Genomic DNA, 182347 nt, shown 5'->3' with positions numbered 1-182347 from the left:
CCCCGCGAACGACCACTCAGAACTCAGGAATCACCAAGGCGTTCCGGTCGGTGGTTCGGCCGCCCGCGGGGCACACACCTAACCTAAATGTCGGTGGGGGCGGTTACGGTCGGTTGGGTGCTGACGCTGCTGCGGTACGGAGTGCGGGTTGCCCCTGGCGGAACGCTTCTGACGATGGGTCTGGCTGTCCTCGGTTCGGTGCTGGGGATGGCGGTCACGTTGCTGACCGGTCAGGTCGTCGGGGCGGTTCCAGGGGTGATCGACGGCGGCCCGGACGCGATGCCGATCGGTGAGTTCAGTTGGCTGCTGGGCGGCCTGCTCGCGGTCTTCGTCATCGACAGTCTGACCCCGGCACTGCATCAGGTGGCGTCCTTGGTGATGGACGCCGGCGTGGTCCGCGCGATCGGTACCGGCATCACCCAGCCGCTGCTCGAGCCGCGCCGGATCGAGCATCTCGAGGACTCCGAAGTACTCGACGTCCAGGAGCGCGCGAAGGGTCAGGGCGGCTTCCATCTCGCACAGGGGCTCGGGCAGTTGCCCTGGCTGATCGCGAGCCGGGTGACGCTGGTCGGTTCCGCGGTGATCGTCGGCGCGATGTTCGCGTGGTGGGTGGCCGCGATGCTGGTCGCGGTCACGATCCTCCTGGAGTGGTACGGCGGTCGCCTGATCGAGCGTGAGGTCGACGTCTGGTGGGGCAACACGGAGGAGCAGCGCCGGGCGCACTACTTGTTCAACCTCGGGATGCGGGACGCGCCGAAGGAACTGCGCGTGTTCGGTCTGCACAAATGGCTCGTCGAGCGGTACGTCGGCGACTGGACGGCCGGCTACCGCCCGGTGTGGGCGCGCCGCAAACGGAACGCGAAGTGGTCGCTGCTGATCGGCGGCGTCCACCTGATCGCGAACGGCGTCGCGATCCTCGCAGTCGGTCGCGCCGCCTACAACGGCACGCTGCCGCTCACGCAGGTCGCGACCACGCTGCCGGCGATCCTCGCGATCGGTCAGGCGAACAACGGGTACGGCGTCGCGCAGGTACGGCGCGGACTCTCGGCGTACCGCGCGATGCGGGACCTCCCGGCGACGATCGCCGAACGGCACCCGGAACCGGTCGTGAGCACGAAGCACCGGATCGAGACGATGCCGGCCCGCGAGATCCGGTTCGAGAAGGTGAGCTTCCACTACCCGGGCTCCGACCTCGCCGTACTCCGCGACCTCGACCTCACGATCCGCGCGCACGAAGCGCTCGCGCTGGTCGGCGTCAACGGCGCCGGCAAGTCCACCCTGGTGAAGCTGCTCGGCGGCGCGTACCGGCCGACGAGCGGCCGGATCCTCGTCGACGGCGTCGATCTCGCGGACCTGGACCTGGCCGCGTGGCAGCGGCGGGTGGCGGCGATCGTGCAGGACTTCCTGCGGTTCCCGTTGTCGGTGACGGACAACGTCGTGTTCGGCGCGGTCGAGCGCGCGGGTGACGAGCTCACGCTCGCCAGGGTCGCGCGCGAGTCCGGGATCGACGACGTGGTGCGCCGCCTGCCGAAGGGCTGGGACACCGTGCTGGACAAGACGTTCGACGGCGGCGTCGACCTGTCCGGTGGCGAGTGGCAGCGGGTCGCGCTGGCCCGGGCGTTGTTCGCGGTGCACGCGGGCGCGGGTGTCCTGGTGCTGGACGAGCCGGCCGCCGCGCTCGACGTACGCGCCGAGGCGGAGCTGGTCGAGCGCTATCTGGAGCTGACCTCCGGGGTGGCGTCGCTGATCATCTCGCACCGGTTCTCGGTGGTGCGCAACGCGGACCGGATCTGTGTGCTGTCCGACGGCCGGATCGTCGAGGACGGCACGCACGAGGAGCTGCTGGCCCACGACGGCGAGTACGCCGGGATGTTCCGGCTGCAGGCCGAGCGCTATGTCACGGGGACGGAGCCGGTCGATGCGTAGTCTGCGGATCCTCTGGCTGTGGCTGTCCACCTCCTTCCGGGCCGCGCCCGGTCTGATGGCGATCTCGACCGTGCTGGTCGCGGCGCGCGCGATCACGGCACCGACCCAGACGTACGGCGTGAGCCGGCTCGTCGACGGGATCGCGGCGGACCGGTCGAGCACGATCGCGCTGGGGATCGCGATCATCGTCGGCGGCCTCGCGGTGTCGTTCCTCGCCGACGGACTCGGGTGGCCGTTGCAGGACACCGCGCAGGAGCGGATGGCCGGCCGCGTGCACGCGGACCTGCTGGACGTGACGACCGGGATCCCCGGGTTGTCGCACCACGAGCGTCCTGACGTCGCCGACCGGCTAGAGCTGGTGCGCGAGAAGGCGTGGCGGATGGGCGTCGGCGCCGAGGTGCTGTTGTGGGCGTTCGGGACGGTGACCAACACCATCACCGTCCTCACGCTGCTCGGGTCGGTCCATCCGGTGCTGCTCCTGCTGCCGTTGCTGGGCGGTGCGCGGATCTGGTCGGCGTACCTGAGCAGCACGCGGCAGAGCAAGGCGTGGGAGGACTCGATGCCGCAGGAGCGGCTCGTCGACAAGCTGATCGAGATGGCGAAGGACCCGCGGACCGGCCTGGAGCTGCGGGTGTTCGGGCTCGGAAAGGTGTTGCTGGACAAGATCTTCGCGTTGCAGACGCAGCGGTTCGACCGCCGGGTCGAGGCCGCGCGCTGGGGCGGCAAGGTGGACGGCTCGGTGCGGCTCGCGTTCGGTCTCGCGTACGCCGCGGCGATCGTCTGGGTCGTGGTGCGCGCCCGGCACGGGCAGGCGTCGGCGGGTGACGTCGTCCTCGTCCTGCTGCTCGCGCCGCAGGTCGATCAGATGACCGGCGGTATCGCGCAGAACGTGTACTGGGTCGGTGAGGTCGTGCGCAGCTTCGGCCGGTACGACTGGCTGCGCGAGTACGCGAAGCAGAACTCGTGGCGGTCCAGCGTCGCGGCGGCGCCGGACCGGATCACGACCGGTATCGAGCTGCGCGATGTCGGATTCTCGTATCCTGGTTCGGATTCCGCGGTCCTCAGCGACCTGAACCTGACTGTCCCGGCCGGTTCGGCCGTCGCGCTGGTGGGGGAGAACGGCGCCGGTAAGACCACGCTGGTCAAGCTGCTCGCCCGGATGTACGACCCGACCACCGGGAAGATCCTCGTCGACGGTGTGGACCTGGCGACGGTCCAGCCGGACGCGTGGCGGTCGCAGCTGTCGGCGGGGTTCCAGGACTTCGTGAAGTTCGAGTTCACCGCGCGGGAGGTCGTCGGGATCGGCGACGTCGAGCGGGCGGCCGACGAGGGCGCGGTCCGGACGGCTGTCGTACGCGGCGATGCCGAGTCGGTGATCGCCGGGCTGCCGCGCGGGCTGGACTCTCAACTGGGCAAGAAGTTCACCGACGGCGTCGAACTGTCCGGCGGGCAGTGGCAGCGGCTCGCACTGGCCAGGGCGTTCATGCGCGAGCGCCCGCTGCTCCTGCTGCTCGACGAGCCGACCGCGGCCCTCGACCCGGAGGCCGAGCACCGCCTCTACGAGCAGTACGCGTCCGCCGCGAAGATCGCCGCGGCCGAGACCGGCGGCATCACCGTGCTGGTCTCGCACCGCCTCTCCACGGTCCGCATGGCCGACCTCATCGTGGTCATGCACAACGGCCGCGTCGAAGAGGTCGGCACCCACGAGGACCTCCTCACCGCCGGCGGCCGCTACGCCGAACTCTTCGAACTCCAGGCCCGCGCATACCGCTGACCGCCCGGGCACCGACAGGACGTGTCGAGTGGCTGGGTAGTGCACCTGAGCGTGATCGCGCGCGCGTACGGCGTCCCACCGGTGCTCTACCCGTCGAGCCGCCCCCGGCACCCGCACCCCGCACAGACCCCGTCGCCGCTGTCGCTCCCCAAACCAGTTCGGGGAGCCCTGCACCCCCACAACGGCACATCATCGTCCCCAAACCGGTTTGGGGAGCCCTCGCGGCCTGGGAGGTCGTGCCCCGTTTGCTTTGCTGCCGGTCCAGGGGGTGAACCCTGACAGTGGGGAAACAAAATTGCAGATCGCGACAATTTCTTTCCCACCAAGACAACTCACCCACTCCAACGACACCACACACCGTCGCCGGGGCGCCGCCGAAACCCCACCACTCGATACACCGGACCGATACCGGCAACCGGGACCACGAACTGGGGACCGGGAACAGGCGATGGTGACTGGGAACAGGCGATGGTGACTGGGGACAGGTAATACCGGGTGCCTACCCGCCATTGCCTGTTCCGCGATCCCAGGCCGGTTGATCACCAACCCACACATCGGACAGGAGAGCCGGTATTACCTGTTCCCGGCAACCAGCACCTGTCCCTACTCCCCACCGGTCGCCCCGGCTGGAGTTCGCGGTCGGCCGGTTGCGGGGGGCAGCACCTTCTGGGTGTTGGGGACAGGGAATACCAGGTGCGAGCCCACCAGAACCTGTCTTACGGGCGAGCGGATCGAACCCGGGATGCGCGACTGAGAGGGCCCTGAGAGCTGGGGTGACAGGAGTTCCCCTCAGTTCGCCAATAGTTAACCTTCGGTCCCCACTCCTAGGTATATTGCTTCCTAATGTATTAACCATGGACGCACCACCCGCTGTCCGTGCCCGCGGCATCACCAAGTACTTCGGTGAGGTCGTCGCACTCGACAGCGTCGACCTCGACGTCGCACCCGGCCAGGTCCACGGTCTGGTGGGACCCAATGGAGCCGGCAAGACCACGCTCCTCGGACTACTGCTCGGCCTGGCTGTTCCCGACCGCGGCGACCTGGAGATTCTCGGTACGCCGGTCGGGCGCGCCCTCGCCGTACCCGACGGTGTCGCCGGCTTCGTCGACGGCCCCGGCCTGTACCCGTCGATGACCGCCAAGCAGAACCTGGCCGCCCTGGCCCGGCTGCGCGGTGACCGCACGACGAACATCGACGACGCGATCGACCAGGTCGGCCTGACCGATGTGGCCGACGACCGGGTCCGCGGGTTCTCGCTCGGCATGCGTCAGCGTCTCGGCCTCGCCGCCGCGCTGCTCACCAAGCCGCGGCTGCTGATCCTCGACGAACCGTCGAACGGCCTCGACCCGGCCGGAAAGAAGCACGTGTACGGCGTCCTCACCCGGCTGGCCGCGGACGGTACGGCGGTGATGCTGTCGAGTCACCGGATGGACGATGTCGAGGCGCTCTGCTCCGAGGTGACGATCCTGTCGACCGGACGCGTCGCGTTCTCTGGCCCGATCAGCAAGCTGGCCTCGGAGGACAGCGAACTCGACTACCGCGTCCGCACCTCCGACCCGGCGGCCGCTCGTCGCATCGCCCGCGAGACCAAGGGCATCCGGCTGCGCGATCAGGAACCGGACAGCGTCGAGCTGCTGGTGATCTCGTCGGCGGTCCCGGCACTGGACGAGTTCGTGAAGCGGCTGGTCCGCGACGACATCGCCGTCCGCGAACTCGCACCGGTGGTGTCGCCACTCGAAGCCGCCTTCGTCGCCCTCACCGAGCAGCAGGAGACCAACTGATGACGGCCACCTTGACTGCCCCTGAGAGCCCGGTCGTCCGCCGAGTGCCGATCGTCCGCGGGTATCGCTTCGAGCTCGTCAAGCTACTGACGCAGTGGCGAGTCCGGGTACTGATCGTCGCGTGCTGGCTGGTGCCCGCGCTCTTCGTCGCCGTCGTGAGCCAGCAGGCCTCGCTGCCGGTCGACACGCTGTTCGGTCGCTGGATGCACGCCACCGGATGGGCCGGTCCGCTGGTCCTGCTGGGTTTCTCCGGTTCCTGGGCGTTGCCGCTGCTGACCTCGTTGATCGCCGGTGACGTCTTCGCGGCCGAAGACCGCCTCGGGACCTGGCGCCATCTGCTGGTGGCGGTCCGGTCGCCGCGCCGGATCTTCGTCGCGAAGGCGCTGTCCAGCCTGACCGTGATCCTGGTCCTGGTGATCGGCCTGGTCGTGTCGAGCACGATCAGCGGCCTGCTGGTTGTCGGCAACCGGCAGCTGATCGGTCTCGACGGTCACCTGCTCGCACCGGGCAGCGCGGCCGGCACCGTCTTCCTCGCCTGGCTGTGCGCTCTCGCCCCGACTCTCGCGCTCGCCGCGATCGGACTGCTGGGTTCGGTCGCACTCGGTCGATCGCCGATGGGTCTGTTGCTCCCGGCGGTCGTCGCGCTCGCGATGCAGATCGTTCAGCAACTGCCGGTCCCGGTCGCCTTCCGCCTCGCGCTTCCCGGCTACGCGTTCATCAGCTGGAACGGCCTCTTCACTCGTCCGGCCCAGCTCGGCCCATTCCTGATCGGCGTGATCGTCAGCCTGGTCTGGGCCTTCGTCGCGACCGGCCTCGCGTACGTGATCTTCGTACGCCGTGACTTCACCAACCCGACCGACGACGGAACCGGACGTCTCGCGTTGACGGCCGGTCTGCTGCCCCTCGTCGTACTGCTCGGGGTCACCACGGCGGCCGTCGCTCCGGGGACCGGGTTCGGGTCGGGGATCGATCAGGGCAAGGTGCAGCGGGCGCTTGCGGTCGAGTTCGCGCACCTGTACCGGCTGCAGACCAAGCAGCTGAACCGCGCCGACGTGACCGAGGCACAGTTGCAGAGCGCCGCCGAGTGCACCAAGGGCGGCGACCAGGTCGCGGCGCGCGGACCCGGCAACGACTGGCGCTGCGTCGTGAGCTGGCACATCCCCGGAGTGCAGGCGGCCGGTTCGGCGATCTACCAACTCGACATCAACCCACTCGGTCGGTACGTCGCCGACGGGGACGGACCGAAAGAAGTTAACGGCTTCTTCCTGGTCCGCACCCCGTCCGGGGACGAACCGAACCCCCTGTGGCAGTTCGACGGCAACATCGAACTGCTACCTGCCAACTGAAGCCCCAACCGAAGGGACAACTCCCATGCAGGTAACACGCCATCGCAGGCGTGACGACGAGGGCTCGCCAAGTACCCTCCGGCGGAGAGTACCACTGGTGACGGCGGGTGCCACGGCCGTTGCCGTGACCCTGGCCGGCACCGCGGTCGCCTCGACGACCGGCTTCGGTCACGACCAGGTCGGGCAGGTCACCGACAAGGGTCAGGTCATCTCGTCCGACCAGTACCTCAAGCCGATCGGCGACCGTCTCGTCCTCCAGAAGGGCAAGATCATGTCGTCCACGGTCAGCCCGGACGGCAGCCACCTGGCGGCCTCCGTGACCGACGGCGGGATGGCGCTCGCGATCATCGACCTGAAGAGCTGGAAGGTCCAGCAGTACATCGGTAACAACGCCGCCGCGGATCTCAAGATCCCCGGCAACGACGTCGGCCAGGAAGGTCCGACGTACTCGCCGGACGGTTCGCAGGTCTGGCTGGGGCAGACCGACGGCTACCGGAAGTTCACCGTGAATTCGGACGGCTCGCTCGCGAACCCGACGTTCGTGGCGATCCCGGCCGACGGCGCCAAGCACTCACTGGCGGCAGAGGCCGTGTTCTCCCCGGACAGCTCCATGGTGTACTCCGCGGTGAACGGCCAGAACCGGGTCGTCGCGATCGACACCGCGACCGGCGCGATCAAGCAGAGCTGGGCGACCGGCAACGCGCCCCGCGACCTGGTTGTCGTCGGCAACAAGCTGTACGTGAGCAACGAGGGCGGGCGGACCGCGAGGCCGGGTGACCCGACGATCAACTCGTACGGTACCCAGGTCGTCGCCAACCAGAACGCGATCACCACGACCGGTACGGTCAGCGTGATCGACCTGGCGAACCCGGCCGCCGCCGTCGGCAGCATCGATGTCGGTCTGCACCCGACCGCGTTGTACGCGAAGAACGGCGTCGTGTTCGTCACCAACACCGCCACCAACAGCGTGTCCGTCATCGACACCAAGCGCGGCAAAGTCGTCCAGACGATCGCCACCCAGCCGTGGCCGGTGGCGTCGGTCGGCTACGAGCCGGACGGTGTCACGCTGACCGACGACGGCCACTTGCTGGTGTCGCTCGGCCGCGCGAACGCCGTCGCGGTCTACAAGTACCGCAATCCGCTCGAGCCGGTCAGCTACGTCGGCCTGCTGCCGACGGACTACTTCCCGGCGGAGCTCGCGCAGGTGGGCAAGGACATCGTGGTGTCCAACACCCGGGGCATCGACGCCCGCCGCGAGACGACCGCCGCGGGGCACAGTACGCACGACACCACGTCGAGCCTGACCAAGTTCCAGTTGCCCGACGACCACGCGATCGAGAAGTACACGCAGACGGTCTTCGACCAGAACGGCTGGACGAAAGGCTCCGCCCAGGTCGCCACGGACAGCGGCCACCGGAACCCTGTGCCCGTTCCGGCCAAGCTCGGCGACCCGTCGACGATCAAGCACGTCTTCCTGATCGTCAAGGAGAACCGGACCTACGACCAGCTGTACGGCGACATCCCCGAGGGCAACGGCGATCCGGCGCTGGCGCAGTACGGCGAGAACGTCACGCCGAACCAGCACGCGCTGGTCAAGCAGTTCGGGCTGTACGACAACACCTACGACATCGGCACGAACTCCGCCGAGGGGCACAACTGGCTGATGCAGGCCGACAATCCGGAGTACACCGAGTCCTCGGCCGGTGAGTACCTGCGCAGCTACGACACCGAGAACGATGCCCTCGGCCACCAGAAGAGCGGTTTCCTCTGGACCGGTGTGCAGGCGGCCGGCAAGTCGGTGAAGAACTTCGGTGAGTTCCTGTCGATCGAGCAGAAGCCCGCCGACGGCACCTGGCAGAACTACTACTGCGACACCAAGAACATCATCGCGACCGGGGCGGACACCAAATACCCGATCACGACCGGGTCTGCGATCCCGTCCCTGAACAAGGTGTCGGTGCAGGGCTTCCCGCAGTTCGACACCAGCGTCCCGGACATCTACAAGACCGAGATCTGGCGTAAGGACTTTCTCAAGAACGGTCCGGCGAACCTGAACATGTTCTGGCTCTCCAACGACCACACCGGTGGTCCGGCCAACGGTCCGGCGCAGGTTGCCGACAACGACCTGGCCACCGGCCGGATCGTCGACCAGATCACCCACAGCAAGTACTGGAAGGACTCGGCGATCTTCGTCGTCGAGGACGACTCGCAGGCGGGTCTCGACCACGTCGACGGGCATCGGGCGCCGATCCAGATCATCAGCCCGTACGCGCAGCACGGTGCGGTGGACAGCCACTACTACACGCAGATCATGATGATCCGGACGATCGAGCAGATCCTCGGGACGAAGCCGATGAACCAGAAGGACACCGCGGCCACCCCGATGTTCGGCGCGTTCACCAGCAAGCCGAACTACACGCCGTTCACGGCGCTCCCGAACCGGGTCGCACTGACCGACGGCCTGAAGACCCCTCCGTCCTGCGGTCTCGACGTGCCGGCGGCGCAGAACCCGGCGGTCGCCGCGGCGCCGACGGTGACCGTCCCGGCCGGTATGGAGTCGATGGCGGCGCAGTGGTCGGCTTGGAAGGACCACCAGCGGACCACCGGCCCGAACGCTCGCGCCGACTTCGCGAACCCGGCCCAGATGAACCACTACAACTGGTACGAGGCGCACAACTGGTCCCTGCCGTACCCCGGCGAGACCCAAATCGTCGACCCGCAGAACGTTCCTGGCGCGGTGATCCCGGCCGCCGAGAACGACGGCTGACACCTTCGACCGGTAGAAAGTACGCATGCCTGAACGACCGTCGCGGGCGTCGGCCCGGATCGAGCAACCCGCCGATCCGGCCGACGTCCGCGCCGTCGGTTACGGCCCGGACGACGTACCTGTGGTGCCGGACAAGTACGCCGGCCTGCCGGTGCACAAGGAAGCGTCCGGGCGCGGCGACCACTGGAACGCGCAGCTGATGGAGCCGGAGCCGGCGTCGGTGTACCTCGTCGACGACCGCTACCTGTACGTCACCGACGACCACGGCCGGGTGGCGCACGCCGAGGGCTGGCTCGGCTGGTTGCCGGCGAAGGAGAACGACGAGCGCCGAAACCTCGAGGCGCAGCGGGAGGCGGGAGAGCCCGACCGGCAGCGCACGGACGACGGCGGGCATCTGTTCGCGACCAAGTTCGCGGGCCCGGGGGAGTCGATCAACCTCACCGCCCAGTCGCAGGAGCAGAACCGGGCGGTGAAGGGCAGCGAGAACTGGCGCCGGATGGAGGAGACCTGGCAGGCCCTGCGGACCTCAGGTGTCCAGGTGCACGCCGCGATCGACGTCAAACATCCGAACGGTACGACGCGCCGCCCGTCCAGCCGCACGGTGATCGACCACAAGCAGGGTGAACGGTCGCCCCGGCGTATCTTCAGGGAGACACAACCGAAACCAACCGGACGAGGGGCTGGATGAGCGAGATCGGTGTGATCGACACGATCGCCCGCGCCCTGGTCGCGGACCTGCCGGCCGGGTGGCGTGAGGTCAGTGCGGTCTACCGGGCGACGACGTCGTACGCCGAACTGGACGGCGCGGTCGACGGCGCGCAACTGGATCCGTTGCCGGACGGGCTCGAGGATCATTTCGAGGAGCTGCGGCGGGAGATGTACCAGCCGGGCAAGGGCACGTGGTTGACGGCGAAGGTGACGGTGACGGCGACCGGGCACTTCGCGACGGACTTCGACTACGACCACGAACCGGAGTGGTCGATCCCTGTCGACGAAGGCATCTACGCGACAGACCTGGCCGCCTTTCCCCGGGACGCCGAGAACACGCCCGACTGGCTGCGGTAATTCGGCTCTCCTGCCGTAGGTGTGGGTGTGTTGCGGGGGCAGGAGACAGGTCGTGGTGGGCGGGGACCTGGTATTTCTTGTCCGCGCCCCCCAGTTCCTGTCTCCCGCCCCTAGCAACCTGTCGGTTTGGTTCCGGATTGGGGAGGCTAGGCACCTGCAACACACACCTGCAACGACCTGCAGGACTCCCCAAGCTCCGAGCCCTGCCCCGGGAACGCGACTCGCCGTTGGCGCCCCGGAGCCGCGGACCGGGGAGGATATCTTCCCGGATCGGGCAGAAAATCCTCCCCACACACCGCCTCCTCCCCACACATGCCGCCGCAAGATATCCAGTCCTGTGGCCGGTAATTCGGTGGCCGCCCACCGGAGCGGCTGGTAACGTCGCCGGTCTGTCTTTTCGGGATCGAATCGAACCGGATGGATCTGCTCCGGGGCGGGACCCAGCTCACGATTCGAGGGCTCTTCGACAATGGTCGAACCGGAAGTAGCAACCGAGCGCGCCTATCTCTCCACCGCCCGCACCGCGCTCCGCGGGATGTACGCCGAGGTCGTGGACCGTGAGGTCCAGATCATCGGCGGCGAGGACAACGACGAACGCTTCACCAACGAGGCCAACCAGCGGGCCAAGGAGATGCGCACCCACGCGCTCCTCGACCTGCCCGACGTACCACTGTTCTTCGGCCGGCTCGACTACGAGCACGGCACCATCGAGGACCTGGACCAGATCTACATCGGCCGCCGGCACGTCCACGACGGCACCGGCGTACCGCTGGTGATCGACTGGCGCGCACCGGTGTCGGTGCCGTTCTACCGGGCGACCCACAGCGACCGGCAGCACGTGCTGATGCGCCGCCGGTACGGCTTCTCCGATCACGCGGAGCTGACCGGTTTCGAGGACGAGCCGCTGACCGGGGTCGTCGACGGCGGTGTTGGTTCTGGCCAGGCGGACGCGTTCCTGCGGTCCGAGATCGAACGGCCGCGCACCGGGCCGATGCGCGACATCGTGGCCACGATCCAGCCGGAGCAGGACGACCTGGTCCGGGCGCCGCTGCATCCGAGCGTCTGCGTGCAAGGCGCGCCCGGCACCGGCAAGACCGCGGTCGGTCTGCACCGCGTCGCGTACCTGCTCTACACCGAACGCGAACGGCTCGGCCGCGGCGGTGTCGTGATCGTCGGACCGAACCGGTCCTTCCTGTCGTACATCCGCAAGGTCCTGCCCGCGCTGGGTGAGGTCGACGTCCGGCAGATCACGATCGACGAGCTGCTCACCCGGCCGGCCGCGGGCGCCGACGCGACGGACGCCGAGCGGCTGAAGGGCGACGCGCGGATGGCCGACGTACTGCGCCGCGCGTTGTGGTCGTACGTCGGTACGCCGACCGAAGGAGTCCTTTACAGCAAGGGATCCCGGCGTTACCGGGTGCACGACTACGAGGTCGTCGACATCGTGTCGGACCTGCGCGAGTCGACCCGGTACGCGCCCGGGAGGAACGCGCTCGCACAGCGGATCGCGCATGTCGTGCTGGTCCGGATGGAGGAGCGGGCCGAGTCGCCGGACGACCGGGTGCAGAACGCGGTCGCACGGTCGAAGCCGGTGAAGGACGTCCTCGACTCGGTCTGGCCGCGGGTCGCTCCCGAGCAGGTGCTGCACCGGCTGTTCTCGGACGCCGACTTCCTGGCCGCCGCAGCGCCGGACCTGACCGATGACGACCGTACGGCGTTGCTCTGGCCGAAGCCGCCGCGCTCGTGGAAGTCGGCGAAGTGGTCGTTCGCGGACACCGTCCTGCTCGACGAGCTCGAGGACCTGATCGAGCGGCGGACCGGCTCGCTCGGGCATCTCGTTCTGGACGAGGCGCAGGACCTGTCGGCGATGCAGTTGCGAGCGCTCGGCCGGCGCTGCCGGACCGGATCGGCCACCGTGCTCGGTGATCTCGCGCAGGCGACGACGCCGTGGGCCGCCGGATCGTGGGACCGCGTGCTCGGGCATCTCGACAAGGGCGACGGTGTCGTGGCCGAGCTCGACCGCGGGTTCCGGGTGCCGGAGCAGATCATCAGGTTCGCGGCGAAGCTGCTGCCCGAGATCGCGCCGACGCTCGGCGTACCGACTGGCGTCCGGACGGTCGCCGACGCGCTGAGTATCGTCTCGGCCGGCGAGTCGACGCTCGCGGACGAGGTGGTCGCGGCCTGCCGGGCTGCCCTGGCCGGTGAAGGATCGGTCGCGCTGATCGCCGCCGACGATCAGGTCGGCCGGCTGCGGGACGCGCTGGCGGCCGCGGGGCTGGAGGTCGCACTGATCGGCGAGACCGAGGACGAGATCGACACCGTGCGCCTGGTGTGCGTGCCCGCGACGCTGGCCAAGGGCCTGGAGTTCGACGCGGTCGTGGTCGCCGAGCCCGCCCACATCGTCGCCGCCGAGCCCCGCGGTCTGCACCGGCTGTACGTCGTCCTCACCCGAGCCGTCAGCCGTCTCCAGATCATCCACGCCGAACCACTGCCGGGCGCTTTGGCCTGATCGCGGCGTTATCGTCCGGTGTGCACGCAGCCGGATCGGGGAGGCGCAAGTGAGCGGTTTGATCGTCCTGATGGTGATCGCCGTGCTGCTGGTCGTGGCGGCGATCGTGTGGGGGATCGTCGCGCTCGTCCGCCGCCAGCAGTACATCGGGTCGATCCGGCAGCGGGGCTGGAGTTTCGTCGACAGCCCGACGTTCGACGCGGTGGCCAGGCTGAGCAATCCGCCGTTCGGCGTCGGGTTCCTGCGCAAAACCGACGACCAGATCACCGGGCTGACCGCGGCCGGCCGTCCGTTCCAGGTGATCGAGTACAAGTCGACGTACTGGTCGGGCTGGGTCGGCATGGTGACGTTGTCGCGGCGGCTCCCCGAGCTGTGGATCACCGGCGGCGAGACCGCACCGCGGTACGGCGTACTCGCGCACGGCGTACACGCTCCGGCGCAGCTCGGGCCGGGCTGGCAGGTCGGCGCGATGAACCCCGCGTTTGCTCAGGAGGTGATGACGTCCAAGCTGTGCACGCAGCTGAACGTGCTGGCAGCCGGGCAGCCCGGCGTGAATCTCGGCGTCGACGGCGACCAGATCGTCGTCCTGAATCCGCCCCGCAAGGAGCTCGATCAGCTCGGCCCGTGGCTGGAGCAGCTCGGCGCGATCGCGGCGGCGATCGACGCGACACCGCTCGACCACTGGATCCAGCCGGAGCCGGAGCCGCGCCTGAGGTTCTATCACCACCCGGACTGGTACTGGATCGGCGTCGACGACAACCTGCTGCACTACACACCGGTCCGCGGTGGCGGTTACGGTCACCGCACCGACGAGGTGATTCGCGGGCGGGACGGCGACGGGCCGCCGTTCGTCGCGTTCAAGCACCACTGGAAGACCTCGCGCACCGAGTCGTACACCGACAGCGACGGCAACTCGCGGACGCGGACCGTGGTCGAGAACCACTCGGAGCCGATCCTCGGCTTCCAGTTGCCGGCCCGGATGCCGCAGCTGAGCGTCGGGCCGAAGGGTTTCCGCGACGGCATCAGCTTCGAGAGCGCGGCGTTCAACGACCGGTTCGCGGTGCATTCGGCGGACACGAAGTTCGCGTACGACGTGATTCATCCGCGCCAGATGGAGTACCTGATGGCGACGCCGGGCGCGCCGTTCCGGATCGTCGAGGACTGGGTCTGGTTCACGCCGGGGGAGCACAGCCAGCCCGCGATCGCCTTCTGCGCGGCGTACCTGCGCGGTTTCCTGGGCTGGGTCCCGCGGTTCGTGTGGCGCAACCTCGGCCTGCCGGACACGCCGTACCCATCCCTCGAGACAACCGTCGGGTAGGGAATGCGGTTGCCGCTCACGTGGTTGAGTGTGACCGTGTTGAGTCAACGAACCGTCGTCATCTTCGGCGCCAGCGGCGACCTGAGCTCCCGGTTGCTGCTGCCCGGCCTGGGCAGTCTGCTCGCCGGTCCGCGCGCTTCCGCCGTGCGGATCATTGGCACCGGCCGGTCCCCGCTCGCGGCGGACGACTGGACGGACCGCGTGCGGACGGCCTTCGCCTCGCAAGGGGAGATCGGGCCGGTTGCGGCGGAGACGCTCGCGACCACGCAGTACGTCGCCGGTGACCCGACGGACCCCGCGCACCTGCGGGCGCTCCTCGAGCTCGCCGGTCCGGCGCCGGTGCTGTACTTCTCGCTGCCGCCGGCCGTGGCGACCACGATCGTCGAGACGCTCCAGCGGGTCGAGCTGCCGGAGGGCACCGAGCTGGCGTTCGAGAAGCCGTTCGGTACCGACGCCGCGTCCGCGGCCGCGCTGAACAAGCTGGTCGGGTCGCTCGTTCCCGAGGAGAACGTGCACCGCGTCGACCACTTCCTCGGCCGCACCGCCGTCCTGAACCTGATCGGCCTGCGGTTCGCGAACCGGCTGTTCGAGCCCGTGTGGAACGCCGAACACATCGAGAGCGTCGAGATCGTGTACGACGAGACGCTCGGCCTGGAAGGTCGCGCGCAGTACTACGACAACGCCGGAGCGCTCGTGGACATGATCCAGAGCCACCTGCTGCTCGTCCTCGCCCTGCTCGCGATGGACGCACCGGCCACGATGGACGCGGTCGAGGTGCGGAGCGAGATGGCTCGGGCACTGCGAAGTACGCGCCTGTACCGGGGCTCCGGGGTGGATGCGAGCCGGCGGGCGCGGTACACGGCGGGTGTCGCGGGCGGTCGGGTTGTTCCGGCGTACGCCGGTGAAGCGGGAGTGGACCCGGAGCGGGAGACCGAGACGCTGGCCGAGGTGACGGTCGAGGTGGGTACTAACCGGTGGGCGGGTGTGCCGTTCACGCTGCGGTCGGGGAAGGCGCTCGGTGCCGCGCGCAAGGAGATCGTGATCAAGTTCAAGCCGCTGCGGCATCTGCCGTCCGGGCTGCATGGTGGGCGCGATGGCGAGACCTTGCGGATCGGGCTGAATCCGGGGGAGTTGTCACTGTCTGTCCCGGCGCTCGGTGTCGATGGGCCGTACACGATGGGGCAGGTATTCCTGGACGCGACGCTGCCGTCGGCGTCGGTACTTCCGTACGGCGAGGTGCTGAACGGGATCTTGCGGGGTGATCCGTTGCTCTCGGTGCGTGGTGACGTGGCTGAGCGCTGCTGGGAGATCGTCGAGCCGGTGGTTGCGGCGTGGAAGGCTGACGAGGTGCCGCTGGAGGAGTACGAGGCGGGGTCCGACGGGCCTGCGGAGTGGCAGGACTCCCGGGAGTCCGCGGCCTGAAACCAGGGACTCTCCCTGGGGCGACCGGTGGTCCCGAGCAGAAGAGTGGTGCCGACAACAAACCACTCTCCAGACGAGGTCCCCGAATCGTGAAGATCCCCCGCCGCCCACTACTCGCCGCAACTGCAGCGGCCGCCGCGCTGTCAGCAGCCGCCGCCCTGACAATCACCACGAGCGGCCTCCCCACCGCCGACGCGACGACAGCGACCACAGCGACCACGGCAACCTCCGCGACCTCCGGTTCCGCCGGGGGGCCGGTTGTTGTGACGGGTAATGGCGTCGTGCGGGGCGCGAGTGTTGATGGCACCTACTCCTTCCGCGGGTTGCCGTTTGCTGCGGCTCCGACGGGTGAGCTCCGCTGGCGGGCGCCGCAGCCTGCCGCGAGTTGGCGGGGTGTGCGGGACGCGACGGCGTACGGGCCGGGCTGTCCGCAGGCGCCGAGCGTGGTGACACCTGCTCAGCTGTCCGAGGACTGCCTGTTCCTGAACGTCTCCACGCCCGTACTGCGGACGGTGGCGAAGAAGCCTGTGGTGGTGTGGATCCACGGCGGCGGACTGACCGCGGACACCGGGGCCAACTACGACGGCACCAAGCTCGCGAAGGCCGGTGCGGTCGTCGTGACCGTCAACTACCGGCTCGGCGCCCTGGGATTCCTCGCCCATCCGGCGCTGGCATCGAGGGGAGCGGCCGGCAACTACGGCCTGATGGACCAGCAGGCCGCCCTCCGCTGGGTGCGGCGCAACATCGCCCAGTTCGGCGGCGACCCACACAACGTCACGATCGCCGGTGAGTCGGCGGGCGGCCTGTCGGTACTCGCACACGTCACCTCGCGCAGCTCCAAGGGACTGTTCCAGCGAGCCATCGTCGAGAGCGGCGCGTTTGCGCTGGAGCAGGAGCCGCTGGCGAAGGCGGAGACGTCCGGCAGGGAGTTCGCGACGAAGGTCGGCTGCGCGGATCAGTCGGCGGAGTGCCTGCGGAACGTTCCGGTCCAGGCGCTCGTAGACAACGTCGACTCAGCGAGTGCCACGATCCCGGGCGTGGTCGACGGAGCGGTGCTGAAGGAGTCGATCGGTACGTCGCTAGCCGCCGGCCGCTTCAACCACGTGACGATCCTCAACGGCAGCAACCACGACGAAGAGGCTCTCTTCACCCTCGGCGGCCGCGTCGTCAGCCGCGGCTACAACGTCTCGTACACCACACCGGTCACCGCGGCGAACTACGAGACCAACATCGCCACCGCGCTCCGGATATCACCCACCCAAGCCGCAAGCATCGCCGCTGACTACCCCCTCTCCGCCTACCCGACACCTGACAAGGCATTCGGCACGTTGATCGGCGACGCGACCTTCGCCTGCGGCGCGGCCCAGGTGAATACGTGGACTGCCCGCCGAGTCGCGACGTACGGCTATGAGTTCAACGACGACACCGCGCCGTTCCTCTTCGCCCCGCCCGGCCTCTTCTCGGTCGCGACGCACGGCTCCGAGATGTGGTACTTGTTCGACCTCCCGAACGCTCCCTTCCCGGTCCCGCTGAACGCCGAGCAGACCGCACTGGCCGACTCGATGCGTGCCGCCTGGGTCAACTTCGCGAAGACCGGCAACCCGTCGACCCACGCCGTCAGCTGGCCTCGGTACGGACACACCGGCAAGGTCCTGTCGCTGGAGCTCCCGGCAGCGCAGGTCTCGACGGACTTCGCGGCCCGTCATCACTGCACCACTTTCGCACAGAATCTTGACAAGGTTAAGTAATAGTTCCAATATCCTATCCGATTCGGTTCTCTCGATGAATTTCTCTGGGAAGAGGTCACCGCCATGACCAGATCCGTTCGGAGCAGGGTGTTGCGGGCCGCGCTTGCGGGGCTCGTGGTCGCCGGGCTGCTGCCGGCAGGTTCGAGTACGTCGACAGCAGCACCAGCCACCACGAGCGTGACCGCGGCGACCGAGCTGCCCGGTCCCGCTGGCGACAAGGCCGCCCGGCCGTACATGGGCTGGAGCAGCTACAGCATGCAGGTCTACAACCCGAACGGCGGCAGCTGGATCACGGCGGATCAGCTGATCGCCCAGTCCGACGCGATGCACGCGAAGCTGCAGCCGTACGGGTACGAGTACATCAACATCGACGCCGGCTGGAACGACGGCATCGACGCGTACGGCCGGCCGACGCCGAGCAAGAAGCTCTACCCGAACGGCCTGCAGGTGGTCATCGACCACATCCACGCCAACGGCCAGAAGGTCGGCCTGTACACGATCCCCGGGATCAGCAAGGCCGTCATCGACGCGAAGCTGCCGATCTACGGCGCCCCGGGGTGCACGACCGGCGACCTGCCGGTGCTGCCGCTGCAGAAGGGCGACTACTGGGGGATCGGCTACCGCATCGACTTCTCGAAGCCGTGCGCGCAGAAGTACGTCGACTCGATCGCGGACCTGTTCGGCTCCTGGGGCCTGGACTTCCTCAAGTTCGACAGCGTCACCCCGGGCTCGGGGATCAGCGACCTGTCGCTGGACGCCCGCGACGACGTGAAGGCCTGGTCGCAGGCCCTGAAGCGGCACAACATCTGGTTCGAGCTGTCCTGGGCGCTGGACATCAACTACGCCGACTACTGGAAGCAGTACGCGAACGGTTGGCGGATCGACTGGGACGTCGAGTGCTACTGCACGGGGACGGCGCTGACCGCCTGGCCGAACATCAACCGGTTGTTCCCGAAGCTCGCCGAATGGTGGCGGCACGCGGGACCGGGCGGCTGGAACGACCTCGACTCGCTCGACGTCGGCAACGGCCAGATGGACGGTCTCACCAAGGACGAACGGCGTACGGCGGCAACGCTCTGGGCAGTGTCCGCGGCGCCGATGTACGTCGGCAACGACATGACCAAGCTCGACGCGTACGGCCTCGAACTGCTGACCAACCGCGAGGTGATCGCGGTCAACCAGGCCGGCCGCCCGGCGCACCCGCTGTCCATGAAGACGAACCGGCAGACGTGGTTCGCGCTGAATCCGGACAGCTCGTACACCGTTGCCCTGTTCAACCTCGGCCAGACCGACGCGGACATGACGGTGAACTTCGCCGACCTCGGCCTGAACGGCGCCGGCAAGGTCCGTGACCTGTGGGCGCGCAAGGATCTCGGCACGTTCGCGTCCGGCTTCACCGCGCACGACGTCCCGATCCACGGGGTCCGGCTGCTGAAGGTCACGCCGCAGAAGAACTCGGCGATCACCGTCAACGACGACGACCGGCGCATGGCGTACGACGGTGCGTGGGAGCGCAACAAGAACTACGAAGTGCCCGCGGTCTCGCAGGCGCTGACCGTCGGCGTCACCGACTCTTCCCCACAGTCCTCGGCGAAGGCGGCCGACCTTCCGACGCGGACCGTCGAGGTCAACAACAACAGCCCGGAGATCGTCTACTCCGGCAACTGGAACTACAGCTCGGGGCGCGGTCTCGGTGACTACCAGGACGACGTGCAATGGACCGAGGGGAACGGCGACTCGTTCTCGTACAGCTTCGTCGGCACCGGCGTCGACTACGTGACCGAGACCGATCCGGGTCAGGGCGACGTCGACATCTACATCGACGGCGAGTTCAAGCAGACCGTGAGTACGTACCTGGATCCGGCGGAAGGGCACAACAAACCGCAGCAGGTCGTCTACAGCGTCTCGGATCTGCCGAACGGCAGCCACACGATCCGCGCCGTGAAGAAGTCCGGCCAGTTCATGCTGCTCGACAAGCTGAACATCCGGCAGGAGAGCCTGCTGAACCCGGACACCGCGACGTTCGACAAGAACGCTCCGGCCGATGTCAGCGTGCAGCTCGGACGTGACCCGGGCGAGCTGGACGGGATCGCGAAGGCGGGCCAGGAGCTGGTGAAGGGTACCGACTACACCGTCAGCGGCAACACCGTGACGATCAGTAAGTCCTACCTGGCGAACCTGCCGGTCGGGAACACGGCGCTCGACGTCAGGTTCCGCGGCGACTACCGCGACGACATCCACGCCACCAAGGCCGACGGTGCGTCGGTCAGTCTCACGTTCACCGGGACCGGCGTCGAGTGGAGTACGGCGCTCGCACCGGATCAGGGCGACGCGGACGTGTACGTCGACGGCAAGCTCGTACGCCGGGTGAACCTGCACAACGACACCCGGGTGACGAACCGGACGGTGTTCACCGCGACCGGGCTGCGGAACGCGCAACACGTCGTACGCATCGTCAAGGTGAACGGCGACGTACTCCGCAACGACACCATCCGCTACTCCATCGCCAAGTAATACAAGTCTTTCGGCGGGTGGCGGTCCCTCGGGGCCGCCACCCGCTGTCGTGTCGCCGGGGTCACAGAAACCGGACAGCTCTGACTGACTGATCAGTCAGTTACTTTGTTAGGCTTGCCTCTGGGGGATCGAGCGCGCATCCCTGTCGGATGAATGAGGTGCCGCCTATGTGGTTGAGCGATGTGACCGTTTCACGCCGGCGCGGCCGCCGCCGGGAGGACTCCAGGCTTGCCGACCATGTCGATCGGCTGGGTGAGGAGCACCCGCCGATCCCGCTCGGCAGCGTCGACTACACGATGAAGAAGCCCAGCCTGCTGGCCGAGCGGTTCGGCCCGGTGCTGGCCTACATGACCCGCGTCGAGCTCGAGGTCGAGCGCAACGTGCTGGAACTGAACATCCTGCTGCCCGATCCGCCCGAGGTCGACCGGCACTTCTACGCCGACGTCTGGATGCCGCAGGAGACCCGCCACGGGCAGATCCTCGACAAGCTGCAGGACCTGCTCGGCATCGAACCGCACGAACCGAACCTGACCGATGTCTCGTTCAGCCTGAAGTTCCTCGGCGCGCTCGGCCGGGTGCCCGGTGTGCAGGACATCAGCCGGATGCTCTACTACCTGACCGGGCTGGCCACCGAGCGTTCCGCGGTGCTTGCCTACAACAAGCTTCACGCCGGACTGGTCGAGCTCGGTGAGCGGGCCGTCGCGGCCACGGTGGTCGCGCCGATCCGCCGCCAGGAGCCCGGGCACTTCGCGTACTACCAGATGGCCGCGCAGCAGCTGTGGGATCAGCTGTCGGGATGGCAGAAGTCGCTGACGCGCGGCCTGCGGAAGCGTACGTTCGAAGTGGTCGGCGCCTACAACAAGCGACAGGTGACCGAGTTCGGGGACGTGATGGACAAGCTGAACATCAGTGACGGCGGCGAGGCGGAGCTGCGCGAGTACGCGCGGCAGGTCGGGCGAGCGGAGTACGAGTTGATGTTCGCGCAGCGGCAGGGTATGCGAGTACCGGACTATGTCTTCAAGGCCCTCAAACGAGCCGCTGTGCTCGCAGCCGAACGGAAAGGTGAAGTCTGGCCCGCCGCCCAACCGGCAGGCTCATGACCGCTCCCGCGCACACGCGCCACGCGGCGAGTCGGACAGGGCGACCGTCCAAACGGCAGCTCATCATCGAGACCGCCGAGCGGCTGTTCGCCGAGCACGGGTACGACGCCACGTCGACGGCCAGGATCGCGACCGAGGCCGGCGTACCGTCCGGGCTGGTGTTCTACCACTTCGCGACCAAGCTGGACCTGTTGCTCGCGGTGGTGCAGGAGCGCCCGGCTCCCCGTGAGGTCCTGCGGTCCACGGCCCGCGGCCGGACGGTACGGCGGCGGTTGCGCGCGATCGTGGCGACGATGGCCGAGGAACTGGAGCATGACCGGGCGGCCCGGATCATCGTGTTCCGGGAGGCGCAGGGGAGACCGGAGATCGCGTCCCGGGCCGCCGAGTTGTTCGCGGAGGCGACCGAGACCGTGGCCTGCGTCCTGGCCGGCGCCGAGGACGTGGTGGCGGACCCGGCCCGGGTGCAGGCGGCCGCGGAACTGGTGGTCAGCCGGGTGTTCCTCGACACGGTCGCGCTCGGGCAGGCCGAGACGGCGACCCATCGGCATGCCGCGATGATCGACCTGATCGCGGACTCGCTGACCGGCGGTGTGCGCGCCGCAGAACAAGCGCGCACGCCGCTTCGGTCTTAGCGGATCGTCAGGCCCAGGGGTCGAACGGGATCCCGGACGGCTTGGACGCGTTCAGCAGGTTGCGGAACCGGTCGTCCTTGTCGGTGATCTTGATCGTCGCGGACCCGAAGTCCGCGGTCATCAGCGTGTCCCGCAACGACGTACTGGGGTAGCCGTTCCAGTCGACGAGCGGCGGGTAGCGCCAGTTGTGGTAGTGGTTCTCCGGCGGTTCGTCGTTGCTGTTGGCGAGCCGGAAGAAGTGCGTACTGGCGCCGTCCTTGTGGTAGACGACCTTCGGGTGCGAACCGTCGAACCGCACCTGCGAACGGGTGTACGTGACCTGGCTGGAGTGCTGCGTCGTGGTCACGTAGTCGACCTGGTTCGTCGACTGGTTCACCCAGGAGACGACGTGCTCCCAGTCGTGCCGGTGACCGCCGAGGCTGCTGCCCGGGAGAGCCTGGTCCTTCTCGAAGTAGCTGGCGTACACGATCGCGCACCAGCCGTTGTTGCACTTCGACCGCGCGTAGGTCTGCGAGTTGTCCAGGTCGGACTGGTCGCGGCAGTTGCCGTTCACGGCGCCGGTCGGGTTGAGGCCGGGGTTGAGGGTGCCGTCGGCGCCGATGGCGGGCGTGGCGTAGCAGCCGTCGGTGTCGTAGTCGTACGCCGGCGAGAACGACTGCTCGTACCCGCCGGCGTTCTGCGGCAGGGCCGGCGGCGGAGCGGCGTACGCCACCGCGGCCGAAGTGATCATCAGGGCGGCGGTGCCAAGGACGACACCGACCGTCCGGCGGAAGGATTTGGGTGGGGCGGAGTCCTGCATGGAGCGCTCCTTCGAAACTTAATTCAGGGCGGAAAGGAACGAAACGAGGATGGCAGGAAATCACCACTTCCGCCTAGACGCCAGATGACTAGAGTGGGAACGGACACCTGCCGCGGTGGGGAGACCGTGAGGAACGGCAGGTGCCTGGGAGGAACACGTGCCTGCTGAGGAACAGGTGGAGCTCCGGCCTTCGCCGCCCGCACTGCCCGATGGATCGATGCCGACGTACGACGCTCACCCGTTGCCAGGAACCGCCGACGGTCAGTCACTGGCGGGCCCTTTCGGCTGGGGCCCTGACCTCGACCGGCTGGATCACCTGGCCCCTACCGACTCCGGTCCACCCGCCGAGAGCACCCTGCTGGTCGTTGCCTTGATCATCGTCGCGGGCGTCGCGTTGTCCGTGCTCGTCGCGGCGATCTCCGTACGCGTGTAGGGGCATGACCGCCGGGTACCGGACTGCATGCGCCTTACCGAAACAGCGGACGTCTGGTGGAAGAACGCGGTCATCTACTGCTTGGACGTCGAGACGTTCCTCGACACCGACGGTGACGGACTGGGGGATCTGCAGGGCGTCTGCCAGCGGATCGATCACCTGGCCGAGCTGGGGGTGACGTGCCTGTGGCTGATGCCGTTCTACCCGACGCCGGACCGTGACGACGGCTACGACATCACCGACTTCTACGGCGTCGACAGCCGACTCGGGACGCATGGCGACCTGGTCGAGCTGATCACGCTGGCGCGCGATCGCGGCATCCGGGTGATGGCCGATCTCGTCGTCAACCACACGTCGGACCAGCATCCGTGGTTCCGGAGCGCGCGGTCGTCCCGCGAGTCGCCGTACCGCGGCTGGTACGTCTGGCGGGACGAACCGCCGCCCGATGCGGACAAGGGCATCGTCTTCCCGGGACAGGAGACCAGCCTGTGGCAGTACGACGAGGAGGCGGGTCAGTACTACCTGCACCGGTTCCGCAAGTTCCAGCCGGATCTCGACATCGCGAACCCGGAGGTCCGCGAGGAGATCGAGCGGGTGGTCGGCTTCTGGTCGGAGCTGGGGCTCTCCGGGTTCCGGGTCGACGCGGTGCCGTTCCTGCTCGACACGTCCGGTGCGGAGGACGCGGGCCGGCTGCCGGATCCGCACGACTACCTGCGGGATCTGCGGGCGTTCCTGGACCGGCGGCACGGGCAGTCGATCCTGCTCGGCGAGGTCAACCTGCCGTATCCCGACGTACGACGCTTCTTCGGTGACGAGGACGGCGACGAGCTGACGATGTGTTTCGACTTCATCGGGATGCAACGGCTCTACCTGTCCCTGGCCCGTAACGAGCCGGCCGAGTTGGTGAAGGCGTTGCGCGAGCGGCCCGATCCGCCCGAGGAGGGGCAGTGGGGGACCTTCGTCCGCAACCACGACGAGCTGACGCTGGACAAGCTGTCCGACGCCGAGCGGCAGGAAGTGTTCGACGCGTTCGGGCCGGACAAGGACATGCAGCTCTACGGTCGTGGACTGCGACGGCGGTTGCCGCCGATGCTGGACAACGACCCGGCGCGGCTCCGGATGGTCTACAGCCTGCTGTTCTCGCTGCCTGGTACGCCGGTGCTGTTCTACGGCGAGGAGATCGGTCTGGGGGAGAACCTCGCCGCGGAGGACCGGCACGCGGTGCGAACGCCGATGCAATGGACCGCGGAGGTGAACGGTGGCTTCTCGACGGCAGACCCGTCCAAGCTGCCGGCTCCGTTGGCCGACGGGGAGTTCGGACCGGAGAAGGTGAACGTGGCAGCGCAGCGACGTGATCCCGACTCGCTGTTCAACTGGATGAAGTTGCTGGCCCGGCGGTACCGCGAATGTCCCGAGCTGTCCTGGGGCTCGTGCACGGTCCTCGACAGCGGAGCGTCCTCGGTACTGGCGCACCGCTCCGACCACGAAGGCGGCACGATCGTTGCTGTGCACAACTTCTCGGCCGAGCCCGCCGAGGTCACGTTGACACTGGCCGGGACCAGCGCCGAAGACCGTGCGGTGAGCCTCCTCGCCGACCGTACGACGGCCATCGGCGACGACGGAACGCTCTCGCTCGACCTCGCGCCGTACGACTGCTGCTGGCTCCGGATCGTGCGCCCGGGAGACCGTTATCTGGTGTGACTCGCGGGTACCGGTTGCTCCTACAGCAAGGATGGAGACGACGATGGACAACAAGGACAAGCTCCAGAACGCGGCCGAGTCCGCCAAGGGCAAGGCGAAGGAAGCTGTCGGCGACGCGACCGACAACGAGGACCTGCAGGCCGAAGGGCAGGCCGAGAAGACGAAGGCGGACCTGAAGCAGGCCGGCGAGAAGGTGAAGGACGCCTTCAAGGACTGAAGCGGCTAGCGGCTCTGGTGGCTCTCACGGTTGCCGAGGACGACGAAGGCGACGATCGCCAGGCTGGTCAGGCCGGCCGGGATGAAGAACACGTGCGGCAGGCCGATCGCGGCCACGCCGACGCCGCCGATGGTGCCGCCGATCGCCGAGCCGAGCGGGATCGCGCTCAGGAAGATACCGGACGCGGTCCCGACGCCTTCGGGGTAGAGCCGTTGGGCGATCGAGACGCCGAGCGCGCCGACACACGCCCACAACCCGGCCGTCAGCGCCTGGCCGACGAACAGCCCGACGACCGACGTACTGAGTGCGTAGGCGAGGTTGCCGGCCAGGCCGAGGACGGCGCCCACTGTCATCGCGCGGATCGCGCCGTACCGGTCGGCGAGCCGCGCGACGACCGGGAGCAGAAGAAGTTCGAGGAGCGGCTGGATGCCGATGACGACGCCACGCAGCGAGTCCGACACGTGCAGCTGTTCTGCCATGTAGATCGGGAGATAGCCGAACTTGATGGTGTCGCCGGTCATCGCGAGCACGCACACCGCGGTGAAGACCAGCAGCGGCATCATGTGGTCGATCCGCCGGCGCCCTGCTGCATGGTGGGTGGGCGTGTCGGTGCGCGGACCGTCGTACCGCTCGACGCGTTGCCGGCCGAGCGGGATCACCTGGGCGAACACGCAGACAGCTGTGGCGATCAGCAGCGCCCGCAGCCCGAAGACGCCGCCGAACCAGCTGCCGAACACCGGGCCGAGAATCCAGCCGGTGGTGAACGCCATCCGGACGGTCGCGACGACCCGGTTCTCGGCACGGGTCGGGTGCCGGCTCAGCTCGTCACGGCACGCCGCGAACAGTTGCGCCATCGACCCGCCGGCGACACTCAACGCCAGCGCGCTGATCACGAACGGCATCCAGACCGCGGTCGCTCCCGCCATCGCGAGCCACCCCACCGCGCCGACCACCGAGCAGATCCGGAACCACAGCAGCCGATCCTGACTCCGATCCGACCACCGCCCGACCAGAAACCCGGCCAGCGGCGCGGCCAAATTCGTCACGTAGTACAGGCCGGCCACGGGCAGCGGCGTCTGCAACTCCCGCACCAAGAACAACGTCAACTGCGGCGTAGCCGCCGACAGCCCCACCCCGGCCACCAGCAACGACAAGAACGCCGACCGATAAAACCGAGACCGAAACACAATCCCCAGAGCGGACTCCGACCGGTCCAGCATCCACCCCTCCAAAACCCCGACCGCCCAACGATACCCACCACGACGTACTCGCCGATTCCGCCATCCACTGGCTGGATGACCGGGCGCGGTTAGTGTGTGGGCATGGAGTTGCGACCGCTGCCTGCTGCCGGGTCTTGGACGCATGGGGGTGCGCGGGTTGGGTTTGAGGTTCTGTTTGTGGGGGAGGGGCGGTTGCGGGGGCGTACGGCGGCTCGGGAGGGCGAAGCGAGCTGGTATGTGGGGTATGAGGTTGTTGTCGGGGGTGACTGGGCTACGGAGTCTGTGGTGGCGGTGAGCTCGACGGTTGCCGGGGAGCGTGAGGTGGTGCTGGAGCGTGGGGCGGGGGACCGGTGGACCGTGGACGGTGTTGCGCGGCCGGAGCTCGATGGGTGTCGGGACGTGGACTTCGAGTCGTCGGCGGTGACGAACACGTTGCCTGTGCATCGCATCCCGTTCGTTCCCGGTACGACGTTCGACGTGCCGGCGGCGTTCGTGCAGGCCGACGATCTGAGCGTCATCCGGCTCGAGCAGCGCTACACGCTGATGAGGTCGGACGAGGACCGGCACGTGTTCCACTACGAGTCCGCGACGTTCGACTTCGAGTGTGAGCTGACGTTCGACGCTTCGGGTCTGGTGCTCGACTATCCGGGGATCGCTGTCCGCGATCGCTGATCAGCTCCAGATCGCCTGGCTGACGGCTGCTCCGAGGAACACACTGCCCAGGCCGGCCACGATGCTCGCGGCGACGTTCGCGACCGCGAGGAACCGCGCGCGGTCCTCGTACAGCCGGATCGTCTCGTACGAGAACGTCGAGTACGTCGTGAGCGCCCCGCAGAACCCGGTGCCGACAACCAGCTGGACGTCGTGCGGAAGTGCGGCGGACGCGCCGACCAGGAAACCCAGGACCAGCGAGCCCACAACGTTCACACTGAACGTGCCCCACGGGAACAGCGAGTCGTGCCGGGCCTGAACGGCGCTGTCGGCGACGTACCGCAGCGGCGCCCCGATCAGACCGCCGGCGATCACGAGCAACAGCCGGGTCATCGCGTTCTCCAGGTGATCAGCGCCCGCGTCGCGCTGACCGTGGCCCGGACCGCGAGCAACGCGCCGACGATCGTCCCGGCGAGGTAGAGCAACGCGATCCCGGCGTTTCCCCCGGTGACGAGCCGCTGGATGTCGACGGCGTACGTCGAGAACGTGGTGAACCCACCGAGTACGCCGGTGCCGAGCAACGGCCGGAGGAGCCGCTGCCGGGGGAGAACGTCGGTGACCACGACCATCAGGATCCCGATCAGGCCGCAGCCCACCACGTTGATGACCAGCGTGCTCATCGGGAAACCGCCCGGCGGGGTCGGCCAGCCGAGCCCGACCAGGTACCTCGCGGCGGCGCCGATCGCGCCGCCGACGGCGATGGCGCCGAGAACCGCCGGGTCGTGCGCACGCTGCGCCCGCCCGTCGACGCGGAGGTCGACGTCGGAATCGACCGGGCCCCTGGGCAAAGAATTCACCGGCGTCGCAGCGCCGACGGGATCGCTCGGGTCGCTGACGTGGTACTGCACGGACATACCTCCTACCGGGAACGGCCTCGCGGCGCGGCGCCGCGAGGTTCCTCAGGTAGGGACTGTTGGCCGCCGACGGCGACAGTTGGATCCGGCGAGCCCCACCGCCGGTCAAACTCCGAACAGCATACCGGCCGCCCTCCGGCGGCCGTCTCAGTGGTCCACGGGCGGCGTTCCCCACGCCGACGGCGCGGCACCCAGCTGAACGGCGATCCGCCCGCCGCGTGTCACGAACGACTCGGGCAACCAGGACTCGCTCCGCGCCCGGCCGTTCAGAGACAACCCTTGGACGTACTGGTTCGTGTCCGACGTTTCCGGCGCTTCCACCGTCAGCCGTACGCCGTTGCTCCGGCGTACCTCGACCTTGGGAAACAGCGGGCTACCGACCAGCAACTCGGCGCGGCCCTGCGTCTGCGGGAAGAGTCCGATCGCGGCGAAGACGTACCACGCGGAGAGCGTCCCGAGGTCGTCATTCCCGGGCAGCCCGGACGGACCGGTTCCGTAGACGGTGTCGACGATCTCGCGGGTGGTCGCCTGCGTCTTCCATGGCGCACCGAGACCGTTGTAGAGCCAGGGTGTGTGCAGGCCCGGCTCGTTCGTCGGGTCGTACCGCACCGGGCTGCCGCCCTTCACCGCCCAGTTGCCGTCGGCGTCGTGGAAGAACGCGTCGAGCCGCTGCACCGCGGTCGTTGGTCCGCCCATCAAGGTGGCGAGACCGGAGACGTCCTGCGGCACCATCCAGGTGTACGTCGACGTCGTGCCCTGAGCGAACCCGGTATCCGTCGACGGGCTGAACCCGTCCTGCCAGGTGCCGTCCGCCTTCCGTGCCCGCTGATACCCGACGGCGGGGTCGAAGGTGCTCTTCCACCAGCCGCCGCGGTCCTTCAGATCCGCCACGTCCGCGCCGATCCGGGCGCCCCACTGAGCGAGCGAGAAGTCCGCAAGAGCGTTCTCCAGCGTTTCCGCGGCGCCGCCCCAGCAATGGCATGCGTCCTGCGGCGCATAGTGCTTGGCGAGGTACGTGTCGAGCGCCGGCCGTTGCCCGGTGCACTGACCCGGGCAGCCGCCGTCGTTCTCCGCGTCCGCGTTCTGCACGCGCGCCTGGTGCACCAGCGAGTCGAAGGCGCCGCGGACGTCGAAGTTCGTTGCGCCCATCGCGACGAAGGTCGCCAGCGTCGGCGCGGCCGGGTCCCCGGTCATCACGTGGGTGGCGCCGTTGTTGTGCAGCCAGCGGTCCCAGATCCCCTTGTTCTGCTGGGCGAACTGGTACATCGACTGCGCGTAGTCGCCCGCGACATCGGGCTTGAGCAGCGCGAGCAGCTGGATGTGGGCCCGGTACTGGTCCCAGCCGGAGAACGTCCCGTACTGCGCTCTCTGCCCGTGCGCGAGCCAGTGGATCTTCAGGTCGGATCCGAGGTAGCGGCCGTCGACGTCGTTGAAGACGTTCGGCTGCAGGAGCGTGTGGTAGAGCGCGGTGTAGAACGTGGTCCGTTGCGCATCGGTGCCGCCGGTGAGGCGGATCGCGTTCAGCTCGCGCCGCCAGTCGGCGTACCCGTCGGCGGCGATCTTTGCGGTGGTGGCGTTCGGCCTGAGTTCGGCGCGCAGGTTCTGCTCGGCGCCGGCCGGGCTGACGTAGGAGATCCCGAGCCGCATCCGCACCGCGGAGCCGGGCGCGAACGTCACGTACCCGCCGGAGCCGCGACCGGCCCGGTCCGCCCCGGTGGCGTATCCCTCGCCGCCGGTCGTGTGCGTGCTGCCCGCGGTGAGCGTGCTGTCCTTCCAGGTGCCGTTGGCAACGATCGGCTGGTCGAACGATGCGGTGAAGTACAGCCGGTAGTACGTTTTGCGGTTGTTCACGCCGCCGTTCGCGCGACGCCCGCAGAACGCCCCGGTCAGCACCGACCCGGTGACCTTGCGATGGCTCGGGTCGATGGTGATCTCGGCGTCCTCGCTGCCGTTCAGCGAGTTCGACGTACGGAACAGCAGGTTCGCGGGCCGGTCGGCCGGGAAGGTGAACTCGCCGACGCCCGCGCGAGTGGTCACGGCGAGGTCGGTCTTCACGCCGGAGTCCAGCGTGACGGTGTAGCGGCCGGGGACGGCGTTCTCGTTCTCGTGCCGGAAATTCGTCGCGTACTTCGTATCGGTCGTGTCGGCGGTCGGCGAGGAGTCGACCGCGCCGACGTACGGCATGATCGGGATGTCGCCCGCCGCGCCCGGGTTGCAGCCGGCGCCGCTGAGGTGGGTCAGGCTGAAGCCGCGGACCCGCGTGACGTCGTACTGGTATCCGTTCGCGGCGCCCGTGCTGGTCTGGTCGCCGCGGGTACTGGTCGGGCTCCACGAGATCATCCCGAACGGCCGCACCGCCCCCGGCCAGGTCGTCCCGTCCCGCGCCGACCCGATCAACGGGTCGACGTACGCGGCCGGATCGAACGCGGCCTGGGCGGCGACTGCGGGGACTGTGGGCGTCAGGAGAGCAACTGCGAGACCTAAGGTCACCAGGCGCATGCGAAGACCTTCCGTGGGCGGAACGGAGCGATCTCAGGGTAGGGGAGTTCGGTGACCAGCGCCTGATGCGCGGGGGAACACCAAACAAAGCGACCCGGACCCTGCTGCGGGGTCCGGGTCGCCCTGGTGGCTAGCCGCCGTTCAGTACGTCGTACTTCGGTGCGATCCGGAAGTACTGCGGGTCGGAGAAGGTCAGCGGGACCTTGCCCAGGCTCTTGATCGCGGTGCTCGTGCCGTTGGCGTGGCCAACGGCGTACAGGTAGCCGGACTTGGTGTCCTTGTCGATGCCGAGCAGCAGCGTGCCGTTCGCGCCGCACTTGGTCGCGATGAGCTGCTCGAAGCCCTGCCAGGTCGAGCCGCGGACGACTCGGCTGGTCGGACCGGCGTTGACCTTGGTCGGCCAGGTGACCGTGACCAGCGTGCCGCCCCGGGTGTTCGCCAGGAAGGTCTCCGAGGTCGCGGTGCGGCCGATCAAGGCGATGCCCTTGACCGTACTGAGCCCGCCGGCGCCGGCCGTGATGCGCCAGCCCTTGCCGTCGGAGATCCAGCGCTGCGTGATGCCGTCGGCGCGCTGACCGTAGAGCAGGGTGCGGGCCGGGCTCCCGGCGTACACCGACTGCTCGATCCAGCGGTACCCGGACCAGCCCGCGCCGATCCGGAGGTTGTTGTGCGGGTAGTGCGGATCGAGCTGGCTCTGGCCGTCGACGACGAACGAGCTCGAGTAGAGCGCGCCGCCCATCACGGTGAGCCCGGACCGCGACTCGCCGTTGGCGCCGACCGGTGAGCCGACGAACGTGCTGATCTTCTGGACCTGGTTGGCACCGAACACGCCGGCCGTCCCACGGACCCCGCCGATGGTGATCGGCGCGGTGGCGTTGACCATCCGGCTGGTGAACGCGCCGGTCGACGTCACCGACCCGAGCCGCAGCGCACACGCCGCGGTGGTTGCCGTCGTGCTGCCCGACGTGGACTGCCCTGACTGTGCTGCCTGGGCCGTCGGCACCATGGCCGCCCCGAGGCCCAATGCGAGCGCGCCGGCCGAGGCCAGACCTACGGTCTTACGAAACATCTGGATCGTCCTCCCCTTGAGCGGAGGCACCCCAGCCTCCGTCGTACCGCGTTGGAGTCCGGCCGCCGCCGAAAAGTTGCCGATCGTGTTGGAGCAAATTCCGGCCGGATCCGGGACCAAGGTGGGCGCTGACCGGTGTGGTGACGCCGACGGAGCACGGCGCCGAGGTGGCGGAGGAGTTCGAGCGCCGGCTGCGGACCGAGGTACGGCAGCCGTTCTGCGCGTACTGATTCCCGTTGTCCTCGTATTCTCGATGATCCCGGACCTGTTGCTCCTGGCCACCAAGTTCATCCCGGACACCTCGGCCACCGCGGTTGCGGGCCTGATGGTCATGCATGTGGTCGTGACGGCGGTCGGCGTACCTGCCTACCGACTGGCCCGGCCCGAGAAGGTAAGGGCTATGTGACGTCCACGACAGCGCTTGAGGGGCTCGGTCGACCGTGCTTCCTGGTAGACACGGACGTGAGGACGTGTCGCCGACAGGGAAGCGGATGCGATGGTCATGGCGTGGCGGTTCGGTGCCGTTGACGTCGATGCCGTCATGTCGGTACTCCGTGACGCGGAAACCTTCGCGCAATGGATGGTCGCCGTACCGCCGGAGCTGCGCGCCGGGCTCAACTGGCCGCAGGTGGGCAGCGTCATCCTGCGCGACGACGGCCGCGAACCACGCGCCCGGCACGCCCACAACCGGCAGCTGCTCGTCGCGGTCGTCGAGCGTTGGCGGCCCGACAGCGAACTCGTCGTACGGCTGCGGAGCGGACTGGGCGGCTGGGTCGAGGTTGCCGTCAAGGTGCAAGCGCGCCCCGGCGGTTCGCTGATCGAGGTTCGCTCCGAACCGCTCACCGCCACCGCCCGCCTGCGCTACACCGGCACGTCCCGCGGCCGCGCCGAGGAACGCTGCGCCCAGGTCGCCGAGAACCTGATCGCCCTGGCCACCGCGGATGAACTCGAGGACTAGGCCGGCTCCAGCACGATCCGTCCGAAGACCTCGCCGTCCTGCATCTTCTGATGTGCCAGTACGGCGTCGTCCAGCGGCAGCTGCTCATGGATCACCAACGGCAGGCGACCGTCCGCCGCGGCGGCGAACTGCGCGGTTCTGACCGTACGGCGCTCCGCGGGCGGCACCGTGTCCGCGCTGAAGGTTGCGAAGGACAAGGACTTGCGGAAGTTGGCCATCAACGCCGTGCCCAGATCGACTGGTGGTGGACCGGCGATCGCGCCGACCGCGACGAGCCGGCCGTTGGGTCGCAACTTGTCGAGGAACATCGGCAGGTGCGGACCGGCGACCACATCGATGATCACGTCGTACGCCGGGGGAGCGGTGTCATCGCCCGCCCCGGACCGGTCCAGAACGTGCGTCGCGCCGACCTCGCGCAACAGCTCACCACGCGCCGCCGAGGAGGTGGTGACCGCGACCGCCGATGCGCCGCCCTGCGCGGCCAGGTGGACCGCGAGGATGCCGATACTTCCGGCGGCGCCACGCACCAGCACGGATTCGCCGGAGCTGAAGCGCGCGTGTTTCAAGCCGAAGTGCGCCACGACGCCGGAGCCCCCGAGCGTCACCGAACCCGCGGCGGACAAGCCGGTCGGCAGCGGTACGACGTCCTCGACCGCGGCGATCGCCTGCTCGGCGTACCCACCGCCGAGGCCGGTGAAGGCCCAGACTCGTTGGCCGATCCACGAGCTGTCCGTTTCGTGGCCGACGGCAATCACTGTCCCGGCGACCTCCGATCCGGGCACGAGACCTTCGCGGAAACCCCACGCAGCAAGGGAACCGCTGCGAGTCAGCGCGTCGACACCTCCGACCCCGATGGACTCGACCGCGACCAGCACCTCACCCGCGCTGGGCTCCGGTGCCGGTACGTCGACGACGCTCAGCCCTTCGGGACCGCCGAACGCCTTGATCACCACTGCCTTCACGTGCCTTCTCCTCTCGACTTGTTTCGAGGTTAAGTGGACGCACCCGTCCGGTTGGCTAGAGTGAGAGAGGTGACGGATGGATTGCCTCAGAAACTGCGCGCCGACGCGGAGGACAACCGCGAGCGGATCCTGGCCTCGGCGCGGGCCTTGTTCGCGAGTGAGGGGCTGAACGTGCCGATGCGCGAGATCGCCCGGCACGCGGGGGTCGGTCCCGCGACGCTGTACCGGCGCTATCCGACCAAGCAGGCGCTGGCGACCGCGGCGTTCGCCGAACAGGTCCGTGCTTGTGAGGCAATTGTCGAAGAGGGGCTTGCGGCAACGGATCCGTGGCGCGGGTTCTGTCTGGTGATCGAGCGGATCTGCGAGTTGCACGTCCGCAATCGCGGGTTCACGGACGCGTTTCTGGCGACGTACCCCGATGCGGTCGACAGTTCGGCGAGTCGGGAGCTGACGTTGAAGTCCGTGGCGACCTTGGCCCGGCGGGCCAAGGCGCGGGGGCAGCTCCGGCGGGACTTCGAGTTGAGCGACCTCGTCATCATGCTCACCGCGCACCGCGGGCTGCAGGCGTCGACGCCGGGCCGGCGGCTGGCTGCCTCGCGCCGATTCGCGGCGTTGACGGTGCAGGCCTTCAGCGCTTGACGATGCGCTGGGAAACGCCTGAGGCGGTGCCCCTGGCGGTGAGTTGTGTCGTCGGAGCGAGTGACCTGTCTTGCCGGGAACGAAACCATCCCGATGCGGGTGCGGGGTTCCCCCAACTGGTTTGGGGAGCGACAGCGGTGGCGGGGTTTGGGGGGGTGCGGGGCGGCTCATTAGGTAGTGCGGTGGGACGCCGTGCGCGCGGGTGCGATCACGCGGGGGCACCACGCAGCCAGTCGGCACGTCGAGAATGCGTACTTCGCCGCCCGGGCCGCGCCAACCACCCACGCAGCAGTCAGAAAAATGCTTGAGGCGGTCGTGGGGAATCCCCACGACCGCCTCAGTGTGTTTGCGTTCGATCAGCCCTGGTTGTCAGGGATGTCGTCGTTCTGGCCGTCCAGTCCGTCGAGCTGGTCCTTGGCGACGCCGACGCCCTGGTCGATCTTGTCGCCGTACTGGCCGCCGGTCTTCTCGTCGACGAAGTCGCCGGCCTTGTCCAGGCCGTCGGAGACCTTGTCACCGTGGCCGTCGACCAGGTCGGCCGCCTTGTCCTTCAGGCCCTCGGCCGCGTCCTTGATGTTGTCGAATACGCCCATGTTCGTGCTCCCCGCTCAGTTTCCGTAGGTGCTGTTGTCGTTGCTGTCGCCGTCGTTCGAGGAGCCGTAGCCACCCTCCGACGAACGCTCGTCCCCGTCACCGGAGCCGTACTCGTTGCTCGACTCTTCGCGCCGGCCGTACTCGCTGCCGCTGTTCGAGTCGTCGCCCGAGCCGTAGCTGCTGCCGGACTCCTCGCGCTGACCGTAGTGGCTGCCCGACTCCTCGCGCTGACCGTAGTCGCCGCCGGATTCCCCTCCGCCGGAATCCTGCCCGAAGTCGTTGCCGCCGCTGTTCGAGTCGTCGCCGGAGCCGTAGCTGTTGCCGGAATCCTCCCGACCGCCCTGCTCGCCGTACTGGCTCTCGCCACTCTGGCCGTCGCCGTACTGGCTGTCGTTGCTCTGCTCGTCGTAAGGATTGCTCATTGGATATCTCCCCGTGAGATATGAGTTGTCAACCGCCCGGTGCCGAATGCATCCGTACGACGGGGCGGTCGTGAGCCGGATGGCACGCGCCCTTTCCTACCGGAACGTAGGATGCGGCGCAAGGACTCCGTCGCGTGTTTCGCGTGCCTTCACGAACCGGTCACTCGAGCACCCGGTCGAGGATTCGGCGCAGCCGGTTGGTCGCGCGGAACTGCAGTTGTTTGACGGCTCCGTCGGTGCGGTCCATCGCGGCGGCGGTCTCACTGATCGACAGCCCCGTGAAGAATCGCAGCAACAAGCACTCGCGCTGGTCGTCCGGCAGCTGAGCGAGTGCGCCGCGCAGCGACGCCTCGCTCACCGAGGCCAGTGCGGCCTGCTCGGGTCCGATGGACTCGTCGACCTGCGGGTCGACCTCGTCGGTGACGATCGCCAGCCGGCTCCAGCCGGAGCGGTGATGGTCGATCACCACGTTCCGGGCGATGGTCACCAGCCAGGCCGCGAAGTTGAGGTGCGCCCGCGGCCGGCGGGCGATCGCGCGGAACGCCCGCAGGAACGTCTCGCTGGTCAGATCCTCGGCCGCGCTGCGGGACGAGGTCTTGCTGTAGGTGTACCGGTAGATGGACGGCAGGTACCGATCGTAGAGCCGGCCGAAGGCGGCTCCGTCACCCGCTTGCGCGAGCCGGATCAGTTCGTCCTCGTCGTCGAGATCGCCGGATACTGCGACAGATGCGGCGGTGTGTATGGACATGTCTGAGTTACGCACCGCCTGGTGCGAAGTTGTTGATGGCCATGCGCTTCCTAAGCCCCGTTCTCAGTCAGCTACGCGGTGAACATCACGAAAAGGTTACCGAAAGTCGCCCACCGTGTCACCACCTATCCGCTCAGTGGTGGAAAACGGCACGAAGTATCGTGTGGCAGCTATGGAGAACGTCGACCTCAGACCGGCCACGGCCGGCGACGACGAGTTCTTGTACGACTTGCATCGCCGCGCCTTGGGCGACGTCATCGAAGCGACCTGGGGTCCGTGGGACGACGACGTCCAGCGGGAGTTCCACCGGAAGTGGTTCGCGCCGGAGACCGTCGAGCTCGTCCTGGTCGGAGGTCGGCAGGCCGGGATGGTGCAGGCGGCAATGATCGATGCCACGACGTTCTACATCTCCCGGATCGAGATCGCGCCCGAGGTGCAGGGGAGCGGCGTCGGTACGACGGTGTTGCGCGGTCTCCTCGATCGCGCCCGGGGGTCCGGCGCGCACGTCGTCGAATTGCACGTGCTGCAACTGAATCGGGCGCGTGATCTGTACGAACGCCTCGGCTTTCAGGTGGTCGACGTGGAGCCGCCCAAGCTGCGGATGCGCTTGGTCCTGTGAGGTGCGGCCGGAAGCTGCAGCGGGCGTGACCGTGTGTTGGCGAGCGGTGCAAGATGGGGCGCATGGATCTGTCTCTCGCCACGTCGTACGACGCCTCTCCGGAGGAAGTGTTCGCGATGATCACCGACGTCACGTTCCAGGAGCAGGTGTTCCAGCGGCTGCAGGCGCAGTCGTACGACGTCGTGGTGGGCGATGACGGTGACGACCTCGCGGTTCAGCTGCACTGGCAGACGCAGGTCTCCGACGTACCGGTGGTGGCGCGCAGGTTCGTCGGGAACACGCTCGAACTGGAGCAGTTCAAGGTCTGGCATCGCCCCGACGCCGACGGTGCGCGGCTCGCCGAGGTCGGTGGAGCGCTCACCGGTGTGCCCGTGAAGCTGACCGGTACGACGCGGATCGTCCCGGAAGGACGCGGGACCACGCAGGCGTTCGATCTGCACGTGATCGCGTCCGTCCCGGTCGTCGGCACCCGCCTCGAGCTGCTGGTCGCGGAGGCGGTCCGGGTCCGGCTGGAGAAGAAGTTCGAGGTCGCGTGGTCGTGGCTTGACGGCGCCCTCTGACGCACTAGCTGCGCCACTCCAGGTAGTGATTGCCGTGCGCATCAGTTGGGCGGCGGAGGGTAGGGCGCGCCGGGCTACTCCCGCCAGCCGGTGAGCTCGACGGACTTGCCGGTGTCCACGCGGAACGCGAGCTTGACGGTGGTTTCGGCGTCGGGCTCGAGATCGAGTTTCCAGGTGACGACGCCCAGGTCGGTGGTTTCGGCCGGTTCGGGGTCGGCCGTCAGCCGCTTGACGGTGATCTCGTGGTCGCGGGCGACCGGGAACTGGTCGAGCACCGTGATCCGGGCGGTCCGCGGCGTGTGGTTCTCGATCGTCGTCTCGTACTCGACCTGCCGCCGGCGCGTCGACCCGAGCGTCGCCTTCGTCGCGTCCCGCCGTACCAGCTTCCGCTCGACCCGGATGCGGTCGTCCAGGCCGAGAGCGAGCTCGACGTCCTCGCCGGGTGCCCACAACGGCAGTGCGGCCGAGCCGACGAAGTCCGCCTCGTGGAAGACCGCGGCCTTCCCTGCCGGGAGTGTGTGGACGGACGAGTTGACCACGGTGGCCCGCAGGTGGACGTCGGTTGATCGCACCGGCGCCGTGATGTAGTCCAGGTCGGCGTCGAGCTCGATCGCGGCGATCGTCGCGCGGTGCGTCGCGCCGTCGGCCGGTACGGCGACGGGCCGCGGCGGGGTGTACGTCGCCGCGGTCACGCCTTGTTCGACGGTCGCGTCGAGGTCCACGAAGTCGGCTCTCTGGAGGCTCTCGGCGAACGCGGACTGCGGTGTCACCGTGCCGCTGTACTGCGGGGCAGCGGCCGCTGCGACCGGCATCGGCGGGTGGGGGTGAGCGCGATCGAGGTACCAGGCGTCGAGCTCGGGTACCTTCGCGGTGACGGTCGGCCGGGCCGTCGACAACGTGAGGTCGCATTCGGGCCAGTCCTCGCCGGTGTACTGCGTGATCAGCCCGTACCAGCTCAACGTCAGCCGATCGCCCTTGAGCCGGACGTCGTACGTGCTGGTCCAGCTGGCTCCGGGCACGACGTAGGAGAGTTCGATCTCGACCTCCGCCTCGGACTCCAGCGCCAGCGAGACGGCGGCGGCATGTCGGTCCGGTCCCTTCTTCTCCTTGAGCGCAGCCAGCCTGCGGCCGACCGCAGCGAGCCGCTCCTCCACCTCACGTCGTTGCACAGTCAGCTCCCGACGCGTCGCCCGTACGGCGGACAACCGCCCCGCGAGCGACTCCGTGAAACCACCGAGCTCGGCCCCCGGATCACCCGACGCCAGCGTGCGCGCGAAACTCCCACCCGCCCGCTTCGCCAACTGCGCCAGGAAGGTCTCGAGCTGCACCTGTACGTCGTTCGCGTCGGTGAGGGCCGCGATCTCGTCCTGCGCCGCGCGCTGGGCCCGCCTGAGCTCGGCGACCGCGTCGTCCGGTGTCTGCGCGTGATACCGCGTCGCCACGTCCACCCCGAGGACTGTCGCCGGCCCTCGTCCCGACACCCGTACCGAATCCTCCTCCAGCAACAGCGGGAGCGGCTCGACGTACACCACCTGATCCCCACCCGGCACCGTGATCCGCCCGCGGCGGGTGACCCGCGCCCGATCCGGATAGACGGTCACAGCGACAACCGGCGCCTCCACCACAAGCTCACTCATGTCCCGACAGTAAGCCAGCGGAAGGGTCTGGTGGCAGTGTGGCGAATCAGAAGGTGAGGTGGATGGGGGTTCCGGCGGGGACGCCGGGGTGGTGGAGCCAGAGGATGCCGTTGGCGTAGTGCGTGGCTGTGACGTCGCCGGTGAGGTTTGTGGGCTCGGAGGGGACGCGTAGGGCTGTTGTCACCTGTACGCCGCGTGGGGCCTCGCAGGTGAAGTGGATGGTGGATTGGTCTTGGTGCCAGTCGACGATCCGGCCGGCGGAGGCCAGGAGGGGCTCGTTGTCGTAGGTGAGGTCGCGGAGCCAGGTCAGTTCGCCTGGGGCGAGTTCGCGGCGGTTGACGACGGGTAGTTGTGGGTCGAGGAGGTCGAGATAGGTGCCTTCGACAACATGTGAGCCGCCGGTCTCCTCCAGTACGGCGCTGATGAGATAGGGACCGCGCTGCACCGACAGCCAGTTGGTCGACTCCCAGGTGCCGCCGGCCAGCTCTCGGATCGCCGCGACCAGGTCGGCGGCGCGCTCTGGTGATTCGGTGAAGTCGGCCGGGCGGGACGCGATGAAGCGCACCCGTCCCTGACCGACCGGCTGAGCACCGTCGTGCTTGCGATCCGCCCCGAGTGCCTCGGCCAGATGGTCCGCGCACGTGTCGTACCGGCCGGTCCACCAGGAGCGGATCTCGTGGTACGGGTCCGCGCCGTCGCCGACGTACAGCAGGCTCCCGCCGCGGTTGACCCACCCGGCCAGCGCGTAATGGATGCCCGGGGCAAGAGGTTTCTGGAACTCGTAGCTCAGGACGAGTACGTCGACGTCGTCCAGCGCGTCGGGTGTGTCGATCACGTTCTCGAGCTGGACCGGGCAGACCCGCTGACCGTCGTACAGCGGCGGCAACGCGAGACCGTAGAAGTCGGAGAAGTGCAGTTGCTCGCGACCCTCGAGCGCCAGCGCGTCCTGCAGACCGTCGTAGTGGCCCCCGTCGGAATGTGCAGAGCCGCCCCCCGGTGCCCAGCGCTGGAACATGGCGGTGTCCGAGAGCGCGATCCCGATCCGCGGGCCTTCCTGAGCCCACCGCACCTCGGGCTGGTCGAGGTCGCGCAGGCTGTTCATTGCGATCAGGTAGCTGGTGGCGGTGTCGGGCGGGATGAGTTCGCGTTCGGTGGATCCTTCGCGCAGGTACGGGCGGTTGAAGATCCGGTGCGGCCACGGCGCGACCTCGTACCGCGCGACGCCCGGGTGCAGCAGCGACGCGATCAGGGTGCGCTGCCAGTTGGCCAGGTAGTCCTCCCAGGTACGGTCCGGGTGGTCCTCGATCGGGTCGTGCAGGAACCACATCCGCCGGTCCGTACCGCGGGTGAGATCCTGCGCGATGCCGTACTCCAGGTACGCCGTCTCGAACGTGCGCTCGGCGACCTTCCCGGCGTACACGTTGGGGGTCCGGGACGTACCGGTCCACACCTGCGCGATCGCGCCGTCGATCGAGGGCAGGGTCCGCAGGCGGGACTCGGGACTGATGATCTGCCACTGCGTGTAGTTGAGCAGGCTGTGCGTGGGCACGTAGAAGCGCACCTGCCGGCCCTGCTGCAGTGCCTCGTCGCGCAGCACGGAGGTGACGCGGTCGAGGCTGCGCGAGAGCAGGTGCTGCTTGAGCTGCCCGGAACGGAAGTGCGCTTCGGGCGTGCTGTGCGGAGGCTGCCACGGCTCGTTGAAGAAGGCCTGCCACTCGCGCTTGAACGACTCCGAGTACCCGGCCCGCGCCCAGAACTCCGGCTCCTCGAGATGGATGCCCTCGACCCCGAGCTCGATGATCGGGCGGAGCTTCTGCACCAGGTACTCGGTGAAGGTGAACGTCGGGACCATGTACGGGATGTCGGTGCTCTCCCCGTGCAGGATCGGCGACCCGTCACCCGCGGTCTGCGCGTCGTCCCAATGGCCGGAGCCGTCCCAGCTCCCGTCGAGGTAGTCCTGATACGTACCCCACGAGATCCCGGTCATCAGATGCACGCGATACCCGGCGTCACGCCAGCGCGCGATCCGCTGCGGTGTCGTCTCGTTGAGCCCGTACACCATCACGAAGTCGGTACGGAGGTCGATTGATTCGTCGTACGGCGCCTGCTCCTGAAAGCCTGTCAGCTCGCCGTCTTTACCGGTGCTGTTCGCCATACGTCCACCCTCTCCGGTCCGCGACGCCCGGCGCCAGCAGGGCGTCAGGAATCGGACAGTCAGCGGGGGAGCAGGTCGGCCGCCTGGAGTTGCTGCCAGATCTCGGACTGGTCGACCACCTCGACGCCGAGCTTCTCGGCCTTGGTGAGTTTGGAGGCGCCGACGTCCGCCCCGGTGATCAGGAAGTCGGTGCTGGCCGAGACCGAGGACGCGATGGTCGCGCCGGCCTTCTCGCACAGTCGCTGGAAGGCGGGCCGCGCGACCTTCTCGCCCGAGCGGGGATCGCTGATCGAACCGGTGACGACGACCGTCTTCCCGGCCAGCGGCGCACCGGCCGCGACCACCGGCGGCAGGTCCTCCTCGCGGACGTCGAGTGAGACGCCCGCTGCCCGCAGCCGCTCGAGCTCGGGACGCAGCCGGGTGAGGTGCTCGATCAGGGAGGCGGCGACCTTCGGGCCGATGTCCTCCACGGCGACCAGGCCGTCCTCGCCCGCGTCGGCGACCGCCTCCAGGGAGCCGAAGCCGGCCCGGCACAGCCTGGCCGCGGTCCCTTCGGACGCCATCGGGATCGCGAGGCCGATCAGCGCGCGGCGCAGGCCGACCTGCCTGCTCGTGTCGATCGAGTCGATCATCCGGGCGGCCGAGACCTCGCCGATGCGGTCGAACTCCAGCAGCCCCTCCGCGGTCAGCTGGTAGAAGTCCGACGGATTCTCCAGGATCCCCGCCTCGGCCAGGCGCTCGATCCAGACTCCGCCGATCGCGTCGATATCGGCCGCGGCACGGGACGCCCAGTGGATCAGCCGCCGTACGGTCTGGGCCGGGCAGGCGACGTTGGTGCAGAACAGTTCGCGGCTGTTGCCCTGCTCGGTCAGCGGCTGCTCGCAGGACGGGCAGGTGCTCGGCGGCACGATGTCGCGCTCTTCGCCGGTGCGCTTCGACGCGTCGAGGACGCCGGCCACGAACGGGATCACGTCACCGGCCCGGCGCACCAGGACGGTGTCGCCGATCTTGATACCGCGGGCCTTGATGACCTCCTGGTTCGCCAGGGTCGCGCGAGTGACCGTCGTACCGCCGACGAACACGGGCTCGAGCCAGGCGACCGGGGCGATCTTGCCGGTTTTGCCGACGTCCCAGACCACGTCGGCGAGCACCGTGGTCTTCTCCTCGGCCGCGAACTTGAACGCCAGCGCGCCCCGCGGCGAGCTCGACCGCGTGCCGGCCGCGGCGAACGCGTCCCGGTCGGCGAGCCGCAGGACCGCGCCGTCGAGGTCGTAGTCCAGGTCGTTGCGCTGCTGCTCGATCGTGGAGATCACCGCCTGCGCCGCGGCGGCGTCGTCACAGTGCCGCATGTCGGCGACCGTGAACCCCATCGTCTGCAGCGCGCGCTCGAGATCAGCCTCGGCCTGGTCGCTGAGCAGGTCGAACGCCAGGAACTGCAGGCGTCGCTCGGCGACCGTGGCCGCGTCCTTGGCCCGCAGGGTGCCGGCCGCGGCGTTGCGCGGGTTGATCAGCGGCTTGTCCGGGTGCGCGGCGTTGTAGGCGGCGAACGTGGAGCGCAACATGACCGCCTCACCGCGGACCTCGACGCGGTCCTGTACGTCGAGGCGGTCGGGGACACCGTCCGCGAGCGCTCGCACGAGCGGGGTCACGTCGTCGCCGGTCGTCCCGTCACCACGCGTGATCGCCCGCGCCAGGCGGCCGTTCTCGTAGACGAGGGCCAGGGACAGGCCGTCCAGCTTCGGCATGACGACCACCGACTGGCCGGGGAAGCGGCCGAAGAACGCCTCGACCTGCTCCGGGCGGGTCGCCTTCTCCAGCGACAGCATCGGCCGGGAGTGCCGGATCGGTGCGTGCAGCACCGCGGGCGCGCCCACCTGCTCCAACGGGTTCGGGTCGGGCGCGAGCTCCGGGTTGGCCTCGACGAGCGACCGCAGTTCGTCCTCGATCGCGTCGTACTCCGCGTCGGCGACCGTCGGCGTACCGCGGTAGTAGGTGTCCCGCAGCGCGACGATGCGATCGGCAAGGTCCTGGATCCGCTCCCCAATGTCCACGCCAGGACACTACCCAAGCACTCGGACAATCCGCGCGATCTACTCGATGACGGCGTCCTTGCCGGCGAGGTGGGTCACCTCGCGCTTGCGGGGGAGCATGAGCGCCGGGACCAAGGTGAGGAGCACCAGCGCCCACGCCACCCAGTACGTGTGCGCGAACGACGAGGCGGCGTCGACGAGCCCGCGGGCGATCGCGGCCGGGTCGAGGTGGAGCGCGGCGACGTTCTCCGGGCGGGTGTTGGACAGGATCGCCGCCTCGGTCTCGCGGAGCCCGTCGCCGAGGTTCGGGATCTGGTTCGTCCCGGGGATGATCGGCGAGTCGTTGAGCTGGTTGGTGAGGATGACCGACATGGTCGCGACGCCGACCGACGACGCGATCTGCTGGCTGATGTTGAGCAGTGTCGAGCCGCGCGCGACCTGCGGCCCGGACAGCGTCCGCAGCGCCGTCGTGAACAGCGGCATCATCGTGCCGCCCATCCCGAAACCCATCACGACCAGCATCGCGATGATCACGGGGTACGGCGTGGTCGCGGTGATCTGGGTCAGCCCGAACATGCCGATCACGATCCCCGCGAGCCCGAACGGCACGATCCGGCCCACCGGGATCTTGTCGACCAGCCGTCCCGCGATCGGCATCGTCACCATCGCGCCGAGCCCCTGCGGAGCGACCAGCAGGCCGGCGTGCAGCGTCGACTCGCCGCGGATCTGCTGGAAGTACGTCGGCACCAGCAGCAGCCCACCGAAGAACGCGGCCGCGAACAGGAACATCGTGATGATCGAGACCGTCAGGTTGCGGTCGCGGAACAGCCGGAGGTCGAGCAGCGGATGCTGCGGCCGGAACGAGTGCCACACGAACGCCGCCATCAGCGCCACGCCGATCAGGATCGAGACCCAGACCCGCGGCGCCCCGAAGTCACCGCCCTCGGCGGGCAGCGACGAGACGCCGAACAGGAACAACGCGAGTCCCGGCGACATCAGCACGACGCCCAGGAGGTCGAGCGACTCCGTGCGCTGCGCCGTGTCCGGGGCCAGCGCGCGCCAGGCGTAGACGAGCGCGATCACGCCGAGCGGCACGTTGATCAGGAAGATCCAGTGCCAGCTCGCCACCTGGATCAGCCAGCCGCCCAGGATCGGGCCGAGGATCGGGCCGAGCAGCATCGGCACGCCGAGGATGGCCATCAGCCGGCCCATCCGGTGCGGACCCGCGGCCCGGGTCATGATCGTCATCCCGAGCGGCATCAGCATGCCGCCGCCGAGCCCCTGCAGCACCCGGAACCCGATCAGCATGTTGATACTGGTCGCGGTCGCGCACAGCGCGGAGCCGGCGGTGAACAGGAAGATCGCCATCATGTACAGCCGCTTCGTCCCGAACCGGTCGGCGGCCCACCCGGTCAGCGGGATCACGGTCGCGAGCGCGAGCGTGTACGCCGTGACCGTCCAGGCGACCGTCGAGTAGGACACCGGACTCTCGGGCGAGCCGAATTCGTCCTGGAAGGTCGGCAGCGCGACGTTCACCACGGTGATGTCGAGAATCGACATGATCGCGCCCAGCACCACGACACCGGCGATCTTCAGCACCGCGGCGTCGATGTGGTCGGGATACTCGGTAGCGCGCTCGCTCACAGTCAGTCCCCCCTCGCCCAAAACACCCTGTGCAGACCCTACGCCCCAAACCCCACCCCAAAGCTAGCCCGCCACCCCGCGGGGCGTTGCACAGGATGCTGGGGGATTGCACCTGTTATTGCCTGTTCACCGCCCCCACCACGCGGGCACACCCCCGTGACCTGGCCGCTTCCGTAGGATCGGGTTCGTGACCCGGCGACAGGAGGAGCCGACGGTCGGGTTCGGTGTGTTGTTGCGCCGATTGCGGCAGGAGGCGGGGGTCACCCAGCGCGATCTCGCCGGGCGGGCCGGTGTCAGCGTCGCAGCGGTTCGCGATCTGGAGCAGGGCAGGACGCGGAGTCCAAAGGACAGCTCGATCGAGGCGCTCGCGGAGGCGCTGGAGCTGACCGGCCCGGACATCGAGAGCCTTCAGGCCGCGGCGAGGACGCACCGCGCGGTCGCCCTCCCCAGCGCAGCCGGGCCGGTGTACGTCGGCGTACTCGGCCCGCTCGAAGTCCGCACCGGCGACCTCGCGGTCCCGGTCAACTCGGCGCCGCAGCGAACTCTGCTGGCGCGCCTCGCCCTCACCGCCGGTACGACGGTCACGCAGGACGAACTGATCGATCTCCTCTGGCCACGCGGCGTACCGGACAACGCGGTGAACCTGCTCCAGACCCGCGTCGCCAGGCTGCGACGACTGCTCGAAACAGACCGCCCTGCGGACTCCGTCATCGTCGGCGGCCGCACCGGCTATCGACTGGCGCTCGATGACCTCGACCTCGTGCGGTTCCGCGAGCTCACAGCTGAGGCGGCACGCGCCGAGCCGGAGGTCGCGCTCGCCAAGCTGTCGAGCGCTGTCGGGCTGTGGCGCGGTGACACCGACGTGGACGCGATCGCCCACAGCCCTCTCTATACGGCCGTCGTCAACGAGTACGCCGCCGCCGTCCGGGCCTTCGCCGCGCTCGCACGAGACCTCGGTCGGCCGGAGCAAGCACTCGAGCCGCTGCGGGGGCTGGCTGTACGGCACGAGTTCGACGAGCCGTTGCACGTCGAGCTGATCCAGACACTGGCTGCGGCGGGGCGACAGGTCGAGGCGCTCGCGGCGTACGACCGAATCCGGACCGCGCTCGTGGAGCAACTGGGCATCGACCCGGGGGAGCGGCTCCGCGCGGTTCACCTGGAGGTCCTGCGGCAGCAGACCGGTTCTCCCGCCGAGCCATCGGAGCGCGTGGTCGTCCAGCAGGCGCCGTCCGCGCCACCGGACTTCGTCGGCCGGACGGCGGAGCTGGACACGATCCGTACGGCGCTCGCGGGGGCGGCCGGCGTGTCGTCCCGGGCCGTGCTGATCAGCGGCATCGCCGGCGTCGGCAAGACTGCGTTGGCCCTGACCGCCGCGCACCAGCTCCGCGAGCAGTACCCGGACGGCCAGCTGTACGCCGACCTGCGTGGCAGCGACACGTCGACGCCCGCTCCGGTTCAAGTACTCGGCCGGTTCCTGCGCGCCCTCGGCGTACCTGGTCGGCGGATCGGCACGGACGAGGCCGAAGCGGCTGCTCTGTTGCGCAGCGAGCTCGCCGACCGGCGGATGCTGGTTCTGCTCGACAACGCGCAGGATGCGGCCCAGGTACGGCCACTGCTGCCAGGGGCGGGCCGAAGCGACGTGATCGTCACCAGTCGGCGGCGGATGCCGGATCTGCTGGCCGCGGGTGTTGTCAGTTTGGAGCCGTTGCCGCACGAGGACGCCGTACGGTTGATCGCCTCCACGGCGCGGACACCTGGTCTCGATGCCGACGGCAACGGTGTCCGTGCGCTCGTCGAGGCGTGCGCCCGGCTCCCGCTTGCGCTGCGGATCGCGGGTGCACGGCTTGCGACCCGGCAGGAATGGACGGTCGCCGATCTGGCCGGTCGCCTCGACGACGGCAACCGCCGGCTGACCGAACTCAGCCTCGGTGAGTCCAGCGTGCTCAACAGCTTCCAGCTCAGCTACGCGGACCTGAGCGCAGACGCCCAGCGAGCGTTTCGCATGTGCAGCCTGCATCCCGCTGACGACTTCAGCGCCGACAGCACGGCGATCCTGCTCCGTACGTCGACAGCCGAGGCCGACCGCATACTGGAATCGTTGCTCGAGGCGAACATGCTCCTCCAGCACTCGAAGGACCGCTACCGGTTCCACGACCTGCTCGGCCTGTACTCGCGCCGCCTGCTCGCCGAGGATCCCGAGCACGAATCCGCGCGGACCCGGCTCCACACCTGGTACGCCGAGGCTGTGACAGCCGCGATCGACTGGGCGTATCCGCAGCTCCTGCGCCTGGATGTACACGGCGAAGCGGATCGGTATTTCGGCTCGGAAGACGAGGCGCTCGCCTGGCTGGATCACGAACTGCCCGCTTTGCTGGCGGTGGTGCAGAGTGAGGGGGAGCTGGCGTGGCGGATCGCGGACCAGCTCCGCGGATACTTCCTGCTGCGCCGGGACGCGGACGGGTGGCTTCCCGCGGCCCAGGCCGGTCTCGATGCAGCTACCGCGGCCGACGATGACCGCGTGACCGTTGCCATGCTGATCAACCGGGCCCAGGCGTTCGGGGCGGTCGGGCGGGACGCGGATGCGCTGTCCGACTGTCTGGCCGCGTCGGCCCTCGCGGTCGGTGCGGGGTGGAACGAGGCCGCGGCGTACCTGGCCCATCAGATCGGGTGGCTGCAACTCGAGCGCGGCATGCTCGTGGACGCCGAGCTCTGGATGCACCGCGCGACGGAGCTGACCGCCGATGACCAGCACGGCCACATCCGCGCCATCGTGGTCAACGGACTGGGCATGATCCGGCTCCACCAAGGTGAACTCGCCGACGCGGCGGACCTGTTCGCGGCCGCACTGAAGATCAACGAGACCGGTCGGGAGACGTCGGCGCTCGCGAACCGCGGCAACCTGGCGAGCGCGTTGCGGCAACTCGGCGAGGTCGACCGTGCGGCCGGGCTGCTCGATGACGTCCTCACGTCGTACCGGCGTCGCTCGCACGTCCGCGGCGAGCTGTCGACGCTGGACGAGCTGGCGCGGTTGTACAGCCAGCGCGGCGAAGGGACGACAGCGTTGCGTACGGCGTTGCGCGCGCACCAGCTCGCACTTGTCGTCCGCGATCGCAAGGCCCAGGCGCAGACCGCGTCGGCGGTCGCCGAGGCGCACCTGGCGTTGGGTGACCCCGCTGCGGCGATCGACTGGATCGAGGACTGCCTGACGATCGCCCGCGCGACGTACCCGTTCCTCGAGACCTACGCGCTGCTGACCCTCTCAACCGCCCAGACCCTCGCCGGCAACCCAGCAGCAGCCGCCGCAACCGCTACCCGAGCAGCGTCGATCGCCGAGACCCACGGCTTCAACCTACTCAAAGCCCAAGCCACATCAGCGCTTGTGTCTGATGTACGTCGGGAGCGCCAGCCATAGCGTTACGAACCAGATCAGTACGCCGCCGACCGTCGCGATGGCGGCGGGGCGGGGGAGGACGACATCGAGGGCGATCAGTACGCCACCGCACATCGAGACGATCAGGAACGCCATACCGGCCTGCGCCAGGCGGTCCGTGATGGTGACCAGGCGGTCACGCAACTGATGGCCGAACAGGACCCGGTGCAGGGCGACCGGCGCCAGGAGCAGTCCGACCGCGAGCGCCGCAGCGATCAGCGTGCCGGCGTACACCGTGTGTGTGAAACCGTCCGCGGCGTGGAACTGGCTCTGGAACGCGATCCCCAGCAAGAAGGCGAACAGGATCTGTGTGCCGGTCTGCACGAGCCGCAACTCCTGCAGCAGTTCGTTCCAGTGCCGATCGAGGCGCTCACCGGAGCTCTCGTCGTCACGCTCGTACCCCTCCGCCATCGACCAGCCTTTCGTCGTACGTCGTGCTCCGGGTACCCATCGGGTGTTCTGATCAAGCGTTCGCGACGCGCGATCAACCGCCGAGCGGTCCCGGGCGCGAGGCTGGTGTGGTGACTTCTACGTTTGAAACGCCCGCTACACGCCCGGCCCGTTCTGGGGCGCGGTCCGGACTGGTGTCGTTGCTCGCACTCGATCTGGGGATCTGCCTGCTGGTGGCGAGTGAGTTCCTCCCGGCGAGCGTGCTGCCGCGGATGGCGGCCGACCTGGGTGTCTCCGAAGGGACGGCTGGACTGGCAGTTGCCGCCACCGCGATTGCAGGTGCGGTGACCGCGCCCTCGATCGCGATGGTGCTGCCGCGCGCCGATCGGCGGCTGGTACTGATCGGGCTGCTCGCTGTCGCCGCGGTGTCCGATCTGGCAGTGGCGCTGGCGCCCGGGTTCGCGGTCGTGCTTCTGAGCCGCCTGATCCTCGGCGTCGCGATCGCGGGCTACTGGTCATTCGCGTTCGGCGCCGGTGTCCAAGCACTCCCGGGCCGAGAGCGGCTGGTCTCGACAAGCTTGTCGATCGGAGTGAGTGTCGCGACGATCGTGGCCGTGCCGTTGGCCTCCATCGGCGCGGACACCGCCGGTTGGCGCGTCGTCTTCGGGGTGGCGGCCGCGTTGACCGTCCTGAGTCTGCTGTTCCTGGTCCTGGTGTTCCCATCGGTTCCGGCGCACCCAGCCGCCGGCCTGGCCATGATGCGGAGCGCGCTGCGCAACCCGCTGCTGATTGCGGGCCTGGTCATGATCGTGTTCGCGGCACTCGCCAACTTCGTCGCCTACCCGTACATCCGGCTGGCGATCATGCGCGTCGCGCCGGATGGTTCTGCCTGGCTGCTGCTGATCTGGGGCCTCGGCGGACTCGTCGGCAACGTCGCCGCCGGCGCCTTGTCGTCACGGTTGCGGATCGTTTCCGCCGCAGCTCCGCTGTTGCTGTCCGCGGGCCTGGCCGTGACCGGCTACTCCGTCGGCATCCCGATGCTGGTGGCCGGCGTGATCGTCTGGGGCCTCGCGTTCAGCATGCTGCCGGTCGTCACGCAGCTGTGGGTCGCGCGTGCCGAACGCGAACACACCGAGTCGGCCATGAGTCTGCAGGTGACGGCCTTCCAGACGGCGATCACCATCGGGTCAGCTGTCGGCGGGGCGTTCGTCGACGGTCACGGCGTCGCGGCGACCCTCGTGCTCGGTGCGGCGTGCGCAGTCGTCAGCGGGATCGGGTTCGCGGTGCTGCGCAACCCCGGTGTGTGAAGGGTGCTGGCCCTCCACGACTGCGGCGAGAGTCCGTGCTCGGCGGCGAACGCCCGGCTGAAGGCTGCGATCGATCCATAACCGCAGCGGGACGCGACGGCCTCAACCGGGAGACTGCGATCGGACAGCAGCTCCCGGGCCGCACCCATGCGGACCTCTCGCAGCATCCGGACCGGGCTGCGGCCGAGGGCCTTCTGGAAACGTGCGCTGAGCGCGGACCGCGACAGGTGCACCAGACTTGCGAGCGACTCGACGCTCCACTTGTTCGCCGGGTCCGCGATCACCGCCTCGAGCACGCGACTCACCAGTGGATCGGTGTGGGATTCGGCCCCCTGGTCCGCCAGCCAGGAGTCCGTCATCGCGGCGCCGACGAGGTTGCCGTAGCCGTCGGCGAACAGCGACGTACGGCAGGCGCCGTCGAGCGGGCAGCCCCGCACCAGTTCGGCGACGCCCGCATGCCGTGCGGTGAACCCACGGACCACCATCGGACTCGGGACCGGGTACGTCGCGACAGCCACCCGGAGGTCCGCGACCGCAAGCTCTGCGCGACCTTCTGCGGTCACCACGAATCCGGTGCGTGAATCGAGCCAGGCCGCGTCACCAGCCGCAAGCCTGGTAGTGCCCGCGGCCGTCCCGAGAGTCGCCGTACCGCTGAGCACCAGAAACCACAGCGGGCCTGGCGCGTTCAGCGACGCCGTACCGACGAGCAGGCGATGCGTCAACTCAGTCAGGTCGAACCGTGCGGTCGCGCGAAGGTCAGATGAAGGCACAAACGGGAAACAGGCCGCGCAACCCGGTGTATTCCCGGGGACGCGTCGGATCCGGCAGGCGCCGACTTGATCTACTACAAGACCTACTGACCTACTGAGCCAGCACAACGGCGATTCGGGCCGCGACGGCGGCGTTGCTCGCGGCGAGCGCGAGGTTGGCCGGGATGCTGTCCCCGTCCGTCGCCTTCTCGATCCTCGCGAGCACGTACGGCGTGACGGCGGGACCCACAACCCCTGCCTGTGCGCTCGACTCCAACGCGGCCGTGAGTACGGCGTCGATGCGCGCCGCCGGGATCTCGTCGTCCACGGGAATCGGGACCGTCAGCAGTACTCCGGTCGCCGGTCGCGCGCGGAAACGGAGTACGTCGCAGACCACTCGCTCGTCGTCGACGCGGTGCGGGACCGGCAGGCCGCTCGACCGGGTGTAGAAGGCCGGGAACCAGTCGTGCTGCCAGCCCAGGACGGGTACGCCGGCGGTCTCGAGGTACTCGAGTGTTCGCGGCAGGTCGAGGAACGCCTTGGCGCCGGCGCAGACGGTGATGACCGGGTGGTTGGCGATCGCATCGAGGTCAGCGGACACGTCTCCGGTGTGCTCTGATCCGCGGTGGACGCCGCCGATACCGCCGGTCGCGAACACCGAGATGCCGGCCGCGTGCGCCAGCGCGACGGTGGCCGAGACCGTGGTGACGCCGACGTCCCATCCCTGAGCCAGCGCTACCGCGAGATCGCGTTCGGCGACCTTGCGGGTGCCCTGCAGTACTCGCTTCTCCTCGTCCGGTGAGAGACCGAGGTGGGCCTGACCGTCGAGGATCGCGGCAACGGCCGGTACGGCGCCGTTGTCGCGTACTGCCTGCTTGCAGAGCTCGAGCGCGTCGGCGTTCGCGGGGGCGGGCAGTCCGAGGTTGGAGAAGATCGTCGACTCGAGGGCGACGACCGCGCGGTGCTCGGCCAGGGCCTGGGCCACGTCGTCGGACAGGATGGGCTCAATCACGCGCGGTTCCGTTCTCGTCGGCGGGCAGGGACTCATCGGAAGGCTTGGACAGGGTGGCGCCGGGTTCGCTGAGGACCCGCCTGGCAAGGGTATGGCCCGCCTGCACCGCCTCGACGGCGTCGGCGTGGTCGAGTACGGCGGACAGGAAGCCTGCCGCGAACGCGTCGCCCGCGCCGGTCGTGTCCCGCACCTCGTCGACCGGGGGTACGGGGACGGTTGTTGTGGCGGTGGCGTGGATCTCTGTGGGCTCGGTGCCGTTCTTGACGATCACCGTCGTACTGGAGCTTGCGAGCTCGCGGAGGGAGCCGATGTCGGCTTCGATGCCGTTGGCAAAGAGATAGGTCGGCTGGAGGGTTCGGATCAGGTCGCGGAACGGCGCGGGGCCGATCGCGTCGATGAGTGCGATCGAGGATGCGTCGATGGTGAGGATCGCGCCGTCTGCTTGGGCGAGGGCGGAGGCACGGCGGAGGACGGACAGCGAGGGGCCGACAAGTGAGTACGCCGAGAGGTGGACGGCGCCGGCGCCGGACAGCCAGAGATCCGGTACGTCGGCCAACTCGCCCGCGGCTGCCCGGTCCGGGTACATGGTGCGTTCCCCGGACGGGTCCACGACGATGACGATGGTGCCGGTCCGCCCGTGCCGCTGGACCTTCGTGTCGACCCCGTCCTCGGTCAGGTCCCGCACCAGAGCCGCGCCGACGGCGTCCTCGCCAACTCGCCCAACGAACCGCACCGCCATCCCGAGCCGCCCGGCAAACGCCGCGACGTTGGCCGCCGCCCCACCCCGAGTCCGGCAAACCCGCGCCGGATTATCAGTCCCCACCCGAGCCGTCCCCACAGCCCAAACCACGACATCCTCAACAAGATCCCCAACACACACGAGCCCGCCCCAACCAACCACCCACACCACCTCCCGCGCGACAACACAGCATTACGTCGGCAGGTTAGCGAGTAGCTCGTCGAGGAGGGTTCGGCCGTGTGGCCAGTCGCCCAGGTTGCTGGTGGAGTTGAGGTGGCCGGCGTTGTCGATCAGGTGGCAGTCTGCTTTCCAGGCGTTGGCGAAGGTGGTTGCTCGGTCTGTGGTGCAGTACGGGTCGTTCGTGCTGGCGATCAGCAGGGACGCGCAGGGGAGTGGTTGTGTCGCGACGGACTGGAAGGTGCCCGCGCGGTCGCTCGGGAAGCCCGCAGCCTGAGTGTCCGGAGGTGCCACCAGCAACGCAGCCGTGGCCGACCCTCCAGCGGCGAACCAAGCGGCAGCGGCCCAGCAGCCGAGACTGTGCGCCACCAACACCACGTCATCATCGCGACCAAGAGCGTCGTCGTACGCACGCTGCACCGCCTTCACCCAGTCGTCCAGCTCAGGCTCGCTCCACGACGCCGGAACGATCCGTACGGCGCGGTCGCCCCAGGACTGCTCCCATCGACTTTGCCAATGCACGCCGTCGGAACCGTCGATGCCCGGGAGGATGACGAACGCTGTCACTGCAGACCTCGCTTTCACTTGCGCAACCCACGACCGTGGGAGGCTTGAGCCCCCGAGTCTGATCGAATCAACAGACGCTCGGCACCGTGGCGAGTGATCACAAAGACATTGGCGGCGACAACCATGGAATCACTCGACGAGATCGACCGGCGGATCCTCGCCCTGCTGCAGGCCGAGGTCCGGCTGACCGGCGCCGAGCTCGGCCGCCGAGTCGGGCTGTCCCAGCCGGCCGCGAGCGCACGGGTCCAGCGGCTCGAGAAGACCGGCGTCATCACGGGGTACCGGGCAATCGTCGACCCGGCCAAGCTCGGGCTCGGCATCACCGCCCACATCAGGCTGCGCACCTCGCACGCGCAACTCGAACAGGCTCTGGCGCTGGCCGCGCGGACCCCCGACATCACCGCGATCCGCCGGGTCACCGGCGAGGACTGCCTGCTCTGCGACGTGCACTGCTCCGACGCGCGACGCCTCGAGACCATCATCGACAGCCTCGCCCGCTTCGGCCCGGTGACCACGGCCCTCGTCCTGCACGACTACTCGGCACGCCCGCTGACCCCGGTTCCGGACTAGGCCCACCGCGAGACGACGGTTGTGCGTTGATGCTCGAATCTGCATCATTGATTCCACAATTACGCACACTTGCTGGGTTGGAAGGAGTGGTCCGCGGTGACCGCCAAGTGGGAGTTCGTGCTCTGCGACGCGCTGGCGAAGGTGCACCCGGTGCGGGACCCGCGCCCGGTGTCGGCCGAGACCCGGTTCCAGGCCTTCCTCGGTGAGCCCGCGTCGTTCCAGCTCGCGTACCGCCCTCCACTCGAGTCGAAGTTCCGCGACGCGCGCCCGCTGCAGGTGCGGGTCGAGGGTCCGGCGGCCGACCTGGTCGCCGTCGCGAGCGTGGACCTCGTACCTTGCACGTTCGTCGCGCTCCCGGGTCACGACGACGGGTACGAGTTCGACGAGCCCGGCCTGTACCCGGATGTGCTGCGCCCGGTGCCGAACGGTGAAGCTCCGGTGCGGTTCGGCAGTTGGAGCGCGCTGTGGTTCGACGTCACCACGGCCGATCCGGCGCGCGCCGGCGTACACGAACTCACGATCGTGGTGAGCGCGCCCGACGGGTCCGAGCTGCATCGCGCGCCGGTCACCGTCGAGATCACGGGGATCGCGCTGCCGCCGCTCGACATCGTGTCGAGTCATTGGATGCACCTCGACTCGCTCGCGGACCACTACGGCGTCGAGGTGTTCAGCGAGGAGCACTGGACGATCGTGGAGCGCTTCATGGCGTCCGCGGCCGAGATGGGTGCGACGTCACTGCTCGCGCCGGTGTGGACACCGCCGCTCGACACCGCGGTCGACACGTATCGCACCGTCGTACAGCTGATCGACATCACGCGGACCGACGACGGGTACGCGTTCGGGTTCGATCGGCTGCGTCGCTGGCTGGACGTCTGCCGGCGTACCGGGATCACCGGGGTCGAGGTCGCGCACCTGTTCACGCAGTGGGGTGCGAAGGCGACGCCTGGGATCGTGGTCGGCGGGGAGCGGGCCTTCGGGTGGGACGTGCCCGCGACCGACGGACGGTACCGGGAGTTGCTGGAAGCGCTGCTGCCTTCGCTGCAGGCCGTGCTCGACGAGGAATGGGACCGCGACCACGTCGTCTTCCACATCTCCGACGAGCCGTCCGGGGAGGACGGGCTCGCGAGCTACCTCGCCGCGAAGGCCGTCGTTGCCGATCTTCTGAAGGGCTGGACGGTCGTCGACGCCCTGAGCGAGCACTCGTTCTACACCTCGGGCGCTGTTGAGGTTCCGGTCGTCGCGACTGATCATGTGGAGCCGTTCCTGGCCGAGCGGCCGGAGCGTCTGTGGGTCTACTACTGCGTCAGCCAGGACCGCGACGTCGCCAACCGGTTCATCGGGATGCCTTCGGCGCGGAACCGTGCGATCGGGCACCAGTTGTTCGCGGCCGGTGTGGACGGGTTCCTGCACTGGGGCTTCAACTTCTGGTACACGCAGTACTCGATCCGGCGGGTGGACCCGTTCGCGGACACCTCAGCCGGTGGAGCGTTCCCGTCCGGCGACCCCTTCATCGTCTACCCCGGCCCGGACGGTACGCCGTGGCCGTCCCTCCGCCACCGCGTCTTCGCCCAGGCAATGTGGGACCACCGCGCCCTCCAGGCAGTCCGCACCACCCACGGCAACACAGCAGCCCTCGACCTGGTCGACCCCGACCGAACCCTCCGCTTCAACCGCCCCGTACTCGACCCGAACCACTACTACACAACCCGCCAACGCATCACCACCGCACTGACAACCCCCGAGGAATAGGCGACTTCCGGGGGAGGCGATTCCCCCTTGCGGGGGAGGGTTTGGAACGGGCGGTTCTAGAGGATCGTCCTATGAACCTCGTTGGAAAGCTCGCTGTTCTGACCGTTGTCGGCGGGACTGCTGTTGCCGGTATCACCACCGCTCAGGCCGGACCGGCCGGGTCGAAGGTGGCTCGGGTGTCCGGTGCGGCCGACTTCATGTTGCCGTTCCATCCGGACGACGATGTCCGGCACTTCGCGTTCGACGCCACGGCCACGCCGTACACCCGTCCGATCCCCGGCGCGCCTCAGGGACTGCCGACCGATGCGCGCGGCACGGTCGAGATCTCCCACTATGTCTCCGCCCTGAAGCAGACCATCCGCGCCGAGGGAACGGTCGACTGCCTTGTCACCGCGCCCGGCACGGCCACCCTCACCGCGAAGATCACGAGGGCGGACGATCCGGTCCAGGACTGGGTCGGTAAGCGGCTCGGTTTCAGTGTCCAGGACAACGGCCGGCATGACCGCGTCGGTCTGTCCTGGACGGTCGTCAACCTGAACCAGAACCCGAAGGGCGAGTGGGAGGAATCGCCCGTCGGAACCTGCATGGCGCCGTCCCCGTTCGCGCCGGTGACGAAGGGCGACTACAAGGTCCGGCACGTCGAGTTGCCTCAGGCACCGAAGTCCTGATCACGCGCGTGAGGCTAGCGGTAGCCGCGTTTGAGGAGGTACTTCGCTCCTGCTTCGTAGCCTTTCGGGCTGAGGAGTTCGAAGCCGAAGGCGTCGGCGAGGCGGCTGGTGGTGTTGAACGCGGCGCACACCGCGAGTGCGTCCTTGACCTGCTGCGGCGAGACGCCGGCGGCCAGGACTTCGCGTACGTCGTCGGCGTCGACGCGGCCGTCGCGGATCAGCTTGGCGAGCAGGCGCAGCGTGGCCCGGAGCGGCTCGTCGATCGACGCCGACTCGGGGTCGTCCAGGATCGCAGTCACTCGCGGACCGTCCTGATAGGCGAGGCTCGCGGTCGCGGTGTGGGCGCCGATGCAGAACGCGGACTGGTTCAGCTTGGCGACGTACGCCGCCATCAGTTCGCGGTCGCCGACGGACCAGTCGGACGGCCCGCGCAGCGCCTCGTGGGTGAACTCCTTGGCCGGGTTGCCGTAGAAGTCGGACCGGTAGAAGGTCAGTTTGGCGGCGTCCGGGAGCGGCTGCCCGGAGAACAGCCGGATCATCGCGAACATCAGCTTCGTCCCGGGCCGGTAGCCGTGGTTGAGGATGTCAGGACGCATGGCCCGGCGCCTCCTCGGTGATCGCTTCGGCGAGGGCCGCGAGACCGGCTTCGTACAGGCGGGTCGAATGACCGACCGCAGCGCAGATCACCAGCTCGAACACCTCGTCCTCGGAGCAGCCCGCAACGGCCAGGTCGGCCTCGTCGATGCGTACCGGCGTACGGGTGATCCTGCCGAGCAGCGTGCTCACCGGCGGGACCAGGCCCTCGTCGTCGAACGCACGCTTCCGCTGCTCGGCAGATGCTCTGCCGTCGCCCGTCAAGATCCGCTCCACGAGCGCGCGGTGTGCTGCTCGTTTGGCGTCGTCTGCAGTGTCGTTTTCGGGCACCGTGCCGTCACCTCCTCGGCGGACTCGGCTGTCCGCCCTCAGATGTATGACGATCAGCGCACCACGAGATACGACAAACGCGCTACTTCGTGACGAGCGAGCGGAGCAGGAAGCCGACGTTGGCGGGACGTTCCGCCAGGCGGCGCATGAAGTACCCGTACCAGTCGTCGCCGTACGGGACGTAGATACGCACCCGGGAGCCCTGCGAGCGGAGCTGCTCCTGCGCGCTGGGCCGGATGCCGTAGAGCATCTGGAACTCGAAGTCGTCCTGTCCCTTGCCGTGCTGCGTCGCCAGCGCCTGGGCGATCGAGATCATCCGGGGGTCGTGGCTGGCGATCATCGGGTAGCCGAGGCCGCCCATCAGGATGCCGAGGCAGCGGGCGTACGCGCGGTCGACGTCGCTCTTCGCCGGGTGGGCGACCGACTTCGGTTCGGCGTACGCGCCCTTGACCAGGCGGACCCGCGACCCCGCGGTGGCGAGGTCGCGGCAGTCGGCCTCGGTGCGGTACAGCATCGCCTGCAGCGCGACGCCGACCGTCGGGTGATCCTTGCGCAGCTCCGCCAGGATGCTGAGCGTGGAGTCGACCGTGGTGTGGTCCTCCATGTCCAGAGTGACGGTCATGCCGGCGTCGGCGGCCGCGGCGCAGATCGCGGCGGCGTTGTCGGCGGCCAGCGCCTCGCCGTCGCCGGGCAGCGCCTGACCCATCGCCGAGAGCTTGAGCGACGCCTCGGCCTTGGTCGCGAGTCCCTGGTCGGCCAGCTGCTTGATCAGCGTGAGGTACGCGTCCCGGGTGGCCTCGGCCTGCGTCCGGTCGAGCGTGTCCTCGCCGAGGTGGTCGAGGGTCACGGCGAAGCCGCCGGAGGTCAGGCGTCGGGTGGTGTCGACGGCGGCGTTCACGTCGTCGCCGGCGATGAAGCGCGTGACGACCTTGCGCGTCACCGGGGATTTGGTGACAACGGCCCGGACGCGACGGCTGCGGGATGCGGCGAGCAGAGCGGTACCAAGCACGGCGGACTCCTCCTGGTCAGGATGTGAGTGCACTGTAAGGACCGGTCGGCCGCGCGGGCGTTATCCAGGTGACAGATCCGCCGGCGCAGAACGTCATACAAATGTCTAAGCTGGGTGCATGGACCTCGACGACCTGGTCGGCGCGATCTCGGACGCGTTCGGTACGCCGGCTGTGCTCGAGGACCGCGACTTCAACCTGATCGCGTTCAACACGCAGCCCGACGAGATCGACGCGGTGCGGGCCGGGTCGATCCTGCGGCGGCGTTCGACGGCCGATGTCCGGAGCTGGTTCGAGCAGTTCGGCATCGCAACCGCCGACGGACCGGTCCGTACGCCGTCCGAGCCGGGCCTCGGCATCCTGCCGCGGCTGTGCCTGCCCGTCCGGTGGAACGGCGTGACCTACGGCTACTTCTGGCTGCTCGACCCCGGAGGCGGATTGGGTACGCCGGCGCAACTCGAGGCGGCCGCCGCGATCGCGCGGGACGCGGGTGCGCTGCTCGCGCAACGGGCCCGGGGGAGTCGCGACGCATCGCTCCTGCTCACCAACCTGCTTGCGCCGGACGACGCGGTCTCGGCGCGAGCGGTCGAAGAGCTCGACAGCCGGGGGCTCGTCCAGCGGACGGCGTACGTCGTGGTCGTCCACGCCGAGCAGCCGTCGCGTGAGGTCGTGCCGCTCAATCTCTGGTCGCTACCGCGGCATGTGCTCGCGACGTCGGGGGAGGGCTTCACGACACTGCTCGTCGACCTCGCGAACGAGCGGATGATGTTGATCGACCAGGCGATCGACAGGCTCCGCCAGTTGCACGCCCAACGCCTCGGCGATCAGGCGGCCGCGCGGCTGCTCGTCGGAGTCGGCGAGCCGCAGCGCGGCGTCGCCCATGCACGAACCAGCCACGAACAGGCGCGCCGTGCCACCAAGATCCTGGCCGCCGTGCCGCGGCTCGGTGCGGTCGCTCATTGGTCCCAGCTCGGCGTCCACCGACTGATCTCGTGCGGTCCGCGGTCGGCCCTGGTGGACGCCGTACTCGATCCGCGGGCGCAGCGATTGCTCGACGCGGGCGGCGACCTGGTCCGGACGGCGCAGGTCTTCCTGGACCGGGCCGGCAACATCCAGGAACTGGCGACGGAGCTGGCCATCCACCGTCAGACGGCGTACTACCGGCTCCGCCGGATCGAGACCATCACCGGCTTCGACCTGCGCAGCGGCGAGGATCGCCTCACGCTCCACCTCGCCCTGACAATGGCTCCACTGCTCCAGCCATCTCAAGGAGGACCACGTGCTGGTCAATGACCGCAGCTCAGTTCCAGGCACGCTCATCGTCACCAACGCGGCCGTGTTCGACGGCGAGAGTGCGGAGCTCGTCGACGGGCCGGTTGCGGTTCGGGACGGGCGGATCGTCGCGGTCGGGGACACCGGGGACCTTGGCGACGACGCTGTCGTGGTCGACGCGCAGGGCGGCACCGTGCTGCCCGGGCTGATCGACGCGCATTGTCATCCGTACGGCATCAGTCTGGACATGGTCGACATCGAGGCGAGCCCGCTGAGCTATGTCGCGATCGTCGCGGCCGGCCGGTTGCGCAACTCCTTGCGGCGCGGCTTCACGACGATCCGCGATGTCGCGGGCGGTGAGGCCGGGCTGGCGAAGGCGATCGCCGAAGGCAGGCTGGAGGCGCCGCGGTACCTGTTCACCGGGCCGGCGCTGAGCCAGACCGGTGGGCACGGCGACGCCCGGCCGGCGCACTGGGACACCTGTCCTTGTCACAGTCACACGACCGAAGTCGTCGACGGCGTGGACCCGCTGCGCCGCGCCGTCCGTGAGCGTTTCCGGCAGGGCGCGCACGCGATCAAGATCATGACGTCGGGCGGTGTTGTCTCGCTCACCGACCCGATCCGGATCCCGCAGTACTCCGAGGACGAGATCCGCGCCGTGACGGCCGAGGCGGCCCGGCGGGGGAGTTACGTCGCGGCGCATTCGTACTCGCCGGAGGCGATCGTGCACTCGGTACGGAACGGCGTCCGGTCGATCGAGCACGGCAACCTGCTCGACACCTCCTCGGCCGCAGCGATGGCCGAGTACGGGGCGTTCCTGATTCCGACGTTGGCGGCGTACGACGCGATGGACCGGCGCGGCGAGGCGATCGGGATGGCCGCCGTGCAGCTGGCCAAGAACCGGGAGGTACTCGACGCCGGCCGGCGGGCGATCGAGCTCGCCGTGGCCGCGAAGGTCCCGGTGGGGTTCGGCACCGATCTGATGGGCGGGCTGGAAGAAGAGCAGCTCAACGGGTTGCGGCTGCAGAGCGAGGTGCTCGGGATCCTCGGCACGCTGCGCTGCGCGACCTCGGTGAACGCTCGCCTCCTCGGGCTGGAGGACCTCGGCGTGGTCCGGCCCGGCGCGATCGCGGACCTTCTCGTAGTCTCGGGCAACCCGTTGGAACAGCCCGACTGCCTGTGGGATCCAGCGGCCGAACGGACCGTCATCCAGAGCGGCCGCGTCGTTTAGGAGATCCATGGCGGACAGCATCAGGTTCATCGACCGGGCAGCCCTCGAGCGCACGCTCAGCTGGACGCAGGCGATCGACGCGCTCGACGACGCGCTGGTGTCCGGCGCCGCGCCGGGAAACACGCCGCCGCGGACGTTCGTGGACATGTCGGGCGGGCAACTCATCTTGATGCCTGGCGAGGTCGGGCCGCAGGTCGGCGTGAAGGTCGTGTCGGTCAGTCCCGGCAACGCCGCCCGCGGCCTGCCCCGGATCCAGGGCCTCCACATCGCCTTCGACGGACCGACGCTGTGGCCGGTCGCAGTGATCGACGCCGAGTCGCTGACGTTGCGACGTACGGCGAGTGTGTCGGCGCTCGCCGTACGCCGGTTGTCGACCACGGACTCGAACTCGTTGCTCGTGTTCGGGACGGGGCCGCAGGCGCTGAGTCATGCGCTGGCGATCAACGCGGTCCGCCCGCTGAATCAGGTCATCGTCGTGGGCCGCCGGGTGGAGGCGGCCGCCGCGCTCGTCGGCTCGCTTCAAGCGGAAGGCCTCCCAGCTCGGGCCGGAACTCCGGAGGACGTCGCGAACGTCGACCTGGTCGCCTGCTGTACGACGGCGACGGAGCCGGTGTTCGACTCCGATCTGCTCCGGCCGGAAGCGACCGTGGTCGCTGTCGGGTCGCACGAACCAGCGGTCCGCGAGGTCGACACGAACCTCGTCCGCCGCGCCACCGTCGTGGTCGAGTCACGGGCCTCCGCGCTGGGCCAGGCAGGGGACATCATCCTCGCCGTCGCGGACGGCGTACCCGAAACCGACGCGATCACGGCCGATCTCCACGAACTCGTCACCGGGCAACTCGACCTCACTCCCGGCACACCCCGCCTCTTCAAAAGCGTCGGCGAAGCCTGGTGCGACGTGGTCACCGCCACCGCCGCACTCCGCGCAGTCCCGTAAGTGAGGCTCATCGGCTCCCGCCGCGCGACGCCGGAGGCACCGGGATGCCGTCTCCTCGTACGTCAGGCTCGCCGAAGATGGCACCGTCGAGGCGGCGCAGGGTTTCTGAGAAGCGGCCGCCGGCCTGGAGTTGCGCGGTGCCGGTGCTGTAGTCGGTCACCTGTTGCCACTCGTCGCCGGTCACGTAGTAGACGTGCGGACTCACAGGCCCCGGCGAGTCGGCGAAGAAGCAGTTGGCGAGGTTGAGGAGCATTCCGAAGGCGTTGATCACCGTCTGATCTCGTAGCACATGAATGAGCAGCATGTCTCGGGACGGCATGGCCACGAGGCACCCGAACGGAGGGTTCTCGACATGCAGGGACTCGCGCAGCACGGTGTCGAGAACCAGCGCCCGGGAGGCTGTGAACATGCCGCCGGTCAGCATGGCAACCTCGCCACCGTCGCCAACCGGATCTCGCACCAACTCGACGTTGTCCTTGAGGCGGCGCAGGTTCGCCAGGCCCATCCGGGTGATTTCCTCCCACGACACGCCAAGGGAGTCGATGTCGAAGTGCATGGCGACCGCGCGCCCGGTGTAGGTCGCCGGCGCGGTCACCACACCCGGCACGAACTCCGGCACCCGGTCGGTCCAGCCGCGCTCGATCGTGGCTGCGCAGACAAGCCGAAGATAGAGCTCGTTCTCCAGGTCTTCCGGGACCATCGGCCGTTCGCCCGGAGGAGGCATCTGGCCGAAATGGGCGACCACCGCCGATCTCCATTGCTGTCGTGGCAACCCGCTGACGGTGCGCGCGAGATTCGCGAGCCCGGCAGATGGAGTGTCCTTCACCTGGCAGTCTCCGGTCGCTACCAGCGCGCCGGCGCCGTCGTACCGCAGGGGAAACCCGCGTTCCGCGACCACAGCCTCGGCCAGACGGACCAATCGGTCCGCCTGCCGCACGGTCAGCGGGGTCAGCACCGGGTGCGGCCGATCCGCGTCGTCGTTGTGTCGCCTGCTACCACCACGGCCGCTCCGGCGGCCGTCCCTGCTCTTGCCAGCACTCATCGAGCACCTCCTTTGCCCAAAAAAGGTATGAGCTTTCGAGCACTGGAACGGCCCGTCTTCGCAATCTGTGGATAACTGCCGACGGCGAGCTGCGACGCAACCGCTGCCCACTCTGGAGGTCGCATGTACTTGCGTAGATCACCTCTAGCCTTCCCCGGTCCTGGTGGAGAGTCTCCCCAAACCGGTTTGGGGAGACTCTGTGCGTGAACTGGGGAGCCGTGCTGCCCGAATCGGGAGGGCAGGACTCCCCAAACTGGTTTGGAGAGGAGCGGGGCGTCAAGCAGGGCTGGTGCGGGGAAGCCGGTTCCAGCGGGTGTCAGTGCGAGTCAACGCGAGCCCGGACTCAAGCCCCCGTCTGGTAATCCATCGCCTACTGCGGGGCACTCGGCACGGCACCTCGCCGCACGGTGCGAAGGCCACGATGCTCCGCATCGAGACCTTCGTCCCCGCACGCTCGGTCGGCCAAGTGTTCGCGTATCTCACGGCCTCGGGCCGCCGACAGGGTAGGGTTTCGTCCTGATGTCTGCGATCCGTGCTCGTCGTCCTCGTCCGGCTGATATGGCTGTGCCCGTTGGGGCGCGCACCGTGTTCACGGATGGCGCGTGCTCGCGGAATCCTGGACCTGGAGGCTGGGCCTGGGCGTCGTCGAAGTCCGTGTACGCCTCGGGGCACGAGGCTGATTCCACGAACCAGCGGATGGAGATCCGGGCCGCCCTCGAGGCCGTTCGGGCGAACGATGGTCCGCTCCTGGTCGTGTCGGATTCGACGTACGTCGTCAACTGCTTCCGCGACGGGTGGCACACAGGTTGGCTCGAACGCGGCTGGCTCACCTCGGCCAGGAAACCGGTCGCCAACCGCGACCTCTGGGAGCCCCTGGTCGAGTTGGTCACCAAGCGCGGCGACGTCGCCTTCCAGTGGGTGAAAGGCCACTCCGGCCACGAAATGAACGACTTCGTGGACGCCCTGGCGGTCGCCGCCTGCTTCCCGGAACACTGAATCAGGTGAGGCCCGCGTCGTGGATGCGGTTGGCGATCTGGACCCGGTTGGTGGCTTGGAGTTTGACCATGATCCGCGAGACGTGGGCCTTGACGGTGGCCATGCTCAGGTAGAGTTCGTCGGCGATCTGCGCGTTGACCTTGCCCTGACCGACCGCGATGGCGACTTCGCGTTCGCGGGAGGTGAGGGTCCCGGCCAGCGCTCGCGCGTCGAGGACACGCTGGGGTTCTGGCTCATCAGCACCCAGGCGCGCGATCAGCTGGGCGGTCACGGTGGGGGAGAGCATGTGGTTGCCGGCAGCCACTTTGTGGATCGCCTCGACGATCTCTGCCGGCGGGGTGTGTTTGAGGAGGAAGCCGCTGGCCCCGCCGCGAAGAGCCCGTAGTACGTAGTCGTCGGCGTCGAAGGTGGTCAGCACGATCACCTTGGGCGGTGCGGGCCGACCCCTGAGCTGGGCGAGAGCTTCGAGGCCGTCGAGTCGCGGCATCCGGATGTCCATCAGTACGACGTCGGGCGCAACCTGCGCGATCAGGTCGAGTCCGGTCTGGCCGTCGTTCGCTTCGCCGGCCAGTTCGATCGTTGCGTCGTCGCGCAGGATCATGGCGAGTGCCGCGCGCACGAGCGCGTCGTCGTCGATGATTACCACCCGGACGGCGGCGCTCATGCCGGCCACGGCAACCAGGCGCGGACCACGAACTCCCCGTCCGTTCTCAGGTGCTCGAGGCGGCCGCCGATCAGCTCGGCGCGTTCGGTGAGTCCGAGCAGTCCGAGCCCCGATCCGGGGGTCGCGCTCACCGAGGAGCCGAGCCGCAGCGGGTTGCGTACCTCGAGGACCAGTTGCCCTCCCGGCCGGCCGCTGACGGTCACGTCGACGGCGGTGTCCGGTGCGTGTTTGCGAGCGTTCGTCAGGCTCTCCTGGATCATCCGGTAGGCGCCGCGCCCGATCGCGTCGGGCGGCTCCGCGAGGTCGTCCACCTGGTTGTGCAACCGCACTCTCGTGCCGGATCCGATGGCTTCCTGGACCAGCGCCGGGAGGTCGGCGAGCGTCGGTTGTGGTCGCTCCGGTGGTACGTCGGTTTCGATGGTTCGCAGTACTCCGAGGATCGCGTGCAGATCCTGCAGCGCGAGGTGGGCGCTCTTGCGGGTGATGGCTGCCGCCTGGGCCACTTCGGCGTCGCTCAGGCTTCGGCAGTACTCCAGTGCGCCCGCGTGCAAGGCCACCAGCGACAGGCGATGCGCCAGCGCGTCGTGCATCTCGCGAGCGATCCGGGCCCGCTCGGTGACTTGCGCCTGCTCGACACGCAGGCCCTGCTCGCGTTCGGCGCGATCCGCGCGTTCCCTCAGCGATGCCAGCAGGTCGCGGCGTGCGCCGACATACATGCCGGGAGCGATCACGGCGCTCACGAAGACGACCGTGAACAAGAGCGAGAAGAGCAACGAGTTCTCGGCCCCGGGGTGGGTTGCGAAGAAGACGACAGAGGCGACGAAGCCCACCACCGCGACCGGCACGATCTCGTGCCAGCGCCGGCGCGTGGCCAGGGACACGGTGGTGACGACGACCGCTCCCGACGCGGCTGTGGAGAACGATCCGAAGGTGTTGACGATCAGGGCGACGACGAACGGGTTGCGGCGTCGCCTTCGCATCAGAACGACGCTGACTACTCCGAGCAGCAGATCGATGGCCCAGAGCGCACCGATCTGTCCGGCGTACGTCTGGTAGTAGCTGGCGATCCAGAATCCGCCGCCGGTGACGATGGCGAAGAGGTAGCGCCACGTCGACTGCCAGTGGCTCAGCGGAGGTGGTGGCGCGGCTTGGATGGCGTCCACCTTGCTCACGGTACGGGAGGTCTGTGCTTCCGGGCAGAGACCACGGTCCGGCCCGACCCCTACCACGGGCTACACAACTCGATCCCGTGGTTCGCGGCGGTGGCACTGCGGCTGATGTGCCCGGCCGGTGCGCGGGTCCAGGCTCGACCTCATGATCACAGTCGAAGAACTCAGTAAGCGGTACGGCGCACATCAGTCCGTAGACCGCGTGTCCTTCCGGGCGCAGCCTGGATCCGTCACCGGCTTCCTCGGTCCCAACGGGGCCGGCAAGTCGACCACGATGCGCATGATGACCGGGCTGACGCCGCCCTCAGCGGGTCGCAGCACCGTCCTCGGGGTTCCGTACGCCGAACTGTCCAACCCGGGCCGGCACGTCGGGGTCCTCCTCGACGCGTCCGCACAGCACACCGGGCGGACCGGGCGCGAGATCCTCCGCCTCGGCGCCATCGTCATGGGCCTCCGCCTCCAACGGGTCGACGAAATGCTCGAAATCGTCGGACTGTCCGGCGAGGAGGGCAACCGCCGGGTCGGCAACTACTCCCTCGGCATGCGGCAACGCCTCGGCATCGCGCACGCCCTGCTCGGCGACCCGCAGGTCCTGATCCTGGACGAGCCCGCCAACGGACTCGACCCGGCCGGTATCCACTGGATGCGCGGGCTGCTCAAGAGCTTCGCCGATCGCGGCGGAACCGTCCTGCTGTCCTCACATCTGCTGCACGAGATCGAGGTCATCGCCGATCACCTGGTCGTCATCGGTCGCGGCGTGATCGTCGCCGACGGCAGCAAGGCCGACCTGCTGAACGCCGCGGGCACCCTGGTCCGCGGCCTGGACCCGGATGCGCTGGGGCGCTGCCTCGACGTCGCGGGTTACGTGTACCAGCTCGAGCCCGACGGCTCGTACGTCGTGGACGCCACCCGCGAGCAGATCGCCACGGCCACCGCGCAACACGGCGTGGTCGTCACCGAGCTGCGTGGCGCGGACGGTTCCGGACTCGAAGCAATGTTCCTGCAGCTCACCGCCGCCGACGCACGAGAGAAGGTCACCGCATGAGTACCGCGACCCACACCGAACTGTTGCCGGATCCGCGGGTGACGCCGGTCCCCTTCAGCCGCCTGTTGCGGGCCGAACTGCGCAAGCTCGTAGACACCCGGGCGGGCTTTTGGCTGCTCACCGCGATCGGTCTCATCACGGTCGCCGTCATCGTCGTGTTCCTGTTCGTCGCCGACCCGGACCAGTTGACCTTCCTGAACATGATCGGTGCGACCGCGACCCCGCAGAGCATCCTGCTCCCGGTGCTCGGCATCCTCGCAGTCACCGCCGAGTGGAGTCAGCGCACCGGCCTGGTCACCTTCACGCTCGAACCCAGCCGGATCCGCATCGCCGTCGCCAAGCTGGTCGCCGTCGTCCTGGTCGGTCTGGTGGCGGTGGTCGTGGCACTCGGCGTCGCAGCGTTGAGCAACCTGGCCGGGATGGCGTTCCTGGACGGCGCCGGCACCTGGAACATTGGTGCCGCCAACGTCCGCGACTTCTTCGCCGTACAACTGATCGGCATCGTTCAGGGCTTCGCCTTCGGCATGCTGCTGATGAACACCGCCGCCGCGATCGTCCTCTACTACGTGATCCCGATCGCGTGGACCGTACTCTTCTCGATGGTCGGCAGCCTCGAGAAGGTCGCACCCTGGCTCGACGTCAACTCCGCGATGGCCCCCGCCTTCGAGCAGCGCACGTTCCAGGCCGCCGACTGGGCCCACCTCGCAGTCTCGGGCGCCATCTGGGTCCTCCTACCCCTCATCCTCGGCCTCTTCCGCCTCCTCCGCCGCGAGGTCAAGTCAGCCTGACATCACCTCTGCAGGAGAACCTGGACCTGCATCCTGATCTCCTGGACGACGTCGTCGACGGGCTTGGCGATGTTGATCGTTGCCGCCATGCTGACGAACATGATCGCGGAGACGATGTGGGCGAGCGTTGCGGCGTCGGTGGCGCTGTTGCGCTCGTCTCGCTGTAGTACGTCGGCGATCGCCTTCTCGGTCTGCACTGTCAGTCCGAGGGCGGTGCGGTGGTGGGGCTCCTCGGGGTCGCCGAAGACGATCTCGCGCAGGTAGGTCCGCCCGTTGTCGATCTGTTTGCGGTTGCATTCGACGACCGGGCGGACGATCGCCATCACCGCGTCGAGTACGTCGGGGATGCGCTCGGCTGCCGACGTACCTTCGGCGAGTGCGTCGGCGTACGTCGAGTTCTGCACCAGCAGGAGCAGTTCGCCCTTGGTCTTGGCGTAGAGGAAGAGCGTGCCGGCGCCGATGTCGGCCTTGTCCGCGATCTCCTGGGTGGTGACCTCGTCGACTCCGCGCTCGGCGAAGAGCTCGCGGGCGGCGGCGGTGATGCGGTCGAGCTTCTCCTGCTTGTTCCGCTCGCGCCGTCCGACTCGTTGGGAGGCGAGTGGCATGGCTGCCTTCCTTGTCTGCTGTGTGGGCTCCGGCTGTGTAGTTTGCAGGCGTTCATTCTCCCATGGGCAGCTATTGCTCGTAGTGCGGCAGGACGGTGCCGTTCTTGACGTAGGTGAGGGCCGCGTCGACGTCGTAGGCATGGATCGCCGCGGCCAGCGGTGCCAGCTGCTTGGACAGTTCCGCCGGCACGTTGCTGGTGAAGAAGGCATCGCGTGCTGCGGTGTCGGTGAACCCGAGGATGAGGGAGGCGTGGAACTGCTGGTCGTGTGGGTTGTCGTGGGCGACGTTCGGGGTGTCCCAGAGTTTTTCGATCCAGGGCAGGAAAGTCTGCGTACGAAGCTCTTTGAGCACCCCGGTGGCGGCGAGCGCTGGAACGAGCTGCTCCTTCATGAACCTCCGGAACTCGCCGGCACCCACCCCGTCTCTGCGACGGAGGTAGACCATCGCACGGGCACCGACTGCCTCGCCAGGGCCTGCGACGTCGTACCAGCGGGACGAGTTCGGCGGGCCGGTGTAGAGGAGAGTACGGCGGAACACGTTGATCTCGTCCTTGTAGGCGAGCTGTGTCTGCTTGCGTCCCAGGAGCGGGGAGAGCGCCGAGTGGAAGGTGACTTCCGCGACGCCGTCGATCTTCCGGTCGACGGGGATCGACGTCTCTACCCCGTCGGTCACCGGCCACCGGCCCGGGTTGTCCTCCGCAAGGTGGATCTGCCGGTACTCCTCCAAGCCCGGGGTGGCGGAGATGATTTTCGAGTGCGGGCCCTTCCAGTAGTCCATGCCGGTCTGGCGGGGCTGGTCGGTGCGCACCCAGAGTGGAATCGAGGAGGTGAGGTGCTTCTTCACGCCCACTTTCGCGGTAGTCATCGTGAGAGGAACTCGACGGCAACGGGGGCGAACTTGTCGTGGAACTGGAAGATGCCGCCGTGGCCGGAGTCGGGGTAGATGATCAGCTCCGAGCCCTTGATGCGCCGGTGCAGGTCCTCGGAGAGCACTGAGGGCACCATGCGGTCGTTGTCGCCGTTGGCGATCAGGGTGGGCTGGGTGATCTTCGACAGGTCGGCGGGCGCGGAGCGTCCCCACCTCTTGATCGCCTTGAGCTGCGTCTGGAAGGCCTTGGTCTTGATCTCTGCGTCGCGGTCGACGGTGCGCTCCTTGAGCCGGTTGACGAACGCGCGGGCGGCGGACTTGCCCGTGGCGTCGCGGTTGAAGAACAAGAACTCCTTCGGGTCCGACCGGGTCAGAGTCGCCCGCAGGATGTCGTAGTACGTGGTGCCGGCGACCTTGTCGATGTCCTTGCCACCCGCGGGACCGGTGCCGGTGAGGACGAGCTTGCGGACGAGCTCGGGGTGCTTGACCACGAGGGCCTGGGCGACCATGCCGCCGAGGGAGAAGGAGAAGACGTCGATCTTGTCGAAGCCGAGCGCCGTGATGAAGGTGTAGGCGTCGTCGGCCATCGCCTCGACGCTGTCGGGGACGCGCCCGGTGGAGGCGCCGACGCCGCGGTTGTCGAAGGCGATGACGTGGCGCTCCGCGGCGATGGGGTCGATGATCCGCGGGTCCCAGTTGTCGAGGGTCGCGGCGAGGTGAACGAAGAAGACGACAGGGATGCCGCCCTTCGGTCCCAGCTCGCGGTAGGCGTAGGTGACGCCGCCGGCGTCGACCGTGCGGGCGGGCGCGTCCTTGTAGGCGGTGATGACGGTACTCATGGTGGTTCTCCTGTTTCGTAGGGGTGGTCAGGGCCGGCTGATGACGGCTTTGCCGCGGATGCCGCCCTTGTCGAGGGATTGCACTGCTTGCGCGGTCTGGTCGAAGTCGAAGACCCGTCCGACGACGGGACGCAGCGCGCCGCTGTCCACGAGGGCAGAGATCTGGCGAAGCTGATCACCGCTGGCGCGCATGAAGAGGAACTCGTACGTCACGCCGAGGTGCCGGGCCTGGCGGCGGATGCGGGCGCTGAGGGCGGTCATCACCAGCCGGAGCAGCGGGTTCGCGCCGAGCTCGCGGGCGAACGCCGAGTCGGGCGGGCCGGCGATCCCGATCGCCTTGCCGCCGGGGCGCAGGACGCGGAGCGACTTCTCGAGGTTCTTCCCGCCGAGGCTGTCGAGCACCAGGTCGTACCCTTCGACGAGCTGCTCGAAGTCCTGGCTGCGGTAGTCGATCACGAAGTCCGCCCCGAGTTCGCGCACGAACTCGGCGTTGCCGGCGCTGACGGTTGTGGCGACCGTTGCGCCGAGGTATTTGGCGAGCTGGATCGCGATCGTTCCGACGCCCCCTGCGCCGGCGTGGATCAGGACCCGCTGCCCCGGCCGGAGGTTGCCTCGCTCGACGAGTGCCTGCCACGCGGTCAACGCCACCAGTGGCAGCGACGCCGCTTCCTCGAGGCTGACCGATACGGGCTTGAACGCCAGGTCGGCCTCGGCCACCGCGATGCGCTCGGCGAAGGTTCCGATGCGGTCTTTGTCCGGCCGGCCGAAGACCTCGTCGCCGGGCCTGAATCCGCGCACTTTCGCGCCGACGCGGACCACGGTTCCGGCGACGTCGTTGCCGAGGATCTGCGGCAGCTTGTACGGGAGGATCTGCCGGAACTCGCCCGCCCGGATCTTCTCGTCGAGCACGTTGAGCCCGGCAGCCCGGACCTGCACGAGGACGTCGTGCTCTCCGACCACGGGCTCGGGGACGTCCGCTTCCTGCAGCGGTCCCTTGTACTGCCTGACGACGAACGCACGCACGGCGACTTCCCCTTCCGATGACCTGCCCAGTGTTATTAAGCTGAGCTGCCTCAATAATGAGTCGACTCAGTTAAATTGTCAAGCGAGCATGCGTGGAGATGGCTGAACCCCGGCGTCCGCGGTGGGGCGGACGCCGGGGTTCGTGCTGCCGGGGTGGTCAGAGGATGCTGAGGCCGATGATGTTCGCCGCGAGTTTTCCGGTGCTGACCTTGTCCTTGCCGGTGCGGGTGTCGACCGTCAACTGGTCGGTCGGTTCCGCGTCGAAGAGGCGGACGTCGGCGCTCAGGCCCGCGACGCGCACGTTCCCGTTGGAGCCGGACACCCGGATCCGGTCCTTGCCGGCAGCGCCGGTGACGGTGATCGCGTCGGCCGCCGAGTCGCCGCCGCTCGCGTTGAGTTGCGCGCCGAGATCGACGTCGACCTTGCGGACGTCGGTACGGCGCAGATCGTCGACGGTGACCGTGTCGGCGCCGCCGAGGGTGTTGAGCTTGATCCGTTCGACGTTGTCGGTGTCCATGACGATGTTGCCGACGTCCCGGGTGAACCGCAGGCGCGGACCGTTGGCGGCGGCAACGAACCTCTCCGCGGCGGCCGCGCCGTTGAACACCATGGTGTCCTGGCTGCGGCCGCCCTCGATCACGTCACTGCCGTCACCCGGATCCCAGGTGAACGTGTCGTTCCCGCTGCCGAGCAGCGCGGTGTCGCTGCCGCGGTTCCCGTCGACGGAGTCGTTGCCGGCGCCGGTACGGAACAGTTCGTTGCCGCTGCCACCGAACGCCCGGTCGTTGCCGGAGCCGGTGTCGACGATCGTGAACGGCTGCGCTTCGGCGCCGTAGTCGATCCGTACGACGTCGTTGCCGCCACGGCTGCTGACGTTGATCTGGCCGAAGTCACTGCGCTTCACGGCGCGCTTCGTACCGTCCCCGAGGTCGACGTCGACCACCGAGGTGTCCGCGGCCGGCACGGTGAGCGTGATGGTGTCGGCGCGGTTCGTGCCGGTGACGATCAGTTGGCCGGCCTCGATGACGACGCGGTTCGTGGGTGCCGCGGACGCCGTACCGGCCACGCCGAGGGCGACGCCCGTGGTGATTGTCGCGACGGCCGCCGCGGTGATGCCTCGCCGGAGTCGTCGTGTCGCACTGGTCATGATGTGGTCCCTCCCTGGTCGTCACGGCTGCCGTCGTCGACGCCGTGCTCGGTGTGTTTGGGGCCTACACGGCCACTGCCGTCATCCGGTTCACGGCAATCTTCGGTCAAATAGTTGCCTAGGGCATCTACAAAGCAGGAGGTGAACCGGATCTGCCGGACGTACGTGTAACGTGCGTGTGCAGGAGGTCTGAATGAAGGAACTGGTCGGGCGGGTCGCGCTCGGGGTCGCGAGCTTCTCGTTCGCGCCCAGGGATCGCTCCGCCGATCTCGCGACGATCCGCGCCGGTATCGCGGCGGGTACGGCGATCCTCGACACCGCGCGCGCATACGCCCACGTCGACGCGCCGCTGTACGGCGAGGAACTGGCCGCCGAGGCCGCGCGGGGCACGGGCGTGATCGCCGGAACCAAGGGCGGTCACTCGCGGACGGGTGAGTCCACGTGGGACGCCGACATCAGCCGGCAGCGGATCCGGTCCGACGTCGAGACGAGCCTCCGGGTGTTCGGTGGTGAGCGTCTCGAGCTGTACTACCTCCATCGAGTCGATCTCGCCGAACAGCCCGTGGAAGAGGGCGTTTCAGCGCTCGCGGACCTGCGCGACGAAGGCAAGCTGACCCGGGTCGGTCTGTCGAATGTCACGGTCGCCGACCTGGAGCGAGCGGCCGCGGTCACCCGGATCGACGCCGTACAGAACCACCACAGCGCCGTCGGGCGCGAGTCGCTCGACGTACTCGCGTGGTGCGAGGCCAACCAGGTCGCGTTCTTCGCCTACTCACCCCTTCGGCCGTCGACTCCGGCGCCGTCACGACACCTCGCAGCCCAGGCCGCCGAACGCGGCGTGTCCCTGCAGCGCCTCCAACTACGTGCCCTGCTGGCGTCATCGCCCGTACTGTCCGTCGTCTCCGGCGCAACGCGCCCAGAAACCGTGCTCGACTCACTCGCGGCAGAATCCGACCCCTGGGACGAACCCCTCGCAACCGCCTACGCCGCCGACCTCACCTGACGAGCCTGACCTCTTGAGCGCGCCCACTCGCGGCGATTACCCTCTGTATGCAGCTGATTGCACTCAGGAGGTCGCGGCGCAGGGGGTGACACCGTGGCGAAGAGGCGGAGAGGTACGAAGGCGGGTGACCTGCTGGTTCTTCTGTGGGTCGTGGTGCTCGGAGTTCTCGGCTATCCGCCTCATGAACACCTGATCGCGTGGATGGTGCTCGTGCCGGCGGTCGGGTTGTTCTGGGTCGCGTTCCTGATGCCGACCAAGTGCACCTACAGCACCCAGCGGGACAAACTGTGCGGCCGAGGAGTCAGAGGCAAGCTGCGCGGCTGCCGGGATCACGGTCGCTGGAGGCGCGACACGATGCTCGCTCGTCACCGGGCCAGCTAGCATGCGGGTCATGCGGACCTGGGGCGACGAGGACATTCAGGATCAGGGCGGGCGGACCGTCGTGATCACCGGTGCGAACTCAGGGTTGGGTTTGCGTGCGGCGACGGTGCTTGCGGCCAAGGGAGCGCGGGTGATTCTTGCCTGCCGGTCTCGGGAGCGGGGCGAGCGGGCCGCGGCGGCGGTGGGCGGTGAGCTCGTGCTGGTGGATCTCGCGGATCTGGGCTCGGTGCGCAAGGCGGCGGCGGATCTCCGGGAGCGTACGGGCGATCGCGTCGACCTGCTGATCGACAACGCGGGCATTCCGGCGGGCAAGTTCCGGCGCACCGTCGATGGGCACGAGTCGATCCTCGCCACCAACTATCTGGGGCATGCGGCGCTGACGTGGTTGCTGATGCCGGCACTACGGGCCGGGGACTCGGCCCGGGTCGTCACCGTGTCCAGTATGGCCCAGCGCGGCAAGGGTTTCGACGTCGAGGATCCCAACTTCGAGCGCCGTCGGTTCCGGATGGCTCACGCCTATTCGCAGTCCAAGCTGGCCGGCCTGATGTTCGCGCTGGAGTTGCAGGAACGCCTGGCGGCCGAGGGATCGCCGGTGATCAGCGTTGCTGCGCACCCTGGCTTCACCGCCACCGAGATCGGTGCCGCGGGCGCCCGCAACCAAGGGCTCGGGGCGCTCGCGCGGCCGCTCAACGCGTTGACGAAGGCGCTGTCGCAGTCCGTGTCCGAAGGCACTCTGCCGATCCTGTACGCAGCGACCGCACCCGAGGTACAGGGCGGTGACTACTACGGGCCGCGGAAGTTCGGCGAGTTCTTCGGAGGGGTCGGCCCGGCCCGGATCGACGTACGGGCGCAGGATCAGGCGGTGCGTGCGCGCCTGTGGGAGCGCACGGCCGAGCTGACCGGCGTCCGGCCCGACCCCTCGTGACAGCGCAGTAGGTTCAGTGGGCGGTCAGTTCGGGGGAGTGCCGGAGCATCCGGAGGGCGCGCATCCGCATCGGGCCGATGCTGCCGATCGGGAGGTTCAGCTTCTCGGCGATCTCCAGGTACGACGGGCAACTGTCCGACATCAGCAGCCTGATCAGGCTCTGGTAGCGACTGGGTAGCCGGGACAGTGCTCGCTCCGTGGAAGGCTCGTACTCGCCGTCGGCCGGGTAGACGTCGACGACAGCCACGCGCTGGCCGTCGCTGTGCTCCGTCGTCGGGTCGGCGTACAGCAGGTACCGCTTCCGGCTGATCGCCACCCGCAGACCTTCCCGGCGGGCCGTGGCGGCCAGCCAGGCGGGAAGGCACTCTGGGTCGCGGATCTGACGGCCGTGCTGCCACAGTCGCAGCCAGGTGAGCTGAGCCGCGTCGGCGGCGTCGCTGTGGCTGAGGCCGACACCGCGAGCGGTGTGCAGAAGGAGCGAACCGTACCGCGTTTCCAGCTCCTTCCAGGCCGACCAGTCCGAGCCGAGTGCGCGGCTGAGAACATCCGCGATCGAGGGACCCGACTCGGTGTGGTCGCGGTTCCCCTCGAGCGGCCGTGCGGTTCTGCGTAGCGAGATCGTCGACACGCTCCACGTCCTTTCGCTGATTCGCGCAGGTGGCGACAAGACGTGAGGAGGCACAGGAGAATCCGGCCGACGGCCCTGTGCTCACCCCACACCCCCGTGTGGTCGTCGTCAGTGCTGCCTTCGCCGCCTATTCGATCACCGAGGCCGTCACGAAGCCGTAGTCGATTCGTCACGAAATCGTGCTTGTGGCGTCACCGCTCGCATACGCATTTGCCGGCGACCGTCCGGAAGGGGTCCGGTCCAGCAGCGACGGGCCGAGCAGCCGCAGCAACGGCGCGGCCATCATCGTGGTGACGAGCGCCATCATCACCATCACCGTGAAGGCGCTGTGGTTGATGATGCCGGCGCCGAGTCCGGCGGACAGTACGACGATCTCCGTGATCCCGCGCGCGTTCATCAGGACTCCCAGGCCGGCCGCGGACCGTACGGGCAGACCGCCGGCCAGGGCGACCGGGACGGCGCCGGCGAGCTTGCCGATGACCGCTACGGCCAGCAGGAGCGCGCCGGCGACGAGCACCTGCGGCTGGGAGATCGCTGCGGTCACGTCGGTTTGCAGGCCGATGGACGCGAAGAAGACCGGCACCAGCAGAGTGCGGTTCAGCTTGCCGATCTGGTGCGCGACGTCCGCCACCGGCAGGCTGCCCTTCGGTAGTACGAGACCCGCCAAGAACCCGCCGAAGATCGCGTGGACGCCGATCCGGTCGGTCGCCGCGGCGAGGCCGAGGATCAGCGCGAGTACGAGCAGCACAAGGATCGGCGTAGGCACAGCAGCGGCGTACCGGAGGGACAGACGGAGCAGCAGCGGCCGGAGGACCAGTAAGGCAACGGCTCCCAGAAGAACCGTCAGGCCCAGTGCGAGCAGAGCGTCTCCAGGACCGCTCGACCGGATCATCGCCATTGTGATCGCGAGGGCGCACCAGGCGAGTACGTCCGCGGCGGCGGCGCAGAGCATGGCCAGCGATCCGAGCCGGGTGCCCTGCAACCCGCAGTCCTGAACGATCCGTGCGAGGACGGGGAACGCGGTGATGCTGAGCGCCGTACCGATGAACACGGCGAACGGCAGCCGTTCCACCGCAGGACCGGCGAGCGTCGAGTAGAGCGGGATCGCCGTGAGGAGTCCGAGGGCGAACGGAACCGCCATGATCGCGACGCTGGCGCCCGCGATCGCGCCGCGGTCGCGGCCGATCCGGCCGAAGTCGGCGCCGACGGTGAACATGAAGACGGTCAGCCCGGCCTGGGCCAGCAGACCGAGGTTCGGCCGTACCTCGGCCGGCAGGACGGCGTCGAACAGCCACGGCGTCACCGATCCGATCACCGAGGGCCCGAGCACCAGCCCGGCGATGATCTCGCCGACCACGGCGGGCTGCCCGATCATCCGGGCGAGCCGGCCGCACAAGGTCGCCAGCGCGCAGACGGCCGCGATCGCCAGCAGCAGCCGCCACATCAGTTGCGCCGATGTCGGTCCGGCGGTCGCGGGTACGGCGGTCGCCGCGGCTGTCTGCTCCGGCCGCAGCCAGCCGGCGGCGTATCCCACGACGGCCAGGGCGACCGCGCCGGCAACCAGCAAAGTCGCGACCGCCGTTGCGTGGCGAGGCTTTGGGAACAACGACATGTCAGGCAGGCACTGCGCCGTCGGCAGGGACCGGGACGGCGGTACGTCGGTCCGCCCCGGACGGACGCTCCGCGGGGGACGGGTGCTCTGCGGTGGACAGGTGCTCCGCGATCGGCCGGTGTACGCCGTTGACTCGTTTGACGGTGCGGTGTCCGAGGATGTCCTGGGCGATGTCCGCGGCCCGGTTGCCGAGCACGCTGAGCAGTGAGTCGGCGATGCCGTGCGTCGCCTCGTTCACGCCTTGCAGGTAGCAGGCCGCGTCGGACGGTTCGCCGAGCTCCAGACGGTACTGCCGGTTGACCTCGATCCGGTCGAGCCCGATCGCCGCGCCCAGCCCGCGGATCAGCCTGGGCATCTCGCGGACGAACCCGGTGCCGAGGAAGACCAGATCCCGGCGGAGCTCGTCGACCGCGCCGGTCTTGCGGTCGGTGAGCTCGAGGACGATGTCGTCCCCGTCGGTCCGGGCGCCGGTGATGTCGGTCATCGGCACCAGCCGCCGTCGCTCGACACCGCTCAACCGATCCAGGTACAGGCTGGTGTACAGCTCCTGCAGGAGGTCGCTCTCGACGCCGGAGTAGTTGGTCAGGTGCATCTCCTGCAGGATCTGCTTCTTGCCCTCCGGCAGCGCCTCGAAGAACTTGTCGATGTACGACGGGTAGTAGAGCTCGTTGGTGAACTTGTTCGTGTCGTACGCGCGCAGCCCGATCGAGCGCATCACCCAGCTCACGTCGCTGTTCGGCAGATCGTGCTGCGTCGCCCGGAACATCTCGGCCGCACTCTGCGCCGCGCCGATGACCGCGATCCGGTGGTGCTGGTCCTTGTCCAGCTCCGCGACCCGGCTGCGGTACCGGGTGCTGTGGATCAGCCGGTCAGCGGGCAGGTGGCTGAGCTCCGGCGGGATGTACGGGTCGCGTCCCGCGCCGATGACCAGGTAGCGGCTGGAGATCGTGCTGCCGTCGGCGAGCCGGGTCAGCCATCCGGTCAGGCTGCCGGCGGAGTCCCGGACGGGTTCGACCGACGTACAGTCGCATCCGAGCCGGAGCTGCACCTTCCGCAGCGATTCCGAGACCCACTGGAGATAGCCGGAGACCTCGACGCGGTACGGCGTGAAGCTGCCCATGTTGATGAAGTCGTCGAGCCGGCCGACGCTGCGCAGGTAGTTCAGGAACGTGAACTTGCTGCGCGGGTTCCGCAGCGTCACCAGGTCCTTCGCGAAGGCGACCTGGCTCTTCGTCCAGGGCAGCAGCAGGCCGCGCTGCCACTCGACCGTCGGTCCGCGTTCGATGACGAGCGAGCGCTCCGCCAGGCCGTCGGCGCCGAGTTCTTCCAGCGCGACCGCGAGAGCGAGGTTGGCCGGCCCGGCGCCGATCGCGAGCAGTTCGACGTCGTGGTTGGTCATAGCAACTCCAAAGGGTCGTGGCTCACCAGGGCCGTCCGGAATACTCGGGCTCGTTCAGCGCGTCGTACTTCAGGTGGACCAGCTCCGCGGCGGCGGTGAGCCGGTCGGCGCAGGTGGCGAGATCGTCCGCGCTGCAGACGACGTACGCGTGCCGGCCGATGTGCGCCCGCGGTGGGAGCCGGACGCTAGCCCCGGGGCCGACCATCGGATGGGCTTCCACCAGGCCCGGCGCCGATCCCGGTTCGGGGACGGTGATCTCCACGACGCGGCAGTCCTCGGGTGGATAGCAGAACCGGATGCCGACGCAGGTCCGATGATCCGGTTCCAGCCGGGGACGGATGCCGCGCGCCACGTCGACCAGGACCGCGCCGGGATCGATACCGGTGGCCAGCTTGCCCAGGTACGGGATGAGGTCGCCGCCGAGCCGGCCGTTGATCTCGATCACCACCGGTCCGCGCGAGCTGAACCGGATCTCGGTGTGCGTGATGCCGTACGGCGCACCGATCGCCTCATGCGCCGCGCGGAGCAGCTCGCGCAACTCGGGATCCTCCAGCAGCGGATCCGCGCCGTCGACGAGATGGCCGACCTCCTCGAAGTACGGCGGTTCGCCCAGCTGCTTGTGGGCGATGCAGAACGGCAGGTACTCGCCGGCCACCACAGCACCGTCGACGCTGATCTCCGGACCGTCGACCATCTCCTCGATGAGCGCTCCGCCGTGGTATTCGGCCGGACCGTTTCGGCTGGAGCTGTCGGCGCGATCGAACGCGTCGGCGATTCCGGCCGGATCGCTCACCACAGCGACGCCGATACTCGCCGCCATACCGCGCGGCTTGACCACGACCGGATAACCGATGCCCGTGGCCGCGACGGCAGCCTCCGCGGCCGTTGTGACGACCGCGAAGCTCGGCTGCGGCAGTCCGGCAGCGGTGAGCGCCTGCCTCGTCCGCGCCTTGTCGCGACAACCTTGCGCGCCCCGTGCGGTCAGACCCGGCAGCCCGAGACGCTCCGCCACCAAGGCGGTCGCGATCACCGAGGGTTCGTCGTATGTGAAGACTCCGCGGACCTCGCGCGTACGAGCGACGGCCTCGGCGGCCGCGAGCAGACCGTCGTGGTCCAGCACCAGACCGGCGCCTTCGAGAGGGACGACCACCGAACTGCCGGCGAGGTACGGCGTCTGCCAGGTCGCTGGCTCGTCGTCGATCAGCCAGAGCCCGCTGCGCGCGGCCGCACCTCGGATCAGGTACTCGCGGTACGGCTGGAAACCGCTGCCCAACTGCAGCACGACACCGTTGTCGTCGTTCACGCAAGCCTCCCGGAAGCCTTCACTGACGAACGAGAGGGGCTGATCCGGTGTGGGTGATACACCTACCGCGATCGCAAGTGCGGGATATCCGTCGCGCCAACGGCTTGTACTCAAACAGGTGACGGCTCTACCTTCACGTGAGGTAGCTCGGTAACAACCTCACGTGAAGTCGCGATACCTGCATGACAGGGCCCGCCCGCCCGAGACTTCTCGCAGCAGCATGTTCCGAGCTGGGCGGGTCTAGAGAATTCCTACCCAGTGGGGGGAGATCGATAGATGCGCGCTAAGCCCCTAGCGGCAGATGATTCCGATCCGGAGGTCGCGCCGGCCGGCGTTCACCGGCAAGTGCGGCTCCGCATGCTCGACGGCTTCTGGGTCGTCGACGGTCAACAGACCTTGTCGATCCCGCTCAGTGCGCGCCGCGTCGTGGCGTTCGTCGCACTGCGTGGGCGTTCGAGTCGCGCCGAGGTGGCCGGCACGCTGTGGCCGGAGGTCTCGGACTCGAAGGCGCAGGCCTGTCTGCGGACGGCGCTGTGGCGGCTTCGCCAGCTGAGTCCGCGTCCGCTCATCACCGGTGACGAGACGCTGCGCGTCGACGAGTCCGTCGACGTCGACGTGAACAGACTGATCACGGCCATCCGCCGGGTGATCAACGACGGCGAGTGCGGTGCCGACCAAGGACTCCTGCCGACGCTCGCCGCGATGGGGGAGCTGCTTCCCGGCTGGTACGACGACTGGGTCCTGCTGGGGCGGGAACGCCTGCGCCAGCTGCAGTTGCACGCGCTCGAGCTGACCGCGCAGCAGCTGACCTGTTCGGGCCGGTACGCCGAAGCGATCGAGGCGGCGATGGCCGCCGTACGGCTGGAACCGTTGCGGGAGAGCGCGACGCGGGTGCTGATCGAGGTTCATCTCGCCGAGGACAATGTGGTCGAGGCGATCCGCCGGCTCGAGTTCTTCCGGCGCAGCCTGGCCAGTGAGATCGGTGTCGAGCCCACCGCGGAGCTGGTGGACCTGGTGCGCCGGCGGCAGATCGGAGCCGATCCGCGCAGGGCGGTGGCAGACATCTTCAAGCTGGACCGGAGCCGAGCCCTGTCGCCCAGGACGACGCTGGCGTAGGACTCCAGAGATCTTCCGGACCGAGTGCCCGCACGTGGTACTTGCCGAGAGCGCTGACGAGGAACTGCAACTCCAGTGCGAGGCACTCGACGAGGTTGACGAGGCCGTGGTCGGGGTCGGTGTCCACCGCGATGAGCGCGGCCCGTCCCAGCCCGGCCGCGTTCGCGCCGAGCGCCAGGCACTTGGCGATCCGCGCACCCTCCCACATCCGGCCGGAGACCAGCAGGCACGACGGGTCGGACGGCGCTCGGTCCTGCCCGATCCGCAGCAGGCACTCGCCCAACGGCAACCCGACCTGGCTGAGGAAGGCCAGCGGTGCCCAGCCCGTACCTGCCTCGGCGCCGTCGACGGACACCGCGTCGGCGCCGGCCGCCCAGGCCACCTGCGCGGCCGCCGAAACGTCCCGCGCCGGCGGCAGTTTCACCCATACCTTGGCGCGTGGATAGTTGTTGCGCATCAGGCGGATCTGTTGCCGCAGGATCTCTTTGGTGAAGGTGCCGGGGCTGCTGCTGCGCAAGACGCGGTCGCCGCCGAAGACCGGGTCGATGAGGTACGCGTCGGCCAGCCGTTCGGCGGCCTCCGCACCGATCAACGTCATCCCGCCCAGCCCGGGTTTGGCGCCCTGTCCGACCTTGAGTTCGAACGCGAGCCGCCCGGATTCCAGCAGCGGCAGCGCATTCGGATCGCTGTACACGAGGTTCCACACCTCTGCGTCGGCGTCCTCGGTGCTCTGCTGGACGACGATGCCGCCGTACCCGTCCAGCGCTTCGGCCTGGTACGCGCGGATCCGGCCGAGCAGCGAGCGTTCCGCGTCGGCCTCGAGCCGCCCGTAGCTGTTGACCGGCATCACGTTCTCGCCGATCACCATCGGGATCCCGAGGCGTCCGGCCTGGCGGCCGGCGGCCAGACCGAGTGCGACGCTCGCCGCCTCCGTCGAGCCGAACGCCGAGACGTACGCCGGTAGCGCCGACCGGAACCCGCCGATCGTCGTCTCCAGCCGTACGTCGCGGTACACCGGCTCGCGTCCCAGTTCGACGAGTTGGGCCAGCCGCTGCGGTACGAAGACCGGCGGCACCAGCCGCAGACGGTCGAGGTGATCGTCCGTCGTACCTGAACAGTCGGCGCCGAACAGGACGTGCCCGTAGTCGTCCGGGGACGGGAACGCGTCGGCGGCACCGGTCCGCGCGCGGCGGCGGATCGCTGCTTCGGGGAAACCTTCGGCGTACAGGACGCCCTCCTTCGGTCGGCTTCTGACCGGAAGAGGCGTGACGGGTCCGGCGAAAATACGGCCCGTATCACTGGACGTCGTACCGCCCCTCTCCAAGGTAGGGAGCGTCTGCTCGAGGGGGAGTAGCAATGAAGTCCACGCGTGCATTCACGATACTGATCAGCCTGACGCTAGGCGTCGGCCAACTGACGACCGGTGGCGCGGTCGCCGCCGATCCATGCGGCCTGCCACGAGGCGTGCTGAAGGCGAGCGACCTGGCGGCTCGCTCCGCGATCGAGTGCGGAGCCGTCGGCCGGTTCGTCGACGCCGGGGACGGCGTACCGCTCCAGGTGCAACCACCTGGCAGCAGCATCACTTTGGACATGCTGTATCCGGACGGAGCCCGGACCTACAGCCTGACCACCGACGCCGAGGGGAAGGTGACGACCGGCGAGCAGATGGTGCATGACCGCTTCCCGGACCTGCCCGGTCCGGGACCGTGCGAGCGCGACACTTACACCCTCCGCTCGTACAAGTGGTACCGGCCCTGGTTGTTCCGGACGACGAAGGGAACGTCGCTCACCAACGGCAGTCAGGCCGACTTCGACGCGGCTGCCCGCAGGTCCGTGGTCAACATGACCCGGGGCCGCAACACCTGCGGCATGCGAGGCGACACTGCCGCGGCCGGCGCCCTGGTCGGCCACACTGCCGTCCGCGGCAACTTCGTCTACGCGGACGGTCAAACGACGTGCGGCGCATCCGACGGCCACAACGTGATCGATGCAGGGGATCTGCCCGGCGGCTTCCTCGAGGCGACGCTGGCCTGGACCTGCACCTGGGCCGAGACCCGCCACGGTGTCACGCAGGCCGTCTCGGCCGACATCCGGATGAACAGCGCCGATTACAAGTGGACGTACGACCCCACCCGCGATCCCGCGTGTGTCCCGGCGCAGCCACCGGACCAGGACCGGTGGCGGTACGACGTGGAGTCGGTGCTGACCCACGAGATGGGTCACGTCTACGGACTCGTCAACCTGAGCGCCGACGAGGATCTGAACCTCACGATGTACCCCGGCGTACGACGCTGCACCGGACACGTGCGCACCTTGGGGCGTGGCGACGTACTCGGCATGCGGGCGCTCTACGGACGTCGGTGAGACAACCGTAGGTAGAGCAGTGCGGCCACGCTGACGAGCACCGGCCAGAGCAGGTACACACCGGCCGTCAGGAGCAGGACCACGACGGCTCCTTGGGCGACCAGTGCGGCGAGACGCGCGCGGCTTCGTCGCGGTAGCAACTTGACTGCCGCGGCGACGCCGACGGCGTACACAGTCACGAACAGCCCGGTGGTGAGCAGGACCAGCGACTCTGGCTCGAGTCCTGCCACCACGACGACCACGGCAGTCAGCATCGACATCGCGCTGAGTACGGCGAGACTCCGGCGTGGCACCACGCCGGCCGAGCTGCCACGGGCCAGCCAGGCAGGAAGAGCGCCGTCGCGGGCGAGGGCTGCGCCGAGCTTGGACGCGCCCGCGTAGTACGCGTTCATCGCACCGAAGGTCAGCAGGAGCGCGGCCGCCGCGGCAAGCACTCGGGCGTTGCCACCCAGGCCGATCGCGAGCAGATCGCCAAGTGGTGCGTCGGTATCGGCGGCCCGCGGGCCCAGCACAGTGATGGTGGCGAAAGCGACGCTGAGGTAGATCACGCCGACCACGATCACCGCGACGGCAGTGGCCCGCGGTACGTCGCGGGCCGGGCGGCGGAACTCGGCGGTGAGGTACGTGACCGTTTCCCAGCCGACGAAGCTCCAGACCAGGAGCGCGGCGGCAGGGCCGATCGCCTGCCAGCCGTGCGGCGCGAACGGCTGCAGGTTGGACAGGTCGGCGTGCGGCAGCGAGAGTGCGACCGCGAGACCGAGGAAGACTGTCAGCAGTCCGGCGAGGCCCATCTGGACCCGCCCGGTCACCTCGATACCGAAGGCGTTCGCGGCCGGCACGATGGCCAGGAGCGCCAGCATGGTTGCGAAGACGGCACCCCGTCCGCCGCCGAGCGCGGATTCGACGTACCCGCCCGCCCACAGCGCGGCGGCGGGACCGCCGACCGGGACGGACAGGTAGAAGCACCAGCCGACGATCGCCGCTGCCCGCTCGCCGAAGGCCAGTCGCGCGTACGTCGCGATGCCGCCCGAATCGGGGTAGCGCGCACCGAGTGCCGCGAAGGTCGCTGCCAGCGGAGCGGAGACCACTGCCAGGCCCAGCCACGCCAGTAACGACGCGGGGCCGGCCACCTCCGCGGCGAGCCCGGGCAGTGCGATGACACCGGTCGCCAGTACGGCTCCGATGTACAACGCCGTACCTTGCCCGAGACTCAGTCTGCCGGATGCGGTTTCTGTCACGCGCGACATCTTCGCTGGAACCGGCGGTCAGGGTGAAGCGATGCCGGGAACCTTCGGAAAGGCGCTGGCCTGCCAGACCGAGTCCAGCCCGGCGACGTACCGGGTGAACCGCTCGAGGCCGAGGCCGAACCCGGCGCTCGGCGGTACGCCGTCCCGCAGCATCTGCAGGTACCAGGCGTACTTCGCCGGGTTCTCCGCCGTCTCCCGCATCCGCGCGATGATCGTGGCGTAGTCCTGCTCGCGTTCGCTGCCGCTGCAGAGTTCGCCGTACCCCTCGGTGGCGATCAGGTCGAAGTTCCGCAGCATGCCGGGCTGGTCCGCGGACTCGCGGTCGTAGAAGCCGCGCGATCCCTTCGGGTAGTCGGTGACGAAGAACGGCCTGCTCGCCTTCGCCGACAGCTTCGCCTCGCCCTCCCAGTCCAGCTCGGCGTCCGGGCTCTGGTCGTGACCGGTCGTCCGCAGGTCGGCGACCGCGTCGGCGTGCGTGCGGCGCCCGAACGGTGCGCTCAGCAACTCGGCGAATCCCGAGGTGTCCCGGCCGAGGGCTTCGAATTCGTGGGGGAGTTCCGCCAGCACCTGCTGTACGACGTGCCGCACCAGGTCCTCGGCGATCGCCATCGCGTCGTCGCGGGACGCGTCCGCCATCTCGAGGTCGATCTGGTGAAACTCGGCCAGGTGCCTGCTGGTCGACGCGGTCTCGAGCGGTTCGAGCCGGATGTTCGGCGCGATGAAGAAGATCTTCCCGAACGACGTCAGAGCCGCTTGTTTGTAAAGGATCGCGCTGGTCATCAGCTTGTACCGGTGCCCGTAGTAGTCCACGTCGACCTGCTTGGCGCCGCGCGCGCCGGGGTCGGTGACCGGGCCGATCACCGGCGGCAGCAACTCGATGAACCCGCGGTCGACGAGCAGTTCGCGGGCCGCGGTGAGCATCCGGTGCTGGATCCGGAGGACCGACCGGGTGACCGGTGAGGTCAGGTGCTCACGCGGGCCGGCTGGCAGCCGGGCTTCGGTCTCCGGGATCCGGGTCTCGGTCATCTGGTGCACTCCCTACTGAGTCGGCTTGGTACTCCTGCTCGAGGCTCGCGTTGTCGAACCTGCGCTCGACGTATGACAGTGCCGCCAGCAGGCCGGCCGCCGTCGGCCTCGCCGAGCTGGTCGGGCCGACCACACCGCGGATCGGCAACGAACCGATCGACGACCACTGCAGCCGCCCGGCGCTGTCGACGTAGCTGCGGGCCCGGCCGGCGTTGTCCGGGTGCAGGCAGTACGGCACGTCGAGGTAGCCGCGCCGGAACGCTGTGGCCAGTGCCGCGCCGAGATCCGGACCGAGGTCGAGCACCGCCTCGATCAAGGCGCTCGCCTCGGCGTGGATGCCGGTGTCGCCTGGGTCGCCGACGATCGTGAGGCAACTGTCCGCGGCCAGTGCCGCGGTCTCCAAGGCGGCGACGTTCTCGGCGAACGTCGGAATTCGGTAGCCCTCGGCAACGGTCTTCACGATCAGCCGGGCCGCGCCGGCCCGGACCGCCAGCCGGGCCGCTTCCTCCAGGAGCCCGGTGGCGCCGGCGGGCGTCCGCGGATACACGCCCATGTAGGTGTAGACGACGATGTGCCAGTCGAGGTCCGGCAGCCACTGCGTGGCCAGCCGGCGCAACGCCAGCAGCGCTTCGGTGTCCTGATCGGGGTTGGTCTGCTGGGCGTAGCTCAGCGAGACGCTGCGGATCCCGTGCTGCCGGAAGAACAGGCATTCGAGCACGCTCAACGCGACCAAGAGGCCTGGCGGGCAGAGCTGACCCATCATGCAGCCGCCGAAGCTTTCGACGTGCGGTTCGGCTCCGGTCGCTCGGACGTCGGCCAGCAGGTCACAGCTGCGGGCCCAGTTCGGAATCGAGTCCTCCAGCGGCATCCGGCTGTACGGCAGGCAGTACGAGACCGGCCCGCCTTCGGTCGCGTGCAGACCGGCCTGGATCAGCGCGGCCACGATCGGCTCGGGACACGGCGAACCGTGCCGGATCTGCACCGGGAACTCGGGCCCGGCGACACCGTCCAGTACCGCGCGGGTGACGGCCGGGTCGTGCGCGACGATGGGGTAGCCGTTCAGCTCGATTCCGGCCGCGAGCGCGGCCCGCGCGTTCACGTTGTCACCCATCCGGGTGTAGCTGTCGAGCGTGATCGTGCCGACCGCGGTCGCCGTCGCCTTGCGGGTGGCCACGAGCCCGGTGCGCATCGCGGCGGGACCGCTGACCCCCATCCGCGGTTGCACCACAAGCGTTCCGGCTCGATGCGCCCGGGCAACGAAGTCACCGAACGAGCCGGTCTCCGGGACGCTCACGAAGCCTGGCCGATGGCGAGCCTGCCGACGTACGACTGGAAGGCGGTCAGACCGGTGCCGTCCTCGAAGACCGCGCCGTACCCGGCCGCCGTCAGCTGGGCCCGGCTGCGGTCGCAGCCCGGCCCTGCGATTCCGAGCTTGCCGCCGATCACCATCGGGGTGCCGGCCAGCTCCGCGCGGCTGCGGACCTGACGGATCAGCCGCAGCCCGTCGTGGAAGCCGTGGCCGTTGACACTGCTGACGACGATCAGATCCGGTCGCAGGCGCAGGCACTCGGAGATCATCAGCTCGTCCGGAACGCAGGCGCCGAGGTTGTGCACCTGATGGCCGAGCTCCTCGAGAACCAGTTGCAGAACGACCAGATTCCAGGTGTGCGAGTCCGACGACACGCTGGTCAGGACGACGGACAAACCGTCGGCGCTGACCTCCAAGCCTTCGGCGTGATTCATGACAAGCAGAGTGCGGACCGGCGGTGGCCTGATACATCCGGCTACATCGGGCCGATCAGCCGGGCGCGATCTCATCGAGCTCGGACAGTCCGGCCGCGGCGTGCGGACCGTACCGTTCCCAGCGTTCGTGCAAACGGATCCTGCCGTCCGGCAGCAGCTCCGGTGTGCTCTCGCAGTGCCCTGCGACCAGTGCGCCGTCGGCGAGGACCATGGTGTAGCTGAACTCCAGTGTGTCGTCCGGCCGGCACACGCCGGTGAGCGAACCACGGCGTACACGACCTCCGCTGAAGTCTGCCCAGAGCAAGTCGCCGCTCTGCCGGTACGACGCCACCGTGACATCGCCGTTGGCTCCGGCTGGGGAGAATTTCCTGCCGTCGTAGTCGATCATCGGCGACCTGCCGGACCGTGCAGCTCCAACACGCAGCACTTCACCCCGCCGCCGGCCCGTAGAAGCTCGGAGACATCCAGGCCGATCGGCACGAAGCCTGCTTCCCGCAGCTTCGCGACCAGACCGGTCGAACCAGCCGGCATCAGGACGTGGAGGCCGTCGGACACCGCGTTCAGCGCGAACACGCCGGCGTCTTCGGCCGTTGCGATGATCGCGGTCGGGAAGAGTTCGCGCAGGATCGCCTGACTCCCCGAGGTGAACGCGTCCGGGTAGTACATCACCGTCTCGTCGTCCAGCACGGCCAATGCGGTGTCCAGGTGGTAGTACCGGTCGTCGACGAGGGTCAGTCCGATCACCGGCCGGTCGAAGTACTGCTCACTCTCGAGATGCGCGCGGCGGTCGGTGCGGAACCCGCTGCCGGCCAGCAACCAAGGCCCGGCGGACAGGTAGTCGCCTTCGCCCTCGTTCGCCGTCGAGGCCTGCTGGACGTGCAGACCGCGGTCGGCGAACCAGTCCAGGTACGCCGTCGACTCGGCGTCCCGCTCGGTATGGCGGAAGCGGGCCACGAGCGCGCGGTCGCCCCAGACGGTGGCGCCGTTCGCGGCGAACACCATGTCCGGCAGCCCGGGCGCCGGTGGGATCACGTCCACGGTGTGCCCGAGGTCGACCAGTTGGTCGTGGATCCGCTGCCACTGCGCCGCCGCGATCGGCTGGTCGGTCGGCTTGGCGGGGTTCATCCACGGGTTGATCGAGTAGACGACGTCGAAGTGGGTGGGCGGGCACATCAGGTACCGGCGCTGGGTGCTCCGCCGGATCACGGCGTTGGACAGAGCGTTGGACAGCGCGTCGGACGGTCCGTCGGCGGTGGTGGTCGGCGTACCGACCTCGGAGATGAGTTCCATGCCGACAAGAGGGCGCAGAGACCGCGATCAGATACCCGCACCGGCCGGTGTATTTCCGGGCGCCGGTCCCGGTCTCTGACCGAGCAGGAGCGCTCTGTTCCGTCCTGACCCCGGAGGTCCCGAATATGCTGACCGGCCTGAGCCGAGCTGAACTCACTGCCCAGTACCTGGACGAGATCAAGCGCCGCGGGATCTCCGCCGCCGAACTCGTGAGCACCCACCCCGAGTCGATCGGCCTGCAGTCGGTGTACGGCGGCCGGTACCTGGCGCGGCCGCTGTTCCTCGGCGCCGACGAGTGCGACCAGCTGGCGAACGACATCCTGACCATGCACGCGGCTCTGACCAGCCTGCCCGACAAGTTGTACGGCGGTGACCTGGCGGCGTTCGCGCGGTCGGTCGGAATGACCGACGTACAGGTCTCGGCCGTCCTGCGCAGCCGCGGTACGACCGTGACGAAGCAGAGCCGCGCCGACCTGTACCTGGACGAGAGCGGCTTCAAGCTGCTCGAGTTCAACATGGGCAGCGCGCTCGGCGGCATCGACCAGTCCGACATGGCACGGGCGTTGCTGTCCCAACCGATCCTGCAGGAGTTCGCGCAGACGCACCGGCTGAGCTACGTGGACACGATGCGCGAACAGGTCAACAACATGTTCGTCGAGAGCGGGTTCTCCTACGACTCTCGGCCGGTGCTGGCCACCGTCGACTGGCCGAGCAGCTACGAGACGCTCGAGCCGTACATGCGGCACTTCGCGACACGCCTGCAGGACATGGGAATCGACGCCCACGTCGGCCACATCGGGCAGCTCGAGGTCCGCGACGGCGGCGTCTGGCTCGGCGACGTGAAGGTCGACATCATCCAGCGCCTCTTCATGCTGGAGGACCTGCTCGAGTACCCGGACGCGTCGGCGATGATGGATCCGGTCCTGGACGCCGCCGCCCGCGGCGAGGTGAAGATCTTCACGCCGCTGGACGCCGAGATGTTCGCCAGCAAGGGCGCGCTCGCGGTGTTGTCCGACGAGGCCAACCGCCAGTACTTCGACCAGCAGACGCTGACGAGCCTCGACCGGATCCTGCCCTGGACCCGGATGGTGCGTCCGGGGCCGGTGACCTTGGAGGACGGCACGCAGGTCGAGCTGCTCGACTACGTCCTCGGGCACCAGGCAGACCTGGTCCTCAAACCGACGTCGCGGCACAGCGGGGAGGGCGTGCTGCTGGGCTGGCGTGCGGACACCGACGGAGAGCTGTGGGAGGAACGGGTCCGGGAGGCGCTCGACGGGCCGTGGGTCGTCCAACGCCGGATCCGGCCGGTGCCGGAGCTGTTCCCGATGCCGGACGGCGACCCAGCACCCTGGATCGTGAACTGGGGCGTCTACACCGTCGTGAACGGGTTCGGCGGTGTGTATGCGCGGGCCCTGTCTGTCGAGTCAGACGTCGAGGTGGTCCGGCTGGACGCCGGCGCGTCGGTCGGCTGCTGCCTGCATGCTCTGCCGGAGGACTCCGACGTCGAGCCGGGGACCGCACTTCCGGTTCGCAAGAGCTGACGAAAGGGGCCGGTGCGACGCACCGGCCCCCTTCAGAACCTCAGATTTCTCAGGTTGCCGCTTCGGGGTTGGCGCCAGGCGCCGCCTCGGTCTCCTCCGCCTTGGCGGTCGCGGCGTCGGCCGGCTGCTCGTCGGGGCGGCGCATGCCGATCCGTGCGCAGACGGCGGACAGGACGGCCACCCCCGCCGCCCACAGCCAGAACGTCTGGCCGACGTGCTCCCACAGCCACACGCCGACCGCCGGACCGATCGCGTTTCCGAGACCGAACACGCTCAGCATGGCACCGGAGTACCGGCCGCGCAGGTGCGGCGGCGCGACCATCCCCGGGTAGGCGAACGTGGTCGGTGCACCGATGATCTCCGACGTCGTCCAGATCAGGGTGCCGATGACCAGCAGGACCGGGACCAGCGCGATCGCGTAGACGCCGTACCCGACGGCGACCAGGCCGAATCCCGCGATCGCGGTCAGGCGCAGCGGCCAGGTCTGCACGTACTTCGTCGCCGGGACCTCGCAGACCGCGACCACGATGGCGTTCGCGGAGACGATCACGCTGTACCACCACAGGCTGAGGCCGTCGTTCACGATCGCCAGTGGAAGCACCGCGATGTACTGGCAGTAGACGATCGTCACCAGGAACACGGCGGCCAGGTAGAAGTCGTACCGCCAGTCCGCCAGCACCGCCCGGTAGCCCTGCTTCGGCTCCGCGGCCTTCGCGGCGCTCGCAGCCTCGTCCGGCGCGGCCTTGCCGGGCAGGAACTTCCAGGCGATCGCGCTGTAGAGCACGGCGGCGAACGCCTCGGCCCAGAACAGCAGGTCGTACGAGACCGACACCAGCGCGACGCCGACGATCGGCGTCACCGCCGTACCGAGGTTGATGGCCAGCCGGTACATCGCCATCGTCATCACCAGCTGACCCGGCTTGGTCAGCTCGGCCAGCATCGCCTGCGCGGCCGGCCGGTTCAGCTGGCTGACGGTGCTGACCGTGATGATCGCCAGGAGGATCACCCAGTACACGTTGATGTAGAGGATGGAGACGATCAGCGCGGCCGAGCCCAGCATGCTGATCAACGTCGCGGCCCGGGCACTCAGCCGATCGGTCAGCCAGCCGCCGATGAACGCTCCCAGCACATGGCCGGCACCGTAGATGCCGAGGGCGAGACCTGCCTGGCCGGCCGTGAACCCGCGGTGGGTCATGAACAGCACCAGGAAGATCTGCAGGAAGGCGCCCAGCCGGTTGACGAAAACTCCGAACAGCAGCGCCTTCGACGTGATCGACGTCTGGCGCCAGGTAGCGATGGCACCCAGGCCGGCGCCTGGCTGCTCGGCCGAACCCGGTTCGCGGTCGACTTCTTCGCTCATCAGCCACTCCACCCCTCTGTGCGTTCGACCCTGCACGTTATCGGTTGGAGCGCCGTACGGACAGCCCTCAAAGGCAACAAAACAAGGCGTATCAGGGCGGGTCCGCGGGCGCCTCTGATGAATGACGGCGACGCGTAACGGAAGCGTACGTGCGCCCCTGTCGACATGCCTGCAGCCAGGAGGATCGGATCTATGACAACCGAAATGACGGAGGCCCTCCCGCGGATTCCGGACGACTTCATGCAGAGGCCGTACGAGATCCTCGAGCCGTACCGGAAGGCCGGCCGAGTGCACCACGTGGTGTTCCCGCACGGCGCCGACGTCTGGCTGGTGACCCGGTACGCCGACGTACGGGCGCTGCTGCAGGATCCCCGGGTGAGCAAGGACGGCACGCGGATGAACGAGATGTTCGCGCGCCACACCGGGACCTACGTGGAGGACGAGAAACCCGACGTCGGCTTCGACGACGAGCTGTCCCAGCACATGCTGAACAGCGACCCGCCCCGGCACACCCGGCTGCGGTCACTGGTGAGCAAGGCGTTCACGCTGCGCCGGATGGACGAGTTCCGGCCGCGGATCGAGCAGCTCGTCGACGACTACCTGTCCAAGCTCGAGGGCCGCGACGACGTCGACCTGGTCACCGAGTACGCCCAGCCGCTGCCGATCAACCTGATCTGCGACGTGCTCGGCATCCCGTTCGAGGACCGCGAGCGGTTCCAGCAGTGGGCTGTCGAGCTGGTCGGCGCCGGGCACCCGCCGGAGGTCGTCGAGACCGCCTCGAAGAACGTGCTCGCGTACGGGCACCAGATCATCGCGATGAAGCGCGAGAACCCCGCCGACGACATGGTCAGCGCGATGCTCGAAGGCAGTCCGAACGGCGACCGGCTGAGCGACGACGAACTCGTCGCGATGATCTTCCTGTACACGGTGGCCGGCCACATCACGTCGCAGCACACGCTGTCGAACGGGATTCTCAGCCTGCTCACCCACCCCGACGCGATGGCACGGCTGCGCGGCGACCTGGAGATCATGCCGCAGGCGATCGACGAGCTGATGCGGTACGACGGCGGCGTCGGCGTGGCGACGTTCCGGTTCACGGCCGAGGACATCGAGATCGGCGACGTCGTGGTCCCGAAGAACAACATCCTCGCGCTGTCGATCCTGTCCGCGCACCGCGACGACGAACAGTTCCCGAACGCGAACACCCTCGACCTCGACCGCCGCCCCAACGGAGTCCTCGGCTTCGGCCACGGCCCCCACTTCTGCATCGGCCAGCCACTCGCCAAGATGCAGACGAACATCGCCCTCACCCGCCTCCTGGAACGCTTCCCTCACCTCCACATGACCGCCGACCCCAGCTACCTCGAATGGGAACCCAGCACCCTCCTCCGAGGCATGCACCACCTGCCGGCCTCAACCCTCCCGCCAAAACCCTGACCCGAAGCTCCGGCCGAGCTGCCAGGGAAGAGGTCAAGGAAAGAACAGAGCACACAGGAGATTCAGAGTGGCGGCCGGCCTTCATGGTCGGCCGCCTCTCTGCGGGGCCGTTGGACAGGTTCTGGTGGGCCCGCACCTGATATTGCCTGTCCACAACACCCGAAAGGTGTCTCTTCTCCCGACAACCGGCTGACCACGCTCACTGGCGGCCGCAATCGGTCGGGACCTGCAGCTCGACAGTACGTATACGTCTACTACCTGCCACCTCGCACCGTGCAGCAGGCGGGATCGCCGGACAGTGGACGTATACGTACTGTCGACCTTGCACACAGATCACAAATCCGTGGCACCGCCGGGCGACCGAGCACGCGTGCAGCTGGTACCGCATCAATGGTTACTTCTCGACGTAGTACCAGTCTTCGGGGTTGATGAGGCCGTAGGGGTTGACCGGCTCGATGCCGTGGAGGTTCTTCGCGACCTCGAACATTCGGTTGGGGAAGCCGGGCGACCAGATGGTGGGCACCTGCTCGGCGATGTAGTCCTGGTAGGCGTACATGGCTTCTGGGTCGTCGCTGTGGACTGTGCGGTCGATGAGCTCGTCGGCTTTCGGGTCGCTGTAGTCGCCGAAGTTGCTGCCGCCGCCGGTGCGGAAGAGCATCTCGCCGGTCAGGTGGCCGTAGAAGGACCAGCCGCCGTTCCAGGTGTTGATCTCCCACAGCCGTTTGCTCGGTACGTCGGGGCTGTGGTCCTCGGCCACCATCACCGACCCGTACACCGGCTCCAGCTTCAGCTCGATCCCGGCCTTAGCCGCGTCCTCCCGAAACATCTCCAGCAGCCGGGTCAGCGCAGCCTTGCCCTCGACGTACCGGATCGTGAACGAGAGTTGGTCGCCGATGTCGACGCCCTCGCCCGCGCAGCCGGCCACCTCACCCGGCTGGACGCAACCCGCCGGCAAGGTGCTCGTGTCCCAGCCGTGCGCCTCGAGCAGTTCGCGCGCGGCGTCGACGTCGAACGGCATCGGGTCCTTGCGCTGCTTCGGCGACACGTGCGGGTTGGCCGGCGACGGCGGCACCGGCCCGTCCATCCGGTACGCGTTCCCGTGGTAGATCTCCCGGATCGCGCGATCCTGGTCCAGGCACATCTGCAGCGCCTGCCGGACGTACGTGTGCTTGTAGATCCGCGCCGCGGTGGAGTCGTTGTCGAAGTTGAACGGCATGTAGCGCACCACGAACACGTCCTGCGGGACCAGCCGGTACGAGTCCGCGAGCGGGTCCTCGCCGTCGTCGGTGAGACCCATCCCGAACGGGAGGTACCCGATCTGGATCCCGTCCGGTGCGTCCGGTCCGGCCAGCAGGCGCTCGTACATCAGCTCGTCGGTGTCGTTCTGCACCTGCCGGAACTCGTCCAGGTGCGGCTTGTTCGGCCCGGAGTACTTGTCGTTCGGGACGAAGGTCACGACGCCGTCGACGGTGTAGCTCTTCAACCGCCACGGGCCGTTGACGACGCTCCACACCGGGCTCTCGGCCCAGCCGCCCCGGAAGTGGTTCGCCTCGACCGTCCACTCGCCGTTCTCCGCCACCAGGTAGTCGTAGACGGCAGGGATGTCGGCCACGTCGTACGACGCTCGCGCCGGCCCGCTCGCGGTGCGGTCCCAGGCCTTCGGCATCGGGGTGATGAGCGACAGCTGGTTCATCTCCACCCACGTCTTGGAGTACACCTCGTCGAACGTGAACCGAACCTTGTCCTCGGCAACCTTCTCGTACGACAACAGGTTGTCCGGGAAGTAGCCGGGTACGTAGTAGCCGAGCCGGTCGCCCTTGACCGCCATCATGTTCACCCAGAACATCACGTTGTCGGCGCAGATCGGCTCGCCGTTCGACCACTGCCAGGGTTTGAGCGTGACGGTGACACTCAGCCCGTCCTCGCTCCACTCCGGCGGGTAGGCGAGGCTCAGCTCGGGGTTCACTTCCGGCCTGCCCTCGCGGCCGAGCCAGTACAGCGGGCGGAACATCAGCACCTGGAACTCGTACAGGTTGCGGATGCCGATCCGTTCCCGCGGCGTGAACGGGAAGATGGCGGCCGGCGGGAAGCCGGGGTTGCAGGCCCAGGTGACGGTGCCACCCTCGACCCTGGCTTTCCGTCGGCCGTCCTCGGACGGCTGCTCGGACTGCTGTTCGGACAACACCGTGGACATCCAGGTCACCTCTCGTGAGTTGAATCAGGCCGTGAGCCGGGGCGCCGGCGCAACTAGCTGTACGTCGATCTGCGCGGCGAACTCGTAGGCCGTCCGGATCGCTTCGTCGAAGGTCGCTCCGCTGGTGCAGAGGAAACCGAGGATGTTGTTGCCGTCCGGGGGCCGCCGGATGACGTCGCCCGGTTGGGCGGTGATCTTGAGGAAGAACACCCGGTCGGACTCGGCGACCGCGGCCGGTACGGTGATCCGCTCGATCTGGCCCGGTCCGCCGATCAGGCAGGTGCCGGCCAGGTGCACGCCGGTCGGGTGATAGTGCTGGACGTCGGGCTTGGTGCCGGCGGCGACGGCCATGGTCGCGCGGATCGGGCAGTAGCCGGTGCTGAGCCGGGCGAAGTAGTCCAGCCCGCCTCCGCCCGGCCGGACCGCGATCTCCAGCAGGTGCGGCTTGCCTTGGTGGAACCGGACCTCGGCATGCATCACGCTGCGCCGCAACCCCTGTGCGTGCGCGGCCGTGGTGACTACCTCATGGACGGCGGCCAGCTGATCCGCGTCGAGCGTGGTCGGGGCGCGGTGTGCGTCGTCGTCGAACGTGTTGCCCTCGATCGTGATCCGGTCGACGATCGAACCGAGGTACACCTCGTCGTCCCAGGCGAGCGCCTCGATCTGCAGCTCCCGGCCGTCCAGGAACGACTCGACGAGCAACCCGTACGGGCCGACGTCGATCCCCTCGGCCTCCATCCGGAACCACGACATGCCCGCCATCCCGTCGAGCGCCTGCGGGAACCGGGTCCGCAGCTCGGCAGGGTCGTCGATCTTGAACACGAAGTTGCTCGCGGCACCTAAGGTCGGCTTGAGGATGACCGGGTACCCGAACTCCTCCGCGGCGGCGAGCGCGGCGGTGAGATCGGGCGCCAGCCGGAACCTCGGTACCGGCGCACCACCGCGCTCCTGCGCCTCACGCATCAGGAGCTTGTTGCGGCTGACCCTGGCCGCGTCCAGGCCGACCCCCGGCAACCCGAGCGCTTCCGCTACCGCAGCCACCGTCAGTACGCCGGACTCGGAGAACGTGAGGACGCCGTGGAACTGCTCGGCGGCGTGCCACGCGCGAGCCGTCGCGATGATGTCGTCGATGTGCCGGGAGCCGGCGATCCGGTAGCGCTCAGCCGGCCAGTAGTCCGGTTCGCCGAGCCCGTTGAGAACGAACAGCGTGCCGCCGAACTCCTCGATCTGGCGGTAGCGGGACTGGTAGTAGCGGGCGTTCTGGACGGCTTCGAGAGCTAGCAATTTCACGGTGGTCTACTCCTTACCGGCCGCGGCGAGGAAGCGCGGCCGGTCGACCGCGTCCAGTCCGGTGGGGCGCGGGGTCGAGCCGACGGCGCGATCGGCGAGCGCGCGGGCGATCTGCGGTGCGAACTTGAACGACATTCCGCCGCACGCGGCGTACGCCCAGACCGCGCCCGCGCCGTACGACGCCAGCAGCGGCCCGCCGCGGGTCCGCTCGGACAGGTAGAAGCCGTCGAAACAGTCGACCACCGCCGCCGGATCGAACCCTGGGAGTACGTCGGTGAACACGCCGATGAGATGTTCGCGCCAGCGATCGGGGGTGACCCGATCGGTCATGGCCCCCGCCGACCGGCAGGCGCTGGCCGCGCTGAGCCGCAGCGAAGCGTCCGAATGTGCGGGCGCCGGCATCAGCCAGGCGTCGCCTGCCGGACCGAGCCCGAGGACCGCGGGCATTCCGGCGGTCTGCGGCCGGTATGTCAGCACGCTCTGCCGATGCAGCGTCAGATCGGAGGCGACCGCCGCGGGCACCAGTTCGCGGGACCACGGCCCGGTCGCCACAACGACTCGGTCGGCGGTACGGGTCCTGCCGTCGGCGAACCGGATGATCCCGCCGTCGTCATGCTGGGTCACCTCGACCACCCGCTGATGCGGGTGCAGCCGGACCTGCGGCCGGTTGCCCAACCAGCGCGCTACCGCGACCAGGGCATGATCGGCCAGGACGACGCCGGCGGTGGCCTCCAGTACGGCTCCGGATCCGGGCGGGAACCGGATCCATGGATACCGTCCGGTCAGGTCGGCCGGCGACAGTCCCCAGGCTCTCGCACCGCCTGTGGTGAGGACGGCGAGCTCGCCCGCCACGTTCTGCTCCGGCATGGCAGTGAGCGCCCCGGCCGGGTGGTAGAAGCGCGAGCCGATCACGCTCTCGACCTCCAACCAGCCGGCATGTGCCTGGGCTGCCGCCGACGTCAACGCGGGCTCGCCGCGATGCAGGGCGCGGACCACTCGCAGCCGGTCGTTCGAGGTGGCGGTAGGCGATGGAATCGGGCCTGCGTCGACGAGGTCCACCCGGTTCACGCCGGGCGCACGGACACATTCGACGGCGGTGAGCAGACCGACTACCCCACCACCGACCACGGTGATGCGCATCTGGGATCACCCGGCGGCCACGTCGGCCGCCAGCAAGGGAGGCGCGAACGGGGTGACCTCAGCGGTGTCGAAAGCTCCCGCGACCAGGGTTCCGGCCTCCGGCGAATCGTCGAAGACGCCGGCTTCGCGAGCCGCGGCGGCCAGATCGATGAGGAGGGGAGAGGCCAGCGCGAGCAGCGCCTTCACCTCGCAGAACAGGTCGCCCCAGGCCTCGGGCTGCTCGTCGAGACCTTGGCCGTCGAGGGTCGTCGCCTGCCGCCGCAACCGGTCGATCTGGATCAGCACGGTGTCCGCCGAACGGTTCAGGTTGAACGTCGGCATCTCGTACCCGAGGTCGAACCGTTCCAGCATCAGTGCCACGCGCTGCCGGCCGGCGTCCGAGACCGGGAGCCGGCTGCTGTCGGCGCCCGCGTTCGCCATCGCCTTGGCGAGGATGCCGGCCAGCTGGTTCCACGGGCCGACCAGCCGTTCCGCGGCCATCGCGTCGAGCCCGGCCCGGCTGAAGGTCGACCGCTGGTACTCCGGCGCGGTGAGCGCCAGGTACAGCCGGGCGACGTCGCGCGGTACCTCCTCGAGCAGTTCCTCGGGGGTCAGCACATGTCCCTTGCTGGTCGAGAACTTCGAGCTCTCCAGCTCGTAGAACTCGTTGTTGATGATCGACTCCGGCCAGACGTACTTGTCGCCGTGCGCCATCAGCATCGCGATGTGCGGCAGACAGAAGTAGTACGCGTTGTCGAAGCCGAGGAAGTGCACGATCCGCAGGTTCCCAGTGTTGTCCGCAGCTTTGCGCCACAGCTCACCCGGGAAGGTGTCGCGGCCGAGCTTCGCGGCGGCGTACGACGTGGTGAACATGCCGGCCGGGATCAGTTCGAGCCACGCGTTCAGCACCTGCCCCGGGACCTCCGGGAACTGGGCGTCGATACCCCAGGTCAGCGGGAACGTGATCGGCACGTCCTGCAGCGGCCGGGACAGCAGCTCGGCGATCATCTGCCGGACGTGCGGCCTCCGGTGCTCCTTCAGCTTCTCGTGGTACGTCGTCAGCCGCTCGCGGTACTCCTCCAGCGGCAGCACCATGATGGTGGCCTCGCGGTACGTGAGCTCGTCGTTCGGGTTGATCGTCGAATGCGGGTTGAGCAGCTGGTCGAAGTTGTTCGGGTGGCAGCAGGTCTCGCACAACCCGCCGCGGCTCGACGTCAGGCAGACCGGGCAGTCGCCCTCGATCAAGCCCTCGACCATGAACTCGCCGGTCCGTTCCAGGTACGGCAACCGGACGGTCTTCAACCGGAACACACCGGCGGCGTGCAGGGCACTGAAGTACTGCAGCACTGTGGCGCGGTAGGTCTGGTCGAACGGGCCGAACCCGTCGATCGAGATGCCGATCGCGCTCAAAGCACCTTGGATCTTGGCCGTCGACTCCTTGCACAGCTGCTCGGGTGTGATACCCGCCCGGCCCGCCGACGCCACGACGTACGTCTGGCTGTCGTCGGTCTCGGAGGTGAAGATGACGTTCCGGCCGCGGGCTCGCTGGTACCGGGCGTAGACGTCGCCGGCCAGGTACGGCCCGGCGATGTGGCCGAGGTGCATGCCGCCGTTCGGTGTCGGGTTCGGACCGAGGACGAGGACGGGACGGTTGTCGTCGGACGGCAGCAGTCGGTTCATCGGCTGGCTCCTACTCGCTCGGCGTTCTCGGCGTTCTCGATGGCCTCGGCGGTCTCGGCGTTCTGATCGGCGTTCGCGGCGGCCTCGGCGGCGAGCGTCTCGGTGTCCGATCCGGCGTACTCGGCGAGGAACCGGTGGGCCATCTCGGGGTCCCACCAGATGCTGCAGAAGACGAAGTCCTCGTCGGTGAGGTTGTGCACCCGGTGCAGCTGGCCGGGCGTGAAGTACGCGACGTCGCCGGCCCGGAACGGCTGCCGCTCACCGCCGCACTCGACCACGCACTCGCCGGAGACGGCGACGAAGATCTCCTGCTCGTGATGGGTGTGCAGCTTGGACACCGTCCCCGCCCGGCAGACCGCGTAGCTGGTCTCGAACGGCGCGTTCAGTACCGGCCAGGGCTGCAGGCGCTGGGTGTCCACGCCGTACTCGTGCAGCAGGTTGTCGCGATCCAGCCGGGAGATGTGTACGACCATGGCTACCGTCCCGAAATCTGCTCGAAGGTGTTCGGACCGTCCTTGGAGTGCCGGGTCTCGATGACCGCCTTGTGCGGATCGCCCGCCAGGATCAGATCGATGACCGGCGTACCGCCGCCGGCGCTCTGCACGGACCGGCTGTAGAGCACCCGCAGCTGGCTCGGTGTGAGTCCGCTGATCCGCTCGAGCTCCGCGTCCAGCGTGGGATCGTCGGCCGCACCGGCCAGCAGGCTGTGGATGTCGCTGGTCCGCGCGGACAGGGCCGGGTACTCGCGATCCAGGAACTGCTGCAGCCCGGCGCCCTGCCCAGCGAAGGGGGAGTAGGTCATGCAGACCAGGTGTTCCTCGGTGAGCCCGAACGTCGTCAGCGCGTACTCCTCGGCGGCCCGCCGCATCCGCACCGGTGCGTCCGGACCGTCGTACCGGGCGCGCATGATCTCGACCAGTTCGTGCGGGATGTCCTTCTTGCGCATCAGGCCGAGCGCGAACTCGACGTACTCGGCCAGACCCTCGTCGTACGAACGCTGGAACAGGCGCTCGGCCTTGAGACCGCGCAGATGCGCCATCAGCGCGGGGTTCGCGCAGTCGGACTCGGTGAAGCTGAACGCGAGGTCGTCGAACTCGAAACCGAGGAAGCCGGTCAGCAGGTCGAAGTGGTCCCCGGCCGCGTAGGCGGTCTCGCCGTAGACGGTGAAGAACCGCAGCCGATCCGGTACGTCGACGCTGACCCGGCGCTCGGTGATCGCGGCGGTGTCGTTCGCGCCGTGGATGTCGGCGAAGTACGACTGCGAGATGTCGTCGAGCCGGCCGAGCACCCGGCCGAATCCGTTCCCGCTGGACCGTGGCGGCCCGGTCCGCAGACCCCGCGCCAGCCGCCCGACCCAGAAGCTGTACTGACGCTGCTCCTGCGGCGAGTCGCCGGTGATCAGCACGTCGGCGCCGTCGCCGTACGCCGCTGCCAGCCCGAACGCGTTGAAAACGCTGAGATTGCAGGAGTTGCAGAACGTCGGCCGTCCGTCGGCGAACGTCCGGTGCCCCGTCATCAGGATGTCGAGCCGATTACGCCGTACGACGTGGTCGCGCTGCGGGGAGTCGACGTCGAACTCGCTGATCTCGTCGCCGTCCACGAGCAGCAGCTCGCAGTCCGGATCGTCGGTCAGCCCCAGCGCCTGGTACTCGCGGTCGATGTTCTCCAGCACCGCGCGCGGCATTCCCGCGTGCCGGTTGGTCGCCACCCGCATCCGGAACGTCCGGCCGTGCACCCTGTCCAGGATCAGCTGCATCGCCCGGACGAACGCCAGCATGTACGCGCTGTCCTTGCCGCCGCCGAACGCCACCAGGACGAGGTTGCGCTCCAGCTCCTGCCGGTGCGGCAGCTCGTCCAGAAGCCGTCCGCTGCAGCGCAGCGCCTCGGCCATGAGTCCGGGTGGCATCGCCGAACGCAGGCCGGCGAGCGTCCGTTCCCGGGCCAGTGCCACACCGTCGGCCGGGCGATCCAGTTCGAGTGTCGTCATCCGGTTCTCCTTGCGGGGCTGGCCGTTTCTGATGGGCACCGCTCCCACCCCTTAGAGCCCGGCCGGCTCCTCGGCTGATACAGCCGTCACCGGGATTCGGCACCGATGCGCGACGATGTCCCGGCAGATCTCCTCGGCCCGCTGCGCCAGCACACTGAGCAGCGAGTCCGAGATGCCGTGCGTCTCCTCGTTGACGCCCTGGAGATAGCACGCCGCCGAGCTGTTGTCGCCCATTTCCAGTCGGTACTGGCGGGACACCTCGACCTGCTCCAGCCCGAGGTCGCTCGCGAGGTCGCGGACCAGCCGCGGCATCCTGGTGTCGAACCCGGTGCCCAGGAACACCAGGTCGCGGCGCAGTTCGGTGACCGCTCCGGTACGCCGGTCGGTCAGTTCCAGTACGACTTCGTCGCCGACCTCCTGCGCGGACGTGATGTCCACCATCGTGACGAGTCGCCGATCGGTGCGGTCCTGGAAGCGGTCGAGGTACAGGTCGGCGTACAGGTGCTCGAGCATCGGGGGAGTGACGACCGAGTAGTTGGTCCGGTACAGCTCGCGGAGGATCTGCTCGCGGGCCGCCGGCCGGGCGTCGTAGAACTCGTCGACGAACGACGGGTAGTACATCTCGTTGGTGAACTTGCTGGACTGGTCCGAGCTGAGCCCGATGGACCGCATCAGCCAGGTGATGTCGCTGTCGGGCAGGTCGTCGCGGAGTGCGCGGAACATCTCGGCGGCACTCTGCGAACTGCCCACGACGGCCACCCGGTACGGCAGCTCGCCATCCAGTTCGGCCACCCGGTGGCGGTACTGCGTGCTGTGGATGATCCGGTCCGGGGAGATCCGGGACAGCTCCGGGGGGATGTTCGGCTCGCGGCTCCCGCCGTACACCAGGTACCTGCTGAGGATCGTCGTACCGTCGGCCAGGCTGGTGACCCAACCCGTCACCGCCCCGGCGTCGTCCCGTCGCGGCCGTACGGCGGCAGCCTCACAGCCCAGCCGGATGCGGACCTGGGTGAGCGAGTCCGCAACCCAGCGCAGGTACTCCGCGAACTCGACGCGGTACGGCGTGAACGTGCTCATGTTGACGAACTCGTCGAGCCGGCCGGTCTCGTACAGGTGGTTCAGGAACGAGAACCGGCTGCACGGGTCCCGCTGCGTGACGAGGTCCTTGAGGAACGACACCTGGCTCGTCGCCCACGGCATCAACATGCCCGGCTGCCACTCGATCGCCGGGTTCCGGTCGATCAGCAAGGTGCTCGCCGCGACCTCCGGCGCCAACTCCTCGAGCGCCACCGCCAGCCCAAGATTCGACGGCCCGGCCCCGACCGCCAGCAGTTCGACTACCTGTTCGGACATCCAAGCCCTCGCCTCCGGTCGCCAACACCTTCCTTTCGAGAGCACCTCTCCACCCGCCGTTGATACACGCGCGCAGCCGACTTGCCCCGACTTGTGGCACGGTCCGTCAGGCACTGAACACCCGAGGGACAACTGGTCCTGTCCAGAACAGGACCTTCGCCCCTGGGCAGCGTGCGACACCGGGCAGACCCTCCAAGCACCGCTGCGGTCAGGCGGAGCTGCTGAGGGGGGACAGATCGATGAGATCAAGGAGAACGACCGGTGTGGCGGTGGGGATCGCCGTTCTGGTTCTAGGGGCCGGAACGGCGGCGGGGGCGAATCGCGCGCCGGCGGCAGCACCGCCCGGCATCACGATCGAACCGGCGCCGGACAGTCCGGACGAGGCGCAGTTCGTGGCAGGTGCGAGCAACTTCGTGCCTGCGACGGCGGCACCGGCGACGGACATCGGGCCGAACAAGGTCCAGTCGCTCGCGGCGCCGGTCTATACGTGTCCGGGGTTCAGCGGGATCGAGAAGACGAACCCGTTGGCCAACCTGTACAGCGACAGGTTCGCGTGGGGACCGTACGCCTGGGTCAAGGTCGGCACCGGTCGCGGCAACATCAACTGGGCGTCGAATCCGTACAAGAACGCCAGCTGGTACATGTGGTTCCACTCGCTGCGCTGGCTCGGGCAGGGGATCGTTGCCGCGGGCAAGGGTGATCTGGTCGCGCTGACGCGGGTGAACACGATCGCCTACGACTGGTACCGCGACAACCCGTACTCGTGGAAGGGCAACATCGGGGCGTGGGAGTCAACCATGCACCGCACCAACGTGCTGATCTGCTTGCGGCAGGCGATCCTGTCCGGGCTGCAGGTCACGACGCTGCCGATCCGGTATGCGTGGCTGGACGCGGCGCTGCTGAGCCACGCGCGGTTCCTCACCTACAACTGGAGCGGCGCCTGGAACCACGGCACCGACGAGAGCATCGCCTTGTTCGGTGTGGGGGTGACGCTGAACCGGAGCGACTACAAGAACCTGGCCGTGCAGCGACTGGGGGCAGGTGTCACCACGTCGATCGATGCGCAGGGTGGGACCAACGAACAGTCCACCGGGTACGCGTCGTTCAACTACACGCTCTGGGGTCGCGCGATCGCCGTACTGCAGAACGGCGGGTACAGCGTCGGGACGACGATGTCGACGCGGCGTGCGCTGCTGGGGAAGTTCTTGGCGTTGGCCACGAACTCGATGGGCATGCTGCCGCAGATCGGTGACACCGAGCTCCGGCCGACGTACCCCTGGCCGGGGACGCCGATGGAGTACGCCGGATCGCTGGGAACCAAAGGTACGGCGCCCTTGTGGCGGGTGGGGATCTACTCGGCCGGTTATGTCTTCGGCCGGACCGGTTGGGGAACTGATCCCGCCAGGGGCTTCGCCGGTGAGTCGGCGTACAGCATCAGGTACGGTCCGGGGCGGGCGTTCCACGGGAACTTCGACCACACCAGCATCACGTACACGGCGCGTGGCCGGGACATCGTGGTCGACGGCGGGTACGCGGCGTACAACGCCGGTGCCTATCGCACGTGGTCCGTCGGTCCGACTGCGCACAGTGTGATGACGACCCCGATGTCGACGTACCTGAACCCGGTGACCCGGTTGACCGCGTACTCGGTGCGGTCGAACGCGGAGTCGTACGTGTTCGCTGACGCACCGGGAGCTGGGATCAGTCGTCTCCGCTCGGTCCTGGTGCTGAAGGATCCGGATCTGCTGGTGGTGTGGGACCGTGCGTCGGCGAAGACCGCGCAGGCGTTCCAGACGTTGTGGCACCTGCCGCCGGATCAGCGGGCGAGCGTGTACTCGCGGACGACCGCCGTGGCGATGGCGTCGGGGGACACGTCCAAGACGATCCTGTTCCAGGTGCCGTTCAAACAGGCGCTGCCGGCCGGGGCGATCCTGGTCAAGCAGGCACAGACCAACCCGATCCAGGGCTGGCAGTACCCGAGCAGCTACGTTCGCAAGTCTGCTCCGACGCTGATGCTGGCCCGTTCCGGCAAGACTGCCTCGATCCTGTCCTTCGTGGTTCCCGTGCGTGCCTCAGGCACGGTCACCTACAGCGTGCGGCAGGTCGGTACGACGTTCATCGTCTACCTCAACGTAGGAGGCAAGCGAACAGCCATCGCGATCTCGGGCGGCGGCTCGCTCTACCGCGCTGGATAGGAATCTGATGTCGTGCCCGGCGCTGATGGTGGCGTCGGGCACGGTCTCGGCCGACCGGGGGCCTGGCGGGCCGGGAGCGCTCAACATCCGGTTCCAGATCTATCGGCAACGGTTGCAGCGCGAGCTGGATTCCGAGGATCACGTCGTACAGGGATCAGATCACCAGGGCTAGGTCAGACCTTGGGGAGGCGGCGGCTGTCGATGAGTTGCTGGGCTACCTCGCGGAGCTTGGTGTTGGTGTCCTGGGAGTAGCGGCGGAGGACCTCGAAGGCACGGTCGCTGTCCAGGTCGTAGCGCTCCATCAGGATCCCCATCGCCTGGCCGACCAGCTTCCGGGCGTCGACGGCGACCATCAGGCTCTCCTCGCGGCGTGCGGTCGCGACGGCGACCGCCGCGTGCCGGGCGAGAATGTGGGCGATGGCCTCCTCGTCCACCCCGAACGCCTCCGGGCGACGGCTGTACAGGCCCAGGACGCCGACGGCGCCGAATCCGGTCCACAGCGGAACGTCGAGGACACTGCGAACCCCGAGCTCGAGAACCTTCTTGGTCCACTCCGGCCAGCGGGTCTCTTCGACGAGGTCCGGGATCGAGACGGTGGCGCGGTCGCGCATGCACTCCGCCAACGGTCCCTCGTCGCCGGCCATCTGGAACCGGTAGATCTCGGCGACGGCCGGGTCGGTGACGGCGGGCACCTCCGGGCGCCCGCCGGCGGTGTGCAGCGCGACACCGGCGTACTCGCAGTTCAGCGCCTGCAGCGCGAACTCGACCAGCGCCTCGACCGTCTCGTCCACGCCCGACGCGTCATGCATCTCCAGAGCGAGCCGCGAGAACCTGTCAGCGGCCGATCCAAGGTCCGTCACGTGCCCATGATGCACCGCGCCGGGCGCGGAACGCAGCAGGCCGGCGTGTGGGTCATTTGATACCCGCGAGGCGGACGCCGTTGACGATGTAGCGCTGGAAGATGAGCACGAGCAGGATCGTCGGCAGCGCGGCCAGCGTCGATCCGGCCATCAGCAGGCCCCACTCGTTACCGCGGGCCGAGCGGAACGTCGCGAGGTACTGCATGATCTGGGTCAGGTCGGGGTTCGACACGACCAGTACCGGCCAGACGTAGGAGTTCCAGTACCCGAGGAACGAGGCGATGCCGACGACGACGAACGGCCCGAGCGACTGCGGTACGAAGATCTGCAGGAAGATCTGCCACCGGGTCGCGCCGTCGATGAGCGCGGCCTCCTCCACGGCGGCCGGCATGTTCAGGTAGAACTGCCGCAGGAAGAACATCTGCCCGCTCGCCGCGACGCCGGGGATGATCAGTACTGCCAACGTGTCGAGCATGCCGAGCTTGCTGACGACCACGAACGACGTCAGCAGGATCGCCATCGCCGGGACGAACATCGGCGTGATGCAGACCAGCCACCACAGCCGCTTGCCGGCGAACTCGAGGCGGGCGAACGCGTACGCCGCCATCGAGTTCACCACCAGACTCGCCACGGTGAAGATCACGGCGCCGACGAAGGTGATGACCATCGCCCGGACGAACGCCGGGTCCGCGAGGATCAGGCGGTAGTTGTCGAGCCGCCAGACGTCGGGGAAGAACTGGAACGGGGTGCGCAGTACCTCGTTCTGGCCCTTGAACCCGGAGATCGCCATCCACGCGAGCGGAAACAGCGAGGTCACGGCGATCCCGGCGACCAGCAGGTAGGACAGGAGCCGGCGTGGGGCGTACCACGAGCGGTTCATCGGAGGGTCCTTTCGGTGACGCCGGCTCAGGCGTCCGACGACTTCTCGGAGCTGACGACCCGGAAGATGATGAGCGAGATGGTGCCGATGACGAGGAACAGCAGCAGCGCCGCCGTGAGGGAGTAGCTCGTCGCGTACGGCGTGGCGTCGCGGAAGCTGTTGAAGATGTAGAGGTTCGGGGTGTTGGTCGCGTTGACGGGGCCGCCGTTCGTCATCACGAGCGGAAGCTGGAACTCCTGGATCGTCAGCGTCAGCCCGGAGACGAGCAGGAACAGGATGACGCTGCGCAGCGACGGGACGGTGATGTAGCGGGTGCGCTGCCAGAAGTTCGCGCCGTCGAGCCTGGCCGACTCGAAGTAGCTGTCCGGGATGTCGAGGATGCCGGCGAGCATGATCAGCGTCGAGACGCCGAAGCCGAGCCAGATCGCCGGGATCGCCACGGCCGGCAGTGCGGTCGACGCCGTGTTGAGCCAGGCGAGCGGGCCCTGGCCGAACAGCCCGATGAACCAGTTCGCGAACCCTTCGTCCTGGTAGATGAACACGAAGATGATCGCCGCGACGACGCTCGAGACGACCGCCGGCACGTAGACGGTCGTCTTCATGAACGCCGCCATCCGCTTCGACAGCGTCGCGATGAAGCTCGCGAAGAGCAGCGCGAGCACCAGGATCGTTGGCACCACCATCAGGGCGAACTTGAGACCGACCCAGAGCGACTCGTAGAACTCCGGGTCGGTCAGCACGTACTTGTAGAAGTCGAACCCGACGAACTCGGCGTCCTTGTAGAAGCTCATCTCGAAGAAGCTCAGGTAGAACGCGTAGACGAGCGGCCAGATGACGAAGATGCCGAGCAGGACGACCATCGGCGTGATCATCAGGTACGCCGTGAGGTGGGCGCGCAGGTGCCGCGGTACCTGTTCGGTGATCTTCCGGGGACGCCGGCGCCGGCGCGGCGACGTACCGCCCGGGCCGGCCGGGTCACCGGCCCGGGTCGTCGGCTGGGCCGGCGTGTCGATCATGGACATACTGTGTCAGCCCTTCGGTGCCGTGCCCTTGAGACGCTGCTGCTTGATGACGCGGTCGATCGCGTCGCTCGCCTTCTGCGTCGCCGCCGGGATGTCGGACTTGCCCTTCATGACGGACTCGATCGCGGTCGCGAAGGCCAGCGAGATGTCGAACGGGTACGCCGGCTCGGCCTTGCCGGTCGCGACCACCTTGTCGCTGATGATCTTCATGAACGGGTCGGCCGTGGCCGCCGGGTCACTCGCGAGCGCCTGGTCGACCGACGTACGCACGGTGTACTTCGAGAAGCCGCTCTGCCGGAAGAAGTCGGCCATGATCGCCGGGTCGCCCGCGAGCAGGTACTCGATGAACTTCGCCGCCGCTTCCTTGTGCTTGGACTTCGCGTCGACCGTCAGCGTCCAGCCGCCGAGCGTCGCGGTCGGCTTGCTCGGATCGCCGTCCACGGACGGGAAGGGCGCGACCGCGGTGTTCTTGATCATCGCCGGGAAGCTCTGCTTGAGCTGGCCGACCGCCCACGAGCCGTTGGCCATCATCGCGACCTGGCCCTGACCGTACGGCGTCGCGTCGGGGTACCCGACCTTCGGCTGCTGCGGGATCCAGCCCTTCTGGAACAGGGTCTGGTAGAACTCGAAGAGCTTCGTGTAGCACGGGTCCTTCGCGTTCGCGGCGGACCAGTCGTCGTTGATCGGCAGGTGGCCGCACGCGTTGTACTGCAGGCCCCAGCTGGACCAGCCGAGGTCGGGCGCGACAGACGCGATCGACATCCCCTTGACGGTGCCCTTCGTCAGCTTCTCGGCCCAGGTGAGCAGCTCGTCCCAGGTCTTGGGCGGCGTGTTCGGGTCGAGACCGGCGGCCTTGGCGAGGTCGGTGCGGTAGTACAGCACGGTCGACGGTTCGACGAGCATCGGGTACGCGTAGTGCTTGCCGCCGACCTGGACGAAGCCGGAGACGTTCTCCTTGATGTCGCTCCACGCCTTGTCCGGCAGCATCCCGTCGAGCTCGGCGAACTGGCCGTTCGCGACGCCGGCGGGAATGCCGCCGTAGTTCGTCGTCGCGACATCGGGTTGGGTGCCGGCGGCCTGCGCGGCCTTGAGCTTCTGCTGCCACGTGTCCCCGGGGACGACCTGGTACTTGACCTTCACGTCGGTCTGCGACGCGTTGAACTTGTCGACGTACGTCTTGAACCACTTCTGCTGGTACGGCTCGAACTGCGACTGCCAGAAGGTGATCTCGGCCGGCCCGCCGTTGCCCCCGGAACTGCCCGGGGTGCCGGAATTCGAGCTGCAGCCCGCGAGGGCGATCAACGCGGCCACGGTGGCTGCTGCGACGATCCTGAGTCTCCGTTGACGCATGTCGATGCTCCCTTGACGCCTAGTTCCTGCAACGCTGCTCACGCGAGGGAGTGTTGCAGAAATCGATTTCCCAGACAATGGTCTGGGGGCTGGTTATGAAGAAGTTGCAGAAGGCACTGGATCCGGACCGGCTCCCTACTGTGCGTCACCAGGTTTGTCCGGGAGAGACGCGGGCACCGAAGAGGTCTGCACGGGGATTCAACCTGCCGGGTCCGAAGCCCGGCTCTGGAAAGGGGAAGGACCATGGAATTCATTCTGTGGATCATCGCCGTGATCCTCGTCATCTCCGGGATCGTGTCGCTGTTCCGTGGCCAGATGATCTGGGGCGCCGCACTGATCGTGCTCGGCCTGCTGGTCGGCCCAGGTGGCGTCAGCCTCTTCACCTGACGCCCACCGTCGCCCCACGCTGCCACTGCGTGGGGCGACGTTTAGGGTTCGTGGTGTGTACAGCAGCGTGTCCCTGCCGGTGGAGGCCACAGAGTCGGCTCCCGCTCTGCGTCTTCGTCCGTGGCGTGCGGCGGACATCGACCAGCTGATCGAGATCTGCCGGGATCCAGGTCTGCGGCGCTACACGAGCGCTTCCGTGGACAGCACTGCGGACGGTGTGCGGTGGGTGGAGACACAGGACTCGGGGTGGGCGGCCGGGCAGCGGTTCAGTTTCGCCGTGGTCGGCGACGAGCGCGTGCTCGGCAACGTCGTACTGAAGGAGTTCGCCGACGGCGGGGCGACGGCCGAGGTGGGCTATTGGATCGCGGCGTGGGCTCGCGGGCAGGGCCTGGCGCCGCGTGCGCTCGACGTACTCACGCAGTGGGCGGGGGAGACGTTCGTGGCGCTCGAACGGCTTGTCCTGCTTCATCAGGTGGACAACGTCGCCTCGTGCAGAGTCGCGCAGAAGTGCGGCTTCGCCTTGGAGCAGACACTGACGCCCGCGCCACCGAGATTCCCACTCGAAGGACACCTCCACGTACGCCGTCGGTGAGTAGGTGTCAGCGGGAACCTTCGAGGGGGAGGGGGTGGGAGGGCGGCGGCTGGGCTGCTGGACCAGAGGGTTTCGCGGCGCTTGGCGTAAGGGCCGCCGAGGAGGTGGAGGAGGACGAAGCGGGGGGCGGCGGGGAGGACGGTGACGATGCGGGCGCGGTCCTCGGGGGTCGCGTTGTCGAGGACCCAGTGGCCCTCCATCGCCAGGTGCATCAGGGTTTCCTCGGACGAACGCGCGATGGCCGAGGTCCTGCCACTCGTCGTACGACAGGAGTTACGGGCTCTCCTGTCGGATGTGTGGGCGGCGATCAACCCGGTCCGGGATCAGGCAACAGGCAATGGTGGGTGGGCACCTGGTATTGCCTGTCCCCAGTCACCATTGCCTGTTCCCGGTCCCCAGTGCGTGTTCTCGGTTGCCGCTATCGGTCGGGTGTATCGAGTCGTGGGTTTCGGCGGTGTCCCTTGGCGGTGTGTGGTGTCGTCGGAGCGGGCGAGCTGTCTTGGTGGGAAAGAAACGATCTGCAACTTTGTTTCCCCGCTCTTCGGGATTCGCCCCTGGGTCGGGCAGTAGAGCAAACCCACACCTGCCCACCCACGACTTCCCCGGGGCACGACTTACCGGGGGCCGCGGGGCTCCCCAAACTGGTTTGGGGTGGATCACCTGCCGTTTTCGGGGTGCGGGGCTGCCCGAACTGGTTTGGGGAGCCCTGTGCAGCGACCTGGGTTTGCGGGGGTGTGCGGCGGCTCGGCAGGTAGGGCACCGGTGGGACGACGTACGCGCCGGGCGCGGTCACGCTCAGGTGCACTGCCCAGCCCCTCGGCACGTCCTGTCGAGAACGCATACTCCGCCGCCCGGGCCGTGCCAACCACCCACATAACAGACACAAGAGCGGAGCTTCGCGACGACCGGCATCATCTCCTCCTCCTCGCGCGCAAGGTGGGGGAGCAGTACGGTCTGCAAACGGGTCAGCCGGTCGAGCAGCTCCGATGCGGGTATGGTGCCCGCGCCGAACGGTTCGCCGGCGTCCTCGATGTCCCGCATCGGCCGGCCGATACTTCGGTGGTCGCCGTCCATCTGGTCGAGCAACGTCCCGGCCGCCGGGGCGCGCCGCCGGATCTCCGGTCAGACGTGTTCGTCCTCGCCGTGGTGATGCCGGTGCAAGGTGTGCGTCAGCCAGACCACGTGCTCGCCGATCGCCTGCCGGCGCGATTCGGTGAGCAACTCGGGGTCGGAGGCAACTATTCGAACGCGTTCGAGGTCGCGGCGCAACGCCGAGTGCACGATCCGCATGTCGTCGATATCAGCTGGTCGATCCTTCATGTCCCCCTGGTCTCCGGAGTTCGATCGGCCTCGACAAGAGTGCCGGGCTCGCGCCATAGTCACTGAATGCGATCGGTCAGGTATCTCGTCCCGCTGACCCTGGTCGGCTCGACGGGGGTCGGTGCGGTCCTGTGGAAGTCGACGGGGGACTGGCGCTGGGTGGTCACGGGTTTGCTGGTCGCGCTGATGTTGCTGGCCCTGGCAGGTGGTGTGGCGGCGTTTCTGGGGACGGATGATCTGGACGTGGGCCCGGGATTCGTGTTGATCCTGGTGGTCCTGGTCGGCCTCGGCCCGCTGGCCGCGCTGATGCTGTGGACGTGGACCGGTGAAGCGGAGTGGGCTCTGGGCCTGCTCCTCCCGGTGCTCGGCGTCATCGTCTTCGGGACCCTGGCCGGCTAGGGATGTCGATTCCGGGAGTCGTGACCCTGCGGGCGTACCAGCGGGCCTGGTTGCGGTCAGATGTGGTCGCGGGGCTGACCGTGGCCGCGTACTTCGTTCCGCAGGTGATGGCGTACGCGCAGCTGGCCGGTCTGCCGGCGGTGACCGGGTTGTGGGTCGCGCTGGGTCCGCTGGTGCTGTACTTCCTGCTCGGATCGTCCCGCCTGATGTCGCTCGGGCCAGAGTCCACGACCGCGCTGCTGACCGCGACCGCGATCGGTCCGCTGGCCGCCGGTGATCCGGCTCGCTTCGCGGCGCTGGCCGCCGTACTGGCGTTGCTGGTCGGTGCGATCTGTGTGATCGGCTGGGCGGCACGGTTGGGGTTTCTGGCGGACCTGCTGTCCAAACCGGTGCTGATCGGCTACCTGACCGGGATCGCCGTTATCATGATCGCCGGTCAGCTGGGACGACTGACCGGCGCTCCGGTCGACGGTGACAGACCGTCGGCCGAGATCGTGTCCGCGATCCAGCTGATCGGCCAGTGGCAGGCCGCCCCCGTGGTCATGTCCGTGACGGCGCTGGTGCTGCTGTTGGCGCTGGCCAAGTGGATGCCGCGACTGCCGGGGCCGCTGGTGGTTGTCGCGATTGCGTCGGTGGTGACCTGGGCGGCCGGTTTGGACGACAGGGGAGTCGCGACGGTCGGGTCGGTGCCCAGCGGTTTGCCGGTTCCACATCTGCCGGCGTTGTCGTTTCACGACATCGGCCTGCTGGCGCTGCCGGCTGTGGGCGTCACGCTCGTCGGGTACACCGACACAGTGCTCACCGGGCGCGCCTTCGCCGGTCGCGGTGGCGGGCAGATCGAGCCTGGCCGGGAGTTGCTCGTGCTCGGGCTGGCCAATCTGTCGGCGGGCCTGCTGCGCGGCTTTCCGATCAGCAGCAGCGGCAGCCGGACGGCTCTGGCGGAGGCGTCCGGCGCGAAGAGCCAGGTGTACTCCTTGGTGGCGGCGGCGACGATCGTGGCGACCTTGCTGTTCGCCGGACCGCTGCTCGCCACGTTCCCGATCCCCGCGCTCGGTGCGTTGGTCGCGTACGCCGCGCTGCGGTTGATCGAACTCGGCGAATTCCGCCGCATCGGGGCCTTCCGGCGTACCGAGTTGTGGCTGGCGCTGGCCACGACGGTCGGCGTGATCGCGCTCGACGTCCTGTACGGCGTACTCGTCGCGGTCGCCCTGTCAGTGCTCGACGTACTGCGCCGGGTCGCCCGCCCGCACGACGGCGTACTGGGGTATGTCCCCGGGATCGCGGGGATGCACGACATCGACGACTACCCCGACGCGCGCCCTGTGCCCGGGCTGGTCGTCTACCGGTACGACTCGCCGCTGTTCTTCGCGAACGCCGACGACTTCCACCGGCGCGCCCTGGCCTCGGTGGACGACGCGCCCACCCCGGTCCGGTGGCTCCTACTGAACGCCGAGGCCAACGTCGAGATCGACATCACCGCCATCGACGCCCTGGACGCCCTCCGCGAAGAACTGGAGGCCCGCGGCATCGTCCTCGCCCTGGCCCGCGTCAAACAGGACCTCCGCGACGACCTCGAAGCCGCCGGCTTCCTCGACCGCCTGGGCCCCGGCCGCCTCTTCTACACCCTCCCCACCGCAGTCGAAGCCTTCCACAGGGATTCAAGCGGACGGCAGGGTGGAGGGCCTCAGGCCTAGCCACTGTTCGGCGTCCCAGGCTTGAAACCGCTCTGCTTCGGTGAAGCCCAGCTTTGCGGCCAGTCGCATCGAGTTGGCGTTGGCGGTTTGGGTGGTGAGGACGATCGGCTTGCCGGGGAACGTGTCGTCGAACCAGGCGAGTGCGGCCGCGCAGGCTTCGGCGGCGTACCCGTGGCCCCATGCTCGCGGGAGGAACAGGTAGCCGAGGTCTGCCTTTCCCGCGGCCGCCGGGCGACGGTGCTCCGTTGCGGTCCTGACCAGGATCTGGCCGATCATCGCCCCGTCCAGCTCAACGACGAAGCTCCCCGGCCACTGCTCCGGCACCTCTGGCAGCGTGCGCTCGAGCTCGTCGCGCGGGCGAGGGCCGCCGAGATACGTGTGCACCTCCGGCGAGGCCAGCAGCTCGACGAATGTCGCGCGGTCGCGGGCCGCGGGCGCACGGAGCACGAGCCTCACGGTCTTGATCGGCTCCGGCGGCCAAGCGACATCCCTCAGCTGTGACATGCGCGCAGGCTAACAGCCCGACAGACCCTGAACGGGCGGAGTCGGTCTGATGGAATGGGTGGATGACTAGGACGGATTCACGGCCGGTGTTGCGGTTCGAGGGCTCGGAGAGGCAGGCGTTGTTCGGGGCGACGTACGAGGCGGCGCTGGAGAATCTGCTCGGGATCAACACGGTTCCGTACGGCGAGGTTCATGCCCGGAGCGGGTTGATGGAGCCGGCGGTGGGGATGGTTCGGGCTTGTGGGCGGTGGTCGAGAAAGATGCCGCAGGCAAGTTACAGGAGCAGCAGGACAGCCAGCAGTGGGACCAGGTGGTGTGGACCGTCGGAGCCTGGCACCACTATCTGGTGACCGGCGATCGTGAGTTCCTGCGGACCGCGTACGAGGTCGTGACGAACACCCTCGGCGTCCGCGAGCAGGCCACGGTCTTCGGCTACAACGCGCGGTACGGCCTCTTCACCGGTCCGTCGTTCTTCAACGACGGCGTGTCCAGCATCGACATGATGCACAGCGGTCTGTTCGGCCTGCGGTTCGACGATGCCGGCCTCACCTTCGCGCCGACCTTGCCGGCGGGCTGGGGCGACGTCACACTGAGCGGCCTCCGGTACCGCGACGCCCGCCTGACCGTGAAACTCCACGGCTCGGGCACCGCCATCCGCTCCTTCGAACTCGACGGCTCCCCGGTCCAGGAACACGGCGTACCCGCATCCGTGCACGGCGACCACACGATCGACATCCAGCTGGGACACTGATCGGCGCGAGCGTTCAGCCGATCGTGACGTACGGGCCGCTGATCGGCACCGACGATATGCTCGACGGCCCGAACAGAAGAACGCCGGCAAGACTGGGGAGTGTCTGGTGACCGAACCGCCTGAGCAGGGTTCCGGCTCGACGGTACTGGTGGTGACCGCGATGCGGCTGTCGAAGACGGCCCGGGCGGAGCTCAGCGAGCTGCTTGGCCCGGGCTACACCGTCGTCGACATGAGGTCCGCACCGAGCACGGCGAACATCGTGCTTGCGCCGGTCTCGAGCCCCATGGCCGTTGCCATTCTGCGGGGCGAGTTCCCGCAGGCGCGCATCCTGTTCACCGAACTGCAGGACGACGAGCGTGGCATCAACCTCGCCGGGCCGCTGTCGCGGATCGTCGCCCAGGCCCCCGACGGCTACTTCGTCGCCCAGTCGCTCGACGCACTGGGCCCAGTCATCCAGTCCGAAGCAAGACTCCAACTGGCCGGCAGCACTGGACGCACACCACTCACACTGTCGTTGACCACAGGCCTCCCGCTCCCTCAGCAGGCACCGGACCAGCACCCGCTGGACGAGACGGAGGTAGCTGGTTCTCCTGTGCAAGAGGCGACTGACACGGTAGCCGCGACCACCGTCCGCTGGGTCGATCGAGCATCCGGCTCCGCGCCACCAGGGCGATGGTTGGACCTTGAACCCATCGACGCCCTCGTCGCCCGCCTGGTCGGAACAGACGAACCCCGCCAAGACGTCCTCTGGGCGGCGCTGACCGCCGAGTGCGTCGTACGGCTCGCCGATGACCTGCCCGAAGACCTCCTCGTCGACATCGCAGGCCTGGAGCCGACGATCCGCGCCGAGCTACAGATCCGGATCGCCAGCGAACAGATCCCGCAGACGACCTGGCCGTAGCGCCCGCTGGTCTAGACCCCCTGGGCGGTGATGATGGGCGGCGTGCTCAAAAGCGAACGATGGTTTTCCTGGGGTTGGCTGTTCGTCGTGCTCGCGGTTCTGGCTGCCGGCGGCTATATCTGGTGGTCCAAGCAGGACCACCGCGAACGGGCCGCCTTGGGGCGGATCGTTCGCGCGGAGCCGTTCGAGGGCGGGCAAGAGACCGCGGTGATGACCCCGGCCGGCAAGGTGACCGTGCGGATCGGTGACCGGGTCAGCGAGCTGCCGGACGGTCAGGACGGACTGCCGAACCAGCTCCGGGCGCCCCGCAAGGGCAGCTTCGTCGGTATCAGCATCGACTCCGAGGACGGGGCGCGAACGGTGCTGCGCACGAACACGGCCACCGAGATCAAGCTGCCCGAGTTCACGTTGGTCGTCGGAGGACACCGGTACTCGCTGGACGACCTACGTCCCGACCGGATGAACTCGGACAGCACCATGATCGGCACCAAGTCCGGCTATCTGGCCATCGCCGGGACGACGGGGAACGCGCAGCTCGAGGTCGTGCACGACGGTGAGCGCGGCCTGTTCGGGATCTGGGGTGGCGCGACCGATCCGGGCCGTTTCGCGAACCTCGACGCCCAGGAGTTTCCCGTCGCCGAGGCGTCCTGCGGGGAACCGAGGGTGTCAGTCGCCTTCGCGCGGAGGGACCTGCGGCAGGCGTGCAGCGTCGGCGCCGTGCGAACGCAGTACGTCGCCGGTCTCGGTTGGTCGGCGGCGGGCACGGACTGGCTGGCCGTCTCCGTCCGTCTGCGGGTCCCCGTCATCCACGGAGACGACAGCAACCACTGGGACACCTACGAGCCGACCGGGCAGCCGGCCATTGCCTACTCGTTCGGTCAGGACAAGAAGCCGGCCGTGTCCACCTTCGGAACTGGCTCGGCCCCGATCCTGTTCGCCTCGGTCACCGAGCACTCGACCACCACCTTCGGCATCGGCCTGCGGTACGACGCGAAGCGGGACGAGTTCAGCACCCGGATCTCCGGCCCCAAGGCCATCAAGCTCGCCTCGACCTGGACGATCCCGATCTAGGTCCAACGCCGTTCGGGCAAGCGAGGGCAGAGTGTTGTCAAGCTGCTGAGACAGGACGTGGTGGGTGGGGACTTGGTATTGGCTGTGTCCAGTGACCGTTGCTTGTCTCAGGTCCCGGCCCGCGGCATCCCGTCGCGCCGACCCGGCCAGTTGTGAGCAGGGCGAGCCGGTTGCCCGCTGACCGAGGGTTGCCCGCTGACCGGCAAGGCAGCCGGGTGTTTGGTGGGTGGGCGTCTGAGATGGTGGGTCTGTGCCTGGTATCTGGGTTGCCAACCCGGCATCTCGGACGTCCACCCACCAAATGAGGCTCTTGTGCGGCATGTGTGGGTGGCTCTGCCGCACCTCGGCCGCACCGCAGGCACCGCCGGTGCCGCCGGTTCCTCGAGTCGTGGATTTCGGCGACCAAACGCGCGGTTCTTGACACGGCCGCCCTTCCCCTCACCGAACGGCGCTGGACCTGGGCCCTGCCGGAGGTTTAGCCGCGGTCCCACGCGGGATGGTGGTGGTGACGCCAGATCCGGAAGCGTTTCCATCATCATGAAGAAGAGGGCAGAGTGATGCTCGATCCTGTCGTCGGCAAAGGTCAGCTGACCGAGACCGACCGCTTCATCTTCGAGTCGTGGGGCTACTTCGTGATCCCCGACGTCCTGTCGAAGGACGAGGCCGCCGAGGCGTACGACGTGTCGCGGCGGCTGCACCAGGACCGCGATCGCGAGTTCGGGCAGATCGGCCGGACGTACGAGAACGAGCCGGTGCTCGAGCGGCTCATCGATCATCCGGACGTGCTGCCGAAGGTGCAGGGTCTGCTCGGCGACCGCTTCGTACTGCAGGCCGGCTGGAACACCATGCAGCCGGCGCACGCGGGGAACGGCCGCTGGCACCAGGACGGGTCGTCCGCGTTCGACTTCAAGGACCTGGGATACCCGGTTCCGTTGCTTCAGCTCCGCGTGTCGTTCCTGCTGACGGATCAGACGGTGCCCGGTATGGGCAACATGGAGCTGATTCCCGGCAGCCACCGCTCGCGGGTCGCTCTGCCTGACGCGGTCCGCGAGCCCAACGACGACATCGCGATCGGCCATGTCGTGTGCGCCGAGGCCGGGGCCGCCCTGGTGTTCCACAACGGTGTCTGGCATCGAACCTTCCGCCACGACGGCGACCAGGACCGCTACACGACGCACTACGTCTACAGCCCGCCGTGGGTCCGCCCGGCCGACCGCTTCGGCAACGACCCCGAGTTCCTCGAGCGCACCACACCCCTGCGGCGCGCTCTGATGGGCGAGTTCGCGCGACCCGATGCCCCGTTCGGCGCGAACTACGACCCGCTGCCCATCTGACGGGTTACCAGGGTTCGGTGTCGGTGCCGGTGGCCGCGATCCAGAGGGCGTGGAACGCGGAACTGGCCTGACCGTTGAAGTCGTCGTCCGGCAGTGCCGGGATCAGGTTCAGGACCGCGCCGAGATGACCGCATTGGGCGGCCTGCCGGACGAGCAACTGCGTCGGGTGCTCACGCCTGGCACGCGGCGTCTTCAGCACGGTGCCGTACTCGTCCACCAGCCCCGAGATCTCGGCAGGGCTCGGTCGGGGACCGCGGTCGCGTGCGGCGGCCTCGGCCCTCGCCAGCAGGTCCTCCCACGCGTACCCGTCGCCGAACACCTGCGCCCAGTCCCGTACGAGATCCGGACGCCCCAGGCTCGCGAGCACCTCCACGCCTTCCCAGCCGTCGAACCAGCCCTCCTCGAGATGCCCGAGGTACTCCTGTGAACCGTCCTCGGCGTAGGACACGTAGTCCGTCCCCGATGTGCTCTTCAGCGTGAACAGCTCGCGCGCGAGATCGTCCTGTCCTGTTCGCACCAGGTACGCCAGGAACGGTGTGGAGTAGAACGTCGACGGCGTGGTGGTGACGCCCTGCCAGACGGCGCGGGCGTCGTCGACGCGGCCGCATTCGATCAGCGCCCAGGCAACGGCCAGCCGATGCTCGCCCGGATTGGTCTCGGGCTCGATCGCGGCTCGCGCGCGGGCGAACCAGGCGTCGCCGCGGGCGGCATCACCGAGCGCGGTGTACGCGCCCCCGAGGGATGACGCGAGGAACGCCACGTTGTATTCGTTCAGTACGCCGTCGACATCGGCGTCCGTGATGGTGAAGACGGCCCGGGCCTCGTCGCGTCGCCCTGCAGCGGCGAGGATCAGCGCGACGTCCGCCGTACCGCGGAGTCGCTCGGCCGGAGTGGGAACGGCCGCCAGCAACTCCATCGCGCCTTGCGCTTCACCGCGCCGCGCACGCAGCCGGGCCGCGTAACGGAGGCTCTCGCTCACGTGGTGATCCCAGCCCGTATGCAACCGCCGGACCGACTCCAGTGCGACCTGGAACAGGTCCTCCACGGTCGCTGTGTTCGGCGGCGGCCACGTTTCGGCGGGCGCGGGCTCGGGTGCGCTCAGGAACGGTTCGAGGTAATCGTCGTACGGCGCTCCAAGGCGTGCTGCAGCGGTTGCGGCGTCCGGGACGATGTCCAGCTCGCCCCACCACGTCGGCCAGGCGTACCGGCGGTCGACCACCCAGGCGAGCAACTCGTCCAGATCGTCGCGCCGGTCGTCGGGTGCGACCACCAGTCCCGGTGCGAACGCCGCCGCCCAGGTGTCCTCGTCCAGCACGAACGAAGGGTCGCCGTGGTCCTCGTACTGCAGGTCGGCACCGATGTCCTCACCGTCGAGCTCGAGCGGACGGGCGGCGTACGGCTCCCGCAGGAACTGGTATTCGCCGAGCACGTCACCGGTCGAGGCCTCGATGAAACGCAGCCTGGTCCGGCCGGCCGCGACGATCACGCCGTCCGCACCCCAGAGCACACCGGCGATGTCCTCGGGTACGTCGAAGCTGTCGACGGCCTCCGGGTAGGCCCCGGGTGACCAGATCTCGATCTGATCGGCCGAGGTGAGGCAGGCCGCGAACTCGCCGTCCGGCGACCAGGCCCAAGCCGTGACATCGGGAAGCTCCCAGTCCGGTTCCTTCGGCGCCACGTGGAGATGGTGACTGCGCCCGTCGGGGTCGTGCACCACCACCCGAGGGAAATGGTGCTCGGTCAGGACCACGGCCAGCCGGCCACCAGCGCCCCAGGACAGGTGAGCCCCGGGCAGTCCCGGAAGCTCGCCCACGAGCCCGCCCGTCTGGGCGTCGGCGATCAGCAGCCGCCCGTCCAGATGAACCGCCAGCAGTCGCTCGTCAAGGCTCCAGGCCGGCGCTTGGCCGTGCGTCTCCGCTCCTTCGAGCCACACCACCTGACCGCTGCGTACGTCGATCGACGCCGCCCACTGACGTCGGCTGTACCCGTAGATCCGCGATCCGTCCCGTGACCAGAAGACCTGCTCGAAGAAGAACTCGTTCTCGCCGAGCCGCGCCTTGATCGCCGGCGGCAGGGTCTCGGCCAGCCACGCCGGCTGCGGCCCGTTCTCGTCGTACGCGTTGTAGAAGAACTCTTTCTGTTCGAGCGGAGCGATGCAGCCGTGCACCTCACGCGGCGCCCGCATCCCGATGTAGGCGTGCTTCCCGTCGGGCGCGAACGCGAACTCCGGCGGGCGCGATCCGCCATCGGTCACCGAGGCGTCGCCGATCGGCTCCTCGCCGTCCGGGCCGAACGGGTCCCACAACCCCACCATGTTCGTGTTGAACGCCAGCGCGACCCGCCGCCCATCGGGCGACCACTGAATGCTGCGCGCGTACCCGGGCCAGCCGACGCCACCGGGAACTCCGTCCAGTTTGTTGACGCAGCGCGCGGTGTCGAGCTCCCAGACCTGCAGTACGCCGCCGCGTTCGTAGTCGTCGCCGCACCACGAGCCGACCGCGAGGTAGCGCCCGCACGGGCTCAAGGCCAAGGCGTCGATCTCGACCAGGTGACCGTCGGGGTGGCGGAGTACCGCGCCCATCGACCTGATCCGTTCGGTCGCGAACCGGTGCGCGTCCGTCACGCCGTACTCCTGCTGGAGCTCGGCGAGCACTGTGCGCAGTGGAGGCAGATCACGGGACGGCTCGAACGCAGACCAGTCGGCGTTCTGCAGTGCCGTCAGGAACTGGTCAGGACCGTCCGCGGGCGGAGGGAGCTCGGCAAACCCAGGCAGCGAATTGTGCACCGCGGCACCCTAGGCCAAGACCGGTCCAAGGCTTGCCGCGAGTGGGCGTCGGTTAGCGTCAGGGCGTGTTGTTGCCTGAGTCGTCGGTGCCGGGGGCTGATCTGCCCGTCCGGGCGGTCCTGCCTGCCACGGTCGATGCGGTGCGTTCGCGCGGTACGGCGGTGCTGGTCGCGCCGCCCGGATCAGGCAAGACCTCGTTATTGCCGCTGGCATTGGGGGACGCGCTCGACGGCACGATCATCGTCGCCGAGCCGCGACGAATGGCGACCCGCGCGGCCGCCGCGCGACTGGCGACGTTGGTCGGCGAACCGCTCGGTCAGCGGATCGGCTACGCGATGCGCGGCGAAAGGAGCGGCGGCACAGGACTCCGGGTCGAGGTGGTGACGACTGGTCTCCTCGTACGGCGGCTGCAGCAGAACCCGGAGCTGCCGGGAGTCGCCGCGATCGTGATCGACGAGTGCCACGAGCGGCATCTCGACGCCGATCTGTTGCTCGCGTTCTGCGTCGACATCCGGGCGAATCTTCGCGACGACCTGACGATCGTGGCGACCTCGGCCACGGCGGACACGGTCCGGCTGAGTGGCGCGTTGGGCGTGGACGGTCCGGCCCCGGTGATCACCGCGTCTGCCGCGCTGTACGACGTGGCGGTCGAGTGGGCCCCACCGCCCGTCCCGGTGCCGCTGCTTCCCGGCGGGCGGGTCGACCCGCGGTTGCTGGATCACGTCGCAGCCGTCGTACGGCGTGCTCTGTCCGAGAACGACGGCGACATCCTCGTGTTCGTCCCGGGGGAGGCCGAGATCAACGGGGTGACTCGCCGGTTGGCCGGTGAGAATGTGCTGCCGTTGTTCGGTCGTCAGTCCAGGGCTGAACAGGACCGGGCGCTGGCGCCGGGTGCCGCTCGTCGGATCGTGGTGACGACGTCGGTTGCGGAGAGTTCGCTGACTGTGCCCGGGGTACGGGTGGTGGTCGACTCGGGGCTGGCCCGGGAGCCGCGGATGGATCAGTCCCGTGGTCTCGGTGCGTTGGTCACGTGCCGGGTCTCGAGGTCTTCGGCCGACCAGCGAGCAGGTCGCGCCGGGCGGGAGGCGCCCGGCCGGGTGTATCGGTGCTGGTCTGCGGCCGATCATGTCCATCTCGACGATCATCCGGCGCCGGAGATCGCCATCGCGGATTTGGCCTCCTTCGCGCTCGACCTGGCTGCTTGGGGTGCGCCTGGTGGTGCCGGTCTGACGTTGCTGGACGCGCCGCCGGCGGTGGCGATGACGGCGGCTACCGAGTTGCTGCGTCGACTTGAGGCGGTGGACGACAGCGGCCGGATCACCGAGCGGGGACGGCGGATGGCGGCGATCGGGGCGCATCCTCGGTTGGCGCGGGCGTTGCTGGACGGTACGCCGCGGGTCGGCGCCGACCGGGCACGCGAGATCGTCGCGATGCTCTCGGACGACTCCGGCCGCGACTTCGGCGACGACCTACCGGCCCGCTGGCGATCCCTCCGCCGCGGCGACAACCGCCCCGCCACAGCCCGCTGGCAAGAAGAAAAATCCCGTCTCACCCGAGCCACGCCAGGACATGAAGTTGGAGTGCGGGCGGCGGATGTTGTGGCGGAGGATCTTGTGGTGGGGGTTGTGGTGGGGCTGGCCTATCCGGAGCGGATTGGCCGGGTGCGGGGCGCGGAGTCGGCGACGTACCAGATGTCTGGTGGGACGGGTGCCGTGCTGGATCCGCAGTCGGCGTTGCGGAGCACGACGTGGCTGGCGATTGCGGCTGCGGATCGGGCGCCGGGGCGGGCCGACGCGAGGATCCGTTCCGCGGCGCCGATCGACGAGCAGACCGCGCGAGACATCGCCGGCGACCTCGTCTCGACCACCGACCAGATCCGCTGGGACGACGGCCGGATCGTGACCCGGCGCATCGAGGCCCTCGGCGCGATCGTCCTCAACGACACCCCGCTGGCAAAGCCCGACCCCGTACTCGTCCAAGCAGCCGTCCGCGACGGCATCCGCCGCACCGGCCTGTCCGTACTGCGCTGGTCGGACGCCGCCCTCGCCCTCCGGGAGCGCCTGGCGTTCTGCCACGCCCACCTCGGCGCCCCGTGGCCCGCAGTCGACGATGACGCCCTACTGACACACATCGACGAATGGCTAGGCACCGAACTCGCCTCCCTGCGAACCTCCCGCGACCTCGCCCACATCGACGTAACCTCGGCCTTCCGCCGACTACTCCCATGGCCCGCAGCATCCCGCTTCGCCGAACTCGCCCCCGAACGCCTCAAGGTCCCGTCCGGCTCCGAAGTACGACTCAAGTACGACGGCATCGAACCACCGGTGCTCGCGGTCAAACTGCAGGAAGTCTTCGGCTGGACCACCACCCCAGCCGTCGCCGACGGCCGCGTCCCGGTCGTGCTCCACCTACTCTCACCCGCCAGACGCCCAGTCGCGATCACTAGCGACCTCGCCTCCTTTTGGAAACAGGGCTACCCCCAGGTCCGAGCCGACCTACGAGCCCGCTACCCCCGCCACCCCTGGCCAGAAGACCCCCTCACCGCCATCCCCACCAACCGCCCCAAACCTCGGCAATAGAGCAGCCGGGGCGAGAGCACGGGCGGGTTGTGCTGCGGGTTTGTGCAGGTCGACAGTACGTATACGTCCACTGTCCGGCGATCTGGCTCGCCGGCCGGTGCGGACAGGCGGGTAGTAGATGTATACGTACTGTCGAGCTGCCGTTTTCGGCGGACTGCGGCTACCCGTGAGCGCGGTCGGCCGCTTGCCGGGGGAGCAGATACCTTCTAGCCTCGATGTTTCATGTGGCTGGTTGATGAGTGTTTGAGGGGTTGGGGTTTGAGGGGGATCGGGCTGGGCGTAGCGGGGCTCCGGCGCTGTGGTTCGCCGGTTTTCCGGGTCCTGGTTGTCGGGACGGGGTGTGGGTGTTCAGGTGGTTTGCAGGGTTGTCCAGCCGGTGTCGATGAGGTGGTTCCAGGGCCAGTCGCGGGGTAGCCGGAGATGGTTTCGGCGTGCGGTGCGGGTGATGCGGCCGGCGACGTGGAGGATCCGGAGGCGGAGCCGTTTGGGTTCCCAGCGGCGGGCGGGTTCGTGGTGGTCGAAAGCGAGGGTTTGGGTCCAGGTGAGCAGGTCGGCTGCGAGGGCGGCGATCTCGAGCCAGATCTGGTTGTGGGTGTAGCCGTGGAAGGGCAGGTTGCGCAGGCCGGTGTCCTTGAGGTTGCGGATGCGGTCTTCGGCGCGGGCGCGTTGCCGGTGCCGGACTTCGAGGTCCTGGATAGGCCAGCCGTGGCGCCCGGTCGGGTCGATACCGGTGTTGGTGGCGAAGCAGGTGATCCGCCAGCCGTTGTGGTCGGTCAGCCGGAGTTGGGCGCCGGGGTGCGGGCGTTCGCGGCGGGCGATGACCCGCATGGTGTGCGGCCAGTGCTGCGGACCGAACCGGGCCGGGGAACGGGTCGGCACGGTCGGGTCGGGCATCCAGTCGGTCAGGTCGGCGACCTGGGCACCCTCGCGCGGCGAACCGTCACCGTCGATGGCGTCGACCCAGGCGGTCTCGGGGATGGTCTCGATCGCGGCTTTCACGGTGTCCAGCGCGCCGAACCCGACCGAGTACTCCAGATCGAGGTCGGTGATGTGGTGCAGGAACGCCTTCGAGCTGCCGCCGGCGTCAGCGCGGACCAGCACCTGGGACCGCTCGGTCTCTGGCAGCTGTAGCAGCGCGGCGTCCAGGCAGGTGATGTGATCGGCGGCGTTGCCCGGCGCCGCGTTGCCCGGCCGCAGGTCCACGGCCAGTACTTCACCGGTGCCGTGCTCGCCGTGATCAACGAACGCGCACATCGGCGCGAACCCGAACCCCTTCTTATAGGTCGGCGCGGCACGCTCCTTGTCCGAATGCGCACCCACCAGCGTGGCGTCCAGGTCCACGATCACCAGACCGCCGTCCCGGCTCCCCGCAGCACCGGCCAGCGGACGACGCCGCGCCCACACCGCCGCCCACACCGCCGCCCGCGCTTTCGCCCGCGCGGCCCGGATCGCCGGCAACACCTGCCCGGCATCCGCGGCCAGCCGCGCGATCACCCGCGACACCGTCGGATCCGAGGCCACCGGCCCGAACAGGTCCGGCTGGGCCCGCACGACCGCCACATCAGCCGCACAGTCACCACCCAGGGCAACCGCCAGCGCGAGATCGACCAGCACCTTGCCCGGATCGTGCGTTGCCCGCTCAGACCGCCACGGAGCCACCGCGGCCGACAGCGCACGCTGCAGCCCTGACACCCGAACCGTCTGCTGCAACAACAACCCACCAGCCGACGACACCAACGCCTCACGGACCGGATCCAAAACCACACCACGAACCACGCTAAGCTTCACCTACGGAGTGCCTTTCCAGCAGGGACCTTCTTGAGCTTCGACAACCCAAGAATCCCAGCCAGGACAGGCACTTCCGTGCGTTACGCGCCGTACTCAACCACCACAAGGTGAAATCTCGAGGCTAGGTGCTGCGGACAGGAAATATCGGCTCTCCTGTCCGATGTGTGGGTGGTGATCACCCGGTCTGGGATCAGGGAACAGGCAATGGTGGGTGGGCACCTGGTATTGCCTGTCCCCAGTCACCATTGCCTGTTCCCGGTACGCCGGTGCGTGTCGTCGGAGCGAGTGAGCTGTCTTGTCGGGAAAGAAACTGTCGCGATCTGCAGGCAGCTTCCCCCGCTGTCCGGGGTTTGCCCCTGGTCCGGGCAGCAGAGCAAACCCACACCTGCCCACCCACGACTTCCCGGGGGTACAGAGCTCCCCAAACCGGTTTGGGGACGATGACGTGCCGTTGTGGGGGTGCAGGGCTCCCCGAACTGGTTTGGGGCGGATTACCTGCTGTTGTGGGGGTGTGGGGTCACAAGAGCCGAAATATCAGGTGCTGGCTCTCCAGAACCTGTCCCACGGCCCCGCAGTCACCGGTCGTGCGCGGTCCCCAGCCCGGCTCACGGCGTGGCCCGGAACCCGTACGTCGCCCCGCTCAGCGCCTGGAACTCTGCCGCGCTGCCGCAGTCGAGGACCTTCGTGTTGACGGTCGATCCATCGAGGACGACGGTGCGTACGGCGACGTTCGCGGCCGTGTGGTTGGTGGCGACGTAGTTGTTGCTCCCCGACTTCACCAGGACGATCGTCGGGGTCGCTCCGGACGGCGTGATGTTCGCGGGTGGGACGTCGAACGAGAAGTGATTGCCGACCACGGTGTTGCCGCTGCCGTTGAGCTGCACGAGCCCGAAGAGATCGTCGAGCCCGTTGTTGTAGCCGGTCATCGCGGGGAACGATTCGGGCACGCGGAGGAAGTGGTTCGATCCGATCAGGTTGTTGTGGCAGGCGCCTTCGAGCTGGATCATCCCGGCGTAGAAGGCGTGCACGCGGTTCGCGCTGATCGTGTTGTTCGTGCTGTTCTTCAGGTGCACCGAGCTCTTGCCGCGCGGGAAGATGTTGTTCCCGGAGACGATCAGGCCGAAGTGGTTCTCGGCGAAGATCGAGAAGCCGACGTAGCCGGCGCCGATCATGTTGTCGTTGACCAGGCAGGCCTGGCCGGAGCTGACGAGCTCGATGCAGCTGCCGTTCTCGCAGAGGAAGTTGTCCTGGATGTGCAGCGCGTCGGCGTCGGTGATCACGATCCCGCGCTCCAGGTAGATCATTCCCAGACCGCGGATCCGCAGCGAGTCGGTGGCGGTGGCCGACCGGATCCCGATCTTGCCGTTGAGGTAGCTGTTCTGGTGCGGCGTGAACGAGACACCGTCCAGGCAGAAGTCGAGCAGTTCGATCGAGCTGAGCCGGGGATCGCCGCTGCGGCTGATCAGGATCGCCTCGGCGTTCCCGTCGGTGTTCTCGACCCGGATCCGGCTGCCGCCCGGCCAGATCTCGTGCCAGCTGGAGGTGTTGCCGGAGTTGTACCGGATGCTCGACGACGTGAAGCCGTGCCCGGATCCCTTGATCTGCAGGTAGCTGATGTCGATCACGATGCGCGTCTTGAGCGAGTAGTCACCCGGCGGGATGTAGATCACCGCGCCGGGCTTGGAGGCCTGCGTCGGCTGGTTCGTCTTGACATCGGCGATGATGCTGTTCACGATCGCGCCGATGTCGGTGTAGGCGGTCGTCGAGGGGCTGCTGGGGATGGTCCAGGTGGTGACGTCGTAGATCGTCGAGGGCATTCGTCGTCTCCTTCGGGAGGCGTGAGCTGGGTTCGGTCAGAGGACGCCGAGGAGCGTGTTGTGCGGTCGCGACGGCGGGTCGGCGGCGACGGCGGCAGCGGCCGGCGTACTCGGCCGCCGGAGGTAGCCCGCGGCGCTCGCGGCGACCGCGGCGGCCAGGAAGACCCGGCGCGACAGGGGAGGGGGCGGGGGAAGGGGCGGGATGGGAGAGTTCATGGCGGCTCCTTCTCGGGTTGCCAAAAGGTTTTGGCTCAGCGGAACTGATCCGAAGTTAGGACCGCCGCCAGGCGGCGGCAAGGTCGCCGTCGCTGCCAAAAGTTTTGGCAGCTGTTTGGCGGAAGTTTGGCGTTGACCGACCGGCCCCGGCGGACCAACACTGCAGCCAAGACGTTTTGCCAAAACGTTTAATCACCAGCCTGAACGGAGCGGGAGCATGAAGCTTCGCAGTACGAGCGGTCGCGTCCGGATCGCGATGACGGGTATCGCCGTCGCGACGAGCGTGGTCCTGGCCGTCGCCGGATGCGGCGCCGGCGGCAGCTCGGAAGGTGCCGCCGGCAAGCTCACCGTCCTGGTGGAGGGTGGCGGAAAGGCCGAGGTCCAGCCGATCGCCGATCTCTACCAGAAGGACACCGGGACGACGGTCGAACTGGTCGAACTGCCGTACGACGGTCTCTACGACCGGATCCAGACCGAGCTCGGCGCGGGCAAGACGTCGTTCGACGTCGCGGCCCTCGACGCCATTTGGCTGAGCGCGTTCTCGGCCGGTGTCTCGCCACTCGACGACCTGTTCACCGACGACGTGAAGAGCGATCTGTTCCCGGGCCTGGTGGCCGAGGCACAGGTCGGCGGCTCGTACGTCGGCATGCCGGTCTGGACGAACTCCGAGATTCTCTACTACCGGACCGACCTGTTCGGCGACCCGAAGGAGAAGGCCGCCTTCCAGGCGAAGTACGGGTACGCGCTGGTGCCGCCGACCACCTGGAAGCAGTACAAGGACGTGGCCGAGTTCTTCACCCGCGACACGAACCGCGACGGCCAGACCGACCTGTACGGCACCGATGTGAAGGGCGCGGTCGAGACCGAATGGCTGGCCACGGTGTCGCAGACCGGCGAGAAGACGATGGTGCTCGATCCGAAGAGCGGCGACGTCACCGTCGATGACGCCGATCACCTGGCAGCGTTGAGCTTCTACACCAGTTTGTTGCCCTACGCACCGCCCGGCGCCGCACAGCTCGACTGGGCCGGCGCGCAGAACCTGTTCTACCAGGGCAAGCTCGCGATGATGCGTTTCTGGGGACACGCCTACACCCAGACCCCGGCCAACGCCGCGGTCAAAGGCAAGATCGGTGTCGCTCCGATGATCGCGGGGCCCGGCGGTATCGCCGGCGTACCGGGCGCCTGGTACCTGTCGGTGCCCAAGGCAACCGAGAAGCAGACCGAGGCCAAGAAGTTCATCGCGTTCGCGTACGAGCACAACGACCTCTCGATCAAGACGTCGCTGGGCCTGGTCTCACGGATCTCGGCGTTCGAGTCGCAGGCCGGCGTCGCCGGTCACGAGAACTACCCGGCCATCCTCACGACGCTGAAGTCTCCCGCGACGATCGCGCGGCCGGCCACACCGAAGTGGCAGGAGATCGTGACCTCGGTGCTGACGCCGATGCTGCAGAAGGCGGTCGCGAAGGGCGCGGACAACGCCGCGCTGCTGAAACAGGCGAAGGCTCAGATCGAAGCGATCGTCAAGTAGGGACACATCTGTGCGCCTCACCGACCGCCGGTTCGCCCTCGCACTGATCGCGCCGGCCGCCCTGTTCCTCGCCGCCTTCGTGGCGTGGCCACTGCTCAGATTCGTCACGAACGCGTTCTACGAGATCTCGCCGATCGCCGGCGGCCCGCGGCGGTTCGTGGGTTTCGGCAACTTCGCGACCGCGTTCGCCGCGCCGGCGTTCCAGGGCGCCGCGCTGCGGACGATCGTCTACACGCTGATCGTGGTCGCGCTCGAATTCACCCTCGGGCTCGCCGTGGCGCTGGTCTTCGCAGCGCTCGGCAGCCGGTCGGCGGTGTTCCGGACCGTGTTCATGTACCCGCTCATGGTCGCCCCGGTGGTCGCCGGCCTGCTGTGGCGATTCCTGCTCATCGACAACTTCGGCATCCTCAACGAACTGTTGCGCCGGGCCGGCCTGCTGCAGAGCACGGACCAGATCGCCTGGCTGAGCAATCCGAAGATCGCGCTGTTCTCGGTGGCCCTGCCGGACATCTGGCTGACGACCTCGTTCATCACGCTCGTCCTCTTCGCGGGGCTGCAGAACGTGCCCGGTGACGTCATCGAGGCCGCCCGGATCGACGGCGTACGGTTCCCGACGCTGCTGTTCCGGATCATCCTGCCGTTGCTGCGACCGGTGATCGCCGTGGCGCTCATCGTCCGCGGCATCGACGCGGCCCGCGCGTTCGACATCATCCTGATCCAGACGAACGGCGGGCCACAGGACAGTACGACGACGCTCAGCCTGCTGATCTACCGCACGATGACGCGCAACGGCGATCCCGGCCTGGCCAGCGCGATGGGCACCGTCTATCTGATCGGCATGCTCGTGGTCGCCACGGTCGCGATCCTCGCCATCTGGCGGCCCGGGAGTGATCAAGCGTGAACGGCCTCGAGACCCGTCGCCGTCCGGCGCGCGTGATCCTGTGGACAGCACTGGCCGCTGTCCTGGTGCTGTACGGATTCCCGTTCGTCTACCTGCTGCTGACGTCGTTCAAGACGCCGCTCGACGCGATCGCCGTACCGCCCCAGGTGTTGCCGTCGCAGTGGACGCTCGACAACTACGTCGCGGCGCTCAGCAAGGAAGGCGTCGTACCGGCGCTGATCAACAGCGTCGCGACCGCGGTGCTCAGTACGGCGTTCTCACTCGCCCTCGGCGTACCGGCGGCGTACGCGATCACCCGCTACCGAACGCCGAGCGGGCGGGTCTTCGTGATCGCGGCGCTGGTCACCCGGATGGTGCCGACGATCGCGGTCGGGGCGCCGCTGGTCGAGACGATGCGGCGGCTCGGCATCTCGGACACCACGATCGGGCTGGCGATCGCGCACACGACGATCTCGTTGCCGCTGTCGATCTGGCTGATGTCGAGCTTCTTCGAGGCGGTCCCGGTCGAACTGGAGGAGGCCGCGAAGGTCGACGGCAGCGATCGGCTGCAGGCGTTCCGGTACGTCGTACTGCCGGTCGTGTCCGGCGGTTTGGCGGTGACGGCGATCTTCGCCTTCCTCGCGTCCTGGAACGAGTTCCTGTTCGCACTGCTGCTCACGTCAGTGCGGGCCCAGACAACGCCGATCGTGATCGCCAACTTCCAGACCCAGTTCGGCCTCGACTGGGGCGGAATGACCGCGCTCTCGGCGGTCTACTCCGTACCCGTCATCCTGCTCACTCTCGCGCTCCAGCGGCACATCGTCGCCGGGCTGACCCTCGGCGCCGTCAAGGGCTGACCCGACTCGTCTACGGAGAAGATATGGAATTCTGGCAACCCAACAGCCCGCTCGGCGGCCTCGCCCACGTGAAGTCCGGCCGGTCGCGACGCGAGTCGAGCTGGGACCGCAGCGGCGGCAACCGGGACTTCGCGGTGGTACCCGCGGGGGAGACCTTCGTGATCGCCGACATCAGCGGCGCCGGGCGGATCGAGCACATCTGGCTCACGACCCGCTGCTACTCGGAGAAATACCTGCGCAAGCTGGTGATCGAGATGTTCTGGGACGGGGAGGAGAACCCGAGCGTCCGGGCGCCGCTCGGCGACTTCTTCGGGGTCGGGCACGCGGTCGCGAAGCACTACATCTCGCTCCCGCTGAACGCCGTGTTCGGCCCGCGGCGGGGTCCGAAGGGGCCGTTCGCGGCCGCGATGAACAGCTACTTCCCGATGCCGTTCGGCAGTCACGCGCGGATCCAGATCCGCAACGAGAGCGATCAGCCGATCGAGAACCTCTTCTACTACGTCGACTACGAGCTCAGCGCGGAGCCGATCCCGGACGACGTCGCGCGGTTCCACGCGTACTACCGCCAGGAGAAGCCGACGACCGCCGTACGGCACGCCACCGATCTCGAGAACCCGGCGCCGTGGGACCTGCCGGGGACGAACCTGACCGGCGACGACAACTACCTGATCCTCGATGCGACCGGCACGGGGCACTACGTTGGCTGTGTGCTCAGCATCGACAACTTCGACGCCTCCAACCAGGTGTTCACCTGGCCGGGGGAGGGCGACGACATGTTCTTCATCGACGGGGAGGTCTGGCCGCCCTCCTTGCACGGGACCGGTACGGAGGACTACTTCGGCGCCGCCTGGGGATTCCCGAGCGGGGAGTACGCCGGTCCGTACCACGGCATCACGCTCGGTGCGAGCCCGCAGGAGCACTTCGGGCTGTGGAGCATGTTCCGCTGGCACATCGAGGACCCGGTCCGGTTCGAGAAGAGCCTGCGGGTGTCGATCGAGCACGGCCACGCGAACGATCAGGGGAACGACTACTCGAGCGTCGCGTACTGGTACCAGCTGGGCGATCACGCGCCGCACGCCGAACTGCCACCGGTCGAGGAGCGGCTACCGCGACGATGGCCGGAACACGGGCTGTGGGACGAGTAGATGCCTGACGAAGACGCGGTCGTGCCGAAGGTGGGCATCCGGGATGTCGCGCGCGCCGCGGGCGTGTCCGTCACGACGGTTTCGCATGTACTGAACGAGACGCCGCACACGCGCACGAGTGAGGCGACCCGGGACCGGGTGCGATCGATCGCCCGGGACCTGGGGTACACGCCGAACCGGCTCGCCCGCGGGCTGCGGACCCGCGCGTCGGACATGATCGGACTGCTCACCGAGGAGATCGCGACCACTCCGCATGCCGGCCGGATCATCCTCGGCGCGCAGGAGGAAGCGAGCCGGCACAACCTCACGCTCGCGATCATCAACTCGCATCTGGACGCCGGTGCGGACGCCCGCCGCGCCGACGCGCGGGCGCTGATCGAGCGTCAGGTCGACGGCATCATCTACGCCACGGTCTTCCATCACGAGGTGTCGGTACCGCGCGAGCTGCGCGCGGTACCGGCGGTGTTGATAGGAGCCCTGGACCGGCAAGGCGTCGTACCCGCCGTGCTGCCGGACGAGGCCAGCGGGGCAGCGGATCTCGTCGCCCTGCTGGCCGACGCCGGGCATCGGCGCATCGCGTTCGCGGACTCGAGTATCGAGGTTCCGGCCACCAAGGGCCGCCTGGTCGGGTACCTCCGCGGCCTCGAGCAGGCGGGCATCCCGCGTGACGACCAGCTGATCGCCTCAGGGGTGTCGGAGGCCGGCGGCGGCTACACGGCCAGCCTCGAACTGCTCGACCGCGACGATCGGCCGTCGGCGATCTTCTGTTACAACGACCGGATGGCGATGGGCGCGTACCGCGCGGCACAGGAGCTCGGCCTGCGAGTTCCCGACGACGTGTCGATCGTCGGCTTCGACGACCAGGCACCCATCGCGGCCAGCGTCCACCCGGCCCTCACCACCGTCGCCCTGCCGCACTACGAGATGGGCGCCTGGGCGGTGGCCACGTTGACGCGCCTGATCCAGAGCAGCAGTACGTCGTGGTACCGCTCGACCCACCCCACCTGGCTACCCTGCCCGGTCGTCCTCCGGGAGTCAGTTGCCCAGAACAACCGTTGAAGGGGTGCTTGGATGGATCTGCATCTGAATCTCAACCATGACAGCGGGTTGGCCGAGCAGATCCACACCCAATTGAGCCAGCAGATCGCGAGCGGTGCCTTGCGCGAAGGCACGGTGTTGCCGTCGTCTCGTGAGCTGGCCGGGCGGTTGGCGGTGTCGCGGGCGACGGTGGTCACGGCGTACGAGCGCCTGGCCGCGCACGGGTTGATTCGTTCACGCGCCGGGATCGGCACGATGGTGAGTGCGGGCCGCGGATCGGCTCCGGTTGCGCAGGTCGAGTCGCCGTTGCGGCCGCGGGCGGTGTGGGAGGCCGAACCGTTCGCCGTACCCGATCCGGCGATGCCGGCCGCCGAATTCAACTTCGCGCCTGGCGTCCCGACGCATGCGGAGTTTCCCTTCGCGCAGTGGCGGGCGTTGCTCAGCGATCAGCTCCGGACGAGCACCGAGGCGGGCTATGCCGATCCGGCGGGATCCGCACGGTTGCGCGAGGCGCTGGCTCGCCATCTTGGGGTGAGTCGGGGCGTGCGGGTCGGGGCCGGGCAGTTGGTGATCACGACGGGTGCGCAGCAAGCGTTCGATATCGCGGCGCGGGTGCTGCTCGAACCCGGCGATACGGTGGCCGTCGAGGATCCCGGCTATCGGCCGGCGTACCGCGGGTTCCTCGCGTACGGCGCCCGTGTCGTGGGGGTACCGGTCGATGCGGAAGGGCTGGTGGTCGACCGGATTCCGCCGGAGACGCGGCTGGTGTACGTGACACCGTCCCACCAGTTTCCGCTCGGCATGCCGATGTCGGAGTCCCGCCGTACCGAACTGCTGGCCTGGGCCGCGCGGCACGATGCGGCGATCGCCGAGGACGACTACGACTCGGAGTTCCGCTTCACCGGACGACCGCTCACCCCGTTGCAGGCAACGGATACCGAGGGTCGCGTCCTGTACGTCGGGTCCTTCTCCAAAACACTGCTGCCGGCGTTGCGGGTCGGATTTCTCGGCGTGCCGTGGACGCTGGCCGAGGCCGCGCGGCGCGCGAAGTTCGCCGCCGACTACGGCACCGCCGGACATCTGCAGGCCGCGCTCGCGGAGTTCATCGAAACGGGTGACCTGGCGCGCCACCTTCGGCGGATGCGGCGTACGTACGAGCGCCGCCACGACGTCCTGATGAGCGAACTGCATGATCAGTTCGGCGGCGTGCTCGAGCCGATCGGCTCCAGCGGCGGGACGCACACTGCCGCGCTCCTCACACCCGGAAACGCGGATGACCTGGCCCTGACCGACCGTGCTCGCGTGGAGGGAGTGCTGGTCGGCGCGCTCTCGCGCTGGGGACTCCAACGTCCCGGTCCGAACGGCTTCGTCTTCGGGTACGGCGCCATCCCCGCCGAGCGGATCCGGGACGGTCTCGCCGCGCTGCGTCGCGTTATCTGATCGAGATTGGACTGGCGCAGAACGCGCCGAACCGGCCCGTCCGCCGGTCAGTCTCCGGTCCTACGCTGCGGCGAACATCCACGACAGGAGGCACGATGAGATCCTTGCGCGTCATCGCGTTCGCCGTCGCCAGTGTGGTGACGGTGGCCGGCTCGTCCTTCGCGTACGCCCGTCCGCACTGCCAGCAGGTCGAGGCGACGATTATCGACCGGGTCGTCGACGTCGGCTGCCCGACGGGCGTCCCGGTGTGCGTCGCCGGCACCTTCCGCGGCAAGCACGGCTTCAACGGGACGGACGTGTTCGTGCTCGGCTCTCGGGGTGTTCCGCCCGCGACCGCACCCGCGTATCGTCCGGTCAGTGGGACGATCACGCTCACGTTCGACGACGGGTCGACGCTCACCGCGCTCGAGACCAGCATCGGCAACGTCGACACCACGACGGGCGAGGGGCACGCCGGGGGCACCCAGGAGTTCACCGGCGGCACCGGCCGCTACGCCGGCGCGACAGGGTACGCCTACCTCAGTCAGCACTGGGAGACCGACCACTTCGTCACCCACATCGAGGGCGAAGTCTGCCGCCCGAAGAGCTAGAACAACTGGTGCACTACCGCGCCAGCTGAACAGGCTATTTCGGCTCGCCTGTCCGACATATGGGCGGTGACCAACGGCGGTGCCCGCGACGGTCATCCAGGGCCTCGGCAAAGTTCCTGGCACCTTCAGCGACCCGGCCTACTTCCGCTAGGTCCCACCGATCGACCCACTCGTGGGCGAGGCAACGGCGCGCATCCGGGAGGATGCGCGCCGTTCGCCGATCAGACCTTCTTCGCGAGACCTGCCATCAGGATCCGCTGGTACGGCGCGAGATCCTCCGCGGCCGGTACGTCGGCGTCCGGGTCCTCCGGGAACCAACGGGCCAGGAAGTCCAGGCCGGGCGGAACCAGTGGCATCCCGAGGAAGTGCTGCGTGATCCGCTCCGGGGTCCGGATCCAGCCGTTGCCGAGGCTCTCGAGGCCGGCCCGCTCCATCGACTTCTGCAGCGGCTCGCCGGTGTCGACGAAGTCGGTGATGAACAGGTAGCTGCCCGGGGCCAGCGCGTCCATGATCGTGCGGACCCACTCGTCGGGCTTCTCGTCGTCGTGGAAGTGCATGTGCAGACCGACGACCATCAGCGCGATCGGACGCGAGAAGTCCAGATGGTTCCTGATCTCCTCGTTGTCGAGGATCGACTGCGGCTCGCGCAGGTCGGCGGTGACGACGATCGTGCTGTTGTTGGTCGCCAGCAGCGCCCGGCCGTGCGCGAGCACGATCGGGTCGTTGTCGACGTAGGCGGCCTTCGCGTCAGGGTTGATCTCCTGCGCCGCCTGGTGGGTGTTCTTCTGCGTCGGCAGGCCACTGCCGATGTCGAGGAACTGGTCGATCCCCGCCGTACGCACGAGGTAGTGGACCCCTCGGACCAGGGCCTCACGGTTCTCGAGCGCACAGCGCCCGGCGTCCGGCACGTACTTCAAGTACAGTGCGGCGCCCTCGCGGTCGGCTGCGAAGTTGTCCTTACCACCGAGCAGAGCGTCGTAGACGCGGGCGATGGTCGGCTGGGAAGTGTCGAAACCCGGATCGTAATCCGAGCCTTCTGATGGGGCCATTGGCGCAGCCTTCATGTCGGGAAAGGAACCACTCGTCATCCTAGGGGAGCCCGAAGTCAATTGACACCCGGGTGCGGCCTGTCGGAGATACCTGATTCCTCAACGGATAAAGGTGTTCGAGGGGCCCAGTTTCCGACATATCGACACCACTTTTCGAAACCCTTCCGCCGTTAACCTCCGAGTTTTCTTCGATCGCCTCCTGACTGCGTTGAATTTGGACCATGCGCAGGAGTTCCTGAGCGAGTACCAGCAGGCCGGCGGCCCGGTCCGCCCATCCACTGCCCTGATCCCGCTGATTCGAGCACGCCTCCGCAGCGGCATCGCCTTCTGGCGCCGCGTCCAAGCCGCCGACCCCGCCCAGGACCAGGCAATGACCACAGCCTTCGAGACGCTACGTCACGTTCGCTGGGACCCAGCCGCGGTCGCCGCCCCCGTTACGGCGTGGGACTGACGATGTTGCGGAATCCGAGGCGTGGTGGAGGAAGGGCTGGGTACCGGTCGGGTGTAAGGACGAGAGGGTGAGACAGTCGTGAGGTTCATGACGTGGAACGTCTGGGGACGGTTCGGTGACGAGTGGGTACGGCGGCAGCGTGCGATCGCCGATACGGTCCGGGCGCAACGGCCGGAGTTCGTTGCACTGCAGGAGACCTGGCGTACCGACGGGCAGTCGCAGACCGATCTGCTCGGGTTCGAACTGGGGATGACGCCGGTGTTCGCGCCGTCGCGGATGCCGCGGGATCCGGACCCCGACGTACATCTGGGACTGGGGATCCTGAGCCGCTTTCCGCTGCGGCAGGTCGAGCAGCACCGTCTGTCGGCCGGTACTGTCGCGCTCCGGGCGGAGATCCGCCTGGGCACGCACAGTCTGCACTTCATTACGAGCTGCCTGGACTGGGAAGAGGACCACGAACGTGAGCGCTTCGCGCAGGCCGAATCACTGGCCGGCCTGGTGTCGGAGCTCAGGGCAGGCGGCGACGGGGTGGTCGTGGCGGGTGATCTGAACACGCCACCGGACCGGCCTGAGCTGAAGCCGCTGCTCGAAGTACTCGACGACTGCTGGCAGCCGAACGGGTACGACGGCGCGACGTACAGCTCGCGCAACCCGTACCTGGGTCATGGCGAATGGCTCGAGGACCACCGCATCGACTACATCCTGGCCAACGACAGCCTGACGACGCGCGGATCCCACCTGGTCGGCCTCGACGAAGACCACGGCCGCCCGCCCTCGGACCACTACGCGGTCGTCACCGACGTACTGGTCGGCTGATTCGCGGCGGCCCGCCTGGTCGAGGGGGTGACTCGGCGGGCGGCCGCATCATCGGTCAGGAGTTCTCTCGAGGGTCTGGTCTTCACCTCCTTCACGCAGGGATCGAATCTGTCAGCAGCTTCGGCGCCGCGGAGGGCCGCGGGCACGGCCAGCAGGCCGCCGCGGCAGCAGCCGCCCGAGGCCACCGGCGCCCCGGCGCGTCCGTCGCGACGGTGGCCGTGCCGGATGCCCACCGCCGGGTGGGCAGGGCTTGTCGAGCGGTGGCTCGCTCGGCGACTCCCAGCAGGCAGCGATCAAGGCGTCGAACTCCGCGTGGACCAGCTCGTCGTCGGCGAGCATCAGGTCGAGGAAGGCCTCGTCGAGTTGCTGTGTGTCCACCGTCATCGATCTCACTCCATCGACAACAACAAGCCCTGTCACCGGCGCCCGGTCAGGCGTTGATCTCCTTGCGATCGCCTTCGGTGCTCGCGATCGAGATCTTGCGGGGCTTGGCCTGTTCGGCGATCGGGATCCTCAGCGTCAGTACGCCGCTGTCGTAGCGAGCCACGATCCGGTCGGCGTCCAGCGTGTCACCCAGGAACAGTTGCCGGGAGAACACCCCGAGTGGGCGCTCGGCAACCTGCATCTCCACGTCCTCACCGAGCTCGAGCGGCCTGCGCTCGGCCTTCACGGTCAGTACGTTGCGTTCGACGTCCAGCTCGATCGCGTCCGGTGAGACACCGGGAAGATCGAACGAAACGACGTACTGATCGCCTTGCCGGTAGGCGTCCATCGGCATCGCGGTCGGCCGTGACCACGTGCCCGGCGCCTGGCTCCCCAGCACCTGCTGGGCCAGCCGGTCGAACTCCCGGAACGGGTCTGTGCGCATCAACATCGTCTGCACCTCCTGTGGCATCAAGTCAACTGTGGTGTCAATACGCCCTTCTGATATAGCATGTCATCGAAGCGATGACAAGTAGGGATGTCGTCCAATCGCTGACATGGACACGATGAGGTGACTGAGTGGCTGCCGACAACCGAACGGACGATGCGCGGTCACCGGTCGCGGCCGCGCTCGCCGCCGTGGAACAGGTTGTTCGGCAGCTCGACGAAGGCCCGGGGCCCGGCGTCGGCTCGGCGGACGTTCTCGCCACGCTGACCGAACTGCGAGCCGTGCAAGATCGCCTCGCAACCTGGGAGCCGCTACTCATCGGTGCGGCGCGCGACCAAGGCATCAGCTGGGCCGACCTTGCGCCGGCGCTCGGCGTCGCCAGCCGCCAGGCCGCCGAGCGACGCTACCTGCGACTCAACCCCCACAGCACCGACCACGCGGACATGACGGGGGAACAACGAGTGCAGGCAGCTCGCGACCGCCGCGCCGGTGAACGCGCTGTCACGCACTGGGCCCGGGACAACGCGGCCTACTTGCGTCGTCTCGCCGCGCAGATCACGGCGCTCGACGACCTCGACGCCGCGACCCAGGAGAGTGTCGATCGCCTGATGCACGCGCTCGGCGACAACGACACTGCGACGTTGCTGGTGCCGTTGGCCGAGGCCGGAGCCCAGCTCGAGAACAGCAACCCCGCCTTGGCCGGGCAGGTCGCCGACATCAACCTGACCACCGACCAGCTACGCGACGAACACAGGACCCGAGCGCAGTAGCCGGCAACGTAGCAACCGGCCGGCGGCTTCCGGGCGGCACTCGTGGGAGAGTTGCTCGCGATGACGATCTTCACGTTTCATCTTGCGGAGCTCCCGCCGGCGGCGACAGCCGGGGCGCTGTGGAAGGCGCCTGCACCCACGGACGGGTTGCTGTACGCCGAGTGTCTGGCGTTGATGCGGCTTGGTGCGCCGACTGTCTCGCCGGCTCGTATGCAGCTGCGCCGGATGGCGATGTTTGCGCGGTGGGAGGACGAGGCAGCGATCGAGGCCTTCCTGGCGGACAACTCCGTGGGCAGGCAGTTGGCACCAGGATGGCATGTGCGCCTGCAGTTCCTGCGCCGTTGGTCGCGGCTTGCGGCGCTGCCTGACCTCCCGGCGAGAGCAGGTGAGTGGGATGCTGCCGAGCCCGTCGTGGCGGTCACGCTGGCCCGGTTGCGCCTCCTGGAGGTGCCGAGGTTCCTCAAGTGGGGCAAGCCCGTGGAGCGGCTGGTTCGCGACCATCCGGGGACCACCCTGGCGCTTGCCGCAATGCGCCCGCCCAGGACGATCTCCACGTTCTCGGTCTGGCGGTCCGTGCAGGAGATGGAAGAGATGGTGCACGGGCACAGCACCGTGCCGGATCCCGACCGTCATGCCGCCGCCATGGTCGAACGCCGGCGCAGGGACTTCCACCACGAGTTCGCCACTCTGCGGTTCCGGCCGCTGTCGGAGCACGGCTCGTGGCAGGGGAGGAGCGGGATCGTTCCCCGGTAGGGGACAGCGGTGAAATCCGGTGGTCCGGTATCGCCGGTCGCCTTACGCTTGGCTCGAACTGCTTTGACGAGTGAGGGGAGCCCGGCCGTGCGTTACCGCATCGCTGTGAGCGTTCCCCGGTCACGGTACGACGTGATCCTGGTGTCTTCGTGTGTCAGGTGCCGGCTGCGCGGTCGGCCCCTGTCCCTGACGAACTGACCGAGTCTGTCCTGCAGGCGGCTGCGTTCCGAGCAACCGCCGGGAGTATGGCGTGCCGTTTCGTCCGGGAATCGCGCTGTCCTGATCCGGATCATCCGAAAGGCCATCGGCCATGCGTACGAACCTTGACCACCGTCAACAGAACCTGTCCGGCCTGCGCAACGTCGGCATTCTCGCCCATGTCGATGCGGGCAAGACCACCGTCACCGAACGGATCCTGTATCTCACCGGCACCACCCACAAGCGCGGTGAGGTCCACGACGGCACGACGGTCACCGACTTCGACTCCCAAGAACGCGACCGCGGGATCACGATCTTCGCCGCGGCGGTGAGCTGCGACTGGGTCGGGCACTCGATCAACCTGATCGACACCCCGGGCCACGTCGACTTCTCCGACGAGGTGGAGCGCTCGCTGCGGGTGCTCGACGGTGCCGTCGCGCTGTTCGACGCCGTCGCGGGAGTCGAACCGCAGAGCGAGTCGGTCTGGCGACAGGCCGACCGGCACGGGGTGCCGCGGATCGCGTTCGTCAACAAGATGGACCGCCCCGGCGCTGACCTCGACGCAGCGGTGGCCTCGATCCGCGAGCGGTTGCACGTGACCCCGCTGGTGGTCCAGATGCCGATCGGGACGGAGGCCGAGTTCAGCGGAGTGATCAACCTGATCACGATGCGGGCGTACGTCTGGAGCGACGACACGTTTGCGGACGGCCCTGTTCCCGAAGCCCTTCGAGAACAGGCGATGCGACAGCGCCGGCTGCTCGAGGAGGCGGTCGCCGAGCTCCACCCGGTCGCGCTGGACGAGTTCTCTGCGCGGTCAACGGTCTCGTCGGAGACGCTCGCTGTGGCACTGCGGGACCTGACCCGGTCTGGTACCGGCGTGGTGGTGCTGTGCGGGTCGGCGTACCGCAACCGCGGGATCGAGCCGTTGCTGGACGCCGTCGTCGCCTATCTGCCTTCGCCCGAGGAAGTGCCCCCGGTGCGCGGTATCTCGGACGGCGCCGTACAGGAGCGTGCCGCCGACCCGACGGCACCGTTCGCGGCGCTCGTGTTCAAGGTCAACTCGACCGCCACCGGGCGGCTCACGTATCTGCGGGTGTATTCAGGAACGATTCGGAAAGGAGAAACAGTGGTGGACGCGGGCATGGGACGCACTGAGCGGATCAGCCGGATCCTGCGTGTGCAGGCGGACCAGCACGCGGAGGTCCAGCAGGCGTTCGCCGGCGACATCGTCGCGGTCGTCGGGCCGAAGTCGGCACGAAGCGGCGCCACCCTGTGCGCTCCGGCGGCACCGTTGGTTCTCGAACCTCCAGCCGTGGCCGATCCGGTCGTCTCCGTGGCAGTCGAGGCTCGCAGGAGCGCCGACACCGACCGGCTCGCGTCGGCGCTGGCGCGACTGGCCGACGAGGACCTCTCGCTGACGGTCCGGACCGATTCCGAGACCGGTCAGACGCTGCTGTCGGGTATGGGTGAGCTGCACCTCGAGGTCGCGGTGGAGAAGGTACGTCGTGCTCACGGGCTGGAGGTCGGCGTCGGCCGGCCGCAGGTGACCTACCGCGAGACGGTCGCGCGCGGCGTGTCCGGGCTGGTGTACCGGCACGTCAAGCAGGACGGCGGGGCAGGCCAGTTCGCCCAGATCACCCTCGACGTGGAAGCGCTGGAGGGGGAGGACTTCGCGTTCGGGTCGGTGGTCGTCGGTGGACGGGTGCCGCAGGAGTATGTCCGTGCAGTCGAAGCAGGCTGCCGGGATGCTCTGGCCGAGGGGCCGCTCGGCGGGCACCGGGTGACCGGGGTGCGTGTCACGCTGACGGATGGGGCCACCCATTCGAAGGACTCCTCGGAGCTGGCGTTCCGTACGGCCGGCCGGCTCGGGCTGCGGGAAGCGTTGCGTGCCAGTGCGATGGTGCTCCTGGAACCGGTCGCCGAGGTCACGGCGACAGTGCCTGAGGATGCCATGGGCGGCGTACTCGGCGACCTCGCGGCACGGCGTGGACGGATTACGGGTACGACGGCGCGGCCAGGCACGATGGTGATCGTCGCGACGGTTCCGCTGGCCGAGTTGTTCGGTTATGCAACGCAGTTGCGCAGCCGGACGCAAGGCCGGGGAACGTTCACCACCCGAACCACCGGCTACGCCCCGGCACCAGCCGCGAGGTCCGAGGAGTAGCCCCAAATGAGCAGCCCCGCCCGCCGGGCGGGCGGGGCTGCTCAGTCCCAAGAGCGACCAGCGTTGGCGGCTTGTTTGCTGGGCGGTCACTGAGACGTTGCCGGAGTCGCGTGGGATGAGACCTCATGCGGCGTCTGCTGGTGCTCACCGGGCTAACGGTCCTGTTGTTCCTGACTGGTGCCTCGTCGGCCTCGGCCCACGTCATCGCGTCGACCGGCTACTCGAGCGTCCACCAAGAAGGCAACCGGGTCACCTGGCTCCTCAGCCTCGAGTACGACGTACTCTCGCGCGCCGTCGCCCTAGGCGCACCGGCGAGCGACGACGGGCAACGGGCGCAGTCCCTGGACAACGCGAAGAACGAGATCGGTGAGTACCTGCACGACCGTGTGATCGTCTCGGTCGACGGTGCGGCCTGCGAGCCCGCGCTGGAGACGACTGCGATCGGCACACGCGCCACCAAGGCGTACGCCGACCTGGGCCTCGTCTTCGAATGCGCCGGCTCGACCGGCGCCTTCAGCCTCAGGTACGACGTGTTCGCGGCCGAGGAAGCCGTCGCCGACGACCACACCAACCTCGCCGAGTACAGCTTCGGGGACGCGTCCGGCCGGATGGTGTTCGACCGGTCGCACCACGACTTCACCGTCGGCGACAACACCGTGGCGAGCTCCAGCCTGCAGTTCGGGAAGATGGGCGTCGAGCACATCCTGCTCGGCCTCGATCATGTGCTGTTCGTGGTCGCGCTGATCCTCGGCGCGGCGAACCTGCGCGGCCTGGTGCAGGTCATCTCGATGTTCACCGTGGCGCACAGCGTCACCCTCGTCTCCACCCTGCTGGGCGGCGTGTCCGTGCCGGCGGTGATCGTCGAGCCGCTGATCGCGCTGTCGATCGCTTTCGTCGCGGTCGAGAATCTGCTCGGCTCCACCCGCCACCGACTCCCGGTGGTCTTCGGTTTCGGTCTCCTGCACGGCCTCGGCTTCGCCGGGTCGCTGCGGATCACCGATCGGGTCAGTCCGGAACTCCTCGTGTCCCTGCTGAGCTTCAACGTCGGCATCGAGGTCGGCCAGGCGCTGCTGCTCCTGGCCGTGTTCCCCCTGGTCCTGCTGATCCGCCGGACCCGCGTCGCGGTTCCGGTTGTCCGCTCGGCGACCGGGGTCGTCGCCGCCTTCGGCCTTTACTGGTTCGTAGAAAGGTTCTTTCTCGCATGATTCGCCTGACCCGCTCGTCTCGCGATCAGACAACCAAGTGGCACAAGCTCCTGTACGGCGTGACCGGCGGCCTGGCCGTACTGGTGATCGCCGTACCGCTCACCGGCGTGGTCGCGGACGCCGTTGACGGGCCGAGCGCCACCATCACCGGCACGGTCTTCGAGGACCGGGACGCCGACAACCGGATCGACGCCGGTGAGCCCGGCCTCGCCGGCGTCGCCGTGTCCGACGGTCAGCAGATCGTCACGACCGACGCGCACGGCCGCTACACGTTCACCACGAACGTCGAGCGCCGTGACGTCGACCTCGTCTTCGTCACCCAGCCGGCCGGGTACGACGTCGGTACCGACGACAACATGACGCCCGAGTTCTTCCGCAACCTCGGGCAGCTCGTCGACGGCGACAGCAAGGAAGCCAACTTCGGCCTGCGCAAGAACAACAAGTCGGCGAACGGCGGGTTCACCTTCGGCAACGTCGCCGACCCGCACGTGAACGCCCAGCTGCCGGAGCAGATCGCCGAGATCAACTCCACCAAGCAGGATCTCGCCTTCATCCAGGTCAGCGGTGACCTGACGAACAACGCGACCGACGCGGAGTTCGAGACGTACAAGCGCGGGACCGCGAACTCGAAGGTCCCGGTCTGGCCGGCCGTCGGCAACCACGAGTACTCGGCGGGTACGACGTACGCGATCCGGATCAACAACTACCGCAAGCACGTCGGCCCGGAGTGGTACTCGTTCGACTACAGCGACCGGCACTTCCTGGTCCTGGAGAACAACGGCGCCGCGCCGTTCGCCGAGCAGTTGGAGTGGGTGAAGGCCGACCTCGCGAAGCACATGAGGCCGGGCAAGCACCTCGTCGTACTGACTCATCAGCCGATGAACGTGCCCTTCGGTTCGCCGTCGGTGTACGACGAGTACGGCAAGGTGCTCGAGCAGTACGGTGCCGAGCTGATCCTGGTCGGCCACGAGCACTCCAACGACGTGGAACCGAAGAGCGATTTCGCCGGTACCGCGAAGCACATCCAGACGGTGTCGAGTTCGTACACGATCGACAACGCGCCGCGCGGGTTCCGGTTCGTGCACATGAACAACAAGGCGTTCGACAACCCGTTCCGGATCTACGGTGCGGAGAAGGACCTGACCGTGGTCTCGCCGGCACCGGGCTCGTCGATCCCGCTCGACCGGTTCCCGGGCATCCAGGTGAACGCGTACGACACCACCGATCAGCCGGTCCGGGTCCGCTACAAGCTCGACAGGACCGACTGGCGCTCACTGCAGTCGACCGGCGAGTTCACCTGGTACGCCGATCTTCCGCGGGGAGTCCGTCCCGGGAAGCACCGGATCGTCGTGGAAGCCGCCGACAAGAACGGCGCGACCTGGACACGGACCTCCGACTTCACCTTCACCAGTGAGAAGGCGATCCAGCCGGTCGCCGGAGCGGACTGGTCGCAGCACCACGGCGACGCCATGCACAGCGGTGTCGCGACGGACGCGATCGCGGCGGGCCAGCGCCTGGCCTGGTCGTTCCGCACCAAGGGCACCTTCGTCACCGGCTCGCCGGTGATCGTCAACGGCGTCGTGTACGCCGGCACGCGGGACGAGAACGGCGATGGCACCAGCGCCGTACACGCAGTCTCGCTGGCGACCGGCAAGAAGCTGTGGAGTTACAGTGTGCCGTCGTCGGTCCATGGCAGTGTCGCGGTCTCGGACGGTCTCGTCTACGTCCCGACGTTGCGCGGCTCGCTGTTCGCGGTGGACGCCAAGACCGGCAAGCTGAGGTGGCGGAACGACCCCGGACCGGCACCGGAAGGCAACAACCAGCGCACCTACGGCTACTACGGTGTGACTGTTGCTGATGGCAAGGTGTTGTTCCCGTATCAGACCCGCTTCGGCGAGGCGGCCACCGGTCTGCTGCTCGCTCTGGACGCGAAGACCGGTCAGCGGGTGTGGGCGTCGCCGATGGCCGGCAACACGATGAGCGACGGTACGCCGGCGGTCGCGGACGGCCGCGTGTACGTCGGCAACCAGGACGGCAGCGTGGTCATCGCCTACGACCTGAAGACCGGCGCGAAACTCTGGCAGGGCACCGACACCCTCGGCGGCTGGCAGGACGGCATCCCGTCCGCGGCCGACGGCAAGGTCTACATCGGCTCGAACAACGGCATCGTGGCCCGGGACGGTGCGACCGGCGCGGTGTTGTGGTCGTACACCAGTTCGCATCCGTCGCTGGTGAGCAGCGGCGCGACCCCGTCCGCGGCGGCGATCAAGGGCAACACGGTCTACATGTCCTTCCCGAGCGGCTCGGTCACTGCGCTGAACGCGACGACAGGTGCGGTGATCTGGGACCAGTTGCTGCCGGGTTCGCAGTACCGGGGTGGCTCCTTCACCTCGCCGGCGCTGTCCGGGACCACGCTGTTCGTCGGCGCCAACAGTGGTGGCTTCTACGCGCTGGACGCGCGGACCGGCCAGCCGCTGTGGTCGCAGGACATCGGCACCTGGGTGTCGGCGGGTCCGGCGGTCAGCGGCAACACCGTGGTCACGGGTGCGTTCGACGGCAACCTGTACGCGTTCACCCCAGGTGGCCCCGTCGCCAAGCCTTGGCCGCTGGTGTCCGGCAAGGTCACCAACAAGACCACCGGCGCAGCAGTTGCCAACGGCACCGTGCTGGTCGTCCAGGACGGTACGGCGATCGGCCGTACGACGACCGATGCCACTGGCAACTACCAGGTCGGGCTCTCGAAGGGCGCGGGCACCTACACCGTGCAGGTCGCCCAGCTCGGGTACGCGACCGCGGCGCACGAGGTCGAAGCGGGAGAGAGCGGCACGTACCAGGCCGACCTGGAGGTGTCGCCGGTCAACGTCGACGCGAGCATCGGCAAGCGGCTGCCGAGCGGGCTGGTCGAGGGCGGTGTGGGTGACATCGTGATCGAGAACAAGCACCTCGCGATGGCGATCGCGAAGGTGTTCCAGGACCCGCAGATGACACCGTCCACTCCCGGCAAGGTCGTCGATCTGGCGATCACCGGCCAGCCGGACCAGTTGGACTGGATCAACCTGCCGTACGTCAGTACCACCGAGCCGACCGGTGGCAGCGCCTGGCAACAGTTGCAGGTGCGGTCGACCGACGTACGGATCGTCGAGAACACCGGCGAGCGGGCGGTCGTCCAGGCCACCGGGACCTCGGCGGAGAACCCGAACCTCAAGGTGGTCACGACGTACACCGCGACCGCGGACGAGCAGTTCGTCACCGCGGCGACGACCTTCACCAACGCGACCGGCGCACCGCTGACGGTGTGGGCCGGCGACGCGCTCGACCACGACGGCGCGGGCTCTCGCTCGGCCGTCTCGGGCAATGCTCCCGTCACCAGTGGCGGTCCGTTCGCCCAGACCCCGGACGCCAAGCGGTGGATCGGCCAGTCCGGTACGGGCACCGACAACCAGACGTACGGCCTCGTCTACGGCACCGCGAGCGGTCCCTTCACCGGATACTCGCAGTCGATCTGGACCATGTCGAAGTTCAAGCTCGACCTCCCGGTTGACGGTTCCCACACCATCACCCGCCGGATCGTCGCAGCCTCGAACGGCGGAGGAGCCGACAAGTTCGCCGTACTGAACCAGTTCGCCTTCTGACTTGACCCCAACGGCTCACCCGGCGCCCACCCCGGCGCCGGGTGAGTCGCGTTCGGAAATTGAGATGCTGTGGTGTCCTGATCGTGTGCCTGTCGTTCGTCACACGGTTGGAGCGGGACGGTCCCGCGGATTCGAGGGGTCGAGATGAACCAGTACTTGTTGTCGGTGTACGACGGTGGTGGGAGCGGACCGGGCACGCCGGAGGAGATGCATGCCTTCATGGGCCGGGTGATCGCGCTCGAGGAGGAGATGGACGCGGCGGGCGTGTTCGTGTTCGGTGGCGCGCTGCACAGCGCTGACGCAGCGACGGTTGTGCGGGGTGGGACCGGCCTGGACAAGGTGACCACCGACGGGCCGTTCGTGGAGGCCAAGGAGCACATCGGCGGCTTCTACGTCATCAACGCCGACGACCTGGACGCGGCGCTGGTCTGGGCGGAGAAGGTCGTGGAGGCCATCGATCGCGACATCGAGGTACGGCCGTTCAGAGCGACGGGCCGGGTGCAGGCCGGGTCGTGATCGGGCGCTGACCCATGGAGGACGTCGAGCGCGCGTTCCGTGACGCCCACGGGCGGGCCGTGGCCACGCTGGTCCGGCTGTTCGGTGACATCGGCCTCGCGGAGGACGCCGTACAGGACGCCTTCGTCACCGCGATGGATCGGTGGCCGCGCGACGGCGTACCGGAGAACCCGGCCGGCTGGATCGTCACGACCGCACGGAACCGGGCGGTCGATGTCGTACGGCGGAACGCGCGCGGACGCGAGTTGACGAGGGAGATCGCCGCCGATCAGCAACGGCGCGCGTCCGATCCGGCGGATGACGATCAGCTGAGACTGATCTTCACCTGTTGCCATCCGGCGCTGCGAGACGAGCATCAGGTGGCGCTCACGCTGCGTCTCGTGGCCGGTCTCGGCCTGTCCGAGTTGGCATCGGCGTTCCTGGTCAGCGAGGAGACGATGGCCAAGCGTCTGGTACGGGCGAAGTACAAGATCAAGGCCGCTCAGATCCCGTACCGGGTGCCGGGTGATGCCGAGTTGCCGGGGCGGTTGCGGGCGGTCCTTTCGGTGCTTTACCTGGTGTACAACGCGGGTGACGAGAGCGGGCAGGTGCACCTGCGCACCGAAGCTGTCCGGCTGACGCGGCTCCTGGTACGTCTGATGCCTGCCGAGCCGGAGATCGTCGGCCTCCTCGCGCTGATGCTGCTCGGCGAAGCGCGCCGGCCGGCCCGTGGCGACGACGGGATCGGAGTGCTGCTCAAGGACCAGGATCGCTCGCTGTGGGACCATGCCCTGATCGACGAGGGGCAGACGCTCGTGCTGTCCTGCCTCCGGCGGCGACAGCTCGGACCGTTCCAGTTGCAGGCCGCGATTCAGGCATTGCACTGCGCCGCAGCCAAGTACGAGGACACGGACTGGACCGCGATCGTCCGCTTCTACGACCGGCTGCTGAAGGCGATGCCGACACCTGTCGTCGGGCTGAACCGCGCCATCGCCGTCGCCGAGACCCAAGGTCCCGCTGCCGGGCTGGCCCTCCTCGACGGACTGACCGACGAACTCGACGGCTATCACCTCCTGCACGCCGCACGCGGTCGCATGCTGAACAGTCTCGGCCGACGAACCGACGCCGCGGAAGCCTTCACCCGAGCAGCAGCCCTGGCGAGAACCGAGCCCGCCAGACTCTTCCTCCAGCAACAGGCCGAGTCCACCCGCGGGCCGATCGGATGACGTTCAGGTCGATCCCAGGTCGCGTACTCGGTCCCTTCGTGTCGAACGCACCGACGGGCGCGATCGCGGTCATTTCCGAGCCCCGTAGTCCGGGACCTGGATCTCGGTGCCGCCCTGTAGTGCGGACTCGTGAGCGCAGATGCCCGGCGCGGTCCAGGTTGCTGCGGTCCGTGGGTCCACCCGCGGCTGCCGGTCTTCCACGATGCTCGACACGAACTCGTGCACCAGATGCGGATGCGACCCGCCGTGCCCGCCGTTGGTGAACTCCCGCAGCGCCGCAGGAAGCAACTCCGGTGCACCGGTCGGCTCCACATCGAACTCGCTGACGGCTCGTCCCCGCTGGTTCTGCGCCAACGGCGCCATCCGGAATTCCTTCATCGGTCCGCCCTCGAGCTGCGGCCACTCCAGTGCGCCTTCGTCGCCGTACACCGAGAAACCCTCGAGGTAGCTGCGGCCGAGCTGGAAGAACGACATCGTCACGTTGGCGACGAGGTCGTCGCCGGCCAGCTTGAACAGTGCGGCCTCGGTGCCGAAGCCTTCACCTGCAACGCCGATGTGGTCCGGGGTGAGCCGGCTGGAGCCGACGCACCGGACAGACTCGACGCGGGTGCCGGCCAGCGCGAGCGCGGGGGAGAGGGCATGCGTGACGTAGTGCATCGGCGGGTAGCCGCGCCAGTAGTCCGGGTACCCGTCGAGGTTCTGCAGATGGTCACCCTTGAAGTACGTGAGTCGGCCGAGCTTCCCGGTCTCCAGCAACTGCGCGGCGTGGAAGAACTCGCGGGAGTACACCGCGGTCTCCATCATCATGTAGTTGCGCTGGGCATCTTCCTGGGCCGAGATCAACGCATCGAGGTCGGTCAGCGTCGTCGCCATCGGCACCGCGGACGCGCAGTGCCTGCCGGACCCGAGAACCTGCAGGACCTGCTCGGCGTGGAAGCGCACCGGCGTGAGCAGATGAACCGCGTCCCAGCCGGGCGCCGCCAGTGCTTCGTCCAGGCTCGCGAAGCGCTCGGTGATCCCGAGCCGGTCCGCGACTGCCGCCGTCCGTGCGGGGTCCGCGTCGACGACGGCGACCCGGCCCACATCGGGGTGGGCCTGGTAGATCGGGGCGAAGTCGGCGCCGAAGCCGAGGCCGACGACGATCACGTCTATGCACATATCAGCCTTTCAGTCCGGTCAGCGCGATCAGGCGAGGGTGATGACTACTTTGCCGAGGGCCTGGCCGGCGCCGACTCGGGTGAGTGCGGCGGGGACCTCGTCGAGAGCGAAAGTGCTGTCGATGTGGATGGTTAGCCGGCCGGTCGTGCAGAGGTCGGTGAGTGGCTTGAAGTGGGCTGGGCCTGCTTTGACGGCGAGTACGCCGATGGTGCGTCCGGTCAGGTGGCCGACCAACCAGCCGGCGGTGAGGAGGCGGAGCAGCGTCGGCACGGAGCCGCCCACGCAGCGGTACTTGCCGCCGGGTGCCAGTGAACGGCGGTAGGCGAAGACCGACCGGTGTGCGACCAGGTCGAGAATCACGTCGTACGGACGGGAGGTCCGGGTGAAGTCGTGCCGCTGGTAGTCGATCACCTCGTCGGCGCCGACCGATCGCATGAAGTCGAGCTTGGTGGCGTTGTCGACGCCGGTGACATGCGCGCCGAGCCGTTTGGCGAGCTGAATCGCGAATGACCCTGAGCCGCCGCCGGCGCCGTTGATCAGGATCCGGCGGTCCGCTGCGGCTCCGTTCGTGCCCTGCAGTGCGATCGCTCCGGCCTGTGGGATGGTCGAGGCCTCCGCGAAGGTGAGCTCGGCAGGTTTGTGAGCCAGCGCGTGCTCGGGTGCGACGGCGTACTCCGCGAAACCACCTTTCAGCGCGAGGTTGTCGCCGTACACCTCGTCGCCGGGCCGAAACCGGGTGACGCCCTCGCCCACCTCGTCCACGACGCCGGCGATGTCCGATCCGAGCGTACGGCGCGCGGGTGCCCACAACCCGCCGATCCGCGCGTAGGCAGGCGAGCCGCGCAGGCATTCCCAGTCGCTCAGGTTGAGAGAGGTTGCGACGATCCTGACCCGCACCTGACCGGCGGCGGGCGAAGGCATCGGAACATCCTCGACCCGCAGCACGCCGGGCCCTCCGTACCGGTCGTACACAACCGCCTTCACGCCCGCAACATAGCAACCCGAACAGCCGACAACCAGCGACGCCGAGCGCGAGCCCTCTTCATGCCGCTCCGGTGGTGTCGCATGCGTCCAGCAGATACTGCGCTCTGAACTCCCGAGGGCTCATGCCGTAGCGCTGACGGAATGCGGCGCTCAGGACGCTGTTGGAGGAGAAGCCGCAGCTGTGGGCGAGTTCGCCGATGACGATGTGCACAGGGCTGCGCAGGCGTTCGTGCACCAGCGCGAGTCGTTCTTCCCGGATCAGGTCCCGGGGCGTCGTACCTGCCTGCTGCATTGCCAGCTGAACCTGCCGCAGCGACCAGCCCAGGGCACGTGCCACCGTGGCGCCGGTCAGCCCCGGATCGGTGGCGTGCTCTCGCACATAGCGTCTGACCATCGCTTCGACCTCGCCCAGGCCGCCCTCGATGTCCGGTCGGTCGTCACCGATGGCGAGCATGCACAGCAGATCGACCAGCCGATCGCAGACCGCATCGAAATCGGCGGCCGACAGGTGCGCCCGCTGGGCGAACAGTTCGCCCAGCATGCCCACCAGGACCCGGCCCAGGCCGCGGTTGATGTCGAGCGTCCGGGGTGCCGACCGGCGCGTCCCGGGGCGCAGACGGTTGTCCATCTCCGCCCCGGGAATCGTCAGCAGCGCGATGTCGGCGTGGTCGAGCTTCGCTTCGAACGACGACCTCGACGACGCCAGGAACGCCTCACCCGGTCCGACGCGGAACTCCTGATCGTCTTGGCGGACCAGCAACTGACCGCGGATCGTCACCATCAGCGTGCGGATGTCGTGCGGATCCTCGGACGCCATGGCGGCGGTTCGATGCCCCTGCGCACAGTCGGCCGACGCCCGGCCGAGCGTGTAGGCGACCGTGCCGATACGCAGCAGCCGGCCCCGGAACGTCCCTGGCGCACAGGTCGGATCCACCCGGTAGCGGGTGGCCGCGCTGATGACGCTCATCCAGTACTCGACACGTTCCGGTGGTCTGACGTCGTCCGTCGTCCATGACTCGATCGAATAGGACGAACTCGGGGTACCACGCATCACCATCATCACGGCACCATCCTTGGGGGCGGTTACTTTCCAATGGCCCGTCAATCGACGGTAGAAAATTACTGTAGCGAGTGCGACGCGTCGGGGACGCTCAGTCGAGTGCGTCGATGGCCTTCTTCGCGCCGGCGTGCAACGGCACCGGTTCGGTCGTTGCGGCGTTCTTGAGGTCGATCCCCTTGGCTGCGGGGTTGACCTGCACGAGGGCTTCTTTGTTCTGGAGCAGCAGGCTGGTGAGTTTCTCGGCCAGGTCGTCCGGCATGTCCTTCCGGACCAGCAGCAGGTTCGGCACGATGATCGTCTGGGTGTCGGCCGGCTGCTTGTACGCCGCGGCCGGGATCACGCCCGCGGCGTACACCTTGCCGTGCTGCTTCTGCAGGGCGGGCAGTACGTCGTCGAGCGGGATGAACCGCACCTTGGCGCCCATCGACGTGGTGAGGTCGGTGATGCCGCTGGTGGGCAGGCCGCCGGACCAGACCAAGGCGTCGATCTGTCCGCTCTTCATCGCGTCCACCGACTCGGGCAGCCCGAGACGCTGGGCCGTGACGTCTTTCACCGGGTCGACGCCGGCGGCGGTGAGCAGCCGCCGCGCGATCACCTCGGTGCCGGAGTTCGGCGAACCGGTGGAGACCCGCTTGCCCTTCAGATCGGACATCTTCGTGATGCCGGACGCCGTCCGCACGACGACCTGGGTGTAGTTCGAGTACAGCCGGGCCAGCGCCACGACGTCCTGCGGCGTGGAGAAGCTGTTCTTGCCCTCGACCGCGTCCGCGGCGGAGTCGGCCAGGGAGAAGGCGATGTCGTAGTTCCCGGCGGTCAGCCCTTGGATGTTCTGCACGGAGGCGCCGGTCTCGCTCGCGGTGGCACGGTAACCCTCGAGGTTGTCCGAGATCAGTCCGGCCAGGGCACCGCCGAGCTGGTAGTACACGCCGGTGGTGTTACCGGTGGCGATGGTGAGGCGACCACCTCCCGCGCCGGCACCCTCCTCGGCCTTGCGTTGCCCGCCGCAGGCGGCCATCGAGACCGTCAACGCGAGTGCGACCACCAGAGTGGACAAAGAACGGAATCTCATGAGGGTAAAGGCCCTTCCGTGTTCCGCAGGCGTTGACGCCGTGCGAGGTTGATGACGACGGCGACCCCGAGCAGGCCCAGGCCGACGCCGATGGTGGTGGGTGCGAGATACAGCAGCAGCAACGCGGCGGGGAAACAGAGGAGACGCTCCAGCCGGCCGGTCCGGACGGCGATCCATCCGCCGGTGACCACCGCCAGCGCGGCGACGGCGAGCGCCGAGACCGCCAGCGTCCACGCCGCACCTCCCAGGCCTTCGAGGCCCAGCAGGTTGGCCCCGTTCGGCGTCAGCACGAACGCGAAGGGGACCAGGAACGCAGGCAGCGTGTACTTCCACGCCTGCCACATCGTCGGGATCGCCCGCCCGCCGGTGATGGCCGCTGTCGCGACGGCAGCGAGAGCGGTGGGCGGCGAGACCTCCGACAGGACGGCGTAGTAGAAGATGAACATGTACGCCTCCGCCGGGGCCACGCCGAGCTGGAACAGGGCGGGCGCGATCACCACGGCGGCGATGATGAACGACGCGGTGACGGGTACCGCCAACCCGAGCACCATGACCGCGAACGCCGACAGCGTGACGGTCATGATCAGCACCACGGTGTGGTTCTCGGAGATCGCGGAGGCCGCGGACACGATGATCTCGGCCAGATTCAGGCCGAGACCGGTCTGGGTGACGACGGCGACGATGATGCCGGCGACGGCACAGGTCGCCACGACGGGGAGCACCGAGCGGGTGCCCTGCGCGAGCGCCATGCCGAGCCGGCGTGGCGTCAACCGGTGCTCACGGTCCAGGAACGACAGCCCGATCTGCAGCAACGTCGCGTAGACGACGGCCTTGAACGGCGGAATGTCCATCGCCATGAAGCCGATGATCAGGAACAGCGACACGAAGTGGTATCCGAACCGCAGCAGCAGCCGGCGCGCCGACTCGGTCGACGGCTCGGCCGCTTCGGTGCCGTGCCGCCGGGCGTCCATCTCGATCGCCAGTAAGATGCCGAGGTAGTACAGGACGGTCGGGACCGTCGCGTAGCCGAGCACCACGAGATAGCTCACCTGGAGGTACTCGGCGATGATGAACGCCGCCGCGCCGAGCGTGGGCGGCGACAGGATCGCCCCGATACCAGCCGCTGCCAGCATGCCGCCCGCCGGCTCGGACGGATATCCCGCACGGCGCAGGATCGGCCAGGCGACCGTGCCCAGCGACACCGCCGTCGCCGTACCGGAACCCGACACCGTACCCAGCAAGAAGCCCGCCAGCGTGACGGTCCGCCCAGGCGCCGTACGGCTGCTTTTGAACGCCGCGAACGACACGTCGATGAAGAACTTCCCGGCACCCGAGGCGTCCAGTACGGCGCCGTAGATCGTGAACAGGACGATGTAACTTGCCGCCACCGCCAACGGCGTCCCGTAAAAGCCCGCCGTACCCATGAACAACTGCGCCACGATCGCCGAGAAGTCGAAACCCTGGTGCGCCAAGGACCACGTGTACGGCAAATAGCCGCCGTAATAGGCGTATCCGATGAACAACAGGCTCACCACCGGCAGAACCCAGCCCGTCGTCCGCCGGCAGGCCTCCAGCGCCAGCACCAGCAGCAACGATCCGGCCAGCAGATCGAGCTGCGTAGGAGCCTGCCGCCGCTCCAGAAACGCGTCGAAGTCCAGTAGCGGATACAGCGAGACCACCAGCGCGACCGACGCCAGAACCCAGTCCGCCACCGGCGGATCGTCGCTGCGTCGATCTCCGCGGAACGGGTTCAGGAACGCCGGGACACGCCAGCCGCGGTAACACAGCAGCGCACCCGGCAACACCGCGGCGAGAAACAGCATCAGGTAGAACTGCGTCCCCGCGGGAATCGGAAAGAATACCTGCACCAGAACGCCGACACTGACGAGCGCGCAGCACACAGAAATACCGCGGTCCAGCACCGGGCTCAGCGTTCGTGCCGGCCTTTCCTGCTCGAAAGCAGCCAACTCCGCTGCGCTCGGGCCGGTGCCAACCGATATGGTGCTGGTTGTCATAAAGGGCCTCCTGTGAATGATCTTGCGCAAAGAATCTCCAGTTCCCAGCGGCCCCACAACCCCCACTCCCGCATCCTTACCTCGCCTTAAGAAGAATCGCTGGACAACAAACGACCAGCGTCGACGACAAGGTGTCGTCGACGCTGGTCGGGGCGCTGCGGGTCAGCAGATGCTGAAGACGTTGTGCCCCCAGACCTTCCACGAGACCACGCACTTCGTCTTCTGCTTGGGCTTGTCGTTGCGATGTGGCGAGCGGGTGTCTCCGCTGAGCATGTCGTAGAGGAACCACAACCCGACGCCTCGTCGGACTGCCTTTCCGTCGGCTCTGAACTCGCCCTTGACCTTGCCTAGTTGCCCCCTCGGGGTGACGCCGCCCTTCTTCCAGATCTCGCCGGCCCGGTAGAGGGTCCAGCTGCCCCGGGCGACGACGTACCACTTGACGTAGTACCACCCGCCGCCATCAGTCTTGCCCTTCGCGACAGCAGTGCCGAGGACGGCGCAGGTGTTGGCCGGGGTGCCCCTGATGAACCGGCAGATCGCGTAGCCGGCGCCGGCTACCTTCACCAGCGTGTAGTTCTCACCGCCGAGGATCGAATTCTTCCCCTTCTTCGGCCGCTTGCGCTGTTCCTTCTTCTTGGGCTTCTTGGCGGCCTTCTTGGCCTTCTTCTTCTTGAGCTTGGCTGCCTTCTCGCGCGCCTTCTTGGCCGCCTTCTTGGCGGCGGCCCGCTTGGCCGCTGCGATCTTCGCCTGCTTCTTTTTCTTCGCGAGGTAGCGCTGGTAGTCGCAGCCGTCGCAGTAGTGTTTGGCCTTCTTGGCAACCTTCTTGTGCGCGGCCTTCTTCTTCTTTTTCTTGGGGCCGCTGTTGTAGCCGCCGCAGCCGTCGCAGTAGTGGCCGCCGGGCAGGAGGCGCCATTCGCCGTCGGGGTCGCTGGCCGTGACCGGGGTGTTGTCGGCGTACGCGTACCCGTTGAGCTGTTGCGGGTTGTCGAAGTCGGCGATCGGGTCGGTGGAGATGAAGCGTCCGCGGGCGGAGTCGTACTCGCGGGCACCGAGGTGGGTGAGTCCGGTGGGATCGTCGACGCCGTCGACGTAGCCGTGTTGGTCGGGCCAGGTCGCGGGCGTGGCCCCGCGGGCAACGCCGAAGGGGGTGAAGCGGCGATTCTCCTGGCTGAGGTCGGTGGCGTTGACCGAAAGGGTGTTGGTGCCGTTGCGGTCGGCAACGGTGAAGCTGAGAGCCGACTCGTTCCGGACACCGCTGGTGGTGCCGAGGTCGTAGTAGCGGGTGGCGGTCACTGTGCCGGTGGGGCTGAGGTGGAGTTCGGAGTTGTCGAGATAGAGGGTGGTGCCCTTGGTGTCGCGGGCGATGAGCCGCTCACCGTCGGCGTCGTACAGGTAGCTGGTCGTCTGGCCGTTCTCGGTGAGCGTGGCCAGATTGCCTTCGGCGTCCCAGGTGAGGGTCTGGGCCTTCCCGGCGACGTTGCGGGCGGTGGTGTTGCCCTGGGCGTCGTAGGTGAAGGTGTCGGTCCGGGTGCCGGTGGCGACGCTGGCCAGTGCGTGCGGCCGCGATGCTCCGGCCGCGGGGTAGGTGTAGGTGGAGGTGGTGGCGGCGCCGGTGACCGGATCGTGGTTGGTCTCGCTGAGCCGGTTGCCGGTCTTGTCATAGCTCCAGCCCTGCCAGTACGGCGCGGGTCCGGCCAGTGCGCCGGCGCTGGGTTGGGTGGCGCAGTCGGCAGCAGGGGTCCATGCCTCGGTCAGTCGGCGCAGGTAGTCGTAGCTGAAGCACTGGACATCACTCACACCGTCTTGGGGTGTGTCGGCGATCTTGGTGATGTTGCCGGCCGGGTCGTAGGTGTACTTCACGTCCGCCAGGTGTTCGGGGGCAGTGGAGCGGTCGACCAGGACGCGGTCCAGGTTCCGGGTCGCGTCGTCGTAGAACGCGGTGTGGACGAGCTGCTTGCCGGCCGTGGCGGACAGGGTCGACTGGGCGACTTCGTCGTACGGCGTGTAGGTCGCCGCGGTGAGCATCGTGCCGAGACCACTGCTCGCGGTCTGCAACCGGCCGGCCGTGTCGTAGCCGTACCGCAGCGTCTCCGCCGCGAGCCCACCTGCTGCCGGGTACGACACCAGCGACGGCAGCCCTGTGGCGGTGTAGCCGGTGTTGGTCTTGTACGACCCGGCCAACGCGCCCTCGGACGCGGGAAGCGTGACCGTGCTGGTCAGCGGCCGGTACCGGATGTCGTACGCGTCGACCGACTTGGTGTAGGCGTTGCCGTTGACGAAGCGGGTCGAGGTCGCGAGCGCGCCCTTGATGCTGGTGCCCGAGCCGAGTGTGTCGTAGGTCCATTGAGCGCGTTTGGTGCCGGAGGTGGACCCGTCGTACATGCCGGTACGGCGGCCCAGGGCATCGTAGGTGTAGGCGAGAGTGGTGCCGCGCGCGTCGGTGCTGGTGAGCAGCTGCCCGGCGTTGTCGTAGGTGAAACTGCTCGTCCCGGTGTCGGGGTCTTCGCGTTGGGTGACACGTCCGCGCAGATCGTAGGTGGTGTCCCAGGTGTTGCCTGCCGGGTCGGTCGTGGTGACCACGTCGCCGCGGTTGTTGAAGGTGTATTTGGTCGCGTCGTAGGAACCGGTCGGTGCGCCGCCGGTGTACTGGCGCAGCTCCACGACCGCGTCGTCGGCATCGGTGATGGATGTGGTGGCCGTGTCGCCGTCCGGCGGGTCCACGCTGGTGCGGTCTCCGCCGTAGGTCGTCGTGGTACGCCACTTCTCGAACCCGTGTGAGCGGAAGATCTCCACCGTTTCGCGTTCGGCGCCGTCGTAGACGGTCACGTCCTGGCCGGGCACGGCCGCGTCGCTCACGCCGGTCAGCAACGTCGTACCGGCGGCGCCGTTGTTCCAGTACGCGCCGTTGGACTTCACCTCGAGGCCGCGTGAGTCGTAGAACGTGTCGGTCACGACCCGGCCGCCGTCAGCCGCGGGGTCCTGGGTCTGCCGTTCGCGCAACTGCCCGTCGTACAGGTCGTAGCTGGCCTCGTACGTGCCGTCGTCGCGGACCTCCTCGGTGGTGATCACCGACGGCGCGTCCTGGCGGATCAGGTAGGAGTACTTGGTGTTCGGGGTCTTCCCGGCCGCCTTGGACCGGTCCGGCAGCCACACTGCGGTGATCCGGCCGAGCGGGTCCCGCGTCGTGTCGGTACGCCGTCCGTTCTGGTCGACCTCGGCGACCGACTCACCGAACCCAGGCTCGATGGTCGTCGTGGTCGCATGCCCGGCCGGGTTGGTCACGGTGATCGCGGTGACGGCCGCGCCACTGGCCGGGGTGTAGGTGGCCGACGTCTTGCGGTCCAGCTGGTCGTAGGTCTCGATCGGCCGGCCGTAGGAGTCGTACGTCGTGCGTCCCTCCTGGGTGTAGACCGGCGTGGTGCCCGAGTAGGAGGCGAGTTCCTTGGTGAGGGTCTGGTCGCCTTTGGTCGGGGCCGCGCCCAGAGTGGTGGATCCGTCGTAGTAGGTCAGGTCGTCCGACACCGCGTCGGACGGGTACGACGGCGTCGCGGTGCAGGCCACGGACACGGTCTGTTCGCGGGCCTCGAAGTCGATCAGCCACGACGAGGTGTTGCGGGCGTACGTGGTGCGGGTGCATTCCTCGTCGCCGGTCTTGGCGGTGTCGCCGAGGTCGTTCTCCTCGATCTCGAGTCCGTACGAGTCGTAGGTGGTGCGGGTCTCGGTGTTGCGCCATCCACCGGACGACAGCGCCTCGCGGGACCGTTCGGCGGCATTGTCGACCATGTAGGCCTTGATCGTGCCGTTGCCGGTGACCCGGGTGGCGGTGGGGGAGGAGATCACCGGGTCGGTGATCACGCCCTCCAGCACGCTGCCGCCGGCCTCGGTGTAGGTGAGGGACTCGCGTTCGAACCCGGCCAGCGCGGGGTGATCGGCGATCGTGCCGCCGAGGGAGTCGGTGACGGTCACCGTGCGGGTGCCGCCGGCCGCGAGCTTGTCGCCGTCCATACCGCGCAGGTACAGGCTCTCCTCCTGGGACCGGGTCTCGCCGGGGTTGCCGTGGAGTTCCCGGACCCGGCTGTAGCCGCGCCACTCTCCCCAGGTGCGGTACTTCGTCGGGGTCAGCTCGTTGTCGTCGTAGTGCCACGCGCCGCCGCCGACGTACTCGTAGTCGGTGCGCTCGGTCCCGGCCACGCCGGCCTGGTCGTCCTCGAGCACCGTGACCGGCACGTACTTGTGGAACCAGTCCAGCGTCAGCGTCTCCGACCCGGTGGCCTGCCAGTACTGCGGGAAACACCGCTTGGTGTTCTGGTCCGGAGCCGGCAACGAACCCGCCGTACACTCCGTCGCCGAGTAGTTCACGTGGACGTGCCCACCGGCCTCGTCGTACACGTCGGTCAACCGCCACTTGTACATCGGCGGAATCCCCTCGACGGCGTCCACCCGGTTGGCCAGCTGCACGCCCTGGAACGACACCGAAGGAAGCGACGCGGTCCCGCCGACCTTGCCGGTCGTGGTGATCGACGCCAGCCACAACGCCGGCGACGTGCCGTCACCCGGGTCACGGAACTGATAGCCCAGCGCCCACGACGTGACATCGCGGTACGTCGTCCCGGACACCCACAGCTGGGTCGTCACCGACGCCAACCGCTTGCGCGTCCAGAACGTCGGCGAATACAGGGTCGTACACGACTTGCCGGCCGAACAGTTCTGGTCGTACGGCACGTCCGGCCAGTTCGTTGCGTTGGCCGACGTGATGTCGTCGGTGCCACAGGTCGCACCCGCGGCGCAGCGCTCGTCCACCGTGAACGACACCCGCATCGGAGCCGCCGCCGAGTACATCGACGTGGACCGCTGGCCGTAGTCGATCCGCTTCAGGTACCCGCCGCGTACGTACTTGGTGCCCGCGGTCGCGGTCAGGTTCCGGCCGTAGTAGTTCGTCTCGCTGCCGTAGAAGTACGACATCGCGTTGCCGTTCGGGTCGACCACGTAGTCCAGGTTCCAGCGCCACGCCTGCGTGCAGTACGACGTCGCGAACGTCGTCCCGCGACACGGCTCGCCCGCGTCGTTGCCGAACACCGGCGCCGTCCAGACCGAACCGGTCTCCTCGTTGCCCGCGGCCCACCCCGGCAGCCGGTTCAGACCGAAGTAGTACTGCGTGCCGTCCAGCGACGTCAGCCGCCAGTGCTCGCCGTCGTTGTCGCCGTTCACCCCACCGGTCAGCCGCTCCAGCCGCGAACCGTCGTCGTCGCGCAGTTTCCAGACCCCGGTGGCGTCGTCACGGACCAGCTCGGACGCCCTCCCACCCAGCACCAGGTAGGCGTTGTCGGTCTCCCAGCACAGGTCCTGCGGCTTCGGCGTGGTCGACACCTCGTCCGCGCACGACTTGTACCGTCGCTCGACGAAGCCCTCGTCCAGGCCCCAGCCCTCGCCGACCCACGACGACTGGTTGTTCGTCGACGCGACGCGGCCGTCGATGTCGCCCGACGAATAGCCCAGATTCAGATCCGGTTCCGGGCCGCCGAAACCCTCCGGGCCGTCCATCGGGTAGGCCCACGTGAACGCACCCGACGAGCCGCCCGCGTTCCACGACGCCGACGCCGACAACGCGGTCGCCTTATAGCTACCCGCGCTGCCCGCCGGCGCGGACGCCAACGCCAGCACCGTCTCCGCACCCGTCGCGGTGATCTCGGTGGCGATCCGGTTGTCGGCGGTCACCCTGGACGCCAGTACCTGCCCGTCCGAGCACCCTGCCTTCTCCGGTGTGGTCAGCGCACACGCCGGCAGCCGCACCAGTCGCAGCCGGCTTGCCCAGTCACCGCCGTACGCCGTACGGAACGCCGAGTAGTCCACCTCGACCTTGACCTGGCCACTGCTGCTCGCACCAAGGCTGATCAACATCCCCGAAGCGCCCACCTTTTCGGCAGCGGAACGGTCGTGAACCCGAACGCGTACCCGGTTCACGGGCGTCAGCGCAGCGCCCTGAACCCGTCCCGCGCCGACCCGAACCGGCAACTGGCCGGCCTGTGTAGTGGTGCCATCGGTGGGGAGCGACACCTCCGCCTCACTCGGCCCCGGTCGACTCACTTGTGGAGGTTGCTGCAGGACGGACGCCGCCTTCGGATCGGCCGGCCGCGCCTTGGGTACGGCGTCGCGCCCAGGCACCGAGAACTCGGTCTGCGCCGCGGGCCGCCAGGCGTCCGACGTACCGACATCGGCCCGCGCGGCGGGCACCTCGACCAGGCCGCCGGCGGCGAGCGCGACGGCCGTGACTATTCCGGTGAACGGCACCAGCATGGCGCCACTCCTCTCATCGAACGGTGCAGAATCCAGCGGGGCGGAACTGTTCCCACGAGCAGGTGGGTCACAGCTGGGACGGCAAGTACAGGTCGGCGATCTGCTGATCCGTGAGCACACCGGAGTACAGCTGTACATCGTCGATGGCGCCGGTGAAGAAGTCGCCGAGGCCGGCCGCCGACGTCCACCCGGCTCCGAAGCGGGACGAGCCGGCCGCGTTCCACGCACTGCGGTGATACGTCTCGGCCACGAACTGGCCGCCGACGTACAGCCGCAGCATCTGATCCTTCGCGTCGTACACGCCCGCGACGTGCGTCCACCCGCCGGCCACCGGCTCGTCGAACGGGCCGACCGCCGTGTGCACCTCCGCCGACGCCGAGTCCGCGACCGGCATCGCCACCGACCAGCGGTAGCCGCCGTACATGTCGTCCCAGGCGTATCCCAGGCGGAAACCGCTGACCTGCGAGCCGTCCTGACTGATCACGACCTCGTTCTTGCCGACCGCGGACGGCTTCACCCAGGCGGCCACCGTGAAGCTGCCGTCGGTGCGGACCGCCGGCCCCGATGCCGTCAATACACCAGTGCTGCCGTTCAATTGCACGGCGTTGCCGCTCTTCCCGGCCACGCGTGACACACCGCCCGCCGACCAAGTGGCCGGGTGCGCCCCGGCGGTGTCCCCGGCGGTCGTGCCGGAGCTCTCGTCCATCAGCCAGAGACCGTCGCGCCGAGCCACCTGCTGGATCTCGCCCGGCAGCAGTACCCGGTTGTGCACCTGGAGCTGGTCCAGATCACCCGGCCAGTACTCGCCGTACACGCCGTTGACCTTCGAGCGCCCGATCTGGAACGAGCCGGCCGCGCTCCACGGTGTGGTGTACGCCGTGGTGGCCTCGAGAACGCCGTTGACGTAGAGCCGGATCTGGGCGTTCGGAGCGTCGTACACACCGGTCAGGTGCACCCACCTGCCGTCCGCCACGGGCACCGTGGTGGAGGTCGCGCTGGTGTAGGTCGGCGAGGCGACGTCGGCCGAGGTTCGGCTGAAGACCCACCGCCGGGCGGAGCTCGAGTAGGACAACGTGAAGGCGCCGGCCTGGCTTCCGAGTTGGGTGGCCACCACCGCGTTGTGCGAGGTGCCGGTCAGCCGCACCCAGCCCGACACGGACAACGAGTTCAGAGTGTTGACCACAGACCCGGTCGTCGCGGCGTACCCCGTCGTACCGTTGAGCGTCAGGGCACCGCCTTGCCGGCCGTCGCCCCACGATGCGCCGCCGCCCAAGGTGGCGCTGTACCTGCCCGGCGCGGAGTCGACCGCCACCGTGCCGTCACCGGTCTCGTCCAGTCTCCAGTCCGCGACCGGTCCCGGGGCCGCGCCGGCGTAGAACACCGCCGTCACCACCGCGGAGCGGTTGCCTCCGGCATCGACCGACCGGACGTGCAGCCAGTTCACGTACCGATCCGGTACGACCGAGATCGCCGCCTCGCCACCCGCCTGCGACGGCGTCGCGGTCAGGTTCAGCGCTGTCGACGTACCGTTCACGGTGTACTCGTACTTGACCACGTCGGACTCGCCGTTCGCGCCGAACGTGACCGGCAGGCCTGTCCCCATGACCGCGTTGCCGGTCCCGTTGTCCGGGAACCCCGACGACACCGCCGTGGGCGCCTCAGGCGCTGTGTCGTCCACGGCGAACTCACACCACGGACTCCACGCACTGACGTCGATGCCGTCCTCGGCCCGCACCCGCCACTTGCCGACCGCACCGTTGCCGAAGGCACCCGACGGAACAGCGGTCGCCACGACCGTCGGCGTCGCGCCCGCGACTGTTGGCGAGACGTACTCCCCGACCGGAGCCGAACCGTCGACCGCCCACCACTCGAAGTGCGCCTGGACCGAGTTGTCAGCGTCCTGGAGAGTCGCTCGAAGCGTCGGCGTCACCGTGGACACGACCAACCGGTCGGAACCCGTCACACACGACGCCGAGCCTTCTGTGGTGAGGTTGGCGGGGTTGTCGGGGATCGTGTTGTAATCGATGGTGATGCTCGGGTTGTTGGCGAACTTCTTCCACGAGTACGAATCGTTGCCGGTCTCCGCCTTCGTCGACGCCCGAAGTCCCTGTGTGACGTTGGACCAGCCGTTGGCCGCGGCGTTCGTGACCTGGCTGGTCACGTTGAACTCCACCCCGGCGGCCGGGCAACTGGACGACGAGAAGCCCTTCGCGAAGCTCTTCTTCTCCATCTGGTACGCCCAGGTCGGCTGGTTCTTCCAGGTCGTCGCCGAGGAGATCGGGTTGGTCGCCCACACCTGCACCTCGCGTGCCGTGCAGGACCACGACCAGTTCTCGAAGGTCTGCAGGGTGGCCTTGAGGATGTGCTTGTACTTCACGCCGCTGGTGTCGAACTGGAAGAACGAGCGCGTGCGCTTCTGGTCCGTGCCGTCGTAGCCCACCCGGGCGACTTTCTCCGACGTGCCGAGGTTCGCGCCGTTGTAGAACGACGTGGTCGGATAGTTGCTCCACACCTGGGTCCAGGCCTGCTTGGCGCCGGACCACGACGGGTCGATGTAGACCGGGAACCGGGTCGTCTTGGCGGTCAGCAACGCCCGATCCGGCACGAGCGACAGCTGATCCCCGGCGACCCGGGCGCCGACTGCCGTGACCCGTCCACCGGGCTGTACGGCGGACCCGTGACCGGAGGAATCCCACATGTACGGCGCGGGTCCACTGAACACGACCTCGCCGGCCGGATCGGTCGCGGTCAGACCGGCTGCCGTGGAACGAACCACCAAACCCTTGGTTGTCAGGCGATACGGCAGCGACCCGAGCGCCGGGTCCAGCGCGGCCGCCGCGTTCTTGACCACCAGGATCTGCGACAGACCGGCCGTCGATGCTGTCAGGACGAGGTCGACACCGGGCAAGACCTCCTGGTAGGTCGCGGTGTCGCCGGACAACACCGGCTGGGGGAGTCTGCCCGGCCAGCCGACGGCCAGCTCACGGCCGTCCCGGCGAAGCCGCACCAGAGGCGTATCGCCGCCCCCGGAGAACGCCAGATCGAGCGGGCCGGCGACAGGCGCCACCGTTCCGTCCGTTCTGGCCCGCAACGTCATGTCCACCGGCACCCAGCCGGACCACCCGCGTACTCGCGTCGGCAACGCCGACTCGTGCCTGGTGTACGAACCGTCCGGATTGGCGAACACCTGCCCTGTCTCGGTCGTCAGCGTGTCGACCTCGACCTGGTGTCCTGTTCTGGCGGCGACATCGCGTGCCTGTGCTTCGTCCAACACCGTCGAGGCTTCGTCCAGCGCCGTCGCGGACGCGGCCGGGGTCGACGCGATGACGACCAGCAGACTTCCCAGGAGGGCGAGGACACTGCTCATCGCCACCGCCAACCAACCGGCCTGACGCGGACGTTGAAGAGTACGAGACGGCATGACGGCCTCCACGGGGCGACGAAGGAGAACTGAATCCTCGGTGTCAAGGAACACGGTTCGGCGCTGTCGCGTCCACGAGGCCCCTCGCGATCCTGCGCGTAGCGACAACAGGCGTGCGCGTGCACACCGGCACCTCAGAGGTTGTGCTCAAGGCCACGTAAGGATTCGGCGCCTGGGGTTGCGCAGTGCGGCGGTTGTCACGACATTGACGTCGTGCGGATACTGATCGCCGAGGACGACGACAGCGTCGGTGAGGCGCTGGTCGACGTCCTCGGCGCGCATGGTCATCAACCGGAGCGGGTCTCCAGAGGCGCCGACGTACTGCTTCGGCACAGCTCGGCCGATGTCGTGTTGCTGGACCTCGGCCTACCCGACGGAGACGGGCTGGACGTGCTGCGAAAGCTGCGTCAGGTCAGCGAGGTACCGCTGCTGGTCGTCACCGCCCGCGGTGACGAGCGGTCCGTGGTGCGCGGCCTGCGGCTCGGGGCGGACGACTATCTGGTGAAGCCCGTGCGGTTGGGCGAACTGCTGGCCCGGATCGACGTGGTGGTCACCCGTCGCGCCCGGAGCTCGCTGCCGGCCGGGGTGGTCGAGGTGGGTGACGTCGTGATCGACCTGACCGCTCGACGCGTCAGGGTCAGGGACCGGGAGATCGCGCTCACTCCGAAGGAGTTCGACCTGCTCGGGGCACTGGCGCGCCGAGCAGGTGCCGCGGTGAGCCGCGAGGTGATCCTCGACGAGCTGTGGGGCGACGCGTTCCTGGCGAGTTCGCGGGCACTCGACGTCCACCTTGCCCAGCTACGCGTCAAACTCGGCACTCCCGGCCTGATCACCACCATCCGCGGTTTCGGATACAGACTCGGCTCATGAGGACGCGAGTTCTGATCGTGCTGACGATCTTCTCCCTCGTCGCGGTTGCCGGGTTGGTTCTGCCGCTCCTCGCGACCACCTCTCAGGCCCGCACACAGGCGCTGTTGCTCAGCCGCGTGGCAACGCTCGACCGGCTCGCGGCACTCGCCAGGGAGGTGAAGGATGCCGGCGACCTGGCCACCGTGCAGGCAGAAGCAGACCGGGTGACCGAACTGTACGGCGAAGACCTGCTGCTGGTGGGCCCGAGCGGATACCCTCTCGTGTCCACCGGCTCGCTGGACCTCGACGATCCGGGTGTGCGGGAGACCCTGGCCTCCGCGTCGCGGAACCTTGCGCAGACGTCCCTCGACCCGGTTCGGCCGTGGAGCGATCCGCACCATCTGCTGGCTCGTCCCGTCGGCACCCCACACGAACTGGCCGGCGCGGTCGTGCTCCGCGTCGACGCCGGCCGGGCGATCTCCGGCGTACGTCGCGACTGGGCGCTGATCGTGACCGGGGCGATCGCCGCCGAGCTGCTCCTCCTCGAGCTGGCGATCCTCCTGACCCGCTGGGTGGTCCGTCCGGTCCGGCGGCTCGAGGAGGCGGTCGTCGGCCTTGCCGAGACGCCGACGACAGGCCCGGCCGTCATGCTGTCCGGCCCACCTGAGCTGCGCCACCTGACCCGGTCGTTCGCGGACATGGCGGCCACGGTCACACGATCTCTCGAGATGCAGCGCCGGATGGTGGCCGATTCGTCCCACCAGCTGCGGAACCCGCTGGCGGCCGTCCGCCTCCGGCTCGACGCCCTGGCCTCGGAGCTCCGCGATCCGTCCAGCCCGCGGTTCGCCGGCATCCAGCAGGACCTTGATCGGCTCGAAGCGCTGCTCAACGATCTGCTCAAGCTCGCCGAGGCCGAGAGCCGGCGGCCGGATGCCGTGGTCGGTCAGTCGGTGGTGTCCGAGGTGCTGCCCGGTGAGGTGGGAGCGTGGCGGCTGCTTGCTGCCGAGAACGGTGTCGACCTGGCAGCCGAGCTCGCCGCCGTACCGCCGGTGGCGATCAGCGAAATTGATCTACGACAGATCGTCGGCGCTCTCGTCGACAACGCGATCAAGTACTCCGGCTATGGAGCACGGGTGATCGTCCGGATCGAGAAGTCGGGCGCGGACGGCGTACGGCTGAGTGTCGTCGACGACGGACCAGGGCTGCCCGAGGAGCACCGTGAGTTGGCGTCGCAGCGGTTCTGGCGCGCCGACCAGCACCAGTCGTCGCGAGGCAGCGGCCTCGGTCTGGCGATCGTCGACCAGCTGGTGAGCGCTGCCGGCGGGACGCTCACGATCGAGGCGGTGACGCCACACGGTCTGGCGGTTCACGTCGACCTGCGGACGGCGACATGAGCGGCACAGTAGGCATGGAGCAGGGCATGCTGCGCTTGTCCCGGCGGACTCTGCTGGGTGCCGGACTGGCGTCGTTCGTCGGTGGTTGCAGCTCCGACCGACCGCTCGTGGACCGGCTGGTCGTGGCCGGCGGTGAACGTGGCGGGTTCTACTTGGAGTTCGCGCAGCTGCTCGCCACCCAGCTGAGGGCTGCGAAGGTCGCCCGGACCGTCGAGGTGCGGTCGACCGAGGGCAGCCTGCAGAACCTCGAGCTCCTGCGTCTCAGGCAAGCAGACTTGGCAATCTGCCTCGCCGACGCCGCGGCGCAGTCTCGCGAGGTTGTTGCCCTGGGCAGGGTTTACGAGAACTACCTGCAGTGCGTGGTCCGCGCGGCCGGACCCGCCCGCAAGCTGCCTGACCTCGTCGGCAAGCGGGTGTCCGCCGGGCCACCGGGCGCCGGTGCCGCGCTGACGACGAACCGGCTCCTCAGCGCGGCCGGCATGCACGCCGAGCGTGCCCCCGTGATCGCCAACCTCCATCTGTCCGACGCCGCGGACGCACTGGCCGCAGGACGGATCGACGCGATGTTCTGGTCCGGTGGGGTACCGACCCGGCGGCTCACCGATCTCTCCGCTCAGGTGCCGATCCGCCTGCTACCTCTCGATCGGTGGCTGGCCCCGCTGCGCACGACGTACGGCGTGGTCTATCAGCGGGCGCAGATCCCGGCCGGGACCTACAGCGGTGTCGAACAGGTCAGCACCATCGGCGTACCGAACCTGCTGATCTGCCGACCCGAAGTCCCCCGCGCGATCGCGTCGAAGATCGTCGACGTACTCGTCAACCGCGCAGCGGGGCTGGTACCGGCCGCCGCGGTCGGCGCGCACTACCTCGACCCGAACTCACTCATCGGCACCAGCCCGCTGAAACTCCACCCGGGCGCCGCCGACCGCTACCGCACCGTCCACGGCTGAAGCCGGCGAGTCGCCCGACAGCGACCGAGCCATCTCCGCAGCGGCCGGCCGGTCGGTGGATCAGGGCAACAGCCGGACGATCGTCATCGTGACGAAGACAGCGAGCACGGCGATCGCGATCACCCGGATCGCGATCCGCAGCGGCCGGCTCCACCACGGAAGCTTCTCGGTGTCCGGGCCTGGCCGGCGCGTGCTCATCCGATCCTCCTTCGGTCCGCAACGACAGGAACCCTCCGGATCGCCGTCCCACGGCAGCGCCGAAGCTCACGGATCCGCGGAGTCGCCCGACGGCCCCTCGGCCGCGGGCGGTTCGCTCTTTTCGGCATCGTCCTTCGTGTGCCCGGCCTGGTGCCGTTCCTTGTAGAGCTCGATCCCCAGGTGCCGGACGATCGCCTGCTCGGCCACCGTCGCCCCGGTGCGCCGGCGGAGGACGGCGCGCTGCGCGTCGGTCTGCGTGCGGTGCTTCTCGAAGTCGCTCATGACTGACTCCCTTCTCGCATCTCCAGCACACGCCTGACCGCGCACGCCCGGCAGGGCAGAAGTTCCCGTGCGTGTGGACCGGATGGCCCTGGTACGTCGCCGGCGGAACTCCGACGATGGCCGCGACAGCGAAGATCTGCGCAGGCGGAAGGACGAGATCATGATCACCAGCAGGCGGTGGCGCGTGGACATCTACGTCGACGAGCACGACGACGAGCGGACCACCCGGGCGGAGGCCCGGTTGCAGACCAACGACAAGACGCACCTGGTCGGCCACGGCGCCGCCCATCGCAACCCGGACGACGCCGAGATCGCGGAGATCGGCGACGAGCTGGCCGTGGCCCGGGCGCTGTCGGACCTCGCGCACAAGCTGCTGCACGCCGCCGCATCCGACATCGAGGCGATCACCCACCAGGGCGTTCACCTGCACAGCTGACGCTGACCGGCCTAGTCCGATGGGGACCTTGGTCTCTGGGGAGCGTCGACGACGAACCGGACCCTCGATTGCATCGCCGCCGGGTGGCGGCGCTGCAAGAGGGGGACAGACCGATGAGATTCACACGAACCTACGGCGTCATCGCGGGGATCGCCGTTCTTCTGGTGGGGGCGGCGGGAACCGCCACCGGCAGCATGCGAGCACCGACGGAGACGCCCGGGATCACGATCACGCCGGCACCGGCGGCTCCGGGACAGGCCCAGTTCGTGCCCGGTGCGAGCAACTACGTACCCGCGACGTCCGCGCCGGCCACGGATGTCGGAAAACAAGCGGTACAGACTCTCGCGGCACCGTTCTACGCGTGCCCGGGTTTCAGCGGGCTGGATGCCCAGAACCCGTTGGCGAATCTGTACGCCGACAAGTTCACGTGGCAGCCTTACGCGGCGTACAAGGTCGGCAACGGTGGCGGCAACATCAACTGGGCGCTGAATCCGTACAAGAACGCCAGTTGGTACATGTGGTTCCACTCGCTGCGCTGGCTCGGCCAAGGAATCATTGCCGGGAGCAAGGGTGACCTGACGGCGCTGACCCGGGTGAACACGATCGCGTACGACTGGTACCGCGACAACCCGTACTCGTGGAAGGCGAACGTCGGCGCGTGGGAGTCCACCATGCACCGCACCAACGTGCTGATCTGCCTGCGCCAGGCGATCCTGTCCGGGCTGAAGGTCACCACAGTCCCCGCTCGCTATGCGTGGGTCGACGCGGCGCTGCTGAGCCACGCGCGGTTCCTCACGAACTACTGGAGCGGTGCCTGGAACCACGGCACCGACGAGAGCATCGCGCTGTTCGGCGTCGGGGTCACCTTGAGCCGCAGCGACTACAAGAATCTCGCCGTGCAGCGGTTGGCGGCGGCGATCACCACGTCGATCGACGCGCAGGGGTCGACGAACGAGCAGTCGACGGGCTACGCGTCGTTCAACTACTCGCTCTGGGGCCGGGCGATCACCGTGCTGCAGAACGGGGGAGTCGATCCCGGTACGACGATGGTGACCCGGCGGGCGCTGCTGGGCAAATGGTTGACGTTGGCAACGAACTCGCTGGGCAAGCTGCCGCAGATCGGTGACACCGAGCTGCAGGCGACCTATCCGTGGCCGGGGACGCCGATGGAGTACGCCGGATCGCTGGGTACGCGGGGCACGGCGCCGCTGTGGCGGGTCGGGGTCTACTCCGCCGGTTATGTGTTCGGGCGCACCGGCTGGGGCACCGATCCCGCACGCGGGTTCGCGGGCGAGTCGGCGTACAGCATCCGGTTCGGGCCGGCGCGGGCGTTCCACGGGCACTTCGACCACACCGGCATCACCTACACGGCGCGTGGGCGCGACATCGTCATCAATGGTGGGTACGCGGCGTACAACGCCGGTGTCTGGCGCACGTGGACGCTCGGTCAGACTGCGCACAGCGTGCTGTCGACACCGATGTCGACGAACCTGAACCCGGTCACGAAGCTGACGTCGTACTCGGTGAAGACGAACTCGGAGTCGTACGTGCTCACCGATGTGCCGGGCAGCGGAATCAGCCGGGTACGGCGGGTGCTGGTGCTGAAGGACCCGGATCTGATCGTCACGTGGGACACAGCCTCGGCCCGGACGGCCCAGGCGTTCCAGACGTTGTGGCACCTGCCGGCCGATCAGCGTGCGACCGTGTACTCGCGGACGACCGCCACGGCGATGGCGCCGGGTGACAGCACGAGGACGGTCCTCTTCCAGCTCCCGTTCAAGCAGGCACTGCCGGCCGGAGCGACCCTGGTGAAGCAGGGGCAGACCAGCCCGATCCAGGGGTGGACCTACCCGAGCAGCTACGTCCGCAAGTCGGCGCCGACGATCATGATGGCTCGCTCCGGCACGACGGCGTCGATCCTGTCGTTCGTCGTCCCGGTCCGCGCGTCGGGCGCGGTGACCTACAAGTCCTACTGGTCGGGGACGACGTTCATGGTCTCCCTGAACGTGGGTGGAAAGGCAGCGTCCATCGCGATCTCCGGCGGCGGTTCGCTCTACCGAGCCGGCTGACCCGGTCACGAGACCGGGGCACGTACTGCTGGAAGTGACGCCCGTGAAGGTCCTGATCCGCGAGTGACGAGGGTCCGGCGCAGCTCAGGACCTTGGGCCCTGACCCCAGCGCGCCGGACAGCCGAATCTGGAAGAGCAGGGGACAGACCGGCTCGCCGGAACCGAACCGACAAGGGGTGGCCGAGAGCCACGAGACCCGCCGTCGCCAAGACGGACAACGGTCCGGGGAGCCGGTCCCCTGCGTCCAAGCCGGATCAGGGGAGGTCGTCATGAGTGCCGCGAAGCAACGTTCTGGGGAGCTGTGGGCGCTCATGCAGGCCCGTCGGCTGGGAATCGGCCGCAACCCGTTGCGCCGTCAGTCGGACCGGTTCGAAACCGTGCTGCTCTGGTGCGCGTTGACCGTCGCGCTGCTGATGATCCCGGTCGGGGCGGCGATCGGCAGCGGCGTACAGAACTCGCTCGACGCGTCGTCGGACCGGCAGCGGGCCGCCCTGCACCAGGTGCAGGCGCGGACCCTGGAAAGCGCGGAACACGACGTGCCGAGTGTGCCCGGTGACGTGCTGACCATCATTCAGGTCGGGTACGTCGACACGCAGGGCGTCGACCGCCAGGGCTACACGAGCGTGGTCAGGGGCACCAAGACCGGTGCGGACGTGACCGTCTGGCTGGACAGCTCCGGGACCATCGTGGCCGCGCCGCGCTCCACGGCGGACGATGCGGCGTTCGGGATCACCGCGGGGATCTTCACCGTGTTCGGTTCGTGGCTCGTGCTGTGGGGACTGTTCCGCCTCGCACGGGTGCCGCTGGACCGGCGCCGGCTGCGTGCCTGGGACACCGAATGGGACACCATCGCCCCGCGCTGGCTCCGCGGCCAGAAGTAGGCGGCCAGAAGTAGAGCCGGTCCCTGAAGCGGAACCGGCTCGTTTCCGTCAACGACGCCGTACGATCCGCTCCATCGCGGACTGCACCGCGGCCTCGCTGGGCGGCGGCCAGAACACGTCCCAGGCGTGGAAGATCAGGCCGATGCCCCAGCCGAACAGCGGAAAGGCCGGCCAGAAGAACCCGGCGCCGGTGAGATACCAGATGACCATCAGGAAGATGTTCACCGTCAGGTAGGCGAGGACGTGACCGGCCAGGTCACGCCGCTTGCGCAGTTCCTCGACCGCCTGCTCGCGCAACTTCTCGTCGGGGTCGGCCGGCAGCGGCCGATCGACGACCTTCTCGTCCTTGACTTCCATCACTGCCTCCTTGCTCCTCGTCTCCAGCGTGTGCCGCCGCGGGCCGGCCGGTCAGGGCAGCAAGACGTGCCTCGGGCAGGACCTTCGGCTCTGCTGGTCCGGCGGTTCCCGGTTCGACGCTGGCAGGAGACGACAAGCGACGGGAGGACCGTGATGAGTACGACGACGTACCCGGTCCGGGTGGACGGGGCGCTCGACGATCGGCTGAATCGCTGGTTGTGGTTGGTGAAATGGGTGCTGGTGATTCCGCACCTGTTCGTGCTGGCGGTGTTGTGGATCGCGTTCGCACTGCTGAGCTTCGTGGCGTTCTTCGCGATCCTGTTCACCGGCCGCTACCCGCGGGGAATCTTCGACTTCAACGTCGGGGTACTGCGGTGGAGCTGGCGGGTGCAGTTCTACGCGTACGGTGCGCTGGGCACCGACAAGTACCCGCCGTTCACGCTGCACGACGTACCGGACTATCCGGCGCACCTCGAGGTGAAGTACCCGGAACACCTGTCCCGCGGGCTGGTGCTGGTCAAGTGGTGGTTGCTGGCGATCCCGCACTACATCGTGGTCGCGTTCTTCGTCGGCAGCGGGACCTGGTTCGCGACGCAGGCGGACGACCGGGCCTGGGCGTGGGGCGGTGGGCTGGTCGGCCTGCTCGTTCTGGTGGCCGCGATCGTGCTGCTGTTCACGGGAAGGTATCCGCGATCGGTCTTCGACTTCGTCCTGGGGATGAACCGCTGGGCGCTGCGCGTGGCGGCGTACGCCGGGCTCATGGTCGACGAGTACCCGCCGTTCCGCCTCGACATGGGCGGTGACGACCCCGGTACTACGAAGCTGCACGAACCGCCGTCCGCGGGCCCACCACCCGTTGACCGGCCGCTGCGGCAGCCGGGTGAACCGGGTCGGCCTGGGGTACGGATGACGGCCGGGCGGATCGTCACACTTGTGGTCGGCGTCGTGGTGACTCTGGCCTCGGTCACCGGCCTGGCCGTCGGCGGCGCGCTGGCCTGGCTCGACGAGGGACGCCGGGACTCGGCCGGCTTCGTCACCTCGGGTCAGGTGACGCTGAGCACGACGGGCTATGCGCTGACGAGTGAGAACTTCACGATCGACATCGGCGCCACGACGGTCCCACGGGACTGGTTCGGTGACGTGCGGATCCGCGTGGCCTCGACCGACGGCGTACCGGTGTTCGTCGGCCTGGCGAGGTCGGCTGATGTGGAGACGTACCTGGCCGGTGTCGGTTACGCCACCGTCAGGTCGATCGGGACCGACCGGACGACGTACGACGACCATGCCGGCGGCGCGCCGTCGTCTTCGCCTGCCGAACTGGAGATCTGGCGGGTCCAGTCCTCCGGTCCGGGTGAGCAGACGATCACGTGGCCGGTCGAGAACGGCGACTGGACGCTCGTCGTGATGGCGGCCGACGGCAGCGCGAACATCGGTGTCCGCGCGGACGTCGGGGCCACCGCTCCGTCGCTGGAGTGGGCCTGGATCGCGGTGCTCGCGAGCGCCGGTCTGACGCTGCTGCTCGGTGTCGCCCTCGTCGTGGTGGCGGTCGTCCGGCGGCCGCAGCCAGGACCTTCGGCCCTGCAAGGACCGCCGCCCGCGCCGATGGAATGAGAACAACGGAAGACACCGACTGAAGGGCCGATCATGAGCGTACGAGTGGGGATCAACGGGTTCGGGCGCATCGGGCGGGACTACCTGCGCTGCGTACTCGACCGCGGATCCAGTGGCATCGAGGTGGTGGCGATCAACGACGTCGCCGCGCCGGAGACGCTCGCGCACCTGCTCCGCTACGACTCGACGTACGGCCCCCTGAAGGAGGAGGTCGGTCACACCGAGAAGACGATCACGGTCGGCGGCCGGACCCTGCGGGCCACCGCCGAGCGTGATCCTGCCCGGCTGGACTGGGCCGCGGTCGGCGCCGACATCGTGATCGAGTCGACCGGGAAGTTCCGCACCCGGGAGGGCGCCGGTGCACACCTCACCGCCGGTGCCCGCAAGGTGATCCTGTCGGTGCCGGGCAAGGACGTCGACGCGACCGTCGTGCTCGGCGTCAACGAGGACGACTACGACCCGGCGACCCACGACGTCATCTCGAACGCCTCGTGCACCACGAACTGCGTGGCGCCGATGGTGTCGGTGCTGCACCGGGCCTTCGGGATCGAGCGCGGGCTGATGACGACGATCCACAGTTACACCAACGACCAGGTGCTGCTCGACTCCCCGCACAAGGACCTGCGGCGCGGACGGTCCGGGGCCGCCAACCTGATCCCGACCAGCACCGGCGCGGCCCGTGCGGTCGGCCTGGTGATCCCGGAGCTGGCCGGCAAGATCGACGGCGTCGCGGTGCGGGTGCCGATCGAGGACGGCTCGCTCACCGACCTCTCGGTCGAGCTGTCCCGGGCGGTCACGGTCGACGAGGTGAACCAGGCGTTCGCCGATGCGGCGGCCGGTCCGCTGAAGGGCATCCTGCGCTACACCACGGACCCGATCGTGTCGCGCGACATCGTCGGCGATCCGGCGTCGTGCATCTTCGACGCGCAGCTGACGCAGGTCCGGGACCACCTGGTCAAGGTCTTCGGTTGGTACGACAACGAGTGGGGCTACACGAGCCGCCTGGTCGACCTGACCGAGCTCGTCGCCACCTCGCTCTGACCTCAGCAGCTCTGGAGGAGAGATGAACACCGAGTACGTCGTACGGCTCGACGGCGACACCGAACCCGCGCCCGCGGAGCAGATCGGGGTGAAGGCTTCCCGGCTGACCGGGCTCGCCCGCGAGGGAATCCGTGTTCCCGAAGGGTTCGCGGTGACCGCGGCGGCGTACCGGGAGTTCGTCCAGGAGGGCCGGCTCGGCCCGTCGATCGCGCAGGCGATCCGCCGGTTCCGCGCCGGCCGTGACCTGGTCGTCGCGGCTGCCGAGATCCGGTCGGCGTTCCGGGACGCGCCGGTGCCGACCGGGCTCACCGACGAGATCATGGCCGCGTACGACGAGCTGGGCGGCGACGGTACCGATGTCGCCGTACGGTGCAGTCCGGTCGAGCCGGCGGACGACGTACAGGACGACGTGTTTCTGCACCTGCGGACCGGAGCCGACGTGGTTGCGGCCTGCCGGAGGTGCTTCGCGTCGCTGTTCAACGTGGTTGCCGTCGGCAACCGTGAGGCGATGGGCGGCGACCACCTGAAGGCCGTGATGGCGGTGACCGTCCAGTCGATGGTGCGTGCCGATGTCGGCGCCTCCGGTACGGCGCGTGGCGAGAGCACGTTCGTCCGCGTCCGCGCCGCGTGGGGTCTGGGAGAGCCGCCCGTCGGCGACGCCGACCAGTACTCCGTTCACCCCGGCAGCAGGCCACTGATCGTGCGGCACCGCGGCGCCAAGCTGACCAAGTCCGTGTACGCCGATCCGCGCGGTACCCAACGCATCCCCACGACGTACGACGAGCGGATGGCCCTGGTGCTGTCCGACGACGAACTCCGGCAACTCGCCGAGTGGTCCGAGGCCGCCGACAAGCATTTCCGCCGCCCGATGACGCTGGAGTGGGCGAAGGACGGCCTGTCCGGGACTCTGTACGTCGTCGAGGTCCGCCCGTGGACGGTTCCCGCGGTGACCATCACAGCCCGCGGCCGCGGTGTCGCCGTACCGCAGCTCGGGTGAGCCCGATGTTCGAGGTGCGGATCCACGGCCGCGGTGGCCAAGGGGTGGTGACGACGGCCGAGTTGCTGTCGGTCGCCGCGTTCGCCGAAGGGCAGCATGCGCAGGCGTTCCCGACGTTCGGGTCGGAGCGAACCGGCGCGCCGGTGGTCGGATTCTGCCGGATCGGCGACCGGCCGATCCGGACCCACGAGCCGATCGCGGAGCCGGACGCGGTGATCGTGCAGGACGCCACCTTGATTCATCACACCGATGTGTTCGGCGGTCTCGGCGACGACGGTTATCTGCTGATCAACACGTCATGGTCGCTCGCCGAGCTCGGACTGGACGCGTTCGTCGGCCGGTTCAGGTCCGGACGCGTACTGACGATCCCGGCGACCGAGCTGGCGCTGACCCATCTGGGCCGGCCGCTGCCCGGCGCCGTACTGCTGGGCGCGTTCGCCGCGCTGACCGGACAGGTGCAGGCCGAGTCGGTGGTCACTGTCGTCCGGGACCGCTTCGCCGGACAGATTGCCGAAGGCAACGTCGCGGCGGTCCGGGCAGCCTTCGAGCTGGCCCGGCGGACACTCGAGGAGGCAGCTGATGCGCTCACAGATTGAGGGATCGCGCGCGGTCGCGGAAACGGTCGCGCGCTGCCGCCCCGAGGTGATCTGCGCGTACCCGATCTCGCCGCAGACCCATATCGTCGAGGCACTGAGCCGGCTGGTCGCCTCCGGTGAGCTCGCGCCGTGCGAGTTCGTCAACGTCGAGTCCGAGTTCGCCGCGATGTCCGTGGCGATCGGGGCGTCGGCGACCGGCGCCCGGGCCTACACGGCGACCGCCAGCCAGGGCCTGCTGTACATGACGGAGGCACTGTTCAACGCCGCGGGGCTCGGCCTGCCGATCGTGATGACGGTCGCGAACCGGGCGATCGGTGCCCCGATCAACATCTGGAACGACCACAGCGACGCGATGTCGCAGCGCGACTCCGGCTGGATTCAGCTGTACGCCGAGAGCAACCAGGAGGCGGCCGACCTGCACGTCCAGGCGTTCCGGATCGCCGAGGAGCTCTCGCTGCCGGTCATGGTCTGCATGGACGGATTCGTGCTGACGCACGCGGTGGAGGGGGTCGACGTACCGTCGCAGGAGCAGGTGGACACGATGCTGCCGCCGTACCGTCCGCGTCAGGTGCTGGATCCCGACGACCCGATGACCATCGGGGCGATGGTCGGCCCGGACGCGTTCACGGAGGTCCGGTACCTCGCGCACCTGCGGCACCGGGAGGCGCTCACGGTGATTCCGCGGGTGGCCGACGAGTTCGCGCGGGAGTTCTGGCGGAGCTCCGGTGGGCTGGTCCGGCCGTACGGCTGCCTGGGCGCGGAGACGGTCGTCGTCGCGCTCGGCTCGGTGCTCGGCACACTGAAGGACACCGTCGACGAGCTCCGCGCGGAAGGCCTGAGTATCGGCGTGCTCGGCGTGACCACGTTCCGCCCGTTCCCGTCGAAAGCGGTGCGGGCCGCGCTGCGCGGTGCGCGCCGGGTGGTCGTCCTCGAGCGGGCACTCGCGGTCGGGATGGGCGGAATCGTGTCCGCGGACGTTCGGGGGAGTGTGCCGGAGGCGTCGATCACGACGGTGATCGCCGGCCTCGGCGGCCGTCCGGTGACCAAGGCGTCGCTGCGGACGATGCTGACCGAGGCCGCGGCCGATCGCCTGAAGCCGTTGACCTTCCTGGACCTGAAGGACGACGTGGTCGAGCGCGAGCTCCGGCGGACGGGCTGAGGAGGCACCATGCCTGCGCAACGCATCAAGTTCTACCAGACCGGCAGCTTCGCGGTCGGGAACCGCCTGCTCGATCCCGAGCAGCGCTCGGTACAGGCGGGCGCCGATCGCGCGAACTCGCTGACCATGGGCCATCGCGCCTGCCAGGGCTGCGGTGAGGCGCTCGGCGCGCGGTACGTGCTGGACGCGGTGATGCGTGCCGCCGGCAACCGGGCGGTGACCGTCAACGCGACCGGCTGCCTGGAGGTCTTCTCCACGCCGTACCCGGAGTCGTCGTGGCGGGTCGCCTGGCTGCACTCGCTGTTCGGCAATGCGCCCGCGGTGGCCACCGGTGTCGCCGCCGCGCTGAAGGCGAAGGGCCGGACCGACGTACGTGTGGTCGGTCAGGGCGGTGACGGCGGCACGGTGGATATCGGGCTGGCGTGCCTGTCGGGGATGTTCGAGCGCAACGACGATGTGCTGTACGTCTGCTACGACAACGGCGGCTACATGAACACCGGCGTACAGCGGTCCGGGGCCACTCCGCACGGCGCCGTGACGACCACGACACCGGCCGGGAACTCGTTCGGCCAGGGCAAGAGCCTTCCGCTGATCGCGATGGCCCACCGGATCCCGTACGTCGCCACCGCGACCGTCGCCGACCTGCGTGACCTCGAGTCCAAGGTGACCAAGGCGATGGAGTACCACGGCGCGCGCTACCTGCACGTCCTGGTGCCGTGTCCGCTCGGCTGGCGGACGGCCTCGGACGAGACGATCCGGATCGCCAGGCTCGCCACCGAGACCGGCATCTTCCCGGTCTTCGAGGCAGTCGACGGCGAGGTGACGGAGGTGACGCGGATCCGCCGGCTCCGCCCGGTCGTCGATTACCTGCGGCCGCAGGGACGGTTCGCGCATCTGTTCGGCGAGACCCCCCGCGACGACGTGATCAGACGGATCCAGGCCGAGGCGGACCGCACCGTCCGCGTCTTCGGCCTGACCGAACCCGACGAGGTGAGTTAGATGCCTGAGGCAAACAACACCCATCCGTACGCGATCACGCTGGACGTCGGCTCCAGCCTGGCCAACAAGACCGGGTCGTGGCGGACCGAGCGACCGGTGTACCTCGACCGGCTGCCGCCGTGCAACGACGCCTGTCCGGCCGGGGAGAACGTCCAGGAATGGCTCTCGAAGGCCGAAGAGGGCGACTACGAGGCCGCCTGGCGGCAGATCATGGTCGACAACCCGTTCCCGGCCGTCATGGGCCGGGTCTGTTACCGGCCGTGCGAGACCGCGTGCAACCGGGCGACGCTGGACGAGCCGGTCGGAATCAACTCGGTCGAGCGGTTCCTGGGCGACGAAGCGATCTCCCAGGGATGGTCCATCGGTACCGACGCTCCACCCAGCGGAAAACGGGTGCTGATCGTCGGCGCGGGGCCCTCGGGGCTGTCGGCGGCGTACCACCTGGCACGTCTCGGCCACGAGGTCACCGTGCGGGACGACTCGCCGGAAGCCGGCGGCATGATGCGGTACGGCATCCCGTCGTACCGGCTGCCGCGGGACGTCGTCGACGCCGAGATCCAGCGGATCTCCGACCTGGGCGTGCGGCTCGAGCTCAGTACGGCGGTCACCGATCTGGGTGGTGCGCTGGACGAGTTCGACGCCGTGTTCCTGGCGGTCGGCGCGCACATCGGGCGCCGGGCCGACATCCCGGCCGGTGACTCGGCGCGCATCGTCGACGCGGTGTCGATGCTGGCCGGGCTCGAGAAGGGCGAACAGCCGCTGCTGGGCCGCCGCGTGGCGGTGTACGGCGGCGGCAACACCGCGATGGACGTCGCCCGGACCGCGCGGCGGCTCGGAGCCGCGGACGCGGTCGTGGTGTACCGGCGGACGCGTGACCGGATGCCGGCGCACGACATCGAGGTCCAGGAGGCGCTCGAGGAGGGCGTCCGGATGCGCTGGCTGTCGACCATCGTGTACGCCGGTGGCGACCGGGTGCGGATCGAGAAGATGCGCCTGGACGAGACCGGGTTCCCGCAGCCGACCGGGGAGTTCGAGGAGCTGGACGCGGACTCGGTGGTGCTCGCGCTGGGGCAGCAGGCGGACCTGGCGCTGGCCCGGGATCTTCCCGACGTGGCCGTCGCCGACGGCGTCGTCCAGGTCGACGGCGCGATGATGACGGGCCGCGCCGGCCTGTTCGCGGGCGGCGACATGGTGCCCGGCGAACGCACCGTCACGGTCGCGGTCGGGCACGGGAAACAGGCGGCGCGAAACATCGACGCGTGGCTGCGGGGTACGGCGTACACGCATCCGGACCGGCCGGCGCTCGCGACGTACGACCGGCTGAACACCTGGTACTACTCGGACGCGCCGGCGACCGTACGGCCGCAACTGGACGTCGCGCGCCGGATCACGACGTTCGACGAGGTGACCGGTGGACTGACCGCCGAGACCGCGCTGTTCGAGGCCCGGCGGTGCATGTCCTGCGGCAACTGCCTCGAATGCGACAACTGCTTCGGCGTCTGTCCCGACAACGCGATCATCAAACTGGGCCCCGGCAAGGGCTACGAGATCGACCTGGACTTCTGCAAGGGCTGCGGCCTCTGCGCCACCGAATGCCCGAGCGGAGCCATCACCATGTTCCGCGAGCGGTCCTGAGATGGCTTGTTACCGCTGGAATGTCTTCGGCCGGGTGACCGGTACGACGGTGAGTAGGTCGTCAAGGCCCTTGAAATCGTCGGCGTTCGTGGTGAAGAGGGGGATGTCCTCGGCGATGGCGATGGCGGCGATCATCAGGTCGGCGACGCGCCGCCGGGGCTTGCGGCCGGCGCTGACGACGGCTGCGCAGACTCGGCCGTAGGCACGGGCCGCTTCCGCGTCGAACGGGACGGGATCGAACTCGTTCTCGGCGCGCTGGAGGACGTCCATCCGCCGGGCGCGTTCGGCGTGTTCGTCGTACTCGTCCTGTTCGTGGTTACCGCGGACCTCGTGGGGGCCCGCGGAGAGCTCAGCCAGGGTGATGGCGCTGATGGCGATCTCGGACGGGAGCTCGTCGGGGTCGATCCACTTGCGCAGGATCATGATGTTGGTGTCCAGGAGACCCTGCTGGTGTTCAGTGGGCATAGGGGTCGTCCAGTTGCTGGTTCGACGTGGCGTCCTGGTCAGTCCGGAAGGCATCGATGGAGATATCGGGGGCCGTCCTGGACATGGCTGCGAACTCGGCGCGTGGGACGAAACGCCGCCGGCGCCGCAGCGGAATCAGCTCGCCGATCCGGTGCCCGTCCCGCGTGACGGTGAAGGACTGACCGCTCTGGACGGCGTCCATGATCTCTTTGGACTTGGTGCGCAGATCGCGCTGGGTGATTTCCGGCTGTCCGGTCATGCGTCCAGATTAGTAGGTTGTGCCACGATGTGCTACCAGATAGCACATCGGCCTCCGCGACCTGTACTCCGCTCCGACGGCCACTACGCCTCCTCGGCTCCACCGCCGCACTCAGAACCGCTCCCGAAACAGGGTCGTTGGTCCCTGCCGCGAGCTGTGCGCTGCGGTCAGGATCGTAAGGGCATCGGCGAGAGGGGGTTTCCGTGGACGGGTTTGGCAAGGTGCGGCCGTTTGGCGTGCGGCCGATCGTGGTCGGGTACGACGGGACACCGGCGAGCGATGCGGCCGCGCGCTGGGCCGCGGGGGCGGCGCAACGACTCGGCCGCGGGATGCGGATGGTCCAGGTGATTCCCTGGCCGGCGCTGCGCAGCAGGGGTGGCGCAGCGGTTGCGCTCGGTACGGATGCGCTCGGGCGGGCGGCCGAACGGCTGCTGGACAAGTCCTGCCGGGACATTCGCCGCCGGCACCCCGAGGTGGAGATCGATACCGAAGTACTGATCGGCGACCCGGTGCCGGTGCTCCTGCGGGAAGCGGCCGGTGGCTCGTTGCTGGTGCTCGGTTCCCGCGGTCTGAGCGAGCTGCGTGAGGTCGCTGCGGGATCGGTGATGGCGCACATCGCGACGCACGCGGCCAGCCCGGTCATCGTCGTACCGGCGGACTGGCGGCCGCGACCGGATCGCCCGCGGCAGGTGGTTGTCGGCGTCGACGGGTCAGCGGAGAGCTGGAACGCGATCGCCTTCGGTTTCGAGTTCGCCGAGCAGACCGGTGCGGGGGTCACCGCCGTCCTCGCGTGGCACGATCCGACGAGCACGGGGCCTGGCGACATGCTGTTTCCCGTCCACGACCGCGACGCTCTGGCGGAGGACGGGGCTGTGGTGCTGAGCGAGGCCGTGGCCGGCCAGACCGTCGACCATCCGGACGTGCACGTCACCGAGAAACTCGTCCACGGAACGCCGGCGAAAGTCCTCGAGGACGAGGCCCGCGAGGCCGACCTGCTGGTCGTCGGATCCCGCGGCAGAGGCCGGATCCGCGGGTTCCTGCTCGGCTCGGTCAGCCGTGCCGTCCTGCACCACGCGATCTGCCCGGTGGCCGTCGTGCGCTGAACCATCGGCCCTGCCCGGCACAGGACGTTCGGCCCTGCCCCGCCCGCGTGCCTCGGCGGACGGTAGAGATATGAGGGCATCGAGCAACGACCGGCGGTCGGTGTCGAACCTGATCGACCACTGGGTGGCCGAGGGCCTGATCACGGCCGGACAGGCCGAGCGCATGCATGACGAGCTCGGCCGGCCCGCGCCCCGCACGCCGGCGGACGACCACGGCCGTACGTCGTTGGTCGTGGAATCACTCGCCTACCTCGGCGGTGTGATCGTGCTCGTCGCGGCCGGTCTGATCAGTGCGCGGTACTGGAGTGCGCTGGGGACCACTGGCCAACTGGCCGTCGTCGGCGGCGCCGCGGCTGCGTTGCTGCTGGCCGGCGGAATGGTCACGAGTCCCAGTGCTCCTGGCGTCCGGCTGCGGTCCGTGCTGTGGCTGCTGTCGACAGCTGGTACCGGAGCGTTCCTCGCGCTGTTCGCCGACGTCGTGCTGGACTTCGACGGCAGTGCGATCGGAGCACTGGCAGGTGGGGGAGCGGCCGCGCTCGCCTCGGTGTTGTGGTGGCGTCTGCCTGTGCTGACGCAGCAGGCGGCGTTCTTCGTCGCGGCGATGCTCACCGCCGGTGCGACCGTCGCCGAACTGACCTCCGATCCGCAGCTCCCGGGGCTGGCCGTCTGGGGAACCGGTGCGATCTGGTTCCTCCTCGGGTGGCGCGACCTGGTGAAGCCGCGCCGGCCGGTCCAGGCGCTGGCGGCTGCCGCCGCGCTGATCGGCGCGTTGATGACGCTTCCGGCCGACGCCGGGATGGTGCTCGCACTGTGCACCGTCGTGGCCGTCGTGGTGCTGGCGGTCGTCTTCGGCGACCTGCTGCTGCTCGCGGTGGGCGCGCTCGGCGCCTTGAACATCCTGCCGGTCGTGGTGAACGAGTGGTTCCCAGGAGACCTGGCGGCGCCGCTCGTGCTGCTGGTCGTGGGCGCCTTGCTCGTCACGACCGCCGTCCACACAGCCCGAAAGGGGAAGCCATGACCGAGATCGGACCTGGACGTGCGCCGGACCGCCTGGTTCGCGACGTCCGTGCGCGTTTGGCGATCGCGATCGCCTGCCTGGCGATCATCGCGCTCGCCGTGACGATGGTTGTCCTGGTCAACGATTCGGGTGAGCCGTCCGGGAGCCCGCAGGGACCGGGGCCGACCGTCACGCAGACCGAGCCTACAGTCACCGTCACCGCAACGCCGAAACCGTCACAGACCACGAGCACGCCGGCCCACCGGACCTTCCGCTACCAGCCGCTGTGGCCGTTCACCTCCGAGGCGGCGGCTGCAGCCTGGCAACAGGCCTACCGCAGCGGCGGCACGCAGCCCTGGCACCTCGACCCGGCGCAGACCGCGCTGTCGTTCACAACCGGGTTCCTGGACTTCGACGAGATCGACCTGGTGGTAGTGAAGTCGGTCCGCGGCGACGAGGCCTACGTGTCGGTCGGCTACCGCGCCGACGGCAACCCGCCGTCGGTGGCGGCCGTCATCCACCTCGCCCGGTTCGGGCAGGGCGACGACGCGCCGTGGGAGGTCGTCGGGACGCGGGACAGCCGCCTGACGCTGACCCAGCCCAAGTACGGTGCCGCGGCCAGTTCGCCGCTCACGGTCGGCGGGCGGATCACCGGCGTCGACGAGGCGATCCGCGTCGACGTACGGCAGGCATCGACCGGAGCCCGGCTCGGAACCGTCAGCGGTGTGCCCGCGGGCGGCCAGGCGCAGCCGTGGTCCACCCAGGTGACCTTCCAGGGAGCGACCGACCCCGTGATCGTCGTCGTCGCGTCGACCGGCGGCCACTACCAGGGCGTCGAGGCGTTCGCGGTCACAGCGATCCGCACCGTCGACTGACAGCGACGGTCCAAGGTCCCGGTGGAACCGGGCCCGACGGCTCTGCCCTGACGGGCGCCGGCACAACGACAGTGGAAGCAAGTGGAGGTAACCATCATGCAGACTCGGCCATCGCTGAACGAACTCGGCCTGAGTGCCGGTAAGAAGGCGCGGTTGCACAGGATTCTGTTCGACCACGGCCTGCGCAACGGTACGGCGTTGTTCCTTCCGTACGATCAGGGTCTCGAGCACGGTCCGCGGGATTTCTTCGCGAACCCGGTTGCGTCGGATCCGGCGTACGTCATGAAGTTGGCGATCGCGGGTGAGTTCAACGGGGTCGCGATTCAGATCGGGTTGGCGGAGAAGTTCTTTTGG

At 68.5% G+C, this 182347-nt stretch carries 159 protein-coding genes and 1 pseudogene; 85 read left to right on the top strand and 75 right to left on the bottom strand.

What is annotated here, in order from left to right:
• The first annotated feature begins 174 nt into the window (after nucleotides 1–174).
• The 14 genes from E0H50_RS33115 (at nucleotide 175) to E0H50_RS33050 (ending at nucleotide 21902) form a co-directional block, all read left to right on the top strand.
• Nucleotides 175–1926 (top strand): ABC transporter ATP-binding protein, encoded by a 1752-nt coding sequence (locus E0H50_RS33115; RefSeq protein ID WP_238151537.1) that lies wholly within the window; start codon nucleotides 175–177, stop codon nucleotides 1924–1926.
• Complete coding sequence (locus tag E0H50_RS33110) at nucleotides 1919–3700, top strand: ABC transporter ATP-binding protein (RefSeq protein ID WP_131294926.1); 1782 nt, start codon at nucleotides 1919–1921, stop codon at nucleotides 3698–3700. Before E0H50_RS33115 ends, E0H50_RS33110 begins: the two co-directional genes overlap by 8 nt.
• An 854-nt stretch (nucleotides 3701–4554) precedes the next feature.
• Nucleotides 4555–5481 (top strand): ABC transporter ATP-binding protein, encoded by a 927-nt coding sequence (locus E0H50_RS33105; RefSeq protein WP_131294925.1) that lies wholly within the window; start codon nucleotides 4555–4557, stop codon nucleotides 5479–5481.
• A complete protein-coding gene (locus E0H50_RS33100; RefSeq protein ID WP_131294924.1) occupies nucleotides 5481–6827 on the top strand; it encodes an ABC transporter permease in 1347 nt (448 codons plus the stop codon). The genes E0H50_RS33105 and E0H50_RS33100 overlap by 1 nt, the downstream gene beginning before the upstream one ends.
• Before the next feature lie 97 nt (nucleotides 6828–6924).
• On the top strand, nucleotides 6925–9594 hold the full coding sequence (locus tag E0H50_RS33095; protein WP_238151536.1) for a bifunctional YncE family protein/alkaline phosphatase family protein: 2670 nt from the start codon (nucleotides 6925–6927) through the stop codon (nucleotides 9592–9594).
• 25 nt (nucleotides 9595–9619) lie between these two features.
• Entirely contained in the window at nucleotides 9620–10282 is a 663-nt protein-coding gene (locus tag E0H50_RS33090; RefSeq protein WP_131294922.1) for a DNA/RNA non-specific endonuclease, read from the top strand.
• Nucleotides 10279–10659 carry an antitoxin YezG family protein gene (locus tag E0H50_RS33085; protein WP_131294921.1) on the top strand — a complete coding sequence of 127 codons (381 nt, stop codon included), beginning with the start codon at nucleotides 10279–10281 and terminating at the stop codon, nucleotides 10657–10659. Before E0H50_RS33090 ends, E0H50_RS33085 begins: the two co-directional genes overlap by 4 nt.
• A 469-nt stretch (nucleotides 10660–11128) precedes the next feature.
• Complete coding sequence (locus E0H50_RS33080; RefSeq protein ID WP_131294920.1) at nucleotides 11129–13168, top strand: HelD family protein; 2040 nt, start codon at nucleotides 11129–11131, stop codon at nucleotides 13166–13168.
• Nucleotides 13169–13217: 49 nt separating this feature from the next.
• Nucleotides 13218–14486, top strand: a complete 1269-nt coding sequence (locus E0H50_RS33075) for a hypothetical protein (protein WP_238151535.1) — start codon at nucleotides 13218–13220, stop codon at nucleotides 14484–14486.
• A 36-nt stretch (nucleotides 14487–14522) separates the two neighbouring features.
• Nucleotides 14523–15908, top strand: a complete 1386-nt coding sequence (locus tag E0H50_RS33070; protein ID WP_202868436.1) for a glucose-6-phosphate dehydrogenase — start codon at nucleotides 14523–14525, stop codon at nucleotides 15906–15908.
• A gap of 89 nt (nucleotides 15909–15997) precedes the next feature.
• Entirely contained in the window at nucleotides 15998–17656 is a 1659-nt protein-coding gene (locus E0H50_RS33065) for a carboxylesterase/lipase family protein (protein ID WP_131294918.1), read from the top strand.
• Between the two features lie 63 nt (nucleotides 17657–17719).
• A complete protein-coding gene (locus E0H50_RS33060) occupies nucleotides 17720–20170 on the top strand; it encodes a X2-like carbohydrate binding domain-containing protein (RefSeq protein WP_131294917.1) in 2451 nt (816 codons plus the stop codon).
• A gap of 167 nt (nucleotides 20171–20337) precedes the next feature.
• Complete coding sequence (locus tag E0H50_RS33055) at nucleotides 20338–21270, top strand: GTP-binding protein LepA (protein ID WP_131294916.1); 933 nt, start codon at nucleotides 20338–20340, stop codon at nucleotides 21268–21270.
• Nucleotides 21267–21902, top strand: coding sequence for a TetR/AcrR family transcriptional regulator (locus E0H50_RS33050; protein WP_131294915.1), 636 nt, complete (start codon nucleotides 21267–21269; stop codon nucleotides 21900–21902). Before E0H50_RS33055 ends, E0H50_RS33050 begins: the two co-directional genes overlap by 4 nt.
• Before the next feature lie 7 nt (nucleotides 21903–21909).
• Here E0H50_RS33050 and E0H50_RS33045 read toward each other — a convergent pair whose 3' ends face one another.
• Nucleotides 21910–22701, bottom strand: coding sequence for an NPP1 family protein (locus tag E0H50_RS33045; protein WP_131294914.1), 792 nt, complete (start codon nucleotides 22699–22701; stop codon nucleotides 21910–21912).
• A 157-nt stretch (nucleotides 22702–22858) separates the two neighbouring features.
• Between E0H50_RS33045 and E0H50_RS33040 the strand changes: the two genes are divergently transcribed.
• The 3 genes from E0H50_RS33040 to E0H50_RS33030 are packed head-to-tail and all read left to right on the top strand — an operon-like array spanning nucleotide 22859 to nucleotide 25052.
• Nucleotides 22859–23134 carry a hypothetical protein gene (locus E0H50_RS33040; protein WP_131294913.1) on the top strand — a complete coding sequence of 92 codons (276 nt, stop codon included), beginning with the start codon at nucleotides 22859–22861 and terminating at the stop codon, nucleotides 23132–23134.
• A gap of 27 nt (nucleotides 23135–23161) precedes the next feature.
• The gene (locus E0H50_RS33035; protein ID WP_131294912.1) at nucleotides 23162–24835 is read left to right on the top strand and encodes an alpha-amylase family protein; all 1674 of its coding nucleotides are present in this window, start codon (nucleotides 23162–23164) and stop codon (nucleotides 24833–24835) included.
• 43 nt (nucleotides 24836–24878) lie between these two features.
• Nucleotides 24879–25052, top strand: coding sequence for a CsbD family protein (locus E0H50_RS33030; RefSeq protein ID WP_131294911.1), 174 nt, complete (start codon nucleotides 24879–24881; stop codon nucleotides 25050–25052).
• 5 nt (nucleotides 25053–25057) lie between these two features.
• Here E0H50_RS33030 and E0H50_RS33025 read toward each other — a convergent pair whose 3' ends face one another.
• Nucleotides 25058–26206 (bottom strand): MFS transporter, encoded by a 1149-nt coding sequence (locus E0H50_RS33025; RefSeq protein ID WP_165547382.1) that lies wholly within the window; start codon nucleotides 26204–26206, stop codon nucleotides 25058–25060.
• A 168-nt stretch (nucleotides 26207–26374) separates the two neighbouring features.
• Between E0H50_RS33025 and E0H50_RS33020 the strand changes: the two genes are divergently transcribed.
• Nucleotides 26375–26944, top strand: coding sequence for a putative glycolipid-binding domain-containing protein (locus E0H50_RS33020; RefSeq protein ID WP_131294909.1), 570 nt, complete (start codon nucleotides 26375–26377; stop codon nucleotides 26942–26944).
• Here E0H50_RS33020 and crcB read toward each other — a convergent pair whose 3' ends face one another.
• The 4 genes from crcB to E0H50_RS33000 all read right to left on the bottom strand — a co-directional run bounded on the left by crcB (nucleotide 26945) and on the right by E0H50_RS33000 (nucleotide 31405).
• On the bottom strand, nucleotides 26945–27316 hold the full coding sequence (gene crcB / locus E0H50_RS33015) for a fluoride efflux transporter CrcB (protein ID WP_131294908.1): 372 nt from the start codon (nucleotides 27314–27316) through the stop codon (nucleotides 26945–26947). It abuts the gene before it with no gap.
• Nucleotides 27313–27837: a FluC/FEX family fluoride channel gene (locus E0H50_RS33010; RefSeq protein ID WP_165547381.1), complete on the bottom strand. Its 525-nt coding sequence runs from the start codon at nucleotides 27835–27837 to the stop codon at nucleotides 27313–27315. Before E0H50_RS33010 ends, crcB begins: the two co-directional genes overlap by 4 nt.
• A 147-nt stretch (nucleotides 27838–27984) precedes the next feature.
• Nucleotides 27985–30336: a GH92 family glycosyl hydrolase gene (locus E0H50_RS33005; protein ID WP_131294907.1), complete on the bottom strand. Its 2352-nt coding sequence runs from the start codon at nucleotides 30334–30336 to the stop codon at nucleotides 27985–27987.
• A 130-nt stretch (nucleotides 30337–30466) separates the two neighbouring features.
• Nucleotides 30467–31405, bottom strand: a complete 939-nt coding sequence (locus E0H50_RS33000) for a hypothetical protein (protein ID WP_131294906.1) — start codon at nucleotides 31403–31405, stop codon at nucleotides 30467–30469.
• A gap of 253 nt (nucleotides 31406–31658) precedes the next feature.
• On the opposite strand from E0H50_RS33000, the gene E0H50_RS43210 reads away from it, so the two are divergent.
• Together E0H50_RS43210 and E0H50_RS32995 are read left to right on the top strand one after the other, a co-directional pair.
• A complete protein-coding gene (locus E0H50_RS43210; protein WP_165547380.1) occupies nucleotides 31659–31811 on the top strand; it encodes a hypothetical protein in 153 nt (50 codons plus the stop codon).
• Nucleotides 31812–31946: 135 nt separating this feature from the next.
• Entirely contained in the window at nucleotides 31947–32363 is a 417-nt protein-coding gene (locus tag E0H50_RS32995) for a hypothetical protein (protein WP_131294905.1), read from the top strand.
• On the opposite strand, the gene E0H50_RS32990 is transcribed toward E0H50_RS32995, so the two are convergent.
• Nucleotides 32360–33325, bottom strand: a complete 966-nt coding sequence (locus E0H50_RS32990) for a zinc-binding dehydrogenase (protein ID WP_131294904.1) — start codon at nucleotides 33323–33325, stop codon at nucleotides 32360–32362. The genes E0H50_RS32995 and E0H50_RS32990 overlap by 4 nt on opposite strands.
• 69 nt (nucleotides 33326–33394) lie before the next feature.
• Here E0H50_RS32990 and E0H50_RS32985 point away from each other — a divergent pair, with 69 nt between their 5' ends.
• Entirely contained in the window at nucleotides 33395–33964 is a 570-nt protein-coding gene (locus E0H50_RS32985; protein ID WP_131294903.1) for a TetR/AcrR family transcriptional regulator, read from the top strand.
• A 356-nt stretch (nucleotides 33965–34320) separates the two neighbouring features.
• Here the strand turns inward: E0H50_RS32985 and E0H50_RS32980 are convergent, their stop codons facing one another.
• The 3 genes from E0H50_RS32980 to E0H50_RS32970 form a co-directional block, all read right to left on the bottom strand.
• A complete protein-coding gene (locus E0H50_RS32980) occupies nucleotides 34321–34557 on the bottom strand; it encodes an antitoxin (protein ID WP_131294902.1) in 237 nt (78 codons plus the stop codon).
• Nucleotides 34558–34572: 15 nt separating this feature from the next.
• Complete coding sequence (locus E0H50_RS32975; RefSeq protein ID WP_131294901.1) at nucleotides 34573–34980, bottom strand: hypothetical protein; 408 nt, start codon at nucleotides 34978–34980, stop codon at nucleotides 34573–34575.
• A 160-nt stretch (nucleotides 34981–35140) separates the two neighbouring features.
• Nucleotides 35141–35728, bottom strand: coding sequence for a sigma-70 family RNA polymerase sigma factor (locus E0H50_RS32970; RefSeq protein ID WP_131294900.1), 588 nt, complete (start codon nucleotides 35726–35728; stop codon nucleotides 35141–35143).
• Between the two features lie 172 nt (nucleotides 35729–35900).
• On the opposite strand from E0H50_RS32970, the gene E0H50_RS32965 reads away from it, so the two are divergent.
• On the top strand, nucleotides 35901–36347 hold the full coding sequence (locus E0H50_RS32965) for a GNAT family N-acetyltransferase (RefSeq protein ID WP_131294899.1): 447 nt from the start codon (nucleotides 35901–35903) through the stop codon (nucleotides 36345–36347).
• A gap of 62 nt (nucleotides 36348–36409) precedes the next feature.
• Nucleotides 36410–36907: a DUF2505 domain-containing protein gene (locus E0H50_RS32960; RefSeq protein ID WP_165547379.1), complete on the top strand. Its 498-nt coding sequence runs from the start codon at nucleotides 36410–36412 to the stop codon at nucleotides 36905–36907.
• A 74-nt stretch (nucleotides 36908–36981) separates the two neighbouring features.
• Here the strand turns inward: E0H50_RS32960 and E0H50_RS32955 are convergent, their stop codons facing one another.
• Genes E0H50_RS32955 through E0H50_RS32940 form a run of 4 tightly spaced genes read right to left on the bottom strand, consistent with a single transcriptional unit; the run spans nucleotide 36982 to nucleotide 44373 of the window.
• On the bottom strand, nucleotides 36982–38544 hold the full coding sequence (locus E0H50_RS32955; RefSeq protein WP_131294897.1) for a mucoidy inhibitor MuiA family protein: 1563 nt from the start codon (nucleotides 38542–38544) through the stop codon (nucleotides 36982–36984).
• Between the two features lie 46 nt (nucleotides 38545–38590).
• Nucleotides 38591–40699 (bottom strand): hypothetical protein, encoded by a 2109-nt coding sequence (locus E0H50_RS32950; RefSeq protein WP_131294896.1) that lies wholly within the window; start codon nucleotides 40697–40699, stop codon nucleotides 38591–38593.
• A 59-nt stretch (nucleotides 40700–40758) separates the two neighbouring features.
• Nucleotides 40759–42750 (bottom strand): NAD-dependent DNA ligase LigA, encoded by a 1992-nt coding sequence (ligA, locus tag E0H50_RS32945; RefSeq protein WP_131294895.1) that lies wholly within the window; start codon nucleotides 42748–42750, stop codon nucleotides 40759–40761.
• Nucleotides 42751–42789: 39 nt separating this feature from the next.
• Nucleotides 42790–44373: a DHA2 family efflux MFS transporter permease subunit gene (locus E0H50_RS32940; protein ID WP_131294894.1), complete on the bottom strand. Its 1584-nt coding sequence runs from the start codon at nucleotides 44371–44373 to the stop codon at nucleotides 42790–42792.
• Nucleotides 44374–44560: 187 nt separating this feature from the next.
• On the opposite strand from E0H50_RS32940, the gene E0H50_RS32935 reads away from it, so the two are divergent.
• Complete coding sequence (locus E0H50_RS32935; protein WP_131294893.1) at nucleotides 44561–47785, top strand: BTAD domain-containing putative transcriptional regulator; 3225 nt, start codon at nucleotides 44561–44563, stop codon at nucleotides 47783–47785.
• Here E0H50_RS32935 and E0H50_RS32930 read toward each other — a convergent pair.
• On the bottom strand, nucleotides 47744–48214 hold the full coding sequence (locus tag E0H50_RS32930; RefSeq protein ID WP_131294892.1) for a DUF6328 family protein: 471 nt from the start codon (nucleotides 48212–48214) through the stop codon (nucleotides 47744–47746). The genes E0H50_RS32935 and E0H50_RS32930 overlap by 42 nt on opposite strands.
• Before the next feature lie 173 nt (nucleotides 48215–48387).
• On the opposite strand from E0H50_RS32930, the gene E0H50_RS32925 reads away from it, so the two are divergent.
• Complete coding sequence (locus tag E0H50_RS32925; protein WP_202868434.1) at nucleotides 48388–49500, top strand: MFS transporter; 1113 nt, start codon at nucleotides 48388–48390, stop codon at nucleotides 49498–49500.
• Here the strand turns inward: E0H50_RS32925 and E0H50_RS32920 are convergent.
• The 4 genes from E0H50_RS32920 to E0H50_RS32905 all read right to left on the bottom strand — a co-directional run bounded on the left by E0H50_RS32920 (nucleotide 49410) and on the right by E0H50_RS32905 (nucleotide 52744).
• Nucleotides 49410–50270, bottom strand: coding sequence for a helix-turn-helix domain-containing protein (locus E0H50_RS32920; protein WP_131294891.1), 861 nt, complete (start codon nucleotides 50268–50270; stop codon nucleotides 49410–49412). The genes E0H50_RS32925 and E0H50_RS32920 overlap by 91 nt on opposite strands.
• Before the next feature lie 91 nt (nucleotides 50271–50361).
• Nucleotides 50362–51261: a pseudouridine-5'-phosphate glycosidase gene (locus E0H50_RS32915; RefSeq protein WP_238151530.1), complete on the bottom strand. Its 900-nt coding sequence runs from the start codon at nucleotides 51259–51261 to the stop codon at nucleotides 50362–50364.
• Nucleotides 51254–52141, bottom strand: coding sequence for a carbohydrate kinase family protein (locus tag E0H50_RS32910; RefSeq protein WP_272948539.1), 888 nt, complete (start codon nucleotides 52139–52141; stop codon nucleotides 51254–51256). Before E0H50_RS32910 ends, E0H50_RS32915 begins: the two co-directional genes overlap by 8 nt.
• A gap of 51 nt (nucleotides 52142–52192) precedes the next feature.
• The gene (locus E0H50_RS32905) at nucleotides 52193–52744 is read right to left on the bottom strand and encodes an RBBP9/YdeN family alpha/beta hydrolase (protein ID WP_131294888.1); all 552 of its coding nucleotides are present in this window, start codon (nucleotides 52742–52744) and stop codon (nucleotides 52193–52195) included.
• 123 nt (nucleotides 52745–52867) lie between these two features.
• Between E0H50_RS32905 and E0H50_RS32900 the strand changes: the two genes are divergently transcribed.
• The 3 genes from E0H50_RS32900 (at nucleotide 52868) to E0H50_RS32890 (ending at nucleotide 55731) form a co-directional block, all read left to right on the top strand.
• Nucleotides 52868–53314 (top strand): Lrp/AsnC family transcriptional regulator, encoded by a 447-nt coding sequence (locus tag E0H50_RS32900; protein ID WP_131294887.1) that lies wholly within the window; start codon nucleotides 52868–52870, stop codon nucleotides 53312–53314.
• 96 nt (nucleotides 53315–53410) lie between these two features.
• The gene (locus E0H50_RS32895; protein WP_131294886.1) at nucleotides 53411–55063 is read left to right on the top strand and encodes a DUF4091 domain-containing protein; all 1653 of its coding nucleotides are present in this window, start codon (nucleotides 53411–53413) and stop codon (nucleotides 55061–55063) included.
• A 71-nt stretch (nucleotides 55064–55134) separates the two neighbouring features.
• Entirely contained in the window at nucleotides 55135–55731 is a 597-nt protein-coding gene (locus E0H50_RS32890) for a hypothetical protein (RefSeq protein ID WP_131294885.1), read from the top strand.
• Nucleotides 55732–55745: 14 nt separating this feature from the next.
• Here E0H50_RS32890 and E0H50_RS32885 read toward each other — a convergent pair whose 3' ends face one another.
• The 3 genes from E0H50_RS32885 to E0H50_RS32875 all read right to left on the bottom strand — a co-directional run bounded on the left by E0H50_RS32885 (nucleotide 55746) and on the right by E0H50_RS32875 (nucleotide 57664).
• On the bottom strand, nucleotides 55746–56327 hold the full coding sequence (locus tag E0H50_RS32885; RefSeq protein WP_131294884.1) for a carboxymuconolactone decarboxylase family protein: 582 nt from the start codon (nucleotides 56325–56327) through the stop codon (nucleotides 55746–55748).
• The gene (locus E0H50_RS32880) at nucleotides 56317–56655 is read right to left on the bottom strand and encodes a hypothetical protein (RefSeq protein WP_202868433.1); all 339 of its coding nucleotides are present in this window, start codon (nucleotides 56653–56655) and stop codon (nucleotides 56317–56319) included. The genes E0H50_RS32885 and E0H50_RS32880 overlap by 11 nt, the downstream gene beginning before the upstream one ends.
• 82 nt (nucleotides 56656–56737) lie before the next feature.
• The gene (locus E0H50_RS32875; protein ID WP_131294883.1) at nucleotides 56738–57664 is read right to left on the bottom strand and encodes a proline dehydrogenase family protein; all 927 of its coding nucleotides are present in this window, start codon (nucleotides 57662–57664) and stop codon (nucleotides 56738–56740) included.
• Nucleotides 57665–57782: 118 nt separating this feature from the next.
• Here E0H50_RS32875 and E0H50_RS32870 point away from each other — a divergent pair, with 118 nt between their 5' ends.
• The 3 genes from E0H50_RS32870 to E0H50_RS32860 are packed head-to-tail and all read left to right on the top strand — an operon-like array spanning nucleotide 57783 to nucleotide 61102.
• Nucleotides 57783–58955, top strand: coding sequence for a PucR family transcriptional regulator (locus E0H50_RS32870; protein ID WP_131294882.1), 1173 nt, complete (start codon nucleotides 57783–57785; stop codon nucleotides 58953–58955).
• Nucleotides 58942–60165, top strand: a complete 1224-nt coding sequence (locus E0H50_RS32865) for a metal-dependent hydrolase family protein (RefSeq protein WP_238151526.1) — start codon at nucleotides 58942–58944, stop codon at nucleotides 60163–60165. Before E0H50_RS32870 ends, E0H50_RS32865 begins: the two co-directional genes overlap by 14 nt.
• A 7-nt stretch (nucleotides 60166–60172) precedes the next feature.
• Nucleotides 60173–61102, top strand: a complete 930-nt coding sequence (locus E0H50_RS32860) for an ornithine cyclodeaminase family protein (protein ID WP_131294881.1) — start codon at nucleotides 60173–60175, stop codon at nucleotides 61100–61102.
• A gap of 7 nt (nucleotides 61103–61109) precedes the next feature.
• Here E0H50_RS32860 and E0H50_RS32855 read toward each other — a convergent pair whose 3' ends face one another.
• Entirely contained in the window at nucleotides 61110–62144 is a 1035-nt protein-coding gene (locus E0H50_RS32855) for a DUF1444 domain-containing protein (RefSeq protein WP_131294880.1), read from the bottom strand.
• A 585-nt stretch (nucleotides 62145–62729) separates the two neighbouring features.
• Here E0H50_RS32855 and E0H50_RS32850 point away from each other — a divergent pair.
• Nucleotides 62730–63140 (top strand): ribonuclease H family protein, encoded by a 411-nt coding sequence (locus E0H50_RS32850; protein WP_238151524.1) that lies wholly within the window; start codon nucleotides 62730–62732, stop codon nucleotides 63138–63140.
• A 1-nt stretch (nucleotide 63141) separates the two neighbouring features.
• Here E0H50_RS32850 and E0H50_RS32845 read toward each other — a convergent pair whose 3' ends face one another.
• Both E0H50_RS32845 and E0H50_RS32840 read right to left on the bottom strand, forming a co-directional pair.
• A complete protein-coding gene (locus E0H50_RS32845) occupies nucleotides 63142–63804 on the bottom strand; it encodes a response regulator (protein ID WP_131294878.1) in 663 nt (220 codons plus the stop codon).
• The gene (locus E0H50_RS32840; RefSeq protein WP_131294877.1) at nucleotides 63801–64967 is read right to left on the bottom strand and encodes a sensor histidine kinase; all 1167 of its coding nucleotides are present in this window, start codon (nucleotides 64965–64967) and stop codon (nucleotides 63801–63803) included. The genes E0H50_RS32845 and E0H50_RS32840 overlap by 4 nt, the downstream gene beginning before the upstream one ends.
• 151 nt (nucleotides 64968–65118) lie before the next feature.
• Here E0H50_RS32840 and E0H50_RS32835 point away from each other — a divergent pair, with 151 nt between their 5' ends.
• Both E0H50_RS32835 and E0H50_RS32830 read left to right on the top strand, forming a co-directional pair.
• The gene (locus E0H50_RS32835) at nucleotides 65119–66018 is read left to right on the top strand and encodes an ATP-binding cassette domain-containing protein (RefSeq protein ID WP_131294876.1); all 900 of its coding nucleotides are present in this window, start codon (nucleotides 65119–65121) and stop codon (nucleotides 66016–66018) included.
• On the top strand, nucleotides 66015–66806 hold the full coding sequence (locus E0H50_RS32830) for an ABC transporter permease (protein WP_131294875.1): 792 nt from the start codon (nucleotides 66015–66017) through the stop codon (nucleotides 66804–66806). The genes E0H50_RS32835 and E0H50_RS32830 overlap by 4 nt, the downstream gene beginning before the upstream one ends.
• Nucleotides 66807–66808: 2 nt before the next feature.
• Here E0H50_RS32830 and E0H50_RS32825 read toward each other — a convergent pair whose 3' ends face one another.
• The 5 genes from E0H50_RS32825 to E0H50_RS32805 all read right to left on the bottom strand — a co-directional run bounded on the left by E0H50_RS32825 (nucleotide 66809) and on the right by E0H50_RS32805 (nucleotide 71288).
• Complete coding sequence (locus tag E0H50_RS32825) at nucleotides 66809–67411, bottom strand: TetR/AcrR family transcriptional regulator (protein ID WP_131294874.1); 603 nt, start codon at nucleotides 67409–67411, stop codon at nucleotides 66809–66811.
• A gap of 70 nt (nucleotides 67412–67481) precedes the next feature.
• A complete protein-coding gene (locus E0H50_RS32820; RefSeq protein ID WP_131294873.1) occupies nucleotides 67482–68276 on the bottom strand; it encodes a strictosidine synthase in 795 nt (264 codons plus the stop codon).
• The gene (locus E0H50_RS32815) at nucleotides 68273–69118 is read right to left on the bottom strand and encodes an alpha/beta fold hydrolase (RefSeq protein ID WP_131294872.1); all 846 of its coding nucleotides are present in this window, start codon (nucleotides 69116–69118) and stop codon (nucleotides 68273–68275) included. Before E0H50_RS32815 ends, E0H50_RS32820 begins: the two co-directional genes overlap by 4 nt.
• Nucleotides 69119–69145: 27 nt before the next feature.
• On the bottom strand, nucleotides 69146–70141 hold the full coding sequence (locus tag E0H50_RS32810; protein WP_131294871.1) for an NADP-dependent oxidoreductase: 996 nt from the start codon (nucleotides 70139–70141) through the stop codon (nucleotides 69146–69148).
• A gap of 157 nt (nucleotides 70142–70298) precedes the next feature.
• Nucleotides 70299–71288, bottom strand: coding sequence for a hypothetical protein (locus tag E0H50_RS32805; protein WP_131294870.1), 990 nt, complete (start codon nucleotides 71286–71288; stop codon nucleotides 70299–70301).
• A 193-nt stretch (nucleotides 71289–71481) separates the two neighbouring features.
• Between E0H50_RS32805 and E0H50_RS32800 the strand changes: the two genes are divergently transcribed.
• From E0H50_RS32800 to E0H50_RS32790, 3 genes are all read left to right on the top strand, one after another.
• Complete coding sequence (locus tag E0H50_RS32800) at nucleotides 71482–72291, top strand: aldo/keto reductase (RefSeq protein WP_131294869.1); 810 nt, start codon at nucleotides 71482–71484, stop codon at nucleotides 72289–72291.
• A gap of 93 nt (nucleotides 72292–72384) precedes the next feature.
• Nucleotides 72385–72672: a hypothetical protein gene (locus E0H50_RS32795; protein WP_131294868.1), complete on the top strand. Its 288-nt coding sequence runs from the start codon at nucleotides 72385–72387 to the stop codon at nucleotides 72670–72672.
• A 10-nt stretch (nucleotides 72673–72682) separates the two neighbouring features.
• Nucleotides 72683–73597, top strand: coding sequence for an oxidoreductase (locus E0H50_RS32790; RefSeq protein ID WP_131294867.1), 915 nt, complete (start codon nucleotides 72683–72685; stop codon nucleotides 73595–73597).
• Nucleotides 73598–73610: 13 nt separating this feature from the next.
• On the opposite strand, the gene E0H50_RS32785 is transcribed toward E0H50_RS32790, so the two are convergent.
• Complete coding sequence (locus tag E0H50_RS32785; RefSeq protein WP_165547377.1) at nucleotides 73611–74225, bottom strand: RNA polymerase sigma factor; 615 nt, start codon at nucleotides 74223–74225, stop codon at nucleotides 73611–73613.
• Between the two features lie 29 nt (nucleotides 74226–74254).
• Here E0H50_RS32785 and E0H50_RS44300 point away from each other — a divergent pair, with 29 nt between their 5' ends.
• A complete protein-coding gene (locus E0H50_RS44300) occupies nucleotides 74255–74386 on the top strand; it encodes a hypothetical protein (protein WP_272948538.1) in 132 nt (43 codons plus the stop codon).
• A gap of 8 nt (nucleotides 74387–74394) precedes the next feature.
• Here E0H50_RS44300 and E0H50_RS32780 read toward each other — a convergent pair whose 3' ends face one another.
• From E0H50_RS32780 to E0H50_RS32770, 3 genes are read right to left on the bottom strand one after another with little or no spacing between them, the layout of a single operon-like run.
• The gene (locus E0H50_RS32780) at nucleotides 74395–75837 is read right to left on the bottom strand and encodes a cation:proton antiporter (RefSeq protein WP_131294865.1); all 1443 of its coding nucleotides are present in this window, start codon (nucleotides 75835–75837) and stop codon (nucleotides 74395–74397) included.
• Nucleotide 75838: 1 nt separating this feature from the next.
• Nucleotides 75839–77236 carry a lysine N(6)-hydroxylase/L-ornithine N(5)-oxygenase family protein gene (locus tag E0H50_RS32775; RefSeq protein ID WP_131294864.1) on the bottom strand — a complete coding sequence of 466 codons (1398 nt, stop codon included), beginning with the start codon at nucleotides 77234–77236 and terminating at the stop codon, nucleotides 75839–75841.
• A 22-nt stretch (nucleotides 77237–77258) separates the two neighbouring features.
• Nucleotides 77259–78539 (bottom strand): ATP-grasp domain-containing protein, encoded by a 1281-nt coding sequence (locus E0H50_RS32770; protein WP_131294863.1) that lies wholly within the window; start codon nucleotides 78537–78539, stop codon nucleotides 77259–77261.
• Between the two features lie 276 nt (nucleotides 78540–78815).
• On the opposite strand from E0H50_RS32770, the gene E0H50_RS32765 reads away from it, so the two are divergent.
• Nucleotides 78816–79655 carry an AfsR/SARP family transcriptional regulator gene (locus E0H50_RS32765; protein ID WP_131294862.1) on the top strand — a complete coding sequence of 280 codons (840 nt, stop codon included), beginning with the start codon at nucleotides 78816–78818 and terminating at the stop codon, nucleotides 79653–79655.
• Here E0H50_RS32765 and E0H50_RS32760 read toward each other — a convergent pair.
• Nucleotides 79606–80979, bottom strand: coding sequence for a glutamate synthase-related protein (locus E0H50_RS32760; RefSeq protein ID WP_238151522.1), 1374 nt, complete (start codon nucleotides 80977–80979; stop codon nucleotides 79606–79608). The two genes, E0H50_RS32765 and E0H50_RS32760, sit on opposite strands and share 50 nt — an antisense overlap.
• Nucleotides 80980–81011: 32 nt before the next feature.
• On the opposite strand from E0H50_RS32760, the gene E0H50_RS32755 reads away from it, so the two are divergent.
• Nucleotides 81012–82019, top strand: a complete 1008-nt coding sequence (locus E0H50_RS32755) for a zinc metalloprotease (RefSeq protein ID WP_131294860.1) — start codon at nucleotides 81012–81014, stop codon at nucleotides 82017–82019.
• Here E0H50_RS32755 and E0H50_RS32750 read toward each other — a convergent pair.
• The 6 genes from E0H50_RS32750 to ddaH are packed head-to-tail and all read right to left on the bottom strand — an operon-like array spanning nucleotide 82004 to nucleotide 87325.
• Complete coding sequence (locus tag E0H50_RS32750) at nucleotides 82004–83257, bottom strand: APC family permease (RefSeq protein ID WP_238151517.1); 1254 nt, start codon at nucleotides 83255–83257, stop codon at nucleotides 82004–82006. The two genes, E0H50_RS32755 and E0H50_RS32750, sit on opposite strands and share 16 nt — an antisense overlap.
• Nucleotides 83258–83284: 27 nt before the next feature.
• A complete protein-coding gene (locus E0H50_RS32745) occupies nucleotides 83285–84292 on the bottom strand; it encodes an asparagine synthetase A (protein WP_131294858.1) in 1008 nt (335 codons plus the stop codon).
• A complete protein-coding gene (locus E0H50_RS32740; RefSeq protein ID WP_131294857.1) occupies nucleotides 84237–85586 on the bottom strand; it encodes a methylaspartate mutase in 1350 nt (449 codons plus the stop codon). The genes E0H50_RS32745 and E0H50_RS32740 overlap by 56 nt, the downstream gene beginning before the upstream one ends.
• Nucleotides 85583–86035: a cobalamin B12-binding domain-containing protein gene (locus tag E0H50_RS32735; RefSeq protein WP_131294856.1), complete on the bottom strand. Its 453-nt coding sequence runs from the start codon at nucleotides 86033–86035 to the stop codon at nucleotides 85583–85585. The genes E0H50_RS32740 and E0H50_RS32735 overlap by 4 nt, the downstream gene beginning before the upstream one ends.
• Nucleotides 86036–86090: 55 nt before the next feature.
• Nucleotides 86091–86423: an avidin-fold protein gene (locus E0H50_RS32730; protein WP_131294855.1), complete on the bottom strand. Its 333-nt coding sequence runs from the start codon at nucleotides 86421–86423 to the stop codon at nucleotides 86091–86093.
• The gene (gene ddaH, locus E0H50_RS32725) at nucleotides 86420–87325 is read right to left on the bottom strand and encodes a dimethylargininase (protein ID WP_131294854.1); all 906 of its coding nucleotides are present in this window, start codon (nucleotides 87323–87325) and stop codon (nucleotides 86420–86422) included. The genes E0H50_RS32730 and ddaH overlap by 4 nt, the downstream gene beginning before the upstream one ends.
• A 125-nt stretch (nucleotides 87326–87450) precedes the next feature.
• On the opposite strand from ddaH, the gene E0H50_RS32720 reads away from it, so the two are divergent.
• Nucleotides 87451–88866 carry a hypothetical protein gene (locus tag E0H50_RS32720; protein ID WP_131294853.1) on the top strand — a complete coding sequence of 472 codons (1416 nt, stop codon included), beginning with the start codon at nucleotides 87451–87453 and terminating at the stop codon, nucleotides 88864–88866.
• 49 nt (nucleotides 88867–88915) lie between these two features.
• On the opposite strand, the gene E0H50_RS32715 is transcribed toward E0H50_RS32720, so the two are convergent.
• Nucleotides 88916–90226 carry an MFS transporter gene (locus E0H50_RS32715; RefSeq protein WP_238151513.1) on the bottom strand — a complete coding sequence of 437 codons (1311 nt, stop codon included), beginning with the start codon at nucleotides 90224–90226 and terminating at the stop codon, nucleotides 88916–88918.
• A gap of 192 nt (nucleotides 90227–90418) precedes the next feature.
• On the opposite strand from E0H50_RS32715, the gene E0H50_RS32710 reads away from it, so the two are divergent.
• Entirely contained in the window at nucleotides 90419–91663 is a 1245-nt protein-coding gene (locus E0H50_RS32710; RefSeq protein ID WP_165547376.1) for a cytochrome P450 family protein, read from the top strand.
• A gap of 394 nt (nucleotides 91664–92057) precedes the next feature.
• On the opposite strand, the gene E0H50_RS32705 is transcribed toward E0H50_RS32710, so the two are convergent.
• From E0H50_RS32705 to E0H50_RS32675, 7 genes are read right to left on the bottom strand one after another with little or no spacing between them, the layout of a single operon-like run.
• Entirely contained in the window at nucleotides 92058–93857 is a 1800-nt protein-coding gene (locus E0H50_RS32705) for an ABC transporter substrate-binding protein (RefSeq protein WP_131294851.1), read from the bottom strand.
• 24 nt (nucleotides 93858–93881) lie between these two features.
• On the bottom strand, nucleotides 93882–95147 hold the full coding sequence (locus tag E0H50_RS32700; RefSeq protein ID WP_131294850.1) for an ATP-grasp domain-containing protein: 1266 nt from the start codon (nucleotides 95145–95147) through the stop codon (nucleotides 93882–93884).
• A gap of 6 nt (nucleotides 95148–95153) precedes the next feature.
• Nucleotides 95154–96287, bottom strand: coding sequence for an FAD-dependent oxidoreductase (locus E0H50_RS32695; protein ID WP_131294849.1), 1134 nt, complete (start codon nucleotides 96285–96287; stop codon nucleotides 95154–95156).
• Between the two features lie 6 nt (nucleotides 96288–96293).
• Nucleotides 96294–97946, bottom strand: coding sequence for a class I tRNA ligase family protein (locus E0H50_RS32690; protein ID WP_131294848.1), 1653 nt, complete (start codon nucleotides 97944–97946; stop codon nucleotides 96294–96296).
• Nucleotides 97943–98419: a cupin domain-containing protein gene (locus tag E0H50_RS32685; RefSeq protein WP_131294847.1), complete on the bottom strand. Its 477-nt coding sequence runs from the start codon at nucleotides 98417–98419 to the stop codon at nucleotides 97943–97945. The genes E0H50_RS32690 and E0H50_RS32685 overlap by 4 nt, the downstream gene beginning before the upstream one ends.
• A 2-nt stretch (nucleotides 98420–98421) precedes the next feature.
• Complete coding sequence (locus E0H50_RS32680) at nucleotides 98422–99933, bottom strand: PqqD family protein (protein ID WP_131294846.1); 1512 nt, start codon at nucleotides 99931–99933, stop codon at nucleotides 98422–98424.
• A gap of 51 nt (nucleotides 99934–99984) precedes the next feature.
• On the bottom strand, nucleotides 99985–101286 hold the full coding sequence (locus tag E0H50_RS32675) for a SidA/IucD/PvdA family monooxygenase (RefSeq protein ID WP_131294845.1): 1302 nt from the start codon (nucleotides 101284–101286) through the stop codon (nucleotides 99985–99987).
• Between the two features lie 239 nt (nucleotides 101287–101525).
• Here E0H50_RS32675 and E0H50_RS32670 point away from each other — a divergent pair, with 239 nt between their 5' ends.
• Nucleotides 101526–103481, top strand: a complete 1956-nt coding sequence (locus tag E0H50_RS32670; protein ID WP_131294844.1) for a heparinase II/III domain-containing protein — start codon at nucleotides 101526–101528, stop codon at nucleotides 103479–103481.
• Nucleotides 103482–103654: 173 nt separating this feature from the next.
• Here E0H50_RS32670 and E0H50_RS32665 read toward each other — a convergent pair whose 3' ends face one another.
• From E0H50_RS32665 to E0H50_RS32650, 4 genes are all read right to left on the bottom strand, one after another.
• Nucleotides 103655–104290 (bottom strand): GAF and ANTAR domain-containing protein, encoded by a 636-nt coding sequence (locus E0H50_RS32665; protein WP_131294935.1) that lies wholly within the window; start codon nucleotides 104288–104290, stop codon nucleotides 103655–103657.
• Nucleotides 104291–104393: 103 nt separating this feature from the next.
• Complete coding sequence (locus E0H50_RS32660; protein WP_131294843.1) at nucleotides 104394–105221, bottom strand: carbohydrate ABC transporter permease; 828 nt, start codon at nucleotides 105219–105221, stop codon at nucleotides 104394–104396.
• Between the two features lie 26 nt (nucleotides 105222–105247).
• Nucleotides 105248–106237, bottom strand: a complete 990-nt coding sequence (locus E0H50_RS32655; protein WP_238151511.1) for a carbohydrate ABC transporter permease — start codon at nucleotides 106235–106237, stop codon at nucleotides 105248–105250.
• Between the two features lie 12 nt (nucleotides 106238–106249).
• Nucleotides 106250–107593 carry an extracellular solute-binding protein gene (locus tag E0H50_RS32650; RefSeq protein ID WP_131294841.1) on the bottom strand — a complete coding sequence of 448 codons (1344 nt, stop codon included), beginning with the start codon at nucleotides 107591–107593 and terminating at the stop codon, nucleotides 106250–106252.
• Between the two features lie 243 nt (nucleotides 107594–107836).
• Between E0H50_RS32650 and E0H50_RS43205 the strand changes: the two genes are divergently transcribed.
• Together E0H50_RS43205 and E0H50_RS32645 are read left to right on the top strand one after the other, a co-directional pair.
• Nucleotides 107837–107980, top strand: a complete 144-nt coding sequence (locus E0H50_RS43205; protein ID WP_165547375.1) for a GPGG-motif small membrane protein — start codon at nucleotides 107837–107839, stop codon at nucleotides 107978–107980.
• A 55-nt stretch (nucleotides 107981–108035) separates the two neighbouring features.
• Complete coding sequence (locus tag E0H50_RS32645) at nucleotides 108036–108572, top strand: GNAT family N-acetyltransferase (protein WP_131294840.1); 537 nt, start codon at nucleotides 108036–108038, stop codon at nucleotides 108570–108572.
• A 795-nt stretch (nucleotides 108573–109367) separates the two neighbouring features.
• Here the strand turns inward: E0H50_RS32645 and E0H50_RS44565 are convergent.
• Together E0H50_RS44565 and E0H50_RS32635 are read right to left on the bottom strand one after the other, a co-directional pair.
• On the bottom strand, nucleotides 109368–109688 hold the full coding sequence (locus E0H50_RS44565) for a hemerythrin domain-containing protein (protein ID WP_420323267.1): 321 nt from the start codon (nucleotides 109686–109688) through the stop codon (nucleotides 109368–109370).
• Nucleotides 109689–109694: 6 nt separating this feature from the next.
• Nucleotides 109695–109892, bottom strand: coding sequence for a hypothetical protein (locus E0H50_RS32635; RefSeq protein ID WP_131294838.1), 198 nt, complete (start codon nucleotides 109890–109892; stop codon nucleotides 109695–109697).
• A 66-nt stretch (nucleotides 109893–109958) separates the two neighbouring features.
• Here E0H50_RS32635 and E0H50_RS32630 point away from each other — a divergent pair, with 66 nt between their 5' ends.
• Nucleotides 109959–110291, top strand: a complete 333-nt coding sequence (locus tag E0H50_RS32630) for a hypothetical protein (protein ID WP_131294837.1) — start codon at nucleotides 109959–109961, stop codon at nucleotides 110289–110291.
• Between the two features lie 2 nt (nucleotides 110292–110293).
• Nucleotides 110294–111985, top strand: coding sequence for a SulP family inorganic anion transporter (locus E0H50_RS32625; protein WP_131294836.1), 1692 nt, complete (start codon nucleotides 110294–110296; stop codon nucleotides 111983–111985).
• Here the strand turns inward: E0H50_RS32625 and E0H50_RS32620 are convergent.
• The gene (locus tag E0H50_RS32620) at nucleotides 111950–112489 is read right to left on the bottom strand and encodes a GNAT family N-acetyltransferase (RefSeq protein ID WP_131294835.1); all 540 of its coding nucleotides are present in this window, start codon (nucleotides 112487–112489) and stop codon (nucleotides 111950–111952) included. The two genes, E0H50_RS32625 and E0H50_RS32620, sit on opposite strands and share 36 nt — an antisense overlap.
• Nucleotides 112490–112736: 247 nt before the next feature.
• Between E0H50_RS32620 and E0H50_RS32615 the strand changes: the two genes are divergently transcribed.
• The 4 genes from E0H50_RS32615 to E0H50_RS32600 all read left to right on the top strand — a co-directional run bounded on the left by E0H50_RS32615 (nucleotide 112737) and on the right by E0H50_RS32600 (nucleotide 116546).
• Nucleotides 112737–113240, top strand: coding sequence for a glycosyl hydrolase family 65 domain-containing protein (locus E0H50_RS32615; RefSeq protein ID WP_131294834.1), 504 nt, complete (start codon nucleotides 112737–112739; stop codon nucleotides 113238–113240).
• A gap of 106 nt (nucleotides 113241–113346) precedes the next feature.
• A complete protein-coding gene (locus tag E0H50_RS32610) occupies nucleotides 113347–114141 on the top strand; it encodes a hypothetical protein (protein WP_131294833.1) in 795 nt (264 codons plus the stop codon).
• A gap of 42 nt (nucleotides 114142–114183) precedes the next feature.
• Complete coding sequence (locus E0H50_RS32605; protein ID WP_131294832.1) at nucleotides 114184–115212, top strand: hypothetical protein; 1029 nt, start codon at nucleotides 114184–114186, stop codon at nucleotides 115210–115212.
• Between the two features lie 557 nt (nucleotides 115213–115769).
• Nucleotides 115770–116546: a phytanoyl-CoA dioxygenase family protein gene (locus tag E0H50_RS32600; RefSeq protein WP_131294831.1), complete on the top strand. Its 777-nt coding sequence runs from the start codon at nucleotides 115770–115772 to the stop codon at nucleotides 116544–116546.
• 4 nt (nucleotides 116547–116550) lie between these two features.
• On the opposite strand, the gene E0H50_RS32595 is transcribed toward E0H50_RS32600, so the two are convergent.
• Nucleotides 116551–119331, bottom strand: coding sequence for a WD40 repeat domain-containing protein (locus tag E0H50_RS32595; protein ID WP_131294830.1), 2781 nt, complete (start codon nucleotides 119329–119331; stop codon nucleotides 116551–116553).
• A 65-nt stretch (nucleotides 119332–119396) separates the two neighbouring features.
• On the opposite strand from E0H50_RS32595, the gene hrpB reads away from it, so the two are divergent.
• Nucleotides 119397–121910, top strand: a complete 2514-nt coding sequence (gene hrpB, locus E0H50_RS32590; RefSeq protein WP_131294829.1) for an ATP-dependent helicase HrpB — start codon at nucleotides 119397–119399, stop codon at nucleotides 121908–121910.
• 348 nt (nucleotides 121911–122258) lie between these two features.
• On the opposite strand, the gene E0H50_RS32585 is transcribed toward hrpB, so the two are convergent.
• From E0H50_RS32585 to E0H50_RS32575, 3 genes are all read right to left on the bottom strand, one after another.
• Nucleotides 122259–123698 carry an IS1380 family transposase gene (locus E0H50_RS32585; RefSeq protein ID WP_272948537.1) on the bottom strand — a complete coding sequence of 480 codons (1440 nt, stop codon included), beginning with the start codon at nucleotides 123696–123698 and terminating at the stop codon, nucleotides 122259–122261.
• 605 nt (nucleotides 123699–124303) lie between these two features.
• Nucleotides 124304–125515: a NosD domain-containing protein gene (locus E0H50_RS32580; RefSeq protein WP_131294828.1), complete on the bottom strand. Its 1212-nt coding sequence runs from the start codon at nucleotides 125513–125515 to the stop codon at nucleotides 124304–124306.
• A 36-nt stretch (nucleotides 125516–125551) separates the two neighbouring features.
• Nucleotides 125552–125731, bottom strand: coding sequence for a hypothetical protein (locus tag E0H50_RS32575; protein WP_131294827.1), 180 nt, complete (start codon nucleotides 125729–125731; stop codon nucleotides 125552–125554).
• A 217-nt stretch (nucleotides 125732–125948) separates the two neighbouring features.
• Here E0H50_RS32575 and E0H50_RS32570 point away from each other — a divergent pair, with 217 nt between their 5' ends.
• The 7 genes from E0H50_RS32570 to E0H50_RS32540 all read left to right on the top strand — a co-directional run bounded on the left by E0H50_RS32570 (nucleotide 125949) and on the right by E0H50_RS32540 (nucleotide 133209).
• Nucleotides 125949–127259 (top strand): ABC transporter substrate-binding protein, encoded by a 1311-nt coding sequence (locus tag E0H50_RS32570; protein ID WP_131294826.1) that lies wholly within the window; start codon nucleotides 125949–125951, stop codon nucleotides 127257–127259.
• A 10-nt stretch (nucleotides 127260–127269) separates the two neighbouring features.
• Entirely contained in the window at nucleotides 127270–128160 is an 891-nt protein-coding gene (locus tag E0H50_RS32565; protein WP_131294825.1) for a carbohydrate ABC transporter permease, read from the top strand.
• Nucleotides 128157–128996, top strand: coding sequence for a carbohydrate ABC transporter permease (locus tag E0H50_RS32560; protein WP_131294824.1), 840 nt, complete (start codon nucleotides 128157–128159; stop codon nucleotides 128994–128996). Before E0H50_RS32565 ends, E0H50_RS32560 begins: the two co-directional genes overlap by 4 nt.
• A 23-nt stretch (nucleotides 128997–129019) precedes the next feature.
• A complete protein-coding gene (locus tag E0H50_RS32555; RefSeq protein ID WP_131294823.1) occupies nucleotides 129020–130141 on the top strand; it encodes a glycoside hydrolase family 172 protein in 1122 nt (373 codons plus the stop codon).
• A complete protein-coding gene (locus E0H50_RS32550) occupies nucleotides 130142–131200 on the top strand; it encodes a LacI family DNA-binding transcriptional regulator (protein ID WP_202868432.1) in 1059 nt (352 codons plus the stop codon).
• 12 nt (nucleotides 131201–131212) lie between these two features.
• A complete protein-coding gene (gene pdxR / locus E0H50_RS32545) occupies nucleotides 131213–132619 on the top strand; it encodes a MocR-like pyridoxine biosynthesis transcription factor PdxR (RefSeq protein WP_131294822.1) in 1407 nt (468 codons plus the stop codon).
• Nucleotides 132620–132714: 95 nt separating this feature from the next.
• Nucleotides 132715–133209, top strand: coding sequence for a hypothetical protein (locus tag E0H50_RS32540; protein ID WP_131294820.1), 495 nt, complete (start codon nucleotides 132715–132717; stop codon nucleotides 133207–133209).
• Nucleotides 133210–133430: 221 nt separating this feature from the next.
• On the opposite strand, the gene E0H50_RS32535 is transcribed toward E0H50_RS32540, so the two are convergent.
• The gene (locus tag E0H50_RS32535; RefSeq protein WP_131294818.1) at nucleotides 133431–134258 is read right to left on the bottom strand and encodes an SAM-dependent methyltransferase; all 828 of its coding nucleotides are present in this window, start codon (nucleotides 134256–134258) and stop codon (nucleotides 133431–133433) included.
• A gap of 208 nt (nucleotides 134259–134466) precedes the next feature.
• Here E0H50_RS32535 and E0H50_RS32530 point away from each other — a divergent pair, with 208 nt between their 5' ends.
• Nucleotides 134467–134709 (top strand): hypothetical protein, encoded by a 243-nt coding sequence (locus E0H50_RS32530; protein ID WP_131294817.1) that lies wholly within the window; start codon nucleotides 134467–134469, stop codon nucleotides 134707–134709.
• Nucleotides 134710–134796: 87 nt separating this feature from the next.
• On the top strand, nucleotides 134797–135525 hold the full coding sequence (locus tag E0H50_RS32525) for an endonuclease/exonuclease/phosphatase family protein (RefSeq protein ID WP_238151539.1): 729 nt from the start codon (nucleotides 134797–134799) through the stop codon (nucleotides 135523–135525).
• A gap of 111 nt (nucleotides 135526–135636) precedes the next feature.
• Here the strand turns inward: E0H50_RS32525 and E0H50_RS32520 are convergent, their stop codons facing one another.
• The gene (locus E0H50_RS32520; RefSeq protein ID WP_131294814.1) at nucleotides 135637–135909 is read right to left on the bottom strand and encodes a hypothetical protein; all 273 of its coding nucleotides are present in this window, start codon (nucleotides 135907–135909) and stop codon (nucleotides 135637–135639) included.
• Between the two features lie 46 nt (nucleotides 135910–135955).
• A complete protein-coding gene (locus E0H50_RS32515) occupies nucleotides 135956–136399 on the bottom strand; it encodes an Hsp20/alpha crystallin family protein (protein WP_131294813.1) in 444 nt (147 codons plus the stop codon).
• Nucleotides 136400–136527: 128 nt separating this feature from the next.
• On the opposite strand from E0H50_RS32515, the gene E0H50_RS32510 reads away from it, so the two are divergent.
• The 7 genes from E0H50_RS32510 (at nucleotide 136528) to E0H50_RS32480 (ending at nucleotide 146839) form a co-directional block, all read left to right on the top strand.
• Entirely contained in the window at nucleotides 136528–137166 is a 639-nt protein-coding gene (locus tag E0H50_RS32510) for a hypothetical protein (protein ID WP_202868431.1), read from the top strand.
• Nucleotides 137167–137226: 60 nt separating this feature from the next.
• A complete protein-coding gene (locus E0H50_RS32505) occupies nucleotides 137227–137919 on the top strand; it encodes a hypothetical protein (RefSeq protein ID WP_131294811.1) in 693 nt (230 codons plus the stop codon).
• A 310-nt stretch (nucleotides 137920–138229) separates the two neighbouring features.
• Nucleotides 138230–140281: an elongation factor G gene (gene fusA, locus E0H50_RS32500; RefSeq protein ID WP_131294810.1), complete on the top strand. Its 2052-nt coding sequence runs from the start codon at nucleotides 138230–138232 to the stop codon at nucleotides 140279–140281.
• Between the two features lie 125 nt (nucleotides 140282–140406).
• Nucleotides 140407–141486: a HupE/UreJ family protein gene (locus tag E0H50_RS32495; RefSeq protein WP_131294808.1), complete on the top strand. Its 1080-nt coding sequence runs from the start codon at nucleotides 140407–140409 to the stop codon at nucleotides 141484–141486.
• On the top strand, nucleotides 141483–145118 hold the full coding sequence (locus E0H50_RS32490; RefSeq protein ID WP_131294807.1) for an outer membrane protein assembly factor BamB family protein: 3636 nt from the start codon (nucleotides 141483–141485) through the stop codon (nucleotides 145116–145118). The genes E0H50_RS32495 and E0H50_RS32490 overlap by 4 nt, the downstream gene beginning before the upstream one ends.
• Nucleotides 145119–145262: 144 nt before the next feature.
• Complete coding sequence (locus tag E0H50_RS32485; protein WP_131294806.1) at nucleotides 145263–145634, top strand: YciI family protein; 372 nt, start codon at nucleotides 145263–145265, stop codon at nucleotides 145632–145634.
• Between the two features lie 14 nt (nucleotides 145635–145648).
• A complete protein-coding gene (locus tag E0H50_RS32480; RefSeq protein WP_131294805.1) occupies nucleotides 145649–146839 on the top strand; it encodes an RNA polymerase sigma factor in 1191 nt (396 codons plus the stop codon).
• Nucleotides 146840–146908: 69 nt separating this feature from the next.
• Here E0H50_RS32480 and E0H50_RS32475 read toward each other — a convergent pair whose 3' ends face one another.
• The 7 genes from E0H50_RS32475 to E0H50_RS32445 all read right to left on the bottom strand — a co-directional run bounded on the left by E0H50_RS32475 (nucleotide 146909) and on the right by E0H50_RS32445 (nucleotide 162786).
• On the bottom strand, nucleotides 146909–147985 hold the full coding sequence (locus E0H50_RS32475; protein WP_165547374.1) for a Gfo/Idh/MocA family protein: 1077 nt from the start codon (nucleotides 147983–147985) through the stop codon (nucleotides 146909–146911).
• 39 nt (nucleotides 147986–148024) lie between these two features.
• Entirely contained in the window at nucleotides 148025–148981 is a 957-nt protein-coding gene (locus E0H50_RS32470) for an NAD(P)-dependent alcohol dehydrogenase (RefSeq protein WP_131294802.1), read from the bottom strand.
• 58 nt (nucleotides 148982–149039) lie between these two features.
• The gene (locus E0H50_RS32465; protein WP_131294800.1) at nucleotides 149040–149948 is read right to left on the bottom strand and encodes an AraC family transcriptional regulator; all 909 of its coding nucleotides are present in this window, start codon (nucleotides 149946–149948) and stop codon (nucleotides 149040–149042) included.
• Between the two features lie 184 nt (nucleotides 149949–150132).
• Nucleotides 150133–151095 (bottom strand): TAXI family TRAP transporter solute-binding subunit, encoded by a 963-nt coding sequence (locus E0H50_RS32460; RefSeq protein ID WP_238151510.1) that lies wholly within the window; start codon nucleotides 151093–151095, stop codon nucleotides 150133–150135.
• 11 nt (nucleotides 151096–151106) lie between these two features.
• Complete coding sequence (locus tag E0H50_RS32455; RefSeq protein WP_131294798.1) at nucleotides 151107–153125, bottom strand: TRAP transporter permease; 2019 nt, start codon at nucleotides 153123–153125, stop codon at nucleotides 151107–151109.
• Between the two features lie 162 nt (nucleotides 153126–153287).
• Nucleotides 153288–159419, bottom strand: coding sequence for an RHS repeat-associated core domain-containing protein (locus tag E0H50_RS44295; protein ID WP_131294796.1), 6132 nt, complete (start codon nucleotides 159417–159419; stop codon nucleotides 153288–153290).
• Nucleotides 159420–159486: 67 nt separating this feature from the next.
• Nucleotides 159487–162786, bottom strand: coding sequence for a LamG domain-containing protein (locus tag E0H50_RS32445; protein WP_165547373.1), 3300 nt, complete (start codon nucleotides 162784–162786; stop codon nucleotides 159487–159489).
• 267 nt (nucleotides 162787–163053) lie between these two features.
• On the opposite strand from E0H50_RS32445, the gene E0H50_RS32440 reads away from it, so the two are divergent.
• The 3 genes from E0H50_RS32440 to E0H50_RS32430 are packed head-to-tail and all read left to right on the top strand — an operon-like array spanning nucleotide 163054 to nucleotide 166033.
• Nucleotides 163054–163710 (top strand): response regulator transcription factor, encoded by a 657-nt coding sequence (locus E0H50_RS32440; protein WP_131294793.1) that lies wholly within the window; start codon nucleotides 163054–163056, stop codon nucleotides 163708–163710.
• Nucleotides 163707–165083, top strand: a complete 1377-nt coding sequence (locus E0H50_RS32435; RefSeq protein WP_131294792.1) for a sensor histidine kinase — start codon at nucleotides 163707–163709, stop codon at nucleotides 165081–165083. The genes E0H50_RS32440 and E0H50_RS32435 overlap by 4 nt, the downstream gene beginning before the upstream one ends.
• Nucleotides 165080–166033 (top strand): TAXI family TRAP transporter solute-binding subunit, encoded by a 954-nt coding sequence (locus E0H50_RS32430; RefSeq protein ID WP_202868430.1) that lies wholly within the window; start codon nucleotides 165080–165082, stop codon nucleotides 166031–166033. The genes E0H50_RS32435 and E0H50_RS32430 overlap by 4 nt, the downstream gene beginning before the upstream one ends.
• Nucleotides 166034–166093: 60 nt before the next feature.
• On the opposite strand, the gene E0H50_RS43200 is transcribed toward E0H50_RS32430, so the two are convergent.
• Both E0H50_RS43200 and E0H50_RS32425 read right to left on the bottom strand, forming a co-directional pair.
• The gene (locus E0H50_RS43200) at nucleotides 166094–166231 is read right to left on the bottom strand and encodes a hypothetical protein (RefSeq protein WP_165547372.1); all 138 of its coding nucleotides are present in this window, start codon (nucleotides 166229–166231) and stop codon (nucleotides 166094–166096) included.
• A 66-nt stretch (nucleotides 166232–166297) separates the two neighbouring features.
• Nucleotides 166298–166513, bottom strand: coding sequence for a hypothetical protein (locus E0H50_RS32425; protein ID WP_131294791.1), 216 nt, complete (start codon nucleotides 166511–166513; stop codon nucleotides 166298–166300).
• Between the two features lie 160 nt (nucleotides 166514–166673).
• On the opposite strand from E0H50_RS32425, the gene E0H50_RS32420 reads away from it, so the two are divergent.
• The 3 genes from E0H50_RS32420 to E0H50_RS32410 all read left to right on the top strand — a co-directional run bounded on the left by E0H50_RS32420 (nucleotide 166674) and on the right by E0H50_RS32410 (nucleotide 169899).
• On the top strand, nucleotides 166674–166949 hold the full coding sequence (locus tag E0H50_RS32420; RefSeq protein ID WP_202868429.1) for a DUF1876 domain-containing protein: 276 nt from the start codon (nucleotides 166674–166676) through the stop codon (nucleotides 166947–166949).
• Nucleotides 166950–167062: 113 nt separating this feature from the next.
• Nucleotides 167063–169018: a heparinase II/III domain-containing protein gene (locus E0H50_RS32415; protein ID WP_238151508.1), complete on the top strand. Its 1956-nt coding sequence runs from the start codon at nucleotides 167063–167065 to the stop codon at nucleotides 169016–169018.
• 269 nt (nucleotides 169019–169287) lie between these two features.
• The gene (locus E0H50_RS32410; RefSeq protein ID WP_131294789.1) at nucleotides 169288–169899 is read left to right on the top strand and encodes an Rv1733c family protein; all 612 of its coding nucleotides are present in this window, start codon (nucleotides 169288–169290) and stop codon (nucleotides 169897–169899) included.
• Between the two features lie 48 nt (nucleotides 169900–169947).
• Here E0H50_RS32410 and E0H50_RS32405 read toward each other — a convergent pair whose 3' ends face one another.
• Nucleotides 169948–170256 (bottom strand): 2TM domain-containing protein, encoded by a 309-nt coding sequence (locus tag E0H50_RS32405; protein WP_131294784.1) that lies wholly within the window; start codon nucleotides 170254–170256, stop codon nucleotides 169948–169950.
• Nucleotides 170257–170409: 153 nt separating this feature from the next.
• Here E0H50_RS32405 and E0H50_RS32400 point away from each other — a divergent pair, with 153 nt between their 5' ends.
• Genes E0H50_RS32400 through E0H50_RS32370 form a run of 7 tightly spaced genes read left to right on the top strand, consistent with a single transcriptional unit; the run spans nucleotide 170410 to nucleotide 178294 of the window.
• On the top strand, nucleotides 170410–171867 hold the full coding sequence (locus E0H50_RS32400; protein WP_131294782.1) for a DUF4389 domain-containing protein: 1458 nt from the start codon (nucleotides 170410–170412) through the stop codon (nucleotides 171865–171867).
• A gap of 33 nt (nucleotides 171868–171900) precedes the next feature.
• Nucleotides 171901–172908, top strand: coding sequence for a type I glyceraldehyde-3-phosphate dehydrogenase (gene gap, locus E0H50_RS32395; RefSeq protein WP_131294780.1), 1008 nt, complete (start codon nucleotides 171901–171903; stop codon nucleotides 172906–172908).
• Between the two features lie 22 nt (nucleotides 172909–172930).
• Nucleotides 172931–173905, top strand: a complete 975-nt coding sequence (locus E0H50_RS32390) for a PEP/pyruvate-binding domain-containing protein (RefSeq protein WP_131294778.1) — start codon at nucleotides 172931–172933, stop codon at nucleotides 173903–173905.
• 5 nt (nucleotides 173906–173910) lie between these two features.
• Nucleotides 173911–174501: a 2-oxoacid:acceptor oxidoreductase family protein gene (locus E0H50_RS32385; RefSeq protein WP_131294776.1), complete on the top strand. Its 591-nt coding sequence runs from the start codon at nucleotides 173911–173913 to the stop codon at nucleotides 174499–174501.
• Nucleotides 174485–175660, top strand: coding sequence for a transketolase C-terminal domain-containing protein (locus tag E0H50_RS32380; protein ID WP_131294774.1), 1176 nt, complete (start codon nucleotides 174485–174487; stop codon nucleotides 175658–175660). Before E0H50_RS32385 ends, E0H50_RS32380 begins: the two co-directional genes overlap by 17 nt.
• A gap of 9 nt (nucleotides 175661–175669) precedes the next feature.
• Nucleotides 175670–176659 (top strand): thiamine pyrophosphate-dependent enzyme, encoded by a 990-nt coding sequence (locus E0H50_RS32375; protein ID WP_131294772.1) that lies wholly within the window; start codon nucleotides 175670–175672, stop codon nucleotides 176657–176659.
• Nucleotides 176660–178294, top strand: coding sequence for an NAD(P)-binding protein (locus tag E0H50_RS32370; RefSeq protein ID WP_131294770.1), 1635 nt, complete (start codon nucleotides 176660–176662; stop codon nucleotides 178292–178294).
• Nucleotides 178295–178303: 9 nt separating this feature from the next.
• On the opposite strand, the gene E0H50_RS32365 is transcribed toward E0H50_RS32370, so the two are convergent.
• Nucleotides 178304–178759, bottom strand: coding sequence for a type II toxin-antitoxin system VapC family toxin (locus E0H50_RS32365; RefSeq protein ID WP_131294768.1), 456 nt, complete (start codon nucleotides 178757–178759; stop codon nucleotides 178304–178306).
• Nucleotides 178749–179018: a type II toxin-antitoxin system Phd/YefM family antitoxin gene (locus E0H50_RS32360; RefSeq protein WP_131294766.1), complete on the bottom strand. Its 270-nt coding sequence runs from the start codon at nucleotides 179016–179018 to the stop codon at nucleotides 178749–178751. Before E0H50_RS32360 ends, E0H50_RS32365 begins: the two co-directional genes overlap by 11 nt.
• 236 nt (nucleotides 179019–179254) lie before the next feature.
• Here E0H50_RS32360 and E0H50_RS32355 point away from each other — a divergent pair, with 236 nt between their 5' ends.
• The 4 genes and pseudogenes from E0H50_RS32355 to E0H50_RS32340 form a co-directional block, all read left to right on the top strand.
• The gene (locus tag E0H50_RS32355) at nucleotides 179255–180121 is read left to right on the top strand and encodes a universal stress protein (RefSeq protein WP_165547371.1); all 867 of its coding nucleotides are present in this window, start codon (nucleotides 179255–179257) and stop codon (nucleotides 180119–180121) included.
• A 70-nt stretch (nucleotides 180122–180191) separates the two neighbouring features.
• Nucleotides 180192–181139 (top strand): DUF2157 domain-containing protein, encoded by a 948-nt coding sequence (locus tag E0H50_RS32350; protein WP_131294762.1) that lies wholly within the window; start codon nucleotides 180192–180194, stop codon nucleotides 181137–181139.
• A complete protein-coding gene (locus E0H50_RS32345; protein WP_202868428.1) occupies nucleotides 181136–181993 on the top strand; it encodes a hypothetical protein in 858 nt (285 codons plus the stop codon). The genes E0H50_RS32350 and E0H50_RS32345 overlap by 4 nt, the downstream gene beginning before the upstream one ends.
• Nucleotides 181994–182089: 96 nt before the next feature.
• Nucleotides 182090–182347 (top strand): annotated as a pseudogene (locus tag E0H50_RS32340) (fructose-bisphosphate aldolase); the annotation flags it as partial.

Origin of the sequence: Kribbella sindirgiensis, assembly GCF_004331435.1 — a bacterium.
GTDB classification, from domain to species: Bacteria; Actinomycetota; Actinomycetes; order Propionibacteriales; family Kribbellaceae; genus Kribbella; species Kribbella sindirgiensis.
Note: the sequence above shows the minus strand (reverse complement) of the source record. Positions and strands in the feature narration are given on the sequence as shown.

Bases quoted from the DNA above. Each gene is read 5' to 3' on its own strand.
- E0H50_RS33115 (WP_238151537.1), top strand. From the start codon at position 175: ATGGGTCTGGCTGTCCTCGGTTCGGTGCTGGGGATGGCGGTCACGTTG.
- E0H50_RS33110 (WP_131294926.1), top strand. From the start codon at position 1,919: ATGCGTAGTCTGCGGATCCTCTGGCTGTGGCTGTCCACCTCCTTCCGG.
- E0H50_RS33105 (WP_131294925.1), top strand. From the start codon at position 4,555: ATGGACGCACCACCCGCTGTCCGTGCCCGCGGCATCACCAAGTACTTC.
- E0H50_RS33100 (WP_131294924.1), top strand. From the start codon at position 5,481: ATGACGGCCACCTTGACTGCCCCTGAGAGCCCGGTCGTCCGCCGAGTG.
- E0H50_RS33090 (WP_131294922.1), top strand. From the start codon at position 9,620: ATGCCTGAACGACCGTCGCGGGCGTCGGCCCGGATCGAGCAACCCGCC.
- E0H50_RS33085 (WP_131294921.1), top strand. From the start codon at position 10,279: ATGAGCGAGATCGGTGTGATCGACACGATCGCCCGCGCCCTGGTCGCG.
- E0H50_RS33080 (WP_131294920.1), top strand. From the start codon at position 11,129: ATGGTCGAACCGGAAGTAGCAACCGAGCGCGCCTATCTCTCCACCGCC.
- E0H50_RS33060 (WP_131294917.1), top strand. From the start codon at position 17,720: ATGACCAGATCCGTTCGGAGCAGGGTGTTGCGGGCCGCGCTTGCGGGG.
- E0H50_RS33055 (WP_131294916.1), top strand. From the start codon at position 20,338: ATGTGGTTGAGCGATGTGACCGTTTCACGCCGGCGCGGCCGCCGCCGG.
- E0H50_RS33050 (WP_131294915.1), top strand. From the start codon at position 21,267: ATGACCGCTCCCGCGCACACGCGCCACGCGGCGAGTCGGACAGGGCGA.
- E0H50_RS33045 (WP_131294914.1), bottom strand. From the start codon at position 22,701: ATGCAGGACTCCGCCCCACCCAAATCCTTCCGCCGGACGGTCGGTGTC.
- E0H50_RS33035 (WP_131294912.1), top strand. From the start codon at position 23,162: ATGCGCCTTACCGAAACAGCGGACGTCTGGTGGAAGAACGCGGTCATC.
- E0H50_RS33030 (WP_131294911.1), top strand. From the start codon at position 24,879: ATGGACAACAAGGACAAGCTCCAGAACGCGGCCGAGTCCGCCAAGGGC.
- E0H50_RS33020 (WP_131294909.1), top strand. From the start codon at position 26,375: ATGGAGTTGCGACCGCTGCCTGCTGCCGGGTCTTGGACGCATGGGGGT.
- crcB (WP_131294908.1), bottom strand. From the start codon at position 27,316: ATGACCCGGCTGTTGCTCGTGATCGCCGGCGGTCTGATCGGGGCGCCG.
- E0H50_RS33010 (WP_165547381.1), bottom strand. From the start codon at position 27,837: ATGTCCGTGCAGTACCACGTCAGCGACCCGAGCGATCCCGTCGGCGCT.
- E0H50_RS33005 (WP_131294907.1), bottom strand. From the start codon at position 30,336: ATGCGCCTGGTGACCTTAGGTCTCGCAGTTGCTCTCCTGACGCCCACA.
- E0H50_RS33000 (WP_131294906.1), bottom strand. From the start codon at position 31,405: ATGTTTCGTAAGACCGTAGGTCTGGCCTCGGCCGGCGCGCTCGCATTG.
- E0H50_RS43210 (WP_165547380.1), top strand. From the start codon at position 31,659: ATGATCCCGGACCTGTTGCTCCTGGCCACCAAGTTCATCCCGGACACC.
- E0H50_RS32995 (WP_131294905.1), top strand. From the start codon at position 31,947: ATGTCGGTACTCCGTGACGCGGAAACCTTCGCGCAATGGATGGTCGCC.
- E0H50_RS32980 (WP_131294902.1), bottom strand. From the start codon at position 34,557: ATGGGCGTATTCGACAACATCAAGGACGCGGCCGAGGGCCTGAAGGAC.
- E0H50_RS32975 (WP_131294901.1), bottom strand. From the start codon at position 34,980: ATGAGCAATCCTTACGACGAGCAGAGCAACGACAGCCAGTACGGCGAC.
- E0H50_RS32970 (WP_131294900.1), bottom strand. From the start codon at position 35,728: ATGTCCATACACACCGCCGCATCTGTCGCAGTATCCGGCGATCTCGAC.
- E0H50_RS32965 (WP_131294899.1), top strand. From the start codon at position 35,901: ATGGAGAACGTCGACCTCAGACCGGCCACGGCCGGCGACGACGAGTTC.
- E0H50_RS32960 (WP_165547379.1), top strand. From the start codon at position 36,410: ATGGATCTGTCTCTCGCCACGTCGTACGACGCCTCTCCGGAGGAAGTG.
- E0H50_RS32955 (WP_131294897.1), bottom strand. From the start codon at position 38,544: ATGAGTGAGCTTGTGGTGGAGGCGCCGGTTGTCGCTGTGACCGTCTAT.
- E0H50_RS32950 (WP_131294896.1), bottom strand. From the start codon at position 40,699: ATGGCGAACAGCACCGGTAAAGACGGCGAGCTGACAGGCTTTCAGGAG.
- E0H50_RS32930 (WP_131294892.1), bottom strand. From the start codon at position 48,214: ATGGCGGAGGGGTACGAGCGTGACGACGAGAGCTCCGGTGAGCGCCTC.
- E0H50_RS32900 (WP_131294887.1), top strand. From the start codon at position 52,868: ATGGAATCACTCGACGAGATCGACCGGCGGATCCTCGCCCTGCTGCAG.
- E0H50_RS32890 (WP_131294885.1), top strand. From the start codon at position 55,135: ATGAACCTCGTTGGAAAGCTCGCTGTTCTGACCGTTGTCGGCGGGACT.
- E0H50_RS32885 (WP_131294884.1), bottom strand. From the start codon at position 56,327: ATGCGTCCTGACATCCTCAACCACGGCTACCGGCCCGGGACGAAGCTG.
- E0H50_RS32870 (WP_131294882.1), top strand. From the start codon at position 57,783: ATGGACCTCGACGACCTGGTCGGCGCGATCTCGGACGCGTTCGGTACG.
- E0H50_RS32860 (WP_131294881.1), top strand. From the start codon at position 60,173: ATGGCGGACAGCATCAGGTTCATCGACCGGGCAGCCCTCGAGCGCACG.
- E0H50_RS32855 (WP_131294880.1), bottom strand. From the start codon at position 62,144: ATGAGTGCTGGCAAGAGCAGGGACGGCCGCCGGAGCGGCCGTGGTGGT.
- E0H50_RS32845 (WP_131294878.1), bottom strand. From the start codon at position 63,804: ATGAGCGCCGCCGTCCGGGTGGTAATCATCGACGACGACGCGCTCGTG.
- E0H50_RS32835 (WP_131294876.1), top strand. From the start codon at position 65,119: ATGATCACAGTCGAAGAACTCAGTAAGCGGTACGGCGCACATCAGTCC.
- E0H50_RS32830 (WP_131294875.1), top strand. From the start codon at position 66,015: ATGAGTACCGCGACCCACACCGAACTGTTGCCGGATCCGCGGGTGACG.
- E0H50_RS32825 (WP_131294874.1), bottom strand. From the start codon at position 67,411: ATGCCACTCGCCTCCCAACGAGTCGGACGGCGCGAGCGGAACAAGCAG.
- E0H50_RS32820 (WP_131294873.1), bottom strand. From the start codon at position 68,276: ATGACTACCGCGAAAGTGGGCGTGAAGAAGCACCTCACCTCCTCGATT.
- E0H50_RS32815 (WP_131294872.1), bottom strand. From the start codon at position 69,118: ATGAGTACCGTCATCACCGCCTACAAGGACGCGCCCGCCCGCACGGTC.
- E0H50_RS32805 (WP_131294870.1), bottom strand. From the start codon at position 71,288: ATGACCAGTGCGACACGACGACTCCGGCGAGGCATCACCGCGGCGGCC.
- E0H50_RS32800 (WP_131294869.1), top strand. From the start codon at position 71,482: ATGAAGGAACTGGTCGGGCGGGTCGCGCTCGGGGTCGCGAGCTTCTCG.
- E0H50_RS32790 (WP_131294867.1), top strand. From the start codon at position 72,683: ATGCGGACCTGGGGCGACGAGGACATTCAGGATCAGGGCGGGCGGACC.
- E0H50_RS32780 (WP_131294865.1), bottom strand. From the start codon at position 75,837: ATGTCGTTGTTCCCAAAGCCTCGCCACGCAACGGCGGTCGCGACTTTG.
- E0H50_RS32775 (WP_131294864.1), bottom strand. From the start codon at position 77,236: ATGACCAACCACGACGTCGAACTGCTCGCGATCGGCGCCGGGCCGGCC.
- E0H50_RS32765 (WP_131294862.1), top strand. From the start codon at position 78,816: ATGCGCGCTAAGCCCCTAGCGGCAGATGATTCCGATCCGGAGGTCGCG.
- E0H50_RS32755 (WP_131294860.1), top strand. From the start codon at position 81,012: ATGAAGTCCACGCGTGCATTCACGATACTGATCAGCCTGACGCTAGGC.
- E0H50_RS32745 (WP_131294858.1), bottom strand. From the start codon at position 84,292: ATGACCGAGACCCGGATCCCGGAGACCGAAGCCCGGCTGCCAGCCGGC.
- E0H50_RS32735 (WP_131294856.1), bottom strand. From the start codon at position 86,035: ATGAATCACGCCGAAGGCTTGGAGGTCAGCGCCGACGGTTTGTCCGTC.
- E0H50_RS32730 (WP_131294855.1), bottom strand. From the start codon at position 86,423: ATGATCGACTACGACGGCAGGAAATTCTCCCCAGCCGGAGCCAACGGC.
- ddaH (WP_131294854.1), bottom strand. From the start codon at position 87,325: ATGGAACTCATCTCCGAGGTCGGTACGCCGACCACCACCGCCGACGGA.
- E0H50_RS32720 (WP_131294853.1), top strand. From the start codon at position 87,451: ATGCTGACCGGCCTGAGCCGAGCTGAACTCACTGCCCAGTACCTGGAC.
- E0H50_RS32715 (WP_238151513.1), bottom strand. From the start codon at position 90,226: ATGAGCGAAGAAGTCGACCGCGAACCGGGTTCGGCCGAGCAGCCAGGC.
- E0H50_RS32710 (WP_165547376.1), top strand. From the start codon at position 90,419: ATGACAACCGAAATGACGGAGGCCCTCCCGCGGATTCCGGACGACTTC.
- E0H50_RS32705 (WP_131294851.1), bottom strand. From the start codon at position 93,857: ATGTCCACGGTGTTGTCCGAACAGCAGTCCGAGCAGCCGTCCGAGGAC.
- E0H50_RS32695 (WP_131294849.1), bottom strand. From the start codon at position 96,287: ATGCGCATCACCGTGGTCGGTGGTGGGGTAGTCGGTCTGCTCACCGCC.
- E0H50_RS32690 (WP_131294848.1), bottom strand. From the start codon at position 97,946: ATGAACCGACTGCTGCCGTCCGACGACAACCGTCCCGTCCTCGTCCTC.
- E0H50_RS32685 (WP_131294847.1), bottom strand. From the start codon at position 98,419: ATGGTCGTACACATCTCCCGGCTGGATCGCGACAACCTGCTGCACGAG.
- E0H50_RS32680 (WP_131294846.1), bottom strand. From the start codon at position 99,933: ATGACGACACTCGAACTGGATCGCCCGGCCGACGGTGTGGCACTGGCC.
- E0H50_RS32675 (WP_131294845.1), bottom strand. From the start codon at position 101,286: ATGTCCGAACAGGTAGTCGAACTGCTGGCGGTCGGGGCCGGGCCGTCG.
- E0H50_RS32670 (WP_131294844.1), top strand. From the start codon at position 101,526: ATGAGATCAAGGAGAACGACCGGTGTGGCGGTGGGGATCGCCGTTCTG.
- E0H50_RS32665 (WP_131294935.1), bottom strand. From the start codon at position 104,290: ATGCATGACGCGTCGGGCGTGGACGAGACGGTCGAGGCGCTGGTCGAG.
- E0H50_RS32660 (WP_131294843.1), bottom strand. From the start codon at position 105,221: ATGAACCGCTCGTGGTACGCCCCACGCCGGCTCCTGTCCTACCTGCTG.
- E0H50_RS32655 (WP_238151511.1), bottom strand. From the start codon at position 106,237: ATGATCGACACGCCGGCCCAGCCGACGACCCGGGCCGGTGACCCGGCC.
- E0H50_RS32650 (WP_131294841.1), bottom strand. From the start codon at position 107,593: ATGCGTCAACGGAGACTCAGGATCGTCGCAGCAGCCACCGTGGCCGCG.
- E0H50_RS43205 (WP_165547375.1), top strand. From the start codon at position 107,837: ATGGAATTCATTCTGTGGATCATCGCCGTGATCCTCGTCATCTCCGGG.
- E0H50_RS32635 (WP_131294838.1), bottom strand. From the start codon at position 109,892: ATGAAGGATCGACCAGCTGATATCGACGACATGCGGATCGTGCACTCG.
- E0H50_RS32630 (WP_131294837.1), top strand. From the start codon at position 109,959: ATGCGATCGGTCAGGTATCTCGTCCCGCTGACCCTGGTCGGCTCGACG.
- E0H50_RS32625 (WP_131294836.1), top strand. From the start codon at position 110,294: ATGTCGATTCCGGGAGTCGTGACCCTGCGGGCGTACCAGCGGGCCTGG.
- E0H50_RS32620 (WP_131294835.1), bottom strand. From the start codon at position 112,489: ATGTCACAGCTGAGGGATGTCGCTTGGCCGCCGGAGCCGATCAAGACC.
- E0H50_RS32600 (WP_131294831.1), top strand. From the start codon at position 115,770: ATGCTCGATCCTGTCGTCGGCAAAGGTCAGCTGACCGAGACCGACCGC.
- E0H50_RS32580 (WP_131294828.1), bottom strand. From the start codon at position 125,515: ATGCCCTCGACGATCTACGACGTCACCACCTGGACCATCCCCAGCAGC.
- E0H50_RS32575 (WP_131294827.1), bottom strand. From the start codon at position 125,731: ATGAACTCTCCCATCCCGCCCCTTCCCCCGCCCCCTCCCCTGTCGCGC.
- E0H50_RS32570 (WP_131294826.1), top strand. From the start codon at position 125,949: ATGAAGCTTCGCAGTACGAGCGGTCGCGTCCGGATCGCGATGACGGGT.
- E0H50_RS32555 (WP_131294823.1), top strand. From the start codon at position 129,020: ATGGAATTCTGGCAACCCAACAGCCCGCTCGGCGGCCTCGCCCACGTG.
- E0H50_RS32550 (WP_202868432.1), top strand. From the start codon at position 130,142: ATGCCTGACGAAGACGCGGTCGTGCCGAAGGTGGGCATCCGGGATGTC.
- pdxR (WP_131294822.1), top strand. From the start codon at position 131,213: ATGGATCTGCATCTGAATCTCAACCATGACAGCGGGTTGGCCGAGCAG.
- E0H50_RS32540 (WP_131294820.1), top strand. From the start codon at position 132,715: ATGAGATCCTTGCGCGTCATCGCGTTCGCCGTCGCCAGTGTGGTGACG.
- E0H50_RS32535 (WP_131294818.1), bottom strand. From the start codon at position 134,258: ATGGCCCCATCAGAAGGCTCGGATTACGATCCGGGTTTCGACACTTCC.
- E0H50_RS32525 (WP_238151539.1), top strand. From the start codon at position 134,797: ATGACGTGGAACGTCTGGGGACGGTTCGGTGACGAGTGGGTACGGCGG.
- E0H50_RS32520 (WP_131294814.1), bottom strand. From the start codon at position 135,909: ATGACGGTGGACACACAGCAACTCGACGAGGCCTTCCTCGACCTGATG.
- E0H50_RS32515 (WP_131294813.1), bottom strand. From the start codon at position 136,399: ATGTTGATGCGCACAGACCCGTTCCGGGAGTTCGACCGGCTGGCCCAG.
- E0H50_RS32505 (WP_131294811.1), top strand. From the start codon at position 137,227: ATGACGATCTTCACGTTTCATCTTGCGGAGCTCCCGCCGGCGGCGACA.
- fusA (WP_131294810.1), top strand. From the start codon at position 138,230: ATGCGTACGAACCTTGACCACCGTCAACAGAACCTGTCCGGCCTGCGC.
- E0H50_RS32495 (WP_131294808.1), top strand. From the start codon at position 140,407: ATGCGGCGTCTGCTGGTGCTCACCGGGCTAACGGTCCTGTTGTTCCTG.
- E0H50_RS32490 (WP_131294807.1), top strand. From the start codon at position 141,483: ATGATTCGCCTGACCCGCTCGTCTCGCGATCAGACAACCAAGTGGCAC.
- E0H50_RS32485 (WP_131294806.1), top strand. From the start codon at position 145,263: ATGAACCAGTACTTGTTGTCGGTGTACGACGGTGGTGGGAGCGGACCG.
- E0H50_RS32480 (WP_131294805.1), top strand. From the start codon at position 145,649: ATGGAGGACGTCGAGCGCGCGTTCCGTGACGCCCACGGGCGGGCCGTG.
- E0H50_RS32465 (WP_131294800.1), bottom strand. From the start codon at position 149,948: ATGAGCGTCATCAGCGCGGCCACCCGCTACCGGGTGGATCCGACCTGT.
- E0H50_RS32455 (WP_131294798.1), bottom strand. From the start codon at position 153,125: ATGACAACCAGCACCATATCGGTTGGCACCGGCCCGAGCGCAGCGGAG.
- E0H50_RS44295 (WP_131294796.1), bottom strand. From the start codon at position 159,419: ATGCTGGTGCCGTTCACCGGAATAGTCACGGCCGTCGCGCTCGCCGCC.
- E0H50_RS32445 (WP_165547373.1), bottom strand. From the start codon at position 162,786: ATGAGCAGTGTCCTCGCCCTCCTGGGAAGTCTGCTGGTCGTCATCGCG.
- E0H50_RS32435 (WP_131294792.1), top strand. From the start codon at position 163,707: ATGAGGACGCGAGTTCTGATCGTGCTGACGATCTTCTCCCTCGTCGCG.
- E0H50_RS32430 (WP_202868430.1), top strand. From the start codon at position 165,080: ATGAGCGGCACAGTAGGCATGGAGCAGGGCATGCTGCGCTTGTCCCGG.
- E0H50_RS43200 (WP_165547372.1), bottom strand. From the start codon at position 166,231: ATGAGCACGCGCCGGCCAGGCCCGGACACCGAGAAGCTTCCGTGGTGG.
- E0H50_RS32425 (WP_131294791.1), bottom strand. From the start codon at position 166,513: ATGAGCGACTTCGAGAAGCACCGCACGCAGACCGACGCGCAGCGCGCC.
- E0H50_RS32420 (WP_202868429.1), top strand. From the start codon at position 166,674: ATGATCACCAGCAGGCGGTGGCGCGTGGACATCTACGTCGACGAGCAC.
- E0H50_RS32415 (WP_238151508.1), top strand. From the start codon at position 167,063: ATGAGATTCACACGAACCTACGGCGTCATCGCGGGGATCGCCGTTCTT.
- E0H50_RS32410 (WP_131294789.1), top strand. From the start codon at position 169,288: ATGAGTGCCGCGAAGCAACGTTCTGGGGAGCTGTGGGCGCTCATGCAG.
- E0H50_RS32405 (WP_131294784.1), bottom strand. From the start codon at position 170,256: ATGGAAGTCAAGGACGAGAAGGTCGTCGATCGGCCGCTGCCGGCCGAC.
- E0H50_RS32400 (WP_131294782.1), top strand. From the start codon at position 170,410: ATGAGTACGACGACGTACCCGGTCCGGGTGGACGGGGCGCTCGACGAT.
- gap (WP_131294780.1), top strand. From the start codon at position 171,901: ATGAGCGTACGAGTGGGGATCAACGGGTTCGGGCGCATCGGGCGGGAC.
- E0H50_RS32390 (WP_131294778.1), top strand. From the start codon at position 172,931: ATGAACACCGAGTACGTCGTACGGCTCGACGGCGACACCGAACCCGCG.
- E0H50_RS32385 (WP_131294776.1), top strand. From the start codon at position 173,911: ATGTTCGAGGTGCGGATCCACGGCCGCGGTGGCCAAGGGGTGGTGACG.
- E0H50_RS32380 (WP_131294774.1), top strand. From the start codon at position 174,485: ATGCGCTCACAGATTGAGGGATCGCGCGCGGTCGCGGAAACGGTCGCG.
- E0H50_RS32375 (WP_131294772.1), top strand. From the start codon at position 175,670: ATGCCTGCGCAACGCATCAAGTTCTACCAGACCGGCAGCTTCGCGGTC.
- E0H50_RS32370 (WP_131294770.1), top strand. From the start codon at position 176,660: ATGCCTGAGGCAAACAACACCCATCCGTACGCGATCACGCTGGACGTC.
- E0H50_RS32365 (WP_131294768.1), bottom strand. From the start codon at position 178,759: ATGCCCACTGAACACCAGCAGGGTCTCCTGGACACCAACATCATGATC.
- E0H50_RS32360 (WP_131294766.1), bottom strand. From the start codon at position 179,018: ATGACCGGACAGCCGGAAATCACCCAGCGCGATCTGCGCACCAAGTCC.
- E0H50_RS32350 (WP_131294762.1), top strand. From the start codon at position 180,192: ATGAGGGCATCGAGCAACGACCGGCGGTCGGTGTCGAACCTGATCGAC.
- E0H50_RS32345 (WP_202868428.1), top strand. From the start codon at position 181,136: ATGACCGAGATCGGACCTGGACGTGCGCCGGACCGCCTGGTTCGCGAC.